Below are 230,686 nucleotides of genomic sequence, written 5' to 3' on the forward strand. Positions count from 1 at the left end.
CATGGACCTTAGCACCCATGCCCTCACTCCTGGTAATCATATTACAGCATTCGGAGTTTGTCTGGAGTTGATAGGCGGTGAAGCCCTCGCATCCAATCAGTAGCTCTACCTCTGCAATACTATATCCAAGGCTGCACCTAAATGCATTTCGGGGAGTACGAGCTATTTCCGAGTTTGATTGGCCTTTCACCCCTACCCACAGGTCATCCAAGAGCTTTTCAACGCTCCCTGGTTCGGTCCTCCATCTTGTGTTACCAAGACTTCAACCTGCCCATGGGTAGATCACACGGTTTCGCGTCTACCCCCACTGACTTTAGCGCCCTATTCAGACTCGCTTTCGCTTCGGCTCCTAGCCTTAAACTATTAACCTTGCCAGTGAGGAGTAACTCGTAGGCTCATTATGCAAAAGGCACGCCGTCACATATAAATATGCTCCGACCGCTTGTAAGTGTATGGTTTCAGGTACTTTTTCACTCCCCTGTTCGGGGTACTTTTCACCTTTCCCTCACGGTACTGGTTCACTATCGGTCTCTTAGGAGTATTTAGCCTTACCAGATGGTCCTGGCAGATTCAGACAGGGTTTCACGTGCCCCGCCCTACTCAGGATACTGCTAGATCATATTTGCTTACGTGTACAGGACTTTCACCCTCTTTGGTGTAACTTTCCAGTTACTTCCACTTCACGCATAATCTCATATTGCAGTCCTACAACCCCAATTACGCCGAAACGTAATTGGTTTGGGCTAATCCGCGTTCGATCGCCACTACTAACGGAATCACTTTTGTTTTCTCTTCCTCCGGGTACTTAGATGTTTCAGTTCTCCGGGTTTGCCTCTGATATAATCAGATAACCAATAAATTGGCTGGGTTGCCCCATTCAGAAATCTTCGGATCATAGGTTGTTTGCACCTCCCCAAAGCTTATCGCAGCTTATCACGTCTTTCATCGCCTCTAAGAGCCAAGGCATCCACCATACACCCTTACTTACTTTCTATTACATTAACCTTTTCGTTAATCTAAAATATTACTGTTGTATTCTTTTTACAGATTACTTCTTCCAGAATGTCAAAGAACTTATATACACTAATTAGTTAATCAGTATAAATGTGTGGAGAATATCGGAGTCGAACCGATGACCTCCTGCGTGCAAGGCAGGCGCTCTAGCCAACTGAGCTAATCCCCCCAATAACCTGCGTTATCTTAAATGTAGTCCCGCCCAGACTTGAACTGGGGACCTCTACATTATCAGTGTAGCGCTCTAACCAGCTGAGCTACGGGACTATGCTATAAAAACATAACCACCTTAGTATTTCAGCATATCGCTATCACCACGTTGGTCATGTGGGTATATAAGGTTTTTTTGATATGACAAGAAAAAACAACCTAATCTGTCGATTTTCTTAAACCGTTCTTGTCGGCTCCAGAAAGGAGGTGTTCCAGCCACACCTTCCGGTACGGCTACCTTGTTACGACTTAACCCCAGTCACTAGTTTTACCCTAGGCCGCTCCTCTCGGTAACAGACTTCAGGCACCCCCAGCTTCCATGGTTTGACGGGCGGTGTGTACAAGGCCCGGGAACGTATTCACCGCGCCATGGCTGATGCGCGATTACTAGCGAATCCAGCTTCACGGAGTCGAGTTGCAGACTCCGATCCGAACTGAGACCAGTTTTAGAGATTAGCATCCTGTCGCCAGGTAGCTGCCCTTTGTACTGACCATTGTAACACGTGTGTAGCCCTGGACATAAGGGCCGTGCTGATTTGACGTCATCCCCACCTTCCTCTCACCTTACGGTGGCAGTCTCTCTAGAGTCCTCAGCTTAACCTGTTAGCAACTAAAGATAAGGGTTGCGCTCGTTATGGGACTTAACCCGACACCTCACGGCACGAGCTGACGACAACCATGCAGCACCTTGTACGTCGTCCGAAGAAAGGTCTATCTCTAGACCGGTCGCCGTACATTTAAGCCCAGGTAAGGTTCCTCGCGTATCATCGAATTAAACCACATGTTCCTCCGCTTGTGCGGGCCCCCGTCAATTCCTTTGAGTTTCAATCTTGCGATCGTACTCCCCAGGTGGATTACTTAAAACTTTCGCTTAGCCACTGACTGTGTATCGCCAACAGCGAGTAATCATCGTTTACGGCGTGGACTACCAGGGTATCTAATCCTGTTCGCTCCCCACGCTTTCGTACATCAGCGTCAGTTATACCTTAGTAAGCTGCCTTCGCAATCGGTGTTCTGAGTAATATCTAAGCATTTCACCGCTACACTACTCATTCCGCCTACCTCAAGTATACTCAAGTAATACAGTTTCAATGGCAGTTCTACAGTTGAGCTGCAGGATTTCACCACTGACTTATATTACCGCCTACGTACCCTTTAAACCCAATAAATCCGGATAACGCTTACACCCTCCGTATTACCGCGGCTGCTGGCACGGAGTTAGCCGGTGTTTATTCATATGCTACCTTCAGCTACTTTCACGAAAGTAGGTTTATTTGCATATAAAAGAAGTTTACAACCCATAGGGCAGTCATCCTTCACGCGGGATGGCTGGTTCAGACTTGCGTCCATTGACCAATATTCCTCACTGCTGCCTCCCGTAGGAGTCTGGTCCGTGTCTCAGTACCAGTGTGGGGGATCATCCTCTCAGAACCCCTAGACATCGTTGCCTTGGTAAGCCGTTACCTTACCAACTAGCTAATGTCACGCATGTTCATCTTGTACCGCCGGAGCTTTAATTATCGAGCCAGGCGACTCAATAATACTATGAGGTATTAATCCAAATTTCTCTGGGCTATCCCTCTGTACAAGGCAGATTACATACGCGTTACTCACCCGTGCGCCGGTCGTCGTCTGGTAGCAAGCTACCTCCGTTACCCCTCGACTTGCATGTGTTAGGCCTCCCGCTAGCGTTCATCCTGAGCCAGGATCAAACTCTTCGTTGTATAAAAAGTTAATTAATTTAGCTCAACAAAAACTCAAAAATCTATTGATTGACGGTTGCTTTTTGTACTTGTCATTATCAAAAAAATATCTTCAAAGAACTTATTTCTTATTTCATCCATCGTCGCCGTTGCGCCGATGTTTTTGCGGTTGCAAAGATAAATCATTTTATCTTTAAACTCCAAATGTTTTTTCATTTATTTTTCGTCTCCGAAAAACTTAAAAACATTGAATCAAAACCATTAAGAACTCGCTATCGTTTTTCTCGAAAGCGTTGCAAAGAAAGGGCTTTTTTTGCTTTACTTCCAAATAAAAACCTAAAATAAAAAAAAGGGGTCGGCATATATCATAGCCGATCCCCCTATGGATTCACTTTTAACAAACTTCTATTCAAATCGATACCAAACATAAGAAGAAGGAGCAATCGTGACATTTAATTTTACATTATAGTCACGATCTAACTTCATTTTATATGATTTTCCATTAGAATCAATAATTTTAACTTTCGAAGCCTTCCCTGTATAATAAAGAGGAATTTTAATTTCTTCCGTAATACTCGTATTTGTTGGATTAAAAAACATCGCCAAGCCACAATTTTTTAAACTTGGATTTACATGAATGAAGCCATCAATATTACGTCCATCAGGTCTGCGAATATGAACAATTGGAGAGTTTAATATTTTTCTATTCTCCTTATACCAACCAATCACATCTTTTACAACCTCTTTTGTTTTATCTGTGTCATACAAACGCTTTCCTCGATAGCATGCTTGCACACCACTACCATAGTTTTGCATCATATGGGCTTTATATGTCTGCAAGTGCTCAGATAGTGGTTCAATAGTTGCAGCAGCACCACCACCATGATACTGGGTCAATGGCACAAAAGTCCAACTCATCGACGGCAACCTCTTCCAAGTTCCATCATAGTTATTCTGTCGTCCAATAACAAGTTGTCGCTCTCTTGGAAGAGACCAATTCACTTCTCGATACCCTATTCCGTTTTTATTTGAACCACTTAAGTAGTACCAATCAGGAATATTCATCGATATATCATTAGAATTACACCATTTGTAAAAATCCGTAATCTTAGACCAAGCATACCATTGTGAATCATGGACATCTTTATGATGCTTATGATTATTTGATGCACAAACTTGTCCAGGATATGAACCATCATGCTCAAGCAGATCAAATCCTGTTTCAGTAAAGAATGTTCTCAACTTCTTAAAATAATTATCAGCCCATTCTGTACCAAGACAAGGAGAACTTCCATGAATCATTCCACCTCTTTTTCCTGTTTTAGGATTGATCACATCCACATCATCAGAGATCCATCTACTTGAAAGAAGTGAATACCCTCCAAGTTCAATTCCTTTACTATGTGCATAGTCTGCTAATTTTTTATATTTCTTCAAGTACTTAGGATCGCTATTCTCCATGTTCAACCCACTACCGAAACTAAGAATTACCATTTCATAGCCAACTTCACTAGCTTGGTCAATCGCATTTTTAATATCTTTTGGTTTGGATGAAACCAAATGTAGAAAAATTGGATTTTCAGTTGTCCAAGGAGCAACAGTCATATAAAAACGATTCTGTTCAAGACCTTTTCTCTGTTTGTCATAAGAATCATATGGCATAAACCATACACGGAAAGACGAAAACTTACTATTTCTATTTAAAGAAACAGAAGGTCCAATTGGAGGCTTACATTCTAATACACATGGTGTATTCAGGTTATAGTTAGCCTGAGAAGTATACTTTTTATCAGTCACCCAATTGACAACTTTATTTGATGATGCAAATGACATCGCATGGAAAGCATAATCACTTTCAATATGAATATTTGGATAATTCCAGCGATCTGATTTTCCTCTTTCAACAGAACTCTCTTCTTCAAAAAGTGCGATAATCTCACTTTTAAAGGAGTCTACAATAATGTTATTTTCACTATTGTTTTCTATAGCAATCCACTTTTCAATCAATGGAACATTGTCATATATGGCATAATTGACTTCAATAGCTACCCCAGGGTAGTCCTTGTGTCCATAAATAAAAGTTAGTGTTTTTCCTTTTACTTGATCTTTACTAACTAATGACCATCTCTTATTCTTCCAATCAACTCTCTTTTGCAACGGAGATATTCTAAAATCTTGAACAGTAAATGCATTTGGCATAGACCTCATAGATTTCAACCAGTCTAATTGAAAATAAGCTCTATCCGTTTCTCCTTCCAAACCTCCAATAGCGTAAACTTCCCCATTAATTGAAACTTCAGCCTCAGGTGACATTGAACGAAGTAGCTCTTTCTGTTCAACATTTGAATATAATCCAATGGTGGCACAATTAGGAGTAACAGAAAAAGTTCGTGTAATTAAGCCATTTGAAAGTGAGATATGCCCATTATTATCAATAAAAACACCAGAAGGAATATTCTCATTCTGGATCAACCAATCCTTCTTAGGGGCATATTTATAGTTTGTAGGTAAAGTAGGAAGTGATTGAACTTTGTTCTGAAGCGTATTGTTTTTCGCAATAGTATTAGATTGAACTTTAAAATGATCAACCAAAGTTACTTTACTACCTGTTGTAATGACTGGGTCAATCCAACAAGGTAAGTCACCTGAAATACCGTCCCCCCCATCATCAACGGTAAGAACAAGCTCTTTAATGCCATCTATAGAGATACGAAATGGTATAGAGTTGTCCGTTGTACTCAACACATTACTTTTCCAAAGAACCTTACCATCACCTACAATCTGAAAGCGACAAGTTCCTTTTTGTATACGATCTAATGTTTCAGCAAAAGCAACAAGATATTTGCTATCATTTCCATTATAGTAGAACATCTTCAAGCCATCACTTAAAGTTTCATGCTTTACGGGTCCTTTATATTCTATCGAATTCTTTACCCCCACTCTACCTTCCAATAAAGTAGAGTTTCCATCTAATTTGATTCTGAGAATACTTCCTGGGAGTGTTCCAATTCCTGTAGTATATTTTTCACCATTGATTACAATAGCCTTCCCATCTACAGCAATATCTTTTGTTGCAGTAAGGTAAGGTTGCTCAATCTTTCCTAGAGATAGGCTTCCTAACTTAATCTTTTGTTGCCCCTGAGCAGTAACTGTACTGCATAGACCAACTAAAAGAATTAGTTGAAATAATAAATTGTTCATTGTATATGTTTATTTAGTTCTAGGCAATATACGAATTAAATCAATGCGAATCAAGAGTTGGATTTCATATCTAACCAAGTGGTTTAATTACCTATATAATAGACATTTATATTGTTTTTGTCCTTAAAGATCAGTATCTTATAGTTGTTTTCAAAGCGACTTTAAAATATGATAATCAAGGATAAGGACTTCAATTTAATAAAAATATACGATCTAATTTGTTATTATTTCGATGAGTTAAGATATTATTGTGAACGATTTAGTAACAATAACTCCCCTTGCTTTACTGATCAAGAGGTGATGACAATATATCTTTTTGGTGTTCAATATCAAGAATACACCAAGATAAATCAGATTCATAAATTTGCATGTGATTACTTGTCTGACTGGTTTCCAAATTTAGGATCTTATCAAGCATTTTGTAATCGCCTTAATCGTTTAGGTGGAGCTTTTACAAGATTGTCTGAGTTATTACTTGAAGACACTCAGCCTAATGATTGTATTATCGATCAATGTTTACTTGATTCGATGCCAATTATAACGTGTTCTGGCAAACGAAAAGGCAAGGTGGCCAATGAAGTAACCAATAAAGGCTATTGCTCTACGAAAGGAGTTTACTATTATGGCATGAAGCTTCATATGCTGGGGATAAGACGACAAGATGCTTTACCATTTCCAGAGCAAGTCCTTTTTACCCCTGCATCTGTGAACGATATTGTCGTTTACAAGGAGAGATGGTCAGAGATGCGGAACAGAACCTTCTTCGAAGATAAAATTTACATGCATAATGAATTTAACCAACAAGTGAAGAATCAGTATAATTCAGAAATGTTGACACCTATTAAGGCAATAAAAGGAATGCCCTTGATAATCAAACAAAGAATAAAAGCAGCAGATGATTTGTATAATAGAGCTGTATCTAAAATTAGACAACCTATTGAAGCAATGTTCTCTTGGCTAATCGAAAAAACAGATATACAAAGAGCTAGTAAAGTAAGGTCTACAAAAGGATTAATGGTACATGCATTCGGTAAACTAACTGCAACGTTTCTTAATTATGTTTTGAACTCTTGATTCGCATTAGGAATATATTTATATTAATAACACAACCCGATATACAAACTCTATCCACATGCATACATGTATTCAAACAATTACAATTTAGGGGACTACAATAAATATAAAGTATCAACTAAATATTTCTTAATGAATAATTTTATCTAGAGATAATTAAGAATGATCAAAACGAAAAATACTGTAGAGAATCATTCATGATGTCTACGGCATCCAATATTTGTCATATAAAAAACAATATCAACGTAGACGGAGTTTTCGTACAAAAACGAATGATTATCTTTCAAACAGACAAAAGAAAATCATTAGAAAGATTAACAAAACAAGGACATAGAAAATTACTGATTTGAATAGAAAGTAACTTAAAAAAGTGATGAATAAATATTCAATACTCATAAAGGAAATGATTTACGTAAAGAGGTCCCTCTTTCCAACATCCCTTTATTTCAGAAAAGTATAGACACAAAAAGAGCTGATTCTTTATAAGAAGCCCCTTTTATTAAAACAGCGGCAACCTACTCTCCCACTTTTCTGCAGTAGCCTCAGCGCGATAGGGCTTAACTTCTCTGTTACCAAAGGGCATTAAATTCGGGAGGTCCCTCTTTCCAAGATTAGAAGATACATCTCTTTATTTCTAAAACGATAGCATAGTTATATTTCAGAAAAGTATAGACAAAAAAAAACTGACTCTTTATAAGAAGCCCCTTTTATTAAAAGGGCGACGACCTACTCTCGCCCATCTCTGCAGTAGCCTCAGCGTGTAAGAGGTAACTTTACTTCATCAAATTTTCGTAAAAGCTATTCACCAGTTGTATATAAATAAAAAAGCCTCGATCTTTTAGGTGTCCAAACCAAAAATCGAGGCAATGAATAGAAAACAAAAATTCTCTATGTGGTACAAAGTTAAAGAAATGCATGAATCTGGCTTTAACAAAAGTCAAATAAGTGCGAAATTAGGTATTGATCGCGCTACTGTTCGCAAATATATCAATACAAAAGAGGACGAATTCATTCGAAGCTTAACGAGCATCTGTCAGATGCCTAAAAAGTTAGCACCGTATCAAATGTTCACCAAAAATTTATTGGTTGAGTATCCATTTCTCTCTGCCGCACAAATTGAAGATCGACTTAAAGAAAATTTTAAAGACTTGCCTCAAGTTTGTAGTAAGACGGTGTATAATTTTGTGATGTCAACTCGCAAACGATATGACATTCCTAAGGTCTCTGCCTATTCGATACGGCAGTATGAGAAAATCGTCGAAGTGAAATATGGTTCTGAGGCGCAGGTTGATTTTGGTGAATGCTATCTTTATAAAGAAGATGGATGCAGAGTTAAGGTCTATTTTTTTGCCATGGTTCTTTCTCGATCTCGATATAAATATGTCTATTGTCAAAGTCGTCCCTTTACTAGCGAAACTGCTAACTATGCTCATGAACTTGCATTTTCATATTTCGAGGGAATACCAAAACGTATTGTATATGATCAAGATAGTGTTTTTATTCATGATGAAAATCTAGGAGATTTTAAACTAACACAGGGGTTTAGACAACTTTGTGATAAGTATAAATTTGAGACTCACTTTTGTCGAAAGGCTGATCCTGAATCTAAGGGTAAAATAGAAAATGTAGTTAAGTATGTGAAATACAATTTTCTAAAAGGTCGAAAATTTATTGATAATGAATCTTTACAGACAGCATGTTTGGCTTGGTTGCGTCGTACTGGAAACCAAAAGAGACACAGTACGACTCACAAAATACCTTCAGAAGAGTGGATGATAGAAAAAGATCATTTACTTCCTTTTAATGGGGATATTGAAACACCTAAAGATAAATTACCTACACTTAATGTGTTAAAAGACAATACAATCAGATATAAAGGGAATACATATAGCGTACCTTTCGAAACGTATCAAGGAGTTGATACGAAAGTGATTGTATCACAACAAGACAATGAATTGCTTATTCTGAATAGCGATCAAACGCTATTAGCAAAACACTTAGTTCCATCTAGTAGAGGGAATTATGTGAAAAATAACGATCACTCGAGGCCAAAATCTAAAACAAAAGAAAAACTGCATAATACTATCTTGGATAAACTGGGACATACTGACTCTGTGAAACTTTATTTAGAAACTTTAGAGAATGATAAGTCAAGATATTATTATGATAGTCTAAGACTTTTAGACAGGAAAATCACAGATGATAATATTCGTTTTGCAGAGCAAACCATAAATTGGTGTTCAGAAAACAACATCCTGAATGCAAATGACTTCATACAGATACTTAACTATTATAAGAGTCGGGATGAAGCAATGAAGATCAGTCAAAAAGTTGTTCTTCCTAAAGTTGAAATGAGTGGTGGTAAAAAGATCAATAATCGTGATGTACAACCTTCAAGAAGTAGTATTGAAACATATGAAAGATTAATAAACCTATGAACCAGATTGAAAAAATAAAGCTACATGCTGATGCTCTAAGACTCACCCAGACCCGTAATAACCCAGAAGGGATTATACATGAAGCACAAATAAATAAGCCAACCTATATGGAGTTCTTATTATCTGTTTTTGAATGTGAAATTAAGCATCGAGAGAAGAAAAATATTGAACGACGAATAGCCTTAGCTAACCTTCCCAAAGATCATGATCTTGATAAATATGATTTTAATGCTTCAAATGGTATAACACCATCTCATCTTAAGCAACTGAGGGAGCTGATGTGGATGGAACAGAATTATAACCTAATTTTAATGGGACCATCAGGAACTGGAAAAACTTTTATCGCAGCAGGATTGATCTACGATGCCGTAAATACAGGATACAAAGCTTATTTTATCACCATGGAGGAGTTAATAAAGACATTGAAAATGAAAGAAATGATCTCTTCTGCTCTTGCAAAATACAACCGACTATTAAAGGCAAATATTATTGCCATTGATGATATTATGCTTTTTCCAATCAAGAAAGAAGATGCAGTTTCATTTTTTAATTTAATAAACCATCTTCATGAACAAACATCGGTTATTATAACTACCAATAAATCTCCTAAAGAATGGGCTGAAACACTCGAGGATGAAGTGTTGGCTACAGCATTACTTGACCGTTTACTATATCGTTGTGAAGTAGTAAAAATGAAAGGGCAAAGCTTTAGAATGGAAAATAGAAGGACCATTTTTGAACCTGTTCGATAATCATCCCTATACTGTATTTATATGGCAGATCCTCATTATGGATCAGGGAAACTTTTGGTTGTAATAGTGGTGATTTACTTTTACGAAAAAATGATGATTATTAATTTGCTATTTACACTCAGCGCGATAGGGCTTAACTTCTCTGTTCCCAAAGGGCATTAAATTCGGGAAGAGGTCCCTCTTTCCAACATTAGAAGATACATCTCTTTATTTCTAAAACGATAGCATAGTTATATTTCAGAAAAGTATAGACACAAAAAAAGCTGACTCTTTAGAAGAAGCCCCTTTTATTAAAAGGGCGGCGACCTACTCTCCCACATCTCTGCAGTAGCCTCGGCGCGATAGGGCTTAACTTCTCTGTTCCCAAAGGGCATTAAATTCGGGAAGAGGTCCCTCTTTCCAAGATTAGAAGATACATCTCTTTATTTCTAAACGATAGCATAGTTATATTTCAGAAAAGTATAGACACAAAAAAAGCTGACTCTTTAGAAGAAGCCCCTTTTATTAAAAGGGCGGCGACCTACTCTCCCACATCTCTGCAGTAGCCTCAGCGCGATAGGGCTTAACTTCTCTGTTCCCAAAGGGCATTAAATTCGGGAAGAGGTTCCTCTTGCCAATATTAGAAGATACATCTCTTTATTTCTAAACGATAGCATAGTTATATTTCAGAAAAGTATAGACACAAAAAAAGCTGACTCTTTAGAAGAATCAGCTTTTATTAAAAGGGCGGCGACCTACTCTCCCACATCTCTGCAGTACCATCGGCGCGATAGGGCTTAACTTCTCTGTTCCCAAAGGGCATTAAATTCGGGAAGAGGTTCCTCTTGCCAATATTAGAAGATACATCTCTTTATTTCTAAACGATAGCATAGTTATATTTCAGAAAAGTATAGACACAAAAAAAGCTGACTCTTTAGAAGAATCAGCTTTTATTAAAAGGGCGGCGACCTACTCTCCCACATCTCTGCAGTACCATCGGCGCGATAGGGCTTAACTTCTCTGTTCGGAATGGGAAGAGGTGGAACCCCTATGCAATAACCACCTTAAATTGTTAATACGGTGATTTATACGTGACTAATAATTTTAATAATATTAATCAATATACATAGTTCAATATGATTTTGACATTTCTCCTGGAAGAAGGAATCCTAGAATACAACATACTTTATTCTAATGAAAGTTTCGGGTAATTAGTACTGCTCGGCTTTGGTCTCGCAACCTTTACACCTGCAGCCTATCAACGTCGTAGTCTCCAACGACCCTCTAAGGAAACCTCATCTTGAGTGGAGCTTCGTGCTTAGATGCTTTCAGCACTTATCTCTTCCAAACGTAGCTACTCAGCAATGCACCTGGCGGCACAACTGATACACCAGAGGTTTGTCCACCGCGGTCCTCTCGTACTAGCAGCAGCTTCTCTCAAGTTTCCTGCGCCCACAACAGATAGGGACCGAACTGTCTCACGACGTTCTGAACCCAGCTCGCGTGCCACTTTAATGGGCGAACAGCCCAACCCTTGGGACCTTCTCCAGCCCCAGGATGTGACGAGCCGACATCGAGGTGCCAAACCGCTCCGTCGATATGAGCTCTTGGGAGCGATCAGCCTGTTATCCCCGGAGTACCTTTTATCCTTTGAGCGATGGCCCTTCCATACGGAACCACCGGATCACTATGCTCTACTTTCGTACCTGATCGACTTGTTGGTCTCACAGTCAAGCACCCTTGTGCCATTACACTCTACAGACGGTTACCAATCGTCTTGAGGGTACCTTTAGAAGCCTCCGTTACTCTTTTGGAGGCGACCACCCCAGTCAAACTACCCACCACACAATGTCCTCATCGCTGAGTTAGGTTCCAAACAGGCAAAGGGTCGTATTTCAAGGACGACTCCACAACGCCTAGCGACGCCGCTTCATTGTCTCCGACCTATCCTACACATTACATGCCCAGAATCAATGTGAAGTTGCAGTAAAGGTTCACGGGGTCTTTCCGTCCCGTTGCGGGTAATCGGCATCTTCACCGATACTTCAATTTCACCGAGCTCATGGCTGAGACAGTGCCCAGATCGTTGCACCATTCGTGCAGGTCGGAACTTACCCGACAAGGAATTTCGCTACCTTAGGACCGTTATAGTTACGGCCGCCGTTTACCGGGGCTTCATTTCAGCGCTTCTCCGAAGATAACGCCCCCACTTAACCTTCCGGCACCGGGCAGGTGTCAGGCCTTATACATCATCTTTCGATTTAGCAAAGCCCTGTGTTTTTGATAAACAGTCGCCTGGGCCTTTTCACTGCGGCTCCCCTTACGAGGAGCGATCCTTCTCCCGAAGTTACGGATCGATTTTGCCTAGTTCCTTAGCCATGAATCACTCGAGCGCCTCAGGATTCTCTCCTTGACTACCTGTGTCGGTTTGCGGTACGGGTCTGTATAATCTACGTTTAGAGGTTTTTCTTGGAAGCCCTTAGGCACACTATCCAATTGTCCGAAGACGCTTGGTACTATCAGGTTTCAGCTCAATGTGCGGATTTGCCTACACATATCATAACCTAAGCCCTTCAACGTACTATTCCGTCAGTACGCGGTGCTTTCATCACTCCGTCGCCCCATCACAATTATACAAAGTACAGGAATATTAACCTGTTGTCCATCGAGTTCGCCGTTCGGCTTTCCCTTAGGTCCCGACTAACCCTGATCCGATTAGCGTTGATCAGGAAACCTTAGTCTATCGGCGGGGGGGTTTCTCGCCCCCCTTATCGTTACTTATGCCTACATTTGCTTTTCTAACCGCTCCAGCACACCTCACAGTATGCATTCAACGCTGGTTAGAATGCTCCCCTACCACTTAATGGTAGTCCATTAAATCCATAGCTTCGGTGATATGTTTAATGCCCGATTATTATCCATGCCCGATCGCTCGACTAGTGAGCTGTTACGCACTCTTTAAATGAATGGCTGCTTCCAAGCCAACATCCTAGCTGTCTATGCAATCAGACCTCGTTTGTTCAACTTAACATATACTTGGGGACCTTAGCTGATGGTCCGGGTTCTTTCCCTTTCGGACATGGACCTTAGCACCCATGCCCTCACTCCTGGTAATCATATTACAGCATTCGGAGTTTGTCTGGAGTTGATAGGCGGTGAAGCCCTCGCATCCAATCAGTAGCTCTACCTCTGCAATACTATATCCAAGGCTGCACCTAAATGCATTTCGGGGAGTACGAGCTATTTCCGAGTTTGATTGGCCTTTCACCCCTACCCACAGGTCATCCAAGAGCTTTTCAACGCTCCCTGGTTCGGTCCTCCATCTTGTGTTACCAAGACTTCAACCTGCCCATGGGTAGATCACACGGTTTCGCGTCTACCCCCACTGACTTTAGCGCCCTATTCAGACTCGCTTTCGCTTCGGCTCCTAGCCTTAAACTATTAACCTTGCCAGTGAGGAGTAACTCGTAGGCTCATTATGCAAAAGGCACGCCGTCACATATAAATATGCTCCGACCGCTTGTAAGTGTATGGTTTCAGGTACTTTTTCACTCCCCTGTTCGGGGTACTTTTCACCTTTCCCTCACGGTACTGGTTCACTATCGGTCTCTTAGGAGTATTTAGCCTTACCAGATGGTCCTGGCAGATTCAGACAGGGTTTCACGTGCCCCGCCCTACTCAGGATACTGCTAGATCATATTTGCTTACGTGTACAGGACTTTCACCCTCTTTGGTGTAACTTTCCAGTTACTTCCACTTCACGCATAATCTCATATTGCAGTCCTACAACCCCAATCACGCCGAAACGTAATTGGTTTGGGCTAATCCGCGTTCGATCGCCACTACTAACGGAATCACTTTTGTTTTCTCTTCCTCCGGGTACTTAGATGTTTCAGTTCTCCGGGTTTGCCTCTGACATAATCAGATAACCAATAAATTGGCTGGGTTGCCCCATTCAGAAATCTTCGGATCATAGGTTGTTTGCACCTCCCCAAAGCTTATCGCAGCTTATCACGTCTTTCATCGCCTCTAAGAGCCAAGGCATCCACCATACACCCTTACTTACTTTCTATTACATTAACCTTTTCGTTAATCTAAAATATTACTGTTGTATTCTTTTTACAGATTACTTCTTCCAGAATGTCAAAGAACTTATATACACTAATTAGTTAATCAGTATAAATGTGTGGAGAATATCGGAGTCGAACCGATGACCTCCTGCGTGCAAGGCAGGCGCTCTAGCCAACTGAGCTAATCCCCCCAATAACCTGCGTTATCTTAAATGTAGTCCCGCCCAGACTTGAACTGGGGACCTCTACATTATCAGTGTAGCGCTCTAACCAGCTGAGCTACGGGACTATGCTATAAAAACATAACCACCTTAGTATTTCAGCATATCGCTATCACCACGTTGGTCATGTGGGTATATAAGGTTTTTTTGATATGACAAGAAAAAACAACCTAATCTGTCGATTTTCTTAAACCGTTCTTGTCGGCTCCAGAAAGGAGGTGTTCCAGCCACACCTTCCGGTACGGCTACCTTGTTACGACTTAACCCCAGTCACTAGTTTTACCCTAGGCCGCTCCTCTCGGTAACAGACTTCAGGCACCCCCAGCTTCCATGGTTTGACGGGCGGTGTGTACAAGGCCCGGGAACGTATTCACCGCGCCATGGCTGATGCGCGATTACTAGCGAATCCAGCTTCACGGAGTCGAGTTGCAGACTCCGATCCGAACTGAGACCAGTTTTAGAGATTAGCATCCTGTCGCCAGGTAGCTGCCCTTTGTACTGACCATTGTAACACGTGTGTAGCCCTGGACATAAGGGCCGTGCTGATTTGACGTCATCCCCACCTTCCTCTCACCTTACGGTGGCAGTCTCTCTAGAGTCCTCAGCTTAACCTGTTAGCAACTAAAGATAAGGGTTGCGCTCGTTATGGGACTTAACCCGACACCTCACGGCACGAGCTGACGACAACCATGCAGCACCTTGTACGTCGTCCGAAGAAAGGTCTATCTCTAGACCGGTCGCCGTACATTTAAGCCCAGGTAAGGTTCCTCGCGTATCATCGAATTAAACCACATGTTCCTCCGCTTGTGCGGGCCCCCGTCAATTCCTTTGAGTTTCAATCTTGCGATCGTACTCCCCAGGTGGATTACTTAAAACTTTCGCTTAGCCACTGACTGTGTATCGCCAACAGCGAGTAATCATCGTTTACGGCGTGGACTACCAGGGTATCTAATCCTGTTCGCTCCCCACGCTTTCGTACATCAGCGTCAGTTATACCTTAGTAAGCTGCCTTCGCAATCGGTGTTCTGAGTAATATCTAAGCATTTCACCGCTACACTACTCATTCCGCCTACCTCAAGTATACTCAAGTAATACAGTTTCAATGGCAGTTCTACAGTTGAGCTGCAGGATTTCACCACTGACTTATATTACCGCCTACGTACCCTTTAAACCCAATAAATCCGGATAACGCTTACACCCTCCGTATTACCGCGGCTGCTGGCACGGAGTTAGCCGGTGTTTATTCATATGCTACCTTCAGCTACTTTCACGAAAGTAGGTTTATTTGCATATAAAAGAAGTTTACAACCCATAGGGCAGTCATCCTTCACGCGGGATGGCTGGTTCAGACTTGCGTCCATTGACCAATATTCCTCACTGCTGCCTCCCGTAGGAGTCTGGTCCGTGTCTCAGTACCAGTGTGGGGGATCATCCTCTCAGAACCCCTAGACATCGTTGCCTTGGTAAGCCGTTACCTTACCAACTAGCTAATGTCACGCATGTTCATCTTGTACCGCCGGAGCTTTAATTATCGAGCCAGGCGACTCAATAATACTATGAGGTATTAATCCAAATTTCTCTGGGCTATCCCTCTGTACAAGGCAGATTACATACGCGTTACTCACCCGTGCGCCGGTCGTCGTCTGGTAGCAAGCTACCTCCGTTACCCCTCGACTTGCATGTGTTAGGCCTCCCGCTAGCGTTCATCCTGAGCCAGGATCAAACTCTTCGTTGTATAAAAAGTTAATTAATTTAGCTCAACAAAAACTCAAAAATCTATTGATTGACGGTTGCTTTTTTGTACTTGTCATTATCAAAAAAATATCTTCAAAGAACGTTTTGTTCATAAAAAAAATCAACTCAAGTGAATTGATCTTTCATTAAAAGGGCGGCGACCTACTCTCCCACATCTCTGCAGTACCATCGGCGCGATAGGGCTTAACTTCTCTGTTCGGAATGGGAAGAGGTGGAACCCCTATGCAATAACCACCTTAAATTGTTAATACGGTGATTTATACGTGACTAATAATTTTAATAATATTAATCAATATACATAGTTCAATATGATTTTGACATTTCTCCTGGAAGAAGGAATCCTAGAATACAACATACTTTATTCTAATGAAAGTTTCGGGTAATTAGTACTGCTCGGCTTTGGTCTCGCAACCTTTACACCTGCAGCCTATCAACGTCGTAGTCTCCAACGACCCTCTAAGGAAACCTCATCTTGAGTGGAGCTTCGTGCTTAGATGCTTTCAGCACTTATCTCTTCCAAACGTAGCTACTCAGCAATGCACCTGGCGGCACAACTGATACACCAGAGGTTTGTCCACCGCGGTCCTCTCGTACTAGCAGCAGCTTCTCTCAAGTTTCCTGCGCCCACAACAGATAGGGACCGAACTGTCTCACGACGTTCTGAACCCAGCTCGCGTGCCACTTTAATGGGCGAACAGCCCAACCCTTGGGACCTTCTCCAGCCCCAGGATGTGACGAGCCGACATCGAGGTGCCAAACCGCTCCGTCGATATGAGCTCTTGGGAGCGATCAGCCTGTTATCCCCGGAGTACCTTTTATCCTTTGAGCGATGGCCCTTCCATACGGAACCACCGGATCACTATGCTCTACTTTCGTACCTGATCGACTTGTTGGTCTCACAGTCAAGCACCCTTGTGCCATTACACTCTACAGACGGTTACCAATCGTCTTGAGGGTACCTTTAGAAGCCTCCGTTACTCTTTTGGAGGCGACCACCCCAGTCAAACTACCCACCACACAATGTCCTCATCGCTGAGTTAGGTTCCAAACAGGCAAAGGGTCGTATTTCAAGGACGACTCCACAACGCCTAGCGACGCCGCTTCATTGTCTCCGACCTATCCTACACATTACATGCCCAGAATCAATGTGAAGTTGCAGTAAAGGTTCACGGGGTCTTTCCGTCCCGTTGCGGGTAATCGGCATCTTCACCGATACTTCAATTTCACCGAGCTCATGGCTGAGACAGTGCCCAGATCGTTGCACCATTCGTGCAGGTCGGAACTTACCCGACAAGGAATTTCGCTACCTTAGGACCGTTATAGTTACGGCCGCCGTTTACCGGGGCTTCATTTCAGCGCTTCTCCGAAGATAACGCCCCCACTTAACCTTCCGGCACCGGGCAGGTGTCAGGCCTTATACATCATCTTTCGATTTAGCAAAGCCCTGTGTTTTTGATAAACAGTCGCCTGGGCCTTTTCACTGCGGCTCCCCTTACGAGGAGCGATCCTTCTCCCGAAGTTACGGATCGATTTTGCCTAGTTCCTTAGCCATGAATCACTCGAGCGCCTCAGGATTCTCTCCTTGACTACCTGTGTCGGTTTGCGGTACGGGTCTGTATAATCTACGTTTAGAGGTTTTTCTTGGAAGCCCTTAGGCACACTATCCAATTGTCCGAAGACGCTTGGTACTATCAGGTTTCAGCTCAATGTGCGGATTTGCCTACACATATCATAACCTAAGCCCTTCAACGTACTATTCCGTCAGTACGCGGTGCTTTCATCACTCCGTCGCCCCATCACAATTATACAAAGTACAGGAATATTAACCTGTTGTCCATCGAGTTCGCCGTTCGGCTTTCCCTTAGGTCCCGACTAACCCTGATCCGATTAGCGTTGATCAGGAAACCTTAGTCTATCGGCGGGGGGGTTTCTCGCCCCCCTTATCGTTACTTATGCCTACATTTGCTTTTCTAACCGCTCCAGCACACCTCACAGTATGCATTCAACGCTGGTTAGAATGCTCCCCTACCACTTAATGGTAGTCCATTAAATCCATAGCTTCGGTGATATGTTTAATGCCCGATTATTATCCATGCCCGATCGCTCGACTAGTGAGCTGTTACGCACTCTTTAAATGAATGGCTGCTTCCAAGCCAACATCCTAGCTGTCTATGCAATCAGACCTCGTTTGTTCAACTTAACATATACTTGGGGACCTTAGCTGATGGTCCGGGTTCTTTCCCTTTCGGACATGGACCTTAGCACCCATGCCCTCACTCCTGGTAATCATATTACAGCATTCGGAGTTTGTCTGGAGTTGATAGGCGGTGAAGCCCTCGCATCCAATCAGTAGCTCTACCTCTGCAATACTATATCCAAGGCTGCACCTAAATGCATTTCGGGGAGTACGAGCTATTTCCGAGTTTGATTGGCCTTTCACCCCTACCCACAGGTCATCCAAGAGCTTTTCAACGCTCCCTGGTTCGGTCCTCCATCTTGTGTTACCAAGACTTCAACCTGCCCATGGGTAGATCACACGGTTTCGCGTCTACCCCCACTGACTTTAGCGCCCTATTCAGACTCGCTTTCGCTTCGGCTCCTAGCCTTAAACTATTAACCTTGCCAGTGAGGAGTAACTCGTAGGCTCATTATGCAAAAGGCACGCCGTCACATATAAATATGCTCCGACCGCTTGTAAGTGTATGGTTTCAGGTACTTTTTCACTCCCCTGTTCGGGGTACTTTTCACCTTTCCCTCACGGTACTGGTTCACTATCGGTCTCTTAGGAGTATTTAGCCTTACCAGATGGTCCTGGCAGATTCAGACAGGGTTTCACGTGCCCCGCCCTACTCAGGATACTGCTAGATCATATTTGCTTACGTGTACAGGACTTTCACCCTCTTTGGTGTAACTTTCCAGTTACTTCCACTTCACGCATAATCTCATATTGCAGTCCTACAACCCCAATCACGCCGAAACGTAATTGGTTTGGGCTAATCCGCGTTCGATCGCCACTACTAACGGAATCACTTTTGTTTTCTCTTCCTCCGGGTACTTAGATGTTTCAGTTCTCCGGGTTTGCCTCTGACATAATCAGATAACCAATAAATTGGCTGGGTTGCCCCATTCAGAAATCTTCGGATCATAGGTTGTTTGCACCTCCCCAAAGCTTATCGCAGCTTATCACGTCTTTCATCGCCTCTAAGAGCCAAGGCATCCACCATACACCCTTACTTACTTTCTATTACATTAACCTTTTCGTTAATCTAAAATATTACTGTTGTATTCTTTTTACAGATTACTTCTTCCAGAATGTCAAAGAACTTATATACACTAATTAGTTAATCAGTATAAATGTGTGGAGAATATCGGAGTCGAACCGATGACCTCCTGCGTGCAAGGCAGGCGCTCTAGCCAACTGAGCTAATCCCCCCAATAACCTGCGTTATCTTAAATGTAGTCCCGCCCAGACTTGAACTGGGGACCTCTACATTATCAGTGTAGCGCTCTAACCAGCTGAGCTACGGGACTATGCTATAAAAACATAACCACCTTAGTATTTCAGCATATCGCTATCACCACGTTGGTCATGTGGGTATATAAGGTTTTTTTGATATGACAAGAAAAAACAACCTAATCTGTCGATTTTCTTAAACCGTTCTTGTCGGCTCCAGAAAGGAGGTGTTCCAGCCACACCTTCCGGTACGGCTACCTTGTTACGACTTAACCCCAGTCACTAGTTTTACCCTAGGCCGCTCCTCTCGGTAACAGACTTCAGGCACCCCCAGCTTCCATGGTTTGACGGGCGGTGTGTACAAGGCCCGGGAACGTATTCACCGCGCCATGGCTGATGCGCGATTACTAGCGAATCCAGCTTCACGGAGTCGAGTTGCAGACTCCGATCCGAACTGAGACCAGTTTTAGAGATTAGCATCCTGTCGCCAGGTAGCTGCCCTTTGTACTGACCATTGTAACACGTGTGTAGCCCTGGACATAAGGGCCGTGCTGATTTGACGTCATCCCCACCTTCCTCTCACCTTACGGTGGCAGTCTCTCTAGAGTCCTCAGCTTAACCTGTTAGCAACTAAAGATAAGGGTTGCGCTCGTTATGGGACTTAACCCGACACCTCACGGCACGAGCTGACGACAACCATGCAGCACCTTGTACGTCGTCCGAAGAAAGGTCTATCTCTAGACCGGTCGCCGTACATTTAAGCCCAGGTAAGGTTCCTCGCGTATCATCGAATTAAACCACATGTTCCTCCGCTTGTGCGGGCCCCCGTCAATTCCTTTGAGTTTCAATCTTGCGATCGTACTCCCCAGGTGGATTACTTAAAACTTTCGCTTAGCCACTGACTGTGTATCGCCAACAGCGAGTAATCATCGTTTACGGCGTGGACTACCAGGGTATCTAATCCTGTTCGCTCCCCACGCTTTCGTACATCAGCGTCAGTTATACCTTAGTAAGCTGCCTTCGCAATCGGTGTTCTGAGTAATATCTAAGCATTTCACCGCTACACTACTCATTCCGCCTACCTCAAGTATACTCAAGTAATACAGTTTCAATGGCAGTTCTACAGTTGAGCTGCAGGATTTCACCACTGACTTATATTACCGCCTACGTACCCTTTAAACCCAATAAATCCGGATAACGCTTACACCCTCCGTATTACCGCGGCTGCTGGCACGGAGTTAGCCGGTGTTTATTCATATGCTACCTTCAGCTACTTTCACGAAAGTAGGTTTATTTGCATATAAAAGAAGTTTACAACCCATAGGGCAGTCATCCTTCACGCGGGATGGCTGGTTCAGACTTGCGTCCATTGACCAATATTCCTCACTGCTGCCTCCCGTAGGAGTCTGGTCCGTGTCTCAGTACCAGTGTGGGGGATCATCCTCTCAGAACCCCTAGACATCGTTGCCTTGGTAAGCCGTTACCTTACCAACTAGCTAATGTCACGCATGTTCATCTTGTACCGCCGGAGCTTTAATTATCGAGCCAGGCGACTCAATAATACTATGAGGTATTAATCCAAATTTCTCTGGGCTATCCCTCTGTACAAGGCAGATTACATACGCGTTACTCACCCGTGCGCCGGTCGTCGTCTGGTAGCAAGCTACCTCCGTTACCCCTCGACTTGCATGTGTTAGGCCTCCCGCTAGCGTTCATCCTGAGCCAGGATCAAACTCTTCGTTGTATAAAAAGTTAATTAATTTAGCTCAACAAAAACTCAAAAATCTATTGATTGACGGTTGCTTTTTTGTACTTGTCATTATCAAAAAAATATCTTCAAAGAACTTATCTCTTATTCATCCATCGTCGCCGTTGCGCCGATGTTTTTGCGGTTGCAAAGATAAAACATTTTATCTTTAAACTCCAAATGTTTTTTCATTTATTTTTCGTCTCCGAAAAACTAAAAAACATTGAATCAAAACCATTAAGAACTCGCTATCGTTTTTCTCGAAAGCGTTGCAAAGAAAGGGCTTTTTTTGCTTTACTTCCAAATAAAAAAACAGTTAATTTTACCTACCCAACGTAAAACACCTGCTATCGCACTAATCCAAAACATGTTATGAAACACATCTTTTTTTCATCCCTACAGATACATTCCGAACACGGTTCATCTCAAATCAAATATTGACACCAAAAGACTCATCCACTAAAACCATACTATCGTGGAAAAACATCCAAAACCTTAAGACATCTATTTAAGTTATGATAAATCACTTCCAAGAAAACAGTTTCTTGGAAAACAACCTTTGCAATATCCATAATTTTCTGGACAACCTCTATTGAGGGACATCCAAAGGGAATCCATAGGGATTGATAGGTGCTTTGTCCATGGTTTGTCCATCCTTTGCTCATGGTTTGTCCATCGATTCTCCATCGATTCGATGACTGAAGCATGAACAAACCATGAGCAAACCATGAACAAAGTCAGGTAGAAACAGCTATCATCTACTCTTTAAAGTATAAACAAAGAAAACTAGACACTGTCAGGTAAAGAGTCTACAAATTGTTCGGAAATTGTTACAGACGATGAATGATTATCTTAAATGAAACGAAAAGGCATTGGCTCCTCCCCTATTACTTTCCATCTCCAATAGTCGTAGTAATGAAAATAGTGAATTTTGATGATATCTCTTATCGGATTGCATATCGAACCTTTACAATACGAATAAACAGAACCATAACATGTTTATCTACTGTTACAGTCCTCCGTAAATTCGATTGGATTTCAGTTATTTAAAAATATTTACTCAATAAAAGCAATAGAAGTCATTGTGAACAAGACATGCTTTTCAAATAGATACGTAATATTGCTAAAGTCTCCATTTTCCAGAAACCCAAACATAACCTCCATTAGATGTATTCCAAGTTCCTTTAATCCAAACTGATTTTTTAGCAGGCTTCTTCACCCAATGTGGTTCTACATAGACATACTCATTATATCTTTTATCATATCTCCATTCTCCTTGGACCAACACATAATCTGGTCCTGGTTTTTTAACAACAACTGTTGTAGTATATTTTTGAGGTTTTGGTTTTACAACAACGACATGGTGACGATTACATTTATGGTGAACAGGTTTGGCATAGTAGTAATGATCATGATAGTGATGTTTTTTTCCATGATGATGCTTCTTCTTACAGTGCTTGCTTTTTTTTGAAGTGTGATGCTTTTTATGATTTTTACAACATTTATCATGTTTATCAATATTCTTAAAATAGGACTCTATAAAGAGATCTGTTGGAGAACTACAAACGGTTGATGCTAAAACATCTCCTTTCAATGGCAACAAACAGAACAGCAAAATAAATATAGATATAATTTTCATAAGCAACATTTTATATTGAAAAGCAATAATAACCCAAACGTAACATAATTCTTAGTTAATAAATATAAATAAAATGCAATATTCACTTAAATCATCAGGTTGTATGATTGAAAATAAACAGACTTATAGATCTATAAGAAAATAGAATATCATGAACATTTCAAAATATCACTAAAAACACATATGTTTTATTTTGTTAATCATTGTCTGTTTTAATTACTTTTGGAACGAAATTTAACTAAAAACTGAAACGATGAAAAGACTCCTACTATTGTTCACACATCTATTTTTTTACTTTCACACCCTTCAAGCACAAGATAGTAAGGTTATTAACAGTAGCAAGATCATCCAAGGAGAGATGGCAACATTTAGGGTAGGATTGGATTCAGAAACGGATAAAATAGAAGAATGTCATTGGTTAATAATCAATAAGAAAAAAGATGATATCTACTTTGAGAACAAGATCAAACAAAGTAGATATACCAGGACATGGAATGACTGTGGAGAATATACCATCTATAGTAGGGTAAGAGATATTAGTGGTTGTGTTTCCTCACAAATATTCAAAGATTTTGAAGTAATTGCAGCAGAGTGGGAAATTACTTCAAAGATTATAAATAAGGTTCAGTGTAGTATGGTTGCTCCGAGAACCAAAATAGGTCGAATTATAGTAAGAAAAAGTTCATTTAATCCAATTGAATTTAATTTACATATCACCGCGACCGTTGATGGAGTATATAAAGTTATATACAATGTGGAAGATGGTAAAATAAACAAAGTGGAAACTCTCAGTTTTAAAGCTACGAGAAGAACAGAGGGGTTTACAAAGAAGATAGTGATACCTAAAGATAAGTTCCGTTCTTTATACACCAACACAGACAATGTCAATAAAACTCTTACTATCAGCATTATTGAAGTTAAAAACCCATCAGACGTACAGTTAAAACAGAAAAAAGGTAGTATGGGAGGTTTTAAAGCAACCATAAAGCCACAACCTAGAATCTCATTTAAATAGAGAGCATAGTAAATTGGAGTAGAAGGTATGAATGATCTTATAAGAAACGCTATAGTATTCTTGCTATGTTTCCCTTTTTTGGTAGAAGGTCAGTCATTATATCGTGCCAATAGTTCTTTTGAACTTGAACTGTCTGGGGCGACCATGGACCACTATGAATGGATTATCGACATGCCCAATGGGAAAACAATCGAGTATCGAACAAAAAATGCAACTAGTGGTATTTTGCAATATAGCGGTATTGGAAAGTATCACATCTATGTTCGAGGAAAGACACAGGATGGCTGTTATAGCAACTGGATAGACAGAGAGATACAAATCACACCTTCTACTTTAGGAATTGAGGATCAAATAATTTTATATCGTGATAGGACCCAATATTTTTCTCTTAACACGAACGACAAGTATCTAAAAACAGGAGCAAGTTACAAATGGTGCGACGCAATTAGAAGGTATGCAGAACTGAGTAAGGACGGAAAGATAGTTATCTATCCTAAAGTGGAGCGTGGGTGCATACCGTATCAAATTGATGACATTAAGACCGAACTCCAAACAGTTATAATACAGACACAGCCATATCCTACTTCATCCAATAGAGTGGTTTGCAATAGTGAGAGCTACATTTTAAGAGGAGATCATTTAGAAGGGGACGTTTCAAAAAATGATTACAGTACTTTTCAACATCGACTTAAGTACACACTGCATACTTTGGTTACGAAACAAGGGAATTGTATTGAGATGAATGAACATGGTGTGTTTCATTATAAACAAGAGATTAAAACTAAAAATAGAGATTCTTTTTATTATACCATAACAGATCTATTAACCAATGAACATGCAGAGGGATGTTGTTATATCTATCCTACATGTAATGAAGAAGTTCATTTAGACGACATCTTTATATTGAATGGAAAGGAAACCATCGAGGATAATTTTAGTGAGAATGACAACAACGATTGTTTTCAAGCCAATATGAAGACCATCGGGACCAACGGAATATTTGAACTAAAAAAAGGGGGGCACTTTGTGTATAAGGCAATAAATACCAAAGAACCTTTTATTGATAAAGCGATTCTTTCATCCAATAAGAGCACTAATAAAGATTGCTTTAGATGTTATATTATTAATATTCCAAGACATCAAAATTTTACACCTGTTAAGGTCAAAATGGATGAACTGTGTTATCCTTACGAAGCACCACTAACCATCAAGATAAATGGTATAAAAGAGGGGGTTCACTATGAAGTGTTAGATAGCCAAAGACAACCATTGCATCCTAAAGTCACTATCGTTGGTGGGAAATCATCTAATATATTGCTCAAGGTTCCAAGTGAGAGTGTGGATCTTTATGGTAAGATGTACATAGAAGCATCTCAACCGGAGATCCTATATAAAGAGATTGTTGGAGAATTTGAAATAGAGACACATAGATCATTAGATTTCGACTATGAACTCAAAAAGAACTACGACCAATCTACCATAAACCTTCTTTTTTCTCCTTTTTACGATGCTCAAAGCACCTATACAATATATGGTTCGAAAGAAATAAAAGAATTGATTGCACAGACACAAAGCAGCGAAATAAGTATTCCATGGAGTAATACGCTACCTGAGACTATATACGTGATAAGAGAAGACCAACAATGTGAAAGTCAATATAAAAAGATTGATCTTTCGATCGAGGATTTTAACAAAGTACGCCCATACAATACGATCACACCCAATGGGGATGGCTTAAACGATAAATGGATTATTCAAAATATTGAGTGGTATCCACATAATAAGGTATTTATATTCAATAGGTGGGGAAAAGAGATCATACAGATAGAAAATTATAACAATACGACCAAAGTATGGGATGGTAAAACGAGAGGACAAAAAGTTGTTACAGATGGCACGGTTTACTATTTAATTGAAATTCCAAACTATCCGACATTGAAAGGGTGGCTTCTAATAAGAGGAGGAAGTAATGATTAGGTGGTTGGTATTGATAACATTCACATTTGTGCTTCTTGTGGAAGAGGCACAAGCGCAACAAGATGCGATGAATAGTCAATACTTTTTTCACAAGATGTTAATAAACCCGGGTTATGCAGGAACAAATGATGAGATACAATCCACTCTAGCCTATCGTTCTCAATGGATTGGGGTAAAAGGAGCACCAACCACCACCGTTTTAATGGTTGATGGCCCAATTCAAGGTTATAATCTAGGGCTAGGAGCTATTTTTTACACGGATAAGGTAGGTCCTGAATATTCCTATTCATTCTATCTAAACCTATCCTATCAGTTAGAGTTAGACCACCAAACAAAGTTATCGTTTGGATTGCAAGGAGGGATATTGAAAGATGAAATTGATTGGAGTAAGACTATTGCCAAATCATTATATGACCATAAGATATATGAACAAAGTAATGATAGTCGCTATACACCAGACCTGAACTTAGGTCTTTACCTCTATAGTATTAGGTGGTATGGCGGAATATCGATACGACATCTATTTGAAGAAAAATATGCTTATGCAAGAAGTACTCAATATGAAAGCACCTTTAGTTTATTGTCGAGGCATTATTATCTTTTTGGTGGGTTTGTCAGTCCAATTACCAGAGACAGGAGTATTTATATAAAGCCCTCATTTATTGTTCGCTACTTAAGCACAACAGGGTATCATGGGGACATTACATTAGATTTTTTACTCCAGAACCAATTTTGGGTAGGGTCAACATTACGAAACTTGAGAAGTATCATCTTTATGATGGCATATAATATATCTAAATCAGTAACCATTGGTTATTCGTATGACTATGACTTAGGGGCTTTGAGCCAGTATGGGAGCAATAGTCATGAATTAATGATTAGTTACAGACTAAGAGACAAAAAGAGAATCATCAATCCTAGACAATTTTAATATATGAAAACTCGTTTCATCTTTTTCATTTTACTCTTATATCCGATATGTCGATGTGTGGCACAGCCTGCCGAAGTGGAGAGGTATGTAAAAAAAGGAAAGATAGATAAAGCTATTGCAATAACAGAGAAGTATTGTTCAGATGAAAAGAACTTAACAGATACAGAGAGAGCAATTTGTCAATACAAGTTGGCCCTATATCATCAGTATCTTCATCATGACCAAGAGTATGAAAAGCATCTAAAAGAAGCTGTCTCCATCAGTCCTGACTATTGGGAGTATACGAAAGCGTATGGAGATCAATTATATCAAAAAAGAGCATATCATGAGGCATTAGAACTTTTTAGAGATTTCTATAAAAGGACACACTCTGACACTTCAAAGAGGTGGATTGAATACACTCAAATAATACTCCAAGAGATCGAAAGAACAAAAGATAAGATTGATATTTTCAATTATTCAGAATTGAATACGCCACAATCAGAAATTGCACCACAATTCGTTCAGAATCATATTTTGTTTGCAAGTAATAAAGATGAAACAGACCTTCGAAATATGGAGTATATGGTTGATATCATGCCAGTATACCATACTTTTTTGATAGATAATAAAACCGATGAGATTAAACGTAGTAATATTAATGTCCGCAATAAATATCATTGTATTCCAAATCACTATGCACAAGAGACATTATGGTTTACTAAAACGAGTCTCAATAGAGAGAAAGAGTTCATAAAAAGGACCAAGAAGCGGAGATTATCGATCTATAAGGTTACCAAGAATGATGAAGGGAGGTTTATAAACCCAACAGAGGTTATACTTCCTAAATTTGAAAATAGATCCATAGGCAATCCTACATTAAATTCCACGCAAGATATTCTTGTATTTGTCTCGGAACAGAAAGACGATCCCAATATGTCGGACCTATATATATCAAAAAAGAGGGATGGGAAATGGGGAGTGCCGATCATTTTTGGGAAAAACATCAACACCAATATGAACGAATCCTTCCCCCATATTATTTCTGATAGTTTATTGGTGTTTAGCTCCAATGGTCGATGTAGTTTTGGTGGATATGATCTTTACTATACCCATTTAATAAAACCAGATAAAATCGGAGTACACCACTTTCCTCTACACATCAATAGCTCCTATGATGATATAGGGATGGATTATATAAGAGAATACAAAAAAGGGGTTATTAGCAGTAATCGACCAGGTGGAAAAGGGCAAGACGACATCTATCGCTTCAATGCAAATCTATTTGACTATTTCGTATATCACATTTTGATTAGAGAAAAAGGAACAGACAAACCGATAAAAGACTGTCATCTGCTTTATATAGATAAGGATTCAACCATTATATCAAGAGACAAAAAAGGGCAGGTTGACTTAAGAAATATTGAAAAGAGAGAGATACAATTAAGAGTCCATGCAGAAGGCTATTTAGATACGACAGTGAATGCCAAAGAGGTCAATCTTCTACATGGAGATATTTACAATAGAATCTATCTAAAAAGGAAAAAGAGAGAGGAGACTTATCAAGCAGAGCAGGTATATTTTGGTTTTGACTCTACCCTATTGCAACAAAAGGAGGTTAGAAACCTACAAAAAATTGCAAAGACATTAAGAGAGAGCCCAAATAAAACAGCATATATCTCAGGACACACAGATAGTTGTGGAAGTAAAAGATATAATATCACACTATCAGAAAGAAGAGCTATGATGGTAGAGAAATTTCTTCTTAACCATGGAGTATCAAGGTCTCAACTTATCATGAAGTACTTCGGGGAAGATATTCCCAATAGAAAAAAGGTGAAGATGAAGAAGGATACTAAAAACCGCAGGGTAGAGATATACATTGCAACGAATTTGGATAGTCGTCTACCGCAATATGTCCAAGATGATAAAATATTCTCCACATATCAAAAACACTTTATAGAAGCTACAAATCATAAGTTTAAATGGAGAAAGAATTCTACAAAAGAAAATATCTATTTTCGTTTTAATAGTATACGATTGGGGACAAAAGATAAGGAAAAGTTAGACTTATTAATTAGATACTTAAAAGCACATCCAATGGTTAAGGTAAAAGTAGAAGGACACACTGATATCAAAGGTAGTGAAGCATATAACGAGGAACTGTCGGTTAATAGAGCAAAAGTTGTTGGGACCTACCTTCAGCGAGTTTTAACAAATCCAATCACAATAAAAGGATATGGAGAGCGTTCACCCTCAATTGAATCAGCTTGTAGTTCTACCCCATACTTAAAGGACCAGTACAATAGAAGGGTAATCATTCGCTTTTAAAATAGACAACCTATGGTTTAGAAGAAAATATCCATCTTCTCTATATATTTTGGAGGAGATGGATACTTCACTGGAATAAATATATTAAATGATACTAAATCAGGGCAAAGTCAACAGAATCTGTATCGCCTTTTCCTTGGATAGATATTTTCGATTGTTCCATATCCACAGAGACTAAAGCATAATTATTTTCTATTGGACCATCTACTACCGACTTCATTGTATAATAATGAATATTGTTATGAAGACAATAATTTCCATCATGATGATGTCCCTGAAAAACGGCTTTCACTTTATCATTTTTCTCAAGTATAGATCTTACATCCCCCGCATTAGAAATAGATATTCTCTTGTCAGGAAGATTAAAATCGTCTAGAGGGTGATGAACAAAGACGATGGAAGGATATCTAGTTTGATTCAAATCTTTCTCTAGCCAAAGTAACTCCTCTGAAGGTATAGAAGCGTCGAACCATTGGAAATTTCCTGAATCATATGGCACCCCATCTTGTCTAAAACAAGAATCTAAAACGATAAAGTGAATATTGTTTACATCAAAAGAGTAATAACTTTGGTTTTTGTCGATTCCAGTATTGGTAACCCGATCAAGAAATTGAGTTTTAGAAATACTATCAAGGTCATGATTACCAAGTGCATGATATCTATTTCCACGAAAGAGAGAGAAGACATTCTCAATTTTCTCTAAAAAACTAAGTGTTGAATCTAACGTTGGTTGTTTTTTTTGATCTTTAATATCCCCAAGACATATCGCAAAGTTTGGGTTATGAGTATTAAAATAGTCAATCGCTATTTTAAACTTATCAAAAGCATTTCTATAATAACGATTCCATTCAAGTTTAGGATCACGATCTGCATAATGCACATCGGTAACTAGACCAAAGGTACAGGTTCCTTGAGGTGAGTTAGACCTGCAACTACTTAATGAGAGTGCAAGTCCAGAGCATAATGTTTTTGTAATAAAATCTCTTCTTTTCATTGCATACAAAGATATATAATAGGAACAACAATATTTCTATCTTACATGTTTGATATCTCCAGCAGAAGAGGTAGAAACATCCACATTCTCAGGATTTCCAGAATATCTGATATTCGCACCCGAAGAGGCCTGTCCAATAAAAGCGTTCTTCACATTAAGGCGAATTCGCGCACCCGAAGAAGCTCTAACTTTTGCAACTAGTGATTTTAAATCTTTAGAGTCAAAATCGCCACCAGAAGAGGATGAGACATATAATTCATTGGTTGTTCCTTTTATATCAATATTCCCAGCACTACTAACCTTTGCATCTACTCTCTTTGCTATAATATTTAAATCAATATCTCCAGCGGAGGATGCTTTTACATAAAGTGCATCGCAAGAGAAGGTGCCAAACCCTTTAATTGATCCACAACTTGAAGTAGAAGCTCCCTCTAATTTAGGCATTGTAATAAACACATCCATCTTCGTGACATTACGAATAGACTTTCTCACATAAATAGACAATTTGTCTCCATTCAACTCAACGGCTATATTATCCTGAAGGTTTTCATCGGTCTCCACCACAACATCGTACTTCTCTCCTTCTCTCACATTCACATTAATTGCATTAGATACTTGTAATCTAGAGAAGTTTTTAATGTTTTTAGTAACTCTAGTAATAGAACCATTGCCTTTCTCTCCTCTTTGGCTATCATAAGCATAGCTACTCATTGGTAAAGAAAAAACAAGGATCATGAAAAAACACAGAACATTAGCTACTCTATTCATAACACAAAACATTTATCATTAAAAACACTTTCATAAAATATAATACACAGAATCATAAACTAATTAAACTTCAATGCCACCGTGATCATATGAAGTTCAACAAACAAAACAATAACATCATTCACTTTGCATTTTAGATCTGTAAATTACTTCACCTAAGATTGAGCCTAGACAAACTATTAGCTACAAATCTTACCATTCGATATAAAGCACACAAGAACATGTATTATTTTACACTTAGCTACACCCTGATATTATTGATAATCAAAACAACAGAAATAAACTATTATTACTGATCCAACATTTATAAGACGAATATCATAGTAAATAGTTACAAATATTCCCGAAGAAAATTAGGGAAGTAAAAGAGTAAACTTTGAAATCTCTTAATCAGTCATTTTGTGTAAAGAATCCTTTAAGTAGTGCATTGATTAAATTGACTTTTTATTAGAAATTTGGTTCCAATATTTTTAAATATCGATTTTTTATGAAGATTAACAGACTAGCATTACTAACTATATTTAGCTTCTTACTAATAGTAGGATGTGGAGCTCATTCCCCAAAAGCTCAATGGATAAGTCATCCTAACTTTAAACATGAAGCAAATCAATGGTATCAAATAAGAAAAGAAGTTACGATCTCCAAATCTCCCAAAGAGTTGATAACCAAAATAGCAGCAGACAGCAAGTACTGGTTATACATCAATGGGGAATTAGCCATATTTGAAGGACAGCTGAAAAGAGGACCAAATCATAAAGACACTTACTTTGATGAGGTAGACTTAGCTCCATTTATGAGAGAAGGGAAAAATACTATTGCCGTTCTAATGTGGTATTATGGACGAGAAGGTTTTTCACATAAAGACAGTAAGAAAGCCGGCTTCTTTTTAGATAATGAAAAGTTTTCAACAGATAGCACATGGCATATTAAGAGAAGTAAGGCTTATAAATCAACGGGGAATCCACAAGGCAATTTTCGTTTACCAGAATCTAATATTCGATTCGATGCTCGTGAATATAATAAAAGCTGGATAGAACAAGATTATGATGATTCAAAATGGTATCAGGCACAGAATTCGGGTTTAGAAGGAGCATCTCCATGGAATAAACTAGTAAAACGACCGATTCCACTATTTAAGACTAAAGCTTTGACAAAGATTGATGATTTTAAAAGAGAGGGAAATCGTATTGTTGTCAAGCTGCCTTATGATATGCAATATCATGCATACATAAAAGTAAAATCGTCAGAAGGAAAGTACATTAAAATTAATCCTGGAAACCTAAGGACATTGAATGATGTTCCTCTTCGAGGTGAGTATATTACAAAAGAAGGAGAACAAGAATATATACATTTACCATGGCTAAGTGGACACGAGATACATTTTATTGTGGAAGAGGGCATTGACGTAATAGAAGTCGGTTATATGGAATCTGGTTACGACACCCAATTTGATGGTACTTTTAAAGTAGCTGATGAATATTTGATGAAATATTTCAAGAAGGCACAAAGAACATTATATGTAAATATGAGAGATACATATTTTGATTGTCCTGATAGAGAAAGAGCACAATGGATTGGTGATGGTATCATACTGTCAGAAGAATCATTTTATCTATTAGATAGTAAGGCATTAGCATTATCAAAGAAGATGTACAACGAACTTTTTGATTGGCAAAGAGCGGACCACACTCTTTTTGGTCCAATTCCAGCAGGCAATTGGGACAAAGAGTTGCCACAGCAGATACTCGCAGCTGTGGGACAATTCGGAATAGGAAACTATTACAAATACACTGGCGATCGACAAATGCTTAAAAAGGCATACCCACATATAAAAGATTATTTAAGTCTCTGGAAAGTAGAAGATAATGGAGCTGTACCATTTCGTAAAGGAGGTTGGACCTGGGGAGATTGGGGAACTCAAATTGACAGAAATCTATCGGAACATATTTGGTACTATATTGCATTAGATAATTTGGCATATATGGCTGAAGAATTAGGCAAACATGAGGAAGCATTAAAGATAAAAAATAACATGGATAAGATCAAACAAAGGGTTAACCATGATTATTGGACTAAAAATGGATATCGATCAACAACCTATAAAGATGAGATCGATGATAGAGGAAATGCTTTAGCAGTAATCTCGGGAATTGCAGATAAAGAAAAATATTCCGTGATAATTAATCTATTTAAGAATGTAGAACATGCAAGTCCATATATGGAGAAATATGTAATGGAAGCATTATTTAAAATGGACGAAGGAAAATTTGCTATAGAACGGTTCAAAAAACGATATGCTAAAATGGTGAATCACCCTACATGTACTACTTTATGGGAGTTATGGGATTACACGGCATCTGTAAATCATGCATGGAGCGGAGGCCCATTATCTGTACTATACAAAAATATGGCTGGTATACGACCTATAAAACCAGGATTCGAAGAGTTCTGTGTTTATCCTGATCTAATAGGACTAGATTCACTAAGCTGTAGTTTTACGACAGTAAAAGGAAAGATCTCACTTGACATTAAGACAAAAGGAAAGAGAACTTTATTAAAACTGAAAGTACCAAATCAATCAGCAGCAATTTTAAGAGTTCCTGTTAGTTCAGAAAATGTGATATTTAGTAATGAATCTCAAGTTAAAAAGGAGAATAAAGGTTCAAAATACAACTACTATAGTGTATCATCGGGAGAAATAACAGTTGAATATTAAGAAATTAAGGATATGAAATATATAATAATTATTTGGTGTTTGTTTGTTACAATAAACACTAAAGGACAATCGAATCAAATAAAACGAAGTTATATTACTCCAAAACGAGTTTTATGGCAATCCTCTTATTCAGATAATATTTTGAAAAATGTTGATCAACTGCTGAAACCAGGAATTCATCAAGCAGATTTGTTTGGTGGTGGCAATTGTGAAATGATGAGTACCGAAGATCATAAAGCATCTATTATCTTAGATTTTGGCAAGGAGATTCAGGGAGGAATTCAATTAGTAACGGGAGCATTTGATAACACAACACCTATCAAACTAAGACTACGTTTTGGGGAATCCGTTTCGGAGACGATGTCAAATATAGGAGAAGATGGGGCAACAAATGAGCATTCAATGCGTGACTTTGAGGTTAAAGTTCCATGGATGGGAAAAGTTGAATATGGCTCGACTGGTTTTCGATTCTTAAGGATTGATCTTTTAGATAGCAATCGTAAGTTGCAACTAAAGGAGATAAGTGCTATTTCAGAATTACGCGATATTCCCTATTTAGGGAGTTTCGAGTGTAATGATTCGAGATTAAATAAGATATGGAAAACAGGAGCCTATACTGTTCATTTGAATATGCAAGAGTACTTGTGGGATGGGATTAAGAGAGACAGATTGGTTTGGGTTGGTGACATGCATCCCGAAGTTATGACCATTATTAATGTTTTTGGATATAATGATGTAGTACCAAAAACATTGGATTATATTCGATCGGTAACACCTGCTGATAAATGGATGAATTCTATTAGTTCATATTCGATGTGGTGGGTAATCATCCAAAAGGAACTATATATGGCAACAGGCAATATAAAATATTTAAAAGAACAGGAAGATTACCTAAGAAAGTTATTAAAGAACTTTTGCGCCAAAGTAGATAAGGATGGACATGAGCAATTAGATGGTTGGCGTTTTCTTGATTGGCCAACTAGCGGCGATAAGAAGAGCATAAAAAACGGATATCAAGCACTGTTAATAGAAACATTGAGAGCCGGAGAATATATGCTTGATGCTTTAAATGAGAAAGAGGTTAAAAAACTGTGTCGCTCAAAGATTAAGAAGATGAAAAAAGTTACTAACATAGAGCTATCGAGTAAGCAGGTAGCAGCTCTTCTATCCATAGCAAACTATACAGACTCAGAAAAGGCTGCTGATGTTATTCTTGAAGGAGGATCACAGAACTTCTCTACATTCTATGGATACTATATGCTTGAAGCCTTGGCAAAGGATAATAGATACAAGGAAGCCATCGAAATTATGAAGGATTATTGGGGAGGAATGTTGGATCTCGGAGCAACTAGTTTTTGGGAGGACTTTAATATTAACTGGATTAAGAATGCAGGCCGAATTGATGAAATGCCAAAAGAGGGTAAAATTGATGTTCATAGGAAATATGGTGACCATTGTTATGTAGGTTTACGACATAGTTTTTGCCATGGATGGGCATCTGGACCAACAGCATGGTTAAGTAATCATGTATTAGGAGTTCATGTGTTAGAACCAGGGTGTAAGAAGATCTGTATAAAACCTAATCTAGGGGAATTGACTTGGGTTAAAGGAAGTTATCCAACACCATTGGGGGTAATAAATATAGAACATAGGAAGATCGATGGAAAGGTGGAAACTAAAGTGGATGCACCTCGTGGTGTAAAGATTGTATATTAAGAAACAACAAAATACTTTTTAATAAACTACACATCTTTTATGTATGAATGAATCATTAGTAAACATGAAAACGAACATGTTCACTAATGAATTAAATCACTTAATTGAACAGCTTTTAAAAAATCAGAGAGGACACCTCTCTGATTTTTTTTATACTATCAATATAAAAAGTATAATCAATAAATCGATAAACACTTCACACTCCTGTTAATCAATAATATAACAGTCTAGGATTATAATACCCTCAATTTACTGAACCAACTTTCATAAACAATTAATGTATTATGCCACTTTACTATAGAGCTCAAATGGTTTTTTTCTATTAATTCCTTGGTGTGCTCTGTAATGGTAATGTTCTAACCAATTCTGTATACCTTTGTATAAGACTATTCCATCAGAAGGTGGATTGATATAAATGTAATCATATTTGATTGTTCTCCAAAACCGTTCGATATAGATGTTATCCAGAGCTCTACCTTTACTGTCCATACTTATGGCGATACAATACTCTTTTAATATATTTAAATAAGCTTCTGAAGTAAACTGACTACCTTGATCACTATTAAGTATTTCAGGCTTACCATGCTTCTCTACTGCATTCTTTACAACATCTATACTTACAGATGCATCAAGAGAGTTTGATAAATTCCAACCTACAATATATCGACTAAAAACATCAATAATTGCTGTCATGTACATAAAACCTTTTTGAAGTGGAATATATGTAATATCTATTTGCCAGACCTGATTTCTTCATGTGACATTCAATCCATTTAACAAATATGGATAGATATTCTTGTCTTCTCTTTTTTTCGTTAGATTCTTTCGTGGATAGAATAGGTCTAATTCTTGCTTTCCGCATCAACCTTCTTACACGCTCATATGATGCAGATAACCCATTATCTTGTAACATCGACTGCATTCGAATAACTCCAAATGTTGGATATTCCATAATACACTTATCCATTAGATCCATCATCTCAATATTCTCATCAGATTCTCCTTTGGACTTATAATAGTAGGTCGATCTAGAAATATCTAAAATGTTACACTGTTGACGAATACTAAGAGGAGACTCTCTTTCAATGAGAAGATCTATACTTATAGATCCTCGAAGAGATTTAAGTTTTTTTTTAGAAACTCATTCTCCATTTCCAAGCGTCCAATCTTAGAGTACAGCTCGTCTTTATTGATAGAATCATCTTTCTCTCTATTCTTTTGAGTAAAAACAATACTACTGTTAGACAGGAACTCTTGTTTCCATTTGGATATTTGGTTCACATGTAGTTCATAGCGTAAAGCTAACTCTTGTAAGCTTTCTCGCTCTTTTAGTGCCTCTATTACTACCTTAGATTTAAATGAAGAACTAAATTTTCGACGACTTCTTTTCAATGTTCCCATAACTCTTAATTTAAGAATTAAAATTCAATTAAGAAAGTGGTGCTAAAATGTAGGAGTATTATAGATTGTGTAATAACAATCATTTGTGAGAATTGAGATCAGAATAACAAAACAAAAGTGACTTACAGATAAACATGCACTAAGATTTATTAACAACAATGTAATAAGTCATTCAGAAATATTAAAAAATACAAAACAATTAGCAAATTGTGCATTTTATTAAAACTAAATTTACTATACTTTTATAGAGTATTGATCGAATTAACCAGTTACTATAGATTCATAAATTCAGATGAATCACGATCAACAAACACGACTAATTAAATCTTCTAAAGTAAAATTATGAAACACAAAAAATTACAATGTTTTAATATTAAACGGAAAGCGAAGCGGCTATTAATTATGAAGTTTTTTTTCATTATTAATATTCTATGCACTTTATCAGCAGGTGCAACAAACACGGTATCCAACAATAATTTCTCCAAGAACACACGAGAGATAATTAAGGACGATGGATTAGAAAAAACGATTAAGGGGAAAATAACAGATGTCTCAGGAGAGCCAATTCCTGGAGTTAATATTTATTCAAAGAAAAATCCATTAAATGGTACAATATCTGATTTTGATGGAAATTATTCAATTCGTTTAAATAAAGGAGATACTGAAGTTGTATTCACTTATATTGGTTATAAAGAACAGATAGTCAAAATTTCAAATAATTTAGTAATCAACGTAACTCTGAAAGAAGATGTTACTGGTTTAAATGAAGTTGTAGTTAGAGGGTTTGGAACACAGAAGAAAGTGAATATCACAGGTTCTGTTGCTTCAGTAACATCAGAAAAAATCGAAGATAGACCAGTTCAAAATGTAACACAAGCCCTTCAGGGATTGGTTGCTGGAATGAACTTTGGTACAAGTGGTGGTGGTGCATTGAATAATAAGATGCAAATTAATATTAGGGGTACCGGAACCATTGGAGGAGGGTCGAACTCAAGTCCTTTAGTACTGATTGATGGAATGGAGGGAGATATGAACTCATTAAACCCACAGGACATCGAGAGCATTTCTGTACTAAAAGATGCTTCTGCGTCATCTATCTACGGTTCAAGAGCAGCATTTGGGGTCATTCTGATTACTACTAAAAAGGGTAAGATAGGTAGTATGAAAGTGTCATATAACACAAACTTCCGATGGAGTGATCCTCTACTTCTACCAAAGATGATGAATTCATTAGACTTTGCTAATTATTGGAATGAGGGGTTAAAAAACTCGGGTAGTAATCCTATGTTTGATCAAGAAACCATAGATCGTATCATTCAATATCAAAAAGGGGAGATAACAGATCAAACTATCGCTAAAGATAATGGTCGATGGGCACTGTGGGATAAGCCTAATGCAAACACTGATTGGTTTAAAGAGCACTACAAAAGTTGGGCTCCATCTCAAGAGCATGCAATTAATATGACTGGAGGATCAGAAAAGGTTCAATATTATCTTTCCACAAACTATCTAGGCCAAGATGGATTATTAACACATGCGCAGGACAGTTACAAACGTTTCACATTAACTGCGAATGTGACTGCAAAACTAGCAGATAAGTTGACAATAAAATATGGTAGTAAGTTTATTCGAGAGAATTATAAGACAGCATCTGCTCATAATAGTCTATTTTTTCATAATATAGCAAGGCGTTGGCCAGTCAATCCAACCAAAGACCCGAATGGTAACTATGCGGAAGGAAGTCAAATTCAGGAACTTGAAAATGGTGGTCGAAAAAGTGATGAAAAAGACCAACTATATAATCAATTTAGATTAGATTTTGAACCAATAAAAGGATTTAAAATTATCTCTGAATTGAACTATAGAACAGACACATACTTTAATAGCCGTTACGAATTGCCTGTTTATGCATACGACACAGATAACAAGCCTTATCCAATAGCATCAGGCTATGCATCTCCTGGCAGCTCTATGGCTTCCGAATTTTCAGCAAAGAACACATACTTCAATCCCAATATCTATTCTGAATGGAGTCAAAATATTAATGATCACAGTTTCACATTACTTACAGGCTTCCAGTCAGAATCAAATAATTATAGAAAATTTGGAGGGTATAGAAAAGATCTTATCACAAGTGAACTCCCAACAATTAACACTGCAACAGGAGATGATATAATTACTAGTGGAGGGAAAAATGCATGGTCTACTGCAGGATTCTTTGGTCGTTTAAATTACAACTACAAAGAGAAGTATTTAATAGAACTGAATGCCAGATATGATGGTACTAGTAGGTTTCTTCAAGAGAAACGTTGGAACTTGTTTCCTTCTGTATCTGGAGGATGGAATCTATCAAAAGAAAGCTTCTGGAAACCTATTAAAAATACAGTTAACACATTCAAGCTTCGTGCCTCTTGGGGAGAATTAGGAAATCAAAATACGAAAAAATTATATCCATTTTATGTAACGATGCCAATTGGAGTAAACAATGGTGGATGGCTTATTGATGGTAAGAAAACAAATACGGCTAATAGTCCAGGATTAGTGAGTTCTTCATTGACATGGGAAACTGTTCGATCATGGAATGTTGGTCTAGATGCAGGTGTTTTTGATAATCGATTAACAGTAGTTTTTGACTATTTTAATCGAATTACGAAAAATATGGTAGGACCTGCTCCTTCACTACCTGTCACCCTAGGGACGGATGTTCCAAAGATCAACAATGCGGATATGAAATCTTGGGGTTTTGAGTTGGAATTAGCATGGCGTGATAATATTGGAGATTTCAGTTATGGTATACGAGGATTATTGGCTGATGACCAACAAAAAGTGACACGATATCCAAATGAAACTGGAAATCTAGATACATGGTATTCAGGAAAAATGAATAACGAGATTTGGGGTTATAGTACACAAGGTATTGCCAAAACAGATCAAGAGATGAATGATTGGCTGAAAAAGAACAATCAGAATTCACTTGGTGATAATTGGGCTGCAGGTGATATTATGTACCAAGATATTAACGGTGATGAAGAGATAAACAGTGGTGCAAATACATTGGATGATCATGGCGATTTGAAAATAATTGGAAACAGCACTCCTCGTTTCAAATATAGTATTGATATCGATATGGCATTTAAAGGGTTCGACTTTAGAATGTTGTGGCAAGGTGTTGGTAAACGTGATTATGCACTAGGGGGACCTTATTTTTGGGGAGCAAACTCAAATATGTGGCAAGCTGCAGCATTTGAATCTCACCTTGATTATTTCCGCCCTGAGGGACATGAGTTAGGAGCAAATCTGGATGCATACTATCCACGTCCATTAATGGATAGAGGAGGAAAAAACACCCGAACACAAACAAGATATCTTCAAAATGCTGCATATCTACGTCTGAAAAATATCCAACTAGGGTATACCATCAGTAAAAACATTACCAAAAGAGTTGGGATTTCAAAACTTCGCTTATATGTCTCAGGAGAGAATCTATTGACTTTTACCAAGATGAGTAAGATGTTTGATCCTGAAACAATTAGTGGTGGTTGGTCAGATGGTAAAATATATCCACTTTCCAAAACTATTTCGATAGGAGCAAACATAACATTCTAATTATTTAAAAATGAAAAATATAATCTCAAAATATACCCTTGTCACAAGCGCTATTGTTCTTTTCTTGTTGACAAGTTGTGATGATTTTCTTGATAAGAAACCGTTAGATCAGGTTACTCCTCAAGTATATCTAAACGAAGAGAGTCAATTAGCATCATATGCAATAACTCAGTATAGCTTTCCGACACATGGAGGTTGGGGCATCGGAACTTTTGGTTATGATAACAATACAGACAATCAGGCAACCTCAAACTCAAATAAAATATATAAACCAGGGCAGTATCGTGTTGGAAATGTCGATAGTTGGACTTTTTCGAAAATACGAAAACTAAATTATTTCATTGAAGATGTAATCCCTAAATGGAAAGAGGATAAAATTCGAGGAAATAAAACGAATATAGAACATTATATTGGAGAAGTATATTTTCTAAGGGCTTATGAATACTTTAACAAGCTACAAGCATTAGGTGATTTTCCTATAATCCGTAAAGTCTTAAAGGATCAAAAAGAGGAGCTAATTGAAGCGAGTAAAAGGCAACCACGAAATTTAGTTGCACGGTTTATTATTTCAGACCTTGACTCTGCTATCATGTTAATGAAAAACAATCCTTCAGGAGGTAAAAATAGACTAACCAAATCGGCAGCGCAACTTTTTAAGTCAAGAGTGGCACTATTTGAAGGAACATGGTTAAAGTACCATAAAGGGACAGCCCATGTTCCTGGAGGCCAAGGTTGGACAGGAGCAGGTCTTAGTTATCTAAGTGATTTCACTATCGATATTGATAGCGAAATAGATTATTTCTTAAAAGAGTCCAAAAGTGCAGCCAAAGAAGTTATTAATGAGTATAGCTTAACAAATAATAACCACCAACTAAATGCTCCAGAAATATGGGATAACCCATACTATGATATGTTCTCCGCTGAAGACTTAACTATTTTTAATGAAGTTATATTTTGGAGAAGTTTTAATATAACAGAAAATGTATATCATCATACGAATCATTACTTACAAGATAGTGGAGGAAATTCAGGATATACAAAAGGTTTTGTAGAATCGTTCTTAATGAGCAATGGACTTCCAATATATGCTAGTGGTAGTGGATATTCTGGAGATACAACAGTAAAACTTGTAAAAAAGAATCGAGATGAACGTCTTCAACTTTTTATGAAAGCTAAAGGTGAAATAATTACAGAAGCTGATACAGCTAAAGCACCTAATATTATTTCAATTGCTGAAAGACGAAGTGTTACTGGTTATGACATTAAAAAAGGAGTTTCTAGATATAAAAATCAGTCGCAAAATAGTACACTTGGTAGTATTGTATTCAGGGCTACAGAAGCCTATCTGAACTACATAGAAGCATCGTATTTGCTTTCTGGAGGAATTGATGCAACTGCAAGTAAATGCTGGAGAGATTTACGCAATAGAGCTGGTGTTAATCCTGATTTCAATATCACTATCGCTTCAACTGATATGTCAAAGGAATCAAAGGGAGACTGGGGTGCATACTCAAAAGGCGCTTTGATAGATGCAACACTATACAATATAAGAAGAGAAAGACGTTGTGAATTAATGGCAGAGGGATCTCGTATGAGAGATTTAAAACGTTGGAGAGCATTGGATCAAGTTCATAATTATCAAATTGAAGGTTTCAATTTATGGGGAGGAGCAATATTGAAAGACTATGAAGATGATAAAGGAAATTCTACTTTGATCCCAGAAGGCACATCTGATTCACCTAATGTATCAAACCAAAGTAATAGTAATTATTTAAGGCCCTATCAGATTATTAAGAAAAACAATCTAGTATATGATGGATACAATTGGAATAAAGCACATTACTTAGAACCAATAGCATTCTCACACTTTCAGTTATCGTCACATGGGACTCCATCAGAGTCTGTAATATACCAGAATCCATATTGGCCAATTGCAGCCAATGGAACACCTATTGACTAGAACTAAAATCAGTGGTCAATCATTATTGACTAAATACAAGTAAGAGTACAAATAGAGTTGTGGTTGCATTAATGTATACTGCAACTCTTTTTTTGATTCAGCTGATCTACAACCCTAGATTAAAATATTTCATTTCGAACAAAAAAGTTAACAGTCTTCAATTAAGACGACCCGAATATATCAAATTATGAATGAGATCTAATACGATGTCTAAATTCTGATGGAGTTGCATTGGTATACTTTTTAAACACTCTAGAAAAATAATAAGGAGACTCAAAACCTGAATTATAAGATACCTCTTTTATCGACATTTGAGTGTTTGAAAGTAGATTCTTAGCCAATTGTATTTTCAGTTGTAAAAGATATTGCCCAGGAGATACTCCAGTATATTTTTTAAACTCAGTTCTAAAAAGAGAATAACTAATCTTTAGATCACACGCAAGATCTTCCATTCTAATATTTTCAGTTACATTCGAACGCATATATACACGTGATTGGTTAATAATTCTCTCAATCGCATTGTTTGCATAAGCATTGTTTGTAACTATCAGTCTAACCTGTCCTAATAAATATATAATTTGACCTCCAATAGCTTGTTGAAAACCAATTTTTTCTTCACTAGACAGTTGTAATATTATTTTAAAAGATTGATGGACCTGCTCATTAAATCCAATATAGTTTACAGGATTATCAGGACTAAAGAAATGCATCATCTGATTGTTAAAACCACCATTAAAGCCAACATAATATTCTGTCCAACCAGTTTCTAACATTGGTCTATAGCGATGCCACTCATAAGGGAATAGTAATATTGTATCCCCTTCTTTTACATTGTATTTTTTAGTTTTAGTTTCAAAAACACCTGTTCCCTGGGTTATATATAGTAATTGAAACTCATCAAGAATACGACCATTTTCCCATTTGAAGTTATAGTTATTAGGATGACCTGATGGAGGATATTTTTCCCCAGGTTTAATAACAGCAACTCCAGCAACATTGGCATAAATACCCCAAAGGATATCATTCTCATTATAAGTAAGGTATTTAAAAGACTGTTCCATAATAAACACTAATTCTTTTCACGAAAATAAATCTTTTTTTGTACAAATACTCTAAAATAAATACCAAACGATATTAAATTATATTTTTTCATAAACCACATGTGGCAAAATGATCTACAACATTAATGATAATCATAATTTAACTACAACTATTATAAGCACGGACAAAAGAGTAAATTCAAAATATGACTATAGACCTATCAAATTATTTTAAGATACCCTAATTCATGATTTAGAATATTCTCTGCTATGAAATAAATTCATCTGATAAAGAGAACCTTAATCACAAATTGTATAAACATTTAGACATTTTGTTCATTGAAATAATATATCCATCTCTTTATTTTTGAGAATCAGACACAACCAATAAATAATCTAAAAAACTAAATCAATGAGTTCATTAAGCGCAATCGGTATGATTGCAATAGGAAGTTTAGGAGCAGCAAGCTTTTATGTCCCGTTAAAAAAAATAAAAAATTGGGCATGGGAGTCATATTGGATATTTCAAGGAATTGCTGCGTGGATAGTAGCTCCTTGGCTTTTTGCCTATTTAACAGTTCCAGATGGTACACTCGTGAGTATAATAAAAGAGGCTCCTATGGATTCTATTTTACTCACTATTTTTTTTGGTATTCTATGGGGGGTTGGTGGTTTATGCTTCGGGTTGAGTATTCGATATTTAGGCATTGCATTAGGACAAAGTATTGCATTAGGTTTTTGTGCAGCATTTGGAACACTAATTCCACCTCTGATAGCAGGGAAAAATCTACTTACTAGCACTGAAGGAATACTGATGATTGTAGGGGTGTCTGTATGTATTATAGGAATAATATTAATTGGGTATGCGGGAGCTTTAAAAACGATCCACTTAAGCGAAGAAGAACGTAAAAAAGCTATAAAGGAATTTGCATTAAAAAAGGGGTTAATAATTGCACTTATAGCAGGTTTAATGAGTGCCGCATTTAGTTATGGATTTATAGCAGGAAAGCCTATCGATAAACTTGCATTAAGATATGGAATTAACCCCCTGTTTCAGAGTAATCCGACCTTAATATTTATTTTATCAGGTGGATTTTTAACAAATTTCATCTACTGTGTATTCTTAAATATAAAAAATAAAACTTACCGAGACTACACTACATCATCCTCTAAAGTATGGGCTAACAATATCATATTTACATTCTTGGCTGGGATCTTATGGTTCTTACAGTTCCATTTTTATGGAATGGGTAAAAGTCAGATGACCATATCCACAGTAACCTTTTCGTGGAGTATCCTAATGGCATTAAATATAGCAATCGGGAATATTTGGGGAATATTTCTTGGCGAGTGGAAAGGAACCACTAAGACAACAAAGGCAATCTTAATTCTAGGTATTCTCGTTCTTATTCTATCCACTTTTGTAATAAGCCTAAAATAAACATACTCAAAAGTTATAAAGGGGAAACGAACAATAAGAAAAATAATATTCACATACACGTTTCAGTCTCAAATAATCGAATTCATTGTTTATGAAATGGATTCAAATGTATATGAGAAGAAGACAAAACAGACACATATATTAAGATATAAATATGACAACAAAGAATATGATCTTAGAGGCCTATGAGTTGGCTAATAAACAATATGCGGAACTAGGGGTAGATACAAATGAAGCAATAGAGAAGCTCGATAAATTAGTAATCAGTTTGCATTGTTGGCAAACTGATGATGTCTCAGGAACAGAGAATCCAGAAGGAACACTCTCTGGGGGTATTCAAGCTACAGGAAATTACCCAGGTAAAGCACGTAATATTTCAGAGATCATGACAGACCTTGAGAAAGTTATGTCGCTACTTCCAGGCAAACAGCGCATTAATGTACATGCATTGTATGGAGATTTTTCAGAGGAGAGAGTAGATCGCGATTCTATTACAATTAAGCAGTTTCAACATTGGGTAGATTGGTGTAAAAAATTAGAAATTGGTATGGACTTCAATGGTTCATTTTTTTCACATCCAAACGCAGATAGTGGATTTACATTATCTTCAAAAGATGAGAGAATCAGAAAATTTTGGGTAGAACACTTAAAACGAACAAGGGATATTGCAAACGAAATCGGAAAACAACTTGGATCTCCATGTATATTAAACACATGGATCCCAGATGGATCAAAAGATACACCCATCGATCGAAATGGAATGCGAGCTCAATTAACAAAATCTCTTGATGAAGGATTTAAAACAGAATATCCTAAAAAACATATGAAGGATGCTGTGGAAAGTAAAGTATTCGGTATTGGAGCTGAATCCATGACAGTAGGATCTCACGATTATTACTTGGGTTATGCCATCAAAAACAATAAGATGATTTGTCTAGATAATGGACATTTTCATCCAACTGAAATAGTAGGAGATAAAATTTCTTCATGTCTTCAGTTTGTAGATGAAGTTTTATTACACGTAACTCGTCCTGTTAGATGGGATTCGGACCATGTTGTAACATTGAATGATGAGACACAGTTAATTGCCTCAGAAATTGTTCGTAATGATTTTATGCATAGAATAAACGTTGGACTTGATTTCTTTGATGCATCAATCAATAGAATTGGAGCCTATGTTGTCGGAACTCGTGCAGTACAAAAAGCATTTCTAATCGCACTGTTAGAGCCAACAAACAAACTTGTTGAGTTAGAAGAAAATGGAAAGAACTTCGAACGATTAGCAATGTTAGAAGAGCTTAAAAGCAAACCATTTGGTGCAATATGGGATTACTATTGTATGATTAATGATGTTCCTATTGGTGAAAATTATATTAAAGATATACAACAGTATGAAGAGGATGTTTTAAAAAAGAGGTAAGTATTCTCTTTTAAGTGAGGTAAGCGTTAAGTGTCATATATGACACTTAACGCTTACCTCACTTAAGAAAAACACAACGCAATACTAAACAGATAGCTTTAAAAAAGAATATTATCACATTATCGTAGTCATTTATTTAATGATGAAGAAACTTAAAAGAATTTGATAAAATGAAAACCGAAATAATTGTTGTTTTTGATATCGGAAAAACAAACAAAAAGATATTAATCTTTAATAATAAACTAGAGGTTCTTTCAATTAATGAAGAAAAGTTTCCGATTACACTGGATGACGATGGAGATGAGTGTGATAACATAGAACTAATCGAAAGATGGATTATATCGACCCTTCAAGAGTTAGTAAAAAGTAAAGAGTATAATGTACAAGCAGTTAATTTCACAACATATGGTGCATCTCTTGTCTTTTTAGACGGTAGTGGGAATCGAATTGCTCCCATGTACAACTATCTGAAAAAGATAGATAATAATGTTCAATCTAAGTTATTGGAGCAATACGGAGGAGAATGTGAGTTTTGTAGAAAAACAGCAAGTCCTTCATTAGATGGTATGCTAAATTCAGGAGTACAATTATTGTGGTTACAGATGATGAAACCAAACATTTTTAAAAAAGTAAAATCTGTACTTCATCTTCCTCAATACCTAAGTTTCTTAATTTCTAAACAGATCGTATCAGAATCTACATCAATTGGCTGTCATACATTTATGTGGGATTTTGATAATCAATGTTATCATCAGTGGATAACAGATTTGGGAATATCTCTACCAACACCATTTCCTAGCTATCATAAAACGGATATAGAGTTTTGTGGGAATAAAATTAAAATTGGAATTGGAATTCATGATAGTTCAGCTTCATTGGTGCCATATTTAAAAGGGGATAGAGCCCCCTTTATATTAGTATCAACAGGAACTTGGTGTATTAATATGAATCCTTTTAATAACACCATTTTAACAAATCAAGAGCTAAAACAAGACTGTCTATCATTTTTAAGCATTGATCAAAAACCCATAAAATCTTCTCGTTTTTTTCTAGGATATATTCATGATGAAAATGTCAGAATACTCTCAAAATACTTTAATGTAGAAGAAGATTATTACAAAGAAGTAAAGACAAACACGATATTGCTAAATAAGTATTTGCGACTAGGAGCAAAACATAAAGTATTCTTTCGAGATAATATATCAAAGAATTATATAGATCTAAGTGTAGACTTATCAGACTTTAATAATTTTGATGAAGCATATCACCGCTTTATGTATGATTTAACACGAAAGTGTGCTGATTCTATCGATTTAGTCAATAATCAACCTGATCTAATCAAGAATATCTTTATATCAGGTGGTTTTGCAAGAAACGAGATGTTTGTGCGACTTCTGTCTCTGTTCTATAATAATCAGAAGGTGTATACCTCTGAAATGGATAACTCAAGTGCAATGGGAGCAGCATTAATGGTTTCTGACGATGCAAACACAGACATCAATCTGGGATTAAAAGAATGGAGTTTCCAAAATAGACCTTTAAAAGTAAGTTTTGTTTAACTACAATAACCATTCCTTAATATTAAAATAGGACTTAAAATAAATATAATAGATGAGACAGTTAGATGTAAAAATGATGCATCCAAGAGTGCAGATTATTAAAGTAATTCATAAGATATACAGACGAGGAATGACCACAACCAGTGGTGGTAATATATCCATCAAAGATAATAATGGGGATATATGGGTAACCCCATCTGCAATCGATAAGGGAAACCTGAAAGAAGAAGATGTTATTTGTGTTAAGAAAGATGGAACTATAGTAGGAAAACATAAACCGTCTTCCGAATTTCCATTCCATAAAGCAATTTATGAAGCACGAAAGGATATCAAGTCGATCATACATGCACACCCTCCTGCTTTAGTTTCATTCAGTATTATAAGAGAGATTCCTAATACAAAAGTCACCTCACTCGCGAACAAAATATGTGGAGAGATAGGATATGCTCCTTATGCACTACCAGGGAGTGAAGAACTCGGTCTAATTATAGCAAAACAGTTTGTAAATTGTAATACAAAGGCTATCATAATGGAGAATCATGGTACTGTATTGGGAGGGTCAGATTTGGAGGATGCATATTGTCGTTTTGAGACATTAGAATACACAGCCCGTACAATTATCAATGCCAAAGTAATAGGTACGCCTACATATCTAACAGACAATCAATTAAATCAACTGGGCAGTCAAAGTAATATAGACATTGATCTAAATAATAACATCAGTTACTCTTCAAAAGAGCTATTTCAACGAAAAGAGATTGTAGATATTGTACATAGGTCATGTGAACAAGAATTGATGATTAGTTCTTACGGTACAGTCTCAGTAAGAATGGAGAATAATGATTTTTTAATCACCCCATCTAATATTGCCCGTTGGAATATTGAGACCGAAGACATTGTAAGTGTCAGAAATGGAAAAACGGAGCTCGGAAAACAACCTAGTCACCTTGTATCTTTACATCAAAAGATATATGAATTAAATCCTCATATCAACTCTATAATTATGACTAAGCCACCTCATTTAATGGCTTATAGTATTACCGGAGTTAAATTTGACGTACGGACCATTCCAGAAAGTTGGATATTTCTCCAAGATGTTCCAAATCTAGACTATAACACTCTTCTTGACAATACCATTCCGGAACGATTAGATAAATCAACTCCATCTCTATTAGTTGCAAATGAATCATTTATTGTAACTGGAGATAAACTAATTCAAACATTTGATCGACTAGAAGTTGCTGAATTTAGTGCAAAATCTCTAATAATGGCAGCTCCAATAAGCAAATTAGTACCAATAAATGATCAACAAATTCTTGATTTAAAAGCTAAATTTTTAGATTAAGTCGTTTCATCTAATTTAAAACTTGTCACGACTCAATTATTCTCGTGACGAGTTTTTTAATAATTACCCAACCAAATACAGAAATTTGAAAAGGCTTAAACCAAGGCAACGATACTAAACCCCAATATCAATATCATATGAAAACACTCATCCTTATAATATTATGCTCTTTATCAATTGCTGTTGTAGTCGGACAAGGTAGCCATAAAGCAACAGGACCTATTCACCTGAAGGTAGACTATCTAGAACAGAACATAGCAGTGAATTCAATAGCCCCACAATTTTCATGGGAAATACCTCACGAGATCAAGAATCAAAAAAAATACCAAATTGTTATTCAGAGATTAACAAAAAATGGAATAAAAAAGATTTGGACTTCAAAATGGATTCACTCAAACAATAATACCTTTAGGTACACAGGAAAAAAACTAACCGATCACTCATACTACAAATGGAGAGTTAGAGTAAAAGACTCTTTAGGAATAAAATCAAATTGGAGTAGATATAATTTATTCAGCACTTCTTTTATCGGAAAAGAAACCATTCCTGATGCATTCCTCATTTCCCATCCAAACAAAAAGATGAGAAGCCCTGCTTTCTTGAAGGATATATATATCCACAGAAAGATTAGGTATGCTAAAATATATATGGCATCATTAGGATGGACAAAATTGAGTATTAATGGAGTTGAAATTCCTAATCAACACATGAGTCCAGCAGCTTCAGAATATGAAAAACGAATGCTTTATGATACGAAAGATATCACAGATGAATTAAAGATAGGCAAGAATAATCTACATTTTCAACTCAGTGAAGGATTTGGTGCATATAGTATTCCTGACTCAACTCGATTTTTTAATCTTAGAAGAAAACAGACAGAAAAAAAACCGTCACTACTTGCGAGTATATTTATCAAATATGAAGATGGAAGTGATGAATATCTATATAGTGACAAAACATGGTTTACAAATAGTGGAACATTGAGATATTCAAATCTTTATGGAGGTGAGGATATCGATTTATGTCAAAACACAAATAAAGACTGGATACATGTTGTATGTGACAAACCTACTAGCAAAATTAGTCCAACAAAAATTACAGATATAAAAGTTCAAGAAGAGATTAAACCTATTAAACGTATAAACATTAATAAAAATACAATAATTTACGATCTCGGAACAACAGTTACAGGATGGTGGAAATTAAAGGTACGAGGAGAAAGAACAGATAAAATCACCATTCGTGGCTCAGAAAAATTACAAGGAAAATATTTTAACGGTTTTATCAATAATAAATCTAGACTTAACTTTACAGATAATCATTCAGGCCAATACTACTTTAGAGACAGAAAGACTACATTCTTGCTCAAGAATAAAGATACAATCGATTTAGAACCTAGTTTTTTTATTCATAGTTTCCGATACATACAAATAGATCTAAGTAGCGACAATATTGATATTATTGACTTAAAAGGTATTAGAGCCAATCATGATTACCCTATTACTAGTAGATTTAAAAGCAGTAGTGAGTATCTTAATAAATTGTACAAAAATGCAAGTAATACATTTTTTGGAGGTATAAATCAATTTCCATTAAGCAACCCGAATTCTGAGATTTATCCATGGACAGGAGATGTCTCATGTTATTGGGAGAGCTTAGATGCAATGACTGAAATGACTTCATTTTGGATTAAATGGCTTCAAGATATAAAAGACAGTCAACATACTGACGGGTCAATTCCAGAAACAGCACCAAACTATAGAGATCTAAATCATGCATCAGAACCTGCATGGTCTCAAGATTACATCAACCTAATTTTAGGAGTATATCATAGAACGGGAGACCAATCTATACTAGAAAAGCATATTAATAGTGTAAAGAGATTAATAGACTACTATACAAACAATAAAAACCAAATATTAAAATTAGGCATGTGGGGGGATCATATGCAACCTAGCACTTATGGGATTATGAACAGCCGTGGTCAAACTTCTGAAATAATCCCATTCATTTCTACATCGATCTATCATAGAATGTTATGTCAGTTCATAGAGATGGGAAAAGTTACAGGTAATTTGAAATGGGTAAAGGAATATTCAATAATAGCAAAAGAGACGAAGAGACAGTTCACTGAATACTTTTGGAATGATAGTTTAAAGATATACAATCCAAATAACCAAAACAAAAAGTATGATAACACTCAAACGATAAATGCGATTGCTCTTCAATGTAAGATTGTTCCGGATTCAATAATACTCAATGTGCACAACACCTTAATGAAAAATATCACCGTCACCCACAATTACAAATTAACTACGGGTATACATGGGACGAAAGCTCTTTTCGATGTATTGGAAAGAAATGGAGACTCGAGAATACTATATAAAATTTTAATGGACGAACATTATCCAGGGTGGAGATACCAAATTGATAAAGGAGCAACGTCATTGTGGCAAAGCTTTTCTGGAAATGGAGATCTTAGTCATGCTATGTTTGGAGGTCCTCCAATTCGATTTATCTTTAGAAATATTCTAGGAGTACACGCAGACTATATCGGGATCAATAAGACCATTGATATTAAGCCGTTTATTCCGAACAACTTAGAATCTGCAGAAGGTGTGGTAAATACTTTTGCCGGAAATATCGATGTATCATGGAAAAAAGTTGACCATAAAATCTTATTTAAAATAATAATCCCAGGAAATATAAATGCAAAATTCAAATATAAAGAGGTGATTAAATATTTAAAACCTGGTGTTCACAATATCATTATTTAGTAGTTGAAACTTATGTAATAAGCAATCAAATAGAAAGCATAAAGTAAGAAGTGTTTGAAATATAATTTAAATAATACTTCAAACACTTCTTGCGATAAAATCAAAATAAACAAACTTAGTTTTTTCTAAAATGTAGAAAGAGGAAGAGACTACCTACCTCGTCCACACTGTTTTTGACCTCTTTTATGTTTGAAACGCATAATCTTTTGGTCAAACTGTATTCTTTGTTCGTCTGAAAGTAGTGCCCTAATTTCTTGGGTAGAATGTGATTTCTCTTTAGCCAATTCAGTCATCATATCCCCTATTTTCTCTAAATTCTTATCAATCTCTTTTTGATTTGGTTTTTCTGCTGTCATCAAAGTTTTCTGATGAGCCGTTAATTCTCTCAATTGATCCATAAAAGGCTTCATTGTTTTTTGAGAGGCCAATCGGATCTCTTTGATTTCACTTTTTTGATCTTCAGTAAGATTCAAACCTTTAGTTCTTGGACACTCTTTTGTACAGTTATTCTTACACTTTCCTTTATTTGGTTGTCCAAAAGCAGGTGTTAAGAAAGATATCGATGAAATAACAGTAACAATTAAGAAAGCAATAGTTTTTCTTCTCATGATTGATAATTTAATACAAGTTAATACAAAAGTTCTTATCTTTAGTATATTGGAGTAGTTTCGAAACAAAAGGTTTAAAAGGAATATTATTTTTTTGATATTTTTGATTAACGATAGTATAGGCATCTGAAGTATTATGCATTAAGGGACGATGAGAAGAGAGATAATATTTGATATAAAGGAAGAGAATCATTCAAATTTTGCGAAAAGCTTAATTGATAATTACAATGGAGAATTTGACGGAACGAAAGGCTCATTTAATAATGAGAAGGGGCATGGTAATGTTTGGGTTCATAAATGGAATGATGATCTTGAAACAGGACTCTTTGAAATAAATTTAAATGACGATAGTGATTTAATTAGAAAAGCAACCCATGATAAAAAATGGTTGCTATTGGTATTTAACTTGTCTCAATCAATTAACCAAGAAATTTTAACAGACAAATCTATCATTGGAAACATTCAGGATGGAATCTTTGTTCACTGCCTTTGCTATGACGCAGTGTATCGATTCAAGAAGAACATGGCCAATCGGATTATTATCATTCGAATAAACAAAGATTCTCTTTCCAAGTTTACGACAAACAATAAGATCCTCTCTTTCTTTAAGAACAACAACACCTTTGCATTTTATGAACGAATAGATGCTACAATGTTTCAAAAGGTATCAAAGATGTTCGCAGCACAAAAAGACAAAGACTTCGCCATAGGTCAAACAACTCTTATTGCCATTGATCTAACCTTATCTTTTCTCAGAAGAATTAATCAACGACATCTAAAATCATTCATAGGTAGAGGACTTCATCCCAAAGACATCCAATTAATGCAAGAGGCTAGATCCATCTTAATATCCTCCTTTAAGAATAAAATAACTCTTCCTGAACTAGCACAAGAATTAAATATCAGTGTAAGTAAGCTCAAACGGGATTTTAAAAAATACTATAATACGAATGTAACGCAGTTTTATACTGATCTTCGAATGAATAAGGCATACGAATATCTTGAAACAGGTTCATTTCAAGTGAGCGATGTTGCTGAAATTGTAGGATATGAAAGTTTACCCCAGTTTACACAAACATTTAAAAAATATCATGGTGTTCTTCCAAATCAAGTTATCCTAAAGAAATCAGAAAATGAAATATTGAGCTAAAAGAAACAATAGGTAGAGCTTTAAACACAAACATCGCGAATCATATTGATCTATATTTGCAATACAAACAAAATAAAAACACTAATAATCAATTTAGTGACAGACATATAAATTATACACATAATAGATCATGAGAAAAAGTTTAATGTTTATAGCTCTACTTATATTAGGAGTAAGTTCTAATATATATGCAGCTAAAAAAAATGAAAAACCCAATATTGTTGTAATCTTTGGTGATGATATAGGTTGGTTCAACATTAGTGCATACAACATGGGTATGATGGGGTATAGAACTCCGAATATCGACAGAATTGCACATGACGGAATGATGTTCACTGACTATTATGGAGAGCAATCATGTACAGCAGGTCGAGCAGCATTCATGACAGGACAGATACCAGTAAGAACAGGATTGACAAAAGTAGGTATTCCTGGAGCAAGAGTAGGTCTACAAGCAGAAGATCCAACTATTGCAGAACTTCTTAAGCCACATGGATATGTATGTGGACAATTTGGTAAAAACCACTTTGGAGATAGAGATGAGTTTCTTCCAACAAATCATGGTTTTGATGAGTTTTATGGAAACCTATACCACCTAAACGCAGAAGAAGAGCCAGAGCATGCAATGTATCCAAAAGACCCTGCATTCCGTAAGAAATTTGGACCTAGAGGGGTTATCCACTCATTTGCAGATGGTCGTATCGAAGATACAGGTTCTCTTACAATCAAGAGGATGGAAACTTGTGATGAAGAGTTTAAAGAAGCAGGATTTGACTTTATGGAGCGTGCTGTTAAATCAAAGAAGCCATTCTTTGTTTGGATGAATGCAACAAGAATGCACGTCAACACACACCTAAAAGATGCATCGAAAAATAAAACAGATTATGGTATCTATGCGGATGGAATGGTAGAACATGACCAATGGGTTGGAGAGATTCTAGATAAGCTAAAAGAGCTAAAAGTAGATGAGAACACCATTGTAATCTATACAACAGACAACGGTGCTGAAGTATTTTCATGGCCTGATGGTGGAACTACACCATTTAACGGAGAGAAAAACACATCATGGGAAGGTGGATTTAGAGTACCCTGTATGATCAAATGGCCAGGACATATTAAACCTTACCAAGTTTCTAATGAAATTGTTTCAGCACAAGATTGGTTACCTACTATTTTGGCTGCTACAGGAGATGATCATGTAAAACAAGATTTATTAAAAGGGAAGAAAGTTGGAGACAAAACATTCAACGTTCATATTGATGGATTCAACATGCTACCTTACCTAACAGGAAAAGAGAAAAAAGGACCAAGAGATTATTTCTTCTACTTTACCGATGATGGAAAACTAGCAGCATTACGTATGGGAGACTGGAAGTTGATGTTCTTAGTTCAAGAAGCAACTGGCTTTGATGTTTGGGGTAACCCATTTACTCCATTAAGACTTCCTAAAATCTATAACTTAAGAATGGATCCATTCGAAAGAGCTGATGAAGAGTCTGTAAACTATGACAAGTGGATGTTCGATAACATTTTCTACCTATATATGGCACAAGATAAGACTGCTGAATTCTTAAAAACATTCTTAACTTACCCTCCTAGACAAAGACCAGGAAGTTTCAACGTGGATGAGATTACACAAAGATTTCTTTCACCTAAGAACTAATATATAGTAAAATAGAATTTAAGATAAAGTTTTAAAAGAGAGGTTCTTTACAGAGACCTCTCTTTTTGTAAATAGCAAGAAGATGATTAGAGAGAGTATATTATCGTTAAAGGATCGTATGAGAACGTCGATTGTAGGCCAAGACAAGCTAATCGACAGGCTTATTATTGCATTACTGTGTGATGGTAATCTTCTTTTAGAAGGTCTTCCAGGGTTGGCAAAAACTAGAGCAATAAAGAGTTTATCGAAACATATCGAATCGGATCTAAATAGAATACAGTTTACCCCAGATCTTCTTCCATCTGATATCACAGGTACAGAGATTCTCAATAAGACTGACAACGAAATATCTTTCGTATTCGAAAGAGGACCTATCTTCAGTAATCTAGTTCTCGCGGATGAAATAAACAGAGCTCCTGCAAAAGTACAATCAGCACTTTTAGAAGCAATGCAAGAGAAACAGATATCTGTGGGAAGTAAAACTCATCCACTTCCTAAGTTATTTATGGTTCTCGCAACGCAAAACCCAATTGAGCAAGAAGGGACATACCCCCTACCAGAAGCACAAATGGATAGATTTCTTATGCATGTGACAGTTAGTTACACAAACAAAGAGATGGAGAAACAAATCCTTCGAATGGTTCGAGAGGAAGAGCTTGGTAAAGAAAAAAGTAAGTCCAAAGAGTTAGAAAAGATCCCACAAAAAGTAATCTTCGCCGCAAGGGAAGAAATCAGCAAAGTACATTTAGGCGAATCAACAGAACAATTCATCGTGGATTTAATTGATGCTACTAGATATCCTGAGAAATACGATAGCGCATTCGATGGATTGATTGAAGCAGGTGCATCTCCACGTGGAACAATATCATTAGATAGAGCTTCTAGAGCCGTAGCATGGATTTCAGGACGAGACTATGTCACGCCAGACGATGTAAAAGAGGTTGCTCATGATATTTTAAGGCATCGAATTATAATGAGTTATGAGGCAACAGTACAAAACCTGGATACTGACAAAATGATTGATGAGCTATTAAAGAAAGTTGCTGTAGTTTAAAATCAATTTCTGATGAAAGAGAACAAGAAAAATGCCACTGAAGACTATCGAATTGTAACAAACATACAACGGCTAAAGAAACTACAGCATGATGTAGCACAGGTGGGATATTCTCCAGACAAGGTTGTTCAAACAATTCTCACTGGAGGATATCGATCGAAGTTACGAGGAAGAGGAATGGAATTTGAAGAAGTTCGAAACTATGTAAGAGGTGATGATATTCGAAATATTGATTGGAAAGTAACCGGAAGAACAGATGCTCTACATTCAAAAGTTTTCACAGAAGAGAGAGAGAGACCAGTATTTATTATCACAGATCAAAGTAGATCTATGGATTTTGGAACAGATGAATTTCTAAAATCAGTCATTGCCTCAGAAGCATCGGCAATTATTACATGGAAGATTCTAGCAGTGGGTGACCGAGTTGGGGGAATCATATATAATGATACTGAACACAATTATTTTACTCCTCGAAAAAGTAAATCGCATGCCCTTTCAATGGTCTCAGAACTTGCAAAGTATAATAAGATGCTTCGATGTAAAGAGCCGACAAAGAAAAGACAATCTCATTTTGATCAAATACTTTTCGAAGTAAAAAAGAGAGTCACACATGATTATCTGATCATATGGATTAGTGATTTTAATGAATTAAAAGAGACAGACCATAAAGGTATTGTTGAGTTAAATGAACACAATGATGTAATTCTAATAAGGGTTAAAGATAAGATGGAAGAACATCTAGATCTTTCTAATATAACCTATACAGACGGAGAAAGACAATTACGGTTCACAGACGTCATGGAAAAACAGAAAGAGAAAGCATATAATTACTTTAAAGAAAAAAGACAAAACTTTAAGAGGCTCTCACAACACTACCCTATCACCACTTTAGAACTCAATACAAGTATTGATACTACACACCAATTCAAAGAGATCTTAAGAAAAAGCAGATAAAATTAATAGAGATGGATCCACAAACATATTACTACAAATTAAAAGGAATGACACCCATATCATCGCCTCATGATATTCCTTTTACACCAGAAACTATTGGGTGGAAAATTGTAGGTTTCGTTTTACTTCTTTTATCCATATATATCATCTACATCAGAGTTAAAAACTATAAGAAGAAAGAATATCGAAGGGTAGCTAAACATCATATAAAAAATATTACAAAAGAGTTAGAGCATAAGAGGGTGTCGCAAGAGATATGGAGTAGAAGTATCTTGAATCAATTAAAGATCGTATTAATACAAAGCTTCGGAAGAGAAAATGTTGCTTCTCTCACTGGAGGTATGATGGTTCAATTTCTAAATGAAAGAGGTAAAAACACCATCAACAAAGAGCTGTATTTAAAACTAGAGCTTGTATTGTATAATCCAATTGAAAACAATAAGCTTAATATAAATGAGATCAAATCAATAACGAAACAAATTAATAAATGGATTGGAGGTCATCATGTTTGAATTTAACCATATATACTTCTTATATCTTTTACCTCTTCCTATTCTTGTTTGGTTTCTTGTACCCGCAAAACACCTAAGAAAATCTGCCTTAAAGGTTCCTTTCTTTGAGGATTTAGTTATCGGAGGAGGAGTCAAATCACAGAAACGGGTAAATATCCACAAAAGATCCGTAATAGAATGGATAACCTTATCGATATGTTGGGTCTCTGTCCTTCTTGCATTGGCAAAACCTCAAGTGGTTGGTACACCTGAGAAGACAGTAAAACATGCAAGAAACCTACTTCTAGCGGTAGACTTATCGGGAAGTATGGCGACAACAGATTGGAAAATAGAAAATGAACTTTACTCCCGTTGGTCTGGTGTAAATAAGGTACTACACCAATTCATCGAAAAACGAAGAGGAGATCGTGTTGGTGTCATATTCTTTGGTTCTCAAGCTTATGTACAAGTGCCTTTTACCACTGATCTAGATGCCGTGAATAGCTGGATTGACCAAGTAGATGTCGGCATGGCGGGAGGAAAAACAGCAATGGGAAATGCTATTGGAATGGGAATAAAACTGTTCAAAGAAGATAGCTCCTCTATTAAAACAATGATATTGTTAACTGATGGAGTCGACAGTGGTAGTGAAATTAACCCTCTACAAGCAGCTAGGTTAGCAAAAGAAGATTCAATCGTAATACATACAGTTGGGGTTGGTAAAAAAGGATCAGGAGTATATGATTTGGATGAGAAGTCATTAAAAAGTATATCCAAGGCTAGCAATGGAGAGTATTTTAAAGCAACATCACAAGAAGACTTGATTAAGATTTATGATACTCTTGATAAGATGGAACCTATTGAATTTGAAGATAAAGGATATACTCCGATCACTCCACTCTATTATTATCCCTTATGCATAGGGTTATCCTTCTTGTTATTATTGAACTTAATCTTAGCAGTAGTCAAAAAATTAAAACAACGACCATAGTGATGAATATTATTGAAACATATTTTAATAACTTCCACTTTTTAAGGCCCTACCTATTGTGGTCGTTATTGCCTGTCTCTACCCTATTGATTTTTATATGGGGAAAGAAGAAAAATGAAGAGAGGTGGAAGAAAAGCATTTCGCAGCACTTACAATCAGTGGTAATACAAGAAGGATCAAGCACTATCTCAAAAACAAATATATATCACATATTAATTTTGTTTTTGGGAGTCTTTGCAGTAAGTGGTCCTACATTTAAAAAGATTGAAAAACCGGGTGCAAATATAAAGACGAAAGTTGTTATAATGATGGATGCATCTCGGTCTATGAACTGTAAAGATATAGCACCCACACGACTTCAAAGAGCTCAACAGAAAGTTGTAGACTTAACTCAAGCAAACTATGGAGCATCGACTGCTCTAATTGCATACGCACATACAGCCCACACTGCCATGCCTTTCACCCAAGATTTGCATATTATTGAAGAGCAAGCAAAGTTCATTAAAACGAATATTATGCCAATACAAGGAACGAATGTCGAGGCTGCATACAATCTTTGTGGAGAGTGGGCTAAAAATGATTCTATTCCAGTTACGTGGGTTGTTATAACAGATAATATAAGTCATAAAGATAGAGTTGTAACAGAGGATTTCATTAAAAGAAATCCGAATATATATATTGAATTCCTTTTAATTGGAACCCCAGAAGGCTCTCCAATTCCGATCTCCAAAAGTAGATTTCTTAAAGATAAAAGTGGAAAGACGATAATCTCTCATCTTAATAGTCAAGAGATATTAGAGATAAATAGGAACTCAAATGTCGCAGTACAGATGGTCACGACTAGCAAAGAAGATATTGAAACTGTCGTCTCTCATATAAAGCAGAGATTGAATTTTACAAAAGACAATAAAACACATCCTACCGATTGGAATGATGTTGGATACTATCTTCTCCCTTTTATTGCCTTTCTACTTCTCATATTATTTAGAAAAGGAAATGGTACCCAATGGGTAATTCTACTATTGCCATTTTTGACCAGTTGTAGCAAACTCAACAATACGAGTTCTAATATAAAAGAGAACATCAAATCATATCAATGGGAGAAACTTTGGTATACCCCTGATCAACTAGGAATAAAATACTACAGAGATGGAGATATTGAACAGTCTTTAAAGAATTTTGAAGATCCAATGTGGAGAGGTTATATTTTATACCATCAAAACCGATTTGAAGAGGCAGCAACAGAATATGCAAAGATCCAAAATGCAGAAGGATTTGTCAACTTTGGCTTATGTATGGCTGAACTGAAGAACTATAGTAGAGCAAAAGAAGCTTTTATATCAGCATTAGATGCAGACCCCAACTATATCCCCGCTCAAAAAAATCTTAAAGAGATCCAAAGACTTATTGATCAGAAGCTCAAAAACTATCATGAAATAAGTAATGACGAGGATCGTCAAAATGGCAAATCACAAGAAGACGAGACACTAAAAGAGAACAAGGGAGACGAGGAAGAGAAAGAAGGAAATGGTAAGAAAGCATCTCCTAAAGATAATGTCAATCCAGACAACAAAGGAGATGACGATTATCAAGCAATTGATCCAAATCAAAAACTCGACAAAGAAGATATATCAAACAAGATCTTAAGTCAAATGAATAACGATCCATCACTCTTTTTACGTAGAAAGTTCCAGTATGATCTGACAAAAATGAAGGAAGAGGATCATAAGGAATACAAAACGGATATGCCATGGTAGATATATTTAAGAAATATGGTAGAATAACCATTGGTTTAGTGATCATACTAGTTGTTCCTAGAGTTTGCCTTGCGAAATACTTTGTAAAGGCAAAGATCTCTAAAGAAACAGTATATCCAATGGAACCAACAGTCTTGTATGTTTCAGTATATACAAGTACATGGTTTACTAGATCAGCAGATCTATATGACCTACAGTTAAAGAATTCCTTTACAATAAGAACAGGTAGACCACAAAGTTCTTACCAAAATATTAATGGTAGAAGATACAATGTGCAAACATTTGCTTATCAGATCTTTCCTTTAAGAGAAGGACGTCAAGAAATACCTTCATTAAAGATCTCTTTTGCAACTCCTCCTGAAGGTCAATACAAAGGAAAAGAGGTGAGTGCAAAAACAAATACTCTTACATATAATGTGACATCAATTCCACAAAGTTACTCTTATGAGGATTGGATTGTCGCAAACAAGATTAAATTAACTCGTACCATAAGCCCTAAAAAGAAAAAATGGCACGTAGGAGAAGTGATCACAGAGACTATAAGGATTGACACAAAAGGGACATTAGCATCTCTTGTGCCAACCATTAAACATGACACGATAAACTGGGGAACAATATACAACGGGGAGGTATCAAGAGGTCAAAAAGTAACAGAAGATGATATCTCATCATATATAATTCAAACAACACAATATTTAATAGAAAAACCAGGAAAACACAAGGTAGGGGCTCTTAAAATAGGCTACTATTCGCCTACTTACAAAAAAACCTTAAAAACAGCCACTAAAGCATTAAATATAAATGCTATATCCAATCATAATCTACAAAAGCTTGAAGCACTACAAGATTCTCTTCAAAAACAGAACTTACAAGCAAAGGGAGCAACCATTAAAGAGGAACCTAAATGGTACAAAAAGTTTAATTGGATCAAAGGATTATATATTACCATAACATTGTTAATCGTCGTACAGCTATGGAAAATAATGCGTAAATGGCACATAAAATTAAAGCAGAAGATCACTAAATTTACACGTAGTGAGTCCTACTTATTTATTAAAGTTATCACCACATTCCACATCAAGTCTTTTTATCTTAGAATGGATCAATGGTTACAGTGCAATGAAAGGATAAAAAAAGTAAGTGTCCATCAGCTTTTCGAGCAAGAGATCATGTCTAAATGGAAAGATGACTATATGAAACTCTGTGAATTTCTTTTCAACAATGGAAATTCGAAACAAGTGTCCCTTTTAAATCTAAAAATAGCCCTTATTAAATGGAGAAATCATAAAACAAAAAACAATAAGAAAAATACCACAATAAACCCGTCATAAACAAAGAAAAAGGAGCGAGACAACTAATACCTCACTCCTTTTGAAATAAAAAATACTAAATATCCCTGCTACGTCCTTCTTTTCTATATTTTGTCAACATAGACTTCATCATACGTACCTTTTCCGGGTACTCAGAGTATAAGTTGACTCTTTCTTGAGGATCTTCTTTTACATTGAAAAGCATTCCTTTGCACGATTTATCTGGTACTGAATAATGTTCTTTTTTATTGTACCACGCAGGTGCCGTCGTGTGCTCACCTGAAAAACTATCGATATAGACCCAATCACCTACCCGGATTGCATAACGATTTTTCTTGGTATTCTGCACAGTTCCTCTTCGGAATGTCGTATTCATCTTTTTTCCAGACAAAAGAGGTTCTAAGTCATAACTATCCACCGCTTCATCTCTTTTAAGAGTGTATCCAACAATATTAGCTAAAGTAGATGTGATATCCACTTGACTAATTACTTGATCTGAAGAAGAACCTTTTTTGATATGCTTAGGCCATTTGATAACAAAAGGAACTCGGTGTCCACCCTCCCAGGTATCACGCTTCAACCCACGTAAATTACCCATACTTCGATGATTAAAATTTCTTATCCTATTATAAGCATATCTTTCAGGACCATTGTCAGCGGTAAAAATTACTATGGTATTTTTATCTAAACCAGCGCGAGATAAAGCACGATTAACACGACCTACCACATCATCCGTTTGAACTACAAAATCACCATAAGCCCCAGCTTTGGATTTCCCGCGAAACTGTTCATTTGGTATAATTGGAGCATGAGGACATGGTAGTGCAAGGTATAAAAAGAATGGTTTATCTTTTTTCTGTCTTTTAATAAATGCCTCCATCTTAGAGGTTAAAGTAGGCAATACCTTATATGGGTCCCAACCTTTAACCATAGGACCTGGACGAAACTCCCAACTCCCTTCTAAAGGTCTACTGTCCTTAAGATGCAAAGGAACTGTAGGAGCCTCTACAAAACGTTTATTTTCAATGAATGCATATGGAGGGAAATTAATCGTTCCATCCCCAAAATAATAATCAAATCCTTGATCAGTGGGACCTCCATTAATATCCTGATCGGTGACCAAATCTTCTGGAGCACAATTTCTCCTATTGATTTTTTCTTTATTAAATTGCCAATCCCAACCAAGATGCCACTTCCCAATACAAGCTGTAGTATACCCACTTCCTTGTAACATCTTAGGTAAAGTAAATTCATTCTCTTTAAAAAGAGATGGTCCAAAAGAGTTAACAATTTTGTGAGTTCTTCTCCAATGATACTGACCTGTTAATAATGCAAAACGAGATGGAGTACAAATACCTGAACTACTATGTGCATCAGGAAACACCATGCCATTTTTTGCAAGATTATCGATATTAGGAGTGTGTATTTTCCCATTAGGATTCTGATAAGAAACATCTCCATAACCCATATCATCAGCATAAATGATTACAATATTTGGTAATTCCTTCTTCTTTCTAGCAAATGAAATAGTACACGAAATGATTAGAAATAATGATAGAAAGCTTATTGATTTAATGAACTTATACATAAGGCTGTATTAATAAAGTTAGTACACACAAACCTAAGATTTACACAAAATATGAGGTAACAGTAAACTAACGAATAATGCCATCAAAGTAACACAAAACATGTTTTACCTCTCTTTTATTCCCAAAAAAGAAAATATTCATAATAAGACTTGAAATATACGTCAATAGAATTTACACACTTTTCTGGACAGTGCTTAATTATCAAATAAGGATATATTGAATGATGGATTGGATACCAATCAATTATAGATTGGATACGGTTTGATTACCTCTAGAGTAACCAAAGGGTATCGGAAGGGTATCGGAAGGGTATCGGAAGGGTATCGGAAGGCATACTTAAAGTGGTTGAAGAGAACCTAAACAGATGGCTATCATAAGGATGAACAAAGTATGTTTGAAAACAGATTTGCCTTTGTTCGATATTGATTTATATAACTAGACCTCTTCTCTTATATTTGGTCTGTTCCCTATATCTAAAGTACTTTCCTAAAGTATAAAGCAAAAAAAAACGTTACATCTTGTATTGAAAGATGTAACGTTATGAAGAAACCAAGTGCTTTTCTTAATAAGAAAAGCAAACCACTTACTTTTGCAGATCATACTTATACGATTTAGAACCAGAATTTACAATAACGTTTAAAGTGTCACCTTTTTGTACACCAGATAATGCAAAAGCTTGAGAAATTGCTATTTTAGACCCTAGATTAACTTTATACAATACGTTTGTATCTTTTGTAAAACTAATCTTTACATTTTCACCTGTCGTATTAACCATGCTAATAAAAAGTTTCCCTTCTTTAATAAAAAGCATTGGTTGATTTGAGCTAGTGCTTAATGTTGACGCATCTGCGAATTCGATATTCACAATTTTTCCAAGGCTGTCAGTAGTATTATCTGTTTCAGCTGCTGATACACTTAAAAAAGAAGTGATAAATAAGATTGCAATTAAAGTAAGTAGTTTGTTCATAACACAAAAAGAATTACAGAAATAATTAAAATTCAATTATTCTTATTGCCATAAGTGTGCCAAAAAAACCACTATATTTTCAATACCTTTATTATCAAGTAATTAAAAACACAACTATTCTATCACTATAGATTAACATACAAAAATCTTCGAAAATGTAAGGTTTCAAAATATTATCTACAAAAATGTAGATAACAACCTATACACAAATGTATCTATTTACATATCAACATATTAAAAAACTACGAAGCAATAAAAACGCGACATTAGTCAAATGTATGTTATACAACATATACATAAATGTAGATTTCTATATGCAATCGATTACACACTACAATAACATTCAAAACATACTATCGAAATTTGTATATTTAAAAGAAAATATGAGCAATAAAATAAAAGCAGTCCTTTTTGATATGGATGGTGTATTACTAGATAGTATGCCCTATCATGAAAAGGCATGGTGTCAACTATTTAGAGATGAAGGAGTGCCTTTCTCAAGAGAAGAAGCCTATTTAAACGAAGGCAGAACAGGTTACAATACGATTGAAACGATAATTGTAAAAGCAACAGGAAATAAGCCATCAAGATTAAAGGTTGAGCAACTATACGAAAGAAAGAAAGAACTTATGAAGCAATTTCCTCCTGTTCGAGAAATTGAAGGAATGCCTAAAGTAATAGAGTATCTCAATGAAATTGGTATCAAAATAGGGGTAGTAACTGGCTCTAGTCAAGATGGTGTAATTAACAAGCTCAAACATTTTTATAATAAAATTGTTATAAAAGAGAGCGTTATTACCGGATTAGATGTAAAAAATGGTAAGCCTCATCCAGAGCCCTATTTAAAAGCACTTAGTCGAGTAGGAGTTTCTGCTGAAGAAACGATTGTTATCGAGAATGCTCCCTTAGGAATTGAGTCATCTGTCGCAGCTAATATTGAAACAATAGCAATCAATACAGGTCCACTAGACAACTCAATACTATATCAGTTTGGAGCTCAAGATGTATGTCAAAGCAGTGAAGAATTACTTCAGGTACTAAAGGCGAGATTGTCATAATACAGTACACCATGTACCTAAAGAGTTAAAATTTAAGGTATATGGTAGCTACTAGACTTATTAAAATATTCTTTCTTGAGAGAGACTTAAAGGTAAAAGAAGAATTACAGAGAGTGTTGACTAAAAAAGGTCTAAACGACATCAATTGGTTCAACAAAGAAGAAGAATGTCTGAAACAACTAGAACATAAACCTGACTTTATCTTTCAAGACAAAGTGGAAGATAACACTGGGGGATACACTTTATTCTATGAGTCAAAGAAAAAGGTACCGCATTCTAAATTCATCTTTGTCTGTCCAGATAAGTATAAATCGTTTGGTGAAAAAGGTTTAGAAATTGGAGCGGATGCTTTATATATTGTAAACCCAAGCACATATGAAAATTTTGCAAGTGAAGTCCATCAAATGGTACTTAATGAGAAATTTAAAAGGTTTAACCAAAGTGTAAATATTGGTATGTTAGAGTTCTTTGCGATCATTGGATTCCTTCTAATCATTATCATTTCTGTTGTATTTTTAAATCCATCCATATTTTAAATAGATACAAGATAGGGCAATAAATTATTCACTCTTATCCTTATCTCATTTAATATGCAATAGTAAAAATCATATCATTAAGACAAAAAAAGAGACACCTTTCATTACAAGAAGGATGTCTCTTTTTCTAGGAATAAACAATAATTAATCTTCATGTTTGATCACACGACCAGACTCCAATAACGAATTATATTTATCCATATCATTTAAAATATCTTTCGCTTTTTTGATTTCGATATCATCTTTCAAAGCAGATTCAATTTGACCTTTCTGATAATAATATCTTACAATAAGTTCTCCTTTAAGAAGGTCACATATTTCAGGTCTAAAAGCTTCTAAGTCTTTATCTAAGTTTGGTGCTAACTTTTCTTTTAATTGAGTAAAGTCATCCTTAGACAAATCATAATACTTCTCTTTTTTAGCCTTTTCCATAACCTTTTCAAGAAGTTTTTCACTAATACTCTCATAAGTAAAATCTTGACTCTTTACATATGAAACGAAATCATTATACATTTCATCGGTAATTTCAAAATCTTCTACGGGAGCAATAGTCTTGTGTTTTGAGACAAAATCAGTTGCATAATCAAAGACCATAAAATCACGAATAAGATGTATTGATAAACTGCTGAAATATTCAGGAGCAATCTCTAAGTCAGGAGTTATACCACCTCCGTCATATACTTTACGACCATTGCGCGTAGAGAACTCTGTAATTAATGAGTCAGGAATAGTTCCAACACTACCATCCTCATTTCTGTGAGAATAATCCAATGCTTGAATACATCTTCCGGAAGGGATATAATATTTAGCAGTAGTGACCTTTAACTTTGAATTATAGCTAAGATCTCGAGTCGTTTGAACAAGACCTTTACCAAAAGTTCTTCTACCAATGACAACGCCTCTATCAAGATCTTGTATAGCTCCTGTAACAATCTCAGATGCCGATGCAGAACCCCTATTTACTAAAACAACCAATGGCATAACGGTATCTAGAGGAGCAACTGGAGCTTTATATACTTTATCCCAAGTAGTCACTTTTCCTTTTGTACTAACAATTTCCTCTCCTTTGTTTACAAACAAGTTTGCAATTTTAACAGCCTCAATAAGAAGACCACCAGGATTAGAACGCAAGTCAAACACTAATTTCTTCGCATGATGTTTCTCTTTTAATTCTAAGATCGCACGCTTTACATCATCACCACAGTTTAGTGTAAAACTTTTCAATCGAACATAGCCAACATCTTCATTAAGCATACCATAATATGGAACAGCATCCACATGAATCTTTTCACGAGTTAATTTGAATGTTAGAGGTGATTTTTCACCAACACGCTTCACCTTTATCTTAAGAGTTTCACCAATATTTCCTTTCAGTAAGCTACTTACATCTTGAGTTTTGTGTTTACGAACATCTACCCCATCAATCTCAAGAAACTCATCACCAGCCTTCAGACCACTCTTTTGTGCTGGAAAACCTTCATAAGGTTCAGCAACAACTACATGGTCGTCATGTTTACTAATAACAGCTCCAATACCACCATATTCACCTGTTGTCATAAACTCAAAGTCATCCATATCCTGTTCTGGAATATAAACAGTATAAGGATCTAGAGTTTCCAACATTTTATCGATACTAGTCTTAACAATCTTTTCAGGAGAAATACTGTCAACATAGAACAGATTAAGCTCTCTAAAAAGAGAATAATAGATATCTAGGTTTTTAGCAATTTTAAAATTTTTACTATCTCTATCAAAACTCAGAAGACCTACAAACAGTGTTCCTAAGAGCAATAGAGAGGCTACAATTTTAGTATATTTATTTTTCATTTACCGTAGGTATTATATTTATTGAATCAATTAATCTATTCTATATCAAACAAAAATAACCAAACAACTTTTAAAATAAAGCAAATTACAATATCTCAAACCAATATTAGGTTTACTTTAACAGTTCAAAAAATGAAGGCATAAAATAAGTATATCTTTAAAAGTAGAACATATTTATTGAAACAGAGGTTTACTTTTAAGTAAATATTATCTAATTAATATAGAAACAAAACGGTACTTAATTGATAATTACGCAAATAAAAGAATCCATCATTAAATGTTTTTTTGTTACTTTACCGAATTAAATATAGAAACAAAAACGAAATAAGGTTTATATGACAAAAGGTTTAGTCATCAAATCAACAGGAAGTTGGTATACAGTGAAAGATGAGGATGATAGTCTATACATGTGTAAGATTAAAGGGAAGTTTCGAACTAAAGGCATTAGAACAACCAATCCTATTTCTGTAGGAGATACTGTATATTTTGATGTGATAACTGAAGCATCTGAAAGCCAAAAAGAGCCTGTAGGCCTTATTAATAAAATTGAAAATAGGAAGAATTACATTATACGTAAATCCTCAAACTTATCTAAACAGAGCCAAATCATTGCAGCCAATGTAGATCAAGCTTTTTTGATTGTGACTATATCTCACCCCAGAACACTTACAGGTTTTATCGATAGGTTTCTAGTATCAGCAGAAGCATATAGGATCCCAGTAAGCTTAGTTTTTAACAAACTAGACATCTATAATGAGGGGGATTATGAAATACTTGAGGATTATCTTCATATTTATGAAGGAGCAGGTTATGAATGTTTGCAAGTATCAGCTGAGAAGGATTTTAACATTGACATGTTAAGAGATAAAATGGCCAATAAGATTAATGTACTATCTGGCCATTCAGGAGTGGGTAAATCTACGATAATAAATAAACTCGAATCCGGACTGAATATTAAAACAGCAAAAATATCTGAAGTACATCAACAAGGGAAACATACCACTACTTTTGCAGAAATGCACCCAATGAAGAATGGTGGTTACATTATAGATACTCCTGGTGTACGTGGTTTTGGTATTACAGACATCGAAAAAACAGAACTATCACATTACTATCCAGAAATATTTGAAATTTCCAAATCTTGTCAATTTAACAACTGTAGTCATCTACATGAGCCGAAATGTGCCATCAAAGAAGCGGTAGAGAATGGAGAGATTGCTTATACAAGATATGAAAGCTATGTTGCAATGATGGAAGACACTGAAGAGAAGTACAGATAGAACAATTTAATGTTAACATTTTATGAATCGTTACTTTTAAGTGATATTTTTAATATATTTGTGCAACAAACAGATAAAAAAATATTAGAATGAATCTAATGAACAATACATATTACTTTTGGTTTTATTATTTCTGCTCCAACTAAAGGGATCGGGTAAATTTGTATTGTCAAAAATATAAACTAAAGGTCCTCAATAAAGAGGACCTTTTTTTGTATCTAAGTATTTGTAAAGAACAATCTTATGTGGTCCAATTATATCAATCACATAGAAAATTAAGCAATATATGCGCATCAGTGTTATAGGTTTAGGATTAATCGGAGGATCGATTGCAAAAGATTTGAGAAGAGAAGCTTTTTGTAACCACATAATTGGTATTGACAGTTCGGAAGATAATGCAAATAAAGCTCTTGAATTAGGTATCGTTGACGAGATTTCGTCATTAGATTCAGGCGTCAGTAATTGTGACCTAGTAATTATTGCAATACCTGTTAATCACACTCTTGCTATTTTACCTAGAATACTTGATAACATTAAAGATACAACTACTGTTACAGATATGGGGTCAACAAAACAGACAATTGTTGAAACAGTGAAGAACCACAAAAGAAGGGCTAATTATGTACCTGCCCACCCAATGTCAGGAACTGAAAACAGTGGACCTGAAGCTGCGGAAGAAGGGCTCTTTAAGAACAGAATCGCCATTATATGCGACCATAAAGAATCGAGTGTTCAACACATTGCATTAGTTGAAAAGATGTTTCAATATTTAGGTATGTCTATTGCATATATGAGCTCTGCAGAACAAGATCTCAGTACTGCTTTTGTATCACATCTTCCTCATGCAGCATCCTATGCATTGGCAAACGCTGTACAGTCGAAAGAAAATCAAGAGATAATATTTGACTTGGCATCAGGAGGTTTTAGATCTGCAGTTCGATTGGCAAAAAGTTCGCCACAAATGTGGGCACCAATATTTACAGAGAACAAAACATATGTATTAGAAGCTTTAGATGTATACATAAAACATCTAAAAAGTTTCAGAGATGATATTGCAAAAGAGGATGCAACAGATATGTATCGCAGTATTTCAAATGCAAATAAAATTAGAGAGGTATTGGACAATAAAAATCCACTACTTATTAAAGATGAACAAAAAATAATCAAATTATACACCAGAAAAATTTAGTTATGGTTACCGAATTAGATATCCGTCCTATATCGCATTGGACACAAGATGAAAAATACCCTCTTTTAGTTGCTGGACCTTGTAGTCTTGAAACAGAAGAGCAAACATTAGAAACAGCTAGACTATTAGCAAAAGATCCGAGAGTTCATGTCTACCGAGGTGGAGTATGGAAGCCTAGAACACGCCCTGGATCATTTGAAGGAGTCGGTGAGATTGGCCTTGAGTGGTTGAAAAAAGTAAAAGCAGAGACAGGACTTAAAGTGGGTACAGAAGTAGCAAATGCTCAACATACAGAAGCTTGTCTTAAAGCGGGTATTGATGTTCTTTGGGTTGGTGCAAGATCTACTGCCAGTCCTTTTGTTGTTCAAGAGATTGCGGATGTTTTAAAAGGTACCGATGCTACAGTAATGGTAAAAAATCCTGTCAACCCAGATGTACAACTATGGATTGGTGCCATCGAACGACTTCACCAGGCAGGGATTAAAAATCTAGTGGCAATCCATAGAGGTTTTACTCCTTTTCAAGAGACTAAATACCGTAACTACCCAAGATGGAAAACACTAATCGAACTTAAAAGACTTCTTCCAAACCTTCCTGTTATTTGTGATCCAAGCCACATCGCAGGAAAAAGAGAACTTCTATTTGAAGTAAGTCAAAAAGCCTTTGATATGGGTATTGATGGACTGATGGTAGAGTCGCATAGAGATCCTAGTTGCGCATTGAGTGATGCAGCACAACAACTTACTCCAACAGATCTAGGAAGTATGCTTGACAAACTTGTGTTAAGAAAACTTCATATCGATAATCCAAGTTTTGAGAACAAGCTCGATGAACTACGAAATCGTATTGATGCGATGGACCATGAAGTAATGGAACTTCTCTCTTCAAGAAACAAAATTGTATCTCAAATTGGAAACTACAAAAAGGAAAATAACGTTACTGCTCTTCAAATTGATCGTTGGACTGAAATGATGAATAATCGCACGAATCTTGCACAGAAATTAGGGTTAGATGAAACGTTCATAAAAATACTATTTCAATTAATCCATGAAGATTCAGTTAGACAGCAAACTGAATTTATTGACAAATAGAATATTAAAGAGATGAACATTAAATGTTCATCTCTTTTTATCTTGTTGTGAATCCGAAATCTTTCGTATCACTTTCTTCACAGCACTTTCTATTCGGCTGTAAGGTAACTCCTCTTTAGCAATATAAATAAACATTATTGAAAGAGATTCACTATGTAAATCTAAAGAAGATTTATTCAACCGATAACTCTCTTTCATCCTCCTCTTCAGAAGATTCCTTTTATTCGCTCTCTTAAAAAGTCTTTTAGGTACAGTAAATGCACACTGAACAGGTGTATCTTTCTCTACATTAATAGAATCACTAAGATAAACTGCCTTTATTGGGAAACAAAGTGTAGAATGACCTTCGGTAAACATCTCTTCGATGACCTTTTTACTACACAATCTCTCCTGTTTCTTAAACGTATTTTTATTCATTTATCAAAGCAATAAAAAGAGGGAGAACATGCTCCCTCCTAAAAAAAAACTCCTATAATTAATTACTTGTCACCCTTATGCAATTTGATATATCTATCAATTGCCATTGTCATAGAAGGAGCTTCAGGTATTGGCGCATTCACATCTAATCGTAAGCCTGCATCAGATACAGCTTTTGCTGTAGCAGGACCAAAAGTTGCAATGCGAGTATCATTTTGCTCAAAATCAGGGAAATTTTGCATCAATGATTTGATACCCGAAGGACTATAAAAAACAAGCATGTCATAATTTACTTCTTTTAAGTCAGAAAGATCACTACTTACTGTTCTATAAAGAATTGCCTTGGTAAACTTAAGCTTAGCACGCTCTAACATCTCAGGCATTTCTGGCTTATGGATATCAGAGAGAGGGAAAAGATAGTTTTCCTCTTTATGCTTTTTCATCAAGTCAACCAAGTCATTAAAACGTCCACTTCCTACAAAGATCTTTCTTTTACGATAGACGATATATTTTTGTAGATAAAAAGCAGTAGCTTCCGAAATACAGAAATATTTTAATGAATCTGGTACTGACACACGTGTCTCTTCGCAAATCCTGAAAAAGTGATCAATCGCAGTTCTACTAGTAAATATTACTGCTGTATGATCTAGTATTTGCGTACGAGTTTTACGGAACTCTTTAGCTGGAATTCCTTCTACATGTATAAATGGGCGAAAATCAATTTTTAAATTGTTTTTCTCAGCTAAGTCAAAGAAAGGCGACTTACCCGCTGCTGGTTCTGGTTGAGAAACTAATATCCTTTTGATCTTCAAAGCTCTAAAGATTTATGGGTTTACTTATAATATACCCTGTATCTATCCAAGTAACCACTTAGATATCAAAAGTATTGGTAAAATTTCGAGGGTACAAAGGTACAAAATCAAATAAAAAATAGAAAAATGTTTTCTTAACAATACAAATATAGATCTAAAAAACATGAAGAAAAACGAAATCACTAACACTCCTAAAGATATATATATCAATTGATTATGAACATCTAAAACGTATACAATACAAATATTTAGAATTAACAAAATAACCCCAATTAGTTTTATAAAAAGTGCATTATTAAACAATATTGCATCAGAAATGACTGAAATATCGAAAATCCATGAGATTAATTTGAACAGATAATACCTGATAAAGCTGTATAAAGCTGTAAATAACAACATAAATCCAAGTAATGTCGTTTTTGAATATGGTAGTAAAGAAAAAGTAGTCAATACCTCCACTCCAAAAAATGATATCATAAACCATGAAAGAAAATCTAGACGAAAAGCGGCATTACCAATTCTATAAGGGTTTTCCCTGTAAATACGTTCGGCAACGCCACCATATATAAGCGATTGAAATATTGAGTTTAGATACTTCGGAAATATAATTCGTACAGAAGCAAGAATAATAAAACATACTAAAAGTATTCCAAAAGAAATATTCTCATAAACACCAATATGATTGATTAATCCCTCTTTACGTATAGGCAAAACTGTTATAACAGTAGAATTATCATTGAATGGTACAGAATCAGTCTTTGATATCGAGTCAACAGTAAATAATTTGTCCTGTTTCAACATAGATTATATATAAGTCATATTGTTAAAGTTGTTTCATTGAATAGCACAAAATTATATATAATTAGATTAAAAAACTTATCATTAAAAGTAATTATTCTAAAAGATGATGTTGAAATAAACTAGAACCAAAATAATAGAAATACATCAAAAGATAAATACCTTTGCAAAGTATGAACAGATATAAATACAAAAGATGAAACTATACCTCGCTCCTCTTCAAGAATATACAGAATACAGTTATAGAAATGCAATAAATAAATATATAGGTACTTTTGATAAATATTTCATCCCTTATATTAGTTATAACAACGACAAAAAATTAAAAAATAGACAACAGCGAGATATATTAACCGAAAACAATCAAAATATTCATGTCGTTCCACAGATATTAGCTTCAAATAAACAAGAGATTGAATTCTTAATTCCTTTTTTAAGCGACTATAAGGAGCTAAATATCAACTTTGGATGTCCATATCCAATGGCTACAAAAAGAGGGCGAGGTGCAGGTATATACAACCATATAGAAGCGACACATGAGATCTTAGATACCATATTAAAAGAATTTGATGGGAAAGTATCCATTAAAATGAGAAGTGGTCTAGAAAGCCATGAGACATGGAAAGAGATGGTCGATATCTTAAACGAATATGATCTAGAGGAGGTGATAATACATCCTAGAACTGCAAAACAACTATACAAAGGAAAGGTAGATTTATCATATTTAGATGAATTTGTAAAAAAATTAAGACATGATGTAATCTATAATGGGGATATAAATACTTTAGAAGATTATTCATCTATATTATCTCATACCAACTTAATAAAAGGGGCTATGCTGGGAAGAGGTGCTCTGAATGATATTCATTTGGTCCAAAAGATTAAACAAAATGATGCTAATATCGAAAACCAATTAAATATACTTATTCAGATACATCAAGATGTATTTCAAGATATCAATGAACAAACTGATATTGAACAACAGGTGATTCAGAAGATGGAAAGGTTTTGGTCCTATTTCTGCAACCACTTCAATAACAGCCATAAAGTTTATAAAAAATTTAAAAAATCAAGGAATATCAATGAATATAAAGCGGCTCTATCTTTTGCAAAGCAACAGGGAGTTCAATAAAATTAAAAAGGGAGAACATCATTCAATGTTCTCCCTTTAAATTAATTAAATAAAGAAGAGTTAGACTAAACTCTCAACAAGCTCTACATCTAACAACTCCTCCTCTACATCTTCTTCAATTGCCCTAGCTTCGTAAGCATCTAGCACAGAAGAAATGGAATCCGATGCATCTTCTGCATCAGCATCACCACTTGCTAACGAAATCAAGTGTTTCATTAACAAGGAACGATATTCTTCCTCTGAATTAATCCCCTTTTGTAACATAAAATTAAATCATTAAAAAATAAGTATTTCAGTAAAATGAGAAGTAATGTAGCAGATTAATGTGCCTCTAACCAATTTGCTCCAAATCCGACATCTACTTTCAAGGGGACAGTTAAATCTACTGCATTTTCCATCTCTGACTTAATTATAGAACAAACAAGATCCAATTCTGTTTTACAAACTTCAAAATTTAATTCATCATGAACTTGTAAAATCATCTTAGATTTAATTTGCTTCTCTTCAAAACTTTTCTGTATACTGTTCATCGCAATTTTAATAATATCAGCAGCAGAACCTTGAATTGGTGCATTAATTGCATTTCTCTCAGCCATTCCACGCATCATTCCATTTGCAGAGTTAATGTCTCGAAGATATCTACGTCTATTTAATATCGTTTCAACATAATGATTTTTTCTGGCAACTTCGATTTGATTGTTCATGAATTCCTTCACTTGCGGAAAAGATTCAAAATAACCATCGATTAAAGACTTTGCTTCACTTCTAGAGATATTTAATCTCTGTGAAAGTCCAAAAGAAGATATACCATAAATAATACCAAAGTTGGCAGTTTTTGCTTTTCTTCTCATATCAGAAGTTACTTCATCAACAGCAACTTTATATATTTTAGCTGCAGTAGCCGTATGAATATCTTGATCTTGCTTAAAAGCTTCAATCATTCCCTCATCCTTACTTAAATAGGCCATAACCCTAAGCTCTACCTGTGAATAATCCGCAGAGACAAAAATATGTTCTGGAGAAGAAACAACAAATGCTTTTCTTATTTCGCGACCTTGATCATCACGAATAGGAATATTCTGAAGGTTTGGATTATTAGAACTTAAACGACCTGTTGAAGTAACTGTCTGATTAAATGAAGTATGAATCTTACCTGTTCTAGAGTTTACTAGTTTAGGAAGGGCTTCAACATATGTAGAAAGAAGTTTCTTAGTAGATCTAAATTCTAATACTTTGTTAATAATAGGATGTTTACTACTTAACTTAACTAGAACCTCCTCTGATGTCGAGTACTGTTTTGTTTTCGTCTTCTTGGCATTAGAATCTAAAGCTAGCTTTTCAAAAAGTATAACACCAAGTTGTTTAGGTGATGAAACATTGAATTTCTCACCAGCCATCTCTGTAATTTCTGTCTCTAGTTCTAACAGCTCCTTCGTTAAACGTACTTTTGTATCTTTCATGGAGGAAACATCAAAATTTACTCCATTGTTTTCGATCTCACACAACACATGAACCAATGGCATTTCTACTTTCTCAAAAAGTTCTAATACCCCAGCATCAACAACCAAAGGCTCTAAGATATTTTTTAATCTTAAAGTAAAGTCAGCATCTTCACAAGCATAAGTACAAACCTCGTCAACAGGAAGATCTCTCATTGTTTTTTGATTCTTTCCCTTCTTTCCTATAAGGCTTTCTGTAGGTATCTTTTTGTAATTTAGATACTGCTCACATAGGTAATCCAAATTATGACGAAGCTCTGGTTGTAAAAGATAATGAGCAATCATCGTATCAAAAAGCACCCCTTTTACTTTGAGCCCATATTGCATTAAGATCAAAATATCGTATTTAATATTTTGCCCTATCTTTTGGATTGAGTTGTCTTCAAAGATCGAAGCAAACTCTTTTAGAATCAAAGAAGCCTCATTACGATCATTTGGCATAGGAACATAGAAAGCTTCGCCTTCTTTATAAGAGAAAGAGATGCCAACAATATCAACTGAGAATGGATCCAAACCAGTTGTTTCTGTATCAAAACAAAATTGTGATTGTACAGAAAGATCTGCGCGCAAATCTGCACGTAACTCAGGTGTATTTACAAGATAATATTTCACCTTTTCATCAGATATTGACAAAATTGTTTCACGTGGAATCTCTTTTTCTTGTACTTGATCAAAAAGAGAAGGTTGAGAAACATTACTAAAAAGATCAATATTAGACTGCAAAGGAGTTTTGCTACTAGTAGGGACAACCGATTCGTACTTTTGTATAAGAGCTCTAAATTCCATTTCTTTAAACAAAGTAGTCAACTCGGCAGAATTAGGTTCTTTCCTTTTCATCTCATCTAGAGAGGTACTAACAGGTGCATCTAAAATAATTTCTGCAAGCACTCTAGATAATCGAACCTTCTCTTCATTCTCTTCCAATTTAGTTTTTTGAGCACCTTTCAATTTACCGATATTTTGGTAAATACCATCGATAGATCCGAATTGATTAATTAGTTTAGTGGCCGTTTTGGGTCCAACACCAGGACATCCAGGAATATTATCAGAACTATCTCCCATCAACCCGAGGATATCGATAACTTTTATTGGATCATCGATACCAAACTTTTCATTCACTTCAGGGATACCCCAAATCTCCACATCATTACCCATTCTTTTAGGCTTATACATAAAAACAGACTCATTGACTAGCTGTGCATAATCTTTATCAGGAGTCATCATAAAGGTTGTAAATCCAGCCTCTTTAGCCTTTACAGAAAGGGTTCCAATCACATCATCAGCTTCATATCCGATAGATTCAACGATAGGAATATTATAGGCGCTAATAATTTTCTTAATATAGGGAATTGAAAGTCTTAAATCTTCAGGCATAGCATCCCTATTGGCCTTATATTCAGAAAATAACTCATGTCTAAAAGTCGGAGCATGAACATCAAATACAATTGCAATATATTCAGGATCCTCTTTCTTTATTAGATCTTCTAGAGTATTCGCAAAACCTAACATTGCAGAGGTATTTAAACCCTGCGAATTAAATCTCGGATTCTTAATAAATGCAAAATAGGATCTATAGATCAATGCATAAGCATCAAGTAAAAATATTTTTTTTTCAACTGCCATGAAGAGTAATTGTTAAGTAAACGGAGAATATTTTATAACTTCCTAATTTCAAAAAGATTACATTTTGTAGAACAAAGATATAAATTCGATGGTTCTCCGTAAGTTGAAATAGTTAAAAAACAAAAGGAATTTCGTCATCTTACATGTTAATATATAGAATAAGGTTCCAATAAGGAACTACACATCATATCACGACCTCATTATGATGAAAACATAAAAGAGTCGTGTGTTATAAACAAAAGAGTCGAAACTAAATTAAGACTATTGGATTATATTATTACATTTGGTAAATATTCAAACGATAGTCTACAATCGCATTGTAAGGAGTAGTATATGACAACATTTGATCAAATAACATCCCCTATAAAAAACCACCTACAAGAATTCGAACCCTACTTTAAGGAAGCAGTTAAGAGCAACATTCCGATGTTAGACAAAGTGCTTCATTATATTATTAGGAGGAAAGGCAAACAGATGAGGCCTATCATGATATTCTTGGCTGCTGGTTTAACTGGAGATATTACAGAAAAAGCTTATCATGGTGCAATAACAATCGAGCTACTACATTCTGCAACATTAGTACATGATGATGTCGTAGACGATTCGTTTCAAAGAAGAGGAGCCTTCTCTATTAATGCACTATGGAGAAATAAAATTGCTGTACTTGTTGGAGACTTTATCTTAGGTAAGGGAATGACTTGGTGTATCGAAAAAAGAGAGTATAAATTTCTAGAATTAATCTCTGAGGCGGTTTCATCAATGAGTGAAGGAGAGATCATTCAAATAGACAAAGCAAGAAAGTTAGATATCACTAGAGAGGTATACTTTGATATAATTGAGAAAAAAACTGCATCCCTGCTAGCATGTAGTGCGGCTATTGGTGCAGCATCAAATACCGATGATGATGAGATTATCAATACACTAAAACAATTAGGTCGAGATATAGGTATTGCATTCCAAATTAAAGATGATATTCTTGATTACAAACAAAGTAATGTTATTGGAAAACCAAGTGGTAATGATCTTAGAGAACGCAAGATTACGCTACCGATGATATATGCATTAGAAAACTGTAACAAAAAGGAGAAAAAAAGGACTCTAAAGCTATTGATGAAGAAAAAGAAAACTTCTGATGATATTCAAGTACTTACTGAATTTGTTATTTCCAAAAATGGATTAGTACATGCAGAAAAAGAGATGATGAAATTTACAGAAAAAGCAATTCAAACATTGAATACTTTTCCTGAATCACCATACAGCAATGCATTAAATCATTATATAGATTTTGTTACCCAAAGAAATAAATAGAGAAATCGGGTGTTATATAATTACTATATAACACCTACTTTATTTTTAGGAATCATTACTTTTAATGAGTTGTTTTTTAACTGGATAGACAATTCCTTATCTGAAACAACAGGTTCACCATCGACATGTAACATATTCTCTGGTTGAATAATAAGACACTCTTTACATCGAAAAGATTGATAGATTCTTGTACTAGGCAACTTCTTTGCGAACAAAGCGAACAAAAGATACGGCACTTCATAAAGATGTGGCTTTTTAATAACATTGACAGTAAAAATACCATCCTGAAGACTTGCATTAGGATCAATAAATGCATTATTTCCAAACTGTGATGAGTTTGCAAAAGAGACCATAAAAGCATCAAAATTTTGCTTTTCTCCATCAATATGCAAAGTATACTTTCTATCCTTATAACTAAAATAGGTAGACCAAATAGCTTTTACATAAGAAGATAGTCCCCTACTATCCATTTTAGCAAAAATATGACTTATATAGGAGTCATACCCAATACCCGAAACATTAATAGAGATAAAGTCATTAATCTGAAGTGTATCTACTGATGCAGATACAGATTCATTAAGTTGATGAATAGCCTTTTTAGGATTACATGAAATACCTAGATGACGAGCAAACCCATTGCCTGAACCACAAGGAATGATTGCTAAGGATGATTGTGAAAAAAGCAATCCTTGGGCTACTTCGTTAACAGTTCCATCTCCTCCAACCGCAACAACAATATCGAAACCATTTTGTGATGCTTCTTTGGCTAATAAGATAGCATGACCAGCATATTCAGTTTCACGAATTTCGATCTCAAAACGATCAGCATCTAACGTTTTTTTTATCAATTCGGCAACCCCCTTCTGTTTACCTGTACCAGAAATAGGATTAATCAACACCAACATTTTCATATTAGGAAATAAATAATTGTAAACTAAAAAGATCAACTACACGATGTTATCTACATAACATACACTATAGAAACAAAGATAAAACGATCTATTGGCTTTGCAATAGATCGTTTAAAATAGTGTTTAATAATGTATAATGGTTAGAAGAATTTAGTTTCCTCTCCCACTATAGATGTTAATAAGTTATTTGCAAGTCGGCTAGCACCAAAACGGAACAAAGTAGAACTTAACCAATCATTTCCAAGAATATCCTTCACAACACAAAGAAAATCAACCGCTTCATGTGTTTCAGTAATTCCACCAGCTGGTTTAAAACCAACCTTCTTTCCAGTTTCCTTGTAAAAGTATGAAATTGCATGACACATTACATAAGCAGCCTCAAGAGTAGCTGCAGGATCCATTTTACCAGTAGAAGTTTTGATAAAATCTGCTCCAGCATGCATAGAAAGAAGACTCGCTTTCCATATTAACTCAGGATCATGCAATACACCTGACTCTAAAATAACCTTCAAATGAGCATCTCCACAAGCACTTTTATGTTTTTTTATCTCATTAAAGACCGATTGATAATCCCCACTAAGCATATCCCCTATAGGTATTACAATATCAATTTCATTGGCTCCTGCATCAACAGTAAGCTCTGTCTCCTTACATTTCACATCAATGAAAGTCATTGAAGATGGAAAACATCCGGAAACAGCTGCTAAATTAACACCCTCTACATTTAAAGTCTCTCTAACAGTCTTAACTAACTTAGGGTATACACAAATAGCAGCAACATTTTGTAGTTCAGGATAAGCAGAAGGAAACTCATTTACCTTTTGTGTAAAACGAACTCCTTTATCTTGAGTATCAGTAGCATTTAATGTTGTAAGGTCAATACAAGATAAAGCCAACTTATAATAATCAGGAGTATTACAAACCTCAGTTTGTCTTTTAATAATATCCTGAATATCTTTTTTTACAGCATCTAATGAGAAATTTCTATCGAAATCTTTCATCATAGATAAATCCATCTCTTTCATATTCTACTTAAGTTTATCGTTATTAATATGTCTCTTTGAGTCTCTTTCTGTTTTCTTACGAAAGTTCCTTTCTAGTGCATCCGTAAGATCAATCCCTGTTTGATTTGCAATACAAACGAGAACCCAAAGAACATCACTCAATTCATCGGCAAGATGATCAACTGTCTTATCTCCATTTTTAAAAGATTGATCCCCATATGTTCTCGACATGATTCTAGCTAACTCACCAACCTCTTCCATTAAGATTGCAGTATTTGTTAGCTCAGAAAAATAGCGCACCCCATAGGTTTTAATCCAATCATCAACTTTATCTTGAAGCTCTTTTATGGAGATATCATTAGGAGAAGACTCTAACTTTCTCATGATTATCTATTTTTGGAATCCATTATAATTGTTACAGGCCCATCATTGATCAATGATATATTCATATCTGCACCAAAAACACCTGATTGAACATCTGAATCTAAAACATCATCCATTTTGTGAAGAAATATCTCGTACAAAGGAGTAGAAATATCTGGTTTTGCAGCATCAATAAAAGATGGACGATTGCCCTTTTTCGTTTGTGCCATTAAAGTAAACTGTGAAACAACCAAAATTTCACCTTGAATATCAATCAAAGAACGATTCATAAGTCCATTCTCATCTTCAAAAATACGCATTTGGGATATTTTCTTTACCAACCATTGAATATCCTCTTCACAATCCTCATTACCTACTCCCAAAAAAACAAGAAGCCCTTTCTCTATTCTAGAATGTATGGCACCGTCAATTTCAACAGAAGCCTTCATTACGCGTTGCAAAACTACCTTCATAATTTATAAACAATAATGAGTTTTAACAGTTATATAAAATACTTTATCACAAAAGTAATGAAAGAAAAGAAGAACATATGCTAAAAATTATATGCAGTAATACCACAAACCCGTTTTTCAACATAGCAACGGAAGAATTTCTTCTTAAAAACAAGGATGAAGACTTTCTCTTTCTATATATAAATGAGGATTCGGCAATCATTGGAAAACATCAAAATGCATTTGAAGAAGTATCTTCAGAATATATTAAATCCCAGAGAATACCTGTATTAAGAAGAATATCTGGTGGAGGGACAGTAGTCCATGATATGGGCAATATTAACTTTAGTTTTATACGTAAATTGGAGAACATTGAGACTCTCTCATATAAACAATGTATTGAACCACTTCAACATTTTTTAGCAGAGACTTACTGTGTCGATGCACATCTATCTGAGCGGAATGACATACAGGTAGATGGAAAGAAAGTCACTGGAACTGCTTTTCATATATATAAAGATAGAATAATAGCACATGGAACATTGTTAATAAACAGCAACTTAAGTAAGATATCGAAAATATTGAATGCACCAAGTTCTCTATTCCAAAGCAAAGGGGTCAAATCAAAAAGGAGTAGAATAATGAACCTAGGGGGATATAAAAACATTCCTACAAAGCTGGAAGTTGTAACATTAGATTTGATACATTACTTTGAAAAGAAAGGTGGAATCTATTATGATATCGAATCGGAAATTAATAAAGAATCAATTGAGAAGTTAATAAAACAGAAATACAATAAATGGGAATGGAATATAGGGTATGGGCCAAAATTCAAGTTCTTGAAATCCCTAGATAATACAAACAAAACAGTCATGTTCCACGTGGAAAAAGGATACATTACAGATAGTAATATACTCTCTGAAAAATTGATTGAAAAGAAGATTCCTTTTAAACAGGGAGAACTAGCTATTGAATTACATAAAGAAAACAGTTTTGAAGTAGTATCAATAATAGAAAAATATCTATTGTAAGGTACTATTGTTTAAAAAAATCATAGACGATAGTACCTTTTGATTTACCAACAACTGTCTGAAGAGCATCAAGAGAAGCGTCCTTAATCGCTTGTACACTTTTAAAATTAGTTAGAAGGGTACTTTTCGTTTTAGGGCCAATACCTGTTATCTCATCTAATTCTGAATTTAAAAAACCTTTTGACCTTTGATTTCTATGAAAAGTAATCCCAAAACGATGGGCTTCATCTCGTAGATGTTGAATAACTTTTAGTGTCTCACTTTTTTTATCTAGATATAATGGTATTGGATCACCAGGGAAAAAGATCTCCTCTAGTCTTTTTGCTAATCCAATAACACAAATTTTATGAAGAATATTTAACTCACGTAAGATCTTAACAGCAGCACCAAGTTGACCTTTACCTCCATCAATAACAATCACATCAGGAAGAGGTAAATTTTCTTTTACCAAACGAGAATATCTTCTATGAACAATCTCTTCCATAGAAGCAAAATCATTCGGACCTTCTACTGTTTTTATATTAAAATGACGGTAGTCTTTTTTTGATGGTTTACCATTCTTAAAAACGACGCAAGCTGCAACAGGATAATGTCCTTGTATATTACTATTATCAAAGCACTCGATATGACGAGGATAGACCTTTAAATTGAGATCCTTCATCATCTTCTCCATCAACCTATCTACTTTTAGTTCTGGATTTTTTAGAGAGCGTGCCTTCTTCTTTTCAAGTTTAAAGTATTTCGCATTTCTTGAGGACAACTCTAATAACTTCTTCTTATCTCCAATTTGCGGGATAATAATTTTAACCTCATCGAATTGTATATCCAATGCAAAAGGGACCAAAATCTCACGAGATACACTAAAAAACTTCTGACGAATATCCACGATCCCTTTCTCTAATATTTCGGAAAGAGGTTCATCAAGTTTTTTCTTGTACTCTACAGTATAAGATTGAATAATAGCACCATTTTTCACCTTTATAAAGTTCACATAACCTGACTTCTCATCTTCATCGACAGTAAAAATATCAACATCCTTAATTTTAGAACTTACAATAGTGGACTTACTCTTATAATTATTTAGTAGATCAAACTTGATTTTATACTCATTAGCCTCCTCAAAACGCATCTCTTCAGATAGTTTCATCATCATATTCTTTAGATACTCAAGAACTTCAGATAAATTACCATTAAGAATATGTTTAACTTTTGATATATCATTACGATATAGCTCTTCAGAATAGTTTCCCACACAGGGCCCATAGCAATTTTGAATATGATATTCTAAGCATACATTAAACTTTCCTGAATCAATATTCTCTTTAGTAAGCTTTAGTTTACAATTTCTAAGCTTAAAGATACGATGAATGAGATCGATTAAAGCACGAACCATTGTGGTAGAAGTATATGGACCAAAATAGATAGAACCATCTTTGACCACATTACGAGTAAGGAATACTCGTGGAAAAGATTCATTACTAATACAAATCCATGGATAAGACTTATCGTCTTTGAGCAATATATTATACTTTGGTTTGTATTTTTTTATAAGGTTGTTCTCCAACAGAAGTGCATCCTGCTCTGTTTCAACAACAATATGCTCAATAGAGGTAATTTTTCTTACAAGAATCTCTGTTTTAAGATTATCATGAGTCTTGTTAAAATAACTTGACACCCTTTTTTTTAGATTCTTTGCTTTACCAATATAAATAATAACACCAGCCTTATCAAAGTATTGATAAACACCTGGTTCGGAAGGCAAAAGCTTGATCTTATCTTTTAAAGAGTTCTTGTAAGAATCATCTTCCATAATGAAATAGTGATTAAAATCTTAATAGAGAGTATACGTCATATTTATCTTCAATGCGTTCTCTTCCTTTCAAGAAGTCTAATTCAACCATGAAATTGACATAAGATTTTTTTACACCAAACTTATCTACAAGAGAAGTTGCAGCACAAACTGTACCACCAGTAGCAAGCAAGTCATCATGAATAAGTACAACATCTTCTTTATTTAATGCATCTTTATGTATTTCAATAGTATCTGTCCCATACTCAAGATCATAAGATTCTTGAATTGTTTCAGCAGGCAGTTTACCTGGTTTTCTTACAGGAACAAAACCAGCATTTAAACGATAAGCAAGGACACTTCCTAGAATGAAGCCTCTACTTTCAATACCGATCACCTTGGTAATACCTTTATCTTTATAATATTCATATAGTTCATCCACACAATATACAAGAACTGCAGGATCTTTGATTGCTGTAGTAATATCTTTAAATACAATTCCCTCTTTAGGAAAATCAACAACATCTCTAATCGATGCTTTTACCTCGTCTATACTAATTTGCTTAGAATTCATGTAAAAAAAAAAATGGGAAGAGTATCACTTCCACTTCCCATTGTATGGTGAAACAAAATTATTAACGACCTAACAATACTAATAATACATTAATATCACTTGGAGACACACCTGAAATACGAGAAGCTTGACCAATTGTTTTTGGATTTATCTTAGATAACTTTTGACGTGCTTCTGTAGAAAGGGTATGTATCGATTCGTAATCAAATTTATTAAAAATATTGATATGTTCTAATCTTTTTAACTTATCAGCGATAGCCTTCTCTCTTTCAATATAACCAGAATATTTCATTAATATCTCTGCTGTTTCAAAAATTTCATCTCTTCTATTTTCTGGAAGTGATAAATATAGATCATTGAAAGCAGGCACAGCATTTAATAATTTAAATATAGTCAACTGTGGTCTCAAGATAAGGTTTAATAATTTACATCCTTGTTTAAGTGCAGTGGTTCCATTTTCAACCAGCCATTCATTGATATATTTTGCTTTGATACTATAGTTATTACAGAACTCTATTACTTTATCGCGAAGAGCAATTTTTTCACTTAATAGGTTCATCTGTTTTTCAGTAGCAAGGCCTAATTCATGGCTTCTTTTCGTTAAACGAACATCTGCGTCATCTTGTCGAAGAAGAATACGATATTCAGCTCTACTTGTAAACATTCTATATGGTTCATCAACACCTTTTGTTACCAAGTCATCTATCAAGACACCAATGTAAGCCTCATTACGACCTAGAACAAATTCAGATTTGTTCATAATCTTTTGATGTGCATTAACACCAGCCATAAGGCCTTGTGCTCCAGCCTCTTCATAACCAGTAGTACCATTAATTTGTCCTGCAAAGTAAAGGTTTTCTAATGTTTTAACCTCCAGTGTATGAAACAACTGAGTTGGATCAAAATAGTCATACTCAATAGCATAACCTGGACGTAAAATACGAACATTCTCTAACCCTTGTACATTCTTTAATCCTTCCAATTGTACATCCCAAGCCAAAGAAGATGAAAAACCATTTAGATAATATTCGATAGTTGTTTCTCCTTCAGGCTCTAAAAACAGTTGGTGCTGATCTTTAGATGCAAATGTTATTAGTTTAGATTCGATACTTGGACAATAACGAGGGCCTGTACTCTCGATTGTTCCATCAAACATTGGAGAGTCTTTAAAACCTTTTTCTAAAGCACCATGTACCTCTGGGTTGGTATAAGTTATATAACAAGGTTTCTGTATTAAGCTAGAAACCACATCTGGATCGTAAGAGAATTTTCTAATCTCATCATCTCCCCCTTGGGCTGTCATCACAGAGAAGTCTACAGAGCGTGCATCAATTCGTACAGGAGTTCCTGTCTTCATGCGATCTGCTTTCAAACCTTTAGATATAAGTTGTTCCGTAATACCCAAAGAAGTAGGTTCTGAGATACGTCCGCCTTCTAACTTCGTCTTTCCAAAGTGCATTAAACCTGAAAGGAAAGTACCATTAGTAAGAACCACAGCCTTTGCCATAAATTCTACGCCCAACTCAGTTCTCACTCCTACTACCTTGTTTCCCTCAAAGATTAACTGTTGCACCGTACCTTGCCAAAAATCTAAGTTTTCAAGTTGCTCTAGTTGATTTCTCCAATTTTCAGAAAATCTCATTCTATCACACTGTGCTCTAGGACTCCACATTGCAGGCCCTTTAGATCTATTCAACATTCTAAATTGAATAGACGATAAGTCTGTAATTCGTCCACAATATCCACCTAAGGCATCTATTTCTCGAACAATTTGTCCTTTAGCAATCCCACCAATAGCAGGGTTACAGCTCATCTGGGCAACTTTATTAAGATCCATTGTTATCAACAATGTTTTTGACCCAAGGTTTGCAGCTGCTGCTGCGGCTTCACAACCAGCATGGCCAGCACCAACAACAATTATATCATAAAAAGGTAGCATATCTACTTATCAATTTTATACAAAAAGAATTTAATTCAAAGAGGCATTATATTCACCCTTCACCTTCTCAAAAAGGGAAATGGCTTTTTCCTCTTCTGATCTCATTATAGCAGCCTCCTCATCCGTTTTGTCTTTAAACCCTAATAGATGTAAAATACCATGGGACAAAACACGAGCAAATTCTGATTCAAAATCTACTTTTAAAATATCAGCATTATCAACCACTCTATCAATACTCATAAAAACATCACCAGAAATAACATCCCCTTCTACATAGTCGAAAGTGATAATATCAGTATAGTAATCATGTTGCAAATAGTCAATATTAATTTTTAGTAGGTAATCATCTGAACAGAAGATGTAAGAAATCTCACCAACTTGACGTTTTTTTGATGCAATAAGTGATTCAATAAACTTATTTAAATAATCTTCTTTGTAATTTGGAAAATCAATATCTTCCGCAAAAAATTCTATAGCCACTTTAATTTGATTTAAAATGATAATTGGCATAAAACCAAAACGATACAAAAGTATAAAATAAAAAGTAATTATCGAGGAACAATTGATAGAATTAGTAATAACCGAGATAATTAAAAACACATACTAAACAACTGAACTAAAACACGTTACAATGTTATCAACATTGTTTATTCACAGTAAAATACATTCTCAATAATTAAATCTGAACGAATCATTCCTTTCTCTGATATTGTCCAACAAGAATTATCATAAACAACCTCTCCTGAATCAACAAAAGATTTTACTCTAGTTTTAAAGAAATCAAGATACTTATCGCCTAAATTCAAAATTATTGTCTCTTCAACTCCCCATTTAGTACGAAACGCAGTGATAATGTAGTCATTATAACGATCATCATCAGAAAGAAGCTCCTTCTCAAAAAACTCTTCCCCTTTCGGAATAAGATCAATATATTTTTTATTATTAGAAATATTCCATTGTCGACTCACGCCATCATAAGAGTGGGCAGAAGGACCAATACCAAGATAACTATCTCCTCTCCAATAGGAACTATTATGATTAGATATCAATCCATTTTTGCAAAAATTTGATAACTCATAATGCTCAAAACCATGTTCCACAAGCATCGAAACCAATATATCGTAATGTTCAAGACTCTCCTCTTCGATCACAGGGAGTAGCGATCCTTTCTTCAATCTACGATAAAATTCGGTTCCTTCATGATAGGTTAAATGATATGCAGAAATATGTGTAACAGGAAGAGATAATATCTTCTCTATTGTAGTTTTCCACATAGTTGAAGAAAGCTTAGGAACCCCATAGATCAGATCAATAGAGATATTATTAATACCAATATGAACAGCATTGTTAATAGCATTAAAAACATCAATAGCTCCGTGTCGACGGTTCATATCGGCTAGTATATGATCATCAATAGATTGTACACCAATACTAAGTCTGTTTACTCCTGCCAACTTTATCTCCTTCAAATAATCAAGATTCAGGTCATCAGGATTTGCCTCCATTGTGATCTCTAATTCATCAATACAATCAAACTCCTGTTTTGATAGTAAAATAAGTTCTTTGATCTGAGAAGGAGACAATAGAGAAGGAGTCCCTCCTCCAAAATATATTGTTTTAACTAAAGAATCATTCTTAAGATAAGATTTTCTTAAGCATAACTCTTTCTTAAGAGTGTCAAACAATGGATTGATTAATTTTACGTTTACACTTGTGTGAAAATCACAATAGAAACACCTTGACTTACAAAAAGGGATGTGAAAATATATTCCTGACATAAAAAAATAAGAATGATAACTTTGATTAATTACTCCATTAAATATTCAAAATACTTATTGACATTATGGGTATGTATAATAATATATGGCTGCCTTCTGCCTTCTAAAGATATCCCAGAAATTGATATAGTAAATATTGATAAGGTAGTCCACCTTCTATTTTATATTGGATTTGCATATTTTTTAAGAGGTGCAACATATAAAAAAGTGAATGAAGTATACACACTCTGTGTAGCAGTAGTATTCGGTATTGGAATAGAGTTGATTCAAGGAACCTCTTTGTTCAATAGATCATCTAGTATTGCCGATGTTGCAGCCAACACAACTGGAGCAATCATCGGCATTATTATTTTTAAAATACTCTTCAGTAAAAGTAGTATATCAAAATCTTAGGCTTGCTGGAGTTTGATCATTATTGGCATCCTCAAGCAATTCCCCAATAGTTTTATTTTTAAACAAGTTGACTATATCTTCACGGATCTCTTTAAATCCTAAATGGATAGCACAAAAATCATCATGTTCTTCTCTTTCAGAACAAGTCATATCACAAATCAAACACTGCTCAAAAAAATCTTTGCCATCAATTACGTTGACAACATCAAAAAGTGTTATAAGATTGGGATCTTTAGATAGACAGAATCCTCCGTTTGGCCCTTTGTTTGAATTCAAAACACCTGACTTAACAAGCTTTTGAAGGATTTTACCTAAAAATGGAGAAGGAATTTTCAGATCTTCTGAAATCTTCTTAATCCCATATTTATGATCCCCATCAAAACCAGAAGCAAGATAAATTACAGCTCTTACTGCATATTTGCATGTATTAGACAACATAATTCTGAGTATTTTAATAGATTACCTCTAATCTGTTTAGAGTGTTATTTTTGAATTGCAATCTTTTCCACCCTACGAGTATGACGACCACCTTCGAAATCTGTTGAAAGGAATGCATTAACAATATTAATAGACTCCTCTAAAGAGGTAAAACGAGCTGGTATTGCACAAACATTCGCATTATTGTGTGAACGAGCTAGTACCGCGATTTCTGGCACCCAACATAAAGCAGAACGAACTTGTTGATACTTGTTTGCAGTCATATTAACTCCGTTAGCACTACCACATATAATAATACCTTGACTTAATTCTCCCTTATCAATTTTTGACGCAAGGGGATGGACAAAGTCAGCATAGTCACAACTATCTAAACAATTACATCCGAAATCAACCACTTCATACCCTAGTTCATTTAGGTGGTTAATAACTTCAAGTTTTCTTTCGTATCCTGCATGATCGCAAGCTATTGCAATTTTTTTCATCACTTAATTATATATTTTAATGCAAATCTAATAAAAAGAGATAAAACAATCTTAATTATCTGAGAATAATCGTTTTCTTTATTAAGCCAATAGAAATTTTTGTGAACAAAGTATGTTATAAAAGTGTGAAAGAGCTAATGATAAATGGTGTAAAAGTAGGTCAAAAAAATAGTCTAAATTATTGGGATATATTAGAGTTCTACATCTATAACCGAGATCCATGCAATTCCAAATAATATACCTCTTTTTTAATGACAATAAACGAACCAATAACACACAATAATTTTTTAGTGTTTTCACTTCAAACAGTTATTAATAACTTTTATTTCCGACCAATGACAAATACATCATTTAAACTAGAACACAACGATTTACGATGTTAGTAAGATAGATACTCTCTGTTAATTCATGGTTAATCATTAAAAAACAAAAAAAGTTCAATTTCTTTTTTACACATGATCAACAGCCTATTATTATTATATTTTATTCTTTAATTTTTTAAATAACTAGAATAGTAATAAATGTATATGATATAAAAAAGCAAGTGAATAACGTTGAATAAGTTGATAGTCAAAAATTGAGAAGTTAGAACAAATAGCCCTATTTTTGTAAAAAATATTTTTAGCACCATGGACGAGAATTTTGATTTTAGAAACGAAAATACTTTTGAATCGGATAGTGACCTAACCAATACGTTGCGCCCCTTATCTTTTGATGATTTTAAAGGACAGAAGAAAATCGTCGATAATCTTGAGATTTTTGTGAAAGCCGCTAAAATTAGATCCGAAGCCTTAGATCATGTTTTGTTGCATGGACCTCCAGGATTAGGTAAAACGACCCTTTCGAATATTATTGCAAATGAATTAGGTGTTGGTTTAAAAATAACTTCCGGACCTGTGCTTGATAAACCTGGTGATCTAGCTGGTTTGTTAACAAACCTAGAACCCCATGATGTTCTTTTTATTGATGAAATTCATCGACTCTCTCCTATCGTAGAAGAGTATCTTTACTCCGCTATGGAGGATTTCCGTATTGATATCATGATTGACAAAGGTCCTAGTGCACGTTCTATTCAAATTGAAATAGCTCCGTTTACATTGATTGGAGCAACTACAAGATCAGGACTTCTTACCAGCCCATTAAGAGCTCGATTTGGTATTAATAGTCATTTAGAGTATTATGACATTGATGTCCTATCTAAAATTGTGGTACGTTCTGCTGCCCTACTAAATGTTCCTATTGAAGAGAACGCTGCGCATGAGATTGCTTTTAGAAGTAGAGGAACTCCACGTATTGTCAACAGCTTACTTCGTCGTGTTAGAGATTTTGCGATGGTTAAAGGTAATGGGGCTATTGACTTGAAGATTACAAGATTTGCCCTAGAAGCACTCAATATTGATAAATATGGTTTGGATGAAATGGACAATAAGATTTTAGCAACGATCATAGATAAATTTAGAGGTGGTCCTGTTGGTATCTCCACTATTGCTACTGCTGTAGGGGAAGATGCTGGTACTATCGAAGAGGTATACGAACCTTTCTTAATTAAAGAGGGTTTTATTAAGAGAACGCCTCGGGGAAGGGAAGTGACTTCTTTAGCTTATTCCCACTTGGATCGAACAAATGTGGATAACCATCAAGAAAATAGATTGTTTTAATAATTTACAAAACATAATATTGTTTCTATTTATTATATTTGTACTCAATTATAATAAACAGAAACATTCTGTCGTAGATAAACCATACACTATATATAATGAGAACAATAGAGAAAATTTTAGAATTTTGTGTAATTCTAGGATTTATACTAAGAATGATGTTAGTCAATAATGGCTATTTAATTGAAGGTGTTTCACTCTTACTTATAGGAATCTTCTATTTTATATGGAGTATTTTCCGATTCAAAGATTATTCTTTTAGAAGAAAAGATCAAAGCACGTGTATCTATGATCCGATCTCTAAAAGGATGTCTTTATTAGCAGGTTTTGGACTGTTTTTAACATGTTCTGGTGCAGGACAACATATGGTTTTTATTACAAGTTCTAATGCGCTTGTATTTTTGGGTATGACCATCTTGTTGATTGTTGCCATTTCAGAGACAATTGTTTTCATAAAAGAGAAAAGAGTACATATCTCAAGAGTGTACAAACGTGTTTTTGTATGGCTGGCAATTGGTATTGGTGTTTGGTATATGTCAGGAGAGAGAGCTATTCAAGTTATTTATAGAAAACATCCTAGATTTATCAAGGCATATAAGGCAGTGAAGAAATACCCTGACAATGAAAAGTACCGTGAAATTATGTGGAACGAGTATGACAAAGTTATGGGTAAGAAAACCAATAGAGATAGTGGTGGCATCATATAATATCCAATATCAAGATTAAATAAAAAAAGGGACAACTTCTAAAAGTTGTCCCTTTTTTTATTTAAAGAGAATGCATTATCATGCTGTAATATAATCAATTGGAGATGTTTTAAACATGTTTAAAACTAGCTTGTTCCAAATATTAACTTATTATGAATATTGTAATTGTACATTGCCACATGAAGGACATATCCTCTCCTCTACTTGTTCTATTGAACATCATAAAAGAATGTAATTCAAGAATATCGTGATTAGATTATAAACCTTTGAACAATATTTTTTCTGTATCCTAATAATTTCTATCTTGAACAAAATAAATAAACAATCTATTTATATGTATGACTTCGTTTTAATGTGAAGGATATATGAAGTGAATAACAAGGTTTGTGTTCAGTTTAGCGTAACTAGGGGAATTATTATATGCAAAAGTTAAGTCTACAACAAAAGCTTCTACAGAAGCTGTCACCTCAGCAGATACAAGTAATAAAATTACTTGAACTTCCTACGTTACAACTAGAGCAACGTATCAAGAAAGAGTTAGAGGAAAACCCTATATTAGAATTGGAAAAGAGCTCATCAGATCAGGTGGATGAAGAGTACGACAACGAACTTAAGTCTAATAATGATGTTGATAATGAGGAGTTTTCTGTAGATGACTACTTAAATGATGAGGATCTACCCTCTTATAGATATCAAGCGAATAACTATTCATCGGATGATAAAACTCAAGATATGCCTCTAACAGAAGGAGCCTCATTTCATGAGATTTTAATGGAGCAGTTGGGGCTAATAGACCTGACAGAGGATGAATTAGTACTTGCAGAGAATATTGTTGGAAACATTGACGAAGATGGCTATTTGAGAAGAGATCTCGAATCGATCATGGATGATCTGTTATTTATGCAGAATATCCAGACAGATGAAGAGAAACTAAATGTTGTTTTAAAGAAGATTCAGACCTTAGATCCTGCTGGTGTTGGTGCCTCAGATCTTAGAGAGTGTTTGCTTCTTCAATTGAAAAGGAAGTCTGATCATGATCTTGTGATCGAAACTGCTACAGAATTAATAGAATTACATTTTGATGAGTTTTCTAAAAAACACTATGAGAAACTCATTAAGAAGATGGATATTGATGATGATCTTCTCAGACAAGCAATACAAGAGATATTACGTCTAAACCCAAAACCAGGAAGTTCTTATAGTAATACTATTGGGAGATCGAGTCAAGTGATCATTCCAGATTTTATTTTAGAGTTAACAGATGGGGAGTTGGTGTTAAATCTTAATCAACGTAACATTCCTGAACTTCGTGTTAATAGTACTTATTCGAATATTCTTAAAGATTACAAAAATTCTGGAGGTAAGAGTAACTCTCATCAAAAAGATACAGCACTTTTTGTAAAGCAGAAGCTTGATTCAGCCAAATGGTTTATCGATGCAGTAAGGCAACGACAACAGACACTTCTTCTTGTGATGAATGCTATCATTCATTATCAAAAAGAGTATTTCATTGACGGAGATGAAACCAAACTGAAGCCGATGATATTAAAAGACATCTCTGATCGTACAGGACTAGATATTTCAACCATATCTAGAGTGTCTAATAGCAAGTACATTCAGACTCATTTTGGTACGTTTCAAGTAAAATATTTCTTCTCTGAGGCAATGCATAAAGAGGATGGAGAAGAGGTGTCTACCAGAGAAATAAAACAAATTCTCAAGGAGTGTATTGAAGGGGAAGATAAACGTAAACCTCTTACAGATCAAAAGCTTTCGGACTTCTTGAAGCAAAAGAATTACAATATTGCTCGCCGTACTATTGCCAAATATAGGGAGCAGATGGGCTACCCAGTGGCACGTCTGCGAAAAGAGATTTGAGAAAGTTATAAACAATATCTTAATTGTTTATAATCGCTTCTCTTTCTAATTTTCATTTCGATATTATTGCTAAGAATAAGATCGAAATGAAAACTGATATTTGATATACTACTGTCCTATTATCGGATCCGTTCGAACATCTATTTAATTATAAGTTAGAGGTGGTATTTGAGTTTCTGAAATTCATGCTATTTTTTCTTGATTTAGAGGAGGATTACAATGATTAGAAAGGTATCTCCGCCGTACTTTAGTTACCCTTCCGTTACCCTTTAGTTACCCTTTGGTTACTATTAGAGTAAACGAAGGGTATCCAAAGGGTATCTATAAGGTATATGAAGTCACTTCTAATTCTATGTTATCGAGAGGTTCTGTAGCAGGGAGTGGACACTATCAGAAAATGGGTGTAAGTTTTATTTATCTATTATGATAAAAGTACTTTAAATGGAGATACATCTAATCTCCGTCTTTAGTGTATAATAAGATAAAAAAAGAGGTTTGAATCGAATTCCAAACCTCTTTCTGTTTATATTAGATAGGATCTTTATGAAAAGCTTCGACCTTTCCTTTTCGCTTAAATATCCAAGAATGCTTTAAAATATTACTTTTATCAGTAAGCTTTGTAAGCTCCTTCTCTGCTTGTTTTAATGACTGGAATGACTCAATAGTTACTTTAAATTGACCATTCTCATCTTGCATCAAAATAACAGGTTTGTATCCTAATTTTAAAAGCTGATCTTTTAGGATTGATGCATTAGAGAAGATGTTATAACTTCCTGCAACAACAAAGAATCTGTCTTTTAAGTTTACTCCTCTTACAGGAATTTTCTCAGCTTCTTTGTTATCCGGTTTTTCTGTAACAACAACCTTCTCATGTTTAATTACTTCTTGAATAACAGGAACCTCTTTAGGAACCTCTTTTACTTTTTTTTCTTGACAACTTACTAAAGTTATCAAGGCTAAAGTAATGATAAGAAAAATGTTTTTTTTCATAGCGCATATTTTATTTACTAAGGAAATGTCAACCACTTTGATAAATAACAAGTAGATTATTATAAAAGTTTCAACATCTTTCTTCCCTATGTCAAAGTAAGTAAAAGAAAAAGATGGTCTTATGACAGTTTTATATGTTATTCAACAAATTTGTATCCAACGCCTTTTAAAGTTTTGATATGATCACTACCAATTTTCTCTCTAAGCTTGCGAATATGTACATCAATTGTTCTGTCACCAACAATTACATTATCTCCCCAAACTGTATTATATATCTCTTCTCTAGTAAACACTTTCCCCGATTTTGATACAAGAAGGGATAAAAGTTCGAACTCTTTTCTAGGAAGAATCATCTCCTTACTGTCTTTAATCAAGAGATATTTCTCTTTATCAATAATAAGATCACTTATTCGTAGAATATTAGAATCTTCCTCTAATTCTGACGAATGAGAGTCATGTCTTTTTAGAAGTGCTTTGACACGGCTTATTAATACTTTTGGACGAATGGGTTTTGTTATGTAGTCATCCGCTCCTGCTTCGAAGCCTGCTATTTGAGAGTAGTCTTCTCCTCTTGCAGTAAGAAAAGCGATCACACAACCCTTAAGGGATGGTATCTTTCTAATCTCTTCACAAGCAACAATTCCATCCATTTCAGGCATCATTACATCAAGAATAATTAGATGAGGATTCTGCTTCACTGCTAGTTCAATAGCTTCTTCACCATTTTTAGCTGTAAAAACATTAAATCCCTCTCTACGAAGGTTGTAGCTTATGAATTCAAGAATATCTTCTTCGTCGTCAACAAGAAGAATGCTGTATTTGCTATATTCGTCGCTCATTTTATAATTGTTTTGGATGTACTCAAATATATAAAAAAAAAGGATAAAAGTTGGGGCATCTATTTCTCGAGGGTGAATGTAAAAGTGGTTCCTTGATCTGGAACACTTTTTACTTGGATTGATTGCTCGTGTGCTTCTAATATATGTTTCACGATTGCAAGGCCTAAACCTGTTCCTCCCTCTTTTCGTGATCTACTTTTATCTATTCGATAAAAACGCTCAAAGATTCTATGTACATGGTCGTTCTCAATCCCTGTACCATTATCAGAGATCTCTACCATAATATGATCTAGCATATCGTAGAATCCTACTTTAACGTATCCTCCTTTGAAACCATACTTCACTCCGTTTCCAATAAGGTTTCTAAGTACATCAAAGATTTTCATACGATCAGCATAAACAAGAATAGGTTTATCAAACTCTTTACCGAAACGAAGTCTAATATTCTTTTCACAAGCCTCTCTCTCTTCGAGATCAAACACCTCTTGGGCCAATTTAATAATATTAAATTTCGTTTTGTTTAGTTTCAACTCTCCTGCTTCAAGTTTTGTGATCGACTCTAGATCATCCACAATAGAGATCATTCTATCGACGCTCTTTTCTGTTCTCTCTAAGTAAAGTTTATTAATTTTTGGATCATCCATACCTCCATCAAGAAGGGTAAGAACATATCCTTGAATATTAAAGATAGGAGTTCTCAACTCATGAGATACATTCCCTAAAAAGTCTTTTCTATATTTTTCTAGTTCTCTAAGTCTTTTGATCTCTTCTGTTTTATAGTGTGACCACTCCTCTACTTCTTTGTGAACTTCATTGATTAGATCAATAGAGTTTGTGAGATTTTGAGTCCTCTTTTTGTCAGATACGGGAATGGATCTAACGATTTTATATATGGGTTTAAGTTTGTTATACACCAAACTATTTAAGATATAGTTTACAATCAGAATAGTTACAACAAGAAGAATCGGTACAGAAAGGCATAAAAACCATAATCTATGGTACACAAAATTAATTGTTAGGAATACAACAAAAATTAGAGTAAGTGCTAACGATAAGTATACAGAGAGACTTTTTAAAGAGTAGGATTTCATATTGCTTTATAAGTTATCATCCATTTAATAAGATCCAAAGATCAATAAAAAAACTATAAGAATATTGCAGTTAACCTAAACTTAACAATGGAGATATCTCTAACAAAAAAATCAATCTCAATTAACATTCGAGTAATTTAAAAAGAGGTTATTGCAGTAGTTAAAAACAAAAACCAAAATTAATCAATTACATTCATGGAAACGTTTTACATTACGTTGGTTGTCATTCTATTTGCATTGGCTATTTCTGATATTATTGTCGGTGTAAGTAATGATGCAGTCAACTTCTTGAACTCTGCTATTGGTTCAAAAGCTGCACCTAAATGGGTTATATTTGCTGTTGCAAGTGTGGGAATTTTAGTTGGGGCCACTTTCTCAAGCGGAATGATGGAGGTTGCAAGGAAAGGAATCATGAACCCTAATATGTTCATGTTTAATGAGATAATGATCATATTTGTAACGGTTATGATTACTGATATTATTCTCTTAGATGTCTTCAATTCTATTGGTCTGCCTACTTCGACGACCGTATCTATTGTTTTCGAATTGCTTGGATCTTCTGTTGCTGTAGCATTAGTCAAGATCTCCAATCTAGGACAGTCTATCTCAGATATCAACCAATATATCAACACAGACAAAGCATTGGCTATTATTTTTGGTATCCTTTTCTCTGTTGTGATCGCGTTTTCTATTGGCGCCATTGTCCAATGGATAACAAGACTTATTTTTTCATTTGATTATGGTAAGAAAATAAAATATTATGGCTCTATATTTGGAGGCTTCTGTTTGTCTTTTATTACATACTTTATTCTGATTAAAGGTGCAAAAGGTGCTTCATGGATTTCTCCGGAACATATAGCTTATATCAAGTCGAACACTTCTACAATTATTGTTGCCTGCTTTGTGGTATGCACTGTTATACTACAGTTAATCTCAATGATCTTTAAGAAGACAAATATTTTAAAGATCGTAGTATTAATAGGAACTTTTGCTTTGGCGATGGCTTTTGCTGGGAATGACCTTGTTAATTTCATTGGTGTACCATTGGCTGGTTTCGAATCGTTTAATGCTTGGAGAGACTCAGGTTTAGCTCCCGATGCAATGACAATGGAAGCATTAACAAAACCTGTTAAGACAGATACATATATGTTGTTGATTGCAGGTGTTATCATGATTGTCACGCTGATCACTTCAAAGAAGGCTAAGAAAGTGATTGCGACCTCTCTAAGTCTATCAAATCAAGGAGAGTCTGAGGAGAAATTTGAAGCTTCTGCTACCTCAAGAGCTATTGTTCGATCATCGATGTCTTTATCTAAGGGGTTAGGATGTGTTGTCTCTGAAGGGATTAAGAGTCGTGTTAGAAAACGTTTTACCAAGGTCGATAAGAGTGATGAAGAGACCTCTTTTGATTTAATTAGAGCTTCAATAAACTTAGTTGTTGCGAGTATTCTAATTTCTATTGGTACATCATACAAACTCCCATTGTCTACAACTTATGTTACTTTTATGGTAGCTATGGGTACCTCTTTGTCTGATAAGGCATGGGATAGAGAGTCTGCTGTTTATCGTATCTCAGGTGTATTTACAGTGATTGGAGGATGGTTTCTTACTGCTATTGTAGCATTTACAAGTTCTGCTATCATCGGAGCTACTATTAGTGTAGGGGGTAAAGCTTTTATATTTGTTTTCCTTGGTTTGGCTATCTTCTTGGTTGTGAAGTCTACAATTAAGAGTAATAAATTGGATAAGGAAGAAGAAGAAGAAGAAGATCTTTCAGAACCAGTGTTGGAAACTACGAAGGTTTTAGAGAAGAGTAAGCAGCGTGTTACCAACTCTATTCTGATTAGTTCTAAAGGTTATAGTGTTTCTATTGAGAACTTCTTGAATGAGGATCGAAAGAATATCAAGGAGGTCATGGGAGAAGTTTCCTATTTGGATAGAAAAACGAAGAAGTGGAAAAATAATGTGAATAGTGTGGTACTAAGACTACAGGCTGATTCTGTCGAGACAGGTCACTATTATGTACAAATTGTTGACTATTTAAGGGAGTTGTCTCATTCAATGAACTATATCATTACTCCATTATACGAACACCTTAGCAACAATCATCGACCGTTTACTGAGGTTCAAACAGAAGAGTTAATTCAACTAGTTAATAGAGTAAACGATTTCTATAATGCTGTGATTCATATTGTGAAAGAAGAGCGATTTGATAAAATTGATGAGCTTATTTCTTCACGAGTGGAAGTAGTAGAGTATATGTCTTCTTTAGAGAAACTTCAGATTAAACGAATTAAGAGTAAAGAGGTTAATACACGTAATTCTGTGTTATTTTTCAATATCTTATCGGAGTCGAAGAACCTTATGTTCCACTCGGTAAATATTACCAAAGCATACCGTGATTTCGTGAAATATTCTAAAGATGCGATTTAATCGTATATTTTAATTGAATATGATAAAGAGAGTCCGAAAGGATTCTCTTTTCAGTTCTAATAAAGAGAATACAATCTTTAAAAATAGACTAAGGTTCTTATTGATAAGGGATAAAAAAATAAACCAACTATCTTTATGGAGATCGTTGGTTTATCGATTAGTCACTTTGGATAGCCTACATATTAGCAATTCGGGTAAGCCTCGGTAGATTGACGAATTTAATCTCTCTACCTTTAATCTCTATGATACTATCATGTTTAAATTCTGATAGAAGTCGAATAACAGACTCGGTGGCAGTTCCAACCATATTGGCAATCTCTTCTCTTGTAAGAGATACTTGTAGAATGTTGTTATTGTCTACACCAAACTTTTCGCGTAACATGATTAGTACTTCAGCAACTCTTTCACGCACTGTCTTGTGTGCAATATCTGTGATATAGTTATTTGCATCTTTCAACTCTTTACAAACTACTTGAAGGGTACTTAAAGCAAATTTGTGGTTTGTAGATAGAATCGATGTAAGGGTGTTGTATGGAACATGTACCAATACAGCTTGCTCAATTACTTTCGCTGTAGTACAAGCTCCTTCTTTACTGAGAAGAGATCGGTAAGCAATGATATCTCCTTTGGTAACAAAACGAATGATTTGCTCTTTACCATCACTACCAGTTTTTATAATCTTAAGCACACCACTCATAATACAGTAAAAACCTGTAAGTCTTTTACCTTCATGATAGATGACATCTCCTTTTTTATACTGACTAGTAGATTTTTCATCATTTAATAAGAATAGCTCATCAGGAGATAGAGACTTAAAAAAAGTAAATGTTGATAAATCATACTCTTCTTGTAGGGGGTGAATATAATTCTTCATAGTATTAGTTTGTTTGGATCAATTAGATATAATTGTAAATGTATAATAAAAGGTTGGAGAAAAAAAGATAAAAAAAAGGTAAAACTCCTCCTATTTAATGTTCATTGCGTGTTTTGCAACATGTTTGATTATCAAAAGAATAGTCACTTATACCTCTCCTATATTGATGATTGAAAGAACTTTTATTTGTTCACTATTGTTTTATAATTATGATGTGTGATAATAAAACAATTTGCTATGCATAAGCTTGCTTTAGTTACAGGTTGTAGTAAAAGAATAGGTCGTGAAGTTTCTTTAAGATTGGCTTCGCTAGGCTACTCTCTTATTCTACATTACAATACAGATAGAAAAGGGGTCGATAATTTAAAACAAGATCTCGTAGAAACATATGAAAACTTACAATTTTATGAATTTCAAGGAGACCTTCGTTGTCCTCGTTTTGTGGAAGATCTCTCCCAATTCTGTTCGAATAATTGTCTTATTGTAAACCTATTAATACATAATGCGTCGATATTTAATAAGGATGATTTTTCAACGCTTTCTTATGAATCTTTGCAGAATAACTACAGTATTCACCTTTTTCAACCATTGTTAATAACCAAATGGTTTTGTGGTCAAGTGGTCGAAGGTCAGGTGATTACCATTGTAGATCAGGCAGTGACTCGAAATGATAGTGGATATTGGTCTTATATATTATCGAAAAAGTCTCTATTGGATGCGACTAAAATGATGGCACTAGAATTGGCTCCAAATTTTAGGGTGAATGCAATCTTACCAGGAATGATATTACCATCTGTACATGGCTCTTCTGATCAGTTTAAGAATGAGGTTCTCTATACTCCATTACAAATATCCCCAGGAATTGTTTCTATTCTCTCTACTCTGACATACTTTATAGAGAACAGGTGGTGTACAGGGCAGATTATCTATTGCAATGGCGGAGAACATTTGAATTAAAAATAATAATAAATGCAAATACGTATTCAAAAACTTCACTTAAGAACATATATTGGCTTTAATAAAGAAGAACAAGAGAAGAAGCAGGATATTTATGTTCATATAAAGATACAAGTGCCTTTTCATGAAAAACTTGAATCGGATGATGTCTCTTCTATATATAACTATAAGTCGATTACCAAACAGGTTATATTGTTTGTTGAAGAGAATCGGTTTTTACTTCTTGAAAAACTAACTAATAATATTGCGGATATCGTTTTATCAGATTCTCGTGTGGAGTCGGTTGAAGTGGAAGTGGAAAAGCCTTTTGCTTTAAGGTTTGCTGATTCTGTGTCTGTTACTATCGTTAAAGAAAAATAATCATGAATAAGGTAATTATCTCACTGGGATCTAATATTTCCCCTGACCATAATATTCCAAGTGCTATATTATTACTTTCGTTAAAGCATCGTTTATTGGACATTACAAAAGTAGAGATAACAGATCCTATTGGTATTGAGGATCAAAGTAAATTTCATAATGCCGCACTTCTTGTGGAGACGTGGTTTAGTCAAGATGCTTTCAACACTTTTCTTAAAGAGATTGAAGACACTTTATTACGTGATCGATCTGCCCCAAAATTCGGTCCTAGAACGATTGATTTGGATATTGTCGTTTGGAATGGAAACATCGTGGATAACGACTACTATAAACGGGATTTTTTAAAACGACATACGGATATGTTGCTGAATAATTAGCATTTGTGGTATGATTTTTATTTTTGTATATCCAAAACGCTTATGGGTCAAATTGTTCAAGGTGTTAGGATAGAAAAAAATTATATCTTTGTAAGATATAATGATAAAAATTGAGGTAATACCATATAAATCATGAGTAATAAGTTTCGAGAATATAAAAATTTCGATCTCTCTCAAATCAATAAAGACGTCCTAAAGTTTTGGGAGAATGATGATACTTTTCATAAAAGTATGTCGACAAGAGAAGGGAAACCTACTTTCGTTTTCTACGAAGGCCCCCCTTCTGCAAATGGACAACCAGGTATTCATCACGTTATTTCTCGTTCTTTGAAGGATCTTATTTGTCGTTATAAAACGATGAAAGGTTTTCAAGTGAAACGTAAAGCAGGTTGGGATACACATGGTCTTCCTGTTGAATTAGGAGTGGAAAAAACTCTTGGTATTACAAAAGAAGATATCGGTAAAAAAATTACTGTTGAAGAGTATAATGCTGCTTGTCGTAGAGAAGTGATGAAATACACTGATCTATGGGAAGATCTTACTCATAAAATGGGATATTGGGTAAATATGGATGATCCATATATTACTTATGATAATCGATATATTGAGACACTTTGGAATCTTCTAAAATCTTTGTTCGACAAAGGTTTACTATATAAAGGTTATACTATTCAGCCTTTCTCTCCTGCTGCAGGAACTGGATTAAGTTCTCATGAGTTGAATCAACCAGGAACTTATAGAGATGTAAAAGACACAACTTGCGTTGGTCAGTTTAAGGTTGTTCGTGATGACAAGTCTGAAAGTTTCTTTGGAGATGAGCCTCTTTATTTCTTGGCTTGGACTACTACTCCATGGACTCTTCCTTCAAATACAGCTCTTGCTGTTGGACCAAATATTACTTACTATCAAGTGAAAACTTTCAACCCTTATACAGGAGCTCCTATTTCTGTTATGGTTGCGAAAGACTTGTATCGTAAATTCTTCCCTGAGAAGAATGAAGAACTAGACTTTGATAGTTATGAAGTTGGCGCTAAGAATATTCCTTTTAAGGTGGTTGCTGAGTATAAAGGTACAGACTTAGAAGGAATACGTTATGAGCAGTTAATTCCTTGGATGAAGCCTGAAGGGGATGCTTTTAGAGTGATCTTAGGTGATTATGTGACGACAGAAGATGGTACTGGTATTGTTCATATCGCTCCTACTTTTGGTGCCGATGATGACCGTGTTGCTAAAGTTGCAGGTATCGCTCCTATGCTTCTTTTGGATAAAGAGGGCAAACAACAACCAATGGTTGATAAACAAGGTCGCCTTTTCCCTATAGAGAATCTTGATTCTGCTTGGGTTGCTGAATACGTAGACTCTAATCTATATCGTGAGTTCTCTGGTCGTTTTGTGAAAAATGATTATGACCCAACACTTACTGAAAAAGATGCTACATTGGATGTGGATATCTCAGTAATGTTGAAAAAGGAGAATAAAGCCTTCAGAGTAGAAAAACATGTTCACAACTATCCTCACTGTTGGAGAACAGATAAGCCTATCTTGTATTATCCACTTGATAGTTGGTTTATTAAAACAACAGCTGTAAAGGATCGTTTAATTGAGTTGAATAAAACGATTAACTGGAAACCAGAATCAACAGGTACAGGACGTTTTGGTAATTGGTTGGAGAACTTGGTTGATTGGAACCTTTCTAGATCAAGGTATTGGGGTACTCCCCTTCCAATTTGGAGAACAGAGGATGGGACAGAACAAAAATGTATCGGATCTGTAGAGGAGTTGATGGCAGAAATTAAGATGTCTATTGAGGCTGGTTTTATGTCAGAAAATCCATACGATAAGTTTATTGTAGGTGAGTATACAAAAGAGAACTATGAGAATATTGATCTTCACCGTCCTTATGTAGATGATATTTTTCTTGTTTCTGAGTCTGGTAAAAAAATGATTCGTGAAACAGACCTTATCGATGTATGGTTTGATTCAGGGGCTATGCCATTTGCTCAAATGCACTATCCTTTTGAGAATAAAGAGAATTTTGGAGAGGTTTATCCTGCTGACTTTATTGCGGAAGGAGTGGATCAAACTCGTGGATGGTTCTTTACCCTTCATGCTATCTCTACGATGATCAATGATTCTGTAGCATTTAAAAATATTATCTCTAACGGGTTGGTATTAGATGCTAAAGGAAATAAGATGTCTAAGCGTTTGGGTAATGCTGTGGATCCTTTTACTACTATCGATAAATATGGTTCTGATCCATTGAGATGGTATATGATTACAAACTCTCAGCCTTGGGATAACCTTAAGTTTGACGTAAATGGAGTGGAAGAAGTTCGTAGAAAGTTCTTTGGTACTCTTTATAATACATACAGTTTCTTCTCTCTTTATGCCAATATAGATGGATTCACCTATAGTGAAGCAGAAATTGAGATGGCTGATAGACCAGAGATTGATCGCTGGGTTCTTTCTCTTCTGAATAGCTTGGTGAAAGAGGTGAATGAAGCTCTTGAGGCTTATGAACCTACGAGAGCAGGTCGTGCAATAAACGATTTTGTTTCTGAAAATCTTTCGAATTGGTATGTACGCCTTTGTAGAAAGAGATTTTGGGGTGGTGAGTATGATCAAGATAAGATCTCTGCTTATCAAACTCTTTATACTTGTCTTTCTACTATAGCGAAACTTTCGGCACCTATTGCTCCTTTCTTTATGGACCAGCTGTATCGTGACTTGAATAGTATCACAAAGAAAGACCAAGAGGGTTCAGTTCATATTGCAAACTATCCTTCTGTAAATGATAGCTTGATTGATCAGAAGCTCGAAGAACGTATGACGATTGCACAGAAAGTTTGTTCAATGGTTCTAAGTCTTCGTCGTAAGGAGAAGTTGAAAGTAAGACAACCTCTACAGAAGATTATGGTTCCTGTTCTAAATCGTGATTTTGAGTCTCAATTTGAAGCAGTGAAGGATATTATTCTAACGGAAGTGAATATCAAAGAAGTAGAATATATTGCTGCTAATTCTGGTTTTATTAAGAAGAAAATCAAGCCAAACTTTAAGACTCTAGGTCCTAAATATGGCAAGATAATGAAAGGAATTGCGGCTGCTGTTCAAACACTTTCTCAAGATGATATTAATACATTTGAAACAAATGGTAATTATCAGTTGTTTGTACAAGATCAGAAAGTGGATTTGACATTAGAGGATGTAGAAATTATGTCTGAAGATATTCCAGGATGGTTGGTTGCTAATGAAGGAGCTTTGACTGTTGCTCTTGATATCACAGTTACTGAACCTTTAAAAGAGGAAGGTATTGCTCGTGAATTTATTAACCGTATTCAGAATATTAGAAAAGAGAGTGACTTTGATGTTACAGATAAGGTAATTTTGAAGATACAAAGACACGAATTGTTTGATAAAGCTTTAGGAAATTTTGCTGAATATATATCGAAACAAACTTTGGCCTCTGAATTAGTGCTTCTTGATGAGGTCAATTCAGACAATGCCCAAGAGGTGGAGATTGAAACAGGAGTGTTTACTAAAATTGATGTTAAGCGAGTGTAATATTACTCTTTGCATCAAACGTTGCGTATCGTTTTATGGATTATTTTACTAAATTAGTGCATCAAATCTAATTAAGAACTCATAAAATTATTCTTAACCTTTAAGATATATGGTGGAAAAAGTAAGATACTCAGATGAAGACCTTGAAATGTTTAGAACTGTGATTCTAAAAAAATTAGACAAGGCAAGAAATGATTATGAGTTGTACAAAAATGCCATTACCCAAAGAGATGGTAACGACACGCAGGACACTTCTCCTACTTTTAAAGTTTTAGAAGAAGGGGCAGCAACCTTATCAAAAGAAGAGGCTGGTAAATTAGCTCAAAGACAGCAAAAGTTTATTCAGCATCTTGAGGCAGCTATTATCCGTATAGAAAACAAAACCTATGGTGTTTGTAGAGAAACGGGTAAACTGATTGCCAAAGAGAGATTGCTAGCTGTTCCTCATGCAACCTTAAGCATTGATGCAAAAAATAACAGAAAGTAACGTCTTTCATAATAAACTAATGAGTCCGAGGAGAGGTATAACTCCTCGGATTTTTTTTTAATATTATATAGGTATGTCAAAACGTAAAATCGCAATATTTGTTGTTTTTCTTATATTGGTCATAGACCAGGTATCAAAAATATGGGTGAAGACTCATATGTCTTTAGGAGATGAATTTCATGTTTTTGGTAATTGGTTCTTGATTCATTTTGTCGAGAATAATGGTATGGCTTTTGGACTCGAATTTGCAGGCAAATATGGAAAGCCTTTTTTGACTGTTTTTAGAGTAATTGCATCCATAGCAATTATCGTTTATCTAAATAAACTTATTAAGAAGGGGATCCCTAATGGGGCCGTAATATCAATATCATTGATTTTGGCTGGTGCAATGGGTAATATTATTGATTGCGCATTTTATGGGATGATTTTCGATCATAGTTTTGGACAGGTAGCTACGATGTTTCCTGCAGGTGGTGGATATGAAACGTTCCTTCATGGAAAGGTGGTGGATATGCTCTATTTCCCCCTACTAGAAGGAAACTTCCCTAGTTGGTTACCTCGTATCGGAGGACAACATTTCCTGTTTTTTAGTCCTGTTTTTAATATTGCTGATTCAGCAATTTCTGTAGGTATTGCGATACTGTTACTCTTCTATCGCAAAACATTTGAAGAGAGTGCACAATAGACTAAATAAGAGCAGCATCATTGCTGCCCTTATTTATTTATGAGGATGTCTTAAGCCATAATTCTGGATCTAAACAATCGGTCATCTTCCATACTTGAAACTTAAGAATCGAATTGTGATCCTCTCCTTGTGAAGTGTATATTTCTCCTATAGGCTCCCCTATTTTAACCTGTTGCTGTTTTGTTTTATAAACAGTTTTTAGGTTCGAATAGACTGTGATATAGGATCCATGTCTAACAAAAACAGACAATCTGCCATTCTTTATTGCCATTACTCCAGTAATTACACCATTATATATGGATTTCACCTTTTCTTTAGGGCTTGTTGATATCGTAATCCATTTGTTATTGACTTTTAGTTTTTTCATCACGGGATGTCGATGAAGACCGAAGTGATCTATGATCTCTCCTTGAACAGGCCAACCAAGCTTTCCTTTCTGTTTTTCAAAACTATAGTCTAGTGTGTTAATATCAAATGAGCTATCTTTTCTATTCGTCGCATACACCTCGCTCTGGAGCCTATAAGCAATATTTTTCTGTTGATCAACGATTGCTTTAAGCTCTTTTTCCTTACTCTTTAGGCTATTGTAAAAGGAGTTTTCAATCTCAAGTTCGTTGTTGAGTATCGATGTCTCATGAGTAATTTTGTTGTTCAAATACACCACTTCTCTCTTTTTTTTCTCGAAAAGTGTAATGCTTTCTGAAAGAGTGCTTGATAAGGAGTTGATAAGATGAATTTTCTCTAGTTGGACTCTTTGATATTGAGCTGTTTCTCCCTCTTTTTTGTAAAGATCAACAAAGTCTTTAAACGTAAAAGGAATAAAGTGATCCTTCATAACAAAACTCTTTAATCCTACTTTATTTAAAAATTCAGAATAGGCACTTTTAGTTTGAGAAATATCTTCTTTAAGTGAGTTGACAACAAACCTATGATCAGAGATAAACTCGTTGTATAAGCTTATCTTCTTATTGTATTCCGTTAACAGAACTTGTCTTTTTTCAATTCTATTATTGAGTAGTTTAAGTTGTATAAGCGAAGTACTTGCATCATTTTGTGCTTTTAAAAGCATTTTTTGTGTAGTCTTTAACTCTCTTACAATCTTTGATTTGTTCTCTTTGATTGTTCTTACGTCTTGGGCATTTGTTCTACTAGATACTAATAGTAACAATGACCATATTATAAATCCAAGAAGAGGGTTATTTCGCATAGTTACTTTAATACTTTGTTCGTGTATGATGTTGGAACCGAAAATTTAAATGAGCTTTCTTTGTCTTTCCAAATCTTAAATAGACGTATTCTCATGTTAAAAATAGGGGTACTATTCTTAAATGAAGAAATTGTTACGACAGAAGGAAAGAATGAATTATCAATGTTGACATATTTATCAATGTTGATATTGGTAGAGACATGAGTGTCTAGATTCTTATAAACAACTTTCTTTAACTTGAAGTGCGTTGGTTCGAAATAAAGACGTTCTTCGATTCTATTATTCCCTGCGTAAACTTTAAAGTCTTTTTTAACAACTATCTTTTTCTTTCTTTTATTGTTCTTTTCTCTCTTTGTTGTGTTATTTTTTATCGAACTTAGTACATAGTAACCACCTTCTGTATAGCTCTTGTATTTTCGTAGTATCCTTCCTTTGATATCTTCTTGAAGAGTAAAAGGGTTTCCTGAAAAAATATTTTCAAGCTTTTCTAAAGATACTGTGACTCCAATGACCTTCTCTACCTTCTCAAAGTTAGCGTGTATTGTTTCTCTACCAAGTACATTCACAACGATAATCGTGTCTTCAGTTGCTAGCAACTTACCAACAGGAAAGATCCCTTTTTGTGCAGTAATGATTATTACACTGTCTTTCTTGGATTTAAAAGAAGCGGAGATTGCATTCTTATTCCCTTTATAATTAAAATCTATTAGAGCTTTCTTTGCACCATATGTTTCATAATAACTCTCGTTATTTCTTACATTTCTCATAAGACGAGAAGTGCTCATCTTCTTTAACTCTGTATTGTTACTATTGGAAGAAAGATCTGTAACCATCAACTCTTTAGTAGAACGACAACTACTAAGAACTGATAACAAGATAACAAACAGATATATTTTTGAATTCAAAAACTTTGACACAACGATACTAATAATATTCATTCACAAAATAGATAAGAAATACTACTCTTTGTAGTATTTCTTATCTTTAATTTTCTTTTCTAATATTGGAGAATCAACACCTCCATCTTTAGCTTTTTCCCAATTCTGTACAGCTTTCTCAATATCTCCTAGGAAGTAAAGAATATCTCCATAGTGATCGAATAATGTAGGGTTTTTATCCTTATTATTTTCTATCGCCATATTCATATAGAATTTCGCCAATCGGTAATCCTTCTTGATAAAAAGAACCCATGCATAAGTATCTAGATAAGTTGGATTATCAGGGTTTTTCTCCACAACCAATCCTCCTAACCTTTCTGCTTTCTCTAGCTGTTCATTTTTTAAAGAGAGGTAATAAGCATAGTTATTCATTGCCATATAATTGGTTGGATCAATTTCAATGACTTTATCAAATGCCTTCCATGCTTCTTCGTATTTCTTTAGGTTATAAAGAGCTTCTGCCTTATAAGTATAGATTTGAGAAAGGGTTGATTTACTCACCGTCGAGATTGATTCTGCTTTTTCTAGAAGAGGGATCATCTCTTTATACATTTTGTCTTGAAGAAATGTTAGAGACTTAAAGACATAAAGAAGAGGTTGATCAGGAAATCTCTTTATCGCTTCATCACTGTCGACTTTCATCTTATCCCAATCTAGTAATTGGTTGTCAATCATGATGATTCTTTCCCAATATATATAGTTTGATCCTTCAAGATCTATTGCAAAACGAAACTGCTCATCTGCTTTCTTATATTTCTCTTGTTGTATCAGATATTCGGCATATAGAGCATGTGGTTTGCTTTCGCTAGGATTTGCAGCAATCATATCCTCAAGAATAGATTCTTTCACTTTGTCACTAATGCCAAAATTATTCTTTGTAGAGGTTATAAGAAGAAACATTTGGATCTTTGTATTGATATCCAATGTGGTACTTCTCATTGCTTCTTTGATATGAAAAAGGGCTTTTTTGTTGTCTTTTCCTTCTCTGTAGTAGTTGGCAAGAGAGATATGAACAAATCCATCTTTAGGATCTATTTCAAGTACCTTATTGTAATACTCAAGTGCTTTTTCTCTGTTATTTTCTTTAAGGTATAAGTCCGCCATAAGACCATAATATTTGGTCTCTGTAGGATTACTATCAATAAGTCGTTGTATCTCTTGACGAGCCTTCTTAGGCTTCTTAATTGCAAGATATATCTGCTCTTTGGCTACAGATATTCTCTCATTAAGTCCCATCTCTTTCTCTAGCTTATTATACATATCCAAAGCAGCCTCATATTGATTTGAAGAGGTGTAAAGTGCAGCATTTCTATAGATATAATCGATATTGCTTGGATACTTTTCAACAAGTTGTTCATATATGTCAGCAGCCAAGTCATAACGCTTTCTTTGCTCGTATACTTGTGCAAGGAGCATTGCATAGCTATCATTGCCTGGCTCTAGTTTATAAGCTTTTTCAAGAAGTCCTAGTGCACTCGTAATGTCTTTTTTAGCAATATGTATTGTTGCTAATTCATACATAGATACTGCGGACTTAGGATCAATTTCTAGGCATTTTGAAAATAGGGCTGTTGCACCTTCAAAATTACCAAGCATTCTTTGTTTAAGTCCTTCAATAAACAGATATTCAAACTGTAAGCTCATCTCTTCAGAGAGCTTTGTTTCAATCTGTGTTTTTTTTGTGTCAACTTTCTTTGAAGAGGTTATCCCCTTGTTTGTGCTACAAGAGATAAGCCCAAGCATAAAGGTTGCACCAAAGACTATTTGTTGTATCTTATTCATATTCAAATTATTTTTCGGTAGGAGTATCTGTGAAATTATTTTTTACCAGTGTGTCCAAAACCCCCTTCACCTCTATCCGTTTCGTTAAGTATTTCAACCTCTTCCCATTTTACCACTTCATGTTTTGCAACGACCATCTGAGCAATTCTCTCACCATTTTCAATTACAAATGATTCATTAGAAAGGTTTGCTAAAATAATTGAAATCTCTCCTCTATAATCGGCATCGATAGTACCAGGACTATTTAGAACAGAAATCCCATGTTTGATCGCTAATCCACTTCGAGGACGAACTTGTGCTTCAAATCCCACTGGTAACTCAATAAACAAACCAGTTGGTACCAAAGTTCTTTGAAGAGGGGCTAAAGTGATCGGAGATTCAAGATTTGCTCTAAGATCCATTCCTGCAGCACTAGCAGTTCCGTATTCTGGAAGTGAATTATTCGATTTATTAATTATTTTAACCGTTGTCATATATTTATTTTTTGCGTTTACAATAAAACATATATCATGCCAATATCAGATATGGCACAAACTACTTACCTTTTTGTTTCAATAAAAATGTTTTTAATTCAGGATAGAGAACTACAATTAGGAATACTAAGATAGTAAATCCTCTAAGAACAAATCCTATGAAGCTTGTCTCAGAAGGTAAATGCTTCCCACAAAAATATAGAACAAATGCAAAAATCATTGTAATGATGATTCTATTTACAGGATAATCTATAGGATAGCTCTTTCTCATAAAGTAATAACTCGCAATAACCATGGCACCAAAACACACGACCTGTGCTATTGCAGAAGCTACATATCCATATTTTGATAGAAAGAGAATATTGATAATTATCGTGATGATAGCACCTCCTACTGAAAAGTATGCCCCATAATAGGTCTTATCTGTTAATTTATACCAAATAGATAAATTATAGTAGATTCCAAGAAACATGTTTGCGATTAATATGTATGGAACGACATGCAACCCATCGTAATAGTTGGGATCGATAATAATCTTTATTTGGTCGATATATAATGTGATTCCTAAAAATACACAAAGACAGAAAATGACAAAATAGGTAAGGATATCTGCATATATCTTTTTATCATTAGTCTCTTTCTGTCTTGCAAAAAAGAATGGTTCAAAAGCATACCTAAATGCTTGTACAAATAGAGTCATAATGACTGCTAGCTTGGTGTTTGCTCCATATATCCCTAATTGGAACATTGCCGATTCATATGGTTTAAACAGTTTAGGGAATAATATCTTGTCGATATTCTGATTTATCATGCCTGCAAAAGAGACTACTAAAATTGGCAATCCATAGATCAATAATTTTTTTAGTAAGGCTGTATTATATTGTTTTAATGAAACTTGCATCTCAGGAATAAGAACGATCAATGTGAATAGGGATGCTATTACATTAGAAATCAGTACATAGCCTATCCCTATGTTTTCACTGTAAAGTTGAAGGAGAATGTTGTCTGGATGGTTTGTTGTAAGCCAAGGGCATAACACAAGAAAGAACAGATTAAAAAAGATATTTATGATCACATTCAATAATTTAATGATCATAAACTTGACGGGTCTGCCTTCTAATCTTAATTTTGCAAAAGGGATCGTTGCGAGGGTATCAAATACTAAAATATAAGATAACCATCTAACATATTGTTCTGCGTTTTGATATCCATAATAGTTTGCAATAGGTACATTAAATAGTGTGACCAATACAAAGAATACGGATGAGGTCATTATAAGTGTAACAAATGAAGTGGTGAATACTGTAACTTGATTCTTCTTATCCTTTGAAGAATAACGAAAAAAAGCGGTCTCCATTCCATAAGTAAGTAATGCCATTAGGATGGCCACCCAAGCAAACATATTGGTTATCTCCCCCAATGAAGCTGGTAGAAAAATTCTTGTGTAAAATAGTGCAAGAAAGTAGTTTAGAAACCTAGGAAGTATGGAACTTAATCCATAAATCACTGTTTGACCAGCCAATCGTTTAATGGTACTCATATATTTAGATATCAATAAGATTACTTGAACAAAGCACAAAAGTAACTTTTAAATTTCCTTTATATCAAAAGAAATAAAGGAAATCATATTTTTTAAATACGTCACACCTTTTTTATCTTTATGACATTCAATGATGAAACTTATTAGAAAATTCGGATGAGATACATAAGAATACAATATTTCGCACTATTTCTTTTTCTCTTGTGGAGTGGTTTTACTTCATGTAAAACAACATCAAATACAAGAAAACCTGTACCAGTGGTAAAGATGAAAAAACAGGCTATTTTAGGAAGTGATATTTTTGTTCGTATTAAAGTCCTCCCTAAAGGAGGAAAAGTAACAAAAGCTACACTCCTGTTGAATGGGAAAAAGTTAGAAGAGTTGAAAAATTTTGATTGTCAAATAAAGTTACCTCTAGAATCTTTACGTCTAGGACGTAATAGAGTGACAATAGAGGCTTTAAAGGATAATGGTAAATTAGGTGTGACAAACAAAGAGATTGTTCTATTTTCTTCTAAGAAACCTCAAGAGATAGAGTATAAAGTGGAAAAAACTTTTACTCATTATCAAAGCCATTTTACTGAGGGATTAGAGTTTAATAACGGTCTTTTGTATGAAAGTACTGGGGAACATGGTACTTCTGGTATCTATAAAATAGACCTTACTACGAACAAAGTGGTAGACTCTGTCTCCTTGGATAAAGAGTATTTTGGAGAGGGAGTTACATTGTTAAATGGTAATCTATATCAGTTGACTTACAAAAAACAGAAGGCTTTTGTCTATCGTGATTCTGATATGAAGAAGATTAAGGAGTTTACTTTTCCAAACAAGGAGGGATGGGGGTTAACTAATGATGGAGAATCTTTGATTATGAGCGATGGCTCTTCTGTACTCTATTTTGTTGATCCTTCTACTTTTAAAGAGACAAAGCGTATTGAAGTATTCTCGAACTCTAGAGAATTTACTTATTTGAATGAGTTAGAGTACGTCAAAGGGTATATATATGCCAATGTTTGGACCACTGAAGATATTGTTAAAATTGATAGTCAAACAGGAGAAGTGGTTGCAATCATATCATTAACGGGCCTAACTAATTCGGCACAAATATCTTCCAAAAAGACGATAGATGTAATGAATGGAATTGCATATAATGAAAAAGAAAAATCATTATATGTGACAGGTAAATATTGGCCAAAACTGTATAAGATATCTCTATATGAGAAAGGGAAACGTGTTAATCCTTAGGTCTATATATAGAAAAGTATTTCTCTTGTTGTGAGTTGTTCACAATTGTTGAAAACAATAAAGGTGAGATATCAATATGATATCTCACCTTTACAATTTATAACGTTATTTTAATACTAGAACTCACATGTTTTTGGTGCACGTGGGAAAGGTATTACGTCACGGATATTACCCATACCTGTAACGAAGGAAATAAGTCTTTCAAATCCAAGACCAAAACCAGCGTGTGGTGCTCCTCCAAAACGACGAGTATCAATATACCAACTCATCTCCTCTTTAGGGATTCCCATTTCATCCATCTTTGCTTCTAGAACATCTAATCGCTCTTCACGTTGTGATCCACCAACAATCTCACCAATTTGAGGGAATAAGATATCCATAGCAGCAACGGTTTTGTTATCATCGTTTACACGCATATAGAATGCTTTGATATCTGCAGGATAGTCTGTAAGAATAACAGGTTTCTTAAATTTCTTCTCTACTAAATACCTTTCATGCTCACTCTGAAGGTCTGTTCCAAAACCTTCTACAGGATATTTAAATTTACCTTTCTTATTTGGTTTTGAGTTACGAAGAATATCTATTGCTTCTGTATATGTCAAACGAACGAAATCGTTGTCTGCTACAAACTGAAGCTTTTCGATAAGATTCATGTTTCGCTCCTCTTTCGGCTTGTTCTTTTCGTCTTCTTCTTGACGTTTTGCAAGGAACTCAAGATCTTCATTACAATTGTCTAAAGCATATTGAATCAAATACTTCAAGAACTCTTCTGCAAGATCCATGTTGTCATTAAGATCGGCGAATGCCATCTCTGGTTCAATCATCCAAAATTCAGCTAAGTGTCTAGAAGTATTAGAATTCTCAGCACGGAAAGTTGGTCCAAAAGTATAAATTTGTCCAAGAGCCATTGCAGCAAGCTCGCCTTCTAACTGTCCCGATACAGTAAGATTGGTTGATTTGCCAAAGAAATCTTGGCTATAATCTACCTCTCCCTCCTCATTTCTTGGGGTCTCATCGAAAGGAAGTGTTGTAACTCTAAACATTTCACCAGCACCCTCGGCATCAGAACTTGTGATAATTGGAGTATGGATATTATAGAAGTTTTTCTCGCTGAAGAATTTATGTACTGCAAAAATCATCGCATGACGAATACGGAAAACTGCACTAAATGTATTCGTACGCATTCTTAGATGAGCATTTTCACGCAAAAACTCAAGAGTATGTTTCTTTGGCTGGATAGGATACTTCTCTGGATCAGCAGTTCCTAGAACCTCGATTTTCTCTGCTTGAATTTCTACAGACTGTCCGCTACCTTGTGATGCTACCAATTTACCTGTTACAGATAGAGCAGCACCTGTAGTGGTGTCTTTTAATGTATCTTCGTCAAAAGAAGCAACGTCTGCTACTACCTGTAAATTACCCAAGCAAGTACCATCATTCATTGCAATGAAGTTTACACTTTTGCTACCTCTTTTGGTTCTTACCCATCCTTTAATATTTACTTCGGTACCAGCTTCTCCCGAAAGAAGGATTTCTTTGATCAATGTTCTTTTCATCCTACGATATATTTTGCAATAACTCTCCTTATTTTCACTATAATATTGAATAAAAATATCAAATTTATAATGAATTGATGGAGACTGATTTTTACAGTTTAATTGTATTTATGACCTTTTCTCTTTTCAATAAATTGTGAGAAATTAGACTCTAATTGATACTACAAATGTACAACTTTTGTTTATATCTTTTTTCTTTCTGAGACTATACTGACGTTTTTTTATACATTTAGATATATTGAAAAACAAAACATTGAAAAGATTGACTATTTCTATGTTTAAAAAGGATATTTTTGTCTCTTGTTGTTTATCACGAAGTAATATGTTTAAACAAGAAAATTATGACAGAATCAAAAAAGAAGATACAGAATTGGACGCAGTTATGTTTTCGTTTGGGTGAGATGTTTCGACTAGACCTTGACGAAAATGGCGTATTTATGTTAATAGGTATTCGTGAACGTGGATGGGGATTTAAAGAGTACACTAAAGAGGAGAAGTTAAATCTTATCTACTTGGGAACTGCTACTCTATTATGTGAAATGAATCGAATAACCAAGGTGACAACCGATCGTGATGGTTGGCCAGTGTTTAAGGAGCCTAATATTGTCGCAGAATGGACTGAGGTACAGAAAATAGGGGAATTAAAAAAAGGGGCTATAGTATATTTTAATCGCATTTGGGGACTTAATTAAATGTGCATCTCCATTGAAAAGCTATTTGTGGCATAAAGTTTGTTTTATGATTAAAACAAGTGTTGTGTTGTGATCCTTTAATTTAAAATTGAATTCTTATGAAGAATAGAATATTATTAGTTTTATCTCTAGTTCTGTTTTCTGTGTCCTTTACTTATGCAAGTAACTCTAGTCACGATGATAATGATTGCGGTACTATTGATGTAAGTAGTGATGCTGAAGAGTTGGTTCTCCCAAAGAAGGTATTTATTAACCTCGAGTTGGTTAAATTACCAAAGATGAAGGATGGAAAGCCAATTCAGGTAATGGAGGATGAGTGTATTAAGTTATTGGATGCATATGATATTCCTAGAAAAAACCTTAAAGTTGTTTCTGTGGATAACAAGATGGTAACCAAAAGAAAATCTCAAATAGGTGTTTCTGAAACGAGAAAATATGAATTGGAAGTAACAGACTTTACTATTCTTGACAATCTATTCTTAGAGTTTTCTCAGATGAAGTACCTAACAGCATCTCTTGGTCGTTACGATTATGGAAACTTAGATGAGATTAGGAATCAACTGGCGGTTAAAGCAGCAGTGAAGGCTAAAGAAAAGGGAACGATGATTATTAATGCGCTTGGTCTTAAATTTGTCAGAATTATGAATGTGAATGTAAATAACTATAGCAACACATATGCAAGGGCTGCTCGAGTTAATTATATGGCAGCAGATGCTATTGAAATGAAATCATCTGGACCAAACTATAAAAGTGCTAATTTTGAAATACAGAAAATGAAGGTAGTATCTTCTGTCTCCATGAAAATAATGGTGATATAAAATTTATCATTGAATAATGAAAAAGATCCAATCGTGTTATTTTACAATTGGATCTTTTTTTATTCTCCTTAAGGATTTACTTCTACTATCTTATTTAAAGAGGATGAAAATGCTTCTAGTTCTTCAGATGTAAGTGCATCTTCAATAAGATCATTACAACTATTTCGAACATTATCGATCTCTTTGGCGATATTATCTCCTTTAAATGTTAATTTTAGTGTGATTGCTCTTCTGTCTATTGAGGAAGTAGCTCTTTCTAAAAAATCATTTGAAACCAATCGATCAACGATCCTGCTCACTCTTGATGGTGATAGGTTCATTTTTTTCCCTAACTCGGAGCTTGTAATATTATTACATTGCTTCAATATTGTGAAGAACTGGAGTTCAGATTGGGATAGGTTCATTTTTTTCATAATCTCGGTATCTATTTCTGTACACTTAGACTTTAGTTCAAAAATTAGCTCCAAGATTGTTTTCGAATTATGCTTCATATTACCAAATGATATTATGTGTGTTGTTGTTTGATAAGCAAAAGTAATAAATAGCACCTATAAATTCAATGCTTTTTAGCTAATTGAATTAAATGTTAATATTATATACTTGATTTTTTAATTTAAAACAGATCTAGTTTAAGATCGAATATGTTATAAAATAGATGTTTTATGAGAAACTATACCTTATTAACAAAGTGTTATCACAGACAATTACTGATCTAATATGTGCTTATATTAATTATTGTTACGGTATACTGTTTGTCTTTTTCATAACATTTGCCCTGATATATTCCCCTCTATTATCTTTAACTTTGAGTTTAAACCATAACCCCAATGCTCTATATTAACGCCATAATTTGTTCATGAAGAAAAATATAGGGTGCAAAAAATAAGTTTCACTATTTCTTAAGGATGGAGTATATCTCCCTGTTATTTATACATAATCTGCTATGTAGTGACTTACGTGACCAATAAACTAGTGTGATCTTTCCTATATTAAAATGATTCAATTCCATCTTGAACCATTTAATTATCCTTATATTACTTCTATAATCGCCTACTGTGTTTTTGTATACACCTATTCTAGTGTCAATAATAGTCTTTCCAATAGATTGAAATGATGATATTTTTCTTCCTATTATTTGTAAAGTTGTCTGTATAAAATAGGTATAAGAAAAAGGCTTATGAAAGTTCCATAAATCATTCCTGCTATAATCACAATGGCTAATGGTTTTTGCAATATAGTGCCTAAGCTTCCTCCAAAAAGGAAAGGAATCATCGCTAAAATGGTTGTAAGGCTCGTCATGACTATTGGTTTTATACGTCTTAGACCCGCTTCGTGTATGGCATCGTCCAAGCCATAACCTTCATGACGAAGACGATTAATTGTATCTATCTTCAAAATCGAATCGTTGATAATAATTCCAGACATAACCACCATACCAATCATACTCATCAAGTTGATTGAGCTACCACCTAAATACAAAACAACTAAAACTGCTGTTAGGTCAATAGGTATCTCTATCAATACCAAGAGAGGTTGAACTAAGGATTCGAACTGGGCGGCTAGTATAAAATAGAGTAACACAATTGCAATAAGAAGAATAAAGAACATCTCTTTTATAAGCTGTTTATTCTCAAAGTAACTTCCTCGAAGTATATATCTAGATTCAGGGCTTGTTCATGAATTATTTATATGAGAAAAGGTCGACTATTCATATTATATTTGGATTTGTAAAAACAGATATAAATTATGGATAACGACCTTTCAAGTGCCGAAATTAGAAGATTTTATGAGAAATTACAAGTCAAATTGGTAGATAATAGGAGTCATGTAGGACTTAAGCACGAATTGGCTTTTGTTATCACTCTTTTTATTATCTCAATTCTGACAAGTTATGGTCATCTAAGTATGAATAAAATTCATCGCAATATGGTTCGTCATTACGAGAAACTATGTATCTGTTTGCATAAAGATATCGACAGTTGTATAAGTCGAGTTCAGTTAACAAGAATCCTATCTGAATTTGATTATGATTCCTTTTTGACAATTTGTGATGAAGTATACTCTTCTACAGAATGGATATCTATTGATGGGAAGGAACTTCGAGGAAGTATAGATTCTAAAAGCAATAAAAAGAGAGGGTTAAGTATTGTTTATTCTATTGGTCATAACACAAATATACAGCAGTTATTAGGCTTTTATGATGGAACAAAAGAGAGTGAAAAGAACATTGTTTATGATCATATTCTTGAGTTGCCAGAGAAGGCAAAGGTAACACTAGATGCAATGCATAATTCAGAAAATCTGTTGTCTAATATTCACCAAAATAGTCGATTCTATTTAACTCAAATAAAGTCCAATCAGCAGAAATTAAAGGATGACTTAGTACATACATCCAATCATATAAAAGTAGATGATGTGATGACAGAAATAGACAAGTCACATGGAAGAATAGACTCTAGGAAGTACGAAATATACCCAATAAATACAGAAATGTTAGATCCTAGATGGTGTAATAGTGGCATATGTAATATGATTAAAGTGACAAGAGAGAGTTATAATGTAAAGAGAGATAAAAGGAGTACAGAAACACGATATTATATCACAAATTATAATGGGAAAATCGATGAAATTGCTGGAGCTATTAGAGGTCATTGGAAAATAGAAATAATGAATCGTATTCGTGATGTTAATTTTGGAGAAGACAAATTAAAGTCTTTAGATCATGGATTGCAAAAATCGATATCCTCTATTATGTTATTTATATGCAGTAAGTTAATGGAAATAAATAGTTACAACAACTTAAATATTTTAAGAGAAGAACTTGTGCACAATACTGATAAAATACACGATGTCTTCGCTGCTTAAATTTCATGAACAAGCCCTGTATTTGTCTATTAACGAAGGCAGTATTTCTAAATAATTAAAGGGACTGTAGATGAATTAGAAAGAGAATGTATCCACTACATCATCGATATTTTATTGTTTATCAGTTGCTTTAAATACTCACTATTATTTTAGGTTTATAAAGCAGAAAGGAGGAAATATTTCCTCCTTTCTGCTTTATAAAATTGTATTATTTATCCTGTAAGATTACATAGATAAAATGAATATCATAGATTATATAAATAGGTTGACATTTGCATTCTCTGCTGCTTCAAGGTAGTTTGCTACTCCCCCTACTTCGACACCAGAAATAAACTCTTTTGCATCTACGCCCATTACATCCATACTCATTTGACATCCGATAAGGGTAACTCCAGCAAGTTTTGCTTTACCAATCATCGTTTCGAGTGCATCCACTTTCTTAGAAGCCATACGGTATCTCATCATCTTAGAACCCATTCCCATCATGCTCATCTTAGATAACTGAAGCGCCTTCGAACTCTTAGGCATCATAAATCCAAACATACGTCCCATAAGATCTTTCTTTACTTTAGGGGCTTTAGGACTTTTTATCACATTTAATCCCCAAAATGTAAAGAACATGGTTACTTTCTTACCCATTGCAGCAGCACCATTTGCAATAACAAAGCTTGCCAATGCTTTATCAAGATCATCACTAAAAATAACGATTGTTTTGTCATCTCCATTAGAGGTTACAGAGAAACCATCATTATTCGCACTCTTCATGATTTGCGCTGTGATGACTCCCTCTTTCTTCTCTTTCTGGATCAATGTGTTTCCTGTCACATTACACCAGCTCTCCACATCACGATAAAATCCCATATCTGTGGCAGTAATTTCCATCACTGCATTGGTAGAAATTTTATCCATCTCTTCTTTTAACAATGCGATTGGTCCAGGGCATTGTAATCCTGTCGCGTCAACAGTGTGCATATTATCTGTCTTATTTACTTTACTTTCCAGATTGTTGTTGTTTGGATTCTCTATTAAGATTGGATTCTCTTGATTATCAGTGGCTGACTGATACAATTTGTATCCTCCCGATAGGTTATAAACATGTTTATAACCCTCTTGAAGAAGGATTCGAGTCGCAACATATCCACGTAGTCCAATTCCACAGTATAGGAAGATAGTCTTGTCTTTAGGGATACGGTCAAGATTATTTCGAAGTTCGTCTACTTCAACTTGGGTTGCTCCTTTGATATGTCCAAGCTCAAACTCCATAGGGGTACGTACATCCAAAACAAAGACCTCCTCATTTCGATTGTTCATATCATATGGAGAAATATGATTAGATAACCCTTTTAATATATTCTCCGCATTAAATGCTACTTGGTTTACAGGATCTTTTGCAGAAGAGAATGGTGGAGCATATGCATGTTCAATCTCTTGCAGATCGTATATGTTTCCTCTCATACCAATAATGGTTGCAAGCATATCCATGCGTTTGTCAACCCCTTTTTCACCTACAATTTGAGCACCATATATTTTACCATCCTTAGGAGAGAATACAATTTTAGTCGTCATCTGTGTTGCACCAGGATAGTACCCAGCATGAGAACCATTGATCGTGATGGAAACCTTATAGTCGATACCCTCTTTAACAAGTTGTTTTTCACTTAATCCAGTAGTTGCAACTGTAAGATCGAATACTTTAGCTATGGCAGTACCTATGGCTCCTTTATATGCTCTATTGTGTCCATAAACTATATTATCGGCAAGCAATCTTCCCTGTTTGTTTGCAGGACCTGCAAGATAAGCGATAGTCGGTTTGTTGGTAATAGGGTGTGGAAACTCCATGCTATCCCCAAGAGCGTAGATATCTTTTTTCGAAGTTTCTAGATATTGGTCTACCTTAACTCCTCCTGTTGTTCCTATCTCGATGCCAGCTTTTTGGGCTAAAGTGGTATCAGGTCGAACCCCAATAGACAATATTGCTAAATCAGCAACCAATTTGCGTCCACTTTTCAGTGTGATGTGTACCTCATTGTTTATCTCTTCGAATGAAGTAACGGCATCATTTAGGATAAGACCTACCTCTTGCTCCTTAAAATGTTGGTGAATTACCGAAGCCATCTCTGGGTCAATCATGTTCATCACCTGTGGTGCTGCCTCTACAACAGAAACATGGATACCTCTATGATGGAGGTTTTCAGCCATTTCAAGCCCTATAAAACCAGCGCCAATAACGACGGCTTTTTTAGGAGCTACTTTATCAACAAATTCTTTAATTCTATCTGTATCCACTACATTTCGTAGGGTTAATATTTTAGGACTATTGATACCTGGGATTGGAGGTACAATAGGTTTTGCTCCTGGAGATAAAACAAGTTTATCGTATGAAAGCGTATATTTCTCTTCTGTTTGATGGTTTAGAACAGTGACGTTTTTTTGCTCACTATCAATTTCGATCGCCTCCGAATAAATTCTAACGTCAATATTAAACCTTTTTCCAAAACTCTCAGGTGTTTGAACTAGTAATTTGCTTCTATCTTTGATGACACCACCAATATAGTATGGAAGTCCGCAGTTCGCATAGGAGATGTGCGGTCCTTTTTCCAACATGATGATTTCACTTTTTTCATCAACTCTTCTTAATCGTGCTGCTGTAGTTGCTCCACCTGCAACACCTCCAATAATAAGGTACTTCATTTTCTATATAAGAATAATTTGTTTGACGACAGCAAATATAGGGTGTGTTAAGTTCTATTCAAAATTTATGAGTACTCTTAGTTCTCTGTGTATCAATTACATGGTTTATCTGTGACAAATGTCACAGATAAAACCTAGAATATGGGATAATCTAGCCTCATTGTACTCTTTGAGGATTTCTGAGTTACATGAATTGAAGCCTAGAGTGAATGTGTTCTTGGTCATGATCTAGGAATAGATAGATCAACCCCATATCTACCCAATGAAACTCAGGATACTCTTCTGAGTCGATTTGTAACAACAAATCTGTATTTTCGGGTGCTTCATCTCCTTGCAACCATTGAGGATAGCCTCCTAGTTGAGATGCCATCTTAGTGGTAACCCCCAAATCTCTACATATGCTATCATACTCCTCTTTGTCTAGCTCCAAGGTCTCATCATATTGCGCTTCATAGTATCGATGAATGGTTTCCCAATCAGGTAATGATAGTATTGGATGAGATTGAATTGGACAAAATGGATGTATCTTGACCTCTTTGGGAACCTCTTGATAGTACCATTCTGATTTGCTTATATCTGTGCTTAAATATATACAGACGGAGTTTCTCATGGAACTAATACTTTTGGTATTCAGAAAGAACTGAATTAATTCTGCACCTTTTGGTAATACATTCTCTTCGGTCTTTACTACCTGTAAAACAAATACCAATGGATCGCCATCTTCAGAGTAAGGCCATTCAAACGACTCACCCATATAAGGCACTCCTCCAAAGTATGATTCAATTGGCCCATTGATACATTGACTTTCAGGCTCTTTTACTTCTAAAAGAGTACTTTTTTTTAGCAAACCTTTCACTTTCTCTTTCATAGGTTATCCTGTTTTGAATTTCTGTAAGTGGATGTCTTAAGATACTAAAAAAACAAGATAAATACCTCATTTAGAGACTGTATTCTGTGTTCAATGTTTTGTGTCCCAGTAGATAGAGAGTGAGTGTATTTGTGTAAACTAGGAGTTCTAAAGGAGTCTTTTGAAATCCTACTAGATCAGGCTGATCTTATGGGGAAGTGGAACTGAATTACTTGTAAATTCAATAAGATTCAGGATATGAATTTTAGTTCATATCCTGAAATATTTTATTATTAGAAGGTAATTTCGGCTCTAAATCGGAAACCGAAGTTATCCTTACTGACCTCCAATTGATGTGTCGCTCTATAAATTGTTTCAATTCTAAGGAATTGAAAGATGTTACTAATACCCGCACCAAACTCAATAAATGGTTTGTTATCTAATGAATGCATGTATGTTGGCATGTCAAGACCTACAATCTGGTTCTTATCTAATCGTCCTTGAAGAATTTTTGCAGAGAATGACTCTCTCCAGTCCCACCTTTTGATCAGAGGAATGTGTTTAAAAACCAATCCATTTAGATTATAGTCTAAGAATAGACTAGCAAACTGAGTACTAGCAAACTCCATGTCATTCATGGTGTTATAGTTATATCTAGCAAGACCATACGTTTGATTTGCACGGTGTACTTCAAGCAGCGTGAAAGGAACTTTTCCAAATTGATACCCCGCTTCTGCTACATACTTTAGTTTTGTAAGACCAATATTGAACTTATGTTTCCATGTTGCCCTCACTTTATAATAGTTTCCTTTGTCAGAATCAATATCGTAGTTACCTGCAGTAAGTTTTACATTAATAATGGGATACAACGACCCAACGTAGTATCTTCTAAAGTAGGTTTGATCCAACTTCTCATCCCAGCTAAACCTTGTTGTTAAGGATACTTCGTTGTTTTTATAATAGGAAACAGGTACTCCATTTTGTTCAAATGGAATATACATCCCTGAATATACTTTATGATGGGATAGATCTAATGTCGATGTTACCCCCTCTTTCCACTCATGAATCAGGCCAACAGAAACAGACTGATCTCTTACTAATTTATCGATATCTTTTCTTGCAATGAGTGAATATAGTAGACTCTGTTCTCCTGTATTCTCTGTATTTTCTCTTAGCATTTTTATACTCCCGTTGTCACCAACTTTACTAAAATCATCTCGGTACTTAAAGGTAAGAAATCTCCAGTGATCCTTGCTTGTTCTATATTTTGCACCAAATGTATACTTAAAGTCATTGTCTTTAAAACCGTATCCAACTTGACCAGTAAGTTCTGTGTTTTTAATCAACCCCTCACTAGTTCTAACATTGGCATTTATTCTAAGTCCTTCCACTTTGTTCTTCATGAGCCAATCTGTATAGGGTCCGTAGTCAACATATTTTCCTTCTACATACCCCGTAACCACCATCTTTGTGATTGCATCTCCTAATTTAACAGCCCAATGATTGTTTAAAGAATCTAATGCCTCCGTCACTTGTAATTCTACTTCGTCTAACTCTTCTGGCCTGAAGTGATCAAAGGAAATATCTGTTTTGTGTGGTACTGCCTTTACCGTCTTAAAATCATTTCCAGCCTCTCCAGGATTTAGTTTATTATAATGTATCTTCACATTGCTATAATCACTAAGTTGCTTCAAGTGTACCTTCTCTTTGGGAGCAAGGAAATTCTTCTCTTCATCTAAGAACTCGAAATCCGCTTCAATCACATTATTTTTCCAAAATAGAGTAGAATCATTTATAAATTGGAACTTTTGCTTAAACTGTAGTTTATTTACAAAGTTAATCTGTGCTTCATCAGGTAATTTCGCTTCAATTTCCATTAATGCCCACGAATCTTCTCTTACCTTAAAGTGTCCTGTAAAAAGAGCCTCAAGCTTATTTTTTGGTCTAAAGGAGACTGTATACTCCCATCCATCATCGGTAAATAGACTATCCGTGATTAGATAACGATAGTACATCAGACCTCTTTTGCGTACAGGACTTGCAAAAGATTTTCCAAAAAGTTCGATAAAGCGATCGTAGAAATTGACCCTTGCAGTCATCTGTTCCGCATAACCACTGATATCTGCTTCTTCAAGAAATCCAATCGCTCGCTTTTTCTGATCTAACTCTTTAGAATAGTCAATATAAGGATTCTTTTGTTTGACATCATGGGTTATTCTTTCCATAAAAAGAATAGGTAATTGGTCTGACTTTGTTGAATCTTTACTCTGGATGAATACACCAGGATGATTCTTAAACAGAGGGTTTTTTCTAATAATCTTAGAAAGATTTGTTAAGGTGGCAGTCATTTTTGTATAAGTATTATACTCTGCACTCTCAAATCTATCTGGATTGTTTTTAGACCTATTATCGCTAATATTTCTTACAATACGGAAAGCCGGGTTCTCTCTTGGTAATATCTTCACCTCAGAAAGTTCTGTAACATCAGGTGTTAGCTTTATTATAAACTTCTTACCAATGTATTTACCAAACATGTATTTTACAATAAGCTCCCTCTTATCATAGCCTATTGCAGATACTAGTATTGTATCTTTAGTTGATAAATTAGTTAATAAGAAATTTCCATCCAGGTCCGTTGTTGTACCTGTCATTTTGCCTTTGATCATCATGTTTACAAAAGGGATAACCTCCTTTGTTCTAGCATCTTTTACGACCCCATTAATCTTGATCCTATTTTTTGGTTTTCTAGCTTTTTTTTGTGCGTAACCTTGAAAACAAAATAGAATGGATAAAAACAGTGCGGTAAAAATAAATGTGAAGTGTCTACTCAATTGAATATTCAGTTTTTTCATGTGAAACACATATATGTATATAGGTGAATGCAAAAAAACAAAAAAAAATATTTTTCTGTTTATCTATTGGTAAGTATTTTTCAATAAATATTAATTCTTTCTCTCTGTATTTTTGCATTTTAACAAATTAAGGGGCCTGATTTCATTATCTTTGAGTTCTGAATAAAAATGAGTTTTGTCATATGGGAAAAGTAAATTGGAAACCTGGAAATATGGTTTATCCACTTCCAGCTGCACTTATATCATGCGGATGGAACGAAGAGAACTATAATTTAATCACCATATCTTGGACAGGAACAGTATGTACAAACCCTCCTATGGTCTATATTTCTGTTCGACCAGAACGTCATAGCTATGATTTGATAAAAGAATCTGGTGAGTTTGTTATTAATTTAACAACCAAGTCTATGGCGAAAGAGACAGATTGGTGTGGTGTTAAGTCAGGTAAAGATTTCAATAAATTTAAAGAGACTGGCTTGACTCCAATTGCAGGGGAACAGGTTAAAGCCCCAATAGTGAAGGAGTCTCCTATCTCTATTGAATGTAAAGTGAAAGAGATTGTCTCGTTAGGCTCTCATGATATGTTTATTGCAGATGTGGTGAATGTGGTCGCCGATGAGGCTTACCTCGATCCAGAGACTGGTAGCTTCGATCTCTCTAAGGCAGAGCCTATAGCCTATTCGCATGGGCACTACTTCGCTTTAGGTGAAGGATTAGGTCGTTTTGGACATAGCGTTCAAAAGAAAAAGAATATAAAACGAAAGAAATAATAAATTAACCTGCTAAGTTGTAACTAAAGTCATATAGATTTTGTCATATAAGTGTAATTTTAGAATCTCTTTTTTTAAAAAGTAAATACTTATGAAATCGAAACTACTAGCAGGTGCATTGATCCTTTTAAGCATGAGTGCATGTACTGAAAAAAAACAAAGTTTGGACAATCCGTTGTTAGAAACATGGACAACTCCTTATCAAACCCCACCTTTTTCTAAGATCAAACCAGAACATTATCGTCCTGCTTTTGATATTGCCATTAAAGAGGCAAAAGAAGAGGTAGATGCAATAATTAACTCTAAAGAGAATCCTACTTTTGAGAATACAATTGTTGCATTATCTAACTCAGGAGAAAGACTGGGTCGTATTTTATCTATTGCTTATAATTTAGATAGTTCAAATACTTCTCCTGAATTACAAGGTTTCTTGAAAGATATAAACCCTCTTTTATCTGATTTTAATAGCTATAGAAGCTTAAATGAGGATCTTTTTAAAAGAGTAAAAGCTGTTTATGAAAATCCAGGAAATCTAAATGATGAACAAAAAAAGCTTCTAGAAGATACTTACATTGGCTTTGTTCGTAGTGGTGCAGAATTAGATGAAAAAGCAAAATTACTTTTTGCTGAAGTGAATAAATCACTTTCTGAAAATAGTCTAAAATTCGGTCAAAATGATCTTCATGAAACCAATGAATATTCTATGTTGGTGGAAGACGAAGGGGCACTAGATGGTTTACCTCAGTTTGCTAAAGATGCTGCAGCTGAAGCAGCAAAAGAGGCTGGAAAAGAAGGTTGGTTATTTACGATGCATGGTCCTTCTGTTGGTCCTTTCTTAAAGTATGCTGACAACCGTGAGTTGAGAGAAAAACTGTATCGTATGTATACTTCATTGGCATATCATGACAATGAATATAACAATACGGAAGTGATTCGTAACATGGTGAACTTAAGACTTGAGAAAGCAAAACTCTTAGGCTATGAGAACTATGCTTCGTTCCAATTAGAGCGTCGTATGGCTGAAAGTCCAGAAAAAGTGATGAGCTTCTTGAATCAACTTCATGAGAAGTCGAAGCCTGCTGCCCAAAAAGAGTATCAAGAGGTGTTGGCTTTTGCTAAGAAGAGTGGTTTCAATGGGGAGTTACAAAGATGGGACTGGTCTTATTACACAGAAAAGTTGATGCAAGAGAAGTATGGTTTCAATGAACAAGATATTAAACCTTACTTCGAATTATCTAAAGTAAAAGAGGGTGTGTTCACACTTGCTAATAAGTTGTATGGAATCACTTTCAAAAAGAATAATACCATTGATAAATACCATCCTGAAGTAGACTCTTATGAGGTATATGATAAAGATGGTTCGTTGTTGGCTATCCTTTACCTAGATTTCTTCCCTCGTAAGAGCAAGAGCTCTGGTGCTTGGATGACCACTTATCGTGATGAGAAAATCGAAAATGGAAAACGTGTGATTCCATTTGTGTCTTTGGTTACAAACTTCACAAAACCTACAAAGGACACTCCTTCTCTTTTGACTTTTAGAGAAGTGACCACTTTCCTTCACGAATTTGGACATGGTCTACATGGTATGTTTGCAAACACAACTTATGATGCACTATCAGGTACTAGTGTATACCGTGACTTCGTAGAGCTTCCATCTCAAGTACTAGAGAACTGGGGACCAGAGAAAGAGTGGTTAGATCTTTTTGCAGTTCACTACCAAACTGGAGAAAAAATTCCAGCAGAGTTAGTGAAAAAATTGATCAGATCTCAAAATTACCTTGCTGGTTATTTGTCTGAAAGACAACTTAGCTTTGGTATGAACGATATGAATTGGCACTCTATTACAGAACCTTTTTCTGGAGATGTAAAAGAGATGGAAGACAGAGCAATGTCTCCAATGGAGCTGTTCCCTTCTATCAAAGGTAGCTGTTTTAGTACTGCTTTTGGTCATATCTTTGCAGGTGGTTATGCTTCTGGATACTATGGATACAAATGGGCTGAGGTCTTAGATGCGGATGCTTTTAATGTATTCAAAGAAGAAGGTCTTTTCAACAAAGAGACAGCATCTCGCTTTAGATCTACTATTCTTGAAAAAGGTGGTACAGAACATCCAATGAAACTATATATTGATTTCAAAGGATCTGAGCCTTCTGTGGATGCTCTTTTGAAAAGAAGTGGATTGTTATAACCATTTGAATAATACAATATTACAATATAGGGAGATCAGTTTTCTGGTTTCCCTTTTTTTGATTCAATTTTCTTGAAATCATCGACTTCAATGCCTCTAATAAACAAGTGCGATCCATTTAGATTTGAGTTGTATGGACGTTGTGGTGGTTTTATGCAAACAAAATGACCTCTCTAAATACTACTTCTTTCTTGTTTGATAGTGGGTTTGTCCATGGTTTGTTCATCCTTTGTCCATGGTTTGTCCATCGATTCTCCATCGATTCGGTGGCTGAACCATGAACGAAACTCGAATGAAGGATGGATAATAGAGCCTTTAAATCCCCTTTGTTCCATACCCAATGTATCTTGATGCCTTTGACTGTATTGAGATATTGAAAGAAAAGATCGAGATTGCTTATCCTACTTCTGTTTTGAGTTTACTCAACAACCTCTAAAAGACTCAAGTATAACGTGAGAAGTGATGGTATGGAGCAACAAGGAGCCATCTATTGTAATGTTTCTTTGAATAAATTATATCTTCAGTTCTTATAATATTGATTGTATATTTGTCTCTATTTTCCTATTTGTTCTTTATTTTTATCTCGCAGCTTGCCTTTCAAAGTTTCAAACTTTTAAAGGGAGTTCATTTTTGATATCTCTTTATCTTTTAACATAAATGGTAACTGAATCGCGTGATAAATATAAAATAATACGAGTAGCTCATTTAGTGTATTGTTGTGTTTTAGTCATGATATTACAAGTATGCCCTACACTCCTTAATGCGCAAACTAGTAACATTAGTCCAAGTAATCGGGTTGTTCTTCACAAGGTTCAGGAAGTAGTAAATGAAGACAATAGTACTGAATATCTGTTTAATGGAGAAGACTCTTACATCTCGATACAATCTGATTCTAAAATAGATAAGGCGTTATCCTTTGTTGCTTGGATACAGCCTTGGGACTTATTGAATAAGAATATGTCGATCTTTGGTATGACGGATCGATTTTGGTTTCGAACCACTCTTATCGATATATGCGAAGAAAGCACGTTGTAGTGTAACATCTTTAGATGCCGAGCCTATCACGGCTTTATAACTGGTGTAGGTTGTGTTTTTATGAAGTACTTTCCCTTGAAGATATCCACAATATGCATTCGTATTTTGAACAAAGTTATAGGATGCAGGGAACTCTACTCCTAAAAATAGTCCTGTCTTTTTAGCGTATAATGGTTGTCCTAAGCCAGGCTTCCATTGTGCCGGTGCAAGAGATGTAATTTTTCTCTCTTTGTAGGGCTGAAATATATCTTTGTTTTTCAGAATATCTACGTCTATTCTTTCAAGAGTAATCTCTTTGGTTGTTTTGATCTTAAGATATTTTCGAATAAAAGGATCTTCTTTGCTTACATTATAGTGTATTTCGATCTCTAGACCATGCTCTTCGTTTTTCAAATAGGCCGTGAGAGTATACTTGTCCTCTTTCACAATATTATCGCATATAAAGTCTTTGTTCGTCAGAAAGGTATCTTCACTATCTATATCTACATCTTTAGATAGGCGTAGTTGGAAGTCATAATTTAAGGATGTAATTAGCTTCTCTTTTTTCTGTTTGTTACGAATACTTTTTGAGGAGAATATACCCTCTTTTAGCTCAAATGATCGTTGAATAAACTTGTTGCCAATCGTGTAATCCTTGGCATCTACCCTCCATATGGTTGTAAGTAGCAGAAGACAGGTTATTATGTGTTTCGTTCTCATTATTTAATTATTAGAATTAGTTAAATCATGAATACGAATATTTAAATAATTGCATATCTAGTGATTATCTATTTGTTCATTAAATAGATTCATTTGTACAAGGTGTTGATTTATAGGTGTCTGTGTTGGTGTTTGGTATGACAAGAGTTATTTCTTTTCTGAGATTTAAGATACCTTTTTTGTATCTAATATATATATTTCAAGAGAACTTCTATTGTGCGAAGCCCCATGTTTATGTGTTATAATTAATCATTCGCACTGTGTTTTATTATTATCAATTATTGTAGAGTAGATTGATATGAAAGCTATTATAATTCCTTTATGGGAAATATATCACCCAAGAAATAGATGTTCATCTTTTAAATTAAGATGCTGATATCATTAAATATACTTGGATAAAAGATTATTGTCAATATTATGTTATTAATAGTCGAATCTATTTGATACATTTTATATCTTTACCATTACCAACAAACTCTTATGAATATGTTACCAGAGGAGAAACAGCTTCTCGAGGAAAGAAAAAAACTCCGTGAGAAAGCGATATTGAATGAAATGTCTCGATTGAAGTCAAAAAATACGAAACTATACCGGAGGTCTAAAATATTCATGGCAATAAGTGTGCTACTGGTCATTGTTGCCGGAGTTGTCATTTATTCTTTTAGAATGTATTTGGAGACTAGTGAACAGTATAAAATACCTGTGAATAAACAGAACAAACAGGTTTTGGAGCACCAATTTGCGGAGGTTTATTTTAGAATTCAGATAGGAGCTTATCTGACGAGAAATAATGAGTTGTTATCTGGAGATAGTGAACTTGTATCTGTGGATGAATTTATTGATGACAGATATCGATATTTTATTGGAAAACATAAAACACTTCAACAGGCAACTTTGCAAGCTGAAGCATTAAAAGAACATGGTTTTCAAGATGCTTTTATTGTTCCTTTTAAAGACAAAAAACCAACTGATTGGAAAGTTGTGTGGAGTGAGCTGTAAATACGATAAGTTATTTTAAATAGTTGCCTATTTTTGATCCTCTTTTCTCCTCTTTAGAGGTATGCGGTAGAGTAACTTAATCGTAAATGGTCTTGCAGTGTAAGATTGTTGGTATCCTTGTTTTGATTTCTTTGCTACCAAATCATTTAAGCCATAACTGAGTTTTAGCCCAATCGCACTTGTTCCTATATCTTTAGCGACGCCAAAATTAATAGCGTACTTCAGCTTATCACTATTGAGTATATCTTTGTTATTTAACAACATCCGATATTCTGCACCGATTGATATGTCCCACTTGCCTGTAGGAGACATGACAAGTTCAATAGGAATAGTGATGAAACTGCTGTTTAATGTCTCGTTTGATTCTGGAGCAATCGGGCCATTATAAGTTATATCATATTGGTTGAAATCAAAACCAATCCCTGCTTTTAGGCTTAATAATCTTTTAAAATCATATTGAATATATCCATCAATCCCTGCAGAAATTCCATTGCTGTTCTGAGAACCACTCTTCCCTTCAAGGTGTGTGACTCCGACCTGTGGGGTGACTCCCACCTGTACTTGTGCCTTTGCAATATTAAGAAATAGAACTAGAGATATTGCAAATAAGAACAAACATCGACTTATGTGAAACAAAATACTTCTTACCATATAGTATAAAGTTTGTTTTAACTTAGAGATTGAAGAAAGATATGTGACTTTTAATTAATTAAACTATTTTTAAACAGTGGTATATAAATCAGTCAAAGGATACATATCAATGCATAAAAGTAACATATTTAAGTGATTTATAAAATAGATGAGACAATTAGATGCATTAAATTATGTTGCTTAGAAACAAATAAACCTAAGGATATTTAGATGAAGTGGTTTAAGAATGGGAGTAAGCTTTATTTAGCTGCTTTAAAATATATAAATGGAGGGAATGAGAAGAAGGCTTTAGAATACCTCTATGCTTCTTCGGAGAAGAGATATATCGATGCAATATGTGCTTTAGCTTTTCATCAGTTACATCGTTTTAAAGTGCCCTTATGGAATGAATTTATCTCCAAAGATATTGTAGAGAAGGCTATTTTTATTGCAGAAGAATATCGAATAAAACAGAATATGGCTAAGGCAGATAGATGGTTTCGATTTGCGGCTAAACGAGGCGACAAAATGGCTATATCTAGACTTGGAGATGCTTACCGAGAGCAAAATATGTTGGAAGAAGCGGTTGACTGTTACAAGGAGTGTATAAATACGGGGGATGCCTATAGTGCTTGGCGTGTAGCCGAAATAGCTGACTCTCATCCATATTCTGTTCATCATATTGCGATTGAAACAAAGGTGGACCTTTATTTCATGGCTGCAAAAGCAGGGATAAAGGAGGCTTTTCTTCCTGTTGGGGTATTTTTTGATGAGGGAATCACGGTGGAAGTTTCCCGTGATCTTGCTGTTCAATGGTATGAAAAAGCAGCAGATTTTAGCTCTATTGCACAGTATCGATTAGGAAAGATCTTGGTGAAAGATAGCCCTCGAAAGTCGAGCTATTGGTTTAGACAAGCTGCAAAATTGGGAAATGTGGATGCAGCGATTGTGATGGCCAAACAACATATATCCTTAGGAGAATTGGATATTGCAAAGTCTTTTTTATCTCCCGTATTAGAGGATCTAGATGGTGATAGTCTATATCTCTACACGACACTCTTAAAAGATGGTGATAAAAAGATAGAAACCTTGAAGCTTGCTACGAGTAAGAGTTCGAAGGATGCCTCCTTTGAATTGTATCTTTATTTTAAGTCAAAGTGTATTCTAGAGGAAGCTTATAGATATTTGGATTTGGCTTCCGAACTACACCATCCTGATGCAATTAAACATATTGGAGATCGATATGCAGGGGATCGTTCTTGGGTTACTGCATTCAAGTATTACTCTAAAGCAGCACTTCGGTCTAATAAGATTGCACTACGTAAAATATCTCAATATTATTGGATGGGACGTGGTGTGGAACAAGACAGAGCACAGGCACTCATGTATCTAAGAAGGGCATCTAAAGAGGGAGATATGCTTAGTAAGTATTTCCTAGCATTGGCCAATTTGTATGGAAAAGGAGTGGTTAAAAATAGGTCTAAAGCGATCTCTCTTCTCAGCGAAGTTGAAGGGAAACTCTATGGGGTCTCTCAATATCAATTAGGAGTAATATTTCTTAATGAGTCTCCTAATAGTGCAAAAAAGAGGTTTCTAAATGCTTTACATAGTGGGCTGCAAAAAGCATCTTGGTTCTTAGCTTACGGGCACGAAATGGATCTATGGGATCAATCCAATATGGATTATGCTGTTACATATTATCAAGAAGCAATACGTTGTGGTATCCATGAGTCTTATAATAATATTGGAGTAATTTATCATTATGGAAAATCTGGGATTGTAGACTTAGATAGGGCCACATCTTTTTATCAAAAAGCAATAGCATATCATGTCACTGAGTCTTTTTATAATTATTCGGTTCTTCTTTTAGAGTGTGGAGACAAGCTTAAGGATAGAGAGGCTGTTTCATATCTTGAAAAAGCAACCAATCTTGGTTCTATGGAAGCTTTGATGCTCCTATCCAAAATACATATTCATAACATCGTAGCAGATTCAGACTATTCTAGAGGAATGGAATTATTAAATACTGCTTGTTCTAAAGGGCTTGAGGAGGCAAAAGAGTTGATGTTATCGTTGCCCCAGAAGTAGGTATAATATTCTAATTTTTCTGTGTTAATAATATTGTATTATTGTTAATTGACATTTGCGTTTTACTATAATTTAATATGTTTGCTAGTAGCAAAAAATATTAATTATGAAAAGAGCATGTGTTGTGTTGTTGTTTTGCTCGTTTCTTTTTTCTTGTAGCGAGAAGATCTCAGAAGATCTTCCAATAGATGAAGAACGAGTCACTGCTATGAGTAGTGAAGATGCTGTGGATGTAGAGATATCTGAAAGAGTGATGAACACGGAGGTGGACGTTTACTCATTGAGAAAAGCAGATGTGGATGTTCTAAATCAGAATGTTGCTACTAAGTCTACTAATGGAGGAGGTCTAACGAAGTGGATGAGTCGATATCGAGATGGAAAAATGCCATTTGTGTCTGTTGAAAGAGGTGATGCGAATACTTTTGAATATCGTATTACGGTCTACTATATCAACGGGGTTGCTTTAAAGTCGGGAGAAGAACTGTCTGGTAAAATTACGATTACAGTCTCACATTATGGATCGAATGGATCTTCATTTAGATCGATTGAGTACGATGACTTTAAAGTGAATGATATTATGATAGAGGGGATCGTGGATCGTGAGGTATCAGTTGGAACCTATGGTGGTCTTGTTATCTCTTCGGAATCTCAGTTACTGTTTAGTAGGAATGGGGTTGTATTTGTTAGTCGAACAGCAAGTTACTTAACAAGATGGACTGAAGGAATGGATACTCCTCTAATTTGGAGTGATGATGTGATGGAGACTACTGGGTCTGATACAATGACTACTGATAATAATAAATATTCTCGTACCATTGTTGAGCCTGTGGTAAAAATTAGATCTTGTCCTTTCCCTATTCAAGGGGTCATAAATGTCGAGTCCTCAATGAGTGTTGGTTATCGAATTGATTATGGCAATGGAGCTTGTGATAAAGAATATGAAATTACTTTTAATTAGAGTTTTATTCTAGTTGGTTAAAAATATAAAGAGAGCAAGTATATGACTTGCTCTCTTTTATTTTTAATATTTCAATTCGATCTTCTGATTTTCTTTCTGATCGATCTCTATTGTTAGTGTCTTCACTTCTGAGTTATATTCACTTTGTAGCGTAATCACTTGATTGTTTATTAGTACTTTAACAGGGTTATCAACATTGTGAAAAACCCATTGAATTGTTCTAGTTTTTGATTTAGCCACATTATATAAACTTCCAGTATGATGTGTTTCTAAGGTAACCCCTTCACTTGTTTGATTGATCTTACAATCTAAAGTTTCAAATTGATTGTTTTGCAGATTATTTTTACCTTTTCCATCATCATTGAACCATGTATAAGTGCTTTCTCCCACTGTCCTATCCGCATAATAGTGCATGGTAAGTTTTTTCGTATTATAATGCTGTGTGTTTTGAAAAGATTCTACCATAGGGATAAATGATCCTGCTTTTACAAATACTGGAATATGATCTAATGTTAAAGGTAAAGTAATATTGCTATTTCCTAAATAACGATCATCGTTATAAAAATTGAACCATATTCCATTTGGTAAGAACATCTCTTTTGTCTTTTGTCCTTCTTCAAGAACAGGATAGACTAAGAAACTAGGCCCCCACATATAGACATCATCTCTATCCCACATCTCTTTAGGAATATCATTTTCAAAAAACCAAGGAGAAGCAAGCGCTGTTCCTTGTTTGGTCTGTTGCCATGTTAGGTTATAGTTATATGGCATTAGTTGATATCTAAGGTTAATGGCTTTTTTAACTACTCTTTTCACTGAATCAGGATATTCTACCACTTCTGAAGGAACATCTGCACCATGGGGTCGATATATAGGATTAAATACACCAAACTGTAGCCAACGTGTGTATAATTCATTGTTTTGTGGCCCTGCACAGAATCCTCCAAGATCGGAACTAGCGTAAGGAATTTGTCCCATACTTAAACCTAACATGATTGGTATTTGAGGTTTTAAACCTCTCCAACTGCGTGATACATCTCCAGACCATGGGAAGCTAGAGAATCTTTGAGTCCCAACAAAACCTGCCCTGTTTAAGTGAAATAGTCTGGTGTTTGGGTAGTTCTTAGCATACTCATCTGATAACATTTTACTCCAATAATGGCCGTAGATGTTATGAATTTGATTCGTTGTACCTAATTGGTAGTGTATACCATCAGGGTGCATCTCAGGTTCTCCTAAGTCTCCCCACCAAGCAGATACTCCTTCTTTGATAAGAGGATTGTACTTATTCCAAAACCACTTTTTCCCTGCATCAGAAAAAATGTCGACAAGAGAGGCTTTGCCAAACCAAAACTTTTCAATAATAAATGGATCTCCATCTTTGTTTAATCCTAGCGCATTGGCTTTCTCTGCATCTTTGTGGCTTTTTGTTGATTCAAGAATAAAAGGCTCTGCAATAAGAATGGTTTGTATGCCTTTTTTCTTAAACTTTTGAATCATCTTACGATGTGTAGGAAATGAATCGGTATTCCACTTCAGGTCCCCCATTCTCCATTCTTTCTGTCCATAACCAAACCAATAAAGATCAAGGATAATAGCATCTACTGGAACCTCTTCCGCCTGCATCTTTTCAATCATCTCTTCCGCTTGCCTTTGGGAGGTGTACCCAAATCGAGACATCAGGTTTCCTAGGGCCCATCGAGGAGGTAAAGGAGCTGTGCCAACCAGTTTTGCGAACTGATGGTGTAGGTCTTTAGGGTCTTCTCCAATGGTTATGTACAATGCGTTTCCACTATAACCAGAACCTATAGATAAAGTGTTCTTTTTAGTATCACAAATGTCAGCAAATCCGGTAGCACCACTATTGTAGAAGATACTATAGTTATTTGATGAGAAGAATAGAGGTTGTGAAAAGTTTAGATTCTTTTCACCCCAACCATAGGAGTAGTGAGGTTCGTTATGAAGTTTTAGTGTCTCTCCTCGACGATCCATGCTAATTGCTCTAGCACCACCTCCATATATCTGTTCGTTTGGTTTAACCTTCAGGTCATATTGAAGCTTTGCCTCTTTGTAAACAATGTTCATTACTTCCGCAAACGGATTGAGAAGGTCACGCTTCTTAAAGAATCGTATTGAGAATGGTTCTTTGTTTACTTTTGCAATCCAATAAGTCCCTTCAATGATTGCACCATAATGGGTGTTTTTAATATGTGGGATGTGTTGATTTTCTGCAAAAATTGCTTTCGTATCAATCACTTTATTGGTGTTTAACGCTTTGATCTCAACAGTGGTGTTATTAAAAAGAGATATTTGAATTGGAGTCTGATGAAGAGTGAAGTGTAACGTTTCATTCTTGTCGACCTTCATATCTCTGACCTGTCCCATTGATGCTTCCACTCCTACAAAAAGAAGAAGTATTAATAGCAGTTGGAATCTTTGATATTTCATGTGATCTACTGTTTAAATGTTCCTATATCCTATTATCGTACTTATCGTTATATGATACTAAAAAGGGGGAGGATGAACCAATTGATTTCTCCTCCCCCTTTTGGATATTAAAATCCTCTGCCCCTATGGTGACTTGAGATGATTTATATACTAACAGATATACATGCCATCACTCAAGTTCCTGTTGTTAATGAAGTTCAAGAATAAGAGCACTCTTTCCTCTTACTTTAAAAGTTTTTTGGATACTGATAGATTGATTGGTGAATATATCCTTCCCTTTTGTATATCCTTTAAGTACCTCTTGATATTTCATCGGATCAATCTCTTTTTCTTCCCTGTTTTTGTTTAAGATAACAATCACGTTCTCTTTGTCGGTGTAACGTGAGTAAAGGTAGATTCCATCCTGTGGAATGTAATGCTTCAATTTTCCTTCTAATATTGGAGTACAATTCTTTCTCCATTTTAAGATGGTACGAATATATTTTTGAGCCTCTATTTGGTCTTTATTAAGTCCTTCTCCTGTAAAGGCATTTACTTTATCGCCTTTCCACCCACCAGGGAAATCGGCTCTCATCTTACCATGTCCATCATGAGCAAACCCTTCCATTAGAGTCTCTGTCCCATAAAAAATCTGAGGAATACCTCTAGTGGTTAATGTTGTTGCAATACCCATTTTCCAAAGATCAAGATCTTTATTCATCACTGAGTAGTAACGTGAAAGATCATGATTGTCAGGGAATGTAACCAAGTTGAAAGGGTCGCTATAAAGAAAATCTTTTGCAAGAGTAAGATAGATTTTCATTAATCCATTTTCCCACCCCTCCTCTTCTGTGAACGCTTGGCATAAAGCTCCTTGTAGAGGGAAGTCCATCATAGAAGGACAATAAGGTGTGTATCCATCACGGTTTGGTTCTTTTCCTTCCCAATATGAAACAATTGCAGGATCAAAGAACATCTCTTCTCCAACAATAGTAAAGTTAGGATAAGCTTCTAGTACCTCTTTGTTCCATTGTGCCATCATCTCTTTATCAGGATATGGATAAGTGTCCATTCTGATTCCTGCAAGGTGAGCATATTCAATCCACCAAATAGAGTTTTGAATAAGATAACGTGCAACGTATGGATTCTTTTGATTCAAATCAGGCATTGATGGTACAAACCACCCATCTACAAGATGATCATGGTCTGATTTTGCAACGTGTGGATCTTCAATGACTGTTTTTCTATGTGTTGTAATGGTGAAGGCTGATTTGTCCATCTTCTCCATGGCAGCATCCGTATACTCGATCTTTGTAAGGTCTACTCCTTCTGGCATATTGTTAATCCAATCTTTAGAAGGTAGATCATTCATCCACCAATGGAATGCACCACAGTGGTTGAAAATCATGTCCATGATAAGCTTTATATTTTGATCTTTTGCCTTTTCTGCAAAGTCTTTGTAATCTTCATTGCTACCGTAGTGACGGTCAATTTGATAGAAATCTGTAACAGCGTATCCATGATATGATTGTTCTGGCATATCATTTTCTAGTACTGGATTTAACCAGATGGCAGTATATCCTTGATTGATGATATAGTCAAGATGTTGTTCTATACCTGCAATATCCCCTCCATGACGTCCTAATGAGTTTTTACGATTGTGATTTTCTCTCATGCCGTCAATGTTGTCATTGGATGTGTCTCCATTGGCAAATCTATCTGGCATAATAAGGTACAGTGCATCGCTTTTGTTAAAGCCATCACGCATTGCAGAATTTGCTCCACGTTGTTTTAGCTCGTAGCGGTAAGTCGCAACGACTCTTTTTTTCTGCTTGAATACAATATCAAAGAATCCAGGCTTTGCTTCTTTGGAAATGTTTAGGTCTACAAAAAGATAATTTTTACTATCTAGTTGTGTTATTCCCTTTATCTCTACTCCAGGGTATGATAGGCTTACTTGAGTAAGTGCAATATCTTGTCCGTGAACTAAAAGTTGAAGATGAGGGTTGTGCATCTCTGCCCACCAAAACATTGGCTCAATACGTTCAAGCTTCGGTTTTGCTGCAAATGTATTTAGGCAGAAAACGAATGATAGAATGATGGATAATATGGTTTTTTTCATCGTAAATGGTGTCTATTTTTAGAGAAAGAAAGCCCTTACTCTTCTTATATCAAAGAAGAGAAGGGCTTTAAAAAACTATAATTACAATTTAATTGTATCGTTCGCTGCTAGAGTGTACTCTTTGTCAAAAACGGTAAGATCACAAGCAACATCAGAAATATTTTCGATGATTGTATGATCATGAGTAGTTTGAACTTTAAGGTGTGCACCTCTGAAATTCACTTTGAAGCTATATCCTTTCCACTCTTTAGGAAGGAATGGGTTTAATATAAGGCGATTGTTTCTTGCTCTGAAACCACCGAATCCCATAACGAATCCCATCCATGTACCTCCCATGGAGGTGATGTGAAGTCCATCTTCTGTATCGTTGTTGTAATCATCAAGATCCAAACGAGCAGTACGTAGATACATCTCATAAGCTTTCTCTTGATTGCCAATCTTAGAGGCTAAGATATTATGGATACAAGGGGAAAGAGATGATTCATGAACAGTGATTGGTTCATAAAAGTCAAAGTGTCTTTTTATTGTTTCCACATCGAAATCATCCTCAAAAAGATACAAACTTTGAAGCGTATCGGCTTGCTTGATATAACAAGAGCGAAGGATTCGATCCCATGACCATTTTTGGTTGATAGGACGATTCTCTGCTCCCATCTCTGCAGTTGGGATAATCTCTTTGTTCAAGAAGTTATCTTGCTGCAAGAATATTTGGCGAGTTTCATCATATGGGAAATACATATTATCGATGATATGTGTCCATTTCGAAACTTCTTCTTCTTCGTTGAAATTCCACTTCTCCTTTAGAGAAGCATATTCTGCTGCATGATTCTCTTTCAAGTAAGCTACAGCTTCTCTTGTGTATTGAAGTGTCCATTGTGCCAAGCGGTTTGTGTGGTAGTTGTTGTCCACATTATTCTCATACTCGTTTGGCCCCGTAACTCCAAGCATCACATATTTATTCTGGTAATTTGACCAGTTCACACGCTGTGTCCAAAAACGAGAGATTCCTAATAGTACTTCAAAACCATAAGGAGCAAGATATTCAAAATCATTGGTATATCTAATGTACTCATAAATGGCAAATGCAATAGCACCATTACGGTGGATTTCTTCGAAAGTGATCTCCCACTCGTTGTGACACTCTTCTCCATTCATGGTTACCATTGGGTAAAGAGCTGCCCCATTCTTAAATCCTAACTTCTTAGCATTTTCAATCGCTCTATCTAGGTGTTTGTAGCGATAAAGAAGTAAGTTCTTAGAGATCTCTTCAGGAGCAGTTGCTAGATAGAATGGAAGACAATATGCTTCTGTATCCCAATAGGTACTTCCTCCGTATTTCTCTCCTGTAAAACCTTTCGGTCCAATGTTTAGTCTTGGATCTTCTCCAGTATATGTTTGGTTTAGTTGGAAGATGTTGAATCGAATACCCTGCTGTGCAGCTGCATCTCCTTCAATGATAATATCACTAGTCTCCCACTTAACTTCCCACGCTTTTTTGTGTTCGTCTAACATTTGATCGAAACCTTTCTCAAACGCTTTGTTTAAGAAAACTTTTGCTTGATCCACTAGATCAGACTTCTCTGCATATTCAGAAGAAAGGTTAACACCAATTTTTTCAATTGTAATGGTCTGCCCCTCTTTAATGTCAAAAGAAGTGATATTTGAAATATATTTTACACGCTCTTCAAGATCCGCTTTAAAAGATTGTTTCTCTCCGTCGATGAAGATTTGGTATTTCATCCCTGTGGTAACATGAAAAAGAGTCTTTCTTGTTTCGGCAGTAATAAATCCTTCGCCATTAGAAACCTCTTTTTCTACTTCGTTCCAGAACTTCTCATCGTAGTTGGTGTCTTTGTTCATGACATCAAAATCCACATAAGGTTTGATTGTAACCTTATCCTGGAAATTTACGGCTTTCACACTGTAACGAATAGCTCCAGTTTCAGAGTCTACTATACTCATGAAACGTTGCGATTTTACCTCTACTATTTTTCCACTAGGAAGTTTGGCAGTGAAACGACGAACAAGGTGTCCCTCTTTCATATCTAGTTCACGATGAAAGTCAAGAACTTCGCATTCGGCTAGATCTAACTCCTCTTCACCAACAGTGATATCGATACCAATCCAGTTTGCACCATTAAGAACTTTAGCGAAATAGTCAGGGTATCCATTCTTCCACCAACCTACTCTTGTTTTGTCTGGATAGTAAACACCTGCTACATAATTTCCTTGAAGTGTCTTTCCAGAGAATTTTTCTTCAAAGTTTGCACGTCCACCCATGCGTCCATTACCAAGACTCATTAAACTTTCGCTAATTTCATTCCATTCTGGGTGATACTGGTCTTCAATTACTTTCCAGTTATCATGTATGATAAAATCTTTCATATGTTTAATCTCTTTTTTTAATCTTTAGAACTTTAGACGATCTAGGCTCATCTCATCAAAACCTTTAATAACGAAGTCTGCTTCTGAAAGTGTTTCCTCTTCTCCAACTCCGATACAATACATGCCACCAGCTTTTGCCGCTTCGATACCTGCTACCGCATCTTCGAAAACAACACACTCTTCAGCGGTTACATTTAGTAGGTTAGCACCTTTGGTAAATACTTCAGGATCCGGTTTCGCTTTAGATACGCTATTTCCGTCAACGATCTCATCAAAGTAGGATGTTAATCCAATTTGATTAAGTATAAGAGGTGCATTTTTACTTGCAGAACCAAGAGCTATTTTAATTCCATTTGCACGCAAAGAAGTTAAGAACTCTTTTACACCTGGAAGGATCTCATCTTCTTCCATTTTCTGGATATAAGAAACGTAGTTTACATTCTTTTTATCTGCATAATGTAGTTTCTCTTGTTCTGAAAGAGACTTGTTCCCAATTTCAAGAAGGATATCTAAAGATCTCATTCTACTAACTCCTTTTAGTCTCTCATTGTCTTCTTCTGTAAAGTCGAAGCCAAGCTCTTGAGCTAACTCTTTCCATGCAATGTAGTGGTACTTTGCAGTATCTACTATAACACCATCTAAATCGAATAAACAAGCTTTAATTTGTACCATTTTTCACCCTTTAATTTTGTTGCTTAGGAACTTTAACGAAACACACAGCTAATGCTGCCAATAACATAGAAACACCACATACAATCATCATATAGATTGCATGGTTGTTGAAGAAGCTGCTAAGAATAGCACCTCCGAGTAGTCCTGAGATAATTTGAGGTCCAGCAATGGTGAAATTGAATATTCCCATGTAAACTCCCATTTTGTCTGCAGGTAGTGATTCTGATAATATTGAATAAGGCATTGCAAGAATTGCAGCCCATGCAATACCAACACCAATCATTGAAAATATAAGTGCATTTGGTGTTGTGATATAGAACATTGATATATAGCCAACCGCACCAAGTAGTAGACTTGTAAGATAGGTTGTTTTACGTCCTATTGCTTTGGCAATTTTTGTCATTAGAATAGAGAAAATTGCAGCAAAAAGGCTATACGCACCAAACATTACCCCTACCCAGTTTCCAGCTTCTTGAAATGCACTAGAACTAGAATCATGAATAGGTGTTCCCCAAACATGTTGTGACACTGCTGATGTTGTATAAACCCACATGATATATAGAGCAAACCATGAAAAGAATTGAACAACTGCTAGTTGCATCATGGTTTTAGGCATATTCTTCATTAACCCCCAAAAATCTGAAAGACTTTGTTTCAGGCTCTTTTTCTCCTTTTGCTCATTGATCCATTGGTCATAATCAAGGCCATTTTGTTCACAATATGTTTTAGGTTCATACTCTTTAGTTCTAAAGACAGTCCAAATAACAGAAAGAAGAAGCACTGCTCCACCAATATAAAATGACCATATCACAGAGGCAGGAACTTCACCATCAGGTGCTTCATTTGCTACATCTAGAACATTGGTTAAAACATAAGGAAGGATAGAGCCAATAACGGCTCCTGTATTGATTAAGAAGCTTTGAATCGAGTATCCTAATGTTCTCTGTTCCTCGGACACCATATCCGCAACGAGTGCGCGGAATGGTTGCATGGTAATATTGAATGATCCATCCATAAGAGCAAACATGAGTGCTCCAAATACCAAAGCGGGAATAATACTTACTGCTAAAGAAGCATTAGGCATAAGCCACATAGATAATGTTGCAACAATAGCTCCTCCAAGAATGTAAGGTCCTCTACGACCAAAACGATTCCATGTTTTATCAGAAGCTGCTCCTACAATTGGTTGTACAATCAATCCCATTACCGGTGCTGCAAGCCAAAATAGAGGAAGTGCATGAAGGTCTGCACCTAAATTCGAAAGGATTCTACTCACATTCGCACTTTGTAGTGCAAATCCCATTTGAATCCCTAAGAATCCAAAGCTGACATTCCATATTTGCCAAAAAGATAATTTTGGTTTTGTCCTCATGTTATGTTCTATTAATGGAGTTTATTTAATTGAATAGACTTGTTTACTTATAGTCTCAATGATCTCAATTCCACTCTAAAAAAGAGTGTCAATTAATAATTACTTAATACAAAAATAGTTTCGTAATCTGGTTATCAAAACGGTTTAACTCATTGATAGGTTGAATTTTGGTACCGCAAACGTTTGATGTGTTGCAAAACATTTTTTCAAACGTTTGCGAGTTTGGATAAATTTTTAACTCCTGTTCATGATCAAAATCAGCATTTATTCTCCTATTCAACAATCCATTGAATTGATGGTTTAATGCTATTCACTATTTGACCACTAATTGTGAATAATGAATGAGATATGAGGTGTTCATGATATATGAACCTTATATTCATTTAGTTAAATAATGGATCTAGAGAGACTACAAGAAGGATATAAGGTTACAATAGTGGAAAATAATGACTTCGTCAATAGATGATATTGCTTACTTGATAGTACTGTGGTAAGACACAATATATTTAAAGCGAAGATTGGATAGCGAGTATAATATTATGGCAAATATGGTTTTATTATGACCTAACGTCATTTTTTAATATTAATGCGAACATTCGTGGGTTGAAATCGTTGCAATTTTAGATTTATGTCGTAGGTCTTAAGGGGAGACTTGCTCGTGATACTTTATCGAATATATATTATTCTATTATGGAATAAAATATGGTCTTTTGCTTTAATCCTAGATGGTGTATGCGTACTAAGATAAACAAGGAAATAGGCTTTTTAATATCTATGATTATTCTAAGACTGGGCATAACTAATAAGAGCTCTTTTTTTAAAGAGCTCTTATTGGTATGTTATTTATTGTGAATAGAGGATTCACGAATTATAAGATTTGTCTCAATAAAAATATCTTCATGGACTATAGATTCTTCTTCACTTTCAATTCTTTTGATAAGAAGTTCTGTTGCTTTAGATCCCATTTCGTAACCATGTTGATCAATAGAGGTAAGTGTCGGCTCTGTGATATCCGCAAAACGACCCGAACTAAATCCTACAATTGCGATATCTTTGGGAGTATTCATGCCTTTGTTATGAATGGATTTAATGGCTCCAATCGCAGTCAGATCGTTTACCGCAAAAATACCATCCGGTGGTGTTTCTAAGTTTAGTAACTCTCTAGTTGCTTTTTTTCCAAGTTCAAAATCATCTGCACTTAAGACATACTCCTCATTAAATGGAATATTGGCCTCTTCAAGAGCCTGTTTATAACCAGACAATCTCTCTTTAGCAATGGTCAAGCTTTGTGGTCCACATAGGTGTGCGATTCTTTTACAACCTGCTTCTATCAGATGTTTTGTCGCTTTATAACCGGCCATTTTATCATTAATAAGAATTCTATCTGCTTCAATACCTTTTGCATCCCGATCAAAAAATATAAGAGGAATACCACGTTTAATAAATTGTTTTAAATGATCGAAATGATCACTCTCTTTGGTGACAGATACAAGAATACCTTCTACCCTGTTTGAAAGTAGTGTTTGTGCATTTGTAACTTCTCGTTCAAATTTTTCATTGGATTGACAAATCATTACATTGTATCCAGCATCATAAGCCACATCTTCTATCCCACTTATTACTGATGAGAAAAAATAATGAACTATCTCTGGTATAATAACGCCAATTGTCCTTGTGCGAGAATTTTTTAGGCTTAATGCAACTGCATTAGGCTGATAGTTTAGCTCTTCTGCTAACCGGTGTACAGCATCTCTTGTTTTTTGACTAATATCTGGATGGTTTTTAAGTGCACGAGATACTGTGGATGCTGATATACCTAATTCTTTGGCAATGTCTTTAATTGTGACCTGACTTTTCTTCATGTGCAATTTGATAATGACAGTTAGATGAAGTGTAGTGTTTGTAACATTAATATTAACGATTATCCTTCTAATTTTATGCAAAGTTCTAAATAAAGAGTTGGACTAATGGTTAAAATACGTGAAATTATTATTCTAATCAAGTTTTACAGGACATTGTTTCATGTAATATGCTTGAATAGCAGTTTCTTATACCTGTTCAATAGATCGTCGAATTATATTGTTGTTTAAACTTTACTTAACATCATGAGTGTATGAAAGTTTGTTAAAAACATTATAAGCATAGTCTCTTTGTTTAGAGATCTTATTCTTATCCTATTTATAATGTTAAAATTAGTTTATGATAAAGTGAGTCCTTTTGACCTTTCATGTGATGAATAATATTTTTTGTAGTCAATTTATAGTCGATTGATGAGTATAATGGATTTTTAATAGTTTATTAGATCTAACATATAAGTCTCATTATGTGGTTAAAATTACCATGAGGTTGTTTTTTTTAACCACTTTAGAATGAATGTGTTATATAACATGTACTCCGCAAACGTTTTCACAAACGTTTGCGGAGTTTTTTTAATGGAGTGCTATTCTGATATTAAATTTTCTTTAAGAAAAAATGTTTCTTTTGTGTATTGATTAATTAGGAAACGGTGTATTAATGAAAACATTTTTTAAAATACGACTGTTAGATGATTAATCTTTATTTTATATATCAGTTGCAGAAAAGTCTAAACAATTCAAAATAAATCATTCAATTAAACAACTTCACTGTCGTGTAAGTTGTTGATTATTAAATCAACAGAAAAGAGTTGCTTTCCTGAATGGGAATATTTTGTGCTTTTTTTTAAACTCAAGCCATATGAAAGTAAATAGTCTATTTAAATCTATGTTCTTTTTACTTGTCGCACTTCTCAGCATAGGAGTTGCACAAGCGCAGGAACGAATCATGACAGGATCTGTAGTTGACAAGACTACAAGAGAGCCTTTACCAGGAGTTACAATTGCTGTCGAAGGTACTGTAAGAGGTATTATCACAGACTTTGATGGTAACTTCGCGTTAAAAGTGAAAAAAGGAGAGGTTTTAAGAATCTCATATATTGGTTATGTAACACAAAAAATAACCGTAGCTTCTCAAACAACTATTGCTGTTGAGTTGGCAACAGATACTAAAGGATTGGATGAAGTAGTTGTTATTGGATATGGTACTTCGAAGAAAGAAGATCTAACAGGATCTGTTCAGGCTGTATCTTCTGATGATTTCAAACAAGGTTCTGCTTCTTCACCACAAGAGCTTATCAATGGTAAGGTCGCAGGGGTTCAGATTACTTCTTCAGGAGGAGCTCCTGGTTCAGGAACAAAGATCCGCGTACGTGGAGGTTCTTCTATTAACGCATCGAATGATCCATTGATCATTGTAGATGGTGTCCCATTGGACAATGGTGGTGTTTCGGGTATGCGTAACCCATTAAATGTGGTGAACCCTAATGATATCGAAACATTTACTGTTCTTAAAGATGCATCAGCAACTGCTATTTATGGATCTAGAGCATCGAATGGTGTTATTTTGATTACTACAAAGAAAGGATCCAAAGAGGGGGTACATGTTGACTATAGCGGAAAATTCTCTGTAGGTACAAACACCAAAGAGATGGACCTAATGAATCGTGAGCAGTATACTACACTTCTTAATGAGAAGTATGACGGACAGTCAATCTTAACAAAGGTTGGAGAATACGATACAGACTGGCAAAAAGAGATCTACAGAACTTCTTTTAGCCAAGATCATAGTGTTTCTGTTTCAGGAACTTTGGTAGAGAATCTACCTTATCGTCTTTCTATGGGATATAATGATAGTAATGGTACTATTAAGACTTCAAACATGAAGCGTTATACTACTGCATTGAACTTGAATCCTAGCTTTTTTGATGATCACTTGAGAACAACCGTTTCATTTAAATACATGAATGTAAGAAACCGTTTTGCTGAACTAGGTGCGGTAGGCTCTGCAGCTTCTATGGATCCGACACATGCTGTGTCAGAGCCAGGAAATGAAGCTTTTGGCGGTTATTACACTTGGGTAGACAACAATGGTGATCCAATTGACATTGCACCGAAAAACCCTATTGCTCAATTAAACCAAAAAGACAACTCTTCTACCGTTAATCGTTACATCATTAATGGTCAATTCGATTATAAATTCCACTTTTTACCTGAATTACGTGCAAATTTAAACGTTGGATTGGATAAATCTAATAGTGATGGAACAATCACAACAGATCCACAAGCTGCATGGGATTTAGGAGCCTTCAATCGTGGTGGTGCTAGAGAATTCTATACTGGTGATAAGAAAAATGAAATTTTAGATTTCTACCTTCAGTATTCGAAAGATCTTGACAAAATTGATTCTCGCATCGATGTGATGGGAGGTTATTCATGGCAACATTTCTGGTGGGAAAAAACTGGAGCATCTTACTATAATCAAGATACTGCAGGAAGTGTAGATGCACCAGAGAGTGATAGAGTTCGTAGCCCATTCTTTATCGATCGTAGTGAGAATTACTTGGTTTCGTTCTTTGCTCGTTTGAACTACTCTTTCAAGGGACGTTACTTGCTTACTGCAACTGTTCGTCGTGATGGATCTTCAAAATTTAGTAAAGATAATAGAATTGGTGTTTTCCCTTCTGTTGCCTTGGCTTGGAATATGAAGAAAGAGTCATTCCTTAAAGATGTAGACGTAGTTTCTCAATTGAAATTACGAGGAGGTTATGGTATTACAGGTCAGCAAGATGTTGGTACCGATTATGGCTACTTTGGTGTTTATACAAAACAGCAAGAGACTGCACAATACATTTATTATAAAAAAGCAGACGGTACTTATACAAAAGTAAAAGTTGCAGGAAATAGACCCGAGGGTTATGATGCAAACCTTAAATGGGAGCAGACAGCAACTTCAAATATTGGTGTTGATTATGGATTCTTTGATGGTCGCTTGACAGGTTCATTGGACGTTTATACAAGAAAGACTACTGACTTATTGAATACTGTTCCAGTTGCAGCTCTTGCAAACTTAGAAGATCAGCTTTTAACGAATGTTGGTGATATGACCAATAAAGGTTTCGAGTTCTCTATCACTGGTAAGGTTATTGACAAGAAAGACCTTTCTTGGAACTTAGCTGCCAATGTAACTTATAACAAAAATGAGATCACAAAATTAACCTCATCGGATGATCCTAATTACAAAGGAGTGATGACAGGCGGTATCTCTGGTGGTACTGGTAACACAATTCAAATAATGCAAGTTGGACAACCTGTTAATTCATTCTATGTATACGAGCAGGTATACGATGCAAATGGAGCTCCAATTGAAGGTGCATATGTGGATCGCAACAATGACAACAAGATTGATCAGGGAGATATGTATGTTTATAAGAAAGCAGCACCAGATGTTTTGTTAGGATTCTCTACAAGCTTAAGATATAAGAATTGGGACTTTAGTGCATCAGCAAGAGCAAACCTTGGTGGATATGTATATAACAACATGGAATCTAATCGCTCTTACTATGCTTCAATGCAGACTAATGGTAACTACCTATCAAACTTGATGACATCTTATTTTGATACACAATTTAAGGATGCTCAGTACATGTCTGATATGTATGTAAAGAAAGCTTCATTCTTTAGATTAGATAATGTTCAAATAGGATATAACTTCAACCAACTATTTAAACAAGGTTCATCGTTAGAAGATGTACGACTTAGACTATATGGTAGTGTAGACAATGTATTTGTTGTTTCTCCATATGATGGTATTGACCCAGAGGTAGACAATGGAATTGACCAAAATGTTTATCCTCGTCCACGTACATTTATGTTCGGTGTAAATATTTCATTCTAAGTTCTGATTAAAAAAATTGAAAACTATGAGATTTCTAAAACAATATAAAACAGGTGTTTTTGCTATTGCATTAGCATCACTAGGGCTGACATCATGTTTAAATGACTTAGATGTACAACCAATTGACCCAGATGTTACGACGCCTAACAACGTCTATACTTCTGAAGCAGCATTCGAATCTGTATTGGCCAAATGTTATTCTGGTTTGGCTGTTTCTGGTACCAAAGGGCCAGCAGGAGATCCTGACCTTTCTAGAGGTGATGAAGGACATGGTGAATACTGGAGAGGATACTTCTATCTTTCAGAATTAACAACAGATGAAGCGATTTGTGGTTGGGATGATGGAGACCTTTCGGATTTAAGTAAGAACTCTTGGGACGCTGGATGTGATAAGATTGAGCCTTTTTATAATAGAGCTTTCTATCAGATATCATTAGCGAATGAATTCTTGAGACAAGCAAATACTTATGGGAAAGATAGCTATATCAATCTTCCTAGATATCGTGCAGAGGCTCGTTTTCTAAGAGTATTCTCTTACTGGCATGCTTTAGATCTTTTCGGTAATGGTATTCCTTTTGCAGATGAAACATCTGCGATTGGTTCTGTAGGTCCACTACCAGCTGGTGTTGTTGGAGGTCCTGAAGTATTCAACTATATTGAGAAAGAACTTCTTTCTATTATTGATGACAGCAACGCTGAACATCTTGTAGATCCTCAAGCGGGAGTTATTGGACAAGCAACAAAAGGTGCAGCATGGATGTTATTGGCAAAGTTATATTTGAACAACGAAGTATACCTCGATGCTACCAATAATAATGATCCATCTGCATATTATAAGAAAGCGAAAATTTATGTAGACAAAGTAATTAATGAGGGAGGTTATTCTCTAGTGGAAGGAACTGTAGGTTCTCCATTATCTAGTAAATATTCTGACTACCAATGTCTATTCTTAGCTGATAATTACAAATGTTCAGATGAGTTTATCTTTACCATCAACTTTGATGGAATGTATGCTCAATCATTTGGAGGTTCTACTTATCTTGTGAATGCAGCGATCTCTGGAGATATGAAAGCTGCTGATTATGGAACAAACTCAGGTTGGGGTGGTAACCGTGTATTGAGAGAATTGGTTAATAAATTCCCAAATACAGATCCAACACAGACAGCAGACCAGAGAGATCTTTGGTTTACTTCAGGCCAGACTCTTGATATTGTAAACTTCAATAACTTCCAAGATGGTTATGCATGTCCTAAATTCGTAAACATGGATCGTGAAGGAAACCCTGGATCTAATGCTGCAGCTGGTCAGGCTGATGTAAATATTCCTGTTTTCCGTTTGGCTGATGCATACTTGATGCAAGCAGAGATCGACCTTCGTTTAGGCTCTCTATCTGATGCTGCATTCCAAAACTTCAACAAAGTACGTACTCGTGCAAAAGCAGCTCCAATGACAAAAGGAGAGATTGATCTTGATGTTATTTTAAATGAAAGAGCAAGAGAGCTTTATTGGGAAGGACATCGTCGTACAGACCTTGTTCGTTTCAACAAGTATACTGGAGGATCTTATGTATGGCAGTTTAAAGGTGGTGTTACAGATGGAACTTCTATCGATGAGTACTACCGTTTGATGCCTATTCCTTCAACAGACCTTAATGCAAACCCTAAGTTGAAGCAGAATCCTGGATATTCAAAATAAAGGAAAGGATGTGTCAGTAAAGGGCATATTACTCTTTATCTGACACTCTATTTGCGAATTTATTTAAATTGGAAAAGATGAAAAAAAATAGCTTATATATTGGATTAATTGCACTTTTTATGTTGGCAATTAGTTCTTGTTCGAAAGACGACAATTCTCCTCTTCTATTAAAAGATGCCGTTGCACCTGAGCTAACTGGTGTTACAACTGATGCTTTGGTTATAACAGAAGCAAATGCTTCTGAGGTTGCATTTACGATGACATGGACAGACCCACAGTATGGGGTGGATATGGCAGACAAGTATGATGTTCAAATGGATGTTGTAGGCAATGATTTTGCATCTGCGATTAGCTTGGGAACGACTACTAGTAACTCTATGGAGATTACAAATGCTGTAATCAATGGTACTGCAGCTAAGCTTAAAATTCCTTTTGCAACTCCTACTGATGTTGAATTTCGTGTAGTTGCTTCTGTTCAAGGTGAGGGTGATAAAACAATTACTGGAGTGGCTCCTATCAATAGTAATGGGATGACAGCGAACATCTCTACATATGAAGTGATCATTAACTATAACAAATGGTATGTGCCTGGTGATTATCAGGTAGCTTCTAATTATGGTAAGGATAATTGGGCGCCTGAAAATACAAGAACAGTGATTCGCGATATCAATAGCGATGGTAAATATGAAGGGTATATCTACTTTGCTTCTGCTGCAAGTTTCAAAATAACAAGTGAGCCAACGTGGAAAGGTGATAATTATACGGATGATGATGGTGATGGAATCTTAAAGACAGATGGAAGTGATACCAAGATGAAAGAAGGTGGTTTCTACTTGATGAAAGTAAACTCTAAGAATCTAGGATATTCTGCTACAAAAACAGCATGGGGTGTGATTGGTGATGCAACCCCAGGTGGTTGGAACAATGATACCAACCTTACACTAGATCCGGTTTCTCACCTTTGGAGTGTAACGCTTGACTTAACTGCAGGAGCCATTAAGTTTAGAGCAAACGGAGAATGGACACTTAGTTATGGTGATATAGATAAAAATGGAAAGCTTGATCAAGAAGAAGGCAATAATATTGCAATCACAGATGCAGGTAACTATACTATCACATTAAATTTCACTACATATCCATACTCATATACATTAGTGAAAAATTAATGATGTTTTAGTCATGCAGAATTAGTTTTTATAATGGCGATGAGGAGTAATTTCTTATCGCCATTTTTTATACTTGCTAACTTAAATACAATAAAATGAAGAAACTTCTACTCTATTGGTTCCTTATCATAGGGTTCCATAGTGTTGTTTATGCACAAAACATTTCAGATTATTCAGTATCAACAGTTCCCGAAAACTGTACTGCTTCAGCGCCAATTACAATTCGATTTGATTCAAAGAATTTTGATATCCCTTCTAAATGGGGGAATGCTTATGTTTGGATATGGATTAATCCTGGAGGCAATCCTACTAATCAAGGTTCGTGGAACAACACCAATGAGGCTTTTAAGATGACTCGTGATGGAAATACTTCCATTTATACTTACACTTTTACTCCCTCTGAGCTATGGCCAGATGCTAATTTAAACTCAATTTCTGAAGTTGGTTTTTTGGTTAAACAAAAGAACGGTAATGGGAAAAGTGGTGATTTGAAAATTGCCCTGACACAAGCGGTTGATCCTATCGTGATGGAGCCAAAGTTGTTTCACTCTTCGGATGAAGTTACTATGACTGTTGATTCCGAAAGTTTAGGTTCTTTGAGTGATTGGGATAAAAGCTATTTATGGATATGGTTGGATGGAGTAGGCAATCCAAAAGATCAAGGTTCTTGGAATGAAACTAGTGAGAATTATAAGCTCCAAAAAATCGAAGGAACCACTAAATATAAGTTTACTTTCACTCCAACAGATCTTTGGCCAGGTATTTCGGGAGAGAAGATGAAGAAAATAGGAATTATTTTTAAATCAAAAAATGGTTCGAAGAATACAAAGAATGCATACTTTTATGTTACCCCTGGCGGTTTTGTGCTTACTACTGATATATCCGAACCTTCATTTAAGTTAAAGAAAGGAACAACGAAAACATTCACTTCTACTTCTACTGAGGTTGCTACTCTTTCTATTCTTGTCGATAACAAAGAGGTTAAATCGGAGGAGGGAACTAAAATCACCTATGATTTTACACCTCAAGAAATTCAATCTGGTTTTATCGAAATTCAGGCAACCAAGAATGGACAAAAGATTAGCAATAGAATAAAGTATCTATCCTATGGAGACAATGTGGTAGAGAAGCTTCCTGCGGGATCTAGAGCAGGTATTTCATATCCTTCTGAGACTAGTGCTCGACTTGTGTTGTATGCACCAGCGAAGGAGAACGTTTATGTTTTGGGAGATTTCAATGATTGGAATGTGGGGTCTGATTTCCAAATGAAGAAAGATGGAGACTATTATTGGTTAGATATCCCTAATTTGGAAAGTGGAAAAGAGTATGCATTTCAATATTTTATTGATGGAAGTATATTGGTTGCAGACCCATATACTGATAAGATATTAGATCCATGGAACGATTCTCATATCTCTGATGAGACCTACCCAAATTTGATGCAATACCCAAAAGGAAAAACAGAAGGAATTGTTTCTGTACTACAACCTGGTCAAACCGCTTATAAATGGGAAGTGGAGAACTTTGATGTACCAAAGCATGAACATTTAATGATTTATGAGCTACTGGTAAGAGACTTTGACGAGAAACACTCTTACCAAGCGATAATAGATCGTTTGGATTATCTAGAAAATCTAAATGTAAATGTGCTAGAGTTGATGCCAATCAATGAATTCGATGGTAATGATAGCTGGGGATATAATCCCAACTTCTATTTCGCTCCAGATAAGTATTACGGACCTAAGAACGATTTAAAACGTTTGATTGATGCGTGTCATAAAAGAGGTATCGCGGTAGTAATAGATCTTGTTTTAAATCATTCGTGGGGTCAAAGTCCATTCTATTTGATGTATAAGAATGGCAATAAGCCTTCAAAAGACAATCCATGGTATAATGAGAACCATAACTTTGAAACCCCTGATGCACAGTGGGGAGAGGATTTTAATCACGATAGACCTCAAACGAGAGCATTGGTGGATAGTATTAACAGCTATTGGATGTCGGAATATAAAGTGGATGGTTTTAGATTTGATTTTACCAAAGGATTCTCTAATAATTTTAAACCAATAAATTCCGATAAGTGGGGTTCGAAATACGATCAAGAACGTATAAACAACTTAGAGCGTATGAGTAGTGAGATTTGGAAAAGAAAATCAGATGCTCTTGTTATATGTGAACACCTTGCTGAGGATGCAGAAGATAGAGTTCTAGGCGATTTTGGAATGATGTTATGGTGTAATATGTTTGGAGATGGTAAACAGGCTTTAATGGCTTATGATGCTAATTTTAGTGGTGCCGATTATAAGCATAAGGGGTTGAGTAAAATGAACCTCATTGGTTACATGGAGAGTCATGACGAAGAACGAATATCTTTTGAGGCTAAAAAATATGGTAAAAAGTATGGAACTTATGACACCAAAGAGTTACCAACCATGTGTGAAAGATTATGTACTAATGGTGCATTATTCTTTTTGATGCCTGGACCGAAGATGATTTGGCAGTTTGGAGAACTTGGATATGATTATTCTATTGAAGAGAATGGTAGGACTGGAAAAAAACCTATAAGATGGGATTATTTAGATGATCAAGATCGTAAGAAAGTATATGATACATATGCTAAGTTTTTTGAATTGAAAACTACTGAGGAGATCTTCGCTACCAAAAACTTTGATTATTCTTTAGATTCGTATAAAAAATATATTCGTCTTCATGATGGAGCCAAAGAGGTGGTTATCGTTGGTAATTTTGATGTGGTAAACCAATCTGTTACTGTGAATATTCCAACGGCAGGAACATGGTATAATATGATGAACGAAGAGACGATGGATCTTCCATCAGGAAACCACTCTTTTGATCTAAAACCAGGAGCTTATCTTATTTTGTCTAACTATAAGAGTTCCATATCTACTAATTCTTCGGAATTAAAGTCTGCAAAACATACAAAGGTTTTTCCAATTCCAGCGACGGACAGAATCAATATGGTGAGTGATTTAGCACTTAGAAGTTATTCTATTTATGATATTTTAGGGAATTTAGTTGCTGTAAAAAATATTGATTTATTACCGGATAATGTCTATACTATACCATTAAATGGGCTCTCTTCAGGCGTTTACTTCTTTGTTGCAGAAACATCTGATGGAAAAAAAGATAAGTTAATGTTTGTGATTAAATAAAAAAGACTATCTTTATTTCACTTAATGTATTAACGCTTTCCTATATGAGGGTGTTGATATTTTAGTTGTGTGTTTATTTTCAGTTTATTAAGGGGATACTACAGAAATGTAGTCCCCTTCTTTTTTGCCCAAAAGTTTCATTACCACCTCTTCTCGTATTTTATCGACCATAATCCTGTTTTTATCGACTCTTTTGATTTTACTTAGAGTGCTATTTTATATACCCATTGTTTATACATTGGTTACCCTTCCATTACCCCTAGGGTAACCAAAGGGTATCGGAAGGGTAACGGAAGGGTAACCGAACCTACTTTCAAGTAGGGTTCTGGTCATCGTTTGATACGTCAGAGACACTGTCAGGAAAAGTGTGTGTGATACTGTCTGAAGAGTGGCTTGAAGATCATATATAACTCTTTTCTAATAGACGTTGTTTTGTTCATAAATAGTCCCATATTATAAGGGTGGAAACACTTTCCGTTTATAGTCCTAAAACTACTTCGGTATTCCTTAATTATATTCTTCATAGACCATTTTTTTATTTTAGATGGATTGTATCCAGTTCTTATTTTTTCTTCTCTCTATCCCAAATGTTTTCCTTACGATAGCTATAAGAGAGACCTCGTGATGATATTTTTAGGGGCAAAAGCAAAAATAAGGATATCGATTTAGAACAAAGTGTCTAACTGTTTGTATATGATGAGTCTTTAAGGAGACTTGATATGAATGAATATCACCTGTTTCTATTATTTTATATGTTTAATAAAATTAAAATATTGATTTTTTATTTGTTTATAAGAAAATGAGTTGTACCTTTGTAAGGTTTGTGTTTTGAAAAAAAACACCATTTTCCGCGCCTGTCGAAAGCAATTCCATGCCACATAAGTTAGGGGATTCCATCCGACAGATTCATTTTTTTTTTTACGATAGAATGAAATACGATGTTGTTATTGTGGGTGCAGGGCCCGCGGGGATTTTTGCGGCTTATGAATTAATTAAGACGCGTACTGATTTGAAAATTTTGATGCTTGAAAAAGGGAGGAATATCTACAAGAGAGTTTGTCCGAAGCATCACAATGGAGGTACTTGTGTACATTGTAAGCCATGTAGTATTACTACAGGTTGGGCAGGAGCAGGTGCTTATTCAGATGGTAAGTTATCACTCTCTCATGAAGTCGGTGGTCATCTTACAGAGTATATCGGAGTCGAGGAGACTCAGCGCATGATTAAATACGTGGATGATATATATCTTGAGATTGGAGCAGATTCGACGGTAGTTGGAGAGATTGAAACGGCAGAAATGAAAGAGGTGAGAAAAAGGTCTATTGATGCCAATCTAAAATTGGTTCACTGTCCAGTTCGTCATCTTGGAACTGAAAGAACTCAAGATCTTTATCGTGAGTTATACGAAAGAATCATTGCTTCTGGATGTGTTGAAGTTCTATTTAATACTCCTGTAGAGAGTTTGGTTATTGAGAACCAAGTTGCTAAGGGAGTGATAACGAAAAAGGCTACGTTCTTTGGAGATTATGTTGTTGCAGCGGTAGGTCGAGAGGGATCTAATTGGCTTCTTTCAGAATGTGAGAACCATCAAATTGCAACAGAAGTAGGAACCGTAGATATCGGAGTACGAGTAGAGTGTCGAAATGAGGTGATGCAAGAGATTAATGATAATTTCTATGAGGCCAAAATGATTCACTATACAAGGACGTATGACGATAAAGTTCGAACATTTTGTTCGAATCCAGGAGGCTTTGTTGCATCAGAGTATTATGATAATGGAAAATTGGCAGTAGTCAATGGACATAGTTATAAAGAGTTGAAGAGTGATAATACAAATTTTGCTCTGTTGGTGTCACAAAAGTTTACTGAACCTTTTAATTCACCAATTGAATTTGGAAAGCATATTGCTGCTTTAGGAAATATGTTGACGAAGAATCGTATTTTGGTTCAGAGATTTGGTGATATTGTTCGTGGAAGAAGAACAACAAAAGAGCGTCTATATAGGAATAATATTATTCCTACACTAAAAGATGCGGTACCGGGTGATTTAGGACTTGTGTTACCACATCGTATACTAACAGACTTGATCGAGATGATTAAAGCGTTAGATATTGTAACTCCTGGACTTGCTAGTGATGAGACATTACTATATGGTACAGAGGTTAAATTTTACTCCAACGTAATTAAGGTAAAAGCCACTTTCGAAACAGAGAGTGTTCAAAATCTTTATGCTGCTGGAGATGGAGCGGGACTAACAAGAGGCCTTATGCAGGCATCTGTCAATGGAGTTCTTATTGCTCGTGAAATATGTAATTTGAAAGGGTAACTCCTGGTGAGGTTGTGTGAAATGGGTATCACACTTCCGATCGAATAGGGTAATTAAATATTGGATTAGAAACATGGTAAATCCCTGGCAGTTTTATTACTGACCAGGGATTGCTGTTATAATACTAATTAGAAGCGATAGAGGAACCCGACCGTAAAATCTAGATTGAATACTCCGTCGTAATTATTTACTGTGACGAAGGTCGGCCGCATAGAGAAATCGATATCGAAAGGCAGTTTTGGAGTACTGTATGTTATCCCAGCTACTGCTCCTAGGTTCAGAATAAAACCATAGTTGTCACTTAGATTATCTTTATGCCATGTAGCGCCGAAACCAACTCCTGGTCCAACAAAAAGAGTAACCTCATCATTTAGACTTCCTTGTATTTCATAGTATCCATTCACTTGCCATGAGGTTGATTTTCCATCAAATCTAAAAGGCATTGTAATGTCGATACGATGTATGCTTCCTATTGGTTTGATATATGATAAGTCAAATCCACTTCCATAATTTATACCTCCTCCTACTCTAATTCCAAGTTGAGAGCCTTTTTCCATCGGTACTTGACCAAAACTGAATAGCGGAAATAAGAGAAATAACCAAATTAGCTTTTTCATAAGTTGTTGTTTAAAAGTTATATATATATATTTATATAATGTTTTAAACAGTTGTTTTGTTTAAACGTAGTGTATCTAATAGCTATATTATTTGGGTAAAAGTCACTCTTCCAAGATATTCAATGCAAGAAATTTATTTTCGTTACGAAAAATAATTAGTCTTCTTTTATTAAAATTAGAATGGTCTATATTTTGTCCATAATATTACGTTATGTTTTCTGGTTTCTATTACATCGAACATTATATCAAAACTATAGCTGTGATTCATGTGATTTTTGTTAATTTTGTGATTCTGAGATAAATATAATTTGAGATGTTAGATAAAATCAAGTCGTTATATACTGAAATTGAGGCACTTAATGTTTCTTCAAGAGAAGAGGTTGAAGAGGTGCGAGTAAAGTATTTAAGTAAGAAGGGTCTTATAGGACAGCTCTTTGGTGATTTTAAGAATGTTGCTCCAGAACAGAAAAGAGAAGTTGGTGCAAAGATTAATGAACTAAAGAGTTTTGCTACGACCAAAATAAATGATCTTAAGGAATCTTTTGAGCAATCTGATATGGGTGCACAAGGGGCAGATCTTTCGCTTCCTGGAGATGCTTTCCAAATGGGAACACGTCATCCATTGGCTATCATTCGTAATGAGATCTTAGATATTTTTAATAGACTTGGTTTTACTATTAGTGAAGGTCCCGAGATCGAAGATGATTGGCATGTGTTCTCAGCATTAAACTTTCCAGAAGAGCATCCTGCACGAGATATGCAAGATACTTTCTTTATCGAGAAAGATCCAGATATTCTTCTTCGTACTCATACCTCATCGGTTCAAGTTCATGAGATGGAGGAGTTGAATCCACCAATCAGAACCGTAACACCTGGACGTGTTTTCCGTAATGAAGCAATTTCAGCAAGGGCACACTGTATGTTTCATCAGATTGAGGCACTCTATATTGATAAAGACGTCTCTTTTGCTGATTTAAAGCAGACGTTGATGTTCTTCGCACGAGAGCTTTTTGGAGAAAAGACAGAAATTCGTTTACGTCCTTCATACTTTCCATTTACAGAGCCTTCTGCAGAGATGGATGTTTCTTGTTTGATTTGTGGAGGCAAAGGTTGTAATGTTTGTAAAGGAACAGGATGGCTAGAGATTCTTGGTTGTGGAATGGTTGATCCTAATGTACTTGAATCTTCAAATATTGATAGCAAGAAATATTCAGGTTTTGCTCTAGGTATGGGAATTGAGCGTATTGCGATGCTTAAGTTTGGAGTAAATGATCTTCGTCTATATTTTGAAAATGATCTACGTTTCTTGAAACAATTTAAGGGAGCGAATTAATATCCGTTCTCTAATCAAATATAAAGAAGGGTTGTATTGTTTCAATACAACCTTTTTTTGTGCCCTGTTCTTTGAGGATTAAAAAGACTGGTGATACTTCCTCTTGTTATAAGTTCTGTTCTTGCTCCTATTAAGTGGGCATTTTTCTGTTTTTAGCGTGTGTTTGGCCCGAATTAGGGTGTGACATTGTATGACATAAAGTGTTTGTGGGTTTCTTTATAGTTTTGTAAATCAGTGTGTTCGTGTTTTATCGTTTGTTCTACTGTGGATTTCTCTACAAGTTTTAAAACATCTTATTGCTTGGAATTGTCAAAAAATGAGCAAAACAATATGACAATTGGTTTGACAAATTGGCTGTCATGCAATAGTCTATTCGATTTTATGTGCATTCAAGTTGCTGATTTACAAGATTTTATTGTATGTCATGCTATGACACTACATCCGATGTTGTTTTAAGTTATTGTAGGAACTCTTATAATCCGATACATTTGTAGTGTAAGTTTTAGCCAAATACTCACAGAGATTGGCTCACAGAATGTTTAACAATAAAAAATACAGCTCGTTTTAAGTGTTGGGGTTTAAATAAAGCTGTTTATTATAATACGATTAATTATGGATAAGAGGCAAAGAAATTTAGCAGTTGTTTCCCTATTTGTTGTAGTGGTTGCTTTACTTGGTGTAAAGTCAATTTTTAAAGAGTTTAATTTTGCTTCTGATCAAGTAGCCAAAGAGGTCATTCTTGCAGAGGTTAAGGTTGAAACTTCTAGTCCTTGGTCGGTTAAGACAGATAAGAAAGTTGAGAATTATGACAAAGAGAAGATTGTAACAGCACATCAAAAGAAAGAGTCAAAAATCATTAAAAGAGACTCTGTTCAAGAGCTTAAAATGTATTGTGTTTGTAATGCCAATGGATGTCATACATGTGAAGAGATTGAAGCAGCAACTAAAGAGATGTATGCGGATAATAGCGATATGAACATTAAGTTCACGACAATGGATCTAAAAGATAGTGAAGCAAAAGATTTTGTCGAACAGATGAATATAAAAGATCAATCCGTGGTTTTGATCAAAGGATGGAGAAAGAAAAAGGTTAAATTAAGTGATTTTCAGAATGCTCACCTTGAGAGTGTTGTGAAAGAGACAGTCGATGGAATTTAACAATATAGCAATTTCGTTTTTATTAAAGGGAATCTCAATTATGAGATTCCTTTTTTTGATATTATCTTAATATTTAATAGCTACATGTTTTAATCTGATGTCTTTTAATGGTCTCCATTCTTCATCCACTGGTTCTTTCGCAATTTTATCTACGACATCCATCCCTTTAATAACCCTTCCAAAGATAGTATACTCTCCGTCAAGAGTTGGTGCTCCTCCAATAGTTCGATATACTTCTCTCTGTTTTTTTGTGAATTTGTAGTGGTTCTCTTTTTCGATATTGTCTAAGCCGCTATTGGTGTATCTGCGACCTTGAACAATATAGAATTGTCCCCCATCAGACCTTTTGTCTGTGTTGACATCATTGGGAAGTCTAGGGGATCCAACCATTCCACGTTGATGAAAATATTTTGGATTAATAAAAGCAGGTAAAGTATATCCTGGTCCTTTCCAACCAACTAAATCTCCTTTTACTGCTTCTCTAGAATCTGCTGCTCCACTTTGAATCACGAAGCTTTCAATGACTCTATGAAAAAGCAGTTGGTTGTAGAATCCTTCTTTAATTAGTTTCACAAAATTGTCCCGATATTGAGGCATATTATTAAAGAGTTTTATATGAATATCCCCATAGGTTGTTGATAGTATAACCTCTTTGATGCCAGCATTTCTTTTTTGTTCTACATTAGACGTTTCTCTCAAAGAAGATAAGCTTTTGGACTTACTTTTTTGAGATAGTAGCTTTTGGATTAAATATGCAGGCAAAGCATAACTTGTTTTTTCAAAATCTACAATCATTTGTAGTCCCATTCCTATCACTTTATTTTGAGGATCTAGGACAGGCATCCCTTTCATGTATTTCTGTATTTTATTGCTTACTCGATAGTATGGAGTGCCACTAACAGTGTCGCAACTAAAGAATTTACCTTTGGATACGATTAATAATTTTCCTCTCTTCTTCTTCATTATTAAAGTAGAGATGCTGTTTTTAGGTTTTTCCATCTGAAGTTGAAATGGAGTTCTTGTTATCGAATCTGTTTTCAAGATAATGATATCATTGACACGGTCTACAGCAATGTAACGGTCTACGGAATATGTTTTATTTTTCCCCCATGGTTTAATAGAAGCTTTTGTTGCCCTTGCAAACATACGATATGGGCAGACTAGAGTTGTTGGAGAGATCATAAAACCATATCCAGTCTCTAATTTTCGTTTTCCATCGTAAGTTGTAATATCCACACAAGAGCTATAGAATTTTGCTCTATTGTTGGATTGAGTTTTAGTCTTTTTTTTAAGCGTTGTTTTTTGTGGTTCTTTGTTTGATGTACACTGTAAAAGAAGTAATGAGAAAAAAACTAAGGAGACTTTTTTTAGGAATTGATTCATATGATTAAATTTAATCTATTACAATAAGTTTTAAGTTGATATCTTTCCAGGGCCTATCGAATTTATCACATTTCACACGACTTATTCTATCGATTACACTCCATCCTTTAATGACTTCTCCAAAAATGGTATACTCTCCATCAATCGGAGGATATCCACCAATTGTTGTATATTCTTTTCGTTGTTCGTCTGAAAAGTCAAGTCTACGGTAATCTAGTTTATATTCCGTATTAATCTGCTCTTTAATTTTGCGAATCAAAGCATTATATTCTTTTATCTTGCCTCCTTGTTTTAAAGCTTTAGCCTCTTGTTTCGACTTCTCATTCCAGTATCGCTTTTTGATCGTTTTTTTGATTGGTATGTTTCTAGCTAGTTCCAAGGTGTCCAACTCTCCTTCTCGATATTTTCTCCCTTGAATGATAAAGAATTGGGATATATCACTTTGTTTAAAAGGATTTTCAGAGTTCGGTTGTCTAGGGGCACATAGTGCTCCTTTTTTTGCGAAATGATTTTTTCTTATTTCATCATCAACAGTGAAGTCGGGATTCCCATAGCCTATTCGAGTACTATGAGATGCTCCTTGGTATCCTTTTGCTCCAGCTTGGATCATAAAATTATTAATAACGCGATAGAACATCGATTCATCGTAATAGCTCTTTTTAGTCTCTTTAAGAAACTTATCTCTGTGTTTGGGAGTATCGTTGTAGAGTTCAACGATAATGTCTCCCATTGAGGTTGAAATCTTTACATGGTGCTTTTTTTGATCTTGTCCATATAAAGAGTGATTCCAGAGTATTAGAATAAAGCAAATTAAGAGATTATATTTATTCATAAGTTTCTTCTTTATGGTTTAGTCAATTAATTCGATATTCATCACAACATCTTCTATTGGACGATCTCTTTCTCCTGTTTTTACTGAGGCAATAGAATCGATCACATTTAATCCTTCAATCACCTCACCGAATACTGAATATTTACCATCTAAATGAGGAGTACCACCTATTTTCTTATAAACTTTACGATGCTCTTCGGGGATCGTAATCCTTGATTTCATAGCAATACTATCGGCTTGAAGTCTTAGTCTATTTCTGAGCTGTTCTACTTTTTCGTAGAGCATATTTTGTTGATAAAAGGTAAAAGAGTCTCTAAGGCCCCATTGATTTTCGTTAAAAATTCTTTGTGTCTCTTTTAGGAATTGCGTGTCTTCAAGAGAGTCAAGCTCTTCCTCTGTAAATCTTTTACCTTGAACAATATAAAATTGAGAACCAGAAGATGCTCTTTGAGGATTTGACCTGTCCCCCTCTCTTGCCGCAGCAATAACTCCTTTTTTATGAAATAGGCCTTCTACTATTTCTGCATCAATATCATAACCTGGTCCCCCATTTCCTAGTTTCAATTCTTTTTCTGCTCCACGAGAATCAGGGTCTCCCCCTTGAATCATAAATTCATTAATTACCCGATGAAAAAGGAGTCCATCATAGTATTTACGTTTGGTGAGTTTTATGAAATTGTCACGGTGCTTAGGCGTTTCATTGTAAAGCTCTACTACCATATCACCATAAATAGTTTTTATTCTGACATGGTGTTTTTTTTCATTATTGATACATCCCGCTAAGGTTACTGATAGTAGAATGATAAAAAGAAATGTTTTTATTCTTGTATTCCAAACAATAGTTGTTTTTCTCATTGCTTCCAAATAGTTTAATAGATTGGATTTGTTTATAGTAGCAAAAATACAAATTCTTTGTTCATTTTTCTGTAACCTATAATTTAGGTAATTTTACTATGGTTATTATTAACATACAATAGAATGAAAAGGATAGCAGTATTGACGGGTGCCGGAATGAGTGCAGAGAGTGGACTGAAGACTTTTAGAGATAGTGGTGGTCTTTGGGAAAACTACGATGTAATGGAGGTTGCTAGTATTGAAGGTTGGGAACGAAATCCTGCTTTGATGCAGCGTTTTTATAATGAAAGAAGGCATCAACTTTGGGATGTAAGGCCGAATAAAGGCCATGTTGGTTTGGTCGATTTAGAAAGTAAATTTCATGTAGATATCGTGACTCAGAATGTTGATAATTTGCATGAAGTAGCAGGGAGTCGTCATGTTTTACATCTTCATGGAGAGCTAACGAAAGTTCGAAGTTCTATTGATTCTCAACTTATCTATGAATTAGGACCGAATGATAAAGATGTAATGATGGGAGATCTTTGCGATAAAGGTTCTCAGCTACGCCCTCATATTGTATGGTTTGGAGAGGCAGTCCCAATGCTAGATAAAGCAATAGAGATTGTTTCTAAAGCAGATATTGTTTTGGTTATTGGTACTTCATTGAGTGTTTATCCTGCAGCGAGTTTAATACATTATGCATCTGCCAATACTTCTCTTTATCTTATTGATCCCAATAAACCTGATAATTTGCCTAATCGGGTGATATATATTAAGGCTAGTGCATCAGAAGGAGTGTCTATTTTTAATAGTGAGATTATGTCACGTAAGTAGGTTAAAGTATCTTTTTTTTAAGATACTTTATGCTGTGCATATAGTAGCAACCCCTATTACCACACCTTTGATTGGGTGCATCTCTTCTATTAGACTTAGAATAGTTGCTCCTGTTGTACAGACATCATCCACAAGGAGTATTCGATTATTTTGGATTATTTCAGGTTTTGTTATCAAGAATGCTCCTTTCATATTCTCTTTTCTTTTCTCTGTATTTAGTTTTGTCTGTGTGCTGGTTCTTTTTTTCCTTACAATTGCATTTTCGACTATCGGAATTCCTAATATTTCAGCAATTCCTTTAGCAATATAATGCGATTGATTGTATCCTCTCTCCCACTTTTTCGTAAAATGTAATGGTACTGGAATAAGAATATCCCATACATTATTAGTCCATGTTCGTTTAATTTTTTCTCCTAATATCGTACCAAGATATATTCCAATATCTCTTCTGTTATGGTATTTGAGAGCTTTTATTAAAAGTTTAAAATGCTGCTGATTGTGATAGGAAGTCAGACTATAGTAATGGCTTATTAACATCGTTTGGGTTAACTCTGTTGATTTCGTCTCTAAGCTTATACAGTTGAGCCATTTTGTTTTCATCCAACACGCTCTACACAATCCAATATCATGAAAAATTTGTTTATTACATGAAAGGCAAAATTGGGGGGTAATAAGATGTTTTAAGTAAAAAAAACTATCGTAGAGTGGATTCTTTTTTCTCTTTCTAGATGCTTGTGGGTTCATTAACATCGTATCTTATTTTAAAGATATAACTATTCTGTTACAGATAAAGTTCGGAATACTCTATTTTTTTGTTAAATTAGCAGAGATGCAAATAGTCAAATATTATTTGTAGTATAGTTTTTGAAAGAGGTTGTGAAATACCATTTTCCCATTTTCCTTGACACACCTTTTTTAGGAATATAAAAAGAAGTTACCCTCAGGGTAACTTCTTTTTGTGTTTTTAAGTTAATTTATTATGCTTAGTCTAGAGAGTTGTTGTATCTTAGTAGTAACTATATATATTTATATTCCAGTTAACTATGACACACAATTTACTTTTTAATTCTTCTATTCTACAAAGATTAGGACTTCGATTTATATCGTTTATTCTTTTTTTAGGGCTTTTCTCTAGTTGTAAAAATATTCCACAGAAAACTTTTACAAAGGAGGAAGTTGCAATGCATTTTGTTCCTCAAGTAAATCAACTAACTGTCTTAAAAGAGAAATCGGTTGTTCTAAGTAGGCTAAAGTCTATCGGATGTGATTCATCATTGGAGCCTATTGCACTTATTTTAAAGGATAGAATCTCTAATATCCAAAACACTGAACTGGATGTTGTTTTAGATAAAGAAAGAGATATAACACTTCATTTAGATAGTACTCTTTCTCCATCTTCTTATCAACTAAATATTCATGATGGAAGAGTGGTTGTACATGGTGGAGACATTGCTGGTGTCTATTATGGAGTACAGACTTTTTTACAACTTCTCCCTTCAGATATATATAAGAGTTCGAATAAGGAGGTGCAAGAATCGACCATTCTATTGCCTGCTGTAACGATTAATGATTCTCCTCATTTTGCTTATCGTGGAATGATGTTGGATGTAAGTCGACATTTCATGCCTTTTGATATACTACTTCAATATGTAGATGTGATGTCCCAACATAAATTAAATATACTACACCTGCATTTAGCCGACAGTCAAGGATGGCGTATTGAGATCAAATCGCATCCAGAGTTAGTCGAAATAGGATCCGTAAGAGGAATTTCAGAAAAGATCCCCGCTTTTAGACATAAAAGATCTCTTTCAACACAACCAACAGATGCTGATCCTTATGGTCCGTTTTATTATACACAGGCTCAAATAAAGACGTTAATTCAATATGCAAAAGTAAGAGGTGTTGAAATCATTCCAGAGATTGATGTGCCAGGTCATAGTCGAGCATTAAATGCTTCATTGGGAATGGGATGTGGCAAAAATAAGCATACAGGAGATGTTGTATGTGCTTCGAATGAAGATAATTACAAAGTGTTAGATGATATATTTACAGAGGTTGCAGCACTTTTCCCATCTAAATATATCCATTTTGGTGGGGATGAAGTAAACTTTAAACAGTGGAAACGATGCACTAAATGCCAGAAGTTTATGAAGCAGCATCAAATAAAGAGTGAACATGCGCTTCAGAACTATTTTGTTCATCGAATTACAGAGATGATTCAAAGCAAAGGAAAACATCCAATTGGATGGAACGAAATTTTAGGAGGAGGAGAACTTCCTGAAGGAACGATGGTTATGTCTTGGATTGGAGTGAAGCCAGGAATAGAAGCAGCTAAAAGAGGGATTGATGTAATCATGGCACCTGGCCCTTATTGTTATTTTGATATGAAAGAGGCAAACAATAAGAATGAGCCTGGACATTTTTGGGCAGGTATCGTCACTTTAAATGATGTGTATCATTATGATCCTTTGTGGGATATTCCTAAAGAGTACCAAAAGCATATAAAAGGGCTTTCTGGAGCATTGTGGAGTGAGTTTGTTTCACCAGAAGAAAAACAGTTTTGGTATAAGAGCTTTCCTCGTTTATGCGCACTTTCAGAAGTTGGTTGGACAAATGCTGAAAACAAGAATTATGAAGATTTTATGGATCGTTTAGGATTGTATCACCTCGATCGATTAGATGCACAGGGGGTAAAATATAGAATACCTAGAGCACAAGCATACTTTCATGGAAAAGATTCTGTGGTGATTGAGATGCCTTATCATCAAGCAAACGTAAAATATACCTTAGACGGTTCATCTCCTACTATTCATGGTCTTGAGTATAAACATGCCTTTGGCTTAAAAGTTGGAGATAAACTTGAGTATACCACTTACAGTCCTTCAGGCAGGGCATGTATGTACTCTAGCAAAAAAGTGAGTTATGCGCCTTTATCTAGTTTTACGTATGAAGATACAGAAGTGACTTGCGTAAAGAATGAATTAGAAAAAAATAGTCATTATGAAATTCAAGTTCGACTGGAGAGAGGAGAGTCAAATAGGGTTACATTTGTTGATTTGAATTCGAATAATCAAAATATCGCTCCTTTTGATCTCAAGCCAAGACGTACTAAGACAATCAATGTCCAGACTGATAATCTTGGGTCCTTAAAATTTAAACTCCAATTTAGTACGCCATTAAGAGGGCGTGGTGATATATATATGAAGAAACATAAGTAAACACAACGTATATTTAAAATGACAACGCTCTAAAACTTTACACTCTCTGTTTATAGAGCGTTGTTTTTAAGAATCTATTTTAGAAATGGTTCTATCCATTTTAAATCTTCCTTAGTTGTTACTTTTATGTTTTCTCTATTTCCTGGCACAAGGGAAATTTTATGACCATTTTGTTCTACGACCGAAGCATCGTCAGTAAAGAGAGGAGAATAGTCTTGTTGATAAGCAGACCAAATAACCTCCCATAGGAAAGTCTGAGGAGTTTGGACTAGTCTATATTTTGATCTGTCGACAGCATTTGATGTTGTGTTTTTTATTTCTCTGATAGAGTCTACTAGTTCAACAACTGGAATAACTGCCCCATTATCTTCCACATGATTAAAACAGTTATTTAAGGTATTGTGAGACACGCAAGGTCTTACTCCATCATGTATTGCAATGACACCTTTCTTTGTTACAACATTTAGTCCATTAAGAACAGAGTGGAAACGGGTTTCCCCTCCTTCTGCTACAATATGGGGTATGGATAAATAATTTTCTATACAATAATCCTTCCATCTACTAATTTGATCTTTTGGGAGAACAATAATCATTTCTATTTGATCATCAAAGCTATAGAACTTCTTGATTGTGTGTTCAAGAATTGATCTCTCTTTAATACGCAGAAATTGTTTGGGGATCTCTGCCCCCATTCTTGTCCCAGACCCTCCTGCTACGATTATTACCGTTCTTTCCATTTTATATTATTCCTTAAAGTGATTTTAACAAATATATCAGATATATGTTGTAGAGTATGAAATTGGTGCAGATATTTTGTTGGAATTAAGATTTCAAGTTTTATTAACTCATTTTGTGTTATATGAGCAAAAAAAGGGGGATATGGATCTTCTTATTCGTAAAATTAACATTGTGGTTACATTATTCAAGGGGGTGTTTCCAAAAATAAAACACAGTGTTACCAAATTATTAACGATGAGGAATCTCATGATATAATCATAATCATAGCTTGCTGTAATTTTTACTTTTGCAGCGTTTCTAATCCATATTTAATTTAATAAAAGCTTAAACAAAAAACAATGAAAAAGCTATCTATTTTTATCGCCCTTTTTATTGGAGCCCTATCTGTAAAAGCACAGAATATTCAGTTGCATTACGACATGGGAGAAGGAAGACAATATTTCACTTCGACTGTGGAAATGTTTAAATTAGATAAGTGGGGATCTACTTTCTTCTTTATTGATATGGACTATGGTGCAAATGATTTTGATGGTGTGAGTCAAGCATACTGGGAGGTTGCACGTAGTTTCAAAATTTCAAAAGATTGTGCTTTTGAACCAAGAGTAGAGTACAATGGAGGTTTCTTTGCACTACAAGATCAAGTGGATAAATCTAAATATTCTGCAGCTCCTATCAACAATGCATTTTTGGTCGGTGGACAATACACATGGGCTAGTGGTGATTTTTCTAAGATTTTCACACTTTCTCTTAACTATAAATATATTGAAGACAAGAATGATGCATCTTTCCAAGTAACAGGTGTATGGAACTTGAACTTCTTTAATAAGAAATTTTCTATGACAGGTTTTGCTGACTTCTGGAGAGAGGATGTGACTACATTTGATGATAATGGAGGAATGCATGACAAAAAGTATGTGTTTATGACAGAGCCACAGTTTTGGTATAATGTGAATAGTAATTTGGCATTGGGATCAGAGATCGAGATGAGTACAAACTTTGCTGCACATGATGGTTTTATGGTAAACCCAACTGTGGCTGTAAAGTGGACATTCTAAGTTTGGTTATCATTTAAAAATAATTACTTTCGCAACCTTCAAAAAATCATAAGATGTTAGAGAAGTTTTTTAAGTTAAAAGAGAATGGAACTACTGTTAAGACAGAGATCCTAGCAGGTATTACAACGTTTATGACCATGGCTTATATATTGGCTGTGAATCCAGATATTTTAAGCGCATGTGGAATGGATAAAGGTGCGGTATTTACTGCTTCTGCTCTTTCTGCTTTTGTGGCAACCCTAGTAATGGCATTGGTTGCTAAGTTGCCATTTGCTTTAGCTCCAGGCATGGGATTGAATGCATTTTTTGCATTTGGTGTTTGTTTGTCTATGGGACATGACTGGGAGTTTGCACTTACAGCAGTATTCTTAGAAGGGATTATCTTTTTGTTAATGACTGCTTTCAATATTAGAGAATTGATCATTAATTCTATTCCTAAGAATATCAAACATGCTATTTCTGTTGGTATAGGTCTTTTCATTGCATTGATTGGAATGAAAAATGCTGGTATCGTTGTTGCAAATGATGCTACTCTTGTTGGATTAGGAGATATCACTTCGGGATCTGCTACTGTAGCACTTCTAGGAGTATTTATTACCGGAGTTCTATTGGCGTTGAATGTACGTGGAGCTATTCTTATTGGTCTTTTTACTTCTACTGTTATTGGTATTCCACTAGGAGTTACAATTGTACCTTCAACATTTAGTTTTGCAGTACCTTCATTGGAGCCAATAATGTTTAAATTCCAGTGGGATTGGTTGAATTCAGCAGAGGGTATCTTCTCTATGATTACTGTACTTTTTACTTTTCTATTTGTGGATATGTTTGATACTGTTGGTACATTGATTGGTGTAACTACTAAAGCAGATATGTTGGACGAAAAGGGCAGAATTCCTAATGTGAAACAGGCACTTTTTGCTGACTCTATTGGAACAACAGTAGGTGCATTTTTGGGAACTTCCACTGTAACAACTTTTGTTGAGAGTGCTGCTGGTGTTGCTGAAGGTGGACGTACTGGGCTTACAGCATTATCTACGGCAGGAATGTTCTTGATATCATTGTTTCTAGCACCATTATTTTTGATGGTTCCTGGAGCTGCAACTGCTCCTGCATTGATTATTGTAGGTGTGATGATGGTAACTCCAATTAAAAACATTGATTTGGATGACTTTACTGAAGCTATTCCTGCATTCTTTACTATGGTAATGATGCCATTTACTTACTCTATTGCAGAAGGTATTGTATTTGGTTTGATTTCATATGTTTTCCTAAAGTTATTAACAGGAAAAGTGAAACAAGTAAGTATGGTGACTATAGTACTTGCACTTCTATTTGTTGCAAAGTTCATCATCGATGGCATGTAATATTGGATCGAATTTACTAGTAAATAATTAATATAAGAGAAAGGCTACCACACCCAATGGTAGCCTTTTTTGTGCGTGTAAACTTTAAATTTTTCTTACAATATTAAATGGTGCTATGCTTAATGTGTCATGCTTGAGCATGTGATTTTATCCTTCTAATTTAGAATGGCAGTTCTATTTAGATTGATTATCTTTAAAAGTGTAAAAAGCTCATTTTAATTATTAATATATGTCACACTCACATTCACACTCAATGGGGCACCATCATGATCATCATGCCCTTCCAGACCGTATTGGTATTGCATTCAAGATGGGAATAATCCTAAATATTGTCTTCACGGCGATAGAGTATACTGTTGGTGTTACAACTAACTCGTTAGCATTGGTCTCTGATGCAACACATAACCTTTCTGATGTTGCTAGTTTGTTATTGGCATGGTTTGGATTAAAATTAGCACAGAAGGTCGTAAATGATCATTTCACTTATGGCTATAAGAAGGGGACTATTCTAGCCTCTTTGATTAATTCTATTGTCTTATGTGTTGTGGTGATTATGATCGCAATTGAGTCTATTGAACGTTTTGCCTCCCCTATTGTCGTTGATGGTTTTGGGGTCATTGTCGTCGCAGCTATCGGTGTTATAATCAATGGTATCACCGCATTTCTTTTTTTTAAAGATCAAAAAAAGGATATCAATATTCGGGGTGCTTTTATTCACCTCTTAGTAGATGCTTTGGTTTCAGTAGGAGTAGTTGTATCTGGTTTGTTAATTCAGTATACCGGATTGGTTTGGATAGATCCAATCGTAAGTTTGATTATTGCTATTATTATTGCAATAGGGACATATGGTTTGCTTAAAGAGAGTGTTCGCTTGGTTTTGGATGGTGTGCCAAAAGAGATCGATTATAAGCAAATTAAAGAGTTGTTAGAGAGTAAGGATGAAGTGATAGAAGCTCATCATATTCATATATGGCCAATAAGTAGCAGTTTGGTCTCTTTGACAGCACATATTGAGGTTGAGGATGATCAAATGGGTATTGAGAAAATTATGAAGTTACGAAAAGATATCAAACACGACTTAGAACATCATGGTATTATGCACTCTACAATAGAGTTTGAACTGGCTGCTGGAACGTGTTCAGATTCTCCTTGTTAATATTTGATGATAAATATAAAAAGGCGAAACATGAAAATTTTCGCCTTTCTTATATTAAATTATTTTGTGAGAATATCAAAAGAAGCTATTGAAGCAGCTTTACCATTGTCAATTGTTTCTATTGGAACAAATTTAATGTAACGACCTTTTCGATTTGCGCCAGTTACTGTTTGTTCTATTGGGTGGTTTCTGATATTATCAAATGCCCCTTTAAGTACTGGGTTTCCCCAACGTTTACCATCCATACTGATGTAAAAAGCATATTTTTTGATAAAGTTCATACTCCATCTATTCTGAATTGGTAGGTATCTAAATCCGTCAATCGTATAAGTTTTTCCAAGGTCAATTATCATTCCCTTTTTATTCTTCTTGATTTGACCGAAATTGTGTGATTGTCCATTTATAATATTCTTGAAATCTTTTACATTTCGACCAATTAGCTTCCAATTTGTTGATGGGATATCAAACTTACGATGAGCAACTGGACTAAACTTGGATGTTTTGGGATTTTCAATCACAGCACGAACAATTGCTTTTTTAACAAGAGTGAAAGGAGCAGTATATTCTATTCTATTTGTGTTCTCTACAGGATTTGTTCCATCTAGAGTATAGTATATCTTAGACTCTTGATCAGGAGCAATAATATACACTTTTCCATCTTGAGTACGGAAAAGTTTTGGTTCAACAAGCATTGGAGGCGCATCGTAAAGGCCAAATGTAGAAAGAACAATTGAAGCTTTAGCATCATCAATAACTACTTTTACTTTTGTGGTTGTTGTTGATGGAATACGAAGGATCCGCTTGTAACCAATGGTTGTTTCATCTGCAACTGTATTCCATTTTCCATCTTTTTGAATTTCTACATGAAACTTCTTCACTCTTTGTCCAAGCTTGATATCTTCTTGAAGTAGGATTCTGTTAAATGTTTTTGGTTCGTCAAATGTGATGGTGAAGCTAGCATTTACAACATTATCATTGGTAGCCCAGTATGTGTCTATATTGTTGTCCAATAACTGTTTTGGGTTATATCTTTCGTTATTACCTCGAACTTCTGAAGCAGTAATTTCTGCATAAGAAGAAACTAAATTATTTTCAAAGTCTTCTTTAATCTGTTTACCAAGAGCGATAAGATTTTTTTCATCTATAGGATGAATAAGACCTCTTCTATCTACAGGGAGATTTAAAAGGAATGTTCCATTACGTCCTACTGAGTGGTAATAAATATCCATTAATTGAGGCAATGATTTAACCATATTATCCTCTCTTTCGTGATAAAACCAACCTGGTCTTATAGACGTATTTACCTCTGCAGGTACCCAGTAATTCCCATCCTCATGTCCAGATCTTAATTGAACATAGTGAGGCCAACCTGGCCAAACTTCGTCTCTTCTTAAAGTACTCCAATTTGTTTTATTTGCAAATCCTTCTTCTGTACCAACCCATCTTACGTCTGGTCCAGCATCGCTAAATAGACAAGCATTTGGTTGAAGTTCACGAACAATTTTATATGTATTGGGCCAATCGTAGAATGTTTTTCTATCAATTTTTCTTGTTTCTCTAGCACCTCCATAGTATCCATCCCCACCATTGGCTCCATCAAACCATACTTCAAATAATTCACCATAGTTAGTTAGAAGTTCACGAAGTTGATTTCTGAATATATCGATATATGCTGGTGTTCCATAATTTGCATTGTTACGATCCCATGGAGATAGATAGATACCTAGTTTAAGACCATATTCATCACATGCTTCTCTTAACTCTTTTACCAAATCCCCTTTACCATTCTTCCAAGGTGACTGCTTAATGGAGTAGTCTGTTGTTTTAGTCGGCCATAGACAGAATCCATCATGATGTTTTGCAGTAAGGATGATTCCTTTCATTCCAGCCTCTTTGCACACTCTTGCCCATTGTTTGCAGTCAAGATTTGTGGGGTTGAAAAGTTTAGGGTCTTTATCTCCATATCCCCACTCATCATCAGTAAATGTGTTCATACTGAAATGAATGAATGCATAAAATTCCATCTCTTGCCAAGCCAATTGCCTTGGGGATGGAGTCGGTTCTAACTTTTTAGGTGCAGGCACACTAGAACACTGTGTAAAAAGTAGTACTGCAAGTATTAATGTCGTTAGTTTTTTCATTTATTGGTATTTTATATGTGTTTGGATATAATTTTCAGTTCTTTATGTGCGACCAATTCTCCATCGATATAAGTAAAAAGTTTCCAAGTTCCTAGTTTGTCTTTTAGTGGTTCCCATATTGAATCACCTAGAAAGAACTGGTAATTGTTTGATCGTATAAAATACTCTCCAGTAAATGGTGCTGCAACTTTGCCGTCTTCTCCTCTAAAAGGAGGGTGATCAATTCTGAATGAGAGTCTCTTCCCTTTGGCTTTTTTTATTATTAATACATACCCAAACTCTGTTCCGATATCAGATTTGATGATATTTGTTATGTCTAATAGCTTAGGTAATGTTTTGCTATTTCTATCCCATTGGGTATATTCTCCATAGCTGTACATCTCAACCTCTAATTTTTTCTTTGCCATGTTTATAAGAAATGTTCTCTAATTGTTAATTTATATTTGTGTGTGTTTAATAAAATCACAATTCCAATAGACAACGACTTTAGTCTTAAAGATATTGGATAGTATTTAAATAATAATTTTAATCAAACGAAATAGGAATAATATAATTCATTTTTATAATTGTTATACTTTTTTAGTTAAAATTATAAAAAAAGCTACCTTGATAAGGTAGCTTTTAAAATTTATTATAATAAATTTTCTTCTATATTTTCACTTCATTCTTCAGTTCTTTTCCTTCACAGAAATCTTTGATGTTGTTTAATGTTGTGTTTGCGATATTCATGAAGGCTTCTTTTGTGAAGAATGCTTGATGAGAGGTCACGATTACATTATTAAAAGTAAGTAATCTTGCAAGAACATCATCCTCGAGGACTTGGTCAGAAAGGTCTTCGAAAAAGAACTCATTTTCCTCTTCATAGACATCTAATCCTGCTGCAGACACTTTTCCCGCTTTAAGTCCTTCAATAAGATCTGTTGTTTTAATAAGTTTACCTCTACCTGTGTTAATAATCATTACTCCCTCTTTCATCATATCAATAGCATCTTTATCAATGAGCCACTTCGTTTCTCTTGTTAAAGGACAGTTAAGAGATATAACATCCGATTTTTGAAAAAGTGTATCTAGATCGGTATATTGATAGCCTAAGCTTTCAGCGAGTTTGTTGTCTGGAAAAGGATCATACGCGAGTACATCCATCTCAAATCCTTTTAGTATTTTGATTAGTGATTTTCCAATTTTACCTGTTCCAATGACGCCTGCTGTTTTTCCATTTAGATTATATCCCATTAATCCGTTAAGGGAAAAGTTTGCATCTCGTGTACGGAAATAAGCTCTGTGGATTTTTCTATTCAAAGAAAGCATTAGTGCAACGGTATGTTCCGCAATGGCGCTTGGAGAATATGCAGGAACACGTACTACTTTAATTTTGTCTTTTGCTGCTTTGATATCTACATTGTTGAATCCTGCACAACGAAGTGCAATTAGTTTGACTCCATAACTATGAAGCTTGTTAATTACCTTTTCATTCAGTATATCGTTTACAAAAATTACAACTACATCCGCATCCTGAGCCAATAAGATATTATCTTCTGTTAAATGGTAGAAAACAAATCGAACATCAAACCCCATCTTCTCAGCAAGAGGCTTATATATCTCCTTATCATAGGGTTTAGTGTCAAAGAATGTTATCTTGGGTCTCATATTTTGAACAATTAGAGTGGATTAAATAAAACTTAAACAATCAAGTTAAACGAATGTTTAACATCTTAATTTAAGCTCTAACTAATGTTACCCATTAATTGTTCTTTGTCCAAGAGAGGCTGACAGTTCTTTTTCAATCATCTTAAGATTCTGGATCTCTTGTTGTAGCTCCAGAATCTTTTCAAAATCTGTTTGATTATTGATCATTGCTAACCCTTTTATTTTTTCTTTGATCATCACCCTTACTCTACTTAATTTATAGTTTTCAACCACTTTAGGGATCAGAGTAAAAAGAATATCTTCGGTATGTTCGATATAGTTTCCCTGTTGAACCCACATCTTGCTTTCAACATATTTGTTTGTTAATAATTTGCTCGCAAACTTGCTTACATGAATATCTGGATGGTGAATGAAATATCTATTGGGTTCAAAATTAAATTCATTTAGGTGTGCCTTGTACTCGTCAAGAATCTTTTGATAAAGAGGGTTTATTGAGGATAATTGGTCTGCATCTAGTTCATTAAATATATAGTTGGCAACTTTTAATGTTCTTTTTCGATTTGTTCCCTCTATATTCTCATCCATAAGATCCATGGGACCATAGCGAAGAAGGAATCTTAGGATCTCCTGCTCCTCGAGATCAAAAGGGTTTACCTCTTGAGATAGGTTCATAGCCTCTAAATGAGAAGGGATAGGATTATTTCTACTCTTCTTATGAAGTTGTTCTGCATGTTTCTCCTGAAACTTTCGTAGTTCTAAATAGAGGTTCTCTTCTCTGATTTGCATGAGTCTACTACACTCTCGCATATATTTCATTCTTAGGTGAAGATATGGAATAATGGAAATTAAACGAACAATCTCTGAGATTGCTGTAGCTCGTGATATTGGATCATTTTGCGTCTGATTGAGTCGTGCAATAGAGGCATATTCTATGAAATCCTTTTCATTTCTCTGAACGTAGTCCTTAAATTGACTATTGGAACGAGCAAAAGAGTCTGGATCTTCCCCTTCAGGAAGAGGAACCACTTTAACGAACATTCCTTCTTGAAGAATTAACTCTACCCCTCTAATAGCTGCCCCGATCCCAGCACTGTCTCCATCATAAATAATGGTTACCGTATCCGTAAATCTTCGAAGTAGCCTTACTTGGTCCATCGTCAATGATGTTCCCGCAGAAGCAACTACGTTGTGTACTCCTGCCATATGCATGGATATGACGTCTGTATATCCTTCGACTATATAACAGTTTTGTTGATTTATAATCTCTTTCTTTGCTTGATATAAACCATATAGAACATGACTCTTATGGTAGATCTCTGTTTCAGGGGAGTTAATATATTTGGCAATCTTCTTCTCCTTATTTTCAGCCATTGTACGACCACCAAAACCAATTGTTTTACCTGAAATGTTAAAGATAGGAAAGATAACCCTTGACTCGAATCGATCTCGTATCCAATTGTCTCTTCTGATGGTGACACCAATCTGTTCTAAGTCTTCGATTGTGGCACCTTCCACTTGTGCTTGTTTTGTCATCTCCCCATGTGCCTTAGGGCAGTAGCCTAGCTGAAATGAGTTAATCGCTTCTATATCTATCCCTCTATGGGTTAGATAATTTAAGGCGATGCTCTTTCCTTCGTCAGTATCTGTTAGTTGATTACGAAAATAGTTTTTACACCATTCTGCTAGTTGAATTAGTTTTTGTGGTTGTGAGAGGTTGTTTTCTTCTTTGTCATGCCAATCATCAGGAAGAGATATTTGATATTTATCTATAACAAGTTGAAGTGTTTGTTCAAAACTTAGTGTTTCATGCTCCATAATAAACTGTAGAATATTACCTGCACGGTTACATTCAACACACCTGTAAATACCCGGATTGTTATAAACCATCAGTGTCGGAACAGAACCGTTATGAAATGGACATATCCCTACCATATGATCTCCTTTAGGTTTCAGGGTAAGGTAATTAGAGATAATTTGATCAATTGGAGGAAGTGATTGTATAATCTTATCAATTATTTTCTGCTCTATCATGAATACATTCATAAAGTTAGATAACAGTGCAAATATAGGAAAAGAAAATGATCCATGAATATAGTATTCTTAGAGCTTATTTTCCGATATTTTTTAATTCACTCCAAATCAGTTCTTCTGGTAAGTTTACCAATCTACTAAATTCTGTCACATAAACACCTTTAACAATAGCATCAGGGATAATAGATACTATTTGAATAATTTTATTAAATATGGCAGTGTTATCCATCCCTAGAGACTCTTTTATTGGATAAAGTGTCTCTACTAAAAAGTGGAGCCAATCTTTCGAATTGGTAATATGGTCTTCGATAATGGAAGTTCTTTGGTCTTTAAGGTAATGTGTTAGGTTTTCACTTTGAGTATCCACAATCTTTACATTGACTCCTTCGTGAATTAAGATAGAAATTCTATTGTAACATTCAAGTACAGAGCTCATACTTTTATCACTCCAAAGAGTTATACTGTTCGTGAATCGAGTAATCTGTTTAATCTGTTTATTTGATAATGTCCCTTGAGGGATGAATACGGAATTCTGTTGTTGGTTTGAAAACAGGTAAAGCATTTCCAAAGGATGGCTTATAATATGACAGCACTTCTTCTTTAGGCTATCTCCTTTGGCTTGGAAAAGCCCTAGTATCTCTTTTTCAGATTGAAATGAAGGATTGTCTGAAAGTATTTTAAAACCCTCTTGACTATCCATATTGTTTAAGTTTATACTACAAAAACCAGAGACCCTTCCTGCAATAGAGTGAATTGGAAATATCAATTCATTACGAAAAAAATCATCCATTTCATTTTCTCCTTCAGATACCAAAGAGGTTGAGACAATAATCTCCTTCTTAAATCCTTTTGAGGTAAGTGTTTTATAAAGATTGTCTCCTTTAGAAATAGATAGTCCGATGTGATAATTCTCGATCATATCTTCTGTGATATTCCATTTTTGTAGAAAAGGGATAAATCCTGGATGGTTGTTCGAGGTTTTCAGATTTTTCAAAAGAGAGTTGTAATACCCTTGTGTCCAAGTTAAGATAACCTGTCTAGCTTCTCTCTCCTTTCTTCTTAATGCTGCTTCTGGAGACTCCTCTTCTTCTTCGTATTCGATGTGATATCTTTTTGCTAATACCCTGATCGCATCAAAGAAATTAATTCTTTGAAACTTCATTACAAAGCCTATAGAATCTCCTGCTTCACCACAACCAAAACACTTAAATATTCCTTTGGCAGGAGATACTGTAAAAGAGGGCGTTTTTTCATTATGAAAAGGACAAAGTCCTAAAAGGTTGACTCCTCTTTTTCGGAGATCTACCTCTTCACCTACTACCTCTTCTATTTTGGCAGTATCGATAACCTTGTCTATTGTCGATTGATCTATCATTGCAAGAAGTGTTAACTTTAATACAAAATAACAAAAGATATTGTCAACAAAAAACTTAGCTGTTGTATCTTTTGGTGTGAAGCGTATACAGTCGTGAAAAAATCGTACTTTTGGATTAATAAATAGTAATTTAAAGCATAGCTTATGTTTTCAGGTATTGTAGAGGGGATGGGAACGGTTGTTTCTATCGAACAAGAAAAAGAAAATTATCACTTCACTCTGGCGTGTAACTTTGTTGATGAGTTGAAGATTGATCAAAGTATTGCCCACAATGGTGTATGTATGACAGTTGTTTCTCTTACAGATACCACTTATACTGTAACGGCAATTAAGGAGACATTAGAGAAGACAAATCTTCGTACATGGGAAGTTGGTTCGAAAGTGAATCTAGAAAGAAGCATGCCAATGAATGGCCGATTAGATGGACATATTGTTCAGGGCCACGTAGATCAAACTGCTACCTGTATGAAGATTGAAGAGGTAGATGGTAGCTGGTACTTTACTTTCCATTATGCGTTTGATAAGGAGATGGCACAAAAAGGGTATATGACAGTCGAAAAAGGTTCTGTTACAGTAAACGGAACTAGCCTAACGGTCGTAAATTCGAAGGATGATTCATTCCAAGTAGCAATTATCCCTTATACCCACGAACATACAAACTTTCATACCTTCAAGGAAGGGTCTGTGATTAATATTGAATTTGATATTATAGGTAAGTATCTAAGTAAGATGATGACCTATCAATCATAAATAAAAAGAGAGTGAATCACTTCACTCTCTTTTTATTTTATTTCTTTTTTTCTGTGTTGGGTTCTCCTCTATAATCTTCAGGTGTTATATCTTTCACATCACAATAGTCTAGATATGATTTCCATCCAATTCCAATTACAGAGTTGTCTTCCAATACCACAGGGGTCAACTCATTCATATTGATCTTTCCATCTGCAGATATTTTATCTGTGTAAAACCATAGGGTGGTAACTACACTTCCATTCTTAAGTGTGTTAATTGTTTTGTAATAAGGGTTATTATATAACTGACCAAACTCTGTTGTGGTCTTTGTTATTCCTTTTGTCAAAGCCAATACTTCATCTTGGCTCATGCCAGCTTCCACTTTGATTAGATTCATCTTATTTTTAGTGCGCAGTTTTCCTGTTGTTGAACAAGAAGAAGCTATTATTAGAATAATAAAAGATGTTAGTAAATGGATATTTCTCATTTTCTGTCGTTTTGTGACCTATATCATTTTCGATAGTGGTCTTTTTTGTACTCTACAGTTTCTCTCTATGTTGTATTAGTCACTGTATAATATCTCGTAATGCAAAGATATACAACTCTATATAAATAAAACGTATTGCAAACTAAAATGTTTTTTATGAAAATAAAAAATCGTTTTATTATAGCATATATAAGTCCTAGAGTCAAATACTATGTTAAATAATATTTATAAAAAAAACTCTCAGATCCAATTACTGAGAGCTTCATGATACGTTATTATTTTATTTCTAGATTCGTTTCTCCAATATTATTGCCATCTGTAAAGATATGTACAATATACTTACCTTTCGAAAGAGGTGGCTTGTTTGTATTATCCCAATAGATAGAAACAGGAAGAGCTTCTCCTTCATAATTGATGGTTCTTACTGCACTATATTGGATATTTGAATCTTCAAATTTAAAAGTGTTGTCTTCGTTCTCCAATAGAAGATTTTCAAAAGGATCCATGATACGAATATAGATCTGTTTCTCACCTCTTTTAGCTGCCACATTCTTAGAAAGAGTAAAAGTCACTTTTAACTTTTCGATCTTACGTGCTTTATGATTTTCTTTTCCTTTTTTGTTGATACCAACAGCTTGGATGTTTAGAGCTTCTAAAGCAGCTGCGATTGAAATTTTTTCTTTTAACTCTTCGTTTGTTTTAGAGAGTTTTTGATTCTTCTGACTGACAGAAGCAATCTTCTTTTTTACTTGATTATTCTCAGCAAGAAGTGCAGCGTTCTTTTTATTTAAAGAATCAATTTGAACAATGTAGTTACGCATTATCTTCCGAAGAGTTGTAACCTCTTTACGATATCTTGATATTTGTTTGTAGCTTGTTTTCTTAACCTGCTCTACTTCAGTTAATAATTGCCTTACTTGTTCTGAAGCCATTTCTAGGTTATGAGTCAAGGTATCATTTTCTACAGTTAAAGAGTCATATCCTAAAGCCATTTGCTGGAGTTCTATTGTAATAGAGTCTTTCTCTTGCCCCATCTCATTTAAGATCTCATTATGTTGGCTTTTTTCTACGAAAAATAAAACTATCATAATTGCCAATACTATTGAAAGTATAATGACAAGGATATTTTTTTTCTTCTCAGTATTGTTCATATTGTCTTTTAGCATGGTGTTCACTTCTTTGATATGTGATAACGTGTATACAAAAATAGAAAGAAAAACTACCCATGCAAATGCTTCTGACTCATATCTAAAGAGCAATCTGATGATATACTAGATACATTTATTCTCTTTTTTTTGAATATAAATACCATAATTATCCGTAGAATAAGAAAGAGGATGCCTAATTATGGACATCCTCTTTCTACTTATAACTTATTGATTAAATGTTATCTTAGAAATTCAACTGTAATCTCTTCTTGTCCTCTAAGAATTAATGCAATACATCTTTTTTTAGAATCAATTCTATTAAATATTTTTAGTAATTTTTTCGTGTTTGAGACCTTATTTTTATCTATTGCTAGAATTACATCATCTATCTCAAACCCCCATTTTTTTAATTTACTATCCTTTTTAAATTTTTGTATAATAACACCTGAGATCTCTTTTGAACCATATGCAGTTTGTTCTGATGGAGTGCTTAGGTTCTTAAGTTGTGCTCCGTTAAAGCGAAGCGTTTTGTCTGCCTTTCTCACATTATTAAAGAAACTAGATGGGAGTGCTATTTTAGGTTCTGGAGCTAATTTCTTAAGTCTTTCAACTGTTACACCAAATCCATTCATTGGAAAGTTCATATATCCTAAAAGAATTGCTGGAGAATCACTTTTTACAGTAAAGTCACCATTTAAAGGATCAACAAAATCAGCATTGCCAATTAAACTATGCTCATCTTGACAGGTCCATTCCTGAATAGAACTTGCTGGTACCGCCTCTTTGTATGTTGGATTGTGAAAAAGAGTCTTATCTAGTCGTCCTGCCCACTTGGTAGGATATGTTGCTACATAGCTTTTACCAATAATAATGTTTGAACGAAATTGATCATATGTAGGAGCTGGATATGGGACATTACATGTATAATAGTTAAATATGATATTGTTATATACATTTCGATGATATCCTTCTCTAGTTTTCATTCCACCTTTAAGACAAAGGTTATTGTATATCTCGTAGTTGGTGGAGCCATCATCTAGATCGACATCCCAGCCATTATCACACATCCAAAAGTTGTTACGCATTACAATTGTTTGATATGCGTCCCAAACTGATACATCGTGCCACCTATCGTTCATTGCTTTTATACGATGTGTTCCATCTTTTAGTTTTTGGTATGAACCATTTGGGCTTGCTGAATGCCAAAAACGATCACGTCCCCAAGAATTATATGCTCCGTGATCGCCAGTCTCTAGTACCGTTTCAAAGCATTTATTCCACTCGATCAAGTGACCTCCCCAACAACCATCACATACATTGATTGCTGCACGTGGAACATGGTATATGGTGTTGTGTCTGATAGTAATACGTGAACTCATCGCAATATTTACTCCAGAAGTTTGTTTTTCAACCCTACCACATTGAGTCATCAAACATTGTTCTACGATACAATCTGCAGGATAATCAATGCTTTTAGGCCCGGGAATAGTATCCACTTTGTCAAATTCGATACGTTGTTGACCATAGCTGAAAAGAGGATCTCTGACAGCTTGAGGAGAACCAACAAAATTGATGTCGGTGGCACCATTATGATGGAAGTAGCATTCTGATATTTTTACTCTTCTGTTGTAACCATCCACAAATATTGCATTACCTCCTAATTGCATAAATGTACAATTTCGAACTGTAATATTTTCAGCTCCTGTGATGTAAAATGCTCCTCCACGATAGATGGTCCAATCAGAACGAACCAGAGGCTCCTTATTTTCCATAAATGTTCGCTTTGTCCCAGTAAACGTTATACCATCGAAAACGATATTAGAAACAGCATTCTTAAAATGGCGCATCTCTGCATGGTAAACTACTCCGTTGCCTCCATGAAAGTCTGCATTCACCTTTTTTTCATAAAAGTCACCAGTAATTTCGACTAAAGATTTTGTCTGCTGAACCACCTCTACCGTCATATCATCAATAGACGTTTTGGGATCAGGAATATAATAGATCGTTCCATCTTTTTGATCGTAAAACCATTCATTTGGAGCATCTAGTTCTTCATATATATTTTCAATCATCCGAAATGATTTATGAACGACGTTGATAGTATTTACTCTATTATTCTGCCAACCGCCAATAAATTCAAGTTCACCATTTGGTTTTTTGCCTGTTACTTCATAATGAATATCACCCCATTTTGCTTTGTGCATGGCATGCATATAAGCCCCCGTTGGATTCTTCCAATTTCTACTTTTAGAGATATCCCAAGCATCTGATGCTCCTCCATTGAAAGGTTCGGTATGTTTCTCTTTGCCATTTGTTTTACCTACATCAGAAACTTTATAATTGGGATAACGTGCCATTCGTTGCATCTTCCCATTGACAATTAATTGATCTATTGTATACTTGAGGTCAACCTTTGCCTTATAGATATTGTTTTTATATTTTTCCCATTTGAGGTTCAATGTCTGTGCTGAAGTAATGGTCACTTTATCTCCATCAACAGCTTTAATAAATACAGGTACTTCAGGTGTCCCACTATCATCACTTCCTATTTTGATAGGTTTCTCGAGTCTATATACTCCTTCATGAATCCAGATATAAGATCCTTTAGAAGGATACTTCTTACTCTCTCGAAGAATATCAATCGCTTTTTGAATAGAACGTACAGGATGTTTTAGGGTCCCATTATGACTGTCATTACCTTTTAATGACACATGAATATCTTTGGCAAATGTAGTTGTAACGACGATGCATAACAAAGTAGAAATTAGCATACACTGCCTTGTAAATAATTTCAACATATTAATTTGATTGGGTTTAATTAATTTAACTTGTGAGATTTATTAACGGAATTATCATTTAAAGGTCAATCATTCCAATGATCCTTTATAGATTTTTCAATAAGAGGGTATCTTTTATCCTTCTCATTTAGATCTGTTCTTAACTTCACTAACCGTTGTTTTAATTCGATAATGATATCGCTGTATGCTGGATTTTTATAGCGATTATCCATTTCGCATGGATCTTCTTTGAGGTCATAAAATTCCCATGCAACAGGAGTATTCATCTGGGCTAAGCTCTCTTTCTTCGATCGTGATCCCCTTTTTTGTGATTTATAATTTTGTCCATAGAATAGAATCAACTTATATCGTTTAGTTCTTATCCCAAAATGGGCAGGGTTACAATGATTGTGTGCCATATGCATCCAATAACGATAGTAAGTTTCTTGTTGCCATCCTTCTGGCTCTTCTCCTGTTTCAAGGATATATTTAAAACTGTGTCCTTGCATCTTCGAAGGGACACTACCTCCTGCTAGCTCAATGATTGTTGGAGCAAAATCAGTATTGTTAATGATTGCTTGAGTTTTGGTGTTTGGTTTGATCATTTTTGGATAACGCACTAAAAATGGCATTCTCATAGACTCTTCGTAAATCCATCTTTTATCTATATAATCATGCTCACCTAAATTAAATCCTTGATCTCCAGTATAGATGATGATCGTTTTTTCCATTAAATCATGTTTTTCTAGATAATCAAAGATTCTCTTTACATTATCATCTACTCCTTTCACGCAACGTAGATATCGTTTCAAATACTCCTGATATGCTTCATGTTTGTATTCTATATCAGATAAGGATTTATCGATATCCATGTGTTGTCCCATATTTCGAACAATATTTCGACGTCCAACACTTGATCCTATGATGTCTATTAAAGAGTCGTTGATCCCTCGTGTAGCGATTGAACCGTGGTTTGCTTGATAGTACATACTTGCAGGTTCAGGAATGACGGTGTTTTCTAGATAGTTGTTATATTTGGGGTTAAACTCAAACATGTCATGAGGTGCCTTAAAATGGTGCATCAGAAAAAAAGGTTTATTCGGATCTCTTTTATTTTCCAACCACTCTAATGAGATATTAGTAACAATATCAGAAGAGTGTCCATTGTATTGATGCCCTCTTATAGAATCGACTTTGTGTCTATTCTTCTTGATTTGTGTTTTTTTGTAGTTGTTCTTTTCATAAAGAACAGGATCGAAGTAACTTCCTTGGTTATAGAATACATTGTAGTAATCAAAGGCTTCTGGTGCTTGATGAAGATGCCATTTGCCGACCACTGCAGTTTCGTAGCCTAGTTGATGCATTTCTTGAGCCAAATATTGTCTTTTAATAGGTAATTTTCCTGCTAAATCGAGGACCCCATTGGTTTGACTGTATTGACCTGTCATAATACATGCTCGAGATGGAGTACAGATAGAGTTCGTACAAAATGCATTCTTGAACAATATGCCTTCTTTTGCTAATCTATCTATCGTTGGTGTTGGGTTCAAAGGTGCAAGCCTGCTCTGATACGCCCCAATAGCTTGGCTTGTATGGTCATCCGACATGATAAATAGAATATTCGGACGCTGCTTCTTTTTTTTACAGAATGCTCCGAAAGAGAGGAGCAAAAGAGCGATAAGAATAGTCGACTTCTTTCTTGTATTCATCCTACACGTTATATTGGTTTGCGCAACGCAATATAGGTGTAGATTCGCTGTTATTTTGTTGTTTTTATTACAAAATGTAACACATTTCCTTAATTGTCAGGTTTATAATGATTTTTGTAATTAAAGTGTCAATAAGAGTTTTGGATGAGAGTAGATATTTCTCTAAGTTGAGTTTTATATGCCTTATATTTAGATATCTTGTAGATTTGGGATAGCAGTGTGTATCTTGTCCAAAGAGTATATATAGGACCTGATTCATAGGATTGAGTGATGGACTAAATATAAGAAGAGAGTATAATAATAAGAAGGAACGTTTAAATAAGACCTAAATGTTATTTATAAAAATAAAAAGAATGCCTCAGCGAGACATTCTTTTTTTAAGCTTATAATAGGTTTCCTATCTTAAGGGTGATAAAAGCAGTTCGTGGAAGTGCAGGACCATAAATGTATCCAGGGTCTCTTTCTGCACCTTTGTCAAAGTCTGACTGGTATTCGTTGAAAATATTCTTAACGCCAGCATCTAAGATGACACTAACCCCTTTAGGCAACATCCACTTCTTTGAAACTTTTGCTCCGATATCGTAGAAGTCGTTACTTTTATTTACTATAGTTAAGTAGTTCCCATCTTTGTCTTTATCGTTTAATGGTCCAGAATAAGGAACTAACATTGATCCAGTATAGTTCCCATTTAGAGCAAAAGTCCATCTTCTGTCAGGGCTATAAGTGATTGTCGCATACCCATATTTCTTTGGTGTTCTAAAATATTCTTTGTATCCCTCAATACTGTTTTCACCTGGATCGTTAAAATAACTTTGTTGAATAGTATAGCCTGACTGGAATGTGAATTTACGACCAAATGAAGCGTTCAATTCAAGGTTTAATCCTTTTACAACACTACCACCAATTGCATTCTTTCTAGTATTTGTCACTACTTTGTTTTCATCAGGTTTTCCATATTCAAAAACAAAAGTGTCATTTAATTTAGTATAAAACCCTTCTATTAAAAGTTGTAGACTATTATGTTCCCCAATGTCAGGAGTAATGCTATAAGATCCTGTATAACTAACAGAAGACTCTTTCTTTAAGTTTGGATCGTTGTTATGAATCACTTTTCTTGATCCAGAAACCTCAATATGAAGGTCTTCATTGAAAACCTGAGGAGCTCTATATCCTGTAGATACACTACCTCTTAGTTGTGACCATTTGGTGATATCATATTTCAAAGATAGTCTAGGTGAAAATGCATTTCCTGAAGGTACCTTTGATCCTTCATTGCTTTTATCTTGGATATCATAGTGGTCAAACCTTGCCCCCAAACTGATGGTTGTTCTGGTTGTCTTCATCTCAAGTTGAGCAAAAGTTCCTAGTATATTAAGAGTTTGATCTGTAATATCAGTACTAATAGGGTTATTAAGATCTGTCTTATCGATTTTGTTATCGTCTAATTTGTCTCCGTTGTCCTCTACACCAACTGTTGCATCTACATCAAAGTAGCTTAGATTAAACTTTTGGTTGTATTGTAGGCCAACATTATATACAAGATCAGTGGTTTTACCGAATGCTGTTCTGTCTTGATTAGCACCATAGTAAGAGTCTCTATCAATATGTTGCATTGATGCATACACGTTTAGAACACCATCATTTTCTGTGAATTTTTTCCATTCTGTAGTTACGGTGTTAATCTTGTGTTTTACACTCTCTGCGATATTTGCTTTATAGACTGGAAGATCTAGTTGGTCTCCACCTCTTCTATCTTCATCAATATGGAAATAGTCAAAAGTCAACTTACTTCTAAGTCCTGTTTTATGGAATCCTCTAAATCCAATTGTCTTATTTTCCATCTCAGCAAGTTCAGAGTATCCATCCCCATTGGCATCATACGCATCTTTATTGCGATAGAACCCAAAAATAGATATTCCTGTCTTGTTGTTCTTAGAAACGACCGAAGTATTAAAGTTTACATTATAGTCTTTTGCTGGTGAGCCATCCAGTCCTACACCCATATTTTGGTACGAAGAAGAGAATTGGAAAGTATTATTTATTGGATCTTTTGTAATCATGTTAATGGTACCTGCTATAGCGCTTGAACCATATAATGCTGAACCACCACCTCTTACTACCTCTACTCTTTCAATCATATTTGCAGGGATCAATTCTAATCCATAGACACTTGCCAATCCGCTAAAAATGGCGCGTCCATTGATTAATATTTGAGAATATGCACCCTCCATACCATTCATTCGAACTTGAGTGAAACCACAATTTTGGCAATCGGTCTCCATACGTACACCTGGTGTGTAGTTCAGTCCTTCACTTAAAGTGACTGCACTTGTTTGAGTAAATAGCTTTGGGCTGATTGTATTGACAATCACTGCAGCCTCTTTTCTATTTGTCTCGTTCCTATTCGCAGTGACTACCACCTGATCTAAACCAATATTATCCTCTTCTAACTCAAAGTCTAGGGATAAATTCTTTCCCTCTTTAACATTCACCTCTTTGGTGATTGGTTTGTATCCAATTGCTTTACATATAATGGTTTGTTTACCAAGAGGTAAATTAAAAAGCTCGTAATGTCCTTCAATATTTGAAGCAGCCCCTAAAGTAGTACCAGATAAAATAATATTAACAAATGGAATCGCTTCATTATTGCTTTTAACAGTACCTTTAATCGAAGTCGCTGGTGTTTTTTTGTTACTTGCTAGACCACTCGTGATGATAAGTCCCATGATCAAAGTGACAGATATAATCTTTTTAAGAAGTTTCATGTATAAGTTTTTTCCTCTGATTTGCAAATGGTTAAGACGTTCTTCTCCTGTTAAATAGAGAGAGTGTCCTACTTTTAAATAAAATGTGCACAACATTCCACATTTCCTCCAAAGAGAGTGTGTATTATGTGACTGAAATTACCTTATGATTATGCTTTAATAGGAGGAGCTCGTAGACGAATGGATCTCGTCGTGACGAGGTACAAGTGATGAGGTCGTTCAATGTTAATACATTGAATTATTGTGGATAAGCTTAATGGAACTATCGGTTTATGCGAAGATAAGAAGTGTGTTGAGTTCCATGAAAATCCTTGAAAACTATTGCCGTTGTGAGTATGGTTTGTTGGATTACAGCCATTCTCTCCTTGCCCTAGGGGGTGGAAGTGCCAAACTACCTCTCCATTCGAAAGCGTATGCGAGTGCATGGTAGCAATTGATAGCAATTGCATCCATAACATGACACCTACGATGAGAAATCGGGTGAACAGGTTAACTATTTTTCGATTGTATTTGGTCATTCAATCGCAAAAGTAATCAATAAATATTAAAAAAATAAAACTTTAGATACTATCAGTCTCTATTCCTTTCTATATATTACAGGGCAAGTGTTCAAAAAACACTTGCCTTAGATTAATTTCATGTCGAATACTATGAAATTGAACTGTTTTACCCTCTTTATAACTCTTTATTGCTTAATGCTTTTATTTCGTTAACACTCTCTCCGTGAACGATATTCCAAAGAACATAGCAAAGTTGTCCTGCCCCACTAATCCATGTTAGTTTCGGCTTATTTTGAGCACTTGCCCCACTCTGCGCATCGATCATATAAAGTTGATTTTCATTCTCTTTACAGCTAGGTTCTTGTAGTTTTATATCTGAAAATCGAGATGCTGGAGCACCGAGAATTTCATTTAATTGGAAGGTTTGTTTTTTGGACAGCTTTTTACCATTGTATTTTTGTAAAGTGTATCCATTAATACCAGAGATACCTAGAAAGGAGCCATGATCATCCCAAATAATTTGGACATCAAAGGCTAACTGAGACTTCTCTTTGCTAGTCATTTTTACAGTTCTTGTAAAAATACGATTTCCCTCTTTTATAGTCTCTTTTAAAGGGGTCATTGTAATTGCTCCCAACTCTTTACTAGGGATGGGTTTCATGCCCATAATAAGGATTTGAAGTACAATGAATACACTTATTATAAAAACATTTTTTTTCATGACTTTTTATTGTGAAAGAGTCTAACGGATATATTAAACCCAATTCTTAGATTACTAGAGTTTAATTTATAAGCATTATTTGCCATATTATCTCCAGTATTTATTCCATATTGATTTCCTATAAACACCTGAAACTTATGTGTAGGAGTACCATAACTAATTCCAACAGAAGCGCCGTCTTTTCCAACTTCATCTCTACTACTGTTGTCCCCTAGGAATGTAAGCGCTTGGTTATACTGATAATTAGCGAAAATGCTCATTTTTTTACCAAAACGATATCCCATAGCAAATGATACTGCACCGATATCATGTGGTTGGGTTGGTTTTGCGGCATTATGGTGAGTGTAGTAAATGCCTAGCATTGTATTTATCTTATAACCGATTTGTTTTTCTGCTACTAATTGATTCAAATAGCTCCAACGATTGGCTGCATGATAAGTAACACCATAGTTTTCCTTATCCATGCCACTATAACTCGTGGTGAAGATATAACTAACAGAGAGAGGGATACTATTATCTGTCTTCTGTGTTAGAAAACGATATTTAAGTGAAAGATCATAGAAACGATTTTGTTTCTCTGTATCAAATACAAGCATCAGGTTCGAAGTAATTCCATAGGCTAGCCCCATTGTTATATTACTAGGTGCATAAACTCCAAACATATCACTGGCTCCAGTACTAATCTCTCCAAATCGATGAAATATCCTCAATTCAAGATCCCCTTGTGGAAGTGTTTGAGAGGTTTGTAGATTCTCTATATTGGTTCCCCAGAATAGAGGAAATACATCTTTTGTATTACGATTCTGACCATAACTAGTATACGAAATGGTAATTAACAAGATAACATAGTTTAGTTTTCTAAGGCACCTTCTTTTATCCATAATTCAATTTTTTTAAGTTGGTTCTCATTTAATGTGCTTTTTGTAGGATGCCCCTCATATAATTTTAGAAGAAGACGAGTCTCTTTTTCCTCAATAAGCTTCTCCTTTTGAAGAGACTTGTATGCCTCTGTAGGTTCAAGAGAAAATATGGATGACTGACTTTTATGACAACTAGTACAGCTATTTTCAAAAATAGGGACTATATCATTTTTAAAACTTACCTGTTTTAATTCCTGATATTCGATGTCATTATAAGTACACCCTTCAAGTAGCACGAATAAGCAAAACCCAAACATACAAATTATATATTTCATTATGTGTTATTTGAAGATGTGAATAATTATATAATATAAACTAGTTCTTAAGCGCTCCTTCCTTAATCCATGTCTCTAAGATTTCAACTTCAACAGGGTCTAACACTTCATATTGATGATTCCACGACACCTCTTTTTTCAACACTTTAAGAAGATAACTATTGTCTAGGTCTTTAGGTGTAACTCGCATCATCGTTGTTTTATGTGCCTGTTGATTTACTAGATTATCATATGCCACATCTTTATCTAGAGCCAAATGTCCATTTTGTTCTGCTAAATTTGCAGTATGACACATCACACAGTTTCGAAGTAGTCCACTGTTGATCCTATTAAAAGTGGTCAGAGAGGCCGTGATATCAAAGTTAGTGCCCTTTTCAGATGCAACAATTGACTGCTCGTATATGGATGACTTTACTGTATTCCCTTGTTTTGCTTCCACTTTTAATAATAGAGGTGTGTCTGGTGTTACCTTTAGGTTGACCTGTTGATTCTCTAGCTTTTCGATCTCTTTAGATTGTACTACATTACTATTTTTCTGGTCGTAAACTGTCACATACAACTTTTGACGTCTCGTTACCAAAGTGGGATGCTTCAGGTGTATGTCAAGCGTAATGTCTTTTAATAGAGAGTCTGTGGTACTATCGGAAGAACTAGAACATGCAGTGCATAACAGACATGCTAGAAGGGTATAGATAAAATACTTCATAATCGTAAGATGAAACACCTAGCCCCATTGATAAGAGCTAGGTGTTGTAATGAATATGGATTTAGTTAGAAAGAGAATTGGAGTTGAACCATTGCTTTATGTTCAGCCAAACCATTGTCGTCGTCATTGGCTTCAAACTCTGTTTCATGTCCTAATTTACTTAGGTGCTCATAATAGGCCTGAAGTTTTAAGTTATTCCCAATGATGTAGTAATTCAAACCAATAGAATTAGTCATCAAATAGCCTTTCTCTTTAGTCGAATTACGATCCATAAAGTCTACTCTAACTGTTGGTTGCAATCTTTTGCTTATAAAGTATCCAGCTTGTGCATAACTTCCCCAATAAGTATATAATGGTGCTGTTTTTTGTCGCTCTACATAGTTCATCGTCATGCTATATGCTTCTGCATTAAAATAGAATCTATTTTTAAGGACAGCGAACTCAATACCCGTACGATAGTCATTACTACTTTCAGCATTGGCTTCAATGTTTGCAGATCCCGAAAGGGCAAATAACATTTTATAATTGTGTAGATCATTAGGATCTCCCTGATGCAATGGCATAGGTCCCATAGGCATATATGCTAGACGAGCTGCATAAAGAAGTGAAGGAATACCATAATCATCACTCAATGTATTGGTCGCTCTATTGGTTCCAATACCTGTGCCATTAAAGATTCCTACCCTATAGTCAATCTTATTTTTAACTAGTCCATGCATCTGTACCCCAATATCGAAACCTGTTGAGATCTTAGGATTGACACTATTTAATCCAAATGGCATATTTACAGTAGTCTGCATCGACGTTGGTGGTGTAGGAAATAGCGTCTGTCCAAGGCGAACCAAATAGGCTTGATTGTATGGAGTCTTAAATTTACCCACTCTAAAACGCAAGGAGCTTTTTAGATTAATATCGATCCATGCTTGGTTCAAAAGCGCTGCCCCTGATGCTGCAGTATTTAGGGCGATGTTATAGGTGATTTTATCAAAAGCAGTACCTGCGAATCCAACCAATGCATAAGGAATTGCGAATCCTGAATTTAGAACATTGTCTTGGTCCATGAGGCTTAAGCCTTCGTCATCATAGTAGTTAAACTGAGCTCTTGTTTGGATTAAAACGTATGGTTTAAAGAGAAAATCCCCTGCTTTCGTTTGGAAAGAGATTCCATCTTTTCCACTCAGGGAGATTAGATCATTCTCAATGTAGTTCTCGTTCTTCTCAGTTGTTTTGCTTGGTTCTTGAGCATTGGCAGTTAATAGTGAAATAACTGCCAATATAAGTGATAATGATATCTGTTTCATCGATTGTTTAAAAATTAGGATAAGCCGGTATGTTGACCGACTTGATCGCAATACACTCGATCTCAATAAGCCATCCAGGACGGCAAACTGGGGCAAGTACAATTACTTTTGGTGTATTGGGATATCGTTCGTTATAATACTTTTCAATAATTTCATAATCAGCAACATCTCTTAGATAAATAATCATCTGCATGATGTTGTCTGTATTGGCCTCCTCTTCTTTAAGGAGTGCAGATATGTTCTCCATGGCTCTATCTGCCTGCAAGATGATGTGGTTCGGATGTACAATCTCTCCTTTATTATCGATACTTGCTGTACCAGAGATGTAGATATGTCTACGGTCCCCAAAGTCGATGGCAGTACCCCTCTCAAACCTTACTCCATATTCATGAGTTGGATTTAGGTGTGATAATGCCGAAATATATCGAACTTGTTCTTTTTGTAGACCTTTTACGGCGTAGGCATCCATCACCACATTCTTTTTGACATCTAAGTCTCTTCCTTCAATCCCTGTACTGGTTACAAAATGGTTAGAAGGAATCAGTCCAATGGTGTCAAAGTAAGCATTGCGAGCTTCGACCACTCCTTGGTAATTCGTATCTACATCTCTTACATAAAGCCATGTTCTGTGACACATCTCTGCAAAATCATATGCTTTCTCTTTTAGAAGAAGGTCGTAGTGGTGAAATATCTCCTCAGTTTGTGCGTATGAATCTCCAGATTCTGAAGATATTAGACGACCACTCCAAAGGTGTGAATAGGAACCCTTCTCCAATTCAATATGTTTTGGTGTAAGGGTATGATCTATCTTAATGAAATCTTCTGTTTCAATTAAATAAGCATAAAGAGTACATTTTACATGATTTAATGGAGGTTGTTGAATCCATGAAATAGTAGATTCTATCCCATTGTCTTTTAACATATCCACTTCTGAGATAATCTCACTTTGGTTGGTGATATCACTAAAGAAAATACGTTGGAAGATTAGGTGACAATTTTTCTTTCCCCTCTCTAGTATGAATGACAGCAATGCTTCTTTTAGAACTTGGTATTGCTCGTAAAAATTATTTATTCCACGAGGTGTAATCATGATATGATGTTCTGAGGTACGTTCTTTGGTGAACGTTGAAATAGACATATCACACTTCTTACCGCTTTTGTTCCACATTACTGGCAACATATTGCTTTCTCTTTTCATCTTCTGTGTATTTTCATTAAATCGTTATATGATGCTAAGTTACATATTAAAGAGAATTGACAAAAGCGATTAGAGCTTGTCTATCATTTGCATTCATATTAGCAAATATCTGACGTGATACATCTCCTTCGCCACCGTGCCACATTATTGCTTCGAACACATTTCGTGCTCTACCATCATGAAGGTAATCGGTGTGGGTGTTTACAATCTTTTGTAGTCCTCCTCCCCAAAGAGGTGCGGTTCTCCATTCGTCTCCGGAAGCATTATATTGAGAAAAATCATCTCCTAATTTTGGCCCCATATCATGAACAAGAAAATCGGAATAAGGATGAATTGTTTGTCCACCAAGCCAAGGAAGATTCGTTCCATCAATAAGCGTTGCCCCCTCAGGTCTTGTGTGTAATGTCTCTACATGACAAAGGTGACATTTTGCTTTTCGAAACATCTTTGCTCCATACTGTACCATTTCACTATTGATATTTCGTCTAGATGGAACTCCCAAACAGTGAAGGTAAAGGTCTACATCTGCCATGTCTTCTGACGATATCTCGATTCCATGATCTTCGGTGCATTGTGGTTGACCATATGAAATTTCTAGAGGATATCGATGACTGGTAATTCCCATGTCTGATAGGAAACCAAGCTCTACAGTGAGGTCTGAGTGGTGTGCTTTATGTCCTGTAAGACCAACTCTTCGTTTGCCTCTTTCATTAACCCAGTTAATTTCTCCTGAAATACCATATTCTGGATATTGTTTCTTCTCTAAGGCTTTAATTTCGTCTAAATCAAGTGCCATAATCTGCCCCATTCCAACGTGTCTTAGTGGGGTTCTTACGGTCATCTCGACCTGACTCATGTCTATATCCTCCATATAGAAGTCTGTAATCCAATATTTCGGTACTCGCAAAGAGTATTTGGTGCCATCTGGTAGTGTGTGTGGCTCTTCTGTGTATTTTACATGGACCTTGCCTTCAGGTTTGACACCATAAATGGCATGATCGTGAAGTACTCGACCATAGTTTCTATGATATTGGTCGTTTGGTGTGCGGATAAAAGTTAAGAATGAGGAGAAGTCTCCAGGACCTGTTCCTGCATCTGTAATAAGTGAAGATTTTGTACGACCACTATTGTTATGACAACTTCCACACGATGTTCCACAGAATAATGGTCCTCGACCTCCTGTCTTTGGGTTCGTGCTGGTGTCTCTAGGGTCGTCGTATAAGGCATCACCGTTTAAGAAACGGTCATAGAGTTTGCCTGTAACCCAATCTGCATTTTGATCATAGGCATAACTTGTTGCTGTAAAGATAGTCGATACTCCCGCAGAGAGTTCTCTTGGGGAAGCCATTTTTACTTTGTGGTTTATATCTGGCTTGGTAACATCTTTACTACTGTCTCTTTCACATGAAAGAAACAGAGTGCCCACAACAATCATTAAAATAAATTTTCTTAACATTTGGCTATAGAGTTAAGACTACCGTAAGCAGTAGTTCGTACTGCTTACGGTAGATAGTTTATTATTTTACAAAATGAGGACGTACCTCTTTTGTAAGTATATCATTCAATGTGTTCAGTTGAGCAATAGCCTCTGTTACTTGGCTTGCATCAAGATTGTTTCTGAATGGACTAGGAATTGCTGCGATTTTATCGATAGCTAATTGAATATTCTTTTTAACTTTCTCATCCAATTTTGCATCTTTCTTTTTAATCATATCTGACAAAGACTCTCCTCTTGTTTTAGCATCTAAACCACCTAGGTATGAGTTTTGAATACTTCTCACGTTGTCTTGGAAGTCCAAAAGAGAGTTCCAGCTATACCATGACTCTACGTCTAAAGGATCATTACTTTTATGTGGGTTCGCTAGTTTTTGGTTTCCAACTTCGTCTGCGATATCTGACATTCCTTGGATGATCTGGTCAACAGCAGAAACCTGTACAGGATAAGCACCTCCAATTTTTCCTGACTTCGCAAAGCTTGGACCATAAGGAACTGCAATTGTTTTCTCAATACCTTCTAAGATTTCTGCATCAGTAGTTCCTTTCTCAGCACCTGCCCAACTTGAGTAAAGAAGTACGATATCATTTCTCAACACTTCTGTTGAAGACTCTAGATATTCAATTTCTCTATCTGTTAACTCAGAAAAATGTCTCGCTTTTCCATCTCTAAAAAGAAGATACTCTACAGTATGGAAACCTTTCAACTGAGCCCCTTTGTAATCACTAATATTTCCTACGGTCAGCTCTTCTGTACTTGCCAACACTTGGTTTAATTGTTTTAAATCTAATGGCCATGAATCCAAACTTGGGTCTAAACGTCTCTCGTCTGCAGGACCAAAAAGGAATGCCTCACTCTGCTCCCAGTATTTACGAGTTTCTTTCCATGCCTTACATGCTTTCTCAATACTAGCATCGTTCTTTGAGGTTTTAATCTCTTTTACTTTTGCTAGTAAATCCTTTGCATTGTCTTTCATGTGCTTGTATGTAGGGATCACTGTCTTGTTTACATACGTTGTAAGAACTCCACCGTAGATGTCTTGTGCTACATTCTCTTGAGGTGTGTCTTCATTTTTTTCACAACTCATAGTGGAAATTGCTAAACCAATAAGGGTTAGTTTAAATAAATTTTTCATGATATATTTGTAGTTGAAATGTGTAATTGAATGGATTCGGTTACATTAAAATGGTGTGGCTACACTTTGCTTGCGGTTAAAGTGTAGCCCCTACACCTAAACTATAACCAAATAGATCCTTATTATTTTGATAAAAACCATCCGGAGTATACAACTGCTAATCCGAATGTGTTTTGATTTCTAATATTATCATCTCCATAACTTCTGTGAGAGTAGTCCATCTTTAAACCTAAAGTGGGAGTCATATAATAGTTTAGACCGAATGTCATCTTTTTTCTATTACATCTTTCGTCTTTGGTGATGCCAGGATCTGTTTTATACATGCTGTCAAACTGTTCATACTTTACGAATGGAATGAGTTTCTCTTTACGATTTTTCCCAAACCCAAGAACATTGACTCCTGCTTCAATATTCCATGCCATGGCATTGCTTGCTACTGGAGTACGTTTGTATTGACTTTTACTTGACAATTGAGAATTTACCTTTGTGATTTTTTGAGCATCTGTTAGATCTCCGTATACGTAGTTCCCTCGTACGATGAATTTATTGTTGTCTAAAGTAAAATCTGCAGTGAAGATTCTTACAGTTCCTTTGTCGCTTTCTGAAAAATATTCTGGTTTCAATGTATTCTTCACGGAGTTGCCTTGATAGTATGAGGTTCCGAGTATAAGATTCTTAAAGTGTCTGCTCTCTACTCTTGCTACGTAAGCAGGCGAAGTCATAATAGAAACTTCTTGCATTCCCTGTTTACCTCCTTTGATCCACTCTTTTCTATTAAAACCATTTGCATCTAATCCAGATATTACTTGCAATTGGTAGCTCCAGTTTCTGTAAGCACCAAGGACTGCAACTCCTGTTTCATGCCAAGTACATGGAAGAATAGAGGTTTCCGATTCTGAACGAGATGTTCCAAAGAATTGATTTGGCATATGTCTTTGGTTGGTAAGTCCAATGGGAACAATCATATGTCCTGCTCTTACTCTAAACCAAGGAGCAAAAGTTTTGGTAATGTGCACCTGTTCTAATGCTACTTCCCCTCCTTTTTCAATCTCTTTTTCATATTCTCCAGCCTCTTCATACTCCATCTCTAGTGCAGCACCTGTTCCAAGGTGTTCAAATTCAACCTCTGTTACGAACTCTAAGGATGGTGTAAATTTATATTCGAAAGAAAAAACTGCTCTTGGTACATCTACACTTCCTCTATTGGCATATTTTGCACCATTGGCTGTAGAGTTTTGATCAGGATGGTAATCCATATGTTGATACAAGAATTCCCCATATCCTCCAAACCTGTATTTCTCGTATTGTAAATATGTTAATGCATCTGGAGCAGACCCGCCTTGTGCAAATAGACCATATGAAGTGAGTAGTGATAAGAATAAGATCGTTAGCTTTTTCATTTTGAACCGTTTTGTTGTACTCAATGTCTCTGTTTGTGATTGAGTTATTTTAACTGTTCAAAGTAACGTTATCTATTTTATGACTACAATCCCTAAAAAGTGTGAAATTTACTATGATTGATAAATGTCTGTTTGTTAGGTGTTTGGTTGTAGATGGGCTTTAGATGGAGTTCTTGGCTATCCCTACATGTAGGGATTAAGGAGTATTAGGTCTATTTCTTAACCTCTTGATCTTCCTGAATTTTGCAACTGTTTGGCGAAATGTGTAGAGTCAGGTGTTTGCTCTTTAGCTTCTCTTTATAAATTCGAAAAATCAGGTAGGGGAAGATCGATTCAATATTTCTTTGTCTAAAATAGTCTGCAGTATATATTTTTAGTTCAATGATTCCATTAATATTATTGGCATCCCATTTTGATATTTTGCCAACTTTGTCTGTAATTTGCTCATCCACAAATTGCCACTTGTTTTCAATAGCATTAAGATTGGATAATCGTATTCGAAGTCCATGGATCGGAGATCGATCCTCCATGCTTTTTACTGTGATTATTAAGGGGGATTCGTTTTGTGAAACAGGTACAACAACCTTGTTTTGAGCAAAAGAGAGGGTCGTTAAAAGTAGTAAGATATATAGTGGTAGTATATTTTTCATGACTATGCATATTTCGAGTGTATGCATATAACACAAATGAAAAGGGTAAAAAGTTCGCATTAATTCATTTTTATGAATTAATGACGAACTTTTGGATGTAAAGAGGATACTTGTTAATAGTTTTCGTTGAATTGAAACTTCAATACTTTAGAAAGAGAGAACTCCATCTGGGTATGTTCGTCTAATACAAGAGATTTTTTCTTCGAAACAGCATTGGTAGCACCACCTGCTACTGCACCAATTGCAGCACCAATTGCAGCACCTTCTCCTTTGTTTTTAGATACCAAAGCACCTACAGCTGCGCCAATACCTGCCCCAACACCGGTCTTAACAGCTGTGTTTGCGGTTCTGTTTTTTCCTTCGAAATGTAATGGTGCACTATTGGTAGGATAGCTTTTACCTTGAATAGCAACTTCTTTAAGAACCAAATCTAATTTAGAGATACCACTCATTTTTTTCTCCTTTTGGATTGCTTTTACTACTGCTTTGGCAGAAGAACCTCTTGTGATTACTACCCCTTCAGTAGTCTTAATATCCTTGGTTATAATGAGAGCAACTTCGTCCCCTAAGTTCAAATCCTTTGTATCCACAACAGAAGCAGAAGAGGCTGTAATTACAGTTCCTTGTGCTAGGGTAATAGCATGTACCTCTTTTTTCTTTGAAGCAACAGGAGTCTCTTTCTTAGCAACAGGAGCAACAACTTCTTTCTTAGGTTTTGTTGGCTTTTTTTTCTTCTCCACGACAGGAGCAGTAACTACTTTTTCAGTCTCTTTTTTGACAGGTTTCTCTACTTCTGTCGCTTGCTCTTCCACCTCTACAAGTGGTTTCGAATCCGACTCTTTTTGTTTGTTTTTACAAGATGTAAACATGATCGCAAGCAGCGAAAGCGTAAATGTAATTTTCTTCATGATATTTATTTGTTGGTATCATATTGTGCTGTTGTTTGCAAAGTTAGCTTTATTATGTTTATAATAAAATAACTCTTATGGAGTGCTGTAGTCGATTCGCACATAATGGATAGAGATAAAATGAAAAAAGAACATGCTAAGACATGTCCTTTTTTTAGCTGTATCGGGTAAGAAACAGCTTAAAATCAAATATTAAGAGAAATAGGTTAAGTTTTATTAAGGATGTTAGGTAAAAGAATTGTTTAGGAAAAGCAAAATAGGTCGTTAGGCTAACTTCTTTATAACTATTTTGCTGATTCAAATTTATCTTGAATATTTTTGATCACACTAATTATTACATGAAACATCCTTTTTTAAGGATGAATCTAGTGTTAAAGATGATTTATTATTGTTAAAGGCAGTGTCGCCGAATATAGTATATGAACTGATTTTTTTTTATCAATTGGGAAAAATACCATCATAACAAACTGTTTTGTAATTTAATTAGACCTTATATCTTGAGTGTTGACAGGGTAAGTGTGAAGGTTTAATCGCTTTGTTTGTCGTTGTTTTTATTGATATTGGCGTAAATAAATTAAGAGTAATTTCTATTTCTTCTTATAACTTTCATATACATTGACTTTTAACGTATCGTAAAAGAGTTAAATACTTCAATAATAAACATTTGTTATCTTCATTAAATGTACTACCTTTGTTCGGTCCAAAGTAAAGGATACACATCAAAATAAACTAGGTGGTATTATAGTATAATTGATTTAAATTGAGTTTGACTCTTCTTGCAATTTTATTTAATCATTACTTTTTTTTATTTCGTGTAGTTAAAACAGCTTCGGTTGTTTTAATAGTGATTCTTTTTTAATAAAGATTACTTGAGAGTACTTGGACTAATAAAGTTTATAAACAATTTAAAAGCAGTAAAAATGCAAGAAGGTACAGTAAAATTTTTCAATGAGACAAAAGGATTCGGTTTTATCAAATCATCAGAGTCTGGTGAGGACATCTTTGTTCACGTTTCAGGTTTGATCGATGATATCCGTGAGGATGATAAAGTTGAGTTCGAAGTTCAGCAAGGTAGAAAAGGCCTTAACGCTGTAAACGTAAAAGTGATCAACTAGTCGAACACTTTTTTTAAAAAGTGACGTGATATACTATCATATGTGTCTTGATCCTTTTCAACAAGGAGAAAAGAGACATTGATTGATAGCAGAACTTTTGCAACGATAAAGCAGATCAAGATTCTTGTATTTGCTTTATCGTTTGTTATTTATACCAACTATGATTTGTTAGAGAACGCTTGTCTCTTTTCTCTCTAATTGCTTTCATTCCTTTTCTCTCATCTCTTTGGCTAGACCTACGGTTACTCTTTTATAGACTTCGAATAGCTTAGTTCTTTTATTATATGTTCGAAGATGACTATAGTTCGCTTAATTCATGAAATGAATCGGTTTCGTTCTTAGAGCATTACTTAGTTTTAATGACTGTAGATATGGTTTATAAACTTTGTTTGTGTTCGCTCAGAATATTAAAGTTTATGATTCGATGATGATGCGGTCAATTATTCTTTTTCATCTATCCTCGTGTGTCTTTGATTTTTATTATTCTCAAGATAGAGGAGGATCATTTTAGGATCGATAGTTGAATTATTCCTTACTTCAATCTCATCTTATTGAAATTTTGAGTATTCTAACAGTTAGTTTTTTCTATATACTCTCTCAATCTTGATAATTGTTTTAATTTTGCATTAGAAAGTAAACGTAGAGACTGTGTTCTGTGTTATTATTTGACTCCTTATGTAGATCTTTGCTGTTTTTATGAATATATCGTGTTATATAGCGTTTGTTATTTTAGCAATTATATTCTATCTGTTCAACACAAAGAGATCTTGTTTATAGCTGGTTTGTGTTCTACTTTTTGTTTGTTCTTGAAATATGAACAACAAAAAATATTTCATTATGAAAGAACTTTTACTCCTACCAAGGGGTTTAAATTCTTGTTTAGTAATATTGTATGTTCATTGTAACATATCGTTCGTGTAATCATTTTTAAACCTTAAATATATATATCATTAATGGGTAGATCTAAAGAATCGTTTGGCAAAAAAGAAGTCAGAAATAAACAAGCAAAGAAGCGTAAAGAAAAAGAACAAAGAAAACTTGAGCGTAAAGATACTGTAAAAAAGAGTAGTCTTGATGACATGATTGCTTGGGTTGATGAGAATGGTGTAATTACTTCAACACCTCCAGATCCGACAAAGAAAACAGAGATTGATATTGAAAGTATTGAAATATCTATTCCTAAAGCAGAGTTTCGTGTGCAAAATACTGTTCGCACGGGTAAATTAAACTCTTTTGATACCAATAAAGGATTTGGGTTTATTATTGACTCAGATACACGCGAATCTATCTTTGTTCATATTAATGACTGTGATACTCCTTTAGAACCTGTGGGTTGTAAAGTGGAATTCGAAACAGAAAAAGGTCTTAAAGGTCTAAAAGCGATTAATGTTAAAAAGATCGGCTAAATAGAATAACCATATATCTTATTGGATCTTTATGGTGGTTTGATGCGTATAAAGATCCAATACTATCAATGGGACTCACTGCAATACAGTGGATCCCATTTTTTTTGTGATATAGTCTGGATCAGTAAAATGTAGCATATCCAATATTTCCACAAATTATACCGACATCATCCACATGTAGGGGCATCCCCTTGTGGGTGCGCTAATATGCGAGAATCGCATATAAATAATCGTATATAACTCATCAATAATGGTTTGTTACACAAACCAAATGGCACCCACAAGGGGATGCCCCTACGACAAATTGATACATCAAAATCATTTATTTTAAACATGTTGCAGCAACCGTAGATATATTATTGGATACGATGGATTGACATACATGGGGTGCTGTGGGGATGTCGATATTATATTGCAATCCTCTATAACTTCATCCCACTCATCTGCTCATCAAGTGTTTTCCACAGAGGAATATGTCTTGCGACCTCTGCCCAGAATGTTTTCGAATGGTCTTTATGGATGGTGTGAGCCAACTCATGTACCAGGATATAGTCTATCAGTTTATATGGCAGTTTCACCACATCACTATGGATATGAATGATATTTTTTCCAGAGCAACTGCCCCATCTTTTATCCATTCTCTTTACCACAATTCCAGCATAAGAGAGTCCTGTCTCTTTGGCCACCTTTTTCATTCTTTGGGTGATCTTCATCTCCGCTTTCTCTTGTATAAATCGATCGATGGCACTTTGGATAAAATATTGTCCGTCTTGATTTTCGGGGCAACGAATAACAAATCTCGAATGGGTAAACACTACTTCTACTCGCTGGATTGCCACATTCTTCACCACTTCGACATAGTATTTACGACCTAGGTATTGCAATCGCGACCCGGTCACGATCTCCTCTACATCGAGGGCCTCCACTAGCTCCAACTTCTCCAATATCCAGCGCGCCTTTTTTAAGATTAGTTTTTCTTGCAAGGCAGTCGAGATGGCACTCCCTTTCAGGGTCACCCCGATGCCTCTCTCCACACTGATATAGTGTGATTTCAGTGACTCCTCTTCGATAAATCGATATTCGATGAGGATCTCTCCGTACTGAACTCTAGGCATGGTCGTTCTTTTCTATGATCTCCACAATCTCTTTTGCTTTTCGTTTTGCTTCCTCTCTCTCCATGGAGGTCTTTAGATAACGAGTGATCTTATTGGTCATCTCCTTTTTCACCCGTCCCTTTTTCTGCCAATCGACAATCTTTAGTTCGCCACCAATGAGGTCAAACACTGTTTGGGTTGCATCCGCTGCATTTTCGCCATAGATCGTCTTCATGGTATTGTATATGGCCACCTCATAAGGTTTGGTAAATCCCAATTGGTCTGCCTCTTGGTGCTCTTGCGCCATCTCATCCGCCAACTCGTTATAGGCCAATAGCAACTGGGCATCGTCCATCTGCTGTGCCTCTTTCATCTTGATTAGCTCTTCTAGTCGTTGAGCCAATGGCTTATAGAAGTCTGGATTTCGATCCATTCCCACCCTTACAGTATGTTTCAGGCTATTTCGTTTCTTCAGCTCTTTGGTCTTATCCGAATCACCACTTAAGCCCTTTTCAAACAGTTTTCTATCGATAATAGCCACTGGAGCCTCCATCACTTCATAAACTCCTTGGCTCTCCAGGTGTTTGTATATCATCTCCTGAAGCATCTTGCTCTCTTCCTTCGAGACACTTAGTTCTGTGTCGTCGGGGAATGCATTTCGTGCCATATACTTTAACTCATTGAACAGTCTAAAGTCTGACTCAAAGCGTCTTGCCTCAGGATTGGGGAGCACAATATTGATCGATCTATTAAACTGCTTCAACAACTCCTTAAATTCATCTCTTTTATTTAATGGTTCGATATAGTGAAGCGCCTTGTCTAAGAATTTCACTCTTTCGTATTTTCGATCCACCCCGATAGATTGAAAGAACGACACCAACTTGGTATGACACAGCGAAAGCTTGGGGATCTCTTTATTCAGATTCTTCATCAGATCCTCTACTTTCAGCTCTCCAGAGAATATCTCTAAGGCCTCATTTAGATGCGATCCAATACCACAATAGTCCATAATAAACCCTGCACTTTTTCCATCTTTCGAACGATTCACCCTAGCGATGGCTTGTAGCAGATTGTGTTCTTTAAGCGATTTGTCGAGATACAAACAGGAGACAATCGGTGCATCCCATCCGGTTAACAACATATCCGACACAATGATGATGGCTGTGTTGTCGTATTTCTTTGCTCCTGAAAGCGCTCTTTCCTCCTCTTTGCCAAAGGGCAACTTAAAGAGGTCCGTCTCATTCTTAATATGGTTTGGATCGACCACCCACACGGGTCTTTTGTCTTTTGGATTCTCTTTGTTCCACTTCAATGTTTCGTAGTACTCCCTTGCAATGGCATCCTCTTTGGGCGATCCCAAGCTAACCACCACTTTGGTCTCAAAATGATGTACCCCCTGAGCTTTTAGTTTGGTAAAGATTCGTTGATACTGGATGGCAGCAGGTCTTCCTGAGCATACCAGCATCGCCTTGTGTCCATTGGGGTATATCTTTGTTCCATAGTGTTGGAGTACATGTTTGGCAATATCCTCTATTCTTGCTTCAGAAGATTGGTATGCTTTCAGCGCCTCCCCTTTCAGTTTATGTTTCTTCTCTTCGCTTTCGTCTCCAAACTTCTCTTCAAACTCCTTGTCTAGTGCCTCTCTCTTCACATCCATTCTGGCAATCCCCTCCTCGTAGAATAGTGCTACGGTGGCCCCATCTTCTACTGCTTGTTTGATAGTGTAGACATCGATATAGTCGGTTCCTCCATAGAACTCCCCCAAAGTGGAGCGCTCCTCTTTAGATATTGGGGTTCCCGTAAAAGCGACAAACTTTGCTTTGGGCAACACACTACGCATAAATGCAGCCAAAAATCCGTATTGACTACGGTGGGCTTCATCTACAAGGACATAGAGATTCTCTTTCATCAAAAGAGGCTTTATCTCTTCTACCACCTTCTCTTTATCGTACCACTTATCATTGATCTTTATTTTGGTGACTATTGTTAAGGTGTTCCCTTCTACGGTTCGTTTTGTTTTAATTCGCTCTTCTTTATTGTCCTCTTCTTCTTCTTCTTCCTCTTCTTTGCTCTTTTGGGGCTTCACTTTTGGAGGCTTCGAATTTTTACCTATCTCTACTTCATTCTCCTGAAACTTCTGTAGGGTGGAGGTAATGATTCCCCCATAGGTGTTGCGTAGTTTCTCCTCTAGGTCGGCTACGGAGTTGGCTTTCGATACATTCTTAAAGCCAATATTGTTTAGCGTGTCATGAATCTGTCCATCTAGCTCATTGCGATCGGTAAGAATCAAGATCGTTGGGTTCTCAAAACCATACTCTGGGGCTTGGAGTTTGCGTGCGACATAGGCCATCGTGATCGACTTACCCGAACCTTGTGTATGCCATACAACCCCTCCCTTGCCTGTTTGCAATTTCGCGATGGTTTTGTTTGTGGCCCTTATCTGATGGTAGCGAGGTAGCTTCTTGATGGTATGCCCTTTTTCGAGCTCAAACAGTACGAAGTGGCGTATGATCTCTAGAAAATGATGCTTCTCAAACAATGCAGCCAATAGAATAGATTGAGGGGATGCTTCCTCGTCTATAAAAGGAAGTGTTTCGTCCTCACTCTTTTTATATAGCGAATAGAACTTTTGAGGCGCTGAGATGGCACCATATCGAGCATCCACACCACACAGTCCACAACATATTTGGTTGAAATGAAACAGTCGTTCTGAGTTCTTTTGATAGTATGCCAAATCTTCGTATGCCTTATCCCAAGCTTTCCCTGTCGACGACGACTTACACTCGATCACTGCCAGAGGAAGTCCATTGACATAGACCATAATATCAGGAATGGAGTTCTCTCCCTTCCCTTTAAACTTCATCTGGTTTACCACCAAGAAGTCGTTTCTCTCTGGCTGAAGATAGTCGAGATAGTGAATGGTTCGAAACTCCTCTTTGCCATCAAAAACCTGAACCACATCGAAACCATGGCGAAGCAGATGCCACACCTTTTGATTGATCTCCATCAACGAAGCCCCATCCACGCTAGTGATTTCAGAATATGCCTTATACATATTTTCATCACTTAGCCATGGATTGATCTTTTTAATCGCTTTTTTCAGACGATCATGCAGTACAACTTGGGTGATATCACCACCACGTTCGTCTCGCTTCGAACCATCATAATATTCGTAGCCCATCTGTTGAAACAGGTCGATGGCTGGCTTTTCACAATATATAAATTCGGGTTGTTGGCTCATAATGATATTCTAGACTCTAATTATTGGACATTTATCGGACATTTTATTGGACACTTTACTGTTATTTATCAACTTTTGTCCGATAACTCATACTTAGTTCCTTTTTTTTCTCCAATCTTATTTACTACACCTTCCTTAATTAGCTTATCTAGGGACCTTTTTAGCTTTTTTTCGTGAATCTCAACACCTATTCTCTGGTGAATATCAGATTTTGAATGGTTGGGATCTGGTAAAACCTTATCATCCTCTATTCCAATATGGATTTCACCACCAGTAGCATTAGCAAAAGCAACACAGACTTTTGCTAACTCATCCCAATCGGCTGTTTTACCTTGGACAAGTTTTAAGGACTTCCTATCGAATATACTATTTTCTTCCATGACTAGCCTTTTAAATTGGGTTATGCCTTAGTTCTAATTTTACCAGTTAATAATTGCTGCATCAAGCCTCTCTTTAATTCACTATATCTATCTCTCTTCTCTTTTAATATATCTATCTTTTCGTCTATAGTCGATAAAATATCCGCAATTTGTTGTTGCTCTGCCAATGGTGGAAAAGGAATTTTAATACCTAGAAAATCACCATTTCTTATGTGTACTTGTGTACTTCCAACCATTATAGAATTCATAATAGATCTATAATATTGACTATTGGAATATTGAATAATAAAACCTTTATTCAATTCTTTGTTTAGTTTAATACCATATACTCCTTGTGCAAGAATATATCTTGTGTCTTCAAAATACTGAACCATATACCCTATTGAAGGACCTGAGGGAACTAAGTCTCTAAGAGTTGTTATAATATAACTATTATCAACAATATAGTTTTGGTTGTTTAAAGTAAAACTATTAGTGCATAATATTGGTTTTTTTTTGTCAATCTTAAGAACCCCACCTCTAGTAATAGATTTCTTTGGAATAACAGGAAAACCATTTGTCTCAACAAAATCAGTTGGACGTAGACTTGCTCCTCCTTTAATTTCATTAACAAAATCATTAAGCTTTCTTACTTCCCAAGAAATAGGGATGGGGCCAAGGGGGGAGTCTTTAAACTCGGTATGTCCGATTCCTTTAGTTAGGAGCTTTTGCATAACCCCTTTTTTTAGTTGTTGGGTCTGTGCAATTTGATCCTCTATGCTATCTAACTTTTCGTCCACCGTCCCTAAAATCTCTGCAATCCTCTTTTGCTCTGCCAACGGTGGAAGTGGAATTTGTAATGAATCAATTATTTGTTTACTTAGGTTCGGCTGACCTGATCCTTGACTAAAACTTAATATTTTTTTATTTGATATAGATAATTGATAGTATAGGTAATTCAATTCTTGTCTAGATGATATGTTCTCAATAGCTAAAACTGCTTGATTTGAACTTGCTTTACACCTTAATATTCCAATTTTACCAGCAGTAGCACCATATAAAGCTACAAGTATACTATTTGGATTAATAGGTCTTGCAGATGTTTCAACTAGTGCGATATTTGTTATTTTTTCTTCTGTTCTAATTATATTTCTATTATCTACTTCTCCTGATTTTACCCAAGGAATTGTACCATTTCTATAGTATTTATCCTTGGCTCTATTCGGTGTTCCTCCTGCAAAAGATCTTGTAATTTCTCCTAACTTCTTCACCTCCCACTCTTCAGGGATCTCTCCTATCGGAGTCTTTTTCATTTTATATTTTGTGGTCATTGCTTCTTTTTTTTAGTTCTTTCGAAGTCATTTCGATCTGATTTACAAAATCTCACTCTACCTGTTACCCTATTTGGGGTCTTCTCTTTATAGAGAAGGGGTGTGTGAAGGACGTTTCGACAATTTGTTTATGACTACCTGTCCCCATTATGGTCTAGGATATTTCTATTGATCCACAACAAAAAACGATTTAGCTATTCCAACCAATCTTTAAGAGATTGGTCGGTTTGGTATAAAAATCGGAAATTCCGATTTTTCTTATTGCGGTCTTCTTTTCGAAATAAGTCTCTATTTTGACCTTGCCATCCTCTGTTTGGTAGATTGAGTTTTGGTCGTTTATCACAGTCCGAGTTCGTTCAAAAAACTTTGCAATTTGCTGTCTATCTCTTTTTCACGTCTCTCCACCTCTGCAATTTGTGTACGCACAAGAGCCAAATCGACGATCTCCTCTGGCTCCGAAGTATCGATATATCGGGAGATATTCAGGTTGTAGTCGTTCTCTGCAATCTCTGCGAGATCCACCACACGCATATATTTGTCGACATCCTCTGCTTGGTCGTAGGCAGATACAATCTTGTCAATATGCTTGTCCAACAGTTCGTTCTGATTTTTCCCCTCCTTGTAGTCGTTGCTTGCATCGATAATGGTGATCTTGCCTCTCTGTGCTTCAGACTTTTGTTTGTTGAGGATCCACACACTGGCAGGAATGCCTGTATTGTAGAATAGCGCTGAGGGAAGTCCCACGATGGCTTCTACCAAGTCGGCCTCAATCAACCCTTTACGTATTTTGGCTTCCGACGATCCACGGAACAGCGTACCGTGAGGAAGCACCACACCAGCTTTTCCATCCTGTTTTAGAACGGCCACCATATGTTGCAAGAAAGCCAAATCGGCATAGCCACGAGGTGGCACCCCAAAGGCCAAGCGTCCATATTCGTCTCTCACGACTTTGGCATAGTTGGGAGTTATCTTCTTCTCTTTCCCATTCTTATCCACCTTTGTTTCGATATTCGACTCTGCAGGAGCCCACCACTCTTTCATCGAGAAAGGGGGATTGGCAATCACTCGGTCGAACAACTCCAACTCATTCCGATCGTCTTTGTGTTTCGGATCGTTGAGGGTATCCCCCTTTTGTATGTTGGCATCTTGGAAATTGTGAAGAATCATATTCAACTTTCCAATGGCCCATGTATTTAGATTCTTCTCCTGGCCAAAGAGCGACACATTGATGTGGTTGCCCTCCATGCCCTCCTTCTGCTTGGCAATATATCGGGCACTCTCAATCAACATACCCCCCGAACCACAGGTGGGGTCGTACACCTTATTTTTTGGTTGAGGTTTAATCAGGTTGACAATCAACTTCACCACGCCACGAGGAGTATAGAACTCGCCCCCTTTTTTTCCCGCATCGTCAGCAAACTGCTTGATCAGAAACTCATAGGCATCTCCAAGAAGGTCGCTTGTCTCCAAATGGCTGTTTGCCAGAGAGTGTTTGTTGAAGTGTGAAAGCAGACGTTTCAGTAGGTCGTCCGACAACTTTTCGGTATCTCCAAACTTGGTGGCAGTCATCACCCCCTCTAGTGCATCGTTCTGCTCTTCGATGGCAGCAAAGGCTTTATCTAGCTCCTGCCCCACCTTCTCTGTATGCTTTTTGAGGTTCTCCCATCTGGCACAGGTTGGAAGCTGAAAATAGTTTTCGTCTTCGGCATCCTCTCTATCGACTCCTTCTCTCTCCATTCTTTCGGATACCTCCTCTTCGAAACGGTCGTTAGAACGTTTGAGGAATAGAAGACCAAAGATGTAGTTTTTGAAATCGGAAGAGTCGATACTTCCACGTAATATATTGGCTGATTCCCAAAGCCAGCTCTCTAGCTCGTTCAGGGTGAGTTTATTATTTGTCATGAGTCTGTTCTATGTTGTAACAACAAATTTATAAAAAATAGTGGTTCATCCCCTTTTATAGATACAGATATATATCAAGAGGATCGTATGGCATAGACAACAACCCTTGAGACCGATATTTGCGATGCTGCCGATTCATTTTGCGGGTTCTTGTGATGAATATATATTCCTATTTATGTTCAGCAATTGTGCGTCCAAACAACATAAAGCACCTCAAAAATCAGCATGTTGGAAATACAAACGCATTTTTGGGAACAGAATCATAAAGATTGGAACCACCACATTATCGTGTAACCACCATTTACTGTTCTCCATGAAGCATTTCTTAGGACAGCGTCACACACATTGGGGGCCACTATTTCAGACAGTATCCACATTATAAATAATACTCCATGAAACATAATATACTCCTATTTGATCATAGGTTCGGTTACCCTTCCTTTACCCTTCCTTTACCCTTCAGTTACTCTAGGGGTAATGAAACCCTAACTAAACCCTATGGTTGAAGTATATTATTTAGGGTTTATGTTATATTCTGACACAGTCCAGAAAAGTGTGTAAGTTGATTTGTCGTAGGGGCATCCCCTTGTGGGTGCCCTTTGGTTTGTGAAACAAACCATTAATGATGAATTATTGATGATTATTTATATGTGGTTTTTATATGCGATTCTCGCATATTAGGGCACCCACAAGGGGATGCCCCTACATGTGGATGATGAAAAAATGAAACATCACGATTTGTTGCGACAATTTGTTGAATGGTTATTACGGTTGCTGCAACATGTTTGAAATTATTCCAACATATTTAAAATGAATGATTTTAATGTTTTGATGTGGATGATGTGAAAAATGATACATCACGATTTGTTGCGACAATTTGTTGAATGGTTACAGCGGTTACTGCAACATGTTTAAAATAAATGATTTTAATGTATTGATGTAAAAATGATATATCACGATTTGTTGCGACAATTTGTTGAATGGTTACAGCGGTTGCTGTAATATGTTTAAAATAAATGATTTTAATGTATTGATGTTTCGTAGGGGCATCCTCTTGTGGGTGCCCTTTGGTTTGTGAAACAAACCATTAATGATTGAAATTATCAAAACTGCTAGCAATGACAATCAGAAGAAGTTATTGCAACTTTATGAACGTATTGAAACGGAAATTGTAAAAGGGTAAAAAGAACTAAATTTATTGGGTACAATATTGAGTCAATAAATTTGTATCTTACTAATTTAATACAATAATACACAACCATATTAGTGTCTAATCAAATATACACAAATAAATTTGTGTATTGTATTCCACTTCATATTATACACAATTGACTTTGTGTATGATATAGACTACTCAAAATTAAAAGACTTTTCGGCCTTCTGATATATTTAATAATGCGGGGAAGCAAAGAACTGCAGCACGACGCCCTTTTCCTGGTTGTAATTCTTTTAGTATGTTGTGATCTTTCAGTTGCTTTAACAACCCCATTGCAGTTGGTTTCTGAATGTTGGTAGCTGTAATAAAGTCAGATGTTTTAAATATAGGCTTATTAAAAATCGCATCTAATAGATGAATGACGTATTGGGAATGGGTAATATCATGCACTCTATCCTTCATTTCATCATAAAGGCTCATTATATCTTTCACTTTTTGACTATTGTCTTTAGCTTGACTAGTAATAGCTTTAAGGAAGAATTCAATCCAACCAGTCCAATCATTATTTCTAGAAATATTTTGTAATTTATTATAGTATTCATCTCTATGAGCCTCAAGATATTGACTTAAATAGAACATCGGCTGAAAAATCTTCCTTTTTTGGAAAAGAAAAAGTGGTATAAGAATACGCCCTATTCTACCATTACCGTCTTTGAATGGATGTAGAAGTTCAAATTGAGCATGTACGATAGCCGTTTGCAGTAAAACATCGACCTCTTCATTTTCAATGTAATTTTGCCACTTATCCAAATAATTTTCAAGTTGTAAAGGATTTGGTGGAACAAATGTCGCATTTTCTATGGTACAGCCATGTTTTCCAATCCAATTTTGATCTTTCCTAAATTCACCAGGAGACTTGTCTTGCCCTCTAACACTGTTGAGTAGTATTTTATGTATCTGCTTAATAAAAGAAAGAGTAATCGGACGTTCCTTTAGGTATTCATAAGCGTCATAAAGTGCTGTTCTATAGTTAATAACCTCTTGAATGTCATCAAGCTTTCTACCTTCATATCTTATTCCAGCTTCTTGTTCTAAAACTTCATCAACGGTCGCTTGTGTTCCTTCAATTTTTGATGATAACACAGCCTCTTGAATTGTTAAAGGAGATAGCATTACTTGTGGATTTGTAATTCCTTGTAACAAACCATCATATCTAGCAAGCTCAGCATTAGCTTCACCAACTAGAGAAAATAATCTCTGGTAATCTAACCCTTGAATAGGTAAGTCGTTTGGAATATATGACCTCATTTTCTTTTTTCTTTGAAATTCTATCAATAGTAACAATATACACAATCAATTACAACTAACGAAAATTTTATTTTATAAATGGGCTTTATTTTTTATACCTATTTTGATAGGATGAAGGAGCGGTAAAGGCTTTAAATTTGGGGAACAAAAGATTGTTTACATATTTTTTTGCTGAGTCATATCGGTTACTTTTGCAGTGTTATTATTTTCCTTACACTCGCACTTAGCACCACTTTCTGTGGTAAATATTTAGTTCGCTTATTTAACCTCGCATAATCAAAGATTTGCAAGTTTTTTTGTAAGTACATATCATGCAACTCCTCTTTTATCATAGAATTTGTGTAATATTTTGGGCAATAATTTGTGTAACACGCTATTGGACTATTGATATTTTCTGGACAATATGTAGTGACCGTTTTGCCAATAAATCAGATCAATAGATAATGAAATACAAAAAAGGAAGAGCGCAAATATATAGATAATTTGCAAAAGTCCTCTTTATTTAGGTCATACACACAAGTCATATATGCATGTCCCATCTTCACTGCAAACTCATTGATAACAATATGCTTTCCTCCCTTTAGTCTAGGAGGATAATCTTTTGATTTTAAGTGAGACTTAATGGTCTTTTAACAATATTCCAATTAACCAATGTGTTATCAAGTTTAGTTAATCATGCTATTTCAATATTTTTTATCGAAGAAATAAGTTTTTGCAGTTGTTTCAACATGTTTGAGATGAATGATTCTTATGAGTTGATTTGTCGTAGGGGCATCCCCTTGTGGGTGCCCTTTGGTTTGTGAAACAAACCATTAATGATGAATTATTGATGATTATTTATATGTGATTTTCATATCCGATTATAGTATGATATGAATTTAGGAAACTTACGTGTATAAAAAAAGCAGTTACGATCTCTCGTAACTGCTTTATCCCAAAGTGGGCCCACCTGGGCTTGAACCAGGGACTCCCTGATTATGAGTCAGGTGCTCTAACCAACTGAGCTATAGGCCCGATATAGAACGCGTTTGTTCTACTTTCTGTGTGCAATATTAAGCTATTTGATGTGATATACAAAATATTTTAGATGCTTTTTTTATAAAAAAAAACATCCATTTAATTATCTTGTTGATTACAAAAAGGTTGCGTTTTTTCTAAATAAGCGCGGTTGTATGCGATTCTCGCTTACTTCTCTTACCTTTGTACTGTTTTGCTATTTAAGTACCAAACACAAGGAGTAGTTATGATAAAGAAGATTTTAACCTTAACTGGAAATGTTGAGATTGACTTCTCGTTGATACATTACCTAGATTATGAAAAGAATATTATTACGTTGAAGGGGGATTCTGTAAAATATTTGGTTCGAGGTAGTTTGTCAAGTTTGAGTTCTCAACTTTCTGATACATTCGTCTCTATTGATCGTAGTAGACTAATTAATGTTTTGTATGTGGACTCTTTAAGTAAAGATAATGCAACGGTTCTGATGAAGAATGGTGAATCTTTTAGTGTGTCCAGACGTAAACAAAACCACCTTAGAGGTGTTCTTTCAAGAGTATATAGTGATTTAATCCCATCCATAAGGATAGAAGCATAATTTTTTTGACAACATTGGTCTTACCAATATGCCATTAAGATGGTTTTCGATGTTTTTAAATAAGAATGACCTTTCATAAAATTGAGATTATCCTGTCTCTTTGTATGTTTGAAGTAGCAATTTTCTTTACTTAGATTCCCTAAGCAACGAATTATGTTGTTTACTTCTTGTGAGGAAGCCGTATCCCCCTACGGCTTCTTTTTTTTTGTGCAATAATTAAGTTCGATTCTATAAAGTGTAGTAAAGTCTTTCACTTCCTTAAAATGGGATATTGGTCATACCAAAAAACCATTTAATGATAAAAAATCAATAATATGATTAGTTTTCGAGGCGTTTCATCTTTGTAGAAGAAGTGTTCTTGTATATTAGCAGAGCAATTTTCTTTACTTAGATTCCCAAAACAACGATTAAAGTTGTTTTACTCCTTGTTTAAGAAAGCTATAATCCCCCTTATAGCTTTCTTTTTTTTTATCTTCGTTATCATGAAATTATCACCACAGTTACTTGTATTCGATTTGGGACGTGTGCTCCTTCATATCGATGTAGATAGATGCTATCGCACCTATTCTGATTTAGGGATTCCATCCCATTACGAAATTAGTTTAAAAACTCTTTTTCAGAAGTATGAATCTGGTAATATCTCAGAACAGCACCTTTTAGATAGGGTGAATGAGGATTTGGGAACTACTTATACTTACGAGGCGTTTTGGTCTTGCTGGGACGCAATGATCGTTTCTTACGATCGTGAAGTGGTCTCTTTGATAGAGGATTTGAGAACAAATTATCAGGTGGTGCTTCTAAGTAACACAAATTTGCGTCATCAACTTGTTTTTGAAAAGATGTACCAAGAGTGCTTTGGTGGAGGTTTAGAGTCGTTATTTGATCGACTGTTTTACTCCCATGAGTTACAGTGTTCGAAGCCGTCTCCTTTGATATATGAGAAAGTAGAACGTGCGTTGAATGTTGAAGGGGAATCGATTCTATTTTTTGACGACTTGAAAGAGAATCTCTCTGCAGCGAATGAAAGAGGTTGGGCTACACAACAAGTTATGGAGGATAAATATGCATTTAAAGCGACTCTTAAGAGGTTAATAGATATAAAAAAAGCTCCCTATAATTAGAGAGCTTTTTGTTATTATAATTATGAGTTGTCTGGTTCACGCCAGTCCCCATACTCTTTCATTAGTTCAATCATTTCAGCCACGGCATCTTCGCTAGGAATCATTTTTTTAACAAGGCGTTGCCCCTTGTATAGATTTACTTTTCCAACACTTGATCCGACATAGCCATAGTCTACATCTCCCATCTCTCCAGGTCCATTTACAATACATCCCATCACTCCAATCTTAAGGTGATTCAGGTGAGAGAAGTGTTTTTTAATAGTTCCTACTGTGCTGTGAAGTTCGAATAGTGTTCTACCACAACCAGGACAAGAGACAAATTCGGTTTTTGTTACTCTCATTCTACTTGCTTGCAGAAGGCTGTAAGATAGGTTCTTTAATTCGCTGTATCCAATACTTCCTTTATTAGAGATAAGAATCCCATCACAGTATCCATCAATAAGAAGTTCTCCAAGATCTGCTGCCGAGTTTATACGTAGCATATTCATGTCGTTCTCTTGGTATTGACGGAGAAGGATTACAGGGTTTTTGCATATAGCAGCATCCAACTCCATAAAGAAAGCTCTCATCTCAGCTGTTGGGTTCTGGTTTATAGACTCCATTAAGATGACCACATTTCTCTCTCTTTTCAGTTTCTCTACCACTTCTGGGTTCAACCTCTTAAATTGATCGTATTCGTTTTTATTCATACGAACAAATCGTGGCTTACGATGGTGGAAGTCTTCAAATAGATATTCGTGAAGCGAAATGATTGGAAGCTTCTCTCCATCTAAACTAAAGATATCTGCACCGTCGTAGAAATATTCGGGAATGGTGTTGTCTCTAAAGGATCTTACCTCTTCGAGAGAACATCCGTTTAAGGATGCCACAACTACATTCTTTTGTCGTCCTCCGATATTACCAATAGGACGTTGTGACCTCCTTTCGTATTCAAAAGGGTTTGTTTGTGCAAACATTGGTGCATCGATGTGATCGTGCCCTCTGCGTTTGTTGATATAGGAGATTAATTGTTTTGCAAATTTCACCTCGTTTTCTGGTTTCTCTGTAAGTGAAACACGAATAGTGTCGCCTAGCCCATCGGCAAGAAGTGTACCTGATCCGACAGCCGATTTTACTCGTCCATCCTCTCCTTCTCCAGCTTCTGTTACTCCGATATGGAATGGGAAATTCATCTCTTCTAGTCTCATTCTGTAGTTCATCAGTCTAACGGTAAAGACCATGATACGGGTATTGCTAGATTTAATAGAGATAACCACATTCTTGAAATTTACCTTTTGGCAAATACGAAGGTACTCCATCACTGATTCCACGATACCCGCAGGAGTATCTCCGTATCTACTCATGATACGGTCTGAAAGAGATCCTTGGTTTGCACCAATACGAATAGCGGTATTGTGTTTAGAACACTCCTCTAGAAATGGAATGAACTTTTGTTCGATTTTTGTTAATTCTTCTTGATACTCTTCGTGAGTATATTCAATTTTTTTAAACTTCGCCCTAGGGTCGTAGAAATTTCCAGGATTTATGCGAACTTTAGAGACATGCTTTAATGCCTCGTAAGCAGCTGCTGGATTAAAATGGATATCTGCAATTAGTGGTGTGTTTATCCCCTTCTCGACTAGTGCTCGTTTTATATTTTTTAGGTTTTCGGCCTCTTTAATGCCAGGGACAGCCATACGAACAAAGTCTGCACCCTCTTTTACAATTCTTTCAATTTGCTCAACAGTAGCTTCTGTGTCGTTGGTGTTTGTATCAGTCATCGACTGAATACGGATGGGATTGTCCCCTCCAACACCGACCCCACCGATTATCACTTCAGAAGTTTGTTGTCTTTGGAAAGTTGTTAAGCTTTTGACATAGTTGAAGTTTCTGTCTTTCATGGGTAATCAAATTTTCTCGGTGACTCTAGTGCCAAAAAAAGAGTCTAAGTTTATAAAATGATGTCTGTGGTTATAGTTCTAAAGACGATATCTAAAAGTATAGAAAACATCTATTATCTTTATCTTTTATTTTAGAGACCACCCGAATTAAAAATGATCGAAAAGTTTATTTTAGAGAATTTCGATTTAGCAAATTTAATCTTAAATTTTGGATTTTGATAATAATCGACCATTTGTTCTCTTATTTTATATGAGAAATATCATAAGGAGGGATAGGAACAAATAATCCGGTTTTTTGCGTATCATTCTGTTAAAAATAAAATGATTTAAGCTTAATCGTTTTGAGCCACTTTATTCAGAATAATTTTAATAAAACAAACACGTTATGTCAATTCACATAAAAGAGGTTAGTAAATTTTTTTCAAACCAAAAAGCATTAGACAATGTGGTTCTTTCGCTAGATGAGGGAGATGTTGTGGGTTTTCTTGGCCCCAATGGGGCAGGTAAATCTACCTTAATGAAGATTATTTCTGGTTATATGCGTCCTAGTAGTGGAATAGTATCTGTGTTGGGCATGGATATTCAAGAGAGTCGAGTGAAAGTACAGCAAGAGATTGGATATTTGCCTGAACACAACCCTCTTTATGATGAATTATATATACGAGAGTATTTAAGACATGTAGCTTCTCTTTATGGGGTGAAACGTCCTAAAGATCGAGTGGAGGAGATGATTGCTCTTTGTGGTATATCTAAAGAGTCCAATAAGAAGATCGGGATGTTGTCTAAAGGTTATAAACAGCGTGTTGGGCTTGCTCAAGCTCTTCTTCACGATCCTAAAGTACTGATACTAGACGAACCAATGAATGGACTTGATCCCAATCAAATAATAGAGATTCGAGAGCTTATTAAAAACGTTAGTGTTGGAAAAACTGTACTTTTTTCTTCTCATATAATGAGTGAAGTATCGCAGATGTGTGACCGAGTTGTGATTATTAATGAAGGGAAGATTGTTGCCGATGACCGATGTGATATTTTACTTAGAGAGCATCATATGAATCCACGATACAAGGTGAAGTTTAAATTGCCATTGAATCAAGAAAATATTGAACAACTTTCAGTATTTGCTAAAGTTCAGCGAATAGACCATTTCTACTTGATTGAAGCGCGAGATCACACCCCTATTGAAGAACATATCTTTTGGTTTGCTGTGGAAACAAAGAATCCTATTATGCATATAAATATGTTTAGCTCTGAACTAGAGGATGTCTTTAAGTCTTTGACTACAAGGGGGTAGTTGTAATCGATCGTCTTTTCTAAATAAGAGGTCGTGCTTGTAATTTAGAAGATCTTTTTGCCTTTTATTAAAAATAAAAGTTTACTTTTGCATTTAAATAATAGAATTAGTGGACGGATTTGATTGATTGCAACCACAGAAAAAAATGCTAAAGCAATGCTGTTTTCTGCAAACTTATCAATCATATAATCCCATCCAAATTTTAATGTTTAATTGTTTTGACCGACACGGAGTCGGCATTAAAATTTATAAATATGGGTTATTTATTTACCTCAGAATCGGTGTCTGAAGGACATCCAGATAAAGTCTCTGATCAGATATCAGATGCACTATTAGATGCATTATTGGCTTACGATCCAAACTCTAAAGTGGCTATTGAGACAATGGTTACTACTGGACAAGTAGTTGTTGCAGGGGAGGTGAAGACCAATACATACATTGACGTTCAAAAGCGTACTCGTGACGTAATTAATAGAATTGGTTATACTAAGAGTGAGTATAAATTTGATGGAGATTCTTGTGGAATATTATCTGCTATTCACGAACAATCTGATGATATTAACCGTGGTGTAGATCGCGAAGATCGTAAAAATCAGGGTGCTGGTGACCAAGGGATGATGTTTGGTTATGCATCAACAGATACGGATGAGTTTATGCCTCTTTCTTTAGAGATTTCACACAAGTTGTTAATTGAGCTTGCTGCGATTCGAAGAGAAGGAAAAGAGATGACTTACCTACGTCCTGATTCAAAGTCGCAGGTAACGATTGAATATGATGAAGATACGCATCAACCTGTTCGTATTCATACGATGGTTCTTTCTACACAACATGATGATTTTGATGAGGATGAAGCAATGTTGAATAAGATTCGTGAAGATGTGAAGAATATTCTATTGCCTAGAACTATTGCTACGCTTCCTGCACGTGTTCAATCGCTTTTTGATGAGAATCTGATCCTTCACGTAAACCCAACAGGGAAGTTTGTGATTGGTGGACCTCATGGAGATACAGGACTTACTGGTCGTAAGATTATTGTGGATACTTATGGTGGAAAAGGGGCTCACGGTGGTGGTGCTTTTTCTGGAAAAGATCCTTCAAAAGTAGACCGTTCTGCTGCATATGCTTCAAGACATATTGCGAAGAACTTGGTTGCTGCTGGGGTTGCTGAAGAGGTACTTGTTCAGTTGTCTTATGCTATTGGTGTTGCAGAGCCAATTAACATCTTTGTGAATACTTATGGTCGTTCAAAAGTGGCATTGTCAGATAACGAGATTGCAAATAAAGTTTCTGAGATTTTTGATCTTAGACCTTATGCAATCGAGGAGAGACTAAAGTTACGTAATCCTATTTATGAGGAGTCTGCTGCTTATGGTCATATGGGTAGAAAACCTCAAATTGTAAAAAAACAATTCTCTTCTCCTTATGCTGGAGGTAAAGAGATAGAAGTTGAGCTTTTTACATGGGAGAAGTTAGACTATGTGGATAAAATAAAAGAGGCTTTCAATATCTAATTTTTTTTGAAAGTTCTACTTAAGATATAAAAAGGTCACATCTAAGTTTGGATGTGACCTTTTTTCTTACGAGTGCTCTTGTATATATTGTTTCGCAATTCGATGAATGGTTTGTTCGATAGGGGTGTATTGAAGACCAATTTTGGTCTCTATCCTATTTCCATTGTAGTAGCTTCTGTTGCATGCACTTTTGAGGGTTGCTTTTGTTAATTTTGGAGTTCTTCTACATAGTCGAGAAAGTACCGCTTCGATCCAGTAGGCTAATTTCATTCCAGATGTCGTGATTTTCCATTTGGGAGCAACGACGTGAAGCTCTTTTGCAATATTATCGAAGATCGCTTTGTATGGAAGATTGTATCCGTTTAAAACAAATTTTTGGCCTTTTACTTCATTCCAATTTTTATCAGAGGTTAGCTGAACCATTGCCTCTATACAATCTTTTACATCCACAAAACCAGTACCCCCTTCTGTGTAGAAATATATTCTTTTTGCAATGGTTGAAAAAAATCGTGGACTTCCTTTTTGCCAATTGCCCGAACCGAGGATGACAGATGGATTAATAATTACAATAGGAAGCCCCATTTCGTGGCCTCTCCATACCTCCATCTCAGATTGGTACTTACTGATAGCGTATGCATTTTTGTCTTTATCACTCTTCCAATAGTTCTCTTCGTCTGTAAACTTTTTATCAGATATTTTCTCTAGAGCAGCAACTGAACTGACATGACAAAACTTTTTGACTTTATTCTCTATCGCAATGTCAATTAAATTGGCTGTTCCTTCACGGTTATTGAGGATCATCTCTTTTTCATCCTTTTTCGAAAATGAAACGATTGCTGCGGTGTGATAAACAATAACCACCCCTTTCATGACTTCTCTTAGTCTGCTTGGATTATTTATGTCGGCATCTACCCATTCAATCTTTTTAAATAGTGTTTCGGCCTCTTTGGGTTCGAAGAAATTAAAAATATTTTTAACAGAAGTAAGGTCGCTACTTTTGCGTTTTGTTGCAATTATTCGATCATCTCCTTTGCTTAATGAAAGCAAAAGATGTGCTCCTAACATTCCAGTTCCACCTGTTATTAGTATCATATTTGGGTATATCTGTATTAAATCACATTATGCTTATACAAAATAATAAAAATTAGATAGATAGAAAATAGTTGTATTGTTATGTAAAATTGAATATAAGGTGTATATTTATTGTTGATAACAAATATTTCCTCTACTTAAAGAAGAGACATTATGAAGAAAATTGAATCTTTTTTACTCTATGTTTTTGGGCTCACTCTAATTCTTCGAATCACATTGATATTTCCATATCGATTTTATAGTTTGACTGTGTGTTTAGCTCTTATTATCTTTTATCTTGTTTGGACCATTGGTTCTTTGAACGAGGTGGATCTTTTAACCTATTTTCGAGATTTCCGTAAGAGGAAACTTAGATGGGATAGGGTGAGCCAAGGGGTTGGGTGTATATTGATTTTACTAGGGTTAAGTTCAATGGAGTATATTTGGCCTTATTATCGTATTCTTCTTTGGCTTGGTGTATTCTTTATAATGCAATCTTTTTTGATTGAATTGATAAGCTTCTATAAACAAAATGTCCCCGTAGGGAGTACCTTAAAGCGTTCTTTCTTTTGGTTGATTATAGCCTTTATGTTTATATCGACATCAGAGTCCACCATCTTTATAAGAATGTATCGAGATCATCCCCGATTGGTTCAATATTATAAAACGTATGTCGAAAACCCAAAGAGTGAGAGGGATAGAAAACTTTTAAAAAAGGAGTTTAATCGTGTTGAGGATGAGATGTCTAAAAGATAAAAAACGTCGTAGTTTTCTGCAATAAACCTCTTGAATTTTTCTACATTTGAGATGAAAACGAATGGTTTGTTTTTCACTAAAAAGATGTAAATATTATGACTACAGCTAATTCTATTTACTTAGGAGATCTTCGTATAAAGAGCACTCATCTAGCTTCTGAGGTGGAGATTCTTTCGGATGCTCCTGTGGATAATTGTGGTAAAGGGGAAGCTTTTTCTCCTACAGATATGGTTGCTACCGCGTTTGCAAATTGTATGTTGACTATCATCGGCATTGGAGCAAGAGATCGAGGAATTGATATTGTTGGGACTCGAGCTGAAGTGACAAAAGTGATGATTTCGGATCCTCGTAGAATTTTTGAAATTAAAGTAGACGTTTACTTTCCAAATAAAGAATATAGTGAAGAGGATAAACTTTTCCTTGCCGACAATACTAGATCGTTTCCTGTTGGAGAGAGTTTGAATCCATCGATTATTAAAACTATAAACTACTATTGGAGCGAATTGTAAGATGGGGAAAGTAGATCAAAGATTTGTAGATTTTATTCATGAGCATCATGTGATGACTCTTGCTACTTGTGTGAATAATATGCCATGGGTTGCAAACTGTTTTTATACTTATGATGCAGAAGAGAATATTTTTATTGTTACTACCGATACAAAAACCAAACATGGAACACAGGCAATAGAAAATAGTTGTGTTGCTCTTAGCATTGTATTGGAGACAGAGAAGGTGGGAATGATTCAGGGACTTCAAGTGTCTGCTAAGATGGAGTGCATCGAGGCATCTATGTTCTCTAAATATCGTTTAAAATATCTAAAGAGATTTCCATATGCAGTACTAAAACAGAGTGATCTTTGGATTATTTCTCCAAAACAGATGAAGTTCACAGACAACCGTCTAGGCTTTGGAAAGAAATTGATCTGGGAGACTGAAGTACTCTTATAAGCAGAGGTTTTTGAAGACTATTAAAGAAGATATAAACAAATAAGGGAGCTTTGCGCTCCCTTATTTGTATTCTCTTTTGTCAAGAGTATATTATTTGTTGATTTCGTTCCAAACCAATGCAGATGCACCAACAATAGCTGCGCTTCCTGATTTCAATTCAGAAGGAAGGATACGTACTTTGTTTGCAAAGATTGGTAACAAGTACTCTTCCATCGATTCTTTGGTTGGCTTAAAGATATAATCTCCTGCTGCCGTTGGACCACCAAAAAGGAATATTGCCTCTGGGCTTAGGTGATGAACTGTATCAGCCAATGCTCTACCTAACAATTTTCCAGTACGTTGGAATGCTTCGATTGCGATCTTATCTCCTCTTTCTGCAGCTTCAAATACTATTTTAGAATTTAATTCGTCAAAAGTGTATTTTGTAAGTTCGCTATCTCCACCATTATAGTGTGCTAATAACTCAAATGCAGTTCTCTTGATACCAGGAGCTGAACAGTATGCTTCTAGGTGACCAGGAGTTCCACAACCACAACTTCTACCGTTAGGAACCACAATAGTGTGTCCAATCTCTCCAGCAAATCCATCGTGACCGTATACTAAATCGCCATTCACAACGATACCACTACCTAGACCTGTACCTAGAGTAATCATCACAAAGTTTTTCATTCCTTTGGCACCACCATAAACCATCTCACCGATAGCAGCAGCGTTTGCATCATTAGTAAGTGCAATTACAGGAAGATCAAAACGTTTTTTTACTAGCTCTACTAGAGGAACTACTCCTTTGAAAGATAGGTTTGGAGCATATTCAATAGTACCACTATAGTAGTTACCATTTGGTGCACCGATACCGATACCAAGAATTTCAATATCTGAACTTAGTTGTTTAACAGACTCAATCATCTCTTGTACACCAGCTGATAGGTCCGTAATATAACGGTCTACATCCCCATGTTTTGGTGTAGGGATATCATTTTTTACTAAAACTTGTCCCATCTCGTCTACAACACCAAAAACGGTGTTAGTACCTCCTATATCGATACCAATTGCAACTTTTTTCATAATTATAATCTTTTCTGTAAATTCTGATGTGTTATATATCTACAACTATTGCTTGGTTCTAAAAAGCTGTAGTTGCTGAACAAATATAAAAATTTAAATGATAAAACTCATTCAGTACAAGGGCTTAAATGAAAGGATCTTTGTAGATTGGCTCTCTATTAGTTAAGAATATTTATAACATTATATATGATACAGTTTTTATTTGATATGGATGGCCTACTTCTTAATACAGAGTGGGCTTGGGAAGAGGCTATTGCTTTTGAGTTTCGTAAATTAGTGCCAGACTTTGATCTCTCTTTTTTTTCTGAGATTAGTGGCAAAGGAATATTTGATATAACAAGGTGGTTTGTTGAGAAGAATCAAATAGATATGGATCCTCTTGAACTTGGTGATTTAATTATTAAAAGGGTCATTGTGCTGTTTTGTAATGAACCCCAATCAATGAGTGGCGCATTACAGTTTGTGAAAGATTCTAGAGAGAAGGGGATTGGAACAAACCTTGTAACCTCTTCTCCTAAAGTGGTTGTGGAGGCTTTTCTGGCTGAGACAGGGTTGTCTCAGATGTTTGATACGGTCACTACAGGTGATGAGGTTCATGTGGTAAAACCAGATCCATCTATCTATCTTAAAGCAGTGGAAAAGTTAGATAATAACACTTCTGGTGTTGCGGTTTTTGAAGATAGTATTCCTGGAGTCATCGCAGCCAAAGCTGCAGGATTATACACGGTGAAGGTACATGCATCGAATCACTTCGATAGAGGACAAGACATCTCCTGGAGTTCTTTTGACCAGCAAAAGGTTTCATCGGTAGTGGATGCTTTAAATTGAAGTCTTCAAGTGTATAATTTCAAAGTGTCTTTAAGGAAAGATTGCTTGGTTGTATTCGGAATGTTTACTCCACGAAAGGGTTTGATAGTATGAGAAGTATTGGTTGTCGTTTCGTGTCGGGATGTAGCAACTGATCCCGTTAGATCTCTCTAGTTCTATTTTAGATAGAAACCAATCAGTATGGTCATGAAAGACAATGAGTCTCTTTAACGAACTTTTGACTTTTTCGTAATCCTGAGGGGAATAGTTTTTTTTAAGCATATCATGAAAATCATAACATTTGTATACGTTGTCTAGCTGTAGTACATTCTCTGATGTTATTACCTCTTTTCGATGATTACGAATGGATTGAAAAGCTTGTTCAACCTCAGGGATATATGCCGTTTGATAGATAGATATGCTAGCGGATTGTTGAGATGGTTCTATTTGATTTGTGTAGTGATCAATATATTGTTGACATGCATCTATTAATCTTTGTTGAATAGGTGCTTTTTCGTTTAGGAGTTTGGGAATCATGTCTCTATAGTAGAAACCTTCTTTAAGGACATTGGTAGGTGCAGCAACGATGTATTCTGCATTGTGTTGGAGTTCTGAAATTACTTCGATACTTCCCATGAGACAAGAATCAAAAAGTATGGTTCTAAATTTTATAGGTAATGCTGAAACTAATTTGTCGATGTTTATAGTCGTGCCTCTGTCGTATCCAAAAGATTTAGTTCTTGTGGGGATATTAGGAAACCAAGCATTGCTATGCGACCATAATATGAGATCATAATTTTGTGAAGGATAGAGACGGATCATCTCCTGAAGTGTTTCGTAAATAACCTTTGGGTTTGCAGAGTCATCGTGAGAGTACATTTTTACTATATGATTCTGGATGCTTGACATATTGGGTTGATTCAATTCATATAGTTTCGCATTTCCTTGACCTGCATCTATATATACGACAACTTTCTGTCCTTTATTAAGACCTTGCGCTATTTGATAGGAGTCGAGGAATGCTTCATTATAAAGATCGTTGTCAGCAATCATATAGACGAGGAGTGTCTCTTGGTATTGTTGATGAGATGGTGTCTCCTCTTTTTTACAACTAGAGAGAAAAAAAATAGTTACAATGATGATCAATAATACTCTAGGCATAAAAGTAAGAATATCAAGTGCCATGAAAAGGCACTCCGTTTGGTAAAAACAAAGGCTATCTTATAGAAGACAGCCTTTGTTATTTATTTATAAAAAAAATCGTTAGTCTGTAGACTTTACAAGTTCATTAAATTGTGTGTATGATTTATTAATTTCATTAATTAAATCAGTAATAATTCCACGGTAATGTTTTTTCACCAACTTAGGGTTGTCTTTTCCGTCAGGATGATTTGTCCTCCAAATAAGCTCACAACGACTTTTGTCTAACTCAAGAATAATATCCCAAGCAGCATCTTTAGTCTTCTCATCATGGAACTCCATGTATAGGAAACAATCTTGGATTACCATGTCTGTGATATAATCTATATCTTTTTTTAATTTTCGGATACTTGCCATAGCTAATACATTTTTATTTGTAATCACTTAATTGTCTATAGTCGAAATTTAAGAAACACTTGGGATTAAAACAAAATTAATTAAGATCTTTCATAACATCTTTTTTCTTCTTGTCATTATCCTGAATGTCTTTTGTAAACTCGAGAGGGTTCGGTAGATCCCAATATTTTTCATTATCCCAATTGGATCTGATATTCATTACCTCTTGATAATAAACAACACCTTCAGGCATTTGTTGGTTCAATAGATTTCCTGGATCCCATACCCCATTGTTATTTCGATCAAAGATTGCTTTTAAAATATATTTACCTGGTTTGACATAAAAGAAGTCGATTTTTCCATTTGCATGAACAGTAAGTTCGTTCACTACTGTTTCGTCTTTATCATTTTTAAGAAGTTGAATTAAAGTAGGGCAAACAATATTCTTTATATCTAAGATGATTTTGCCATAGTAGGATTCTTTCTGAACCTTGATGTTCATGTCTAGTTTGTTACTAAGAGCTTGGTATATATTCTTAGTTGCTGCAGAATCAACTAAGAGCTTATAATTTCCACTCTCTTTCATCTTAAAGTCTATATAGAATAGTCTCTCGCTATATTCATCCTTAGTGATAGTGAATGGCACAGGAACATCTAATGTATCTATCTTTTCTGTAAGATGAAGACTCTCTTTAGGAAGAGAAGCTACGGGTTCTTTGGTTTCCAAATATATTCTAGAGTAAGGATCTACGGTTTGAGAGCCATTAGATTCCCATGTGAAAGTAGGAATAGTAACTTTATTATCTTTAATTTTTCTTCTTCGCTTCTTCTTCGGAACAATCTTTTTGGGTTTCAGTAGCTCTAGTGTATCCGTTTGTATTTTCGGATTATAGAGTGAGTCAGGAACAGTATAGGTCACAGAAATAAGGATCGTGTCTTTGCTGTATACCTCTGGGTCCGTAATCCAAAAGTTGATCGAATCATTTTCGAGACTAGTCTCTTTATATAGCCATTCGGGGATAGGCTTGTCAATGTTAATTGCCTCAATCTTAAAATTATCATCTAAAGATTCAGAGAACCCGATGTAAAAATGGGTTGAATCGATTCGTTTATAATCGTTCATCGTTTGCAATAGTACCTTCTCTTGAGACATAGAAAGAAGCACTGGTTTGGGACTGTAATTAATCGTACCAGTCACCAAAAGAGTGTCTAGCCCTCTAACCATTGTGTCTTGCTCAGGAATAAACTTTGCAGAAGGAGTAAGAGTGTGCGGAAGAAATGCATATGGTTCACTGTGATTATCAAGCTTGCCATCTCCATTAAGATCTGAAACAGCATATATCTTATATGTTTTCGCAGCCAATCCATCGACAATAAATACCCCTTCTTTATTTGTCTTTGCTATATAGTTGGGGCGCTCTTTGATTGCAGCGCTATCGGCAAGATCTGAATAGATAAAGATTGTTGCATCATCAACAGGCATCAGATTTTTGGCATCACGTACCATACCAGCAATACGTAGCGTGTCAATGGTTTTCCCGGTTGAGAATGAAGTTCTGAAATTTAATAGCTTGTTTCCTTCATTATAATCCTCCACAGCGTCCTTAAAATCGAGTGTGTAGGTTGTATTTTGTAACATGGTATCTTTGAATGTTACGACAAATAATTTACCTCTAGTTTTGATTTCAGGCTTCTCTTTTTGTGGTGGTGATACTACTAGTTTCTGTCGAAGTTCTGTTAGTGAAACAAATTCATTAAACACGACTTTGAACTCGTCTCCTTTAAAGTTAGTTTCCTTAATGTTGGGAACCATCTCTACTACTGTGGGTGGGATGGTGTCTTTGTCTCCTCCTGTTGGACGTCCTACATTGGCACAAGATGAAGCAATCCATGTCAAAATAATGGAAAGAAAAGCGATATATGAAAATTTCGTATTCAAAGTATCCAAGTTTATATTATATATATAGTACTACAAATCTACAAAAAATAGAGTTAATCAAGATTTAAGGGTCAACTTGCCAATTTCAAAAGTGTCATAATAGTTCAAATTCTCTGATGTCATCTCTTTTATTTGTATCTATGACAGGTTGGACAAGAATGGAGACTACTGTTTTTCTCTAAAGCCTCCCTATTTACATTTTTTATCAATGTATATCCCCAACCCTTGCCTTATATATAAGAGAACAATACTATCTGATTATTACCCAGCAAAGAGAGCTTTTACAAGCTGGTCAATTCTTCGAACATTACATACCTCAATCTGAGCTTTTATGTTTTTTAGTTTTGATGGA

General features: G+C 35.5%; 167 protein-coding genes, 7 tRNA genes and 8 rRNA genes (2 of these 182 cut by a window edge). 75 read left to right on the forward strand and 107 right to left on the reverse strand.

Going from position 1 to position 230,686, the window contains the following annotated elements; translation table 11 throughout:
* The 5 genes from K4L44_15495 to K4L44_15515 all read right to left on the reverse strand — a co-directional run.
* Positions 1-994, reverse strand: a 23S ribosomal RNA gene (locus K4L44_15495) (it extends 1,886 nt beyond the left edge of the window).
* 115 nt (positions 995-1,109) lie between these two features.
* Positions 1,110-1,183 (reverse strand) — tRNA-Ala (locus tag K4L44_15500).
* A gap of 24 nt (positions 1,184-1,207) precedes the next feature.
* Positions 1,208-1,281 (reverse strand) — tRNA-Ile (locus K4L44_15505).
* Positions 1,282-1,424: 143 nt separating this feature from the next.
* Positions 1,425-2,948: ribosomal RNA gene (locus K4L44_15510) — 16S ribosomal RNA — on the reverse strand.
* Together the 16S and 23S rRNA genes with 2 tRNA genes alongside form the textbook arrangement of a ribosomal RNA operon.
* Positions 2,949-3,332: 384 nt before the next feature.
* Complete coding sequence (locus tag K4L44_15515) at positions 3,333-6,128, reverse strand: NPCBM/NEW2 domain-containing protein (protein QZE13926.1); 2,796 nt, start codon at positions 6,126-6,128, stop codon at positions 3,333-3,335.
* Between the two features lie 168 nt (positions 6,129-6,296).
* Here K4L44_15515 and K4L44_15520 point away from each other — a divergent pair, with 168 nt between their 5' ends.
* From K4L44_15520 to istB, 3 genes are all read left to right on the forward strand, one after another.
* Positions 6,297-7,202 carry a transposase gene (locus K4L44_15520; GenBank protein ID QZE13927.1) on the forward strand — a complete coding sequence of 302 codons (906 nt, stop codon included), beginning with the start codon at positions 6,297-6,299 and terminating at the stop codon, positions 7,200-7,202.
* An 866-nt stretch (positions 7,203-8,068) separates the two neighbouring features.
* Positions 8,069-9,640 carry an IS21 family transposase gene (gene istA / locus K4L44_15525; GenBank protein QZE13928.1) on the forward strand — a complete coding sequence of 524 codons (1,572 nt, stop codon included), beginning with the start codon at positions 8,069-8,071 and terminating at the stop codon, positions 9,638-9,640.
* Positions 9,637-10,392, forward strand: a complete 756-nt coding sequence (istB, locus tag K4L44_15530; protein QZE13929.1) for an IS21-like element helper ATPase IstB — start codon at positions 9,637-9,639, stop codon at positions 10,390-10,392. Before istA ends, istB begins: the two co-directional genes overlap by 4 nt.
* A 935-nt stretch (positions 10,393-11,327) precedes the next feature.
* Here istB and rrf (K4L44_15535) read toward each other — a convergent pair.
* The 11 genes from rrf (K4L44_15535) to K4L44_15585 all read right to left on the reverse strand — a co-directional run bounded on the left by rrf (K4L44_15535) (position 11,328) and on the right by K4L44_15585 (position 23,257).
* Positions 11,328-11,438: ribosomal RNA gene (gene rrf / locus K4L44_15535) — 5S ribosomal RNA — on the reverse strand.
* Between the two features lie 125 nt (positions 11,439-11,563).
* Positions 11,564-14,443: ribosomal RNA gene (locus K4L44_15540) — 23S ribosomal RNA — on the reverse strand.
* Positions 14,444-14,558: 115 nt separating this feature from the next.
* A tRNA-Ala gene (locus K4L44_15545) sits at positions 14,559-14,632 on the reverse strand.
* Between the two features lie 24 nt (positions 14,633-14,656).
* Positions 14,657-14,730: transfer RNA gene (locus K4L44_15550), tRNA-Ile, on the reverse strand.
* 143 nt (positions 14,731-14,873) lie between these two features.
* Positions 14,874-16,397 (reverse strand): 16S ribosomal RNA (locus K4L44_15555).
* Between the two features lie 148 nt (positions 16,398-16,545).
* Positions 16,546-16,656 (reverse strand): 5S ribosomal RNA (rrf, locus tag K4L44_15560).
* A 125-nt stretch (positions 16,657-16,781) separates the two neighbouring features.
* Positions 16,782-19,661, reverse strand: a 23S ribosomal RNA gene (locus tag K4L44_15565).
* Between the two features lie 115 nt (positions 19,662-19,776).
* Positions 19,777-19,850, reverse strand: a tRNA-Ala gene (locus K4L44_15570).
* Between the two features lie 24 nt (positions 19,851-19,874).
* Positions 19,875-19,948: transfer RNA gene (locus K4L44_15575), tRNA-Ile, on the reverse strand.
* Between the two features lie 143 nt (positions 19,949-20,091).
* A 16S ribosomal RNA gene (locus tag K4L44_15580) occupies positions 20,092-21,615 on the reverse strand.
* A 1,126-nt stretch (positions 21,616-22,741) separates the two neighbouring features.
* Entirely contained in the window at positions 22,742-23,257 is a 516-nt protein-coding gene (locus K4L44_15585; protein ID QZE13930.1) for a hypothetical protein, read from the reverse strand.
* Positions 23,258-23,510: 253 nt separating this feature from the next.
* Between K4L44_15585 and K4L44_15590 the strand changes: the two genes are divergently transcribed.
* The 4 genes from K4L44_15590 to K4L44_15605 are packed head-to-tail and all read left to right on the forward strand — an operon-like array spanning position 23,511 to position 29,490.
* The gene (locus tag K4L44_15590) at positions 23,511-24,272 is read left to right on the forward strand and encodes a hypothetical protein (GenBank protein QZE13931.1); all 762 of its coding nucleotides are present in this window, start codon (positions 23,511-23,513) and stop codon (positions 24,270-24,272) included.
* Between the two features lie 27 nt (positions 24,273-24,299).
* Complete coding sequence (locus tag K4L44_15595; GenBank protein ID QZE13932.1) at positions 24,300-26,249, forward strand: gliding motility-associated C-terminal domain-containing protein; 1,950 nt, start codon at positions 24,300-24,302, stop codon at positions 26,247-26,249.
* Positions 26,242-27,180, forward strand: a complete 939-nt coding sequence (locus K4L44_15600) for a type IX secretion system membrane protein PorP/SprF (GenBank protein ID QZE13933.1) — start codon at positions 26,242-26,244, stop codon at positions 27,178-27,180. Before K4L44_15595 ends, K4L44_15600 begins: the two co-directional genes overlap by 8 nt.
* 57 nt (positions 27,181-27,237) lie before the next feature.
* The gene (locus K4L44_15605; protein ID QZE13934.1) at positions 27,238-29,490 is read left to right on the forward strand and encodes an OmpA family protein; all 2,253 of its coding nucleotides are present in this window, start codon (positions 27,238-27,240) and stop codon (positions 29,488-29,490) included.
* A 94-nt stretch (positions 29,491-29,584) separates the two neighbouring features.
* Here K4L44_15605 and K4L44_15610 read toward each other — a convergent pair whose 3' ends face one another.
* Together K4L44_15610 and K4L44_15615 are read right to left on the reverse strand one after the other, a co-directional pair.
* Positions 29,585-30,484, reverse strand: a complete 900-nt coding sequence (locus K4L44_15610) for a metallophosphoesterase (GenBank protein ID QZE13935.1) — start codon at positions 30,482-30,484, stop codon at positions 29,585-29,587.
* A 36-nt stretch (positions 30,485-30,520) separates the two neighbouring features.
* Positions 30,521-31,252 carry a DUF2807 domain-containing protein gene (locus K4L44_15615; protein ID QZE13936.1) on the reverse strand — a complete coding sequence of 244 codons (732 nt, stop codon included), beginning with the start codon at positions 31,250-31,252 and terminating at the stop codon, positions 30,521-30,523.
* Between the two features lie 487 nt (positions 31,253-31,739).
* On the opposite strand from K4L44_15615, the gene K4L44_15620 reads away from it, so the two are divergent.
* Both K4L44_15620 and K4L44_15625 read left to right on the forward strand, forming a co-directional pair.
* On the forward strand, positions 31,740-33,968 hold the full coding sequence (locus K4L44_15620; GenBank protein QZE13937.1) for a hypothetical protein: 2,229 nt from the start codon (positions 31,740-31,742) through the stop codon (positions 33,966-33,968).
* Between the two features lie 12 nt (positions 33,969-33,980).
* Positions 33,981-35,684, forward strand: a complete 1,704-nt coding sequence (locus tag K4L44_15625; GenBank protein ID QZE13938.1) for a hypothetical protein — start codon at positions 33,981-33,983, stop codon at positions 35,682-35,684.
* A gap of 282 nt (positions 35,685-35,966) precedes the next feature.
* On the opposite strand, the gene K4L44_15630 is transcribed toward K4L44_15625, so the two are convergent.
* From K4L44_15630 to K4L44_15640, 3 genes are all read right to left on the reverse strand, one after another.
* The gene (locus tag K4L44_15630) at positions 35,967-36,419 is read right to left on the reverse strand and encodes a DDE-type integrase/transposase/recombinase (GenBank protein QZE16021.1); all 453 of its coding nucleotides are present in this window, start codon (positions 36,417-36,419) and stop codon (positions 35,967-35,969) included.
* Positions 36,361-36,651 (reverse strand): IS3 family transposase, encoded by a 291-nt coding sequence (locus tag K4L44_15635; GenBank protein ID QZE13939.1) that lies wholly within the window; start codon positions 36,649-36,651, stop codon positions 36,361-36,363. The genes K4L44_15630 and K4L44_15635 overlap by 59 nt, the downstream gene beginning before the upstream one ends.
* Before the next feature lie 134 nt (positions 36,652-36,785).
* The gene (locus K4L44_15640; protein ID QZE13940.1) at positions 36,786-37,085 is read right to left on the reverse strand and encodes a transposase; all 300 of its coding nucleotides are present in this window, start codon (positions 37,083-37,085) and stop codon (positions 36,786-36,788) included.
* 402 nt (positions 37,086-37,487) lie between these two features.
* Between K4L44_15640 and K4L44_15645 the strand changes: the two genes are divergently transcribed.
* Positions 37,488-40,691, forward strand: a complete 3,204-nt coding sequence (locus tag K4L44_15645; protein ID QZE13941.1) for a TonB-dependent receptor — start codon at positions 37,488-37,490, stop codon at positions 40,689-40,691.
* Between the two features lie 10 nt (positions 40,692-40,701).
* The gene (locus K4L44_15650; protein ID QZE13942.1) at positions 40,702-42,651 is read left to right on the forward strand and encodes a RagB/SusD family nutrient uptake outer membrane protein; all 1,950 of its coding nucleotides are present in this window, start codon (positions 40,702-40,704) and stop codon (positions 42,649-42,651) included.
* A gap of 185 nt (positions 42,652-42,836) precedes the next feature.
* Here the strand turns inward: K4L44_15650 and K4L44_15655 are convergent, their stop codons facing one another.
* Entirely contained in the window at positions 42,837-43,712 is an 876-nt protein-coding gene (locus tag K4L44_15655; protein QZE13943.1) for an AraC family transcriptional regulator, read from the reverse strand.
* Positions 43,713-44,103: 391 nt separating this feature from the next.
* Here K4L44_15655 and K4L44_15660 point away from each other — a divergent pair, with 391 nt between their 5' ends.
* From K4L44_15660 to K4L44_15680, 5 genes are all read left to right on the forward strand, one after another.
* On the forward strand, positions 44,104-45,132 hold the full coding sequence (locus K4L44_15660; protein ID QZE13944.1) for an L-rhamnose/proton symporter RhaT: 1,029 nt from the start codon (positions 44,104-44,106) through the stop codon (positions 45,130-45,132).
* A 154-nt stretch (positions 45,133-45,286) separates the two neighbouring features.
* Positions 45,287-46,552 carry an L-rhamnose isomerase gene (locus K4L44_15665; GenBank protein QZE13945.1) on the forward strand — a complete coding sequence of 422 codons (1,266 nt, stop codon included), beginning with the start codon at positions 45,287-45,289 and terminating at the stop codon, positions 46,550-46,552.
* 170 nt (positions 46,553-46,722) lie between these two features.
* Positions 46,723-48,111: a carbohydrate kinase gene (locus tag K4L44_15670; protein QZE13946.1), complete on the forward strand. Its 1,389-nt coding sequence runs from the start codon at positions 46,723-46,725 to the stop codon at positions 48,109-48,111.
* Positions 48,112-48,163: 52 nt separating this feature from the next.
* Entirely contained in the window at positions 48,164-49,456 is a 1,293-nt protein-coding gene (locus tag K4L44_15675; protein ID QZE13947.1) for a class II aldolase/adducin family protein, read from the forward strand.
* Positions 49,457-49,593: 137 nt separating this feature from the next.
* Positions 49,594-52,233, forward strand: coding sequence for a glycoside hydrolase family 78 protein (locus K4L44_15680; protein QZE13948.1), 2,640 nt, complete (start codon positions 49,594-49,596; stop codon positions 52,231-52,233).
* Positions 52,234-52,382: 149 nt separating this feature from the next.
* Here the strand turns inward: K4L44_15680 and K4L44_15685 are convergent, their stop codons facing one another.
* Complete coding sequence (locus K4L44_15685) at positions 52,383-52,841, reverse strand: Spy/CpxP family protein refolding chaperone (protein ID QZE13949.1); 459 nt, start codon at positions 52,839-52,841, stop codon at positions 52,383-52,385.
* A 151-nt stretch (positions 52,842-52,992) separates the two neighbouring features.
* On the opposite strand from K4L44_15685, the gene K4L44_15690 reads away from it, so the two are divergent.
* The 8 genes from K4L44_15690 to K4L44_15725 all read left to right on the forward strand — a co-directional run bounded on the left by K4L44_15690 (position 52,993) and on the right by K4L44_15725 (position 62,232).
* The gene (locus K4L44_15690) at positions 52,993-53,991 is read left to right on the forward strand and encodes an AraC family transcriptional regulator (GenBank protein ID QZE13950.1); all 999 of its coding nucleotides are present in this window, start codon (positions 52,993-52,995) and stop codon (positions 53,989-53,991) included.
* A gap of 130 nt (positions 53,992-54,121) precedes the next feature.
* A complete protein-coding gene (locus tag K4L44_15695) occupies positions 54,122-55,654 on the forward strand; it encodes an arylsulfatase (GenBank protein QZE13951.1) in 1,533 nt (510 codons plus the stop codon).
* 82 nt (positions 55,655-55,736) lie between these two features.
* Positions 55,737-56,708 (forward strand): AAA family ATPase, encoded by a 972-nt coding sequence (locus tag K4L44_15700; protein QZE13952.1) that lies wholly within the window; start codon positions 55,737-55,739, stop codon positions 56,706-56,708.
* 12 nt (positions 56,709-56,720) lie between these two features.
* Positions 56,721-57,662, forward strand: a complete 942-nt coding sequence (locus K4L44_15705; GenBank protein QZE13953.1) for a DUF58 domain-containing protein — start codon at positions 56,721-56,723, stop codon at positions 57,660-57,662.
* An 11-nt stretch (positions 57,663-57,673) separates the two neighbouring features.
* A complete protein-coding gene (locus K4L44_15710; GenBank protein ID QZE13954.1) occupies positions 57,674-58,174 on the forward strand; it encodes a DUF4381 domain-containing protein in 501 nt (166 codons plus the stop codon).
* Complete coding sequence (locus K4L44_15715; protein ID QZE13955.1) at positions 58,167-59,144, forward strand: VWA domain-containing protein; 978 nt, start codon at positions 58,167-58,169, stop codon at positions 59,142-59,144. Before K4L44_15710 ends, K4L44_15715 begins: the two co-directional genes overlap by 8 nt.
* The gene (locus tag K4L44_15720; protein QZE13956.1) at positions 59,144-60,901 is read left to right on the forward strand and encodes a VWA domain-containing protein; all 1,758 of its coding nucleotides are present in this window, start codon (positions 59,144-59,146) and stop codon (positions 60,899-60,901) included. Before K4L44_15715 ends, K4L44_15720 begins: the two co-directional genes overlap by 1 nt.
* Positions 60,895-62,232 carry a BatD family protein gene (locus tag K4L44_15725; GenBank protein ID QZE13957.1) on the forward strand — a complete coding sequence of 446 codons (1,338 nt, stop codon included), beginning with the start codon at positions 60,895-60,897 and terminating at the stop codon, positions 62,230-62,232. The genes K4L44_15720 and K4L44_15725 overlap by 7 nt, the downstream gene beginning before the upstream one ends.
* A gap of 55 nt (positions 62,233-62,287) precedes the next feature.
* Here K4L44_15725 and K4L44_15730 read toward each other — a convergent pair whose 3' ends face one another.
* The gene (locus K4L44_15730; GenBank protein ID QZE13958.1) at positions 62,288-63,799 is read right to left on the reverse strand and encodes an arylsulfatase; all 1,512 of its coding nucleotides are present in this window, start codon (positions 63,797-63,799) and stop codon (positions 62,288-62,290) included.
* 584 nt (positions 63,800-64,383) lie between these two features.
* Entirely contained in the window at positions 64,384-64,767 is a 384-nt protein-coding gene (locus K4L44_15735) for a hypothetical protein (protein ID QZE13959.1), read from the reverse strand.
* 383 nt (positions 64,768-65,150) lie between these two features.
* Here K4L44_15735 and K4L44_15740 point away from each other — a divergent pair, with 383 nt between their 5' ends.
* Together K4L44_15740 and K4L44_15745 are read left to right on the forward strand one after the other, a co-directional pair.
* Positions 65,151-65,825: an HAD family phosphatase gene (locus K4L44_15740; protein ID QZE13960.1), complete on the forward strand. Its 675-nt coding sequence runs from the start codon at positions 65,151-65,153 to the stop codon at positions 65,823-65,825.
* Between the two features lie 41 nt (positions 65,826-65,866).
* A complete protein-coding gene (locus K4L44_15745; GenBank protein ID QZE13961.1) occupies positions 65,867-66,361 on the forward strand; it encodes a hypothetical protein in 495 nt (164 codons plus the stop codon).
* A gap of 144 nt (positions 66,362-66,505) precedes the next feature.
* Here K4L44_15745 and K4L44_15750 read toward each other — a convergent pair whose 3' ends face one another.
* Complete coding sequence (locus tag K4L44_15750; protein QZE13962.1) at positions 66,506-68,188, reverse strand: S41 family peptidase; 1,683 nt, start codon at positions 68,186-68,188, stop codon at positions 66,506-66,508.
* Positions 68,189-68,523: 335 nt separating this feature from the next.
* Here K4L44_15750 and rsgA point away from each other — a divergent pair, with 335 nt between their 5' ends.
* From rsgA to K4L44_15765, 3 genes are all read left to right on the forward strand, one after another.
* The gene (gene rsgA / locus K4L44_15755; GenBank protein QZE13963.1) at positions 68,524-69,468 is read left to right on the forward strand and encodes a ribosome small subunit-dependent GTPase A; all 945 of its coding nucleotides are present in this window, start codon (positions 68,524-68,526) and stop codon (positions 69,466-69,468) included.
* A gap of 286 nt (positions 69,469-69,754) precedes the next feature.
* Complete coding sequence (locus tag K4L44_15760; GenBank protein ID QZE13964.1) at positions 69,755-70,657, forward strand: prephenate dehydrogenase; 903 nt, start codon at positions 69,755-69,757, stop codon at positions 70,655-70,657.
* Between the two features lie 2 nt (positions 70,658-70,659).
* Complete coding sequence (locus tag K4L44_15765) at positions 70,660-71,748, forward strand: chorismate mutase (GenBank protein QZE13965.1); 1,089 nt, start codon at positions 70,660-70,662, stop codon at positions 71,746-71,748.
* Between the two features lie 27 nt (positions 71,749-71,775).
* Here the strand turns inward: K4L44_15765 and K4L44_15770 are convergent, their stop codons facing one another.
* The 3 genes from K4L44_15770 to K4L44_15780 form a co-directional block, all read right to left on the reverse strand.
* Positions 71,776-72,165, reverse strand: a complete 390-nt coding sequence (locus K4L44_15770) for a ribonuclease P protein component (GenBank protein QZE13966.1) — start codon at positions 72,163-72,165, stop codon at positions 71,776-71,778.
* 62 nt (positions 72,166-72,227) lie between these two features.
* A complete protein-coding gene (locus tag K4L44_15775; protein ID QZE13967.1) occupies positions 72,228-72,977 on the reverse strand; it encodes a uroporphyrinogen-III synthase in 750 nt (249 codons plus the stop codon).
* A 42-nt stretch (positions 72,978-73,019) separates the two neighbouring features.
* The gene (locus K4L44_15780) at positions 73,020-73,778 is read right to left on the reverse strand and encodes a DUF4271 domain-containing protein (GenBank protein ID QZE13968.1); all 759 of its coding nucleotides are present in this window, start codon (positions 73,776-73,778) and stop codon (positions 73,020-73,022) included.
* A 193-nt stretch (positions 73,779-73,971) separates the two neighbouring features.
* Between K4L44_15780 and K4L44_15785 the strand changes: the two genes are divergently transcribed.
* A complete protein-coding gene (locus tag K4L44_15785; GenBank protein ID QZE13969.1) occupies positions 73,972-74,907 on the forward strand; it encodes a tRNA-dihydrouridine synthase family protein in 936 nt (311 codons plus the stop codon).
* 60 nt (positions 74,908-74,967) lie between these two features.
* Here the strand turns inward: K4L44_15785 and K4L44_15790 are convergent, their stop codons facing one another.
* Positions 74,968-75,123, reverse strand: coding sequence for a hypothetical protein (locus K4L44_15790; protein ID QZE13970.1), 156 nt, complete (start codon positions 75,121-75,123; stop codon positions 74,968-74,970).
* Between the two features lie 104 nt (positions 75,124-75,227).
* Positions 75,228-78,029 carry a DNA polymerase I gene (gene polA / locus K4L44_15795; GenBank protein ID QZE13971.1) on the reverse strand — a complete coding sequence of 934 codons (2,802 nt, stop codon included), beginning with the start codon at positions 78,027-78,029 and terminating at the stop codon, positions 75,228-75,230.
* 333 nt (positions 78,030-78,362) lie between these two features.
* Between polA and K4L44_15800 the strand changes: the two genes are divergently transcribed.
* Positions 78,363-79,337, forward strand: a complete 975-nt coding sequence (locus K4L44_15800) for a polyprenyl synthetase family protein (GenBank protein ID QZE13972.1) — start codon at positions 78,363-78,365, stop codon at positions 79,335-79,337.
* Between the two features lie 23 nt (positions 79,338-79,360).
* Here K4L44_15800 and K4L44_15805 read toward each other — a convergent pair whose 3' ends face one another.
* The 4 genes from K4L44_15805 to dtd all read right to left on the reverse strand — a co-directional run bounded on the left by K4L44_15805 (position 79,361) and on the right by dtd (position 82,088).
* The gene (locus tag K4L44_15805) at positions 79,361-80,248 is read right to left on the reverse strand and encodes a YegS/Rv2252/BmrU family lipid kinase (GenBank protein QZE13973.1); all 888 of its coding nucleotides are present in this window, start codon (positions 80,246-80,248) and stop codon (positions 79,361-79,363) included.
* Positions 80,249-80,388: 140 nt separating this feature from the next.
* The gene (gene deoC, locus K4L44_15810; protein ID QZE13974.1) at positions 80,389-81,273 is read right to left on the reverse strand and encodes a deoxyribose-phosphate aldolase; all 885 of its coding nucleotides are present in this window, start codon (positions 81,271-81,273) and stop codon (positions 80,389-80,391) included.
* Between the two features lie 3 nt (positions 81,274-81,276).
* Positions 81,277-81,606 (reverse strand): nucleotide pyrophosphohydrolase, encoded by a 330-nt coding sequence (locus tag K4L44_15815; protein QZE16022.1) that lies wholly within the window; start codon positions 81,604-81,606, stop codon positions 81,277-81,279.
* Between the two features lie 32 nt (positions 81,607-81,638).
* Positions 81,639-82,088 (reverse strand): D-tyrosyl-tRNA(Tyr) deacylase, encoded by a 450-nt coding sequence (gene dtd, locus K4L44_15820; GenBank protein QZE13975.1) that lies wholly within the window; start codon positions 82,086-82,088, stop codon positions 81,639-81,641.
* A gap of 77 nt (positions 82,089-82,165) precedes the next feature.
* On the opposite strand from dtd, the gene K4L44_15825 reads away from it, so the two are divergent.
* Positions 82,166-83,098, forward strand: coding sequence for a lipoate--protein ligase (locus K4L44_15825; protein ID QZE13976.1), 933 nt, complete (start codon positions 82,166-82,168; stop codon positions 83,096-83,098).
* 4 nt (positions 83,099-83,102) lie between these two features.
* On the opposite strand, the gene uvrC is transcribed toward K4L44_15825, so the two are convergent.
* The 5 genes from uvrC to hemW form a co-directional block, all read right to left on the reverse strand.
* A complete protein-coding gene (gene uvrC, locus K4L44_15830) occupies positions 83,103-84,908 on the reverse strand; it encodes an excinuclease ABC subunit UvrC (GenBank protein QZE13977.1) in 1,806 nt (601 codons plus the stop codon).
* Positions 84,909-84,921: 13 nt separating this feature from the next.
* On the reverse strand, positions 84,922-85,461 hold the full coding sequence (locus tag K4L44_15835; protein ID QZE13978.1) for an adenine phosphoribosyltransferase: 540 nt from the start codon (positions 85,459-85,461) through the stop codon (positions 84,922-84,924).
* A 61-nt stretch (positions 85,462-85,522) separates the two neighbouring features.
* Entirely contained in the window at positions 85,523-87,400 is a 1,878-nt protein-coding gene (mnmG, locus tag K4L44_15840) for a tRNA uridine-5-carboxymethylaminomethyl(34) synthesis enzyme MnmG (GenBank protein QZE13979.1), read from the reverse strand.
* 30 nt (positions 87,401-87,430) lie between these two features.
* The gene (gene ybeY, locus K4L44_15845) at positions 87,431-87,880 is read right to left on the reverse strand and encodes an rRNA maturation RNase YbeY (GenBank protein ID QZE13980.1); all 450 of its coding nucleotides are present in this window, start codon (positions 87,878-87,880) and stop codon (positions 87,431-87,433) included.
* A 167-nt stretch (positions 87,881-88,047) separates the two neighbouring features.
* Positions 88,048-89,178, reverse strand: a complete 1,131-nt coding sequence (gene hemW, locus K4L44_15850; GenBank protein QZE13981.1) for a radical SAM family heme chaperone HemW — start codon at positions 89,176-89,178, stop codon at positions 88,048-88,050.
* A gap of 12 nt (positions 89,179-89,190) precedes the next feature.
* Between hemW and K4L44_15855 the strand changes: the two genes are divergently transcribed.
* Positions 89,191-89,571 carry a VanZ family protein gene (locus tag K4L44_15855; protein QZE13982.1) on the forward strand — a complete coding sequence of 127 codons (381 nt, stop codon included), beginning with the start codon at positions 89,191-89,193 and terminating at the stop codon, positions 89,569-89,571.
* Here K4L44_15855 and K4L44_15860 read toward each other — a convergent pair.
* Positions 89,560-90,009: an Rrf2 family transcriptional regulator gene (locus tag K4L44_15860; GenBank protein QZE13983.1), complete on the reverse strand. Its 450-nt coding sequence runs from the start codon at positions 90,007-90,009 to the stop codon at positions 89,560-89,562. The two genes, K4L44_15855 and K4L44_15860, sit on opposite strands and share 12 nt — an antisense overlap.
* Before the next feature lie 44 nt (positions 90,010-90,053).
* Entirely contained in the window at positions 90,054-90,491 is a 438-nt protein-coding gene (locus tag K4L44_15865) for an RpiB/LacA/LacB family sugar-phosphate isomerase (protein QZE13984.1), read from the reverse strand.
* Between the two features lie 629 nt (positions 90,492-91,120).
* Between K4L44_15865 and ruvB the strand changes: the two genes are divergently transcribed.
* The 3 genes from ruvB to rpoN all read left to right on the forward strand — a co-directional run bounded on the left by ruvB (position 91,121) and on the right by rpoN (position 94,734).
* A complete protein-coding gene (gene ruvB, locus K4L44_15870; protein ID QZE13985.1) occupies positions 91,121-92,149 on the forward strand; it encodes a Holliday junction branch migration DNA helicase RuvB in 1,029 nt (342 codons plus the stop codon).
* A 98-nt stretch (positions 92,150-92,247) separates the two neighbouring features.
* Complete coding sequence (locus tag K4L44_15875) at positions 92,248-92,856, forward strand: hypothetical protein (protein ID QZE13986.1); 609 nt, start codon at positions 92,248-92,250, stop codon at positions 92,854-92,856.
* Between the two features lie 420 nt (positions 92,857-93,276).
* Complete coding sequence (gene rpoN / locus K4L44_15880; GenBank protein QZE13987.1) at positions 93,277-94,734, forward strand: RNA polymerase factor sigma-54; 1,458 nt, start codon at positions 93,277-93,279, stop codon at positions 94,732-94,734.
* 528 nt (positions 94,735-95,262) lie between these two features.
* Here the strand turns inward: rpoN and K4L44_15885 are convergent.
* The 3 genes from K4L44_15885 to K4L44_15895 form a co-directional block, all read right to left on the reverse strand.
* Positions 95,263-95,724 carry an SPOR domain-containing protein gene (locus K4L44_15885; GenBank protein ID QZE13988.1) on the reverse strand — a complete coding sequence of 154 codons (462 nt, stop codon included), beginning with the start codon at positions 95,722-95,724 and terminating at the stop codon, positions 95,263-95,265.
* Between the two features lie 137 nt (positions 95,725-95,861).
* Positions 95,862-96,563 carry a response regulator transcription factor gene (locus K4L44_15890; protein ID QZE13989.1) on the reverse strand — a complete coding sequence of 234 codons (702 nt, stop codon included), beginning with the start codon at positions 96,561-96,563 and terminating at the stop codon, positions 95,862-95,864.
* A 59-nt stretch (positions 96,564-96,622) separates the two neighbouring features.
* Positions 96,623-97,654 (reverse strand): sensor histidine kinase, encoded by a 1,032-nt coding sequence (locus K4L44_15895; protein ID QZE13990.1) that lies wholly within the window; start codon positions 97,652-97,654, stop codon positions 96,623-96,625.
* A 195-nt stretch (positions 97,655-97,849) separates the two neighbouring features.
* Here K4L44_15895 and K4L44_15900 point away from each other — a divergent pair, with 195 nt between their 5' ends.
* Positions 97,850-100,087, forward strand: coding sequence for an inorganic phosphate transporter (locus K4L44_15900; protein ID QZE13991.1), 2,238 nt, complete (start codon positions 97,850-97,852; stop codon positions 100,085-100,087).
* A gap of 175 nt (positions 100,088-100,262) precedes the next feature.
* On the opposite strand, the gene K4L44_15905 is transcribed toward K4L44_15900, so the two are convergent.
* Positions 100,263-100,961, reverse strand: coding sequence for a Crp/Fnr family transcriptional regulator (locus tag K4L44_15905; protein ID QZE13992.1), 699 nt, complete (start codon positions 100,959-100,961; stop codon positions 100,263-100,265).
* Between the two features lie 237 nt (positions 100,962-101,198).
* Between K4L44_15905 and K4L44_15910 the strand changes: the two genes are divergently transcribed.
* The 6 genes from K4L44_15910 (at position 101,199) to K4L44_15935 (ending at position 107,388) form a co-directional block, all read left to right on the forward strand.
* The gene (locus K4L44_15910) at positions 101,199-101,918 is read left to right on the forward strand and encodes an SDR family NAD(P)-dependent oxidoreductase (GenBank protein QZE13993.1); all 720 of its coding nucleotides are present in this window, start codon (positions 101,199-101,201) and stop codon (positions 101,916-101,918) included.
* Between the two features lie 12 nt (positions 101,919-101,930).
* Positions 101,931-102,278, forward strand: coding sequence for a FolB domain-containing protein (locus K4L44_15915; protein ID QZE13994.1), 348 nt, complete (start codon positions 101,931-101,933; stop codon positions 102,276-102,278).
* The gene (folK, locus tag K4L44_15920; protein ID QZE16023.1) at positions 102,278-102,655 is read left to right on the forward strand and encodes a 2-amino-4-hydroxy-6-hydroxymethyldihydropteridine diphosphokinase; all 378 of its coding nucleotides are present in this window, start codon (positions 102,278-102,280) and stop codon (positions 102,653-102,655) included. The genes K4L44_15915 and folK overlap by 1 nt, the downstream gene beginning before the upstream one ends.
* A gap of 132 nt (positions 102,656-102,787) precedes the next feature.
* On the forward strand, positions 102,788-106,216 hold the full coding sequence (ileS, locus tag K4L44_15925) for an isoleucine--tRNA ligase (GenBank protein QZE13995.1): 3,429 nt from the start codon (positions 102,788-102,790) through the stop codon (positions 106,214-106,216).
* A 109-nt stretch (positions 106,217-106,325) separates the two neighbouring features.
* On the forward strand, positions 106,326-106,703 hold the full coding sequence (locus K4L44_15930; protein ID QZE13996.1) for a TraR/DksA C4-type zinc finger protein: 378 nt from the start codon (positions 106,326-106,328) through the stop codon (positions 106,701-106,703).
* 73 nt (positions 106,704-106,776) lie between these two features.
* Complete coding sequence (locus K4L44_15935) at positions 106,777-107,388, forward strand: lipoprotein signal peptidase (GenBank protein ID QZE13997.1); 612 nt, start codon at positions 106,777-106,779, stop codon at positions 107,386-107,388.
* Between the two features lie 37 nt (positions 107,389-107,425).
* Here K4L44_15935 and K4L44_15940 read toward each other — a convergent pair whose 3' ends face one another.
* The 5 genes from K4L44_15940 to K4L44_15960 all read right to left on the reverse strand — a co-directional run bounded on the left by K4L44_15940 (position 107,426) and on the right by K4L44_15960 (position 113,328).
* Complete coding sequence (locus K4L44_15940) at positions 107,426-108,595, reverse strand: peptidoglycan DD-metalloendopeptidase family protein (GenBank protein ID QZE13998.1); 1,170 nt, start codon at positions 108,593-108,595, stop codon at positions 107,426-107,428.
* 2 nt (positions 108,596-108,597) lie between these two features.
* Positions 108,598-109,533, reverse strand: coding sequence for a DUF4292 domain-containing protein (locus K4L44_15945; GenBank protein QZE13999.1), 936 nt, complete (start codon positions 109,531-109,533; stop codon positions 108,598-108,600).
* Between the two features lie 21 nt (positions 109,534-109,554).
* Complete coding sequence (locus K4L44_15950) at positions 109,555-111,315, reverse strand: tetratricopeptide repeat protein (GenBank protein QZE14000.1); 1,761 nt, start codon at positions 111,313-111,315, stop codon at positions 109,555-109,557.
* Positions 111,316-111,350: 35 nt separating this feature from the next.
* Entirely contained in the window at positions 111,351-111,788 is a 438-nt protein-coding gene (gene dut, locus K4L44_15955) for a dUTP diphosphatase (protein QZE14001.1), read from the reverse strand.
* 61 nt (positions 111,789-111,849) lie between these two features.
* Positions 111,850-113,328: an oligosaccharide flippase family protein gene (locus K4L44_15960; protein ID QZE14002.1), complete on the reverse strand. Its 1,479-nt coding sequence runs from the start codon at positions 113,326-113,328 to the stop codon at positions 111,850-111,852.
* Positions 113,329-113,484: 156 nt separating this feature from the next.
* On the opposite strand from K4L44_15960, the gene K4L44_15965 reads away from it, so the two are divergent.
* Positions 113,485-114,573 (forward strand): glutaminyl-peptide cyclotransferase, encoded by a 1,089-nt coding sequence (locus K4L44_15965; GenBank protein QZE14003.1) that lies wholly within the window; start codon positions 113,485-113,487, stop codon positions 114,571-114,573.
* A 116-nt stretch (positions 114,574-114,689) separates the two neighbouring features.
* Here the strand turns inward: K4L44_15965 and asnS are convergent, their stop codons facing one another.
* Positions 114,690-116,129, reverse strand: a complete 1,440-nt coding sequence (gene asnS / locus K4L44_15970) for an asparagine--tRNA ligase (GenBank protein QZE14004.1) — start codon at positions 116,127-116,129, stop codon at positions 114,690-114,692.
* Positions 116,130-116,470: 341 nt separating this feature from the next.
* Between asnS and K4L44_15975 the strand changes: the two genes are divergently transcribed.
* Both K4L44_15975 and K4L44_15980 read left to right on the forward strand, forming a co-directional pair.
* Complete coding sequence (locus K4L44_15975) at positions 116,471-116,821, forward strand: hypothetical protein (GenBank protein QZE14005.1); 351 nt, start codon at positions 116,471-116,473, stop codon at positions 116,819-116,821.
* Positions 116,822-116,919: 98 nt separating this feature from the next.
* Positions 116,920-117,639: an SIMPL domain-containing protein gene (locus tag K4L44_15980; protein QZE14006.1), complete on the forward strand. Its 720-nt coding sequence runs from the start codon at positions 116,920-116,922 to the stop codon at positions 117,637-117,639.
* 68 nt (positions 117,640-117,707) lie between these two features.
* Here K4L44_15980 and K4L44_15985 read toward each other — a convergent pair whose 3' ends face one another.
* Both K4L44_15985 and K4L44_15990 read right to left on the reverse strand, forming a co-directional pair.
* Complete coding sequence (locus tag K4L44_15985) at positions 117,708-118,130, reverse strand: MarR family transcriptional regulator (protein ID QZE14007.1); 423 nt, start codon at positions 118,128-118,130, stop codon at positions 117,708-117,710.
* A 640-nt stretch (positions 118,131-118,770) separates the two neighbouring features.
* The gene (locus tag K4L44_15990) at positions 118,771-119,247 is read right to left on the reverse strand and encodes an efflux RND transporter permease subunit (GenBank protein ID QZE14008.1); all 477 of its coding nucleotides are present in this window, start codon (positions 119,245-119,247) and stop codon (positions 118,771-118,773) included.
* Between the two features lie 138 nt (positions 119,248-119,385).
* On the opposite strand from K4L44_15990, the gene K4L44_15995 reads away from it, so the two are divergent.
* Complete coding sequence (locus K4L44_15995; GenBank protein QZE14009.1) at positions 119,386-120,504, forward strand: ISAs1 family transposase; 1,119 nt, start codon at positions 119,386-119,388, stop codon at positions 120,502-120,504.
* Positions 120,505-120,756: 252 nt separating this feature from the next.
* Here the strand turns inward: K4L44_15995 and K4L44_16000 are convergent, their stop codons facing one another.
* From K4L44_16000 to K4L44_16010, 3 genes are all read right to left on the reverse strand, one after another.
* Positions 120,757-123,195: an FAD-dependent oxidoreductase gene (locus K4L44_16000; GenBank protein QZE14010.1), complete on the reverse strand. Its 2,439-nt coding sequence runs from the start codon at positions 123,193-123,195 to the stop codon at positions 120,757-120,759.
* A gap of 184 nt (positions 123,196-123,379) precedes the next feature.
* A complete protein-coding gene (locus K4L44_16005) occupies positions 123,380-124,063 on the reverse strand; it encodes a DUF1963 domain-containing protein (GenBank protein ID QZE14011.1) in 684 nt (227 codons plus the stop codon).
* Between the two features lie 272 nt (positions 124,064-124,335).
* Complete coding sequence (locus K4L44_16010; protein QZE14012.1) at positions 124,336-126,894, reverse strand: DUF5686 and carboxypeptidase regulatory-like domain-containing protein; 2,559 nt, start codon at positions 126,892-126,894, stop codon at positions 124,336-124,338.
* A 182-nt stretch (positions 126,895-127,076) separates the two neighbouring features.
* Here K4L44_16010 and K4L44_16015 point away from each other — a divergent pair, with 182 nt between their 5' ends.
* Both K4L44_16015 and K4L44_16020 read left to right on the forward strand, forming a co-directional pair.
* Entirely contained in the window at positions 127,077-127,664 is a 588-nt protein-coding gene (locus tag K4L44_16015; GenBank protein ID QZE14013.1) for a flavin reductase family protein, read from the forward strand.
* A 133-nt stretch (positions 127,665-127,797) separates the two neighbouring features.
* Positions 127,798-129,852 (forward strand): M3 family metallopeptidase, encoded by a 2,055-nt coding sequence (locus K4L44_16020; GenBank protein ID QZE16024.1) that lies wholly within the window; start codon positions 127,798-127,800, stop codon positions 129,850-129,852.
* A gap of 173 nt (positions 129,853-130,025) precedes the next feature.
* On the opposite strand, the gene K4L44_16025 is transcribed toward K4L44_16020, so the two are convergent.
* Both K4L44_16025 and K4L44_16030 read right to left on the reverse strand, forming a co-directional pair.
* Entirely contained in the window at positions 130,026-130,187 is a 162-nt protein-coding gene (locus K4L44_16025; protein ID QZE14014.1) for a hypothetical protein, read from the reverse strand.
* Positions 130,188-130,794: 607 nt separating this feature from the next.
* A complete protein-coding gene (locus K4L44_16030) occupies positions 130,795-131,586 on the reverse strand; it encodes a hypothetical protein (GenBank protein ID QZE14015.1) in 792 nt (263 codons plus the stop codon).
* 480 nt (positions 131,587-132,066) lie between these two features.
* On the opposite strand from K4L44_16030, the gene K4L44_16035 reads away from it, so the two are divergent.
* Positions 132,067-132,585: a hypothetical protein gene (locus K4L44_16035; protein ID QZE14016.1), complete on the forward strand. Its 519-nt coding sequence runs from the start codon at positions 132,067-132,069 to the stop codon at positions 132,583-132,585.
* Between the two features lie 27 nt (positions 132,586-132,612).
* On the opposite strand, the gene K4L44_16040 is transcribed toward K4L44_16035, so the two are convergent.
* On the reverse strand, positions 132,613-133,236 hold the full coding sequence (locus K4L44_16040; GenBank protein QZE14017.1) for a hypothetical protein: 624 nt from the start codon (positions 133,234-133,236) through the stop codon (positions 132,613-132,615).
* A gap of 210 nt (positions 133,237-133,446) precedes the next feature.
* Between K4L44_16040 and K4L44_16045 the strand changes: the two genes are divergently transcribed.
* Together K4L44_16045 and K4L44_16050 are read left to right on the forward strand one after the other, a co-directional pair.
* Complete coding sequence (locus K4L44_16045; GenBank protein ID QZE14018.1) at positions 133,447-135,303, forward strand: hypothetical protein; 1,857 nt, start codon at positions 133,447-133,449, stop codon at positions 135,301-135,303.
* Positions 135,304-135,409: 106 nt separating this feature from the next.
* Complete coding sequence (locus tag K4L44_16050) at positions 135,410-136,261, forward strand: hypothetical protein (GenBank protein ID QZE14019.1); 852 nt, start codon at positions 135,410-135,412, stop codon at positions 136,259-136,261.
* 63 nt (positions 136,262-136,324) lie between these two features.
* On the opposite strand, the gene K4L44_16055 is transcribed toward K4L44_16050, so the two are convergent.
* The 6 genes from K4L44_16055 to K4L44_16080 form a co-directional block, all read right to left on the reverse strand.
* Positions 136,325-138,709 (reverse strand): DUF5110 domain-containing protein, encoded by a 2,385-nt coding sequence (locus tag K4L44_16055; protein ID QZE14020.1) that lies wholly within the window; start codon positions 138,707-138,709, stop codon positions 136,325-136,327.
* A 187-nt stretch (positions 138,710-138,896) separates the two neighbouring features.
* A complete protein-coding gene (locus tag K4L44_16060) occupies positions 138,897-140,810 on the reverse strand; it encodes a glycoside hydrolase family 13 protein (protein QZE14021.1) in 1,914 nt (637 codons plus the stop codon).
* A gap of 81 nt (positions 140,811-140,891) precedes the next feature.
* Positions 140,892-143,195, reverse strand: coding sequence for a glycoside hydrolase family 65 protein (locus tag K4L44_16065; GenBank protein ID QZE14022.1), 2,304 nt, complete (start codon positions 143,193-143,195; stop codon positions 140,892-140,894).
* A gap of 24 nt (positions 143,196-143,219) precedes the next feature.
* Positions 143,220-143,867 carry a beta-phosphoglucomutase gene (pgmB, locus tag K4L44_16070; GenBank protein ID QZE14023.1) on the reverse strand — a complete coding sequence of 216 codons (648 nt, stop codon included), beginning with the start codon at positions 143,865-143,867 and terminating at the stop codon, positions 143,220-143,222.
* Positions 143,868-143,877: 10 nt separating this feature from the next.
* Positions 143,878-145,239, reverse strand: coding sequence for an MFS transporter (locus tag K4L44_16075; GenBank protein ID QZE14024.1), 1,362 nt, complete (start codon positions 145,237-145,239; stop codon positions 143,878-143,880).
* A gap of 839 nt (positions 145,240-146,078) precedes the next feature.
* Positions 146,079-147,101: a LacI family transcriptional regulator gene (locus tag K4L44_16080; GenBank protein QZE14025.1), complete on the reverse strand. Its 1,023-nt coding sequence runs from the start codon at positions 147,099-147,101 to the stop codon at positions 146,079-146,081.
* A gap of 853 nt (positions 147,102-147,954) precedes the next feature.
* Between K4L44_16080 and K4L44_16085 the strand changes: the two genes are divergently transcribed.
* From K4L44_16085 to K4L44_16105, 5 genes are all read left to right on the forward strand, one after another.
* Entirely contained in the window at positions 147,955-150,990 is a 3,036-nt protein-coding gene (locus K4L44_16085; GenBank protein ID QZE14026.1) for a TonB-dependent receptor, read from the forward strand.
* Positions 150,991-151,015: 25 nt separating this feature from the next.
* Positions 151,016-152,686, forward strand: coding sequence for a RagB/SusD family nutrient uptake outer membrane protein (locus K4L44_16090; GenBank protein QZE14027.1), 1,671 nt, complete (start codon positions 151,016-151,018; stop codon positions 152,684-152,686).
* 77 nt (positions 152,687-152,763) lie between these two features.
* A complete protein-coding gene (locus K4L44_16095) occupies positions 152,764-153,852 on the forward strand; it encodes a SusE domain-containing protein (protein QZE14028.1) in 1,089 nt (362 codons plus the stop codon).
* Positions 153,853-153,947: 95 nt separating this feature from the next.
* Positions 153,948-157,025, forward strand: a complete 3,078-nt coding sequence (locus K4L44_16100) for a T9SS type A sorting domain-containing protein (GenBank protein ID QZE14029.1) — start codon at positions 153,948-153,950, stop codon at positions 157,023-157,025.
* Positions 157,026-157,953: 928 nt separating this feature from the next.
* The gene (locus tag K4L44_16105; protein QZE14030.1) at positions 157,954-159,351 is read left to right on the forward strand and encodes an FAD-dependent oxidoreductase; all 1,398 of its coding nucleotides are present in this window, start codon (positions 157,954-157,956) and stop codon (positions 159,349-159,351) included.
* Between the two features lie 128 nt (positions 159,352-159,479).
* Here the strand turns inward: K4L44_16105 and K4L44_16110 are convergent, their stop codons facing one another.
* Entirely contained in the window at positions 159,480-159,968 is a 489-nt protein-coding gene (locus K4L44_16110) for a hypothetical protein (protein ID QZE14031.1), read from the reverse strand.
* 313 nt (positions 159,969-160,281) lie between these two features.
* Here K4L44_16110 and pheS point away from each other — a divergent pair, with 313 nt between their 5' ends.
* Both pheS and K4L44_16120 read left to right on the forward strand, forming a co-directional pair.
* The gene (pheS, locus tag K4L44_16115; protein QZE14032.1) at positions 160,282-161,301 is read left to right on the forward strand and encodes a phenylalanine--tRNA ligase subunit alpha; all 1,020 of its coding nucleotides are present in this window, start codon (positions 160,282-160,284) and stop codon (positions 161,299-161,301) included.
* A gap of 612 nt (positions 161,302-161,913) precedes the next feature.
* Complete coding sequence (locus tag K4L44_16120; protein QZE14033.1) at positions 161,914-162,459, forward strand: hypothetical protein; 546 nt, start codon at positions 161,914-161,916, stop codon at positions 162,457-162,459.
* 66 nt (positions 162,460-162,525) lie between these two features.
* On the opposite strand, the gene K4L44_16125 is transcribed toward K4L44_16120, so the two are convergent.
* The 3 genes from K4L44_16125 to K4L44_16135 are packed head-to-tail and all read right to left on the reverse strand — an operon-like array spanning position 162,526 to position 165,529.
* Positions 162,526-163,842 (reverse strand): peptidylprolyl isomerase, encoded by a 1,317-nt coding sequence (locus tag K4L44_16125; protein QZE14034.1) that lies wholly within the window; start codon positions 163,840-163,842, stop codon positions 162,526-162,528.
* 10 nt (positions 163,843-163,852) lie between these two features.
* Entirely contained in the window at positions 163,853-164,674 is an 822-nt protein-coding gene (locus tag K4L44_16130; GenBank protein ID QZE14035.1) for a peptidylprolyl isomerase, read from the reverse strand.
* An 18-nt stretch (positions 164,675-164,692) separates the two neighbouring features.
* Entirely contained in the window at positions 164,693-165,529 is an 837-nt protein-coding gene (locus tag K4L44_16135; protein ID QZE14036.1) for a peptidylprolyl isomerase, read from the reverse strand.
* A gap of 123 nt (positions 165,530-165,652) precedes the next feature.
* On the opposite strand from K4L44_16135, the gene K4L44_16140 reads away from it, so the two are divergent.
* Positions 165,653-166,345 (forward strand): NAD-dependent deacylase, encoded by a 693-nt coding sequence (locus K4L44_16140; GenBank protein QZE14037.1) that lies wholly within the window; start codon positions 165,653-165,655, stop codon positions 166,343-166,345.
* Between the two features lie 27 nt (positions 166,346-166,372).
* Here the strand turns inward: K4L44_16140 and K4L44_16145 are convergent, their stop codons facing one another.
* Entirely contained in the window at positions 166,373-166,945 is a 573-nt protein-coding gene (locus K4L44_16145) for a ComF family protein (protein ID QZE14038.1), read from the reverse strand.
* Between the two features lie 443 nt (positions 166,946-167,388).
* On the opposite strand from K4L44_16145, the gene K4L44_16150 reads away from it, so the two are divergent.
* Entirely contained in the window at positions 167,389-169,566 is a 2,178-nt protein-coding gene (locus K4L44_16150; GenBank protein ID QZE14039.1) for a family 20 glycosylhydrolase, read from the forward strand.
* 74 nt (positions 169,567-169,640) lie between these two features.
* Here K4L44_16150 and K4L44_16155 read toward each other — a convergent pair whose 3' ends face one another.
* Positions 169,641-170,303, reverse strand: a complete 663-nt coding sequence (locus K4L44_16155; GenBank protein QZE14040.1) for a 2-C-methyl-D-erythritol 4-phosphate cytidylyltransferase — start codon at positions 170,301-170,303, stop codon at positions 169,641-169,643.
* Positions 170,304-170,642: 339 nt separating this feature from the next.
* Here K4L44_16155 and K4L44_16160 point away from each other — a divergent pair, with 339 nt between their 5' ends.
* The 3 genes from K4L44_16160 to K4L44_16170 all read left to right on the forward strand — a co-directional run bounded on the left by K4L44_16160 (position 170,643) and on the right by K4L44_16170 (position 173,879).
* Positions 170,643-171,359: a DUF5020 family protein gene (locus tag K4L44_16160; GenBank protein QZE14041.1), complete on the forward strand. Its 717-nt coding sequence runs from the start codon at positions 170,643-170,645 to the stop codon at positions 171,357-171,359.
* A gap of 53 nt (positions 171,360-171,412) precedes the next feature.
* The gene (locus K4L44_16165) at positions 171,413-172,723 is read left to right on the forward strand and encodes an NCS2 family permease (protein QZE14042.1); all 1,311 of its coding nucleotides are present in this window, start codon (positions 171,413-171,415) and stop codon (positions 172,721-172,723) included.
* Between the two features lie 229 nt (positions 172,724-172,952).
* On the forward strand, positions 172,953-173,879 hold the full coding sequence (locus tag K4L44_16170) for a cation diffusion facilitator family transporter (GenBank protein ID QZE14043.1): 927 nt from the start codon (positions 172,953-172,955) through the stop codon (positions 173,877-173,879).
* A gap of 59 nt (positions 173,880-173,938) precedes the next feature.
* Here K4L44_16170 and K4L44_16175 read toward each other — a convergent pair whose 3' ends face one another.
* The 5 genes from K4L44_16175 to K4L44_16195 form a co-directional block, all read right to left on the reverse strand.
* A complete protein-coding gene (locus K4L44_16175) occupies positions 173,939-176,020 on the reverse strand; it encodes an alpha-L-fucosidase (protein ID QZE14044.1) in 2,082 nt (693 codons plus the stop codon).
* A gap of 11 nt (positions 176,021-176,031) precedes the next feature.
* Entirely contained in the window at positions 176,032-176,427 is a 396-nt protein-coding gene (locus K4L44_16180; protein ID QZE14045.1) for a DUF3859 domain-containing protein, read from the reverse strand.
* A gap of 241 nt (positions 176,428-176,668) precedes the next feature.
* The gene (locus K4L44_16185) at positions 176,669-177,667 is read right to left on the reverse strand and encodes a 2-hydroxyacid dehydrogenase (GenBank protein ID QZE14046.1); all 999 of its coding nucleotides are present in this window, start codon (positions 177,665-177,667) and stop codon (positions 176,669-176,671) included.
* Positions 177,668-177,754: 87 nt separating this feature from the next.
* On the reverse strand, positions 177,755-179,698 hold the full coding sequence (dnaG, locus tag K4L44_16190) for a DNA primase (GenBank protein ID QZE14047.1): 1,944 nt from the start codon (positions 179,696-179,698) through the stop codon (positions 177,755-177,757).
* Between the two features lie 76 nt (positions 179,699-179,774).
* Entirely contained in the window at positions 179,775-181,073 is a 1,299-nt protein-coding gene (locus K4L44_16195; protein ID QZE14048.1) for a hypothetical protein, read from the reverse strand.
* A gap of 144 nt (positions 181,074-181,217) precedes the next feature.
* Between K4L44_16195 and K4L44_16200 the strand changes: the two genes are divergently transcribed.
* Complete coding sequence (locus K4L44_16200; protein QZE14049.1) at positions 181,218-181,823, forward strand: riboflavin synthase; 606 nt, start codon at positions 181,218-181,220, stop codon at positions 181,821-181,823.
* A 37-nt stretch (positions 181,824-181,860) separates the two neighbouring features.
* Here K4L44_16200 and K4L44_16205 read toward each other — a convergent pair whose 3' ends face one another.
* The 16 genes from K4L44_16205 to K4L44_16280 all read right to left on the reverse strand — a co-directional run bounded on the left by K4L44_16205 (position 181,861) and on the right by K4L44_16280 (position 201,900).
* Positions 181,861-182,292, reverse strand: coding sequence for a DUF3192 domain-containing protein (locus K4L44_16205; GenBank protein ID QZE14050.1), 432 nt, complete (start codon positions 182,290-182,292; stop codon positions 181,861-181,863).
* A gap of 275 nt (positions 182,293-182,567) precedes the next feature.
* Complete coding sequence (locus K4L44_16210) at positions 182,568-183,380, reverse strand: hypothetical protein (GenBank protein QZE14051.1); 813 nt, start codon at positions 183,378-183,380, stop codon at positions 182,568-182,570.
* Positions 183,381-183,679: 299 nt separating this feature from the next.
* The gene (locus tag K4L44_16215; protein ID QZE14052.1) at positions 183,680-186,211 is read right to left on the reverse strand and encodes a right-handed parallel beta-helix repeat-containing protein; all 2,532 of its coding nucleotides are present in this window, start codon (positions 186,209-186,211) and stop codon (positions 183,680-183,682) included.
* A gap of 92 nt (positions 186,212-186,303) precedes the next feature.
* On the reverse strand, positions 186,304-187,926 hold the full coding sequence (locus tag K4L44_16220; protein ID QZE14053.1) for a sulfatase: 1,623 nt from the start codon (positions 187,924-187,926) through the stop codon (positions 186,304-186,306).
* Between the two features lie 383 nt (positions 187,927-188,309).
* The gene (locus K4L44_16225) at positions 188,310-190,691 is read right to left on the reverse strand and encodes a TonB-dependent receptor (protein ID QZE14054.1); all 2,382 of its coding nucleotides are present in this window, start codon (positions 190,689-190,691) and stop codon (positions 188,310-188,312) included.
* A gap of 675 nt (positions 190,692-191,366) precedes the next feature.
* The gene (locus tag K4L44_16230) at positions 191,367-191,912 is read right to left on the reverse strand and encodes a hypothetical protein (protein ID QZE14055.1); all 546 of its coding nucleotides are present in this window, start codon (positions 191,910-191,912) and stop codon (positions 191,367-191,369) included.
* A complete protein-coding gene (locus K4L44_16235) occupies positions 191,909-192,793 on the reverse strand; it encodes a hypothetical protein (GenBank protein ID QZE14056.1) in 885 nt (294 codons plus the stop codon). Before K4L44_16235 ends, K4L44_16230 begins: the two co-directional genes overlap by 4 nt.
* Positions 192,763-193,107, reverse strand: a complete 345-nt coding sequence (locus K4L44_16240) for a hypothetical protein (protein ID QZE14057.1) — start codon at positions 193,105-193,107, stop codon at positions 192,763-192,765. The genes K4L44_16235 and K4L44_16240 overlap by 31 nt, the downstream gene beginning before the upstream one ends.
* 40 nt (positions 193,108-193,147) lie before the next feature.
* Positions 193,148-193,813, reverse strand: a complete 666-nt coding sequence (locus tag K4L44_16245) for a hypothetical protein (protein QZE14058.1) — start codon at positions 193,811-193,813, stop codon at positions 193,148-193,150.
* A 65-nt stretch (positions 193,814-193,878) separates the two neighbouring features.
* Positions 193,879-195,114, reverse strand: a complete 1,236-nt coding sequence (locus K4L44_16250; GenBank protein QZE14059.1) for an OprO/OprP family phosphate-selective porin — start codon at positions 195,112-195,114, stop codon at positions 193,879-193,881.
* Between the two features lie 7 nt (positions 195,115-195,121).
* Positions 195,122-196,312, reverse strand: coding sequence for a hypothetical protein (locus tag K4L44_16255; GenBank protein QZE14060.1), 1,191 nt, complete (start codon positions 196,310-196,312; stop codon positions 195,122-195,124).
* 46 nt (positions 196,313-196,358) lie between these two features.
* Positions 196,359-197,768, reverse strand: a complete 1,410-nt coding sequence (locus tag K4L44_16260; protein ID QZE14061.1) for a thiol oxidoreductase — start codon at positions 197,766-197,768, stop codon at positions 196,359-196,361.
* A gap of 61 nt (positions 197,769-197,829) precedes the next feature.
* Positions 197,830-198,942 carry a hypothetical protein gene (locus K4L44_16265; GenBank protein ID QZE14062.1) on the reverse strand — a complete coding sequence of 371 codons (1,113 nt, stop codon included), beginning with the start codon at positions 198,940-198,942 and terminating at the stop codon, positions 197,830-197,832.
* Between the two features lie 122 nt (positions 198,943-199,064).
* The gene (locus K4L44_16270) at positions 199,065-200,342 is read right to left on the reverse strand and encodes a hypothetical protein (GenBank protein ID QZE14063.1); all 1,278 of its coding nucleotides are present in this window, start codon (positions 200,340-200,342) and stop codon (positions 199,065-199,067) included.
* 212 nt (positions 200,343-200,554) lie between these two features.
* On the reverse strand, positions 200,555-200,992 hold the full coding sequence (locus tag K4L44_16275) for a hydroxyisourate hydrolase (protein QZE14064.1): 438 nt from the start codon (positions 200,990-200,992) through the stop codon (positions 200,555-200,557).
* Between the two features lie 113 nt (positions 200,993-201,105).
* Positions 201,106-201,900 carry a hypothetical protein gene (locus K4L44_16280; GenBank protein QZE14065.1) on the reverse strand — a complete coding sequence of 265 codons (795 nt, stop codon included), beginning with the start codon at positions 201,898-201,900 and terminating at the stop codon, positions 201,106-201,108.
* A gap of 920 nt (positions 201,901-202,820) precedes the next feature.
* On the opposite strand from K4L44_16280, the gene K4L44_16285 reads away from it, so the two are divergent.
* Entirely contained in the window at positions 202,821-203,015 is a 195-nt protein-coding gene (locus K4L44_16285) for a cold-shock protein (protein QZE14066.1), read from the forward strand.
* A gap of 953 nt (positions 203,016-203,968) precedes the next feature.
* The gene (locus tag K4L44_16290; GenBank protein QZE14067.1) at positions 203,969-204,421 is read left to right on the forward strand and encodes a cold shock domain-containing protein; all 453 of its coding nucleotides are present in this window, start codon (positions 203,969-203,971) and stop codon (positions 204,419-204,421) included.
* Between the two features lie 422 nt (positions 204,422-204,843).
* Here the strand turns inward: K4L44_16290 and K4L44_16295 are convergent, their stop codons facing one another.
* The 7 genes from K4L44_16295 to K4L44_16325 all read right to left on the reverse strand — a co-directional run bounded on the left by K4L44_16295 (position 204,844) and on the right by K4L44_16325 (position 215,826).
* Positions 204,844-205,536, reverse strand: a complete 693-nt coding sequence (locus tag K4L44_16295) for a M48 family metallopeptidase (protein QZE14068.1) — start codon at positions 205,534-205,536, stop codon at positions 204,844-204,846.
* Positions 205,529-208,756 carry a DEAD/DEAH box helicase family protein gene (locus K4L44_16300; GenBank protein QZE14069.1) on the reverse strand — a complete coding sequence of 1,076 codons (3,228 nt, stop codon included), beginning with the start codon at positions 208,754-208,756 and terminating at the stop codon, positions 205,529-205,531. The genes K4L44_16295 and K4L44_16300 overlap by 8 nt, the downstream gene beginning before the upstream one ends.
* 68 nt (positions 208,757-208,824) lie before the next feature.
* A complete protein-coding gene (locus K4L44_16305) occupies positions 208,825-209,136 on the reverse strand; it encodes an ATP-binding protein (GenBank protein ID QZE14070.1) in 312 nt (103 codons plus the stop codon).
* Positions 209,137-209,156: 20 nt separating this feature from the next.
* Entirely contained in the window at positions 209,157-210,386 is a 1,230-nt protein-coding gene (locus tag K4L44_16310; protein ID QZE14071.1) for a restriction endonuclease subunit S, read from the reverse strand.
* A gap of 399 nt (positions 210,387-210,785) precedes the next feature.
* The gene (locus K4L44_16315; protein ID QZE14072.1) at positions 210,786-212,348 is read right to left on the reverse strand and encodes a type I restriction-modification system subunit M; all 1,563 of its coding nucleotides are present in this window, start codon (positions 212,346-212,348) and stop codon (positions 210,786-210,788) included.
* 1,360 nt (positions 212,349-213,708) lie between these two features.
* Positions 213,709-214,812, reverse strand: coding sequence for a Fic family protein (locus K4L44_16320; protein QZE14073.1), 1,104 nt, complete (start codon positions 214,810-214,812; stop codon positions 213,709-213,711).
* Positions 214,813-215,752: 940 nt separating this feature from the next.
* Positions 215,753-215,826 (reverse strand) — tRNA-Ile (locus tag K4L44_16325).
* Between the two features lie 229 nt (positions 215,827-216,055).
* On the opposite strand from K4L44_16325, the gene K4L44_16330 reads away from it, so the two are divergent.
* Complete coding sequence (locus K4L44_16330; protein QZE14074.1) at positions 216,056-216,406, forward strand: LytTR family transcriptional regulator DNA-binding domain-containing protein; 351 nt, start codon at positions 216,056-216,058, stop codon at positions 216,404-216,406.
* A 482-nt stretch (positions 216,407-216,888) separates the two neighbouring features.
* Entirely contained in the window at positions 216,889-217,527 is a 639-nt protein-coding gene (locus K4L44_16335) for an HAD-IA family hydrolase (protein ID QZE14075.1), read from the forward strand.
* 20 nt (positions 217,528-217,547) lie between these two features.
* Here the strand turns inward: K4L44_16335 and ispG are convergent, their stop codons facing one another.
* The gene (gene ispG, locus K4L44_16340) at positions 217,548-219,407 is read right to left on the reverse strand and encodes a (E)-4-hydroxy-3-methylbut-2-enyl-diphosphate synthase (protein ID QZE14076.1); all 1,860 of its coding nucleotides are present in this window, start codon (positions 219,405-219,407) and stop codon (positions 217,548-217,550) included.
* A gap of 385 nt (positions 219,408-219,792) precedes the next feature.
* Between ispG and K4L44_16345 the strand changes: the two genes are divergently transcribed.
* Complete coding sequence (locus K4L44_16345; GenBank protein ID QZE14077.1) at positions 219,793-220,701, forward strand: ATP-binding cassette domain-containing protein; 909 nt, start codon at positions 219,793-219,795, stop codon at positions 220,699-220,701.
* 254 nt (positions 220,702-220,955) lie between these two features.
* Positions 220,956-222,212, forward strand: a complete 1,257-nt coding sequence (gene metK, locus K4L44_16350; protein QZE14078.1) for a methionine adenosyltransferase — start codon at positions 220,956-220,958, stop codon at positions 222,210-222,212.
* A 66-nt stretch (positions 222,213-222,278) separates the two neighbouring features.
* Here metK and K4L44_16355 read toward each other — a convergent pair whose 3' ends face one another.
* Complete coding sequence (locus tag K4L44_16355; protein QZE14079.1) at positions 222,279-223,304, reverse strand: NAD-dependent epimerase/dehydratase family protein; 1,026 nt, start codon at positions 223,302-223,304, stop codon at positions 222,279-222,281.
* A 153-nt stretch (positions 223,305-223,457) separates the two neighbouring features.
* Here K4L44_16355 and K4L44_16360 point away from each other — a divergent pair, with 153 nt between their 5' ends.
* The 3 genes from K4L44_16360 to K4L44_16370 all read left to right on the forward strand — a co-directional run bounded on the left by K4L44_16360 (position 223,458) and on the right by K4L44_16370 (position 224,987).
* A complete protein-coding gene (locus K4L44_16360; GenBank protein ID QZE14080.1) occupies positions 223,458-224,039 on the forward strand; it encodes a hypothetical protein in 582 nt (193 codons plus the stop codon).
* Positions 224,040-224,134: 95 nt separating this feature from the next.
* Positions 224,135-224,548, forward strand: coding sequence for an OsmC family protein (locus K4L44_16365; GenBank protein ID QZE14081.1), 414 nt, complete (start codon positions 224,135-224,137; stop codon positions 224,546-224,548).
* 1 nt (position 224,549) lies between these two features.
* Positions 224,550-224,987: a pyridoxamine 5'-phosphate oxidase family protein gene (locus K4L44_16370; GenBank protein ID QZE14082.1), complete on the forward strand. Its 438-nt coding sequence runs from the start codon at positions 224,550-224,552 to the stop codon at positions 224,985-224,987.
* A 90-nt stretch (positions 224,988-225,077) separates the two neighbouring features.
* On the opposite strand, the gene K4L44_16375 is transcribed toward K4L44_16370, so the two are convergent.
* Positions 225,078-226,052 carry an ROK family protein gene (locus K4L44_16375; GenBank protein QZE14083.1) on the reverse strand — a complete coding sequence of 325 codons (975 nt, stop codon included), beginning with the start codon at positions 226,050-226,052 and terminating at the stop codon, positions 225,078-225,080.
* 186 nt (positions 226,053-226,238) lie between these two features.
* Between K4L44_16375 and K4L44_16380 the strand changes: the two genes are divergently transcribed.
* Entirely contained in the window at positions 226,239-226,880 is a 642-nt protein-coding gene (locus K4L44_16380; GenBank protein ID QZE14084.1) for an HAD family phosphatase, read from the forward strand.
* Positions 226,881-226,910: 30 nt separating this feature from the next.
* Here K4L44_16380 and K4L44_16385 read toward each other — a convergent pair whose 3' ends face one another.
* The 4 genes from K4L44_16385 to radA form a co-directional block, all read right to left on the reverse strand.
* Positions 226,911-228,020, reverse strand: a complete 1,110-nt coding sequence (locus K4L44_16385) for a hypothetical protein (GenBank protein ID QZE14085.1) — start codon at positions 228,018-228,020, stop codon at positions 226,911-226,913.
* 102 nt (positions 228,021-228,122) lie between these two features.
* Positions 228,123-228,416 (reverse strand): hypothetical protein, encoded by a 294-nt coding sequence (locus K4L44_16390; protein QZE14086.1) that lies wholly within the window; start codon positions 228,414-228,416, stop codon positions 228,123-228,125.
* 76 nt (positions 228,417-228,492) lie between these two features.
* The gene (locus tag K4L44_16395) at positions 228,493-230,334 is read right to left on the reverse strand and encodes an Ig-like domain-containing protein (protein QZE14087.1); all 1,842 of its coding nucleotides are present in this window, start codon (positions 230,332-230,334) and stop codon (positions 228,493-228,495) included.
* Between the two features lie 261 nt (positions 230,335-230,595).
* On the reverse strand, positions 230,596-230,686 hold the end of the coding sequence (radA, locus tag K4L44_16400) for a DNA repair protein RadA (GenBank protein ID QZE14088.1). 1,283 nt of this gene lie beyond the right edge of the window; only the last 91 of its 1,374 coding nucleotides appear in the window; its start codon lies beyond the right edge, outside the window — the gene reads right to left on this strand; it ends in the stop codon at positions 230,596-230,598.

It is taken from the genome of Prolixibacteraceae bacterium (assembly GCA_019720755.1).
Lineage (GTDB): Bacteria > Bacteroidota > Bacteroidia > Bacteroidales > Prolixibacteraceae > Halosquirtibacter > Halosquirtibacter laminarini.

Bases quoted from the DNA above. Each gene is read 5' to 3' on its own strand.
- K4L44_15515 (QZE13926.1), bottom strand. From the start codon at position 6,128: ATGAACAATTTATTATTTCAACTAATTCTTTTAGTTGGTCTATGCAGT.
- K4L44_15520 (QZE13927.1), top strand. From the start codon at position 6,297: ATGATAATCAAGGATAAGGACTTCAATTTAATAAAAATATACGATCTA.
- istA (QZE13928.1), top strand. From the start codon at position 8,069: ATGAATAGAAAACAAAAATTCTCTATGTGGTACAAAGTTAAAGAAATG.
- istB (QZE13929.1), top strand. From the start codon at position 9,637: ATGAACCAGATTGAAAAAATAAAGCTACATGCTGATGCTCTAAGACTC.
- K4L44_15585 (QZE13930.1), bottom strand. From the start codon at position 23,257: ATGAAAATTATATCTATATTTATTTTGCTGTTCTGTTTGTTGCCATTG.
- K4L44_15590 (QZE13931.1), top strand. From the start codon at position 23,511: ATGAAAAGACTCCTACTATTGTTCACACATCTATTTTTTTACTTTCAC.
- K4L44_15595 (QZE13932.1), top strand. From the start codon at position 24,300: ATGAATGATCTTATAAGAAACGCTATAGTATTCTTGCTATGTTTCCCT.
- K4L44_15600 (QZE13933.1), top strand. From the start codon at position 26,242: ATGATTAGGTGGTTGGTATTGATAACATTCACATTTGTGCTTCTTGTG.
- K4L44_15610 (QZE13935.1), bottom strand. From the start codon at position 30,484: ATGAAAAGAAGAGATTTTATTACAAAAACATTATGCTCTGGACTTGCA.
- K4L44_15615 (QZE13936.1), bottom strand. From the start codon at position 31,252: ATGAATAGAGTAGCTAATGTTCTGTGTTTTTTCATGATCCTTGTTTTT.
- K4L44_15620 (QZE13937.1), top strand. From the start codon at position 31,740: ATGAAGATTAACAGACTAGCATTACTAACTATATTTAGCTTCTTACTA.
- K4L44_15625 (QZE13938.1), top strand. From the start codon at position 33,981: ATGAAATATATAATAATTATTTGGTGTTTGTTTGTTACAATAAACACT.
- K4L44_15635 (QZE13939.1), bottom strand. From the start codon at position 36,651: ATGGATAAGTGTATTATGGAATATCCAACATTTGGAGTTATTCGAATG.
- K4L44_15640 (QZE13940.1), bottom strand. From the start codon at position 37,085: ATGGGAACATTGAAAAGAAGTCGTCGAAAATTTAGTTCTTCATTTAAA.
- K4L44_15645 (QZE13941.1), top strand. From the start codon at position 37,488: ATGAAGTTTTTTTTCATTATTAATATTCTATGCACTTTATCAGCAGGT.
- K4L44_15650 (QZE13942.1), top strand. From the start codon at position 40,702: ATGAAAAATATAATCTCAAAATATACCCTTGTCACAAGCGCTATTGTT.
- K4L44_15655 (QZE13943.1), bottom strand. From the start codon at position 43,712: ATGGAACAGTCTTTTAAATACCTTACTTATAATGAGAATGATATCCTT.
- K4L44_15660 (QZE13944.1), top strand. From the start codon at position 44,104: ATGAGTTCATTAAGCGCAATCGGTATGATTGCAATAGGAAGTTTAGGA.
- K4L44_15665 (QZE13945.1), top strand. From the start codon at position 45,287: ATGACAACAAAGAATATGATCTTAGAGGCCTATGAGTTGGCTAATAAA.
- K4L44_15670 (QZE13946.1), top strand. From the start codon at position 46,723: ATGAAAACCGAAATAATTGTTGTTTTTGATATCGGAAAAACAAACAAA.
- K4L44_15675 (QZE13947.1), top strand. From the start codon at position 48,164: ATGAGACAGTTAGATGTAAAAATGATGCATCCAAGAGTGCAGATTATT.
- K4L44_15680 (QZE13948.1), top strand. From the start codon at position 49,594: ATGAAAACACTCATCCTTATAATATTATGCTCTTTATCAATTGCTGTT.
- K4L44_15685 (QZE13949.1), bottom strand. From the start codon at position 52,841: ATGAGAAGAAAAACTATTGCTTTCTTAATTGTTACTGTTATTTCATCG.
- K4L44_15690 (QZE13950.1), top strand. From the start codon at position 52,993: ATGAGAAGAGAGATAATATTTGATATAAAGGAAGAGAATCATTCAAAT.
- K4L44_15695 (QZE13951.1), top strand. From the start codon at position 54,122: ATGAGAAAAAGTTTAATGTTTATAGCTCTACTTATATTAGGAGTAAGT.
- K4L44_15700 (QZE13952.1), top strand. From the start codon at position 55,737: ATGATTAGAGAGAGTATATTATCGTTAAAGGATCGTATGAGAACGTCG.
- K4L44_15705 (QZE13953.1), top strand. From the start codon at position 56,721: ATGAAAGAGAACAAGAAAAATGCCACTGAAGACTATCGAATTGTAACA.
- K4L44_15710 (QZE13954.1), top strand. From the start codon at position 57,674: ATGGATCCACAAACATATTACTACAAATTAAAAGGAATGACACCCATA.
- K4L44_15715 (QZE13955.1), top strand. From the start codon at position 58,167: ATGTTTGAATTTAACCATATATACTTCTTATATCTTTTACCTCTTCCT.
- K4L44_15725 (QZE13957.1), top strand. From the start codon at position 60,895: ATGGTAGATATATTTAAGAAATATGGTAGAATAACCATTGGTTTAGTG.
- K4L44_15730 (QZE13958.1), bottom strand. From the start codon at position 63,799: ATGTATAAGTTCATTAAATCAATAAGCTTTCTATCATTATTTCTAATC.
- K4L44_15735 (QZE13959.1), bottom strand. From the start codon at position 64,767: ATGAACAAACTACTTACTTTAATTGCAATCTTATTTATCACTTCTTTT.
- K4L44_15740 (QZE13960.1), top strand. From the start codon at position 65,151: ATGAGCAATAAAATAAAAGCAGTCCTTTTTGATATGGATGGTGTATTA.
- K4L44_15745 (QZE13961.1), top strand. From the start codon at position 65,867: ATGGTAGCTACTAGACTTATTAAAATATTCTTTCTTGAGAGAGACTTA.
- K4L44_15750 (QZE13962.1), bottom strand. From the start codon at position 68,188: ATGAAAAATAAATATACTAAAATTGTAGCCTCTCTATTGCTCTTAGGA.
- rsgA (QZE13963.1), top strand. From the start codon at position 68,524: ATGACAAAAGGTTTAGTCATCAAATCAACAGGAAGTTGGTATACAGTG.
- K4L44_15760 (QZE13964.1), top strand. From the start codon at position 69,755: ATGCGCATCAGTGTTATAGGTTTAGGATTAATCGGAGGATCGATTGCA.
- K4L44_15765 (QZE13965.1), top strand. From the start codon at position 70,660: ATGGTTACCGAATTAGATATCCGTCCTATATCGCATTGGACACAAGAT.
- K4L44_15770 (QZE13966.1), bottom strand. From the start codon at position 72,165: ATGAATAAAAATACGTTTAAGAAACAGGAGAGATTGTGTAGTAAAAAG.
- K4L44_15780 (QZE13968.1), bottom strand. From the start codon at position 73,778: ATGTTGAAACAGGACAAATTATTTACTGTTGACTCGATATCAAAGACT.
- K4L44_15785 (QZE13969.1), top strand. From the start codon at position 73,972: ATGAAACTATACCTCGCTCCTCTTCAAGAATATACAGAATACAGTTAT.
- K4L44_15790 (QZE13970.1), bottom strand. From the start codon at position 75,123: ATGAAACACTTGATTTCGTTAGCAAGTGGTGATGCTGATGCAGAAGAT.
- polA (QZE13971.1), bottom strand. From the start codon at position 78,029: ATGGCAGTTGAAAAAAAAATATTTTTACTTGATGCTTATGCATTGATC.
- K4L44_15800 (QZE13972.1), top strand. From the start codon at position 78,363: ATGACAACATTTGATCAAATAACATCCCCTATAAAAAACCACCTACAA.
- K4L44_15805 (QZE13973.1), bottom strand. From the start codon at position 80,248: ATGAAAATGTTGGTGTTGATTAATCCTATTTCTGGTACAGGTAAACAG.
- deoC (QZE13974.1), bottom strand. From the start codon at position 81,273: ATGAAAGAGATGGATTTATCTATGATGAAAGATTTCGATAGAAATTTC.
- dtd (QZE13975.1), bottom strand. From the start codon at position 82,088: ATGAAGGTAGTTTTGCAACGCGTAATGAAGGCTTCTGTTGAAATTGAC.
- K4L44_15825 (QZE13976.1), top strand. From the start codon at position 82,166: ATGCTAAAAATTATATGCAGTAATACCACAAACCCGTTTTTCAACATA.
- uvrC (QZE13977.1), bottom strand. From the start codon at position 84,908: ATGGAAGATGATTCTTACAAGAACTCTTTAAAAGATAAGATCAAGCTT.
- K4L44_15835 (QZE13978.1), bottom strand. From the start codon at position 85,461: ATGAATTCTAAGCAAATTAGTATAGACGAGGTAAAAGCATCGATTAGA.
- mnmG (QZE13979.1), bottom strand. From the start codon at position 87,400: ATGCTACCTTTTTATGATATAATTGTTGTTGGTGCTGGCCATGCTGGT.
- hemW (QZE13981.1), bottom strand. From the start codon at position 89,178: ATGTCAGGAATATATTTTCACATCCCTTTTTGTAAGTCAAGGTGTTTC.
- K4L44_15855 (QZE13982.1), top strand. From the start codon at position 89,191: ATGATAACTTTGATTAATTACTCCATTAAATATTCAAAATACTTATTG.
- K4L44_15860 (QZE13983.1), bottom strand. From the start codon at position 90,009: ATGTTGTCTAATACATGCAAATATGCAGTAAGAGCTGTAATTTATCTT.
- K4L44_15865 (QZE13984.1), bottom strand. From the start codon at position 90,491: ATGAAAAAAATTGCAATAGCTTGCGATCATGCAGGATACGAAAGAAAA.
- ruvB (QZE13985.1), top strand. From the start codon at position 91,121: ATGGACGAGAATTTTGATTTTAGAAACGAAAATACTTTTGAATCGGAT.
- K4L44_15875 (QZE13986.1), top strand. From the start codon at position 92,248: ATGAGAACAATAGAGAAAATTTTAGAATTTTGTGTAATTCTAGGATTT.
- rpoN (QZE13987.1), top strand. From the start codon at position 93,277: ATGCAAAAGTTAAGTCTACAACAAAAGCTTCTACAGAAGCTGTCACCT.
- K4L44_15885 (QZE13988.1), bottom strand. From the start codon at position 95,724: ATGAAAAAAAACATTTTTCTTATCATTACTTTAGCCTTGATAACTTTA.
- K4L44_15890 (QZE13989.1), bottom strand. From the start codon at position 96,563: ATGAGCGACGAATATAGCAAATACAGCATTCTTCTTGTTGACGACGAA.
- K4L44_15895 (QZE13990.1), bottom strand. From the start codon at position 97,654: ATGAAATCCTACTCTTTAAAAAGTCTCTCTGTATACTTATCGTTAGCA.
- K4L44_15900 (QZE13991.1), top strand. From the start codon at position 97,850: ATGGAAACGTTTTACATTACGTTGGTTGTCATTCTATTTGCATTGGCT.
- K4L44_15905 (QZE13992.1), bottom strand. From the start codon at position 100,961: ATGAAGAATTATATTCACCCCCTACAAGAAGAGTATGATTTATCAACA.
- K4L44_15910 (QZE13993.1), top strand. From the start codon at position 101,199: ATGCATAAGCTTGCTTTAGTTACAGGTTGTAGTAAAAGAATAGGTCGT.
- K4L44_15915 (QZE13994.1), top strand. From the start codon at position 101,931: ATGCAAATACGTATTCAAAAACTTCACTTAAGAACATATATTGGCTTT.
- ileS (QZE13995.1), top strand. From the start codon at position 102,788: ATGAGTAATAAGTTTCGAGAATATAAAAATTTCGATCTCTCTCAAATC.
- K4L44_15930 (QZE13996.1), top strand. From the start codon at position 106,326: ATGGTGGAAAAAGTAAGATACTCAGATGAAGACCTTGAAATGTTTAGA.
- K4L44_15935 (QZE13997.1), top strand. From the start codon at position 106,777: ATGTCAAAACGTAAAATCGCAATATTTGTTGTTTTTCTTATATTGGTC.
- K4L44_15940 (QZE13998.1), bottom strand. From the start codon at position 108,595: ATGCGAAATAACCCTCTTCTTGGATTTATAATATGGTCATTGTTACTA.
- K4L44_15945 (QZE13999.1), bottom strand. From the start codon at position 109,533: ATGAATATTATTAGTATCGTTGTGTCAAAGTTTTTGAATTCAAAAATA.
- K4L44_15950 (QZE14000.1), bottom strand. From the start codon at position 111,315: ATGAATAAGATACAACAAATAGTCTTTGGTGCAACCTTTATGCTTGGG.
- dut (QZE14001.1), bottom strand. From the start codon at position 111,788: ATGACAACGGTTAAAATAATTAATAAATCGAATAATTCACTTCCAGAA.
- K4L44_15960 (QZE14002.1), bottom strand. From the start codon at position 113,328: ATGAGTACCATTAAACGATTGGCTGGTCAAACAGTGATTTATGGATTA.
- K4L44_15965 (QZE14003.1), top strand. From the start codon at position 113,485: ATGAGATACATAAGAATACAATATTTCGCACTATTTCTTTTTCTCTTG.
- asnS (QZE14004.1), bottom strand. From the start codon at position 116,129: ATGAAAAGAACATTGATCAAAGAAATCCTTCTTTCGGGAGAAGCTGGT.
- K4L44_15975 (QZE14005.1), top strand. From the start codon at position 116,471: ATGACAGAATCAAAAAAGAAGATACAGAATTGGACGCAGTTATGTTTT.
- K4L44_15980 (QZE14006.1), top strand. From the start codon at position 116,920: ATGAAGAATAGAATATTATTAGTTTTATCTCTAGTTCTGTTTTCTGTG.
- K4L44_15985 (QZE14007.1), bottom strand. From the start codon at position 118,130: ATGAAGCATAATTCGAAAACAATCTTGGAGCTAATTTTTGAACTAAAG.
- K4L44_15990 (QZE14008.1), bottom strand. From the start codon at position 119,247: ATGTTCTTTATTCTTCTTATTGCAATTGTGTTACTCTATTTTATACTA.
- K4L44_15995 (QZE14009.1), top strand. From the start codon at position 119,386: ATGGATAACGACCTTTCAAGTGCCGAAATTAGAAGATTTTATGAGAAA.
- K4L44_16000 (QZE14010.1), bottom strand. From the start codon at position 123,195: ATGAAGTACCTTATTATTGGAGGTGTTGCAGGTGGAGCAACTACAGCA.
- K4L44_16005 (QZE14011.1), bottom strand. From the start codon at position 124,063: ATGAAAGAGAAAGTGAAAGGTTTGCTAAAAAAAAGTACTCTTTTAGAA.
- K4L44_16010 (QZE14012.1), bottom strand. From the start codon at position 126,894: ATGAAAAAACTGAATATTCAATTGAGTAGACACTTCACATTTATTTTT.
- K4L44_16015 (QZE14013.1), top strand. From the start codon at position 127,077: ATGGGAAAAGTAAATTGGAAACCTGGAAATATGGTTTATCCACTTCCA.
- K4L44_16020 (QZE16024.1), top strand. From the start codon at position 127,798: ATGAGTGCATGTACTGAAAAAAAACAAAGTTTGGACAATCCGTTGTTA.
- K4L44_16025 (QZE14014.1), bottom strand. From the start codon at position 130,187: ATGGAACAAAGGGGATTTAAAGGCTCTATTATCCATCCTTCATTCGAG.
- K4L44_16030 (QZE14015.1), bottom strand. From the start codon at position 131,586: ATGAGAACGAAACACATAATAACCTGTCTTCTGCTACTTACAACCATA.
- K4L44_16035 (QZE14016.1), top strand. From the start codon at position 132,067: ATGAATATGTTACCAGAGGAGAAACAGCTTCTCGAGGAAAGAAAAAAA.
- K4L44_16040 (QZE14017.1), bottom strand. From the start codon at position 133,236: ATGGTAAGAAGTATTTTGTTTCACATAAGTCGATGTTTGTTCTTATTT.
- K4L44_16045 (QZE14018.1), top strand. From the start codon at position 133,447: ATGAAGTGGTTTAAGAATGGGAGTAAGCTTTATTTAGCTGCTTTAAAA.
- K4L44_16050 (QZE14019.1), top strand. From the start codon at position 135,410: ATGAAAAGAGCATGTGTTGTGTTGTTGTTTTGCTCGTTTCTTTTTTCT.
- K4L44_16055 (QZE14020.1), bottom strand. From the start codon at position 138,709: ATGAAATATCAAAGATTCCAACTGCTATTAATACTTCTTCTTTTTGTA.
- K4L44_16060 (QZE14021.1), bottom strand. From the start codon at position 140,810: ATGAAAAAAACCATATTATCCATCATTCTATCATTCGTTTTCTGCCTA.
- K4L44_16065 (QZE14022.1), bottom strand. From the start codon at position 143,195: ATGAAAGATTTTATCATACATGATAACTGGAAAGTAATTGAAGACCAG.
- pgmB (QZE14023.1), bottom strand. From the start codon at position 143,867: ATGGTACAAATTAAAGCTTGTTTATTCGATTTAGATGGTGTTATAGTA.
- K4L44_16075 (QZE14024.1), bottom strand. From the start codon at position 145,239: ATGAGGACAAAACCAAAATTATCTTTTTGGCAAATATGGAATGTCAGC.
- K4L44_16080 (QZE14025.1), bottom strand. From the start codon at position 147,101: ATGAAGAAAAGTCAGGTCACAATTAAAGACATTGCCAAAGAATTAGGT.
- K4L44_16085 (QZE14026.1), top strand. From the start codon at position 147,955: ATGAAAGTAAATAGTCTATTTAAATCTATGTTCTTTTTACTTGTCGCA.
- K4L44_16090 (QZE14027.1), top strand. From the start codon at position 151,016: ATGAGATTTCTAAAACAATATAAAACAGGTGTTTTTGCTATTGCATTA.
- K4L44_16095 (QZE14028.1), top strand. From the start codon at position 152,764: ATGAAAAAAAATAGCTTATATATTGGATTAATTGCACTTTTTATGTTG.
- K4L44_16100 (QZE14029.1), top strand. From the start codon at position 153,948: ATGAAGAAACTTCTACTCTATTGGTTCCTTATCATAGGGTTCCATAGT.
- K4L44_16105 (QZE14030.1), top strand. From the start codon at position 157,954: ATGAAATACGATGTTGTTATTGTGGGTGCAGGGCCCGCGGGGATTTTT.
- K4L44_16110 (QZE14031.1), bottom strand. From the start codon at position 159,968: ATGAAAAAGCTAATTTGGTTATTTCTCTTATTTCCGCTATTCAGTTTT.
- pheS (QZE14032.1), top strand. From the start codon at position 160,282: ATGTTAGATAAAATCAAGTCGTTATATACTGAAATTGAGGCACTTAAT.
- K4L44_16120 (QZE14033.1), top strand. From the start codon at position 161,914: ATGGATAAGAGGCAAAGAAATTTAGCAGTTGTTTCCCTATTTGTTGTA.
- K4L44_16125 (QZE14034.1), bottom strand. From the start codon at position 163,842: ATGAATCAATTCCTAAAAAAAGTCTCCTTAGTTTTTTTCTCATTACTT.
- K4L44_16130 (QZE14035.1), bottom strand. From the start codon at position 164,674: ATGAATAAATATAATCTCTTAATTTGCTTTATTCTAATACTCTGGAAT.
- K4L44_16135 (QZE14036.1), bottom strand. From the start codon at position 165,529: ATGAGAAAAACAACTATTGTTTGGAATACAAGAATAAAAACATTTCTT.
- K4L44_16140 (QZE14037.1), top strand. From the start codon at position 165,653: ATGAAAAGGATAGCAGTATTGACGGGTGCCGGAATGAGTGCAGAGAGT.
- K4L44_16145 (QZE14038.1), bottom strand. From the start codon at position 166,945: ATGAAAACAAAATGGCTCAACTGTATAAGCTTAGAGACGAAATCAACA.
- K4L44_16150 (QZE14039.1), top strand. From the start codon at position 167,389: ATGACACACAATTTACTTTTTAATTCTTCTATTCTACAAAGATTAGGA.
- K4L44_16155 (QZE14040.1), bottom strand. From the start codon at position 170,303: ATGGAAAGAACGGTAATAATCGTAGCAGGAGGGTCTGGGACAAGAATG.
- K4L44_16160 (QZE14041.1), top strand. From the start codon at position 170,643: ATGAAAAAGCTATCTATTTTTATCGCCCTTTTTATTGGAGCCCTATCT.
- K4L44_16165 (QZE14042.1), top strand. From the start codon at position 171,413: ATGTTAGAGAAGTTTTTTAAGTTAAAAGAGAATGGAACTACTGTTAAG.
- K4L44_16170 (QZE14043.1), top strand. From the start codon at position 172,953: ATGTCACACTCACATTCACACTCAATGGGGCACCATCATGATCATCAT.
- K4L44_16175 (QZE14044.1), bottom strand. From the start codon at position 176,020: ATGAAAAAACTAACGACATTAATACTTGCAGTACTACTTTTTACACAG.
- K4L44_16180 (QZE14045.1), bottom strand. From the start codon at position 176,427: ATGGCAAAGAAAAAATTAGAGGTTGAGATGTACAGCTATGGAGAATAT.
- K4L44_16185 (QZE14046.1), bottom strand. From the start codon at position 177,667: ATGAGACCCAAGATAACATTCTTTGACACTAAACCCTATGATAAGGAG.
- dnaG (QZE14047.1), bottom strand. From the start codon at position 179,698: ATGATAGAGCAGAAAATAATTGATAAGATTATACAATCACTTCCTCCA.
- K4L44_16195 (QZE14048.1), bottom strand. From the start codon at position 181,073: ATGATAGATCAATCGACAATAGACAAGGTTATCGATACTGCCAAAATA.
- K4L44_16200 (QZE14049.1), top strand. From the start codon at position 181,218: ATGTTTTCAGGTATTGTAGAGGGGATGGGAACGGTTGTTTCTATCGAA.
- K4L44_16205 (QZE14050.1), bottom strand. From the start codon at position 182,292: ATGAGAAATATCCATTTACTAACATCTTTTATTATTCTAATAATAGCT.
- K4L44_16210 (QZE14051.1), bottom strand. From the start codon at position 183,380: ATGATAGTTTTATTTTTCGTAGAAAAAAGCCAACATAATGAGATCTTA.
- K4L44_16215 (QZE14052.1), bottom strand. From the start codon at position 186,211: ATGCTAATTTCTACTTTGTTATGCATCGTCGTTACAACTACATTTGCC.
- K4L44_16220 (QZE14053.1), bottom strand. From the start codon at position 187,926: ATGAATACAAGAAAGAAGTCGACTATTCTTATCGCTCTTTTGCTCCTC.
- K4L44_16225 (QZE14054.1), bottom strand. From the start codon at position 190,691: ATGAAACTTCTTAAAAAGATTATATCTGTCACTTTGATCATGGGACTT.
- K4L44_16230 (QZE14055.1), bottom strand. From the start codon at position 191,912: ATGAAAAAAAATGTTTTTATAATAAGTGTATTCATTGTACTTCAAATC.
- K4L44_16235 (QZE14056.1), bottom strand. From the start codon at position 192,793: ATGGATAAAAGAAGGTGCCTTAGAAAACTAAACTATGTTATCTTGTTA.
- K4L44_16240 (QZE14057.1), bottom strand. From the start codon at position 193,107: ATGAAATATATAATTTGTATGTTTGGGTTTTGCTTATTCGTGCTACTT.
- K4L44_16245 (QZE14058.1), bottom strand. From the start codon at position 193,813: ATGAAGTATTTTATCTATACCCTTCTAGCATGTCTGTTATGCACTGCA.
- K4L44_16250 (QZE14059.1), bottom strand. From the start codon at position 195,114: ATGAAACAGATATCATTATCACTTATATTGGCAGTTATTTCACTATTA.
- K4L44_16255 (QZE14060.1), bottom strand. From the start codon at position 196,312: ATGAAAAGAGAAAGCAATATGTTGCCAGTAATGTGGAACAAAAGCGGT.
- K4L44_16260 (QZE14061.1), bottom strand. From the start codon at position 197,768: ATGTTAAGAAAATTTATTTTAATGATTGTTGTGGGCACTCTGTTTCTT.
- K4L44_16265 (QZE14062.1), bottom strand. From the start codon at position 198,942: ATGAAAAATTTATTTAAACTAACCCTTATTGGTTTAGCAATTTCCACT.
- K4L44_16270 (QZE14063.1), bottom strand. From the start codon at position 200,342: ATGAAAAAGCTAACGATCTTATTCTTATCACTACTCACTTCATATGGT.
- K4L44_16275 (QZE14064.1), bottom strand. From the start codon at position 200,992: ATGAAAAATATACTACCACTATATATCTTACTACTTTTAACGACCCTC.
- K4L44_16280 (QZE14065.1), bottom strand. From the start codon at position 201,900: ATGAAGAAAATTACATTTACGCTTTCGCTGCTTGCGATCATGTTTACA.
- K4L44_16285 (QZE14066.1), top strand. From the start codon at position 202,821: ATGCAAGAAGGTACAGTAAAATTTTTCAATGAGACAAAAGGATTCGGT.
- K4L44_16290 (QZE14067.1), top strand. From the start codon at position 203,969: ATGGGTAGATCTAAAGAATCGTTTGGCAAAAAAGAAGTCAGAAATAAA.
- K4L44_16295 (QZE14068.1), bottom strand. From the start codon at position 205,536: ATGCCTAGAGTTCAGTACGGAGAGATCCTCATCGAATATCGATTTATC.
- K4L44_16300 (QZE14069.1), bottom strand. From the start codon at position 208,756: ATGAGCCAACAACCCGAATTTATATATTGTGAAAAGCCAGCCATCGAC.
- K4L44_16305 (QZE14070.1), bottom strand. From the start codon at position 209,136: ATGGAAGAAAATAGTATATTCGATAGGAAGTCCTTAAAACTTGTCCAA.
- K4L44_16315 (QZE14072.1), bottom strand. From the start codon at position 212,348: ATGACAAATAATAAACTCACCCTGAACGAGCTAGAGAGCTGGCTTTGG.
- K4L44_16320 (QZE14073.1), bottom strand. From the start codon at position 214,812: ATGAGGTCATATATTCCAAACGACTTACCTATTCAAGGGTTAGATTAC.
- K4L44_16330 (QZE14074.1), top strand. From the start codon at position 216,056: ATGATAAAGAAGATTTTAACCTTAACTGGAAATGTTGAGATTGACTTC.
- K4L44_16335 (QZE14075.1), top strand. From the start codon at position 216,889: ATGAAATTATCACCACAGTTACTTGTATTCGATTTGGGACGTGTGCTC.
- ispG (QZE14076.1), bottom strand. From the start codon at position 219,407: ATGAAAGACAGAAACTTCAACTATGTCAAAAGCTTAACAACTTTCCAA.
- K4L44_16345 (QZE14077.1), top strand. From the start codon at position 219,793: ATGTCAATTCACATAAAAGAGGTTAGTAAATTTTTTTCAAACCAAAAA.
- metK (QZE14078.1), top strand. From the start codon at position 220,956: ATGGGTTATTTATTTACCTCAGAATCGGTGTCTGAAGGACATCCAGAT.
- K4L44_16355 (QZE14079.1), bottom strand. From the start codon at position 223,304: ATGATACTAATAACAGGTGGAACTGGAATGTTAGGAGCACATCTTTTG.
- K4L44_16360 (QZE14080.1), top strand. From the start codon at position 223,458: ATGAAGAAAATTGAATCTTTTTTACTCTATGTTTTTGGGCTCACTCTA.
- K4L44_16365 (QZE14081.1), top strand. From the start codon at position 224,135: ATGACTACAGCTAATTCTATTTACTTAGGAGATCTTCGTATAAAGAGC.
- K4L44_16370 (QZE14082.1), top strand. From the start codon at position 224,550: ATGGGGAAAGTAGATCAAAGATTTGTAGATTTTATTCATGAGCATCAT.
- K4L44_16375 (QZE14083.1), bottom strand. From the start codon at position 226,052: ATGAAAAAAGTTGCAATTGGTATCGATATAGGAGGTACTAACACCGTT.
- K4L44_16380 (QZE14084.1), top strand. From the start codon at position 226,239: ATGATACAGTTTTTATTTGATATGGATGGCCTACTTCTTAATACAGAG.
- K4L44_16385 (QZE14085.1), bottom strand. From the start codon at position 228,020: ATGCCTAGAGTATTATTGATCATCATTGTAACTATTTTTTTTCTCTCT.
- K4L44_16390 (QZE14086.1), bottom strand. From the start codon at position 228,416: ATGGCAAGTATCCGAAAATTAAAAAAAGATATAGATTATATCACAGAC.